Genomic DNA, 215082 nt, shown 5'->3' on the forward strand with positions numbered 1-215082 from the left:
CGGTTCCATCAATCTTGCTGATTTACAGGCACAGTTGAGCAAGCCTCAAAAAGAAGTTTCAGGCAGCAAAGAGGACTATGCGCAGATTAAGAGAATTCTTGAGAATACGCCATGGTTTGGTAATGATGAAGACGAAGTGGATATGATCGCAAGACGCTGCGGACAGATTTATTCTTATGAAGTTGAGAAATACAAAAACCCAAGAGGTGGTCAGTTCCAGGCAGGATGCTATCCCGTATCCGCCAACGTATTGTTTGGTAAGGATGTAGGAGCCCTTCCTGACGGTAGACTGGCTAAGACACCTCTTGCAGACGGCGTATCCCCAAGACAGGGAAAGGATACCAATGGTCCCACTGCGGCAGCCATGTCTGTTGCTAAACTGGATCACGCAAACTATTCAAACGGAACCTTATATAACCAGAAATTCCTTCCATCAGCCCTTGCTGGAGATGAGGGTTTAAAGCATTTTGCTTCCATTGTACGCTCTTACTTTGATCACAAGGGAATGCATGTACAGTTTAACGTAATCGACCGTGATACTCTTCTTGCGGCTCAGAAGGACCCGGATCAGTATAAGGATCTTGTAGTCCGAGTCGCTGGCTACAGTGCGCAGTTTACCGTGCTCGCAAAAGAAGTTCAGGATGACATTATAAGCCGTACCGAGCAGACGTTATAAAGGGTTCCGGCATAGAAAAAGAAGGGAGTCGGCATGGAGTCAATTAATTATAATCTGACGGGAACCGTATTTGATATCCAGCGGTTTTCCCTCCACGATGGTCCGGGAATCCGTACAATCGTATTTTTAAAGGGTTGTCCCCTCTCCTGCCAGTGGTGCAGTAATCCGGAATCCCAGAGTATAAAGCCGGTCATGATGTATAAAAAAGATGAGTGCATTCATTGCGGACGCTGTATCAGCGTGTGTAAAGTGGGAGCCATCAACCCGGAAAATGAAAGCTGGATCGACAGAAACACATGCACCAGCTGTGGAGAGTGTACCAATGCATGTCCGGCAGGAGCCCTTGTTTCAAAAGGAAAGACCATGTCCGTTCAGCAGGTGATACGGGAATTAAAAAAAGATGCCACTACTTACCGCCGTTCCGGAGGGGGAGTCACCCTCTCTGGCGGTGAACCGCTGGTGCAGTACGAATTTGCAGCAGAGATTTTAAAGGCCAGTAAGGGGCAGGGCTGGAACACTGCCATGGAAACCACCGGAATCGGAACGGAGGAAGCGGTAGAACAGGTTATCCCATATGTAGATACGGTTCTTTTGGATATCAAGCATATGGACCCGGAACAGCATAAGCGGTATACGGGAGCAGGCAATGAAGTGGTGTTAAAAAATGCTCCCCATATTACCCAGATATCAGATACGGTAATCCGGGTTCCTGTGATTCCAGGTTTTAATGATTCCCCGGAAGCAATTGGTGAAATTGCAGCATATGCAAAAACCCTGACAGGTATCAGAACCATACACCTTCTTCCCTACCATTCCTTTGGAGAGAACAAATATGAACTGTTAGGGAAGAAGTACGAACTGGAACATGTAAAGCCACTGAATCCGGAAGATCTTACAGAGTGCAAGGAAGTTGTGGAAAAGTACGGTTTTCGGTGCGTAATTGGTGGATAAATTCAAATTGAGAATGGAGGAAAAGAATGGATCAGCAGTTAATTGAAAAAGTAATGAAACAAGTATCTGATGAGCTTGGAATCAAGAAAGAAACAACACGTCCGGCAGCAAACGGAATCGGGATGACTGAATTTGTGGGAACTGCCATTGGCGATACCATAGGACTTGTAATTGCCAGCGTTGACCCAATGCTTGCGGAGGCTATGAAATTAGGCAAGTACCGTTCGGTTGGTATTATTGGAGGCAGAGTCGGAGCGGGGCCCCAGATATGGGCTGTAGATGAAGCAGTAAAGGCAACCAATACAGAGATCATTTCTGTAGAGCTTCCAAGAGATACCAAAGGCGGAGCCGGACACGGAAGTTTAATCTACATCGGTGCAGAAGATGTATCCGATGCCAGAAGAGCAGTGGAAATCGCACTTCAGGTGCTGCCAAAGTACTTTGGAGATGTTTACTCCAATGATGCAGGACATCTGGAATTCCAGTATACGGCAAGAGCCAGCTACTGTCTGGAAAAGGCACTTGGAGCACCAGTAGGCAAGGCATTTGGTATGACCTGTGCAGGTCCCGCAGCCATTGGTACTGTTTTGGCAGATATTGCAGTTAAAGCAGCCAATGTTGAAGTGGTAGGCTATAGCTCCCCGGCATCAGGAACCAGCTATTCCAACGAGGTGATCTTAACCTTTACCGGAGATTCCGGAGCAGTAAGGCAGGCCGTGCGGGCCGCCATCGAAGCAGGCAAAAAAATGCTTGGAGCCTTGGGAGATGAACCAAAAACCTCTGAGACCCCTTACATTTAACTAGGGTGTGTCTGGAAACTAGGAACGAAAACATTCAGGAATAATAAGGAGGCTTTACAATGAGCGCAGATGCATTAGGTATGGTAGAGACAAAAGGCTTAATAGGAGCAATTGAAGCAGCTGATGCAATGGTAAAATCAGCAAACGTAACATTAGTTGGATATGAAAAAATCGGTTCAGGACTTGTAACTGTTATGGTAAGAGGAGATGTTGGAGCCGTAAAGGCAGCAACCGATGCAGGTGCTTCCGCAGCAGCATCCGTAGGCGAGCTAGTTTCTACTCATGTAATTCCTCGTCCTCATACTGATGTTGAAAAAGTTCTTCCAACTCTTCAGTAAATATGGTTATGGGGCGATGATAGCCCCGTTACCAGAAATGAGGTGGATGAATTGACGATTAGTGAAGAGCAGCTAAAGCAGCTGGTGCTAAAAATCTTAAAGAGACTGGAAGAAGAAGGAAAAAGAGAAAAGAAACTCTTGTATATGGTCTGTACCTCAGCCTGGGATGAAAGATATTACGAATTTTTAGAAGAAATACAGAAAACAGGTGAACACCGTGTCTGCCCTGTCATTCCCGATGAATGGCAGGCGGAGGGACGGGAGACCTGTTTTAGAAATTTTTCATCCTGTGAAGGAGTACGGTACTATTCCCAGGGAATTCCGACAGATTTAGAAGATTCAGTCACGGTTTTTCCGGTGGTTGCCACAGAGGTGGCGGTAAAGACCGCTCTGTGCATTCACGATACCTTTGAGACTACCTGGTTGGCAGCTTGTTTTCGGGCGGGAAGCCGGATCCTGTTTTTACAGTCTGGGCTCACTCCATTTTCCGGAAAGGAACAGCCAGCCTATCAGGAACAGATTTTATCTTATTACAGAAAGCTTTTGGAATATGGAATAGAAATCGGTTCCTGCAAAAGTCTTTGCCGGTCAGATTCCGTTAAGAGTGTCGCCGCAAAGGAAAAGACCAGTGAATGTGCAATCCGTGGAAAAAGGCTCATAACGGCATCCAATGTAGAAGAGCATGCATCAGGTGGAGTACTTCTTTTAAATGAGGGGGATATCATTACAGATTTAGCAAAAGACAGGGCAAGGTTATTAAACATTGTCTTACAGTAAATATAAGTTGTGAGGTGATTCAATGAAACAGGCATTAGGATTGGTTGAAATCCAGGGATTGTCAACGGCAGTACTGGTAGCTGATACCATGGTCAAAGCAGCCAATGTAACAATTCTGGAGATTGAAAACTCCAAAGGTCAAGGCTATATGACCGTTAAGGTTGCCGGAGATGTGGGAGCAGTCAATGCGGCTGTAAGCGCAGGAAAGCAGACAGGATTGGAAAACCAGAAGCTGGTGTCCTTTAAAGTCATTGCCCGGCCTGCAGATTCTGTGGAACAGATTTTTGGAGCTGCTAAGAATACAAAAACAGATGCGCCCATCCAGCCGTCCGATTCTGCCAAGGTGCAAACGCAGGCAGAAAAAGAAGATGGGACTGCAGGGGAAACAACCGTAAAAGAAGTCATAAAAGAGACGGTAAAACCAGAGGAAGAAAAGTCAGAAGTTAAACCAGAAGTTAAACCAGAGGTTGAATCAGAAGCAAAATCAGAAGCTAAACCAGAAGTTAGACCAGCCATTAAACCAGAAATTAAACCAGAAGTTGAACCAGCCATTAAATCAGAAATTAAACCAGAAGTTAAACTAGTAGTTAAGCCAGAAGTTAAACTAGAAGAAAAACCAGCATTAGTGGAACAGGCAGTAGAAGAAAAACCAGCACAGGAACCACAGACTGAATCACAGGTTGAATTACTGACTGAACCACAGGCGGGAACAGAAAAGGCTTCTTCTGTAAACCCCTCTGAAGCGAAAAAAACGGCGGGACATAAAAATAAAAAATAATCTCAGGATTTAGGCGGTACACATAAGTTCGTGGGGAATTTCTGTGTCCGGGAAAGGAAAGGGAACGTAAGTGAGACTGGCAAAGATTACAGGTACTGTTGTAGCGACCAGGAAAGATGAGACCTTAACGGGCTACAAGCTGATGATCGTTCGCAGGATTGATTCCCAAGGCAATTTCATAGATTCTGAAGAAGTGGCAGTAGATTATGTAGGGGCAGGAGTGGGCGAAGTCGTTTTAATTGGCCAGGGCTCTTCTGTCCGCGTAGATAAGAAGAAGCGGGAAGCTGTGATTGACATGGCGATTATTGGAATCGTTGATACCGTGGTAGGTTAAAAGGTTCACCTTATCAGCTTTAAAGGAAAGGAGGTAAGAATTCATATGATTAGCAGTATTTACTCCAGTGTAACGGCTGCCGTATCAGCAGCAAAGACCGCATCAATAAGATATGCAGAGCTGACTTTAAATGAGCGGCGTGAAGTTGTAGAAGCAGTAAGAGCGGCACTTCGCCCCATGGCAGCAGAATTGGCGGCACTGACTGTGGCAGAGACCTGTATGGGAAATGAGGCAGATAAGACGGAGAAAATTCGTCTTGCCATAGAAAAAACTCCAGGTGTGGAGGATCTTATTTCAGAAATCAACACAGGCGATCACGGCATGACTCTATATGAGCTTGCTCCCGTAGGCGTTGTGTGCGCGGTTTTGCCCTCCACCAGCCCTTGTGCGACCCTCATTAATAATACCATTGGTATGCTTGCAGCAGGAAACAGCGTGATACATTGCCCTCATCCCAGAGCACTGCGGGTATCCCAGCTGGTGACGGCGGTGATTAGCAATGCTGTATTCACCACCTGTAATATTCCGGATATTGTGGTAACACTCCATGAAAGTCTTATGGGATATACAAAAGAGATTATGAGTCACCCGGATGTAGACCTGGTGGTGTGCACCGGATGTGCGGACTCTTTAAATCAGGCAATGGCTTCCGGTAAACGGGTGATTGCAGCAGGACCGGCAAACCCGGTCACCATTGTAGATGAGACGGCTGATATCAGGCAGGCAGCTTATGACATTGTCCGTGGTGCAGCCTTTGATCACAATTTAATGTGTACTTCCGAAAAGTGCATGATCGTGACAGAGCAGGCAGCTGACGCTTTTATTTATCAACTTTTAAAGAACGGGGTCTATTATGTAAAAAATGAGGAAGAAATTCAAAAGCTTCTTAAAGTTGCTGTAACAGAAGACTTAATGGTGAATAAAAAGCTGGAAGGAAAAAGTGCTGATAAGATACTTGCCAGCGCAGGAATCTCCTGTTCATCTCCTGTAAAGCTGATTGTGGCAGAAACGGATAAGACCCATCCCTTTGTGACTCTTGAACTTTTAATGCCCCTGGTTCCTCTGATTAAGGTTTCTGATTTTGATGAAGCATTAGAGACGGCTCTTGAAGTAGAGCAGGGACTGAAACACACAGCCACCATTCATTCCCAATGTATTGGACATTTAAGCCGTGCAGCAAAAAAGATGCAGACCTCTGTATTCGTAAAAAATGGCCCGTCTTTACTGGGAGTTGGATTTGATCTGGAAGGGCACGCCAGTTTTACGGTCGCTACGACAACCGGAGAGGGAACTGTCACTGCAAGGCATTTTACCCGTAGGAGAAGGTGTACGCTGACCGACGGCTTCGCCCTCCGTTAATCATTGAGAAAGCAGGTTGAAGGAATGTTTGAAAGGTGCGAGGATAGAACCTATTTGGTGACCTCTGAATCCGTTACAAAGGGGCATCCGGATAAGGTCTGTGACCAGATTGCAGATGGGATTTTAGATGCATATTTGAAGGAAGACCCTGCATCCAGAGTGGCAGTAGAGGTTATGGCCTCTACAAACACCCTGATGCTGGCAGGAGAAGTCACCTCAACCGCCCGGATTGATGTGGTTAAAACAGCCAGGGAGATTATCAGAGACATTGGATACGTGGAATCTGGAAAAGGGTTTGATGCAGATACCTGCATGATATTTACCAATATACATAATCAGTCTCCAGACATTTCCCTTGGTGTTACCAAAGGCAAAGACGGGGAGAAGGAAGTACTTGGCGGAGGAGACCAGGGGGTTATGTATGGCTACGCTGTCAATGAGACAGAGAGCCTGATGCCTCTGCCCTGTTATCTGGCAAACCGTCTGGCAGAGCGGCTTGATTCGGTCAGAAAGGCCCAGGGAGCCTCTTTTTTATATCCGGATGGAAAGACCCAGGTTACGGTGCGCTATAACCAGTCAGGGGAACCTGTGGGAATTCACAGCATTGTTGTATCTGCCCAGCACAGCGAAGCAGTTAGCCGGGAGGTACTTCATGCATTCATTCGCTGTATGGTCATTGAGCCGGTGATAGATTCCGGCCTTATAACGCCTGAGACAAGAATCCATATCAATCCTACGGGACGGTTTGTCATAGGAGGTCCGGCAGGAGACACGGGAGTCACCGGAAGAAAGTTAATGGTGGATACCTATGGTACCATTGGAAAGCATGGCGGAGGTGCTTTTTCCGGCAAAGATCCTACGAAGGTGGACCGCTCGGCAGCCTATATGGCGCGCTATGTGGCAAAGAACATTGTTGCCTCAGGTCTGGCAGATCGATGTGAAGTAGCCCTTGCATATGTTATCGGAGGAATCGAACCGGAGGCAATTACGGTCAACACCTTTGGAACCGGTACTATTTCAGACCATCAGTTGGAAGCGGTTGTAAAAAATGTATTCTCTTTTGGGGTTTCCGATTGTATTTCCAAATTAAAACTTCAAAGACCCCAATACCAAAAAACAGCCGCTTACGGGCATTTTGGAAGAACAAATCAGGGATTTTGCTGGGAAGAAACAGATAAGGCATGGATATTAAGACAGTTAGCTTTTTAATAGAAGGTTCGTATAACCAAAAATAGGAGGATAAACAAATGTCTAATGAAGCATTAGGAATGGTGGAAACAAAAGGTCTGGTAGGCGCTATTGAAGCAGCAGACGCAATGACGAAAGCAGCAAATGTAACAATGATAGGATACGAGAAAATCGGTTCTGGTCTTGTAACGATTATGGTTCGTGGAGACGTAGGCGCTGTAAAAGCATCCGTAGACGCAGGTGCAGCGGCTGCAGCAAATGTAGGGGAAGTGGTATCCTGCCATGTCATTCCAAGACCTCATACAGATGTAGAGAAGATTTTGCCAAAATTATAATAAGGGGTAAAAACCAGTTCAAAAGGAAAAGGGAATCATGGATAAAGAAGAATTAATCAAGCTTGTTACCAGGCGGGTCATCGAGAAAATGAAAGATTATGACACACATAAAGTTCCCATTGGGGTATCGAACCGGCATGTCCATGTATCCAGACAGGATTTAGACATACTTTACGGAAAGGATTATGAACTGACCAGGAAAGGCGACTTAAAACAACCGGGACAGTTTGCAAGCAATGAGACAGTAACAATACGAGGCCCTAAGGGAGAATTTGAACGGGTACGGATTCTTGGACCAGTGAGAAAACAAAGTCAGGTCGAAGTATCAAAGACCGACAGTTTCCGTCTTGGAATCCGTCCTCTCATAAAGGAATCCGGAGACTTAACAGGAACTCCGGGACTGGATTTAATCGGTCCCAAAGGCATTGTTTCTCTTTCCAGTGGTGCGATCGTTGCTTTACGCCATATCCATATGACGCCTGCACAGGCAGATGCTTTTGGCCTTAAGGACAAAGATATGGTAGAAGTAGAGACATTTGGCGAAAGACGGGGTGTATTTGGAGATGTTCTGGTTCGTGTATCGGATCAGTTCGCTTTGGAAATGCACGTAGACGTTGATGAAGCCAATGCCTTTTCCTTAAGCAACGGCGATCATGTAATCATTAGAAAAGAACGATAAGGATTTCTAAAACAGATTCACAATAAGGGAAAGAAGGTAGAGACACTTGGATATGGATTTAAAAGCAATTGAACAAATGGTAGAACAGGTTTTACGTGAGATTCAGTCAGAGCAATTGATGAATGTAACAGAGCAAAGAAAAGAAGGATACGGTCTTTTCTCAACAATAGACGAAGCCATAGAAGCTTCTGAAAAGGCACAGAAAAAACTTCTTTATACCAGCATGGCTGACCGCCAGAAATATGTAGATGTAATCCGAAAAACGGTCTTAAACAAAGAAAACTTAGAGCTGATTTCAAGACTGGCAGTGGAAGAGACAGAGATAGGCTGTTATGAGCATAAGCTTATTAAGAACCGTCTGGCAGCGGAAAAAACTCCTGGAACAGAAGATCTGATTTCCGAGGCAGTCACAGGGGATAACGGTCTTACTCTCATTGAGTATTGTCCCTTTGGAGTCATTGGTGCCATCACTCCCACCACCAATCCAACGGAGACCATTATCAATAACTCCATTTCCATGATCGCAGGTGGAAACACCGTTCTCTTCAGCCCTCATCCAAGAGCGAAAAAGGTGTCCAGACTTCTTGTTAAGATGTTAAATAAAGCATTAATAGAAGCGGGTGCTCCATCCAACTTAATTGCTATGGTGGAAGAGCCATCTTTAGAGAATACGGAAAAGATGATAAGCAATCCCAAAGTTCGCCTTTTAGTTGCTACCGGCGGCCCTTCCATTGTAAAGAAAGTTCTCTCCTCCGGAAAGAAAGCCATTGGAGCAGGTGCAGGCAATCCTCCTGTGGTCGTTGATGAAACCGCAGATATTAAAAAAGCAGCAAAGGATATTGTAGATGGCTGCAGCTTTGACAATAACGTTCCTTGTATTGCAGAGAAAGAAGTATTTGCCGTAGACTCCATCTGTGATCACCTCATCCAGTATATGAAGGATAATGGTGCCTATCTGATGACGGATAGACAGCAGATCGAAGCATTAAAAGCTCTTGTAACCACAGAAAAAGGCGGTCCAAAGACTTCCTTCGTTGGAAAGAGTGCAGTCTATATCCTGGATCAGCTGGGAGTAAAGGTACCAGATTCTGTTCGTGTGATCATCATGGAAGTACCAAAGGATGATTTATTTGTCCAGGAAGAAATGATGATGCCCATTCTTCCAATTGTACGTGTTTCTGACGTGGATACTGCCATTGAATATGCCTATGAAGCAGAGCAGGGAAACCGCCATACCGCAATCATGCACTCTCAGAACGTAGAGAAATTAAGCAAGATGGCAAAAATATTAGAAACAACAATCTTTGTAAAAAATGCACCATCCTTTGCAGGAATCGGAGCAGGCGGAGAAGGCCATACCACATTCACCATTGCAGGACCTACCGGAGAAGGCCTTACCTCAGCAAGATCTTTCTGCAGAAAACGGAAATGCGTTCTCGCCGATGCATTCAGCATCCGGTAAAGCGGTTCGGCTTATATTCTTGGAAAAGAAGGAGAAACGCATATGTCAAATGTAACCATGAAGACCAGAATACAGGAAGGCAACCAGGCAAGAGAGTATTTAAAAGGTATAAAAAATAAGCGGATTTTAATTGTTTGTGATAAGTTCCTTTCAGAAAATGGAGCTGTTACATATTTAACAGACATTCTTTGTTCCGGCAATGCCGTAGAATTATTTGACAAAGCCATCCCTGATCCAACCATCCAGGTGGTAGGATCGGGACTTTGTATGATATTTCAGGTAAAACCGGATATTGTTATAGGTTTTGGTGGGGGATCTGCCATTGATACCGCAAAAGGAATCATTTATTTTTCCATGGTAAAAGAACTTGTTAAAAAGCCCCTCTTTATTGCAGTTCCAACAACCAGCGGAACTGGATCTGAGGTAACTCAAGCTTCTGTCATAACGGATCCTGACAACAAGAGCAAGCACCTGATCTCGTCGGAGGAAATCCTTCCTGATGTAGCAATCTTAGATCCAACACTGACCTTGTCAGTCCCTCAGGTCGTTACGGCGAATACGGGAATGGATGTACTGACCCATGCATTAGAGGCTTATGTTGCCACCGGCGCCAACGCCTTCTCTGATGCTATGGCAGAAAAGTCAATTGAGCTTTTGTTAAAATCCCTGCTTGGCTGCTACAAGGATGGCAATGATATAAAAGCCAGAACCAGGATGCAGGAAGCCTCAACCCTTGCAGGAATCGCATTTAATACGGCTGGTCTTGGTATCAATCACAGCATAGCCCATCAACTTGGGGGAACCTTTCACATTCCCCATGGCCTGGCAAATGCTATATTGTTAAATCATGTAATAGAATATAATTGTACAAGCCAGGAAATCATGAATAAGTATGCCGCACTTGCAGTAAAAGTACAGTTGGCAGAAGCAAAGGAAGACTCCAGGGATGCCGTAAAAGCAATCAAAGGGCTGGTCACAGCTCTCATGCGCTGCATGAAGATGCCGTCTTCTGTTATGGAACTTGGAATTGACCGGATGGAATATGAAAAGCAACTTAAAAATATGGTAGATAATGCTCTTATGGATGCCTGTTTTGCCACCACCCCTACTAAAATCGCAGGTCCCGGGATACAGAAAATTCTGTTGGATATTTACGAGGGCAGGGAGAGTGGCAGAAAAGGATAATAATATCATAAGACCGAGCTGTTTTATATGACAGCCCGGTCTTCTTGTGTTATTCTGATATAGAAATAAATCATTTACAAGAAGATGACATAAAACATAGCAGCAAGGAGAGGTTATAAGGATGGAAGAATATCAGGAACTGCTTCATTTAGCCGAGATGCAGTCGGATTCCGCAGATGACTATTTCAGTATGGATGAAGACGGTAACATGACAAAACTGGATATCATCCACTTGTTTGGAAAGGAAAAGCTGGAGAATATCCAAAAGAGTCTTTCAAAAGCTACCGGTGTGGCATTTGTTACGGTGGATTTTAGAGGGGAACCTATTACGGATGCAACGTTTTTTTCCGGCTTCTGCAATCAGGTTCGAAACAGCAAAGAGGCCATAGAAGGCTGCAAATCTTCGGATGCCTTTGGCTCTATCCAAGCAGCAGTCACAAAAAAGGCCAATGTATATTTTTGCCCCTGCGGACTGTTAGAGATGGCAATCCCCATCATTGTCAGAGGGCATTATCTGGGAGGCTTTATCGGGGGACAGGTCCAGTGTGTGGATGCCCCTGAATCCGTAAGCCGCCTGGCTTCTGTGATGCGTTCGGACCAATCAAAGGAGGTAAGAGAAAAGTGTGAGGAGTTTCGAAAGGAAATTCCTGTTTTTCCCTATGAAAAGTTTTTAGATATCGCCAATTTGGTTTTCCTTGTAATCAATCAGCTAAGTGAAAATGAAGTCAGCAAACATCTTCATGAAGACGCATTAAAGAAGAGGATAAAAGGAATTCAGGGAGCCAATCAGCTCCTAGTCAAGGAAATTGCAAAAAAGAACATGGAACTCCAGGAACTGAAGATGAATTTCAATCCCTGTGAGACCATGGATGTGATGACTTCTCTCATGAACCTATCCATTATAGAAGATAAAGAACAATTTCAGGAATTTCTGGGTTCTTTTATTGAATATACGAAATATAAATGTATGGACAAGGGTACCTTTGTCCCAGTATCAAAAGAGCTGGATCATGCAGAAAATTATCTGCTCATTCAAAAAAAGAAGCTGGGAGACCGGCTTAATTATTCCATTCAGGTGCCAAGAGAGATGCATATGAGAAAGATGCCTTCCGGTATCTTACTGCCATTTGTTCAGGATGCCCTGTATAATGGAATCGCGTTAAAAAAACAGGGGGGAAAGATTTCCATAGGCGGGTCCATAAGGAATAACAACTTAGTCCTTGAGATCAGCGATGATGGGCCCAGTCTTTCAGAAGTGGAATTAGAAGCCAAATATGAGGCGTTTAAGGACAAGCACGAAGGGTATTACATTAGCTTGGGGAAAGATTATGCCAGGGATAAGATGAGAAGGCTTTTTGGTGAAGAGTATAAAATCATATCAGAGGGCACTAGGAATAAGGGGTGCAAAAACGTTCTGATCTGGCCTGAACATTACGAAGAAAGGACGGAATAATCATGTATAGGGTTCTGATTGCAGATGATGATATTTTAATGCAGGAAGCCTTAAAGATTTTAATATCCCGAGATGAATCATTCCAAATAGTCCAGGTAGTAGGCGATGGAGAGAGCGCAGTAAGAGCATGCAATGAAGGTTCCATAGACATTGTATTTATGGATATGATGATGCCTGGCATGACAGGACTGGAAGCCAGCAGGATCATTCATCAGTCTGATCCGGAAATCACCATTTATATGCTTTCCGCCTTTTCAACTCATGTTTTTGTCCGTAGCATGGCAAGAGATGAAGTAAAGGATGTTTTGGAGAAACCCGTTACATGGGGCCACTTAAAAAAGATACTGGAGAACTACAAGACCAATCATGAAGATACCGTTATGAATCATCATGAGGCACTTGCAATGCTTCTAAGGCAAAAAGACTTTGGAGAATTTTACAGAAGTCTTTCCGGAATCATTGACGGTATTTATGAGATGGCAGGCGGGGATTCCGTAAGACTGATTAAACTTTTCACTTATATCGGACAGAATCTTTTAGACACCAGAATGGTCTACGATGAGAATGTGCAGATCGGAGAGCTGTTTCCTATTAATGAAGCACTGATTCTTGAAAGAAAGACATCGGAGCTCTGGCTTTTCCGAGTGATGGATTATCTGTTTCAGCAAAACAGCATCAACCGTTATTCCCTGTTGGAAAATATATTTCTCTATATAGAAAATCATATCAAAGAAGATATTACACTTAATACCATTATAGAAAACTGTGCCATCAGCCAGGGATATCTAAGCCGTATTTTCCGTGAGCAGCTTAATGTAAGTGTCACAGAGTATATTCATATGAAAAAGATACATCTGGCAAAAGGGTATTTTTATTTTACCGAAGACAGCATTGCCGATGTAGCCTTTCGCCTTGGATATAATGAAAGCAGCTATTTTAGCAAGGTATTTAAGAAATATGAGAAGGTAACTGTGAAAGAATATAAAAGTGAGACGCGCAAGAAATCATCTCACTAAGTCGTGTCAAAAGCTTCCGCCCATGCCGGAAGCTTTTTTATGTAACAGGAAATCACTTTTTGGACAGACCGCCTGCAGATTATGCAGAAAAACTGACCAGTTATGGGAGGGACAACTTAAATGCTTCCTTTTTATGATAAAGTCTGATTACCACGAAAAGCTGTGGCAATCAGTATGGAGGAGGATGAAAAAATGTTACAGATTAATATTGATGATGTCATGAATATTGTCAAGCTCTGTGTGCCTTATTTAATCGGCCTTGGCATCGTACTTGCTGCCGTAATTGCCCTATTTATCGCATGCAGAAAGAAAACGGGGGCTAAAAAGTATCTGATCCGTAGTCAGGGAATTATGGCTATGGTCCTGGCTCTCATCATTACGGTAAATTTAATCTGCTGGGGGCCAATGGCAAGCCTTATTTCCCTTGCCACTGGAAGCGGAACCATTACCGAGGAAACATCAGGTAAAGCCACTGAGCTTTGTACAGAAATCGCAGAAGAAGGAATCGTACTGTTAAAAAATGATTCCAGCCTGCTTCCCTTAAAAGCGGACGCAAACTTAAATGTATTCGGTTGGGCTTCCACCAACCCATGCTATGGCGGAACCGGTTCCGGTTCACTCTCTGATGCCTATGAAACGGTATCCCTCTTAAAGGGACTTGAAGATGCCGGATTTAAGTTAAACAACGCGTTGTCTGATTTTTATAAGGAATACCGGGCAGATCGTCCAAGTGTAGGGATGTGGGCCCAGGACTGGACGCTCCCCGAACCGGTAAAGACTTCTTACAGCCAGGAAATGCTGTCAGGCGCAAAGTCATTTTCAGACACCGCCATGGTGGTCATCACCCGTGTGGGAGGGGAAGGAGCAGATCTTCCTTCCGATGTGAGCAAGGTTACTTATACGGATAATTCCAAGGATTATAAAGATTTTGAAGCAGGAGACCATTATCTCCAGTTAAGCAAGACAGAAAAGGATCTGGTGGATCTGGTCTGCGCAAACTTTGACAATGTTATTCTGGTTTACAATGGTGCCAATGCCATGGAGCTAGGATTCTTAAATGATTATAAGCAGATCAAAAGTGCCATCTGGTGTCCTGGAACCGGCCAGTCCGGATTTGAAGCTCTTGGAGAAATCGTAAGCGGAGCCGTCAATCCATCAGGAAAAACAAGTGACACCTTTGTGAAAGACTTAACAAAAACACCTCAATATAACAACTTCGGAAGCTTTTTCTATGAAAATATGAATGATTTCCCAGGAAAGGCAACAAAAGGAGAGGATAACTATCCAAGCTTTGTCAATTACGTAGATGGCATCTATGTAGGATACCGTTTCTATGAGACAGCGGCAGAGGAAGGCTTAATTGACTATGATAATACCGTCGTCTACCCCTTTGGCTATGGACTTTCCTACACAGGATTTACCCAGAAGATGGGAGCAATGACCGAGGTAGACGGTAAGATTACCTTTGATGTAACGGTCACCAACACAGGGGAAGTGGCTGGAAAAGATGTAGTTCAGGTTTATTATAATCCTCCTTATACCAACGGAGGAACTGAAAAAGCTTCAGCAAACCTCTCTGCATTCAAAAAAACCGGCCTGATAAAGCCAGGAGAATCCGAGACCGTGACCATTTCCTTCCTGACGGAAGACATGGCCTCTTATGATTCCGCTGGAACCGGCGGTTACGTTCTGGATGCTGGAGATTACGGCATTTCCATTCGAAATGATTCCCATAGGATCATAGAGGAAAAGACCATGAACGTTCCTTCCCAAATCATTTATAACGAATCGAATCCACGGTCTACCGACGAAGTGGCAGCTGTGAATCAGTTTAAGGAAGCCAAAGGCGACTTAAAGGTCCTCTCCAGAGCAGATGGGTTCTCCAATTACAAAGAGGTAACGGCACCTCCAAAGACCAGGACCATGCCGGAGGAATATAAAAAGACCTTTGTGAACAACAAAAATTATGACCCTGAGGATCACAATGATCCGGCAGATGAGATGCCGGTAACTGGAGCAAAGAATGGCCTTAAACTAGCCAGTATGCGGGGACTTCCTTATGACGATCCCCAGTGGGAGAAGCTGCTTGACCAGCTTACGGTAACCGAGATGGATACCATGGTGGCCATCGGAGGCTATCAGACCTCTGCAGCCAAGAGCGTAAAAAAGGTAGGAACCGTGGATTGTGACGGACCGGCTTCCATTAACAATAACTTTACAGGGGTAGGCTCCATTGGCTTCCCTTCCGCCGTTATGATTGCCTGTACGTGGAATGAAGACATTGCCAAAGCCTTTGGTGAAAGCATTGGAGCCATGGCAGATGAAATGGATGTGTCAGGCTGGTATGCGCCTGCCATGAATACCCACCGTTCCGCCTTTGGAGGACGTAACTTCGAGTATTACTCAGAGGACGGCCTGCTGGGAGGTAAAATGGCTGCCAGCGCTTTAAAAGGAGCCGAGGAGCATGGCGTTTACGGTTATATTAAGCACTTTGCATTAAACGATCAGGAAACCAACCGTTTAAGCATGCTTTGCACCTGGTCAGAGGAGCAGGCAATCCGTGAGATTTACCTAAAGCCCTTTGAAATAGCGGTAAAAGAGGGCGGGGCAAAAGCTGTCATGTCATCCTTTAACTATATCGGAACCGAGTATGCAGGCGCCTCCAGTGCCCTTCTTAAATCGGTTCTAAGAGGAGAATGGGGCTTTCAGGGCTTTGTGCTCACCGATTATTTTGGTGGCTACGGTTACCAGAATGCGGACCAGGAAATCAGAAACGGAAACGATGCCATGCTGGTGGCTTATGAAACAGAAACAAACCATTTAAAGGATAAGGAAAGCGCCACCAGCGTAAAGGCCATGAGACAGTCTGCCAAAAACATTATGTATACCGTAGTCAACAGCAGGGCTTATGAAGGAAATAACGCAAACGGCGGTCTGATGAGCTGGCAGATTTTAGCCATTGGAATTGACGTTATATTGGCTGCCGGTCTTGTCTATCTGGAGCTTTTCATGTGGAAGCGCTATAAAACCAAGCGGGAAACAGAAGTGACAGAAGAGGCAGCTATAGAAGGAAAAAATAATGAAGCATAAAAATTTCTTAGATACCATGACACTGGAAGAAAAGGCGGCCATCCTAAGCGGAAAAAACGTATGGGAGACCCGTAACATTGACCGCCTGTCCATCCCTTCCATCTTCCTGGCTGACGGACCCCACGGGGTCCGGAGGCAGGCAAGTGAGGGAGACCATTTAGGACTGAATCCCTCCCTGCCTGCCACCTGTTTTCCAACGGCAGCCGCTGTTGCAAACAGCTGGGATGAGGCCCTTTGTGAGGAGATCGGCAATGCCCTTGGAGAGGAAGCAAACTCCCAGGGGGTGAATGTTCTCTTAGGACCGGGACTTAATATTAAGAGAAATCCCCTCTGCGGAAGAAACTTTGAGTATTTCTCCGAAGACCCTTATCATGGGGGAAAGCTGGCAGCCTCCTACGTCAGAGGAATCCAGAACCAGGGAGTATACGCCTGTCCCAAGCATTTTGCAGTCAATAATCAGGAGCTTCGGCGAATGGCGATGAATGCCGTAGTGGATGAGCGGACCTTAAGGGAAATCTACCTGGAAGGCTTTGAAATTGCAGTAAAGGAAGGCAAGGCAAAGGCCATTATGACCAGCTACAATGAGGTAAATGGAACCTATGCCAATGAAAATAAGCATCTGTTAAAGGATATCTTAAGAGATGACTGGGGCTTTGATGGTCTTGTGGTCACGGATTGGGGCGGCTCTAACGACCATGTAAAAGGAGTGGCGGCTGGTTCCCATTTAGAAATGCCGTCTCCAGGGCTTGATTCGGCAAGAGGGCTTCTAAAAGCCATAGATGAGGGCAGTCTGACCATGGAAGAGCTGGATTCTTGCGTCGATAGTGTTCTAAGCGCTGTGTTTGATCTGACAAGGAAAAGCAGCGAACGGAAAGCCACCTTTGATCAGAAGGAGCATCACAGACTGGCGGAGAGGGCGGCAGAAGAAAGCATCGTACTCCTTAAGAACCAGGAGTCCCTACTGCCCCTGCCATCAGGCTGTAAGGTGGCCCTGATTGGTGACTTTGCAGTGAAACCCAGGTATCAGGGAGCGGGTTCCTCTCTGGTAAATCCAATGGGACTGGAAACTATGGAAGGCGTTATCTCTAAGTATCCCTTACAGGTAGTGGGAGTGGCAAAAGGCTATGAAAGAAGCGGAAAGGAAAACAGCTCCCTGGAGTCCCAGGCAGTTGAGCTGGCAAAGCATGCGGACGTAGTTCTTTACTGCTTTGGACTCGATGAATTAAGCGAGACAGAAGGAATGGACCGAAGCCACATGAGAATCCCGGAAAACCAGATAAGGCTTCTTATGTCCCTGGAAGAGGTGAATCCATCCATTGTTGGTATTATCAGTGCAGGCTCCGCTATAGAGATGCCCTGGGAAGAGCATTGTAAGTCCATACTTCACGGCTATTTAAGCGGTGAAGCAGGTCCAGGGGCCATGCTTAATATCATCACAGGGGCAGTCAACCCATCGGGACACTTAAATGAGACCTATCCCTTATCCTATGTGGATACTCCTTCTTTCCGGTATTTTCCGGGAAAAGGGCGTAACAGTGAATACCGGGAAGCCCTGTACGTAGGGTACCGTTATTACCAGACGGCAGGCGTTTCCGTCCGATATCCCTTTGGATATGGTCTTTCCTATACCACCTTTGAGTATTCAGAGCTGACGGTCACAAAGGAAGGTGTCAGCTTTATTCTGACCAATACGGGAAACGTCGACGGAAAAGAAGTGGCCCAGCTTTATGTGGGCGGTCCGAGGGAAACCATCTTCCGTCCGGAAAAAGAGTTAAAGGGCTTTGCAAAGATATTTTTAAAGGCAGGAGAAAGCAAAAAGATATCCATCTCCTTTGATGATAAGACCTTCCGCTATTATAATACAGCAACCGGACAGTTTGAAGTGGAGGCCGGTAACTATAACCTGTATATTGGGGGGAATGCAGATGACGTGCGGTTAAGTGGGACGATAGAGGTCGTGGGGACGACAGAAACTCTTCCCTATGACCCGGAAAAAATGAAATCCTATTACACAGCAGCCGTAAGAGACGTAAAAACGGAAGAATTTGAAGCCCTGTTAGGCCATACCGTACCAAGGGAAATCAGGTCAGAAGCTCTGAGCCTCAATGACGCTCTCTGCCAGATGCATGGGGCAAAAAGCCCTTTGGCAAGACTGGTTTATCGCATTCTGACAGGCTTAAAGAACAGAAGTGAAGCAAAGGGAAAGCCAAATCTAAACCTTATATTTATTTACAATATCCCATTTCGCGGCATAGCAAAAATGACGAACGGTGCAGTCAGTATGGAAATGGCAGAAGGAATGGTCTTGGCGGCAAATGGTCATTTCCTTAAAGGAATCAAAAAGATCATCGGCGGATATTTTGCCAATGCAAAGGCGAACAAATTATATGAAAAGAAATTATCAGGAAAATAGGGGGTGATACCATGCTGACCAGCATAAAAACAGGTTGGAAGTCATTTGTTAAAAAGCACCCCACAGTCGCCCAGTTCTTAATCTTTTTTCTGGTATCCAACGGCGTGACCGTGCTTCAGATGATATTAATGCCAGCGTTTAAGAGCATGTTTGGATTGACTCCTCTGGTGAATACGGATTTTCAGGTTTGGCATCTGGGAGCAAATCCCGATGGAACTCCTTATTATATCTTTAACTATGGAGCCGGGGAGCTGTCAAAAGGCGGAGGAGGCGGTCTGGCCTACTTTCTGGCGGTGGAAATAACCATGGCAATCGCTCAGGTGATTAACTTCTTCCTCCAGCGAAATGTAACCTTTAAGGCAAATAACAGTGCGTTAAAGGCTGCTATGTGGTATGTGATTGCATATGTAATCATAACCATAGGTGCGGCGGCACTTCAAGGAGTTTATAAGGCTCCTATCTATCATTTCTTTATAAATGGTATGGGAATGGGAGCAGGGGGAGAGGCAGTTGCAGATGTAATTACCATGCTGATTAATTCAGCCATTTCATTCTGGGTGTTCTTCCCAATCTTTAAAATTATATTTAAAAATGAAGCTTAACGCTTATCGAAAGCAGAGAAATTAAAAACACGCCTTAAATCGGAAATAATATAATTAAAATTATATTTCCGTTTTAAGGCGTGTTTTTGTTTATATCTTATATTATGATACTGTAAGCTGGTATGACACATACACAAAAATACAATCTATGGCTTATGTTACCTCTTCCGGGATGGGTATGAGTATCTTTAAAACAAACCATTGATCCCTTGAGGCAACTGTCATGGACCCGCCGTATTTATTCGCGGCGGCCTGAATGCTTTTTAACCCATAGCCATGAAATTTACTGTTATTCTTTGTGGTAGAAGGCAGACCACGGTCAGCCATAATGAGAGGACCATCGGAATAATTCTCACACTGAATGAGTAAAAATCCATTTTTCTTACCAACCGTAAGAGTGATCACACGCTTTTCCGGGTCATCGTATTGGGAAACGCATTCAATGGCATTATCAAGCGCATTTCCGAAAATGGAGCAAATATCCTTTACATGGAGAAAGGAGACCGGCTTTCCATCTGCCATACAGGTAAAGGAAATGTTATTCTGGCTGCAATACGTGCTTTTCGTAGTAAGAACTACATTAAGTACCTGATTTCCAGTGTTTAATAGAGACTCCTGCGTGAGGATCGCCTGTTCCATCTCCTTTAAATACTGCTCCTTTTTTAAGGGGTCAGACTCTGCCCGAATGGCAATCATGTAATGCTTTAAGTCGTGAAATTCTCTTCGTAAGAGCTCCATATTATCAAGAGCCATACGGTACTGATCGTACTGCCTTTGTAAAACCACGTTCATGGCATGATTTTCACTTCGGACCTGAAGCTCTTTTCTCCTGTTTTGCTGGGCATAGAGCATAATTACACCTCCAAAGTCAACCAGGGTCCGGACGTAGAGCAGAGAACTGGCTGCACTGGAAAATGGAGTATTTGGCATGACAAAGCTGATGTTGCTTATTAAAAAAGCGCCAAGTCCCATGGAAGCAGTGCCAAGAAGTTCCTTTCTCTCCACCTCCATACCTTCCTCTTTTGGAATGTGCTCCCGTTCCAGAAAGTAATATCCCGTATAAATAAAAAGGTAGGTGACCGCCATGACGCCAAGGGAAATGGTTTTACTTTCCCTTTGAAACATAATGGCCCACCACACATATAACTGCCACTGCAGGGATGCTGCGAACTCAGCCAGAACAAAGGCCCGGATACACAGGAACAAGGCATCATAAGAAGATACCTGGCAGGATAAGTAGATGGTAAGATAAATCATCAGGATAGCAGTCATCATTCCCGGAAACCACAAAAATAAGGGAAGCATACCGGCAATGTGGTGAAATGTCAGGAATATCCCCAGCATGCCAGTCATAAAAGCAGCCAGCTTTACCCCCTTAAATTTCTTTTTCAGCATAAGAACATAGAGAAAGCAGGCCATCCATTCTGCAAGGGCAGTATAGGGGCGGGGAGTGTTCATCAGATCAACAGCGTTCATATTAACCTCCCAGATATTCCGTCAGACAATCCATAAACTGCTTTTTCCTGGTACGGCTTAATGGCACCTTCTGGTCAGATGATAGCAGGACATGGTTGTTAAGTATCCCTGTTACATGGCTTAAGTTCACAAGATAAGCATGGTGGCATTTGGAAAATCCATAGGACATTAATGTTTCTTCCATCCGCTTCATGGGACCAGGAACCAAGTAATTCCCTTTATCCGTATGGATCAGAAGCTGATGGAGCTGGCTTTCCATATAAGAGACCGAATCCAGGCTGATTCGCATGGTGCCGCCGTCCACCACAACATTGATGTAATGAGTTTCCTTTTTCTTTTTTGTTCGTTCCACGGCCTTTTTAAGAAGCTTTGAAAAGGAAAGGTAAGGAACCGGCTTTAACACATACCCAAGGGCATCCACAAGGTAACCTTCCAGGGCGAACTGAGTGGAAGAGGTAATAAAAATAAAAATGACATCCTCATCAAATTCCCGTATCTTCTGAGCTGTTTTCATACCATTTAAGTGCTTCATCTGAATATCAAGCAAAATGATATCATAGCTTGCCGTATAATCCGTTATAATATCCAGACCATCGGAAAATACCTGTATCTGAAAATGCTCCCCGTTCTCTGTTTCGTACCGGTCAAGATAGCTTTTAAGTGTTTCTGCGTACTGGGCTTCGTCTTCTACAATTGCAAGTTTCATCATAGATAATCCTCAATGGGTTCATAAAATTTTTCTTCCTTTAGTATACCATGAGACAGGGGAAAAACCAAGGCACGAAAAAACCGGCCGGGAAGGTTCCCAGCCGGTTTTTCCTATTAATAATTTTCCACTTTTCGTTCGAAATAAGCTTTCGGGTGTGCACAGGTCGGACAAATTTCCGGGGCATCAGGTCCTTCGTGGATATAACCGCAGTTGCGGCACTTCCAGCCAAGAGGTGCATCTCCCTTAAAGGTCTTGTCATTCTTTAAGCTGTCAAGAAGCTTTAAGTAGCGTTTTTCATGGGCAGCTTCCACTTTTCCCACAAATTCGAATTTGAATGCCAGCTCTTCAAATCCTTCCTCTCTGGCTTCTTTTGCCATACGCTTATACATATCGGTCCACTCGTAGTTTTCCCCTTCGGCAGCCGCCGCAAGGTTCTCTTCCATAGTACCGATTCCGTGAAGTTCCTTAAACCACATCTTAGCATGTTCCTTTTCCTGGTCAGCAGTTTCCAGATATAAGGCAGCCATTTGCTCATATCCGGCTTTTTTTGCTGCGGAAGCGAAAAAGGTGTACTTGTTTCTTGCCATGGATTCCCCGGCAAATGCATCTTTTAAATTCTGTTCTGTTTTAGTACCCGCATATTTTGACATAAGTTAACCCTCCTGATTTTATACCTATTGGCTGATTTCGTATGTAAAATGGGAGAGCGGTAAGAAGCGCCGCCCCCTAAAAATATTAACCGAAGTATCTCTCTAATAAGCCCTTGAATGCCTTACCGTGGCGAGCCTCGTCCTTAGCCATCTCATGAACAGTATCATGGATTGCATCAAGATTAAGTTCTTTTGCACGTTTTGCAAGATCAAACTTACCAGCAGTTGCACCGTTCTCAGCAGCAACTCTTAATTCAAGGTTCTTCTTTGTACTGGAGGTAACGACCTCACCCAGTAACTCTGCGAATTTAGAAGCATGCTCAGCCTCTTCAAAAGCTGCCTTCTCATAATATAAGCCGATTTCCGGATAACCCTCTCTGTGAGCTGCTCTTGACATAGCAAGATACATACCAACCTCAGAGCACTCGCCCTCAAAGTTAGCTCTTAAATCCATCATGATATCTTCTGGAGAACCCTGAGCAACACCGATTTCATGCTCGCAAGCCCAGGACATCTCAGCATCCTGTAATTTGAACTTCTCAGAACCAGCCTTACAGATTGGACAGAATTCCGGAGCTGCCTCTCCTTCGTGAACGTAACCGCATACAGTACAAACCCATTTCTTCATGATCTCATGTCTCCTTTATTTTAATTTTTAATTTATCTTTTTGTCGCAACCAATAACAGTAATGATTACTGATATTAATTTAGCACAGCTTTTCTCTGATGTCAAGTCTTATTAAGAATTATTTCTCAATTCTTCAAACAATGATTGCAGGTTCCATAAAAGTAAATGGTATGGCTCTCGATCTGCCCATCCGCATGTTCCTGGGCAAGATGATTGATTTCTTCCATGGAGTCTAAACGCAGGTCCTTGACCTGCCCGCATGTTCTGCAAACAAAATGATAGTGGGGTGATGTGTCAGCATCAAAGTGGTCTGCCCCGTCTCCGCAAGTCAGCTTCTGTATCTCCCCAAGCTCAACAAGAAGATTTAAATTACGGTAAACCGTACCTAAGCTGATGTTTGGATATTCCTCTCGGATGGCGGTGTATAGAGCGTCGGCAGTGGGGTGGTCATGCCTTGCCATCAGACAAGCTTTAATGGATTCCCGTTGACGGCTATACTTTAATGTTTTCATGGCCGCTTCCTTCCTATAAATGATAATTATATTAGTAATCGTTACTATTTAATAATAGTAGATTCCCCACGCTTTGTCAATGTATTGATAGAAAACTGTTATATGTTTTCTCTGGCAATTCTTATGAATTCTTTCGTCGCCTGAGATAAGTATCGTCCCCTGTGGCATCCAAAGGCGAGAACCCCGTGACTGCGGTTATAATTTAAGGAGTAATAATTAAGTCCTGACTTTCTCACAGCCACATCTCCGTTGTCTGTACTGCCAGAAACGAACATTCTTGGATAAAAGGTGATTCCCATGCCTTTAGCCGCCAAAGCTAAGACGGTTTCGATGTTCTCTGTTTCAAGAAGAACGGTAGGAGCCAGCTGGGCATCCTCAAAAATCTCGTCCGCAATGGTTCTGACCCGGTTTCCCTTGTGAATGAGAAGATAAGGGCAGTCCTTTAATAAAAGGATATCAGGATTTTCAGAAAGCTTCCGTTTGATCTCTTCCTGTTCTCCAGGAAAATACTGATCCAGAATCTGATCTGGAACCACCAAAAGAATCTCTTCCTCACAAATAGGAATGGATTCCACATTTTCTGCCTTAAAGGGCAGAAGGTCGATCATTAAATCAATCTCTCCATGAATGAGAGCCGTGCTCAGCTCCTGTGAATTTCCCTCCACCAGATTTAACTCAATGTTAGGAAACTTCTCCCGATAAGAAGGGAGAATGGCGGGAAGAAGAAAACGTCCTCTGGTATGGGAGACACCGATGGAAAGCTGTCCAGTAGTAAAATCTTTAATATCAGAAAGCTCCCGGTAAGTCTCATCCTTAAGATCCAAAAGCTGCTTGGCCCTTGTTTTTAAGGAACGCCCCGCATACGTTAAGGTCAGGGGCATGGTGCGGTTAAAAAGCTGAACTCCGAATTCCTTTTCCATATTGGAAATGTGATTGCTTAAGGACTGCTGAGAGATATAAAGTCTTTTTGCGGCCCTTGTAATATTTAATTCCTCTGCAACGGCTAGAAAGTATTCAAGATTCAGGAAGTTAATCATAGGTAAGCCTCCAGCTTGGGAATAAAGGGAAGAAGCTTATCAATAGAATCGTTAACGATCAGCTCTTTTGGAAAATTAACTTCCTCGATTAAGTCCCAGGCTCTTTTGTGATTTCCCACATCCGCCTCTACGTGGGCGTCGCTGTTGAGAATAATGTTTGTTTTATAATGTTTGCATCGTTCCAGTAACGTAACGTATTTTTCCCTGGCATTTCCCCGGACGCTGTTTGGGTGAAGGGAGCTTGCATTGACTTCCAAAAGAGTATGGTTCTCAGCAGCAGCGGCCGCCAGGGTATCATAATCAACAGGAAAACGGCTGTCATCCGGATGTCCGATAATATGAATCAGCGGATTTTCCATGGCCCCAACGTAGGCACTGGTGTTCTGTGCCACGGTTCCGTTTTTATAACATGGCTCGTGAATGCTTGCAATCCCATAATCAAGTCTTTCCAAAAGTCCCCTTCTTAAATCCACTCTTCCTTTATAATCTATAATATTCAACTCTGCACCCATTAAAATGTTGATTCCATACAGCTTTCTGGGAATTACCTTGAAATTTATGAAATAAAACTCGTGGCATGTTCCAGGCATCTTAGGGGCATGGTCCGTGGAGCCAAAAAGGGCCAGGCCTTTTTCAGAAGCTGATTTTGCCATCTCATATAACGTGTTGTACGCATGTCCGCTGGCAATGGTATGGGTATGCAAATCCATTATGTCGTTCATGTTCTTGTCCTTTCTTTATCGGCACCCGGCATGAGACCGCCGGAAAAGTCATTGTCGATTACCTAAAATATATCACATAATTCCATAGAAAACTATAGAAATATCGGGCTGGATGTGTTAAATATATAGTAAGATTTTACGCAAAAAATAAGGAATTATGAATGGAGGAAAACGATATGAGTCAGGAACACAATGAGACCGATGTGGTGGAAGAGAAAGTAGAAACCATGGCAGACTACATGGAAGAGTTAGAGGCGTCCTTTCAAAGAGTGAGAAAAGGGGACGTGCTTACAGGAACCGTTGTCAGTGTAACAGAGGAAGCTGTGTTACTGGATTTAAAATATTTTGCCGGAGGAATCATTCATAAAGAGGATATAAACGGTGATCCGGACTACCATCTGGCTACAGAAATTCATCCTGGAGATGAAATCACTGCAACAGTCTTAAGACCAGATGACGGCGAAGGAAACGTTCTTTTATCCGCAAAGCTGTTAGGTGACCAGAAGGCATGGGAAACATGCAATACCCTGTTAAATGACAGAACCATCGTAACCGTAAAGGTCACAGAGATCGTAAAAGGCGGTGCTGTAGCTTATCTGGAAGGAATCCGCGGCTTTATTCCTGCTTCCAAGCTGGCAGCAGAATATGTAGAGGATTTGGAAACCTATCAGGGAAAAACCATTGAGGTTACTGTGGTTACCGCTGACGAGGAGAATAAAAAGCTCATCCTTTCCGGCAGAGAGCCTGCACTCTTAAAGCAGAAGGAAGAAAATAACATAAAAATTGCAAAGTGCCAGGTAGGGGCAGTCATGGAAGGAACCGTAGACAGCTTAAAAGACTACGGTGCATTTATAAACCTGGAAAATGGTCTGACCGGCCTTCTTCACATCTCCCAGATCAGCAGCCAGAGAATCAAGCATCCGGGCGCTGTATTAAAGGAAGGCCAGAAGGTAAAGGTGAAAATTCTTTCCACCGCGGATCACAAGATTAGCTTAAGCATGAAGGCAGTCCAGGAAGATGAGGAAGCAGCGGAAGCAGTCACCTTTGATTATGAGGAAAATGGAAGTGCTTCTACAGACTTATCCGCATTGTTAAAAGGATTAAAATTTTAGAAAGTCGGGAAAAATATATAAAATATCGGGTTTCTATGGTATAATATCTTTTATGAGCAGGGGCTGCCGGCGATGGCTTGCCCCTGTCTCACTGACCCGTATTTCGGGCAAAGGAGAGGGGGAATGAGAAATGAACGTTCCCAGTTCATTTAACCAGGTCGACCAATGGAAATCAGTGATGTTTTTGTATGACTCAGCACTAAAGGAAATCAGTACAAAAATAGAGATACTTAATAACGAGTTTGTTCATATCTATAGCTACAACCCCATCGAACACGTCAAATCAAGACTGAAGACGCCGGACAGCATTGTCAAGAAGCTAAAGCGCTACGGTTATGAGGTGACCATCGATAACATGGTGGAGAAGTTAAGCGACATTGCAGGAATCAGGATTATCTGTTCCTTTACCTCGGACATATACCAGATAGCCCAGATGATCGCAAAGCAAAGTGATGTGACCGTGCTTTATGTCAAGGATTATATTAAAAGTCCAAAGCCAAACGGATACAAAAGCTATCACATGGTAGTGACCATACCCATTTATCTCACCGATGGGCCAGTGGATACCAAGGTAGAGATTCAGATCAGAACGGTAGCCATGGATTTTTGGGCAAGCCTTGAGCATAAGATTTATTATAAATTTGAAGGCAACGCCCCTGCGTATCTTCAGCAGGAGCTAAAGGCCTGTGCGGATGTGGTAAATATGCTGGACGCAAAGATGTTTTCCTTAAACCAGGCGATTCTTGAGCTGAGCGCCCAGACCCATGAAGATTCAGGGGGAGAGAAGCGGTTTAGAGAAGGGGAACTGGAAGAACAGCCATGACAGAACAATCCGCTGCAAAGAAGGTCATTCTATGAGCACATTAACAAAAGACACCTTAAGGATTCTAAAATATAACAGGAAGAATGCGTTCTTTTTCACACTGGCATTCCGTCTGGTAACGACCACTCTATATTTATTTGCCCTGGACCGGGGCGTACTCCTGGCCCTTAATCTGGCGGGGTACAGTTATCTGACGGTTGCCAATATCAGAGATTTTCTCTTAAAGCCCTGGACCATTGTAATTCTGGCTGTTCTCATCTTTTTTGGCATCCTCATTCTCATATTTGAGACTGGCTGCTTTCTAACGCTTTTCCAGGGAATCTATTATACCAGAAAGCTAAAGCCGTGGGAGATTTTAACAGGTGGTCTGATAAAGCTTTGGGATGAAATCAGGAAAAAGAACTGGAGACTGGGGCTTCTTATTCTGGCTAATGATACCCTGGCTAATTTATATCTGATCTACCGGTTCTTCACCCATATAAAGCCCGTTGATTTTGTCATGGACGAGATTCTTTCTGAGCCCCTGGGAAAGGTGATTTTAACGCTGGTCATTATACTTCTTTTGATGGTAGTGATTCCTGGTCTTTACACCTTTCATGCCTGTATGGTGGAGCAGAAGAATTTTAAAGAAGGGTATCTTAGAAGCTGGTGGCTTTTAAGGCACAGGATTCCCAAGGTTGTATTTTTACTGTCGATCTATTACGGTGCCTTTGCGGTAATCTTAAAGCTGGTATACTCCTTCTGTGTTTTTATTACAGCCGTGGGCGTGACCCTGTTTACGGATAACAGGCTGGCACTTGCTATTTTGCCGGCTGCCTGTGCACGGATTGACTTAGTTCTTCTTTTCTTAAGCAGCATGCTTCTTGCCCTGGGAAATTACGGGGCTTTAAGTGTCCAGTATTTCCAGTTCAGCAGCAGGGTAATGAAAAAATCAGGAAACATATCTGATTCCGGTACCCGTTTGGCAAACAGAAAGACGGCACTTATCTCCATTTCAGCGGCAACAATTTTCAGCCTGCTGACCCTGTTTCATGTAGTATATAACGGCTCAGCCATCGCTGGAGGAATTCTTGACACCGTTCAGATTACGGCCCATAGGGGAAGCTCTAAGGAGGCGCCGGAGAATACCATGGCTGCCATTAAACAGGCAGTTGCGGATTTATCTGATTACGCGGAGATCGATGTCCAGGAGACGAAGGACGGCGTTGTGGTGCTGGGACATGATTCCACACTAAGGCGGGTTGCCGGTGTTAACAGGACCATCGGTTCCTATACCTTTGAGGAGCTTCAGGCTCTTGATGTGGGTGGGTGGTTTTCCGATGAGTTTAAAGGTGAAAGGATACCATCCCTGGAAGAAGTGATGGAATACTGTAAGGGTAAGATTAACCTAAATATTGAAATCAAGGGAGCAGGAGATGACAGTCTCCTACCGGAAAAGGTGGCTCTTCTCATAGACAAGTATCAGATGACAGAGCAGTGTGTGGTCACCTCATCAAGATTTACTTATCTTTCAAGGATTAAGAAGCTTGATGAAAAGATACGTACGGGGTATATCATTTCAGCCGCTTACGGCAACTATTATTCCAGTGACGACATTGATTTAATCAGCCTCCAGTCCAGCTTTGTCACGGAGCGTCTGGTGGAAGCCGCTCACCAAAAGGGCAAGGCAGTCCATGCCTGGACGGTGAACTCGAAAAGCGAGATGGAGCGGATGAAGATGCTTTCCGTGGACAATATCATTACAGATCACCCGGTTCTTGCCAGAGAGATCATATACCGGGAGGAAGCAGCTGAGAATCTTTTGGAGTATTTAAGGCTGGTACTGAAATAGACAGGAGAGAAACATGAAGGTTGTTTTACAGCGAGTAAAGAAGGCTTCCGTTACCGTAGAGGGGAGCGTTATCGGTGAGGTTAAGAAGGGCTTTCTGCTATTTATCGGCGTATCTCATACGGATACAGAAGACATTGCCAGAAAGATGGCAGATAAGATCAGTAAGCTTCGGATATTTGAAGACGGGGATGGAAAGACCAATTTATCCCTTTCCGATGTATCAGGAGATATTTTGGCAGTGAGCCAGTTCACCCTGTATGCAGACTGCAAAAAGGGAAACCGGCCCAGCTTTACAAAGGCTGGAGGACCGGAGCATGCCAACCACTTGTATGAATATATGGCAGAGCACTTAAAAACCAATGGCCACCGGGTGGAAAAAGGTATTTTCGGGGCGGATATGAAGGTGGAGCTTTTAAATGACGGACCGTTTACACTGGTCCTTGACAGTGACGAGATCTGCAGTTAGCAGTACGAAAAAAAACGGGCTTATGCCCCTAGAAAAGATGGAGGAATCAATCATGGAGAAAACAAAGGGACAGCTATTACAGGAAGAACTGACATTTATGTTCCCTCACATTGGAAAAGTTGCACCTCAGCAGATGGAAGACGCTGAGATATTTTGTGAGGGCTACAAGCGGTTTTTAGACAATGGTAAAACAGAGCGTGAATGTGTAAGAGAAGCAATCGCAATGCTTGAGATGCAGGGCTATGTACCTTTTGCAACCGTTAAAAAATACAAAGCCGGAGACAAGGTGTATTATGTAAATCGTGGAAAGGCCATTATTGCGACCACGTTTGGAAAAGAGGGCGTGGATCAGGGTGTCCGTATCAATGGAGCCCATATCGATTCTCCAAGGCTTGACTTAAAGCCAAACCCCGTTTATGAGAAAAATGATCTGGCTTACTTTAAGACTCATTATTACGGCGGTATCCGCAAATATCAGTGGGGAGTAACTCCTCTTGCCATGCACGGCGTAATCATTAAGAAAAATGGGGAAATCGTGGAAGTCAACATTGGCGAAAAGGAAGGTGACCCAGTTTTTTGCGTTACCGATCTTCTTCCTCATCTGGCAGCAGAGCAGAATGAGAGAAAATTAAGAGACGGATTAAAAGGAGAAGAGCTTAATATCTTAATCGGTTCCCTCCCTTATGTAGATGACGCAGATTTAAAGGATCCCGTTAAACTTCTGGCCTTAAAGCTTCTTCATGACCGTTATGGAATTACAGAAGGAGATTTCTTACGGGCTGAGATCGAGCTGGTACCTGCTCAGAAGGCAAGTGACGTTGGATTTGACCGAAGCATGATCGGTGCCTACGGACAGGATGACAGAGTCTGCGCCTACACTGCACTCATGGCAGAAATCGATGCAGTCATGCCTCAATACACCACAGTAACCATTCTTTCAGACAAGGAAGAAATCGGTTCTGACGGAAATACAGGCTTAAACTCTGATTTCGTGCTTCATTTTATTGAGGATCTGGCTGAGATGGCAGACGTTCCGGCAAGAACTATTCTGCGCAACTCCATGTGCTTATCCTCCGATGTGAACGCAGCCTATGACCCCACCTTCTCCCAGGTGTATGAAGAACGCAACGCCTGCTTTTTAAACAAGGGCTGTGTTCTTACCAAATATACCGGAGTAAGAGGAAAAGGCGGTTCCAACGATGCCAGCGCAGAGCTGATGGCAAAGGTAATCGCACTCATGGAAGAAGAAGGCGTATACTGGCAGATCGGTGAGCTTGGAGCAGTTGACCAGGGCGGCGGCGGCACCATTGCCAAATACATCGCAGCCATGGATGTAGATGTTGTGGATCTGGGTGTTCCCATTCTTTCCATGCATTCCCCATTTGAGCTTTCCTCCAAACTTGATGTATACAATACATATAAGGCATTCCGAGCTTTTTACAAATAACAGAATAATTCTTGAAATTTTTGTTAATTTCTGCAAAATGCTTTTTTTCCCATGCCCAATATGGTATAACAAACAGGAAGTGTTTTTCCTGTTAATCATTAAAATAGAAAGAAAAAGGATTGTATGATGAAGAAAATTTTTAAAGTATGCATGTGCGGTATGGTTGCCGCCACCCTTATTTCCGGCTGTTCCAAAAAAGATGTAAAAGAAACGACACAAGCAAGCACAGAAGCTACCGAGTCCTCTGCACAGGAAACCGTGGCAACACAGGACTTAACTAATATTGATAACGGTAAAGTAACTCTTGGAGAGTATAAAGGAATCGAGGTCAAAAAAGATCCTGTTGAAGTGACTGACGAAGAGATCCAGCAGGCCATTGACCAGGATCTGGCAGCTCATGAGAAAAAAGTTGATGTTGACCGTGAAGTTAAGGACGGAGATGTGGTCAATATCGATTATGCCGGCACCAAGGATGGCGTTGCATTTGACGGAGGCACAGCAAAAGGCTATGACCTTACCATTGGCTCCAACCAGTTTATTGAAGGATTTGAATCCGGACTGATCGGCGCTAAAAAAGGAGACAAGGTATCCTTAAATGTAACATTCCCTGAAAACTATCAGAACAAGGACCTGGCAGGAAAGCCGGTTGTGTTCGAAGTTACTGTGAATTCCGTACAGGAGAAACAGCTCCCTGAATTAAATGATGCATACGTACAGGAAAATACAAAATCAAAGACCGTGGACGAGTACAAGGAAGAGACAAAGCAGACTCTTTTAAAGAGCAAAAACGATGCAGCAGAGCAGAAGGTTAAGAATGACATTTATACAGCCATTTCAGCTAACTGCAAGGTGGAACCAGAGCAGAAGGCCATTGATGCCAATTATGATAACCTGATTGCAAGATACACCAACCAGGCAGCTGCTTACGGTATGGATTTCACTACCTTTATCACCGCATTTACCGGCATGAAAGAGGAAGACTTTAAGACCGCTGCTAAGACACAGGCAGAAGAGATCGTAAAGCAGAGACTGATCGTCAATGCCATTGCTGAAAAAGAGAAACTCGCTGTGACCGATGATGACCGGAAAGAAGTTGCGACTGAGTTAGGATATGAGAGCCCAGAAGAGCTGATTAAGGCAGAAGGACAGTTTGAAGTAGACGATTATGTGATGAATAACAAGGTAATGGAATACTTAATGCAGAACGCAGTGATCAAATAATTAAATTCAACAGGAGGAACCTTTATGCAGCTGTTAAAGGACAGAATACGTAAGGATGGCAAGATTAAATCCGGTGACGTACTTAAGGTAGATAGTTTTTTAAATCACCAGATGGATATTAAGCTGTTTGTTGAGATCGGAAAAGAGTTTAAAAGACGCTTTGCTGATTGTGAAGTCAATAAAATCTTAACGATTGAGGCCTCTGGGATCGGAATCGCCTGTATCGTTGCCCAGTATTTTGAAGTGCCGGTAGTATTTGCCAAAAAATCAAAGACAAAGAATATCGCAGGTGACGTTTACACCACACAGGTGGAGTCCTTTACCCATGGAAGAACGTATGATGTCATGGTATCCAAGGAATTTCTTGGGGCAGGAGACAAGGTGCTTTTAATTGATGATTTCCTAGCCAACGGAAAAGCCCTGGAAGGACTGGCTGCTATTGTAAAGGATTCCGGCGCTGAGCTTATTGGCGCAGGTATCGTAATTGAAAAAGGCTTCCAGCCGGGAGGTGACCGGTTGAGAGCAGAAGGTGTTAAGGTGGAATCCCTTGCCATCGTTGAACGTATGGACGAGACCACCGGTACTATTTGTTTCAGAGGTGACAAATGAACGAAAGACAGAAGGCGCTGTTCTTTGACATAGACGGCACGCTGTTTTCTGAAATCAACCGGAATGTTCCGGTAAGCGCCAAGGAGGCCATTGATCAGGCCAGAAAGAATGGTCATCTGGTATTTATCAATACCGGAAGGACCTACAGCCTGATCGGCCCTGTAGCGCGTATGGTGGAAGTAGACGGCTATTGCTGCGGTTGTGGCACCAGAGTTGTGGCAGGGGAGGAGATTCTTTACTCCACTACCATACCCAGAAAAAGAGGCAGCGAAATTAAGCAGATCATCATGAGACATAAGCTTGACGGAGTACTGGAAGGAACGGAAGGCTGTTATTTCAGAAATGAAGATTCCTGGATGCCTGTAGTAGCCAAGATGAAAGACCAGATGATAAAGGAAGGGAAAGTTTCCTCCTTTGGCTGGGATGAGGATTGCTACGACTTTGACAAGTTCTTTGTCCTGTCAGATGAAAACAGCGATATCAAAGGATTTCACCAGGCATTGGAAGATGATATTGATATCATTAACCGAGGGAATGGCTTCTATGAATGCGTTCCAACCGGACATACCAAGGCGACTGGCATTGAGCTGATTATGAAGCACTATGATATTGATCTATCCGATGTCTACGTGTTCGGTGACAGCACCAATGACCTTCCCATGTTCCAGTTTGCTAAAAATTGCGTACTGATGGGACATCACAGCGTGGAGCTGGAGCCGTATGCTACCTTCTTTACAAAGAATGTGGAAGATGATGGCGTGGCTTATGCGATGAAGAAGCTTGGACTTATTTGAGAATGTAAATTAGTTAACTTTAAGCGATAAGGGGCTGTTTCGAAATAGATGAATCATCTATTTTGCAACAGCTCCTTTTTTATGATACAATCCATATCCATATAGTCTCCCATTAATCCCAAAAGATTTCTTTTAAGACCTCCAGATATAACTCCCTGTCCCAACGTGTTACCTCATCGAACTGGCTGAATTCTCCGCTGCCGCCAGTTTGTTTATAACCGCGGTAACCTGCTCTGATAGCTTCTGTGAATTTCTCCAGACAAGTACCGGCAAGATATTCTAAGTCACCGGTACAGACCTCTTCAAACTGCTCTTTCATAAAGGTAAACAGTTCATCGTCAGTTAAGTTATCCTCCGATTCATTCTTGAACTGATAAAAGATATCCTGGAGTTCGGTCAGCGTCTGCATGTAATTATCCTGCGTAATATACTGGGAATCACAGAAGTGGTATATAAGCTTTGGAAGAATTCCTTCCCCGAATTCCACCCTCTGGGTATTCTTAAGACTGTCATTTCTAAGTGCCACTAATTCCTTAGCCTCTTCATAGGATAAAGACAGGCCGAAGCTTTCTGTTTTTTCATTCACTGCCAGAACTGCGGTTATTTCAGCCTCCTGCTTTTTAAGCTGCATTAATTCGAGTAAATTGTCCTCCATAAATAATCCTCCTTCAAGATGGTATCTCATTATAGGGCAGCTTCCAACCTATTACAAGACTTGAAAAAATCGAGATTTTATGGTAATATATATATACAGGAAAGAGCTGTTGTTTCGATAGATGAATCATTTATCAAAGCAACAGCTCTCTTTTTATGATTAAAAACCAAACATAATCTATCTAATAGGGGGGTATTTGTATGAATATTATAACGTTAAAAAACAAAATGAAATGGGCAATGGGAACGAGTCTTTTACTTTACCTGGTCTACTTTTTATGCAGATATATGTTCATTCATTTGCACGGAATGAAAGAATGGCCTTTTGATCTGCTGGTGTTTGGATTGATTATCATAACTGTGGCTGCTTTTTTAAATGCCAGAAGAGTAATGGTGTTGACGGTCGTAGGCTATATTGGCGGCTTTGCTATGGGGATTATGTTTGGTATCGATGGAGTTGACCCAGGTGGGGGCAAGACTAATAATAAATGGTTGATTTGGACCCTTTCTTTTATAATCATTATTTTAGTAGGGGTTATTTGGGAAATGTTAAATAAGTATTTTATTAAGAATAGATGATAGATCTAAGTTTTTACGGTTAATCTCTTGTATTAGATGCTTTTAAGACTTAACAGGCGCTTGCGCTTACTATCACGCCAATCCATTTCGTGCAGTTAACTTTAGGGCTGATAAGGACGGTATCCTAAGATGTCCGAATGAAAAAGCATTTTATTTGGCTTATGGAAAATCTGTACTTGGATAAAATTTATGTTTGTCTATGGGGTAGGGGAGTGTAAAATTGAGACAGATGCTCTTTTATTGTCCCGATATCATCCTATTTTGAACATTTCACCATCAGATATTGCATTTACAGCGGTACTGCTTTTTCGTAAAATGTACTTATAAAGTGAATTGGGAGGTAGTGTTATGAGATTAAAGAAAATTATGGGTATCACTTTGGCTGCTTTAATGTTGGCAGGATCTTTGGCAGGCTGCTCCGGTGGGGGAGCGGCAAACGCAACTGCGGCGTCTCAGGGGGGAGAGACGACGGTGCAGGCAGAAACAAAACAGTCCGAGACGAAGTCCGGAGAGAAAACCGTTATAAACGTCTGGTCCAAGGACCGGCACGATGCCACTTATGCACAGGCCAAGGTGGACGAATACAATGCAAATAACACGGATAATATTCAGATCAATTACCAGCTTTATACGGATAACTATGTGCAGGCCATAGACATGGCGGTACAGAGTGGGGAGCTTCCGGATATTTTGGTGCAGCAGGAGCAGATGTTTGACAAATATGTCAACGAAGGACAATGGGCAAACCTCTACGATTACATGGATGAGGATATGAAAACGTATTTTAAATCCGTCATCTTTCCCGGATATAATGAGTTTGATGGAAAGCTGTATTTCATTCCGACTACGGGAACCACATGCCGTCTCTTCTATAATAAAGAAATATTTGAACGGGTAGGAATCAAAGAGCCACCTAAAACATTAGAAGAGGTGGTGGAAGATGCCAAACTTATTAATTCACAATTATCCAAAGAAGGTATCTATGGGTTTGCAGAAAACATGAAGAGTGCAAGCTCCGGTTTGCAGCGTTCCATGTGCATCGGGCTGGAGCGGGAGACCGGTCTGGTGCGGGGCTATGACTTTGCAAAAGGAGAATATGATTTTACCCAGTGGGCAGATACCTTAAAGCTGTGGAAGGAGCTGCTGTCCGATGAATGCGCATTTCCAGGCTGTGAATCTCTGGATATCGATCCTTTAAGAACCCAGTTTGCAGCAGGAAAGATTGGCATGTACATGTCCTACAGCCATGCGGAGCCAGGAGTATACCAGAACCAGTTTCCCATGGATTCTTCCAAATGGGACTGTGTCCCTATCCCAACGGTTGGAGGGAAGGCTACAGGAAAACAGTATTTTACAGGTACGGGAGGCTATGTGATCAATGCCAAGAGTCCGAACGCAGAAAAGGCGTTTAAGGTATATAAGGATGTTTTTGCGAATGAAGATTATCTGGTGGGCTACTACGAAGGCGGATTTGGCGTGAGCATCCTTCAGAGTGTTATTGATAAGGCAAAGCCCGGAGAAGACTTTCAGAAAAAAGAATGGCTTCTGATCAGCGATATAGACGCACTTCTTCCAAAGCCGCCTCACAGCGCGTTTGCTTCCGGTATGGTGGTAGAAGGGGAAGATATGTATAAAACCTGTGAGTCCATTTATTATGGGGACGCGGATATTGAATCCACATTAAAGGATTTGACAGAGCGTTATAACAAGGCATATAAAGATGCGGTTAAAAATGGAACCGGACGTGAGATCAAAATTGAAAATTACGATCCGATGAATCCTACTTTGAAATAATGGCTTAAGCAATATCTTAAAGAGAGGACAGCTTTAAAGGTCCTCTCTTTCTTTGAAAAGAAAGGAGTACGCAGATGAAAGATCAGAAAAACAGAAGTATTCTGCAAAGAAAAAAGGCTGTGAAGCGGAATGTGCAGGCATATGCGTTCATGCTGCCCAACCTGATCTTATTTACGGTCTGTTCCTTATATCCGGTTGTCTGGACCTTAAAATATGTATTTTATCAGTACGGCGGATATGGAACAGGAGTGCCCCGCTTTGTGGGACTTGACAATCTGGCGCGGGTGTTTCGGGATAAGGTTTACTGGGAAAGCGTGATGCACACATTTACATACGGCTTTGGAAAGGTGCTTATTATCATTCCTCTGGCATTCTTTCTGGCGTTTCTCTTAAACGGGCAGATACGGGGCAACGGGGTGGCACAGAGCATTGTATTTTTGCCTACCATCATGAGCTCCGCTGTTATGGGGCTTGTCTTTTATCTGTTATTCAATGCCTATAATGGAGAAGTCAATAAATATTTGATGGAGGCTGGGCTGGTAAGCCGGCCGGTCAACTGGCTTGGAAAGGATCATGCCATGAAGACCCTGATTCTCACCGCAGTCTGGGGAGGCGTGGGGAATTATATGGTTTATTTTATCGCTGGGATCCAGCAGGTTTCGGAGGACGCCATTGAAAGCGCCAGAATCGATGGAGCGGGACGGCTGCAGACCATCTGGTACATCATCATTCCCATGCTGGGGCCCATCTTAAAAATCATTCTCATGCTGGCAATTACCTCGGCTTTTCACGACATTACCAATGTTATGGTCTTAACGGAAGGCGGTCCCAACAATGCGACCATGGTTATGTCTCTATATGGTTACCGCTATTTCTTTCCCATATCAGCGGCGGAGGCGACAGTACCCCAGTATGGCTACGGTGCCGCAGTCAGCGTGATTTCCGCAGTTATTGCAGGTGCGGTGACCCTGGGCTATTTAAAAATATCAAAGAAGCTGGACAGCATTTATTAAGGAGGCGGCAGCATGGCAGAAATGAATAAAAAACACTTATCAAAAACCGCGTGGGCCGCACTCATTGGAAAATGGCTTTTTCTTGGGATCATGATCATATTTACTCTCTATCCGGTGGTGTATACGGTACTTGGTTCCTTAAAAACAAATGCAGAGCTGACTCAGGGAGGCGGATTTTTTCCGGCGGCCTGGCATTTTGAAAATTATTATCAGGCTTTTGTTCAGGCGGATTTCACCAAATATACCATAAACAGCGTAATCGTCAGCGCTTCCGTAACCTTATTGGCGGCGGCTACCTGCTCCCTGGCCGGATTTATACTGGCAAGAAAGGATTTTGCAGGCAAGAAGGTGCTGATGGCCCTTTATTTATCCATGATGTTTGTGTCCCTGGGCTCTGTTACCTTGTACCCGATTTACGAGCTGCTGCGGGCCTTGAAGCTGAACAAGACCATTTTCGCCCTTATCATTGCTCTTACCGGAGGTCAGGCGGCCAATGTATTTCTGGTCATGGGATTTACAAAGGGAATTCCAAGAGAACTTGATGAAGCAGCCATTATTGACGGATGCAGCTTGTATGGGGTATACTCCCGCATCATTCTTCCTCTGAGCAAACCGATTTTGGCTGTTGTGGCCCTGTTTTCGTTCCGAAATGCATGGAATGATTACATCACCAGTTTGATTATGACAATTTCCAAGCCAAAGCTTCAGACCCTTACGGTGGCTGTGGTACAGTTAAAGTATTCCGTCAATGCGGCGGCCGAGTGGCATATTATGCTGGCGGGTGCATCCATTGCCATCATTCCGATCCTGATCGTCTATTTGTTTGCCAATAAACAGTTCATAGCCGGGCTTACGGCAGGGGCAGTAAAAGGATAAGGAAAAAGAACCGACGCTGTGATATACTGAAAAAAATGGAGTTGAACAGGGGGCGGGGTATCATGAAAAGAGTCTGGAACAATCTTCGGTTCCGCAGCAAGATCATATGGCTGTTTGGAGTCATGTTTTTCTTTACCACGGTTATCAGCGGTCTGTCTTATTACCGGTATACTTCCAATGATATAGAAGAAAATTTCCAGGTAGGAGCGGAAGATGTTCTTGTTCAGATCGCTGACACTCTAGGAATGCGCCTTGGAGTCATCAACCAGAGGGCAAAGGGAATGCTGGCCAACTACACGTTTATGGTGACTCTATCCGATTATTTAAACAACCCCAATGATATCAACCTGGTAAAGGCACTGGGGACGGTTCCCGACTTTATGAAGGATTTTGAAACAGGAGAGAGTCTCATTCATTCTACTTTCATTTACACCGATAAAGGCAGCTTCGATAATTTCGTCCGCATGCGGAACTGGGATTTTGATTTCCAGGAGTCTGTTTTCTACAAAAGCTATGAGGATAGTCCGGGTAAATCCATACGCTGGTTTCCGGTATGGACAGACCAAATATTTCAGGATAATGACCAGGTGATCCCCATCGTATGGCAGTTCAGCGTTCAGGGCTATGTGGGAGTGGAATATCTGGTGATTCAGCTGAAAAAAACGGAACTGGAACGGCTTTTGGAAGGAAAATATGAGTTCTTTGACAAGATTCTGATATTGGATGAAACGGGAAACGTCCTGATCGGCTCCATGGGAATCGATTCGAAGGAGCTGATGAAGCTGTCCGAAACAAGAAAAGCAGGCAGCAACGTTATTACAAGTGATTACCGGTATGATGGAGACACCTACCTGGTCACCTACGAAAGCCTGAAAGAAAATGGCTGGCAGATATATGGCCTCAAATCCAGGCAGACCTTGCTTGGCAGCTTAAAGAATCTGCGGAATGTGATTTATGAGATCATGGGAATCGCGTTCCTGTTCACAGTTGCCGCCATTCTTCTTTTATCCCACCAGTTAACGGATTCCCTGCGGCGGCTGGAGAAACGGATGAGCTGCGTGGAAAAAGGAGATTTAAGCGTCCGGTTTTTCTATCCTTATAAGGATGAGGTCGGGAGCCTTGCAAAAACATTTAACTACATGATTGGAGAAATCCAAAGTCTGGTGCAGAAGCAGGAGGAGACCATTGAGGAACTGAAACGGGAGCGGGATTATGTTTCAGAGGTGCAGAAACAGAAGCGGAAAGCGGAATTAAAGGCGCTTCAGGCCCAGATTAATCCTCATTTTCTTTATAATACCCTTAACGCTATTACCTGGCAGGCCGCGGACCAGGGAGCAGAAGAGATCAGCATCCTTTCCAACTCTTTGGGGAAGTTTTTCCGCATCAGCTTAAGCAAGGGAGCCGAGATTATTACTCTGGCAGAGGAATTGGAGCATGTGGCAAGTTACCTTAAAATCCAGAGCATCCGCTACCATTCCCGCTTGTCCTATGAGATAGATATGGATGAAAAATGGCTGGAGACCCGGCTGATCAAGCTGATTTTACAGCCGCTGGCGGAAAACGCCATTTATCATGGAATAAAGGAAACAAAGGGCGCCGGAAATATCAGGATCTACGGAAAAACCTACACTATATCCCAGCAGGTGGTTTTGGAACTTTCCGTTTGGGATAACGGAGCCGGTATTCCGGAGGATAAGCTGGTTCAAATGAATGAAACTCTGGAAATGGGCGGGACGGACAGCAAGGCAGGCTATGGCATTTATAATGTAAACGAAAGAATCCGGTTATTTTACGGGGACGGCTATGGACTGCGCTATGAAAGCAGTTTTGGTCATTGGACGAGAGCCATATTAACAATTCCAACAAAAACAGGCGAGGTGGAATGATGTACCGTGTGCTGATTATTGATGACGAAGACTATGTAAGAGATTTGCTGGTTAGAAACATCCATAGTTCTGACCTTGATGCAGAGGTGGTGGCTGTGGCTGGCGACGGAAGGGAGGGGTTGAAGGAAGCTCTTTCAAAGAAGCCGGATATTGTGATAACAGACATTGCCATGCCCTTTATGAACGGTCTGGAGTTGATAAAAGAGATGCAGAAGGCCGGCCTTCACAGCAAAAATGTGGTCATAAGCGGATACGATGAATTTGATTATGCAAAACAGGCCATATCCCTGGGGGTAAAGGACTATTTATTAAAACCCTTTCTTCCAAAAGAGCTGACGGAGGTGTTAATGAAGCTGCTGAAAGAACTGGACAGTCAGAAAGCCTTGCAGCAGAATATGAGTCTTTTAAAGGAACAGGCCATAAGCCGGGAAGGGCTTGTACGGGAAAAGGCCTTAAGAGCGCTGCTGAAGGGGAAGGAGTGCCAGACAGAGACAGACATTTCTCTGGAAGGTAAATATTATGCAGCAGGGGTCATGCGGCTGGAAGGAAGTGCCTGGGATTTCAGCAGACAGGAGCAGGTGGAGGAATTCTTGATGCTGGTGAGAAACGGCTATCTCCTTCCCGATATGTTCATGTATGCGGTCAGCTTTGACGGCATACAGCTGGCTGTGATCTGGTGCGGAAGCGGAGAAAATGAAGATGGTTTCCTGAGAAACATTGGCCTTGTCCTGGAAAAAATCAATGTCAGTCTGGAAAAGTATTATCATTTTCAATTGAGCTGTGCGGTTGGAAAGGCTTACACCAGCCAGCTGGACTTAGAACATTCCTATCGTGAAGCCATGGCTATGTGGCGGGGGAATTTAGACGGAAACCGGCAGATCCTCTTTTATGGAGAGGATAATGGAAAGAAAGAAGAAATCACCAGCGGTCAGATCCGGGAATGGAAAAATCAGATTCGAATGTCCGTAAGGCGGGGACAAAAGGAAGATGCTCTTAAAAGCTTAGCCGGGCTGATGAAGTGCTATGCTTCCTATTCCAATAAGAAAAATGACTACGTCAGTGTATCTGTGGGGGAGCTGGTTTATGCCATTCAAAATGACATGGAACAGGAAGGCTATGACCGGGCAGATACAGAGCCTTTGACCTCCATGCAGGACCGGATTACATATGGAAGCCTTATGGATATGAAAGATATGCTGGATTCCTATATCAGAAAATGCTGTCTGGTGGTCAGGGATAATTCAGAGGAAACAAAGGCGGATGCGGTGGTAAAGCTGATAAAGCTGATGATTGAAAATGATCTGCAAAATGTGGATCTGGATCTGGAATGGGTAGCTGCAAAGGTGCATTTCAGTTCCAGCTATGTAAGACAGATTTTTAAGCAGTATGTGGGGGAAAGTCTTGGAGAATATTTGATTCGGAAACGGATGGAACGGGCTGGTAAGCTTTTACAGAAAACCGGATTAAAGATTCAGGAAATTGCAGAAGAGTGCGGTTATGAGAATCAGAGGTATTTTGCCAGCAGCTTTAAAAAATTTTACGGGTGTACGCCTACGGAATTTAAAAAGGCGGTGGAAGAAGAGCATTTATATTAGGAGGGGACGGGATATGATTCAATTTACGGAACAGGAAATCCGGCATTTGCAGGAAAAAGGAAAAAGGCAGCCCCAGGCCATCTGGAATTTAAAGAAAGCGACAAAAGAGATTATGGAGGATCCCATACGGGTTCCCAAGACGGGGATCGCCAACTGGACTCTTTATTATTACTGCCCCAATTGCTCCGTATCTTTAAGCTATGACCGAAGCGACGGTTTTCATCACCAGTGTCCGTCCTGCGGTCAGGTGTTTTCGGGTGAGCCCTATGACAGTGCCTGGTGGGGGATAACCAACAACAAAAATTATACGGCGGCCTTCCAGATGGGCTTAATCAGCAGGATCACCGGGGAAATGGAGTATGCCAGAAAAGCAATTGATATCATGGCAGAGTATGCCAGGTATTATAACGGATATGAGGTTCATGGGAATATTCCGTATAACGGCCCTGGAAAGTCAGGGGCCCAGACCCTTGATGAAGCTAACTTTCTTCGCAGTTTTGCCATGGCCTATGATCTGTTATGGGATTTTATGACGGAGGAGGAAAGGGAGCATATAAAGAAAGAGATGTTTCTTCCGGGCGCGGAGTTTCTCATAGAGCACCGCCATAAACAGCTTCATAACCATGAGGTGATCATAAATTCTGCCATTGCTATTATCGGACTGATCTTTCATATAGATTCTTATATCAGGTTTGCCGTTTATGAGCCTTATGGGCTTTTATATCAGCTGGAAAAGGGGATGCTTGCGGATCATATGTGGTTTGAAGGGGCTTTTGGATATCATTTTTATGCGCTGACCAGTTTCTTTGCTTATGAGAAATTCGCTCTTCATACGGAGCACAGCCATATCAGACATCCAAATTATAAGGCCATGATGGAGCTTCTGGTGTCTTATTTGGAGCCTGGATTTCGCATTCCCATGTTAAATGACACGAATTACGGGCATACATCTAAAAGCTTGTATCTCTATGAATTTGCTTACAGAGAAATGGGGGGAGATAAGCTTTTGTATGTGCTGAATCAGCTTTATAAAGAGGAGAAAAGGGACAATTCAGAGGCATTTATCTATGGCGTTGACCAGCTGCCCGCGCAGGAAACAGTTCTAGAGAATTATCATGGAAAGACAGGGGAGTCCGGCAGCACCATATTAAGGGGAACTAACGGCAGGTACTTACTGCTGAAGCATGACCGGTATGGCGGGGAGCATGATCATTATGACCGCCTGGCAATCAGCTATCTGGGGTTTGGAAAACGGATTTCCCCGGATCTTGGAACCACAGGATATGGAGCTGTGATGCATTATGATTATTATAAGAATACAGGCTCCCATAATACGGTGAATATCGGAGAAGAAAACCAGTCTCCGGTCAATGCCAGACTCACAAGGTATGAAGAACGGGATGGCGTTGTGTATGTGGAGGCGGAAGCAGACTGGAGAGCTCCCTTTGAAATGCCGGACACATTTACCATTGAGCAGTGGAAGGAAGAGAATTACTGCGGAGTAAAGATGGAGAGAAAGATCGCCTGGGCGGAAGATTACTTTGCAGAGGTATTCGTGGTAAAAGGAGTCGGAAAAGATTTACCCATAGACTGGGTGATGCATGTTTCCGGGGAAACTATTACTGCGCCGGAAGGAAAGAAAATAGAGTGCTTTTCTGACCGTAAACCCTACCGGCATCTGCATTCTATGAAGAAAACAGATCGTTTAAATGAAGGAAAGGGGAATTCGGTATTCTCTTATATGGATGGAGAAATACGAACGGATGTGTTTACCTGGAATCTGGGCAAGGAACTATATTACGGGAAAGGACCGGATAATCCTTCGGTTTCAGATATTAATTATCAGATTGAGCGAGCGTATGGGCAGGAAGCGGTATTTGCCCATGTGATAACCAGCAGCAATGGTCCCTGCAGGATCGACCAGGTGGACTTTTCCTGGCAGTCAGGCACAATGTTGGTTATGGTGGAAGGGAAAGAGAATGGAAGCGGAAGGGTATGGAGCAAAGAGCTTAGAATGTAAAAACAAAATATATGGGAGATAAGAAAGGAGGGAAGGAATTGAAACAGGACATAAAACAGGTTTTAAATTACGACGTAGTTATCATCGGCGGAGGTCCTGCTGGCACAGCAGCGGCCATTGCCAGTGCCAGAAACGGAGCCAGGACGCTTCTGGTGGAGCAATATGGCTGTCTGGGCGGAATGCTGACAATGGGCGGAACTGGTCCCCAGATGACCTTTCATGCCGGAAGCACACAGGTGGTCCGTGGGATTGCGGAGGAGATCGTGGAACGTATGGTAAAAGAAGGATTTTCTCCGGGCCATATGGAGGACTTTGTGGGTTACGCCAGTTCAGTAACTCCTTTTGATGCGGAAGGAATGAAGCTGATATTAGAAACCATGGTGAAGGAAGCGGGAGCTGATCTGCTGTATCATACCGTTTACACTGGATGTGAGCGGGAGGACCGCAGGATCAGTAAGGTGCATCTATATGGAAAACAGGGATTTTTTGATGTGACTGGAACGATTTTCATCGACGCATCAGCAGATGGCGATCTCGCCGTACATGCGGGGATTGAAAGCGTATACGGAAGAGAAGAGGATCATCTTGCCCAGCCCATGACAATGAACGTCAAGGTACAGAATGTGGATAGGGAAAAGGTGATTGAATACGTAAAGCAGAATTCGGATGACATGCTCTCAACCATTCCGTTTGACCGTCTGGAGCTGATTCCAAGAAGCGGAGTGCAGGGAGCATATTCTGTAATCAGAAAGGCAAAGGAATCAGGAGAATTCCCCATTGACAGGGATATGGTGCTGTGCTTTGAGACCAATAATCTGGGAGAATATATTCTTAACATGTCACGGATCAAGAGGAAAAGTCCGTTGAATTCCTTTGATTTAACGGAGGCAGAAATAGAAGGAAGAAAACAGGCTCATATAATTGTAAACCTCATGAGAAAATATGTACCGGGATTTGAACAGGCGGTCATCGTGGCTACTGGACCCCATATTGGCGTGCGGGAAAGCCGAAAAATCAATGGCGCATATAAGCTTACCGCTTCCGATCTGCTTCAGAATAAGATGTTTGAAGATGCCATTGCTATGGGCGGTTATCCGATTGACCTCCATTCGCCTGACGGAGAGGAGACAAAGCATTATCATTTAAAACGGGGAAGCTGGTATTCCATTCCATACCGCTGCCTGTATACCAATGAGCTGGATAATCTTCTGGTAACCGGCAGGTGTATGAGCGCCACTCATGAAGCCTGTGGGGCAGTCCGTGTGACGCCCATACTAATGGCCATCAGCCAGGGGGCCGGAACTGCGGCAGCTCTTGCAGCCGGTCAGGAGTGTAGTGTGGCGGAAATTGATGTGGAACAGCTTAGAGAAATTTTAAAGACCCAGGGGGCATTTCTTGACCCTTATTAATGCAGTCCCCTACCCCATAGACAAACTGATATTTACTTTGCAGTTGTCTTCAAGTTCCCGAAGTGACATATATCCGCTTGTCATAAAACCGGATCACAAATATCAAAAAAATCTGAAATAAACATTGGCAAAATACCCTGTTTTGTTCTATTGTAAGATGTGGTTTGATTTTTCATATTCAGTTAAATATTACCACAAAAGAGGAATTCCAACTCATTAACTATGAGTCGAAATTCCTCTTTTTAATTTGGCTGTTTTTCACAGCCCCTTTTTCTATATCATCTACATTTTTATTCATTTAGTTCGTTTAAGTAATCTACAGCTTCAAGATTATTCAGTAACTTGATTCAGCTTTTATGATTACTATTAAGATACAATTTTATTAAGAATACTTCTAGCCACACTAATCCCATTAGCAGATGCCTGCTGTAACCCTCTGGTCACAGACGCTCCATCTCCAATGGCTCTAAGTCCTTCCACACTGGTCTCAAAGTCAGCATTCACAACAACCTTATTGGAATAGAACTTAACCTCAACTCCATATAATAAAGTCTCATCGCTGGCGATACCTGGAGTTACCTTATCAAGAGCTAAAAGCATCTCTTTTATGTCAACCATAATACGGTGAGGGAATACTAAGGATAAGTCTCCCGGTACGGCATCCTTTAAGGTAGGGATGATATTATTTCTGCATAATCTCTCCTCTGTGGTTCTTCTTCCTCTCTGGAAGTCGCCGAAGGTCTGAACCAGAATCTTGCCATCGCAGAGCATGTTGCTGAGCTGGGCGATGTGCTTGCCGTATTCAATTGGGGTCTTAAATGGTTTTGTAAAGTTCTTGGAAACAAGAATGGCGAAGTTTGTGTTGTTCGTCTTGAATTCCTGGGATTTATAAGCATGACCGTTGACAACGGCCAGTCCATTTTCATAATATTCTGTGGCTACCTCGCCGGAAGGGTTGGTACAGAAGGTACGCACCTTGTCGTCAAAGGTAGGAGTGTAATACACAAGCTTGGCTTCGTAAAGGTTCTTATTTAAAAACTCCATGACCTCGTCCCGGACTTCTACCCGGACACCGATGTCTACGGTTCCAACCATTGTTTCAATGTTATGATGATTGCAGATGTGGCTGAACCAGTCAGAGCCTTCCCGTCCGATGGCAGACACGATTTCGTCTGCATAAATGGTCTCGTCCTTATCGGTAATAATGCCTTTTGCCTTATTATCTTCAATGATAATATCCTTTACCATGGTGTTAAAGGCCATCTCCACGCCCTGTTCCAGTAAATGCTCCTGAAGGCGGGTATAGATCTTATAGCCCTCTTCCGTACCCAAATGGCGGATAGGACACTCAATCAGCTTTAAATTGGCATTGATGGCACTTCGGCGGATTTCCTGGATCTCCTTTTGCTTGTCAACGCCGTAGACATTTTCATCTGCGCCGAATTTCAGATAGATATTATCGGATTCTTTTAACAGCTCCACGGTTTTATCGTATCCTAAAATCTCCGGAAGATTGCCTCCCACATCAGGAGATAAAGAAAGCTTTCCGTCAGAGAATGCTCCGGCTCCTGCAAAGCCTGTGGTAATGGAGCAAGGCTTACAGCCAACGCATGTCTTGGTGGTACGCTTTGGACACATCCGTTTTTCAATGGGGCGTCCCTTTTCAATCATAAGTATCTTAAGTTCCGGTTTCTTCTCAATCAGTTCATAGGCACAGAAAATGCCGGAGGGGCCTGCACCAATGATGATCACATCGTATTTTTTGTTTGCATCCTTCATGAACATCACTCCTTTTTCCTTCTAACCCTTAGAAACAGCCATCACGCAGCCGGCGGAAATAACAACCGAATTTGAACTTATATAAGCGCAACGGTATCATTTTATCATAATGGAGACAGGAATTACAAGGGATAAGATATTAAATATTCATTGATAGCCTTTACATCTTTTTTTGAAACTGTTAGAATAATAAATGCAGCGTTAGATCCCCCTATGGTGAAAATCTAGCGCTTTTCGGGCGTTCCAAAGCCAGAAATGTCATGAATTAAAAATACCGTTAATATAGAGAATAATAAGGAGAATCATCATGTATATCATCGCAGGATTAGGAAACCCATCGAGAGAATATGAAAAGACCAGACACAATGTCGGTTTTGAAGCCATTGATTTTCTGGCGGACAAACTGGGGATTTTAGTAACGGATAAAAAGCACCGGGCATTTAGCGGTATGGGAATGATTGGAACGGAAAAGGTGATTTTATCAAAACCCCAGACTTACATGAATTTAAGCGGAGAAAGCATTGGTTCCATGGCAGACTATTATAAGGTAGAGCCGGACCACATTATAGTCATCTGCGATGACATCAATTTAGAAGAAGGACAGCTTAGAATTCGGGCCAAAGGAAGTGCCGGAGGCCATAATGGTCTTAAAAATATCATCAGCCATTTAGGAACCCAGGAGTTTTTAAGAATCCGGGTGGGAGTGGGAGAAAAGCCAAAGGAGATGGACCTGGCGGACTATGTTCTCGGACGTTTTCCAAAGGCTCAGGAAGCCATCATGGAAGAAGCGTATGGGGCGGCAGCCGAAGCTTCCATTATGATAGTGTCAGACGGAGCAGATGCTGCGATGAATCAGTATAACAGAAAGAAATAAGGAGACTTCATGAGCGGATTATTTGAAAAACCATTGAGGGAGCTTAAGGACTTTGAAGACCTCTCAAAAGATCTGGAAAAAAAGGCCGGTCCCATAGGGGCGAGCGGCTGCATGGATTCCCAAAAGGTTCACTTGATGTACGAAGCAGCAAAGAATGCTGGAATGAAGCTGGTGGTGACCTATGATGATACCAGAGCCAGAGAGATTTTTGAGGATTTAAGCTATTTTGATACAAATGTGTGGTTATATCCGGCCAGAGATCTTCTGTTTTTCAATGCCGATATCCATGGAAACCTTCTTACCAAGCAGCGTATGACCGTATTCCGCCGCCTGATGGAGGAAAACACCGGCTGGATCGTTACCACCATTGACGGACTTATGGATCATCTGCTTCCTTTAAAGTATCTGAAAAATCAGGTGCTTTCCGTAAAGAGCGGCCAGACCATTGAGGTAGAGACCTGGAAAAAGCGTCTGGGAGAGCTTGGGTACGAGCGAATGGGACAGGTGGACGGTATGGGACAGTTCTCCATCCGAGGCGGTATCATCGATGTATTCCCGCTGACAGAAGAGCTTCCCGTCCGAATCGAGCTTTGGGATGACGAAGTGGATTCCATTCGTACCTTTGACTTGGAAAGCCAGAGATCCATTGACCAGCTGGAAGAAATTCAGATTTATCCTGCCACGGAGATGACACTGACAAAGACTCAGATCGAAGATGGAATTGAGGCAATCCAAAAGGAAATAAAAAAATATGAAAAAGACTTAAAAGCCCAGACAAAGGTGGAGGAAGCCCTGCGGATCCGCTCTATTATCAATGAGCTGTTAGAAGGGCTTAAGGAAGGCTTTAAGCAGCAGGGACTTGACGGCTATATCCATTATTTCTGCCCGGACAGCGTTTCTTTTTTTGACTATTTTGAAAAAGATAGTACCGCAGTGTTCTTAGATGAGCCGGAGCGGTTAAAGGAAAAAGGGGAAACCGTGGAAATGGAATTCAGGGAGAGCATGATCCATCGTTTAAACAATGGATACCTACTTCCCGGACAGACCGGTCTCCTTTTTACGGCTAAGGAAATGCTTGCAAGAACCCAGACTGGAACCACAGTCTATTTAACCGGTCTGGAACAAAAGCTCACTGGCTTCGCTGTCAGGAACCGTTACAGCTTTCAGGTGAAAAATGTAAGTGCCTACCAAAATGGCTTTGAGCTTTTAATCAAGGACTTAAGCAGATGGAAAAAGGAAGGCTACCGGGTCGTCCTTTTATCAGCCTCCAGAACCAGGGCAAGCCGCCTTGCCGGTGATTTAAGAGAGTATGATTTAAGAGCCTACTGCCCCGATGACAGCGGAGAAGACAGAGAGGTAAAGCCAGGAGAGATTCTGGTCACTTACGGTAAGCTTCACCGCGGCTTTGAGTATCCCATGATTAAATTCATCGTCATTACAGAAGGCGATATGTTTGGGGGAGAAAAAAAGAAGCGAAAGCGGAAAAAGACCACCTACGAAGGCACCAAAATCCAGAACTTCTCCGAATTATCCGTAGGCGATTATGTAGTCCATGAGGATCACGGCCTTGGAGTTTACCGTGGAATTGAAAAAATTGAGCAGGATGGCGTTATCAAGGACTACCTAAAGGTACAATATGCGGACAACGGAAACCTATATCTTCCTGCCACCAGACTGGACGGAATCCAGAAATACGCCGGAGCAGATGCCAAAAAACCGAAGCTTAACCGCTTAGGCGGCGAGCAGTGGAACAAGACAAAGACAAGAGTCAAGAGCGCGGTCAAAGAGATCGCAAAGGACCTTGTCATGCTCTATGCAGCAAGACAGGAGACCCATGGCTTCCAGTACGGCGGAGATACGGTCTGGCAAAAGGAATTCGAAGAAATGTTTCCCTATGAGGAGACCGATGACCAGTGGGATGCCATTGAAGCCACCAAGGGCGACATGGAAAGTAAGAAGATCATGGATCGTCTTATTTGCGGTGACGTAGGCTACGGAAAGACAGAGATCGCCTTAAGAGCTGCATTTAAAGCCGTCCAGGATGGAAAACAGGTGGTCTATCTGGTTCCTACCACCATTTTGGCCCAGCAGCATTATAATACCTTTGCCCAGAGAATGAAGGACTTCCCCATCCGGGTGGACTTGATGTCAAGATTCCGTACCCCGGGACAGATAAAGAAGACCATCGAGGATTTAAAACGGGGCATGGTAGACATTGTAGTGGGAACTCACCGGGTCCTGTCAAAGGATATACAGTTTAAAGACCTGGGACTTCTTATTATAGATGAGGAACAGCGCTTTGGAGTGACTCATAAAGAAAAGATCAAGCAGCTAAAGGAAAATATCGACGTTCTCACCTTGACAGCGACTCCTATTCCAAGAACACTGCACATGAGCCTGGTAGGAATCCGTGATATGAGCGTGTTAGAGGAACCGCCGGTAGACCGTATGCCCATTCAGACCTACGTCATGGAACACAACGATGAGATGGTCCGTGAAGCCATTCACCGGGAGCTTTCCAGAGACGGACAGGTGTATTATGTATACAATCGTGTCAGCAACATTGATGAGGTGGCGAACCACATCGCAAAGCTGGTGCCGGAAGCCAATGTGACCTTTGCCCATGGCCAGATGCATGAGCATGAGCTGGAAAAAATCATGTTTGATTTTGTAAATGGTGAAATTGATGTCCTGGTCTGCACCACCATCATTGAAACAGGTCTCGATATCCCCAATGCCAATACCATGATCATACAGGATGCGGACCGTATGGGCTTATCCCAGCTCTATCAGCTCAGAGGCCGGGTCGGGCGCTCCAGCCGTATTTCCTATGCATTTTTAATGTATAAACGAGATAAGCTTTTAAAGGAAGAGGCGGAAAAGCGCCTCCAGGCCATTCGAGAATTTACAGAGCTTGGCTCAGGAATCAAGATCGCCATGCGTGACTTAGAAATCCGTGGAGCCGGCAATGTGCTGGGCGCAGAACAGCACGGGCATATGGAAGCTGTTGGATATGACCTTTACTGTAAGCTCTTAAATCAGGCTGTATTGGAGTTAAAGGGAGAGCGAAAGGAAGAGGAAACCTACAATACTGTGGTGGACTGCGACATTGATGCCTACATCCCAACTTCCTATATTAAGAATGAATATCAGAAGCTTGATATCTATAAGCGCATTTCCGGCATTGAGAATGAAGAGGAATACATGGATATGCAGGATGAGCTGATGGACCGTTTTGGAGATATCCCAAAGCCGGTTGAGAATCTATTAAAGGTTGCGGCCTTAAAAGCACTGGCTCACAGCGCCTTTGTAACAGAGGTGAATATAAACAGGCAGGAAGTCCGTCTTACCATGTACAAGAATGCCCGCCTGAAGGTAGAGGGAATTCCAAAGATCGTGGAGCAGTACCGTGGAGATTTAAAATTCCTCATGGGCGAAGAACCAAGGTTTACCTATTTGGATCGAAAGAAAAATCTGTCTTCAGATACCATGATAGGCCAAGCGGAAGTGTTATTGAAGCAGATTGGTGAGTTGTCTGAAAAAAACTAGTAAAAACGAAAATTTACCTAAAAATAAAAAGGCGTTTGGTTGATTTTTTGGGTATTTTGTGATATACTAATAGTAGAAGAAGGGATTTAGTCCCAGATGCTTTCTTTACTTCAAGATGTTTGTTTCGGAGAAAGGTGGTAGCTATGGACGTATTAAGTATGTATCTTCTACAAAGAGTATCGGATGAACTGACGATTCAGAGGAATGGTTCTTTTGAGAATCGATTTGTTTCTCCCATTCCTAATAATGCAGCAGCAAAAGTTGCGCATGAAGGTTATATTACTTCCTCGAAGGAAGTTTCAAACCATGTCAGACAAGGTGATTATTGACCTGGAGCACTAAAAGTCTCTCTTCTAAAATCTTAAGATTTATAAAAAAATAGAGTAAGAATCAGGGTTTGGCCTACTTTTAGGTCCGAACCCTGATTTTAAATTTTGGGAAAAATGGCAGACTTAAGTATAATCTTCCTAAATCGTAGCAAAATAATATCAGTGATATTAAAACGTACAAGATGGAGGAATTATAATCATGAAAGCAACTGGCATAGTTAGAAGAATTGATGACCTGGGAAGGGTGGTTATACCAAAAGAGATCAGAAGGACACTTCGCTTAAGAGAGGGAACTCCGCTTGAGATATTCACAGACAGAGAAGGAGAAATTATTCTTAAGAAATACTCCCCAATGGTAGAGCTGACCGCATTCGCTTCCCAGTATGCCGAGGCAATGGCACAGACTACGGGATTAACTGTTTGCATCAGCGACAGAGACCAGGTCATTGCTGTGGCAGGCGGTTCTAAAAAGGAACTGCTCCAGAAAACGATCAGCAAGCAGTTAGAGACTGTCATTAACGAGCGTACCGTAGTACTTGCAGGAAAGGATGAAAAAGGTTTTATCCCCCTGACAGGAGAAGTACTGGAAGGTATTACAGCTCAGGTGATAGCTCCCATCATTTGTGAGGGAGATGCAATCGGTGCCGTAGCACTTTTAAGCAGAGAGCCAAGAGCACGTTTTGGTGATATGGAGACAAAGCTTGCAACCACGGCTGCCGGGTTCTTAGGCCGCCAGATGGAAGGATAATAAAATCAGCGATTTAATAGTCAGGAGGTGAAAGAAATGAAAGTATTTATGCCAGAAGAAGATAACTATGACGATGGTGATATCCCAGAGGTTGATACGGAACCCTATGAAAATGGTTTTTATATAGAGCCCCTGCCGGAATCCGAGCGCCCCAGACGGGATGGTCCCGGGGGAAATTAATAAAAGACAGCCGCCGATGGACAGGATAATAACTGTACCAACCGGCGGCTGTCTTTTAAGATTATTTAATAGATGATCTGATCTCCATCTTTGATGCAGTAGTTAAGCTTTACTCCAAGCTCCTCCATCCATTGTCTTGTTTCAAGGGTCTTCCAGTCACCGCTTCCAATGCCGGAACCGCCGTCATTGTTCCACAGCCAGAGAGGACAGGGCCACAGAGCGATTTTTGGATTTATCACAGCGTATACATCCTTGTTTACGCCGTACTGACCATGGTGAGACATCTGAACGATATCGCTTTTTAAGTCTTCCTTGCTTGTTTGCTCAAGAAGAAGTTTTCCAGCCTCTGGACCCATATCTCCCAGTACCAGGGTGCTTACATTGTTTAAGGTAAATTTATAGGCAACGGAACTGTTATTGACTGAGGTCACATCGAGAAGGTATGGATCATTTAAAACTTTTGCTTTAATCTGACCAATCTTTATCTCGTCACCCTTATGGACCACATGAAGCCTGTCCGCAGGAAGAGTGGCAATTGCCGCTCTGAAGTTATTGACCAAATCGGATCTTGACGGTTCCACCTTATCGTACCAGGACTGGTCCGCCAGGTTATAATAGATGTTGTCAATGGTGATCTTTCTTCCTGGATTGTTAAGTATCTGCACCAGTGCTCCCGCGTGATCAGAGTGGGGATGAGTAATGAACCAGGCAGAAACACGGCCGCCTTTTTGTTCAATGACCTCTGTTAAGTGATCCGCATCAATGTCCCAGCCTCCGTCAATGACGACCAGGTTGCCACTTTTGTCCTGCAAGACCATGGAAAGCATCTGACGCTTGTCATAGTTGGCTAAAAGGGATAAGCTGCCGCCGTTAAAGATCTTGCTTCCAGGACCTACTGCAATAGAAGGACCAAATCCCATGGAGTTTGCCTTTAATGATCCCTCACCTGTGGTAGGAGAGATGGTCTGAATGTGAAAGGCTGAAAACACAATGTTTAGAAACAGCAGACCGGCTGCTATTTTTTTCCAGATATTAAATTCTTTCATAGTTACCTCCGGTAATGAATAAATTATTTCTTATTATATCGGAATCCGCTCTATTTTAACAGGGGCGGGAGACAAATGTCAGAAAATCTTCAGAATTGGAAAGTCCATCCAGTTTGTGCCTGCATATGGTATAATCTCAAAAAAGGAGGTTTCATCAATGCATACTTTCAGCGATTTAGTAAATATTACAAGTAAACTGCGTTCCAAAGATGGATGCCCCTGGGATAAGGAGCAGACCCACGAAAGCCTGAAGCAATATCTTTTGGAGGAAACCGGCGAGGTAATAGAAGCCATTGATCATAAGGATCAGGAAAATCTGTGCGAGGAACTGGGAGATCTTCTTTTCCAGGTCATGATCCACAGCCAGATCGCAAAGGAGAATCAGGATTTCACCATTGATGATGTTGTAAATGGAATTTGTGAAAAAATGATACGCAGGCATCCACATGTTTTTGGCGATAAAAAGGTGAATTCGTCGGAAGAGGGAGAAGCCCTGTGGGAAGCAATAAAAATGCAGGAGAAAGCTCGTGAAAAGAGCGAAAAACCTTGACAAAAACAGGAGAAACAGCTATAAATGATATAGTAATCGTGTTAATGCGAAAAGTCGTAGCTAGAAGCTACATTTTTAGGAGGAAGATATCAATGAACAAAGCAGAGTTAATCGCAGCAGTATCAGAAAAGGCAGAACTGTCCAAAAAGGATGCAGAGAAGGCAGTGAAAGCTCTGACAGATGTTATATCTGAAGAGTTAGTAAAAGGCGAGAAAATCCAGTTAGTAGGATTTGGTACATTTGAAGTATCTGAAAGAGCTGCCAGAGAAGGCAGAAATCCTAAGAGCGGTGAAGTTATGAACATCCCTGCTTCCAAAACACCTAAGTTTAAAGCTGGTAAGGCTTTAAAGGATATGGTAAACGCTTAATCCATGCGGTTGGACAAGTTTCTTAAGGTTTCCCGCCTGATCAAGAGAAGGACCGTTGCCAACGATGCCTGTGATGCAGGCCGCGTGCTTGTCAATGACAAGCCGGCGAAAGCTTCTTTGAGCGTCAAGCAAGGCGACGTAATCGAGATACATTTTGGAACCAGTTCGGTTAAAGTTGAGGTTCTTGATGTAGCGGAAACGGTGAAAAAGGATGAGGCGAAGGAACTTTATCGTTATCTTTAGCTTTGAATCTTATACGTATGATAAATTTCAGGAATATTGAAGCGTTCCTCCTAATATACTTAAGACAGGTATATTAGGAGGTTTTTCTTATGGAAGAGAAAGTGAATATTCGCCCTCACAGGCTGACGATAGAAAATCGTGCCTCCGGTACGTTAACAGGAATACGGGAAGTGGTGTCATTTGATGAGAATCAGGTGATTCTTGACACAGACCTGGGTCTGTTGACCCTGAAGGGAAAAGATCTTCACGTAAGCCGTCTGACTCTGGAAAAGGGAGAAGTGGATTTAAACGGGAGCATTGAAAGCTTAAATTATTCCTCTAACGAGGCACTTCGCCGGTCCGGCGAATCCCTGCTTTCCAGGCTGTTTAAATAAGGATCAGAAGGAGTCATATGAGCGTTCATATCGTATATGAAGTAAAACTTCTGCTCTACAGCTTTTTGACGGGAGCAGGGCTTATGATGACATATGACCTGTTGCGTGTATTTCGCATTTTTGTTCCCCACTCCTATGTATTTGTTGGGATTGAGGACATGGTATTCTGGGTATATGCTTCTTTGACCACCTTTTCTCTTTTGTATGAACAAAATGACGGCGGGTTAAGGGGCTATGTCATTGTCGGAGTCTTTCTCGGCATGTTCCTTTATGACAGGACCATAAGCAGGTTTTTTCTAAAGTTCTTGAAAAAATTTTGGAAATATCTTAAAATGAAAATACGTATAATTTTCCGCCGGAAAAAGCGGCAATAAGGACGACTGGTGAATGTATGAGCGTGAGAGGAAAAACGAGAAGAAAAAGAAAAGACAAGTGGGGAAACCGAATGGCCCTCATTGGCATTACTTTTGTTGTGTTCAGCCTTGCCGTGACAGTTACAATCAAAGGCACATCTTTGAAGGAAAGAGAGAGGGAGTATCAAATCCGTCTTGAAAACCTTCAGGCCCAGGTGGACAAGGAAGAGGATCGTGCCAAGAAGCTGGAGGATTACCGCGTCTATGTCCAGACAAAACAATACATAGAAGAGGTGGCAAAGCAGAAGCTTGGCCTAGTAAAGCCTGACGAAATTTTATTAAAGCCTTCCCAAAGGCAGTAAGAAAAATTTATATCAAACAGGCCCTCCCTAAAAGTCCTAAAAATCGTGGGTTGTGAAAGAAAAGCACCCATCAGGTAGAACTTAATGTCCCTAAAATCATAGATATTTAAGTGGAAAGCTGTCGCACGATTTTTCGTGGCGCATCAGCCATTTTGACAAAATATATTCCTTCTGTCTGTATATAATGTGGTCTAAAGCATGAAACAGGCAGGAGGGATTTTTGTGTTCAGACGTAAGCCAGCACATTATGATATGGCGAATGTGAATGTATATACGGCTAAAAGATTAAATGACATGGCAAATTCATTGGGTGAGCTTGCCAGGGCGTGCACAGATGAACTGTCCGCAGAACAGGGACTTACGAAGGAAGATGGTGTGGCAGCGCTTGAGACCGCTGCAGCCATGGTATGCGCAGGTTGTAATAAATGCTTTGTGCATCCGGGAAAAGAACAGGACAATCAGTATTATCTGAATTATCTGATTCGTGCATTTGAACAGAAAGGAAACGTGGACTACGGGGACATGCCCCGTTTTTTTCTGGAGACCTGTAAAAGGAAAGACGATTACATGGTTCATTTGAACCGTAACCTGGGCAGAGCCACCATGAATCTGGCGTGGAAGAACCGTTTTTTAGAGAGCCGGGATGCGGTCATCGTCCAGTTTAAGGAGCTGGCTGTCATTTTGGAGGAATTCTCCCATCAGGTGGAGCATGCCATGGACATCACTCCGGACTGGGAGGATGAAGTAAAGAAGGCATTTCGGCGAAACCATATCGTAATAGAAAAGATGCTTCTCCTGGAATATGAAAATCACCAGAGAGAGGCATACTTGACCATGAGGACTTTAAATGGCCGCTGTGTCACCGTCAAGGAGGCAGCAGAGATTTTAGAAAATGCCATGGAGGATGGAGAATGGGCCGTGGCACCGGATGGCAGAAATCTGGTGACAAAGCAGCTGGATACCATCCGGTTTGTGGAAAAGGGAGAATACCGTGTCATCTACGGAGCCGCAAAGGCCGTAAAAAGCGGGGAAGAGGTATCTGGAGATAATTATACCTTTGGACAGGTTCAGCCTGGACAAGTCATTATAAGCCTTTCTGACGGCATGGGAAGCGGCAAGGCGGCAGAGGAAGAGAGCCGCCAGGTCATCGAGCTGACCCAAAGACTTTTAGAGGCGGGATTTTCCACCAGAGCAGCACTTAAGATGGTGAATACCGTTCTTTTGCTGACCGGATTATCTCAACACCCAGCCACCTTGGACCTATGCTGCATTGACCTTAAAACTGGAATTTTAGAAGCTATGAAGCTGGGAGCGGCGGCGACCTATATTCTCAGTGAAAAAGGTGTGGAGCTGTTAGAGGCAGGGGAGGTGCCCATGGGAATTTTAAATCCGGTGGAGCCTGTGCTCCTTTCAAAAAAGCTATGGGATGACAACCGGATCATCATGGTAAGTGACGGGATACTGGATGCCCTTCCAGCCGACGATAAGGAGCTGATGTTAAAAGAGTTTATTTCCCGCATGCCGGTGAAAAATCCACAGGATATGGCAGATCGGATTCTTTTGTTCGCCAGATCCTTTACGGAGACGGCAGCTGACGATATGACGGTGCTGACTGCCGGCATCTGGAAACGAAAATAATAATTGCAACAGACATGTTTTGAGGGTATATTTATAATAAAGAGGGGAGAGAATCAACTAAGGAAGGTGGCTTAATGTACAAAACGATATTGGAATTTATCAGACGGAACCGGCTTTTTCTCCCGGGGGACCGCGTCATCGTGGCGCTTTCCGGAGGAGCCGATTCGGTCTGTCTTCTTGTAGTCTTAAATGAATGTAAGGATGAGCTGGGGATTTCCTTAAAGGCCGTCCACGTCCATCACGGGCTGAGGGGCCGGGAGGCCGACAGAGACAGCGAGTATGCAAAGACGCTGTCCCAGTCCCTTTCCCTGCCTTTTTCCTGTGTCCATGTGGATGTCACAGGCTATGCCAGGGAACACAAGCTGTCGGTGGAAGAAGCGGGAAGGCTTCTTCGCTATGAAGTGCTTGAAAACGAACGCTTAAGCTTTGGGGGCAATAAAATTGCTGTGGCCCATCATAAGGATGACCAGGCGGAGACCATTTTACACCATTTGTTCCGGGGGACCGGCTTAAAAGGGCTTGGAGGAATCCGACCGGAAAGAGACCGGATTGTCCGGCCACTCTTGTCTGTTGGCAAGACAGAAATTCTTGCATATCTGGAAGAAAAAGGGATATCATATTGTGAGGACTCCACCAATGCCCACACCGACTATGCCAGAAACCGGATTCGGGGAATTTTACTTCCAGCCATTAAAAAAGAAATCAATGCCAGGGCAGAGGATAATATTATCCACGCCGGGGAAATGGCTGCAAAAGCCGATGAATATTTAGAGAAGCAGGCGGAAAAATTTCTAAAGGAATGTGCAGTCCTGGAACCGGATGAAAATGGGTCCGTTCATTCCATCGGAGTTAAAACGGAAGGGCTTATTTTAGAAGAGGATATTATAAAGACCTATGTCCTTCGGGCCATGATCCGTTCTGTTTCCGGCTCCATGAAGGATATTTCCATGACTCATGTGGAAAGTGCAAAGGCTCTCCTTTGGGCGCAGTCAGGCAAGCAGATTGATCTGCCAGGCGGACGGATCGCTCTTAGAAGTTCTGACTATTTGTGGATAAAGAATAAAATGAAGAATGAAACTGTGGATAATCCCAATGATATCTTACTTCCCCAAGTTGATTTTCAAGTCTTTCCCTATAAAAAAGGTCAGGAAATTCCCAAAAACGGGTATACGAAATGGTTCGATTATGATAAAATCAAATGTGCACTCTCTGTGAGGTATCGGCAAACCGGAGATTACCTGACACTGACCGGAGGCGGCAGAAAGACCGTCAAGGCATTTATGATAGATGAGAAGATTCCCAGAGAGGAACGTGGAAAAATTCCATTAATTGTGGATGGTTCCCATGTCCTGTGGGTCATCGGATACCGGATCAGTGAATACTATAAGATAACAGATGATACCCATACAGTAATACAAATGCAGTTAGACGGAGGAAAAGACAATGGATGATAAGATACGTGTAATGTTATCAGAGGAAGAGATCGCAGAAAGAATCAAGGAAGTTGCAGCGCAGATCAGTAAGGACTATGAAGGAAAAAAGCTTCATCTTATCTGTATCTTAAAGGGAGGAGTCTTCTTCACCTGTGAGCTTTCCAAACGAATCACTCTGCCCCTTACTTTGGATTTCATGTCCGTATCAAGCTACGGCTCTGGTACCGTATCAAGCGGTATTGTGAAGATTGTAAAGGATCTTGACGATCCGATTGAAGGAAAGGATGTTCTCATTGTTGAGGATATTATTGATTCTGGAAACACCTTATCCTATTTGATTGAGGTATTAAAACAGAGAAATCCAAACAGCATTGAGCTTTGTACCCTGCTTGATAAACCGGAACGCCGGGTAAAGAAGCAGGTTCAGGTAAAGTATACCTGTTTCACCGTACCGGATCAGTTTATCATCGGATATGGTCTTGATTACGATCAGATATACAGGAATTTGCCATATATTGGAGTTATAGAACAGCAATAAGGAGGCAGCATGTTGAAACAACAGCAACCATTTAAAGGCTTAGGATTTCTGCTCCTTCTGGTTATCATGCTTATATTTGCCAGCAGGCTTCCCCAGAAAAGTGAGATCATCACAAACCAGGAGCTTATGCAGGCAATCGATAATGGAACCATAGCCTCGGCTACGATCCGGCAGAGCGACCCGCCGCCAACGGGAAAAATTGAGATGACAATGAACGACGGCACCTCAAAACAGGCCAACGTATCCAATGTACTTGGAATCCAGGACCGTTTAGACCGCAATGGAATTACCTATACGGTGGATGCAGTTCAGAAGGAAAACCTGTTTTTGACTATTACATTGCCGCTTATATTGACAGCAGTAGCCATGGTGTTTTTATTCATGGTCATGAATGCCAGGGCAGGAGCCGGAAGCGCCAACAGTAAGATGATGAATTTCGGAAGAAGCCGGGCACTCCTTGCAAAGGATGCCAACAAAGTGAATTTCAGCAAGGTAGCAGGGCTTGAGGAAGAGAAGGAAGAGCTGGAGGAAGTGGTGGATTTTCTTAAAAATCCCCAGAAGTACACCAGTGTAGGCGCCAGAATCCCCAAAGGAATCCTGCTTGTAGGGCCTCCGGGAACCGGTAAGACGCTTCTTGGAAAGGCAGTAGCAGGAGAAGCCGGAGTACCGTTTTTCTCCATTTCAGGTTCTGACTTTGTGGAAATGTTCGTAGGTGTCGGTGCATCTCGTGTCAGAGATTTATTTGAAGAAGGTAAGAAACACGCCCCATGTATCATTTTCATTGATGAAATTGATGCGGTTGCCCGCCGAAGAGGTACGGGAATGGGCGGTGGTCATGATGAAAGAGAGCAGACTCTAAACCAGCTTCTCGTTGAGATGGATGGATTTGGAATCAATGAAGGAATCATCGTAATGGCGGCCACCAACCGGGTGGATATTTTAGATCCTGCCATCCTTCGTCCCGGCCGTTTTGACCGGAAGGTAGGAGTAGGAAAACCGGATGTAAAGGGAAGAGAAGATATCCTAAAGGTTCACTCCAAGGAAAAACCATTGGGTGAAGATGTGGATTTAAAGAGAATTGCCCAGACAACATCTGGATTTACTGGCGCAGATCTTGAAAATCTTATGAATGAAGCAGCCATTTATACAGCCAGACACAGCAAGAAGTTCATCAGTCAGGCTGATATTGATAAAGCGTTTGTAAAGGTCGGCATTGGAGCCGAGAAAAAGAGCAAGATCATTACCGAAAAGGAAAAGAAGATCACAGCCTACCACGAGGCAGGCCATGCGATTTTATTCCATCTCCTTCCTGACGAGGGACCGGTTCATACCATTTCCATCATACCAACGGGAATGAGTGCAGCCGGATATACCATGCCTCTTCCGGAAAAGGATCATATGTTCAACACCAGAGAAAAGATGCTGCAGGATATTATGGTAGATTTAGGCGGAAGAATCGCTGAGGAGCTTATTTTCGGTGATATCACGACCGGAGCTTCCCAGGATATCAAGCAGGCCACCGCATTGGCCCGCGCTATGGTGACCCAGTTCGGCATGTCCGATAAGGTGGGCATGATCAATTATGATAACGATGGTGATGAAGTATTCATTGGAAGGGATCTGGCACATACCAAGAACTATGGCGGTCAGGTTGCCAATACCATTGACAATGAAGTGAAACGAATCATTGATGAGTGCTATCAGAAGGCAAGGGAAATTCTCGTGAAACACGAAGATGTACTTCATGCCTGCTGTCAGCTGCTTATGGAAAAAGAAAAAATCGGTCAGCAGGAGTTTGAAGAACTTTTTAAGGTTCCCACAGAAGTGATATAAATAATGCTGGCTTAAACAAAATATTGGTGCAGAATCCGGAAAAGTATCCAAGTTTGCTTTCTGGAATCTGCACTTTTTTGTAACCTATAGACGGAATAGGAAAATATGCATAAAAAATTATTTTGAAAAAAATGATGTTTGTGCACACTTATTTTCTCCAGCGTGGTATATTTATAAATGTAAACCCCCCCAATACATTATATAGTTTTTGCTACACCCCATAAGAAACGAAATACCTTCTCCGAAAAACGGTCAGCTACCCCGCTGACCGTTTTTTATTTCATTTTTTTAGAGGTAAGGCAGGGTTGTATAATGGGGATCAATCGGATAAAATAGTATTAGAGTTAGGATGAAAGGAAAGAAAGAACGTATGTGCTTTCAGGAAGAGGCTTTAAATAGAGAGGCATTATTTACCGACGAGACTGACAGCTTCCGGTTTCCCTGTGAACCAGAAGAAGGGGACGAAGTAGTTCTTCTTTTCCGGACGGCTGTAAACAATATTGATTGGGTCAATTATATAGAAGCCGGCAGTGAACAAGCAACTGCCATGAAAAGAAGCAGCTCTGATGAAATGTTCGATTACTATGAGCACAGAATAAAAGCAGGCTGTGATCCCATTCGCTACTGCTTTCAGGTGGTAAAAGGGAATCAGGTCTGTTATTACAGCCGTCTGGGAGTGGAAGATGAGATTCCGTCTGACAGCTGGTTCTTAATGGTCCCAGGCTTTTCCACACCAGACTGGGCAAAGGGTGCCGTCATGTATCAGATTTTTGTGGACCGCTTCTGCAATGGAGATTCCGCCAATGATGTGGTAGATGACGAATATGTGTATTTAAAAAGGAAAGTAACCGGTATCAGGGACTGGAATAAGTATCCCGACCAGCTTGATGTATGCAGCTTTTATGGCGGAGATTTGCAGGGGGTATGGGATAAGCTTGACTATCTGGAAAATCTGGGTGTGGAAGTAATTTATCTAAATCCCATTTTTGTATCGCCCTCCAATCATAAGTACGATTGTCAGGATTATGACCATATTGATCCCCATTACGGCGTCTTAGCCATGGATGGGGGAGAGGTTTTAAACTCTGAAGATACCAGCAACCAGAATGCCACCAAATACATGATACGTACTACGGCAGAGGAAAACCTAAAAGAGAGCAATGATTTTTTCTCCAGGTTTATAGAAGAAGTACACAAAAGAGGAATGAAGGTCATTCTGGACGGAGTATTTAATCACTGCGGTTCTTTCCACAAATGGCTGGATGGAGAACGGATTTATGAGCTTTCAGGAAATTATGAGCCAGGAGCTTATGTTTCAAAAGAAAGCCCTTATCATTCCTTTTTTAATTTCCAGTCTGAGAACTGGCCTTACAATTCCTCTTATGATGGCTGGTGGGGTCATGCTACACTTCCAAAGCTTAATTATGAAGGCTCTGATACTCTTTACCAGTATATCCTTAACATCGCTGCCAAATGGGTTTCTAAGCCATACAATGCCGACGGTTGGCGCCTTGACGTAGCTGCCGACTTAGGGCAAAGCAGTCAATTCAATCACAGCTTCTGGAAGGATTTCAGAAAGACAGTGAAGGCAGCCAATCAAGATGCCTTCATACTTGCGGAGCATTACGGTGACCCATCGGAATGGTTAAAGGGTGATGAGTGGGATACGGTGATGAATTACGATGCCTTTATGGAACCGGTATCCTGGTTTCTAACTGGTATGGAAAAGCATAGTGATGAGAAGGATGAAAAGCTCTTTGGAGACGGAACAGCCTTTTTTAAGGCCATGAATCACCATATGAGCCGTATGATGACGGGATCATTGTTTACTGCCATGAACCAGCTTTCCAATCACGACCATTCCCGTTTCCTTACAAGGACCAATAAAAAAATAGGCCGTACGGCTACAGAAGGACCGGAGGGGGCTTCCGAAGGAATCAGTTACGGCATATTCCGTCAGGGCGTGATGCTCCAGATGACCTGGCCCGGTGCTCCCACCATCTATTATGGGGATGAGGCTGGTGTTTGCGGCTGGACAGATCCAGACAATCGTCGAACCTACCCCTGGGGATATGAGAACATGGAACTGATAGAATTCCACCGGTATATGACTGATCTTCACCGGTCTATCAAAGCGCTCCGCCTTGGCTCCTTAAAGCAGCTTTTAGCAGGAGACCATCTCATTGCATTCGGCCGCTTTACAGGAGACAGCATCTGCGCTGTAGCAGTTAACAGCCATGAAAATGAACAGGAAATCCACATACCGGTCTGGCAGCTTGGCTTAAAGGACGGCGAGACCATGTCCCGGGTCATGCTGACCTATGAGAGTGGTTATAATGTTGGTAAGCTGTCTTACTCTGTGATAGAGGGTAATGTGAAGGTTTTATTGCCTCCTGTAAGCTCTGTCCTACTGGTTGGCAATAGGGATTAGCATAATTTTCTATAAAAAACAGCTTGATTTTTTTAGGACAACATGTTAAAATGATAATCGCTTGTTAAAAGGCATGGGTGGGTTCCCGAGCGGCCAAAGGGGGCAGACTGTAAATCTGTTGTCGACGACTTCGAAGGTTCGAATCCTTCTCCACCCAGTTATTATTAAGAAAAAAGCCGGTATGATAATCATCATACCGGCTTTTTTGTGCTATTCTTTAATTGTCTCGTTGACAGGCAGCTTCTATTCTGTATTGATAAAAGAAGCTGCCTGTCAACCGAGTATTTGACTTTTGAGACTGGCCGCTGTTATTCTGCCATCAAAGCCGCCATGGTGAAGTAATTATATGGCTTATTAAAGTGAGGCAGGAAGAAGATGTCAGTCAGCTTCAAGCGGTCAATGGTAACCTGTTCCTGAATGGCAAGAGAGAACATATGGATTGCCATGGAAATATCGTATTCAGAACACATCTGAGCTCCTAAGATGATTCTGGTCTTTCTGTCATATACGATACGGATTTTTACCTTATAATTATCATGCTGTATAAATGCAGGCTTCTGAGTGTCTTCGTAATCGGTGGCAACAGCGTCATAGCCCATTTTCTTTGCTTTTTCCAGTGTGATTCCGGTTGAGACCATCTTAAGGTCCCAAATACAGATACCATTTGAACCCTGAACGCCAATGGACTTCAATGGAGTTCCACAGGCATTATGAGCCGCTACGATTCCGGAACGCACTGCGTTGGTAGCCAGGGCGATGTAGTTGGTCTTTTGAATGGAATTATCATATATGGTCGCACAGTCGCCAATGGCATAAACGTCCGGCTGACTCGTCTGCTGATGTTCATTTACCAGATAAGCTCCGTTCTTAAACAGCTCCAGGACGTCTTTTCCCAGCTGGCTGTTGGGCTTAAAGCCGATTCCAAGCACCACCATATCGGCTGGGTATTCATGTTTGTCTGTAACGATCTTCTCCACCTTGCCGGTACCCTTAATGCTGGTAACGGTTTCTTCGTAAGCCAGCTTGATTCCGTGGCTTTCTAAGTTCTTAGACATGATATCCGTAAATTCCTGGTCATAATATCCGGACAGACAGGTGCTTGCTGTATCAATGAGAGTTACCTTCTTTCCAATACGATTAAAGGCTTCTGCCAGCTCCACGCCGATGTATCCGGCACCGACTACGACTACATTGCGGATCATGTTTTCGTGAAGCTTATCAATTACTTCTTTTGCATTCTGATATAATTTCACGTACTGAACATTTTTTAAATCGGTTCCTTCAATGGTTGGAGTAACAGGGAGAGAGCCGGTGGCAAGAATAAGCTTGTCATATGGAGTCTGATAGCTCTGGCCGTCTTTTCCAGTGGCAAATACCAGCTTTTTATCAAAATCAATATGATAGACAATGGTTTCTAAATATACTTTTGCGCCCTTCTGCTCAAAAATCTCCTTGCTACAGTAAAACAATCCTTCGGAAGATGGAATCTGATTTCCAATCCATAAGGCCATACCGCACCCTAGAAAGCTGATATTGTCATTGGAGTCAAAAATCGTGACTTCCTTGTCCTTGTAATTATCTAAAATAGTGTTAATTGCCGCAGTTCCAGCATGATTTGCTCCAATTACTACGATACGCTCCATATAATACCTCCTAAGTGGTTCATTTTTATATAATATTGTACAGGCGAAAAAACAATTTCTCCTTAAGGTGATTCTATCACTAATTTGCCCGGGGGACAATTGATTCTTTGTCTTTTTTTTATCATTAGTCGGATCTTGAGACTTGAACCTGTTTTTGTTGTAATAAAATAAAGAAATAGTATGGACAACAATGATAGGATACCCAAAGAGTTCGGTTCATGGAACTATTAGTTTGAAAGCAATAGTAATGTTTTTTCATAATTGATTTTGATTTCTTGTTTTTCTTCTTTCATATATTTACGATTTGCGATATTTTCATAATCCATTGTTTCTATAGCTTATTTAAACAGTTGTAAGGGAAAATATAAATTGAAGAGCAAATGCAATATAAAACAGTTGACAAGAAAGGCTTGTTTTTGTATAATCAATATGTTGTTCATCGGTGAGCTTTTTTTGCTTGGTCAAAAGGGGCTGTACCTTGATTACACTAGTTGCCGGCGTGGCGGAACTGGCAGACGCACAGGACTTAAAATCCTGCGGGCTTAATCGCCCGTACCGGTTCGATTCCGGTCGCCGGCATGAATTGTGAGAAACCTTGTACTCGTTTGAGTACAAGGTTTTTTTGCGCCCTGTATTTACCTGCTTCCTGAATTGATATAGCATAAGGTTGATATAGGAAGTTATCATCGGCTGGGTGATAACCAGGAGTATGAAGTATGATCTGGCTATGAGATTTGTAAAAGTTATGTATATTATTGTAAAACATTAGTAAAGTGTATATAGTTATCTGAAAACTGTCCGATATATCTACTGAATCTCAAGTTGTACCTGAGACAAAGGCATAAATATATATTGGAGGTTGAAGCATGAACAGACACCGCAAGGGGATAAAAAAGGATTTGGTATTATTTACGTTGACCTGTATTGCCTGTATCGTATTTCTGTTGTCTGTAAGTTCTATTTATTTGATCTATGATACCGCTCACCGTTCGCTGGCAAAGAGTCTTAAGGAAACCTCACAGCTTGTCTCGGAAAAGATTACCCAGCAGTTAAAAGAATACTCTGTCATTGCGGAATCTATCGGCCTTTACGAAAAGGGGAATCGAGAGCGCGGGGGGAATATTGGTATATTCCTTACCATCTCAAGCTCTCAGTATGGGCTTAATAAGATTGATATCATTTCTTTAGACGGAACGTCCATGGTGAGTGGGAAGTCATATAAGGATAACGTTGCCTATGAAAAGGCAAAGGGCGGCACCCCCTTTCTATCAGACCCAATCGTGGGGAGTGATTCTGCCTCCTTTCAATACGCATATCCCTTTGGAGATCTGGTCATCATGCTGGATATTCCTTATTCCGTGCTGGAGGCTATCATAACCGAAGCCAGACTTGGAGAGACGGGAAGTACCTACATATTAGACAGTAACGGGACTAAGGTAGCAGCCGATGATATTTCCCTTGTGCTTGGGCGGCAAAACAGCATTGAGGATGGAAGAAAGAATTCGTCAAAAAAGTCTGAGATTGTTTCTCTGGAAACGGACATGATTGGGGGAGGATCAGGATTTCGCTTTTATGAGGAGGGAGGAGTTCATAAGATAGGCTCTTATGCCTCCATTAAGGATACCAATGGCTGGTCGGTCAATGTAACGGCCCTTCAGTCTGAATTTATGTCAGGCATCAGGACCTCTGTCATCATGGCTGGTGTTCTGGGAATCTTATCCCTTATGGTCAGTGTATTTGCTGTTTTAAAGATTACAAACCGGATCACAAAGCCTATTGAAGCTGTGGTGGATTCTCTGAGCCGGTTTTCTGAAGGAGACCTTAATATGGAGCTTCCCATACTGCGGGACGATGAGGTGGGGAGTATATCCGGGAAAATCAATGAAATGGCGGCAAAATATAAAGAAATCATACAGGATATCTCCGTATATCTCCATGAAATTTCCATTGGTAATCTGGCGGTGCAAAGCAGCTGTGACTATCCTGGAGAATTTCGTGACATCCGCTTAAGCATGGAGTCCATTTCCGTGGCTTTAAGCGATACCTTAAGAAAGATTCAAATCTCGGCTCATGGGGTGAACAATGGTGCAGGTCAGGTATCCGATGCCTCACAGGCCCTTGCATCAGGAAGCCAGGAGCAGGCAGCAGCCGTGGAAGAATTAAATGCTTCCATAGAAGCCGTCTGTCAGCAGGCGGAAAAAAATGTGGAGCATGTGAGAAAGGCGTCTGCCTATGCAAGCCAGTCAGGTCTTAACGTAGACCTGGGGAATCGGTATATGGAAAGTCTTAAAGAGGCCATAGAAGATATCAGCTTATCCTCAGGTAAAATCAGTAATATTACAAAGATCATTGAAGACATTGCATTTCAGACCAATATATTGGCTTTGAATGCAGCCGTAGAAGCTGCAAGAGCAGGAAGCGTGGGCAGCGGATTTGCGGTTGTTGCAGGAGAGGTGAGGAATCTGGCCGTTAAATCAGCGGAGGCGGCAAAACAGACCACTGAGCTCATTGAACACTCTGTAAAAGCTGTTTTAGAGGGCAAGAGGCTTACCGGGGAGACGGGTAAGGTACTTAAAGAAATTGCAGGCCAGGCAAGTCAGGTGGAAGAGTCCATGAGGGAAGTAGAGGCTTCATCTATGGAACAGGTACAAGCCATAGAGCAAATCAACGATGGCCTTTCCCAGGTTTCAGCTGTGATACAGGCCAATGCTTCTACAGCAGAGCAAAGCTCGGCAGCAGGAGAGGAGCTGGAGAGCCAGGCAAGAATGCTTTACGGTGAAGTGGACCGGTTCCGGTTGTGGGAAGAAGTCATTTCCCAGGAGCAAAGTGTAGAGGCGTGCATTTCATAAAAAAGCTTCATTTATCTCATACTATTAAAATACCAGGAAAGAAATGAGGTAAGAAAATGAACGCAGACGCAGAATTGCTTAATTTCATCCATCAAAACTCCCAGATGGGCGTGGAAACCATTGGACAGCTTCTTACGATTTCAGAGGAAGAATCATTTAAAATCCACTTGGAGGAGGAGCTTAAGGAATACAGGCAGATTCATGAAAAGGCGAGAGAGCTTTTAAATCAACATGGCTTAGAGGAGAAGGATATCTCTGCCATGGAAAAGATCATGGCTTATATGGCAATCGATATGAAGACATTTGTGGATAAGTCCCCCTCTCATATGGCAGAGATGTTGATACTGGGAGGAACCAGAGGAATTATTGACTGCTTAAAGAGAATCCGCCAGTATAAGGGAGAGGCAAAGGAAGATATCATATCTCTCATGAATCATCTTTTAAAAGTGGAAGAAGATCATCTGGAACGGTTGAAGAAGATGGTTTGACGTCGTATAATATAGGTATTTCTATGAAAGAGGAGGAGTCAGGTGATACTAAGTGTCAGCAGGCGGACCGATATTCCCCGGTTTTATTCCGACTGGTTTTTTGAGCGGATAAAGGAGGGGTTTCTCTATGTCAGAAATCCTATGAACAGCCGGCAGATCAGCAGGATTGATTTATCTCCGGAACAAGTGGAGCTTATTGTATTTTGGACAAAGGATCCCAGTCCAATGCTTGGACGCCTTTCAGAGCTTAATTCCATACCCTGCTATCTCCAGTTTACATTAACCGGATATGGGCGTGATGTGGAACCGGGACTGCCGGATAAACAGGAATTGATTCGTGTTTTTAAAGAGTTTTCTAAGGTCTTAGGGCCGGATCGAATGGTGTGGCGCTATGATCCGATTTTTATAAATGACCGGTATGAGGAGGCCTATCACCTTCGGGCATTTGAACAAATTGCCAGGGAGTTTAAGGGACATACGAATAAAGTGGTCATTTCTTTTCTTGACTGGTACGGAAAAACAGCCCGTAACATGAAAGGGATAAAAGCAGAAGAGATGACGGAAGAAAGAATGCTTAACATCAGCCGGGCGATGGCGGAGATTGCAGGTTCCTTTGATATGCGAATGGAAGCGTGCGCAGAAACTGCTGATTTAAGCCAGGCTGAAGTTTCTCGGGGCAGCTGTATCGATCCGGTCATGGTAGAAAAGATTCTTGGTGTACCGATCAAACAGAAAAAAGATAAAAACCAGAGGGCGGAATGCGGCTGCTTAGAAAGTGTGGAAGTGGGTGCATATGATACTTGTCTCATGGGGTGCAGATACTGTTATGCCAATGACAGTCAGCTTTCTGTGGAGAGAAAGACGGCTCTTTATGATGTTCACAGTCCTCTCCTATGCGGAAGGGTTGAAGACGGAGATAAGATAACAGAGCGGAAAGCAGCGCTTATAAGGAAGAAATGAAGAAGGAGCTTATGCATGACATGTAATTGTCATTTACGCATAAACTCCTTTTTCTTAAGCTTCTGTCTTCCAGAAACCATGAAGATTGCAATAGGCATAAGCGGCTTTGGGAGAATCGCCCTCTTCTAAGGTGAAATAAGCCACAGGCTCACAATCCTTATCAAGGCTGACTCTCATCAGGCAGCCTGCTGTTGTGAAAAGACTGACCCATGCAATGCTGTGTTCCTCAGACATGGGATGGAAGATGCTTCCTACCTTGACGGTTACATGGTTTCCATCGGTCTCAATGACTGGTGCATGCTTTTCTAGTGCACCGTCAGAGGTGTTTGGTTCCAGGATGTCAAAGGGCTTTAAGCTGTCAGGGATTGCAGCGTTTGGGGTTCCTAAAATTGCTTCCATAATGATATTGTGGTTCTGGTCGGTCAAAAATACAGGTTCGTTCTTCATGGAAATCCTCCAATCTTCTTGATATCATTTATCAGAATTCCCAAAAGAAGGCAGAAACATAACACCAACTTTTTCCAATGACAGATCCTTAAATGGATTTACATCAATTTTTTCTTCTGGCAAAATAAGAAGGGTACCAGGTCTGAAACCATTTTGTAAAAAGACCAAGGAGAACAGGCGTTATCGTATTTATGAGTATTAGAAAAATAGTCATCTTTGTAACGAGTAAAAAGTAGGTCCATATGGGGGTAGCAAGGTATAAAGCTCCCCAGCATGCAGTTAGAATCCGGTTGGTTTTAAGAAAGAGAGGATTGTTCAGAGCTTTATCTCCTCCGTATCCATTCTTGGAATAACTGGCAGTCAGAGGTTCTTTTAAGAATACGGTGATGGTCCACATGAGACCAAATAGCAGGTAAGAGGCGGGAACCAAGATAGAGATGGATACGCCCATGATAGCCAGGATACCGATGATTGCTGCAAAAAGTCCGGAGAGACATTCATAAATGGTGGTTTTATAATAGAAGGACAAAAAGGGGATGCCCACTCCCGCTAAAATTCCAAGTGCACCTCCGAGGGCCGGATTTGCTGCCATGAAAAACCAGATGGGAAACCATGGGAGCAGCATTAACAGCATAAAACTTTTCTTTTCTGGTGCCTTTGGCTTTGTGGGAACTCCAAAGAAATCATCCCAATGAATCATCAATTGAAAGTCACCCTCTACACGGTATTTTTGCTCCATCAGGGCTTTTTGACCGTCCGTTTCTCCTTTTGCGATACTCATCCATAGAGACAGTGGGGTTTCGATTTTAGTTGTATAAGGAACAAAATCCTCTGTCAGTACCTTTGCCCCAGTACCAGTCATTAAAATCTGGTATGTTTTATTGACATCACTGTAATTCATCTCCAGTACACGGTCTTTTAGAGACCAGGATTTGGGATTATAAAGAGCTGCCATTTGTTTTGTAAAAGTAAGAGCGGGGTCAGAAAAAGGCTGTGTCTGATCTTTCGGGTCATCGTTTAATCCCCAGCTTTCGTTGGCCGCCTGTTCAAACATCTCTCTTGGAAGAATAAGCTGGCGAAGGCCCTGTTTTGTCTCTGGTGTAATATTTCCCAAGGCAAATTCTGAACCAGCGGACCGGACCAATGAAAGGTACTCTTCCGTTCGATTCTTTAGTTCCGGAACCCGAAACAGCTCTCCCTGACCGCTGGTTATGGATTCGTAATTTCCCTTGCCTAGATAATGGTCGAATTGAAGGTACACGGAGTCGTAATTGCCCTGTGAGGTATAAAAGCCGCAGGTAGACATTAGGAGCCAGCGTTTGCCTGACATATCATATCTGGGTGGGTGGGAGCCGGTGTCGGAATCTTCTGTCATATAAGGAAGTGACATAGGAAGCTGCCGGTCCATTAAGGCCTTAAGCTTTGATGGGAGACCGTAATAGTAGAGAGGGAAGCTCCAGATAATTAAATCCGCAGCCAGTATTTTATCAATGACAGACGCCATATCATCAGAGATACAGCATTTTCCAGGAGTCTTGTTCCAGCAGCCAAAACAGCCGGTGCAAGGCTTAATATCCATCTTATATACGGGAAGTATTTCTTTGTTCATGGAGATGGCTTCAGACATGCCGTCTAAAAATGCATTGGTAAGCCTCATGGTATTGCTCTTTTCGCCTCTTGGACTTCCGTTTAACACAAGTACATTCATTGGATTTCCTCCATTTTCTTTATGCTGCGGTTGGTCCAGTCTATGCACATCTTAATATAGCTGTTGCCGAAATCCGCAGTCAGCTGCCAGTACAGAGTTTCCCTTTTATCAACAAGTTCACCGTACTGCTCTGTAGTTTTCGGGACATGGCTCAGCTCGTCTGAGTACGCTTCACAGTCCCTGATAAATTCCTTTAGCATGGATATGTTCTCTTCTGGTGTCCGGCAGCCGGAAAAAAACACCTTCATTAAGAATGCATTCTTGGATCCTTTGTTAAATTCCTTATTTTCTTTGGAGAGCCAGGTCAAAAATTCTCGCTTTCCTTCTTCTGTAATGGTATAAAGCTTTTTGCTGGGCTTGTCTGTCTGAACGATGATTTCACAGGTCACTAATTCCTTTTTTTCCAGCTTGTTTAATTCTAAGTATATGTGGCTGGCCTGAGCGTACCAGAAAAATCGTATGGATGAACTAAATGCTTTTGCTAATTCGTAGCCAGTCATGCTTCCGTAGGAAAGAAAGCCAAGAATGCTATGGGACAGGGACATATGAACACCTCCATTTATAGTATAAAATTATACTATGATAATATTATAATAAAGTCAAGAATAATCTTATTAATTTTATTATATTTTTTAGATAACTTAGAAAACTTCTCTTGACAAAAAGGCAGAAATCTTGTAAAATTACTCGTGTTCCAAGCGGTTAGCCCAGATAGCTCAGTTGGTAGAGCAGAGGACTGAAAATCCTCGTGTCGCTGGTTCGATTCCGGCTTTGGGCATTGTGCATCTGGCACACTTGAAGTAATTTAATATTCCATGCGGGTGTAGTTCAATGGTAGAACACTAGCCTTCCAAGCTAGATACGTGGGTTCGATTCCCATCACCCGCTTTTTTCATGCCCGTGGACCGGTGATACGAGATTTCCTTTGAAGTCTTATGTCACCGGTCTTTTTGCATGCTATAGGACGGTGTAAATAACAAATAAAGTTCCTCCCAGGCTGCTTAACTCCCTTTTATGAGTATAGGGGGCAGGCCATTGTGATTGTTTGTCCTTGATTGGGAAAAATGTAACAATCCCCATGGCAAAGTGAGAAAGTTGGATCGATAGCATTAAAAGTTTATAAAAAATATTGATAACTTATTATGTTTCTAAAAAAATACAATCCAGATACTACGGTTCTATGTGGTTATAGGTGTCTTGGTTGATAAAAAAATAACTAACAATCCCCATGGAAATCTGTGATTAAGCGACTGCGAATGAGACAAGGCTGACAAAATAAAAACGATTCTCTTCTTAAGAAACCTTGTAAAGGAGCTGAGTTCTCAATCATTACCTCATTTCAGCTTGTTAAAATCAAAGAAATAGTCCAAGGCTTCGTGAAATAAAAAACAGAGTAGGATAAAAAAATATCAATCCTATGTGAAATTATTATTTAAATTGACAGAATAAATCTCCGGCATATAATGAACAGTACAGAAAGCAACCAACGGAAATGGTTGAAAACACATATATGAAACATGGAAAGGAGATAGCAATATGGTGAACATAGAACTTCAAAAAAAATATCAACTCTTTATAGGAGGACAGTGGAAGGACGCTTCCGATGGGAAAACCTTTGCTACCACATCTCCTGCTGACGGATCCCTTCTGGCAGAGTGTGCGGAAGCAACAAAAGAGGACGTAGATGAAGCGGTTAAAGAGGCATGGAAGGCATTTGAAACATGGAAGCATGTTTCCGTGAAAGAAAGAGCCGCTATTTTAAATAAAATTGCAGATATCATTGATGAGAATAAAGAGCACCTTGCAATGGTGGAGACTTTAGATAACGGTAAGCCAATCAGAGAGACACTTAACGTTGACATCCCTCTGGCAGCCCAGCACTTTAGATACTTTGCAGGCTGTATTCTGGCAGATGAGGGCACTGCTAACATCATGGATGGGAACACTTTAAGTCTGATTTTAAGAGAGCCAATCGGTGTTGTAGGTCAGATTGTACCCTGGAACTTCCCGTTCTTAATGGCTTCCTGGAAGCTGGCACCCGTACTGGCAAGCGGTTGCTGTACTGTGTTTAAAACTTCCAGTACAACTCCCTTAAGTGTTCTGGAGCTGGCGAGACTGATTGAAGATGTCATTCCAGCAGGTGTATTTAACGTAATTACAGGTGCTGGTTCCAAATCAGGACAGTATATGTTAGAGCATGAGGGCTTCCGTAAGCTCGCTTTTACAGGATCAACAGAAGTAGGAAGAAGTGTGGCTCTGGCTGCGGCTGAAAAGCTCATTCCTGCTACCTTAGAGCTGGGCGGAAAATCAGCAAATATCTTTTTTGAAGACTGTGACTGGGAGATGGCTATGGACGGAATCCAGCTTGGAATCCTGTTTAACCAGGGCCAGGTATGCTGTGCAGGCTCCAGAGTCTTTGTTCAGGAAAGCATTTACGACAAGTTCGTAGAAGAAGCAGTTAAGCGCTTTAATCAGGTGAAGGTAGGTCTTCCCTGGGAAGAAGATACCCAGATGGGAAGCCAGGTCAACAATGGCCAGTTAAAGAAGATTTTAAGCTATATCGATATAGCCAAATCTGAAGGTGCTACCGTCCTTTGTGGAGGAGAAAAGCTAAATGAAAACGGACTGGAAAGCGGAGCTTTCATGAAACCGACTCTCCTTGGCAATGTAACCAATGATATGAGAGTGGCGCAGGAAGAAATCTTCGGGCCAGTGGCAAGTATCATTAAGTTCAAGACAGAAGATGAAGTAGTAAAAATGGCAAACGACAGTGAATTCGGTCTTGGCGGAGCCGTATGGACCAGAGACATTAACCGCGCCATCCGGGTAGCCAGATCCGTGGAAACAGGACGTATGTGGGTCAATACCTATAACAGCATTCCAGAGGGCGCACCCTTTGGCGGCGTTAAGACTTCCGGTATCGGCCGTGAGACTCATAAGGTAATGCTGGAGCATTATACTCAGATGAAGAATATCATAATTAACTTAAGTGAGACTCCATCTGGTTTCTATCCTAAAAAGTAAGACCTGTCTCCCTGAAATCAAAGAGTTTCTCAATGGTTGAATGAAAAGGTGGATATGGTGATATCAAAAAAACCGTAGGACATAATCCTGCGGTTTTTTTTGAGATTGTTTCAGTATTTACCACTTATTATTTGGTTTCAAGTACAGCATCTACTATGATATCCAGCTGTGTCGTCATGGATATGATGTCATTGAACCAAAATAGGTTCTTTGATGCCTTTATGAGTCGTCCCTCTTTGACTGCAGGTAAATTGTTCCATATAGGATTGTCCGATAACACATGATCATCTGTATTTAAAAGAATATAATCACCTACATATTCAGGCATGGCTTCAAAGGAAAGATCGGCTTGTCCTGTTGATTTGAAATCTTCTGTTTCAAAAACAGCCTGAAGCTTTTCGGGCGCGGGAAAACCGAGAAAATCATAGACAAGTCCGCCGCCTCGTCCACCCTGGAATGCCCGGAGAAAGCCATCCCGGATATCTACGCAGATGAAACTTTTCTGAAGCAGACCTGCTTTTTCCAGTTCCGCTTTTGAAGATGCCAGCTTTTCATCAAATGTCTGAATCAGTTCTTCCGCCTTTTCTGAGCGGTTAAACACATCTCCGAAGAATCGCAGTCTCTCCCGGTAGTCCATATTAAAATAGTCACTTGCCAGGGTTGGAGCTATTTTAGAAAGCTTCTCATAGGTTTGTTCATCCTCGGTGTTCCATAAGATAAGGTCAGGGTCCAGTGCCATGATCTCTTCCTCGTTGATGGAAAATGCATCAATCACTGAAACCTCCTGTGTCTGGGGTTCAAAGGCGGAGCCGGTATTGAATGAGGTGGCTACAGGGGTCACGCCAAGTGCCAGTAAATCTCCCTGTACGAAAATGACCACCACACGCTTTGGATCCGCCGGTATTTCCACGTCTCCATATTTCATGTGTATCGTTTTCGTTTCTGAAGTTCCCTTCTTATTGGCCTCTGCCTTCGGTGCTTCAGTTGTCACCTCTGAGGTCTGTGCAGATTCCGTGGTTTTTGTATTTACAGGTGCGGGACTGCAGGCCGACACCATCAGCATAAGCGACATAGCAGCCATAATGACTGCTTTGCTTCGTATCTGTCTTAACATAAAGCTTGCTCCTTTATCTATGAGTTTGTCATAACTAACCATACGCTCCTCATTATAAGGAAAGGAAATCAGGTTTCCAATGGAGTAATCTATCATGTTGGATTGTGAAGTCTCTCTATATTTGCTTGGGGCCATCCCAATATTTTTCATAAATAAGCGGTATAGGCTGTACTCATCGGCAAAACCGCAATGAAGGGCAATCTCCCGAACGGAAGCATTGCTGGTCACCAGACATTTCTTTGCAGCGTCTAGTCGTTTTTTAATCAGGTAATTTTGGGGAGCCATGCCAATCTGCTGCTTAAAGCTTCTGTGAAAATGGCTGTAGCTGATGCCGAGCATCTGGCACAGCTCCTGAATGACAATTGCTTCCCTGTAATGGGAATCCAGATATCTCCTTGCCATGGAAATGATATCCGGCTGGGATACCTGAATGTTACCCATTTCCAACTCCTCATAAATCTCGTAGACAAAGCGGTAAAAGGCGGTTTTTCCGTAAAATACATTTAGCGGCGTGGGGCCTTTCCATTTTTCATACATCTTACACAGCTCTTCTGAGAAGAAAAGAGGATTGTGAGGCTTAAATCCATACTGCTGACGAAATGGATTCACTTCTTTTATCAACCGAAGATATTCTCCCCTGTGAAATGCCGGTTCTCCGGTTTTATAAAAGACCATGTAATATTCCAGCCAGCCGCAATGGGAATGGATGCTTAATTCTGTTCCCTTGCCCCCGTGAAACAGCCCAAAACGTTCCATGTTGTATGCGGTATTATTTAGCACGACCTCCGCTTTTTCGCCGCTGGTAAAGAGAAACGTACTGGCAGGAAGGTGATAGTTACACAAGGGTTCCTCTGGTGAAATTAAGTTGTGACGGATATCTAAAAGAGAAATGGCTGCCCGATTCCATAGATCAATTGCGGCAGATAGGTTCTCATGAGTAAAAACGGTCTCTTTGTTGTTCATATTGGATGCTCCTTTGAAAAAAGAATCAAGAAGAAGTTAGATTAAACTAACTACTCTTCCGATTCTAACACACTGCACATGAATTGTATAGAGAATACGTTTTTGTATAAGGAATGGTTTCTTATATTGAAGCTGCAAGAGAGGAATTAAGTGAAATACTGGAATTTTCAGTAACTGCGGACAGGTTAAAGCTAGAAAACTATACTTGTATGCAATCTCTTTAGAAATGATTATGAGATATAAAAGTGGAAAGAACTTGGATGCAAAAATAATTCTAAAAAATATAGTGAAAATGTTCATAATATAGTTGATTTATGTATAAATATGTGATATGTTTTACAAAAGAGTGTTGATAATGTATTCGAATAAAAACATAAAGAGCAAAAATTATGTGCATCAACCGGGATACTGATGTGCAATCTATGATATTACATATGAAACGTGTTTAGGGAGGCCAAACCAATGATAGATATAGAGCTTGAAAAGAACGATTCAAAGAATGATGTTTATTACCAGCTTCGCAACCAGATCTTAAATATGGATATTAAGCCAGGAGAGAGGCTCAGCGAAAATCTCTTATCCAGCCAGATGAATGTAGGAAGAAATGCGGTAAGAGAGGCCTTGTCCCGTTTGGTGGAAGAGGGATATATCGTAGTTTACCCTCAAAGGGGAACTGAGGTTACCTTGATTGACAGGGAGCGCATCCGCCAGGCCGTTTTTTCCCATACGGTGTTAGAGCAGGCGATGATTGAAGAGCTTTGCAGCCAGGGACTTACAAAGGAGCAGCTTAAGAGTCTGGAAGAGGTACTGACAAGGCAAAAGTCAGAGAGCAACCAGCAAAACATCATGGATTTTCTCATAATGGAACAGGAGCTTCACTATCTCTTTTCCTCCTTTTGTGGAAGAGAGTATTCCTGGGAGGTGTTCCGCACCCTGGATTGTGACCTGTTACGGCTTAACTATCTGCAATATACCACATTTAACTATCGAATCGATATGTCCTCATTGACCAGCTGGGAGCATTCCCAGGTGGAGGGACGGCTATTGGTGGATCATTTACGGCGGCGGGATGCGGAAGCGGCTTCCTTAATCTGCGCCAACCATTTTAATACCATCTTATGGAATGCAGGAACGCTTCAGGAAATCTATCCACAGTTCTTTTCCGGGCAGGCTTAGGGTACCTGACCGGATAGAGATATATGTTAATGATGAAGAAAGAAAGGAGACTGGGGTTACAGGGGGATAAGAAAAAGCAGTATTTTTATAAGGCCATAATAGCAAGAGTATGTGGAGAATAAAAAGTTGAGGAGGTATTTACGTGGAGTACATCATTGGTATTATTCTGTTAATTTCTTTCTTTGGTCTGGCGTACTACTGTATTAAAGGACACAATCTGATGATCGGTTTCTTGCTGATCACCCTTTTATGGACAATCGTTCCCCTTGGAGGGACCTTGTTTGTAAGCCAGGATTTTCTGGCTGCCAATCCAGTGCTTAATTTTGGAAAGGACAATACCTTAATTGCAGCCTTAAATAAGATTTACCAGTCAGCACCAGAAGGTTGGGGTACCACGCTGGTCAACGTCTGCTGGGGCGCCTGGTTTGGACGTGTTCTTATGGATACAGGAATTGCCTCTACCCTCATTCGTAAGACGGTAGAGCTTGGAGGGGATAAGCCGTTTGTTACGGTAGCTCTCTTAAATATTGTGACTGCCCTGATTTTTACAGCCATGACAGGTGCAGGCCCGGTTATCGCAATCGGAGTTATCGTTCTTCCTATCTTAATGTCACTTGGTATTCCTAAATCCATTGCTTTATTTACCTTTATGGGATCGGTTGCAGCCGGTATTTATTTAAATCCTGTAAACTTTGCCCAGTACCGTGCATTTTTCGTGACACCAGACCAGCTTCCTGATTTCAACCTTGGCTGGTATGCCGCTCACTGGGGCTATGCAGCTCTGATTATCATGCTGATTAGTACCACTTTGTTATCAGCCATCTATTTAAAACGTGCCAAAACCGTTCATGCATGGGCGGCTCAGACACGTGGGGCAGCTTCCGAACAGAAAAATGCACCATTTTACACCCTGATTCTTCCAGTGGTTCCTGTGGTACTTAAAATCTGGCTGGATTTTTCTGTTATCGGTGGTTTTGTAATTGCCGGTTTCCTGGCTCTGTTCCTGTGCGGTAGAATGACAGGCAACTTTAAAGAAAATTGTCAGCTGGTAAATAAGCTTTACTATGACGGCGTGGTAGATACCGCTCCCTTAGTTGGATTTTTGCTCACACTTCCTATGTTTAACGCTGTGGCAGCCCTTGCATCTCCGTATTTCAAGGTGATTCTTGGAAATGTAATGCCCAGGAGTGAAATTGTGGTTTGTATCGTTTTTGCGGTCCTTCTTTGTATGGGATTGTTCCGCGGACCAATGACCTTAGTTGGATGCGGCGCGGCAACACTTGGAGTGCTTTCCAATGTAGCCTCATTTTCCGTTCCCTTCTTATATGCGGTCTTTGCCATTCCGACTATTACAGTTAACATCGGATGCTGTATCACCCAGTCATGGGTTGCCTGGGGGCTTGCGTACACCAAGGTAGAATCAAAGGACTTTTTAAAGCTGTCCATACCAAATGCATACCTGACAGGAGTTTTGCAGTACATAGCAGTCTTTGTAATGCTGGGTGGCTTAGGAGCAGCATGGTTCTTATCATGATATGACCCAGGAGATCATTTACAGGTCCGGGCGCTCTTAAACGGCTCCCGGACGATTTTCACCATTAATTCATGAGCATTTTATGTAAAGGGAAAGGGAAGGAATAAAATGGCGGGATGTATGCAAAGAGCGGTACGCATGGGAATCGACGTTGGCGGCACTTATACCAAGTGTGTTGCCATGGATAATGAGACCCATGAGATTATTGGGAAAAATGAAGTGAAGACAACACATGACCATAAGGACGGCGTCGCTGCCGGGGTAGTGAAGAGCTTTCAAAACTGTATGTGGGAAAATAATATTTCCCCGGAGGATGTAGTATTTGTGGCCCATTCCACCACACAGGCGACCAATGCATTTATTGAAGGCGATGTTGCCAGCGTGGGTGTGGTGGGAGTTGCGGGAGGCGGGTTAGAAGGATTCCTGGCAAAGCGCCAGCTTGCCCTAAAGGATATTGTGCTGGATGAAAAAGTAGGGCGAATGATCAAGGTATATAATTCCTTTATTAAGAAGAAAATGCTGACGGAAGAGATCATCAATAAAAACATCGGTGAGCTTTTAGCAGAAGGTGCCCAGGTGGTGGTGGCTTCCATGGCCTTTGGCGTGGACAGCATGGGAGAAGAACAGCTGATTCACGACTGCGCAAAAAAGAGAAATGTGCCAGTAACCATGGCTTCTGATATTACAAAGCTTTACGGTCTCACAAGAAGAACCCGTACGGCAGCCATCAATGCCTCGATTCTGCCCAAAATGATGGCAACCGCCAATGCCACAGAAAGCTCCGTAAAATCAGCAGGAGTCACCGTACCTCTGATGATCATGAGAGGTGACGGCGGTGTTATGGAAATTAACGAAATGCGGAAACGCCCCATTTTAACCGCACTTTCCGGCCCGGCGGCATCGGTCATGGGTTCTCTTATGTATCTTCGGGCTTCCAACGCCATCTACTTTGAAGTAGGAGGAACCACCACCAACATCGGTGTCATCAAAAATGGACGGCCTGGCGTGGATTATGCAAAGATTGGCGGGCATGATACTTATATCAACTCTCTGGATGTACGTATTCTCGGCTGTGCAGGCGGTTCCATGGTTCGAATCAATGACAAATGTGTGGTTGATGTGGGCCCTCGTTCGGCTCACATTGCAGGGTGTGAATACGCCTGCTTCCTGCCGGAGGAAGAAATTGAGGATCCCCAGATTGAGCTGGTAAGTCCAAAGCCGGGAGATCCGGGAGATTATGTCACTCTTCGGCTAAGAAACGGAAAGAAGATCTGCTTTACCAATACGGATGCCGCCAATGTTCTGGGGCTGATTGATAAAAAGTACTTTGCATTTGGGAATGCAGGCTCTGCCAGAAAGGCCATGAAGCCGGTAGCTGATAAGCTTGGAATTACCGTAGAAGAGCTGGCGACCCAGATTCTTGATAAGGATTTTGAAAAGGTAAGCGCCTGCATTAAGTCCCTTGCAGAAAAATATAAGCTGGACCATGACAGCATGCGTCTCGTAGGCTGCGGCGGAGGTGCCGCCTCTCTGGTTCCCTACTGTGCAGAAAAATTAGGTCTTGCCTACAGCATTCCGGAACATGCCGAGGTAATTTCCTCCATCGGAGTAGCACTTTCCATGGTCCGTGACGTGGTAGAGCGGGTCATTCCAAATCCAAGTCAGGAAGATATCAGGGAACTGAAAAAAGAAGCTTCTGACCTTGCCGTCAGCTCCGGGGCATCTCCGGATACGGTAGAGGTCCATATTGAAATTGACAACCAGACCGGAAAAGTCACAGCCATCGCCACCGGCTCCACAGAGGTTAAGACCACTGACCTTTTAAAGGAATGTGAAGAATCTGAGGCATTAAAGCTTGCCGAGGAAGATTTTGGCCCTAAAGTAACCGGCATTCATCTGGCGGAAAAAACAGATAAGTTCTACGTTTTCTCCGGAGAAAAAGAAGGGCGCAGGCCGCTTCGCATCGTGGATAAAAAAGGTTTTATTAAGGTTCAGTGTTCCGAAGGTCTGGTGGAAAAGTGCAAGGTAAAAGATTACGAGGAAGTGGTGGAGCAGTTGTGGAAGGATCATGCCATATTTAAGACCGATACCGTGCTCCGGCCTGATTTCTTCGTTTGCGTAGGTCCAAGGGTCTGCGATTACAGTGCCGTTGATTTAGAACAGATCATGCTTTTAATGAATCTGGATCTGGGAGACCGGGAACCAGAAGAGGAAATCATGATCATAGCTTCAATCAGGGAGAGTTAGTCCATGATGACTAGGGAAGAATTTCAAAATGCAATCAAACCCATTGCGGACGGTTTGTTCGGAAAACAGAATACCAGAGGCTATGAAAGGCCTAAATTTACCGTGCGTCCGTTAGAAGATATGCTTCGAGATCTGGCTGCCATCCCGGTAGAAGATTGGTATGCCTATGCCTTTTCCAGGGAGCCATTAAACGGGAAATTTGATGATGGGCAGAGGCGGGAATGGATGAAAAAAAGCCTGGAATGCGGCAAGGAATATGCCAGAAAGATGGTAAGAGAGTATGGGACCGATGATCCCATAAAGCTGGCGGCTTCTTTTGGAATGAATATTTCATACCCGGAGGTTCCGGATAAGACGGATCGTGTGCTCTTTGCAGAGTACCGGGTGCCCAATAAAATCTGCATCTATATGGATGCAGTAAATAAGGCAAATAAGCTCTTGCTATCTCCGGGAGTTTGTGAAATACTTACAAAAGAACTCCATATCAGCCGACTTCTGCTTTCCCATGAGCTGTTTCACTTTGTAGAAGAAAGGTATCGAAAAGAAATCTTCACCCAGACAGAAAAGGTCCGCCTGTGGTCTCTGGGATTTCTTCATAATGATTCCATCGTCATTGCTTTAAGTGAGATTGCTGCCATGGGATTTGCGAAAGAGCTGATGAAGCTTCCCTATTCTCCCTATTTAATGGATGTTTTCCTGGTCTATGGGTATTCTCCCCAGGAGGCCAGCGGTCTTTATGAGGAGATGATGGAGCTGTCAGGGAGGATGAAATTACCAATATAAACCGACATAAGTAAAGGAGATATTATGAGTCTTAGAATTCCTTATGAAACCGTACTTGAAACCGTGAAACAGGCGTTAATGAACAGCGGCCTTACAGAGGAAAAGGCGCAGATATGTGCCGAAATCCATACCCAGTCCAATGCAGACGGCGTGGAAAGCCACGGATTGAACCGTGTTCCCCGTTTTGTGGACTATATACAAAAGGGTTTTATAAATCCCAAGGGAGAGCCGGAGCTGGTAGGAGGAAAGGGTGCGGTAGAAAATTACGACGGACATTTAGGCATCGGTATTACCAATGCGCTTTTTTGCGCCGACCGTGCCATGGCGCTTGCAAAGGAGCATGGAATCGGCTGTGTCGCCTTAAAAAATTCCACTCACTGGATGAGAGGCGGCACCTATGCGTGGAAGATGGCAGAGGCCGGATTTATGGGAATCAGCTGGATCAATACAGAAAGCTGTATGCCTCTGTGGGGAAGTGATGAGCCGGGAGTGGGCAATAACCCATTCTGTATCGCGATTCCAAGAGAGGATGGCCCCATTGTCCTTGATATGGCCATGAGCCAGTACGCCTATGGTAAGTTAGGAGTATACCGGCTTGCAGGCAAAAAACTGCCATTTCCCGGAGGGTTTGATAAGGACGGGAACTTGACCGATGATCCCGGAGCCATTGAGGAGAGCAGGAGAATTCTTCCTACCGGCTACTGGAAGGGAAGCGGTATGGCAATCGCTCTTGACCTTGCGGCCGCTTTAATGGCCAATGGAAACAGCGGACTTGATATGGATGAGGCTGGCAATGGAAGCTGTACCGGATGCTGTCAGATCTTTATCGCCTATGATCCTTATCTCTTTGGCTCAAAGGAAGAGATTCAGGGTATGTTAAACCGCCGCGTGGCAGCAGCGGATGCCAGTCATCCGGCAAAGGAGGGGAGTGCGATTACCTGTCCTGGAGAGAGAACGAGTGCGACCAGAGAACGAAGCAAAAAAGAAGGAGTCCAGGTGGATGAGACTATTTGGCAGCAGGTAGTGGCTATTTCAAAGGGAGATTTAAACACAGAGGACATTGCAAGCAAATAAGAAGATTGGAGAACATCAATGTTTTATTCAAATATAGGAATTGCAGAAAAGTATGATTATCTGGAAGAAAAGTTCCGTAAAGGATACCAGTGGCTGAAAGAGACGGATATTTTATCTCTGCCTGAAGGAAGCTATCCCATTTCAGGAGAGGAAGTAATCGCAAACGTACAGGAATATACCACATTGCCAGCCGATCAGTGCTTCTATGAAACCCATGAGAAGTATTTTGATATCCAGTATATGGTCTCTGGTAGAGAACTGTTTGGGGTTCGCAGCCGGGAAGGGCTTACGGTGAAAGAGCGGATCGATGAAAAGGATCTGATCTTTTACGAAGAGCCTTTATTTGGCGGAAGTGTTCTTTTGGAAGAAGGAGATATGATTGTTGTAGCACCGGAGGATGCCCATAAACCACGGCTGATAGCTGGAGAACCAGGTAAGGTAAAAAAGGTAGTCATTAAAGTGGCATTATAATAATAAGTCCGGCTCCTATATGGGAGGCCGGACGGGAAATCATATCAGATCCATCTTAAGGGGCATCATTAAGTGAGCGATCAGTGCCTGATAGGCCTGGTCCGCCTCCCCTTTTTTTAAGAGCTGATAGAAATGTAAGTGTTCTTCGTAAGTGGTCTGGGCTCGTCCCGTGATGGTTAAAGCACCTGATGTAGTCAAATGAATCATATAGAGAAGCCTTTGGAATAGTTGGTTGAACTCACTGTTTCCTGCAAAGTGAACGAAAGCCATGTGAAACTGATGGTCCTCCTCGGTAAAGGACTCCGGAAAATTTTTGGAGGTGAGGGCAGCCTTCTGACGGCTTAAGGATTCTTTCAAATCCTCTAAAAGCTCTTGTTTGCGGGATTCATCCTCACAGGATGCAAATAAGTGGACGCAAAAGCCTTCGATGGCACACCGTGCCTCTATGGATTCTGCCATGGTTTTCTTATTAAGCGTTCTTATCTGAAAGCCCCGGCTGGGCATGATTGTGATGTAGCCATCCTGGGAAAGACATTGAAGGGCTTCCCGAAGGGGCGTTCTGGATATGCCAAGCTCCTTTGCAAGTCTTGTCTCCGAATAGAGAACCCCGGAGTCAAGGGACTTTGATAAAATCAGTTCTTTCATGGTTTTGTAAGCCTGGGATTGAAGGGAACCTGTTTCGATCATGAGAATCTCCTGACATGGATTTTATAGGAAGGCCGTGCCATTTGGCCCTGGTCTTATGGGAAATATCATACCCCAGAAAAAAAGGTAAGTCAATCATTAACCATTAACCGGTATACCGGTATACCAAGTAAGAGTGAAATTACATAAAATAGAAAATAAATAAACAGGAGGAATTAAAATGAGCGTATTTCAGTTGGGAAATGGATTAAGAGTCATTGATTTAACAAAAGAGCTGGATCCAGCCACAGAATCAAGAAGGTGCCATCTGTTCCGTTTTAATACAGGCGGTCCCATTCCGGATTTCCACACCATTATGGATCTCACCAGCCACTTGGGAACCCATGTGGAATGTCCTTATCATCACAACGACAACTGGACCGATGTTCAGGGACTTCCTATTACCACCTTTATGGGGCGTGCCATTTACGTAGACATCACACACATGGCTCCTAATGAAAAAATCAAGGGAGAGGACCTTGAAAAGGCATGCGGCGACCGGATCAAAGAAGGAGACATTGTTATTCTTGATTCCCAGTATAAGCTGCCTCCATTTACCCCTGTCTCCAATACTCCGGGAGATAAGAGACTGTTCATCTGCAAAGAAACAGCGCAGTGGCTGAAGGATAAGAAAGTAAAATGCGTAGGCTTTGGAGACGGCGTTTCCATTGAAAGTAACAATACGGACGTATCCGCCTTCCATGATGTGCTGATGGAGGTAAATGTAGTATTCCTTGAGGTGCTTAAAAATTTAGAAGAACTGAAAACAGATACCTTCTTTATGTCCTATACCCCGCTTCCCATCAAAGGGCTTGATTCCTGCCCCATCCGCGCTTACGCCATTGAGGGCATTGCAGAATTTTCCGTATAGCAGAAGGAGAGATTATGAAAATAGCAGTAATCGGAGCGGGAGCCATGGGTTCCATCTATGGCTGCCACTTATCCCTTCATCACGAAGTATATATGGTGGATACCTCCTCCTCTGTGGTGGAGCATATTAAGCAGCAGGGAATCCGCTTAGAGGAAGATGGAACAGAACATATTTACTGCCCCAGAGCCGCTTTACCCCAGGAAGACTTAGGGAACATGGATCTGGTTCTCTTATTTGTAAAATCTCTTTACTCCAAGGAAGCTTTAAGCTCTAACCAGGGGCTCATTGGCCCGGATACTTATGTTATGACCCTGCAAAATGGTTCCGGTCATGAGGATATCTTAGAAGAATTTGTCTCCAGAGATCACATCATTATAGGAACCACGGAAGACAATGGCGCCGTATTAAGTACGGGCTGTGTGAAAAGAGGCGGGGTGGGGAATACAAACATAGGAATGCTGAATGAGGATAAGGAGGGATTCCTTCCAAAACTAAAGGAAGCCTTTGAAAGCTGTGGTTTCCATGTGAGAATCCATGAGAACATACAGCAGTTAATCTGGGATAAGCTTTTTACCAATGTGTCTTTAAGTGCAGTTACAGCCATACTACAGGTAGATATGGGGTATATTGGGGCCAATGAACACGCGTTTTCTATGACAAAGCAGCTGATACGGGAGGCTGTAGCAGTGGCAAGGGGTCTTGGGCTTACCGCAGATGAGGACGAAATCATTGATAAGGTAAGAAAGACTTCCCAGATGTCTCCAAACGGACGCACCTCCATTCGTTCTGATCTCCAAAATGGAAGAAAAACAGAGGTGGATAACATCAGCGGGTCTGTGGTAAGGGCTGCAAGAAGGCTTGGCATACCCGTTCCAACCCACGAATTCGTGGTGGAAATGATTCATGCCATGGAGGAGAGAAGCCAGGGGTGATTTGATGATAAGGGGGATTATTCATCATGAAAAAATTATACGTTGCTTCCGTAACGCCCTTTGACCAGGAAGGGAAGATAAATGAAGCGGCTTTAAAAATGCTCTGGGAAAGAAACTTTTCTGAAGGAGCAGATGGATTTTTTATCGGAGGAAGTTCCGGGGAATGTTTTTTACTGACCAGAGACGAACGGGTGCGTTCCTTTGAACTGGCATCCCAGTACCGGGACAGAGGAGATATGTTTGCTCACGTAGGCGCCATCAGTACCCAAGAGGCTGTCTTTTATGCCAAAGAGGCAGTTAAAGCAGGAATTGAAAACATCGCAGCCACGCCACCCATTTATTTTGGATTTTCGGAAAAGGAAATCGCAGGCTATTACCACGATATTGCAGAGGCGGCAGGCCGTTCGGTCCTTTATTATAACATTCCCTCCAGCACTCACAGAGAGCTTGATGTGAGGCACCCGGAAGTGCAGGCACTTTTAAAGTCCGGTGCCATTAATGCCATCAAGCATACCAATTTAAACCTATTGGAAATGGACCGGATTCGTAACATCAATCCAGAGATCCGATGCTTCGGTGGATTCGAAAGCTGTATGGTAGCATTTCTTGCCTTTGGCTGTGAAGGCTTTATCGGCAGCAGCTTTAATTTCATGCTTCCCCAGTTTAAGCACCTTCTTCGGCTATTTGAGGAAGGAAAGCTTGAGGAGGCCAGAATACTCCAGACTAAATGCAACAACATCCTTGATGTGCTGTTAAAGAACGGCCTCTGTGCCAATTTAAAATACATTCTCTCCTCTCAGGGAATTCCTGTAGGAGAGGTGAGAAAACCGTTCGTGACACTAACAAAGGAACGAGCTGCCGAGATGGATGAGGTGCTGTCTGAGTATCTTGAGATCCGGTAACAGAATATATCAGGATTCATAAAAAGGAGAGAATAAACATGAAAGCAGTACAAATCGTAAAGCCAGGCCAGCTTAAAGTCATTGACACAGAGCTGCCAAAGCTCTCCGGTCCGAATGAGGTATTGATCCAGATGACGGCAGCCGGAATCTGCGGATCTGATATGGGAATTTATCATGGCACCAATGCCGCCGCCACTTACCCCAGAATCATCGGACATGAAATGGTCGGAAGAGTGGTGGAGACAGGTCCTCAGGTATCCAGCTTAAAAGTAGATGACCGGGTCATCATCAATCAGGTAACCAGCTGCGGACACTGCTATCCGTGCCGAATGGGACGCGGAAATGTATGCGATCATCTTGCGGTACGAGGCGTTCACATCGACGGAGGCTACCGGGAATATATGGCTGTGCCGGAGACCGACTGCTATGTTCTCCCTGATACCATTTCTGATGAGGATGCAGTTATGATCGAGCCTACCACCATAGGAATCCAGGCTTGCACCAGAGCAGAGTTAAACAAAGATGATATGCTCCTGATCTACGGTTCCGGTGCTCTGGGAAGCTCTATCTTAAAAACGGCACGTTTGATCTGCGGACATATCATTGTGGCAGATATTCAGGAAGACAAATTGGAGGAAGCAAGAAGAAATGGAGCTGCCTACACCATTAATACAAGAGAAGAAGACCTGGTCGCTAAGGTAAAAGAGTTTACCATGGAACACGGAGCCACCGTATCCATTGATGCGGTCTGCAATAAAGACTCCTTAAGCCAGCTTTTACAGGCAACCGGTAATGCAGGACGGGTAATTACTATGGGATTCTCCACTTCTCCCACAGAGGTGAATCAGTTCGTCATAACCTCCAGGGAACTGGACGTGAGAGGATCAAGGCTTCAAAATAAGATGTTTGGGAAAGCCATTGAACTGATTCGGGATGGCAAATTAGATATTACCGGTTCTGTCTCACACACCTTTCCTCTTACAAAGGCACAGGAAGCGTTTGATTTTGTGGATAGCCATGATCCTTCCATACGGAAGGTTGTTCTTACTTTTGATTTTTAGTAGTGACTGATAACAATATGAAAAGGGGTTGCAGCATGAAATAATAGTGCTCAGCCTCTTTTTTTAAACGATGACGATGACTTTTGAAATTGTATAGTCATAGTTCATTTATTTATAAATAATTATTAAAACAGGTTTGTTACAAAGTTCATGTATTTATAGAAATATGAACTGCCCTCTCATAAGTGTAATTAAGTTTAACGTATGGAGGCAGTTCAATATAAGTATATGGACTTTTTTGTTAAAAAAATTAGCTTAGACAGCAAACTGTTGTGAGCTGACATCTTAAATCAAAAATGTATACCAGTGTGGGATAGTAAAGCAAAAAAGTTAGAATCAATATGCATACCAATTTTTACATAAACGGGGTTAATTTATACGTGATAAATTTTTTTGATAGATTCTATTTTATACTAAAGGAATTATGCACTTTTGCATTTAACAATGTAATTCAAGTTACAACAAACAATTTACGGAGAGGTATTTAAATATGTCTGAACGAATTCAGGTCTATGATGGATTTTGTTTAACCTGTACCATGGGAAGTGGTCAAAGCTGCATAAACGTTCCGGTCAGCCACGGCGTAAGCATCAGTGGAAGGAATCAGGCCACGGTTACGGATTGTAAAGCCGGTACTCATATTTCTTCCTTTGGTACATGCAGAAAGACTGATCCCCAAAAGCCTTGTTCTCCAGTGATTCTCACGCCATGGTTGATTGATGATAAGAAATATACGATTAATGGAGAACCGGTGCTCTTTACTACCAGCATCTTATCGTGCGCCAAGGGGGGCATAATACGGATTAATGGTAAGCCATAAAATGCAAAGGAGGATGATTCTTTGAAAAAGGATACCTATAGACAGATTAAGATTGATTTGGAGATGATTCAGGAAATAACCGAATTCTTTTTATCAGAAGAAATAAACCAGCATGGTCATTGCATGATAAAAGGAATCATTGCAGACGGAAGCCAGGACAAGCTGGTGCTTGAAACCAGGAATGACGATAGAATCAGGGTCTTTTTAGAGGATGGAACCACACTTTTTACAGGGGTAGCAGAAGATATATCCGTGTACCTTGATGGTGATTTGTACAAAGCGGAAATAAATCTAATCTCAGTCTCGTATCTTATGGACCTGGAAAAAAAGTCAGGCTCTTACCAGGATAAGACAGAGACCTACCAGGAAATATTAAGCCAGATATCAAAAGAATACTCTGGCGGAGATATTATGGATTCTATTTCAGGAGGAAAGCCCATTGGAAGCCTATTGGTCCAATATGAAGAAACGGATTGGGAGTTTTTAAAACGACTTGCTTCCCATTTCCATGCTGGAATATTGCCGGATTCCAGATTTGGAGAACCAAAGATTTATTTCGGCCTTAAGAATGAAGCAGCCGTTGAGGAAATAACCAGTTATTCCTATAAAATAGAAAAAAATCTAGGTAATTATAAGAGATTACAAGCAGTCAACTGTGATTTGCAGACGGAAACAGATGCCATCAGCTTTAAGGCTAGCTCAGGACAATTTTATAAGACAGGCTCCTGTGTAAAGTTCCAGGGAAAAGATCTTCATATCAGAAAAATGGAAGCAGAAAAGGTTCAGGGGGAAGTGGTGTTTCATTATTGGCTGGATACGCAAAATGGTCTTAAAAAACCATTTCTCTATGCAGATAAACTGACAGGTGTTTCCCTTGAGGCCAAAGTTGTAAAGTCAGTAAAGGATAAAGTTCTGGTGAAGTTAGCCATTGATGAGAAAAAGAGTGGGGATAAACCAGTTTGGGAATTTCCTTATCAGACCATGTATACAGCAGGAGCAGAAGGCGGTTGGTATTGTATGCCGGAACCGGGAGATCAGGTCTTTATTTATTTTCCAGATAAGAAAGAAGAGAATGCAGTTGCAGAGAACTCTTCAAGAAGCGGAGAAAACAGAGATGCTTCAACCAGTGATCCTGCCATCAAATATTTTCGAACCATTCACGGGAAAGAAATTCGATTTACAAAGAGGGCAGTCATGATTACTTGCAGTGACGGAACGTCAATTACTCTGAATGAGGGAAGTGGAATCTCCATAGAAAGTGATGAGGGTATAACCTTGAGCAGCGGGAAGGGAATCAGTATTAATGCAAATGAAGCCATAGAATTTTACGCTTCCGACCATATACGGCTTCATTGTAAAAAGAGTCATATAAAAATGGATACCAAGATAGATATTGCCGGACCGGATGTAAGAATCAATTAAATAGGAGACAACCATGAATTACTTTATCATTCAGACGGATGAGAGAATTACGTTTCACAAAAATCTGGATTACTCCCAGCCTGAGTTTCGAGAAAAGGAGCCTTTTGTCACCTTCAGTGAATTTGATGAAAATGACAGGTGTCCCGATTTTTTTAGCGGAAGGTTTCTGTTTGACACTTATTTTTGTGTTACAGACCAGTTAAAAGAAATGCTGGAAGTCTATTCTCCGGAGCTGCAGGTGGCACCGTTTTTTCTCACAGATAAGAAATATCGTTCTCAAATTGTATGCTGGAATATCAATCTTCCAGTAGAGGAGTGCATCTTTTTGGAGGGGCGTATCCATGAATCCCCCAGATTCTTCTTAAATGGACGGAATAAACAGCAATACATATTTTGTGTCGCGAAAGAAAAAGCCCATTATCTCATTGTTTCCCTGGAGCTTGCAGAAAATATATTAAGGCGTCAGCTGTATGGAATCCGTTTTATGCCAGTTTCTATTGTCTGGAAGGAGGACGAAGCAATTGAAAACAATCATTCATGATTCATTAAGCCTGGAGATGCCTGTAGCGCTTAAGGGTGTCTCATTGCTTGAAATCAATCAAAGGATAAATGACCATTCCAGTGCGAGGATTGAGGGAACGATACGAGATGAGGATGTAGAAGCATTTAGAAATATAAGCTGGAACGATAATTTCTCAATTATTTATGAGAATGGTCAAGCGGATATGCTTGTTTTTTCAGGCATACCAGTTGACATAAAAATCAAATACGATGGACAAGCCTATGTTTCCATGACTCTTTCCACCAGATCCATATTAATGGATTATGAAAAAAAGACCAGGAGCTATCAGAAGAAAGAGAAGACCTATAAAGCTCTGTTTCGGGATATGGTACAGGAACATGGGGGCGATATTCTGGATTATGCTTCAAATCAATCAATTCTGGATATTCCCTTGATTCAATATGAAGAGACAGACTGGGAGTTCCTGCTGCGTGCCTCATCTTACCTTGGAGCGTCGATATACCCTGGTACCGCAGGTGAGAAGCTCCAGATACTTATTGGCTTTGGAGAACATAGAAGTACATATTCAGGTAGTTCAAATCGTGTGCTTAAGAAACGTATTGCAGAATATTTAGAGTTCCGTAATGGCATCTCTTCCTTAATGGAGCATGACTTTTTGTCCATTGCCATAGATGGAGAGTGGGATATGCGTCTTGGCAGCAGCATCGCATATGAGGGGAAAGAATTTCTGGTTACTGAGATATATGATGATTACCACGGTGGTCTATGGAAAAGGAGATGCATTCTCAAACTTAGTGAGGGAATAAAACGAAATAAGCTGTATCAGGAAAAAATGAGAGGTGCATCATTGGCAGGTACGATAAAAGCTGTAGAGGCAGACCGGGTAAGAATTAAACTTGATGTTGATAAAAACACTCAAGGGGAACAACTCCACTGGTATCCATGGCACAAAAATGACTGGTTTTGTATGCCTGAGGTGGGAAGCAAAGTAAGGCTAAGCATACCTGGAACAGATGAAACCAAGGCTTATGCCGCAGATATCTATCGTACCGATGGAAAGAAAAATTCCAAAACACGTAAGCCTGACAATAAGTGCTTTGTTACAAAAAGGGGAAAAGGCTTTGAAGTAACTCCAAAATCCCTAACTTTTCTAGCTTCAGGAAAGAAAATCTCAATTCAAATGTCAGATCGGCAGGGAATTAAAGTGAAGAGTTCCAAGGGAATTAAGATACATGCTGGAGAAACCTTTCTGTGCGAGGGAGAAAGTATCAATATTAATAGCAAAGAACGTATTGCTCTTATTACAGACAGAAACTGCATTGTAATTGATGATTTGCTTCAGATCAAAGGATAAAGTTTGGCGAGGAGAAAGAAATGAGCGAAATCTATGCAGAAGAGATTATAAGAAATAAAAGAAAGCTGGAACAGGCAGCATCCCAGGCAGCTTCAAAGGAAGATCTCTATCAAATAGAAAATGATATCTCGAACGGATATGTTGTGGTTAAATATGAGACTCTTGAGCTGGAAGAAAAGACAATCCTTGATGGGCGTCTTACCATGTTGCTTCCCACTCGATTTGAGGAGATGAATGAAGATTTAAAAGCAGTTAAATATCCAGGCCCGGAAGGTCCGGAGTGGGTCTACAGCAATGAAAGCGGAGATATTTCCATTACCTTCACTTTGGAGAAGGGGGAGATAAAACCGGAAGAAGTTCCGGAAGTAAGAGATGTATTATCTAGGGAAATGAAACGCTTATACCCTGCCTCTGCCATTGAAGAGAAGAAAACCATAGGAGACGGAGAGACTCTTGTCAGTACCTTTTCTATGGATATCCCTTTGGTTGACGGAGACTGCTATCACCTGTTGTTTTTGCGTGCGGTCAGAGAGGGCTTGGTCATTGGATCTTTTGATTGCAGCATCAAGGAAAAGAAGCAATGGCAGCAAATCATGATGCAGATACTGGAGACCTTAAAGGAAACAGATGCTTAAGTGATCCTTAGTAATCGTATTAGATTTTTAATAAAAATAGAGAGTGAGAATAGAATGATTATCTGGGGATTTGGTAAAGTAACAAAAAATAGAAATGGTGACGTAATGGAAAAGGACTGCGGATACTGTAATACCACTTCCATGTGGAAGTTAACTAAAAACACAACCTGGTTCACGTTGTATTTCATTCCGATTATTCCTTATCGTGTAACCTATTGCGTAGAATGTCCCAGATGTGGGAGCTACATAGAAATATCAAAAGATAAATTCATAGAAATAAAAAATGACATTAAAGAGAGAAAGAACCTTGGCTACAATGCTTAAAAAAATAAAGAGAAAACCTTTCTCATGGGTATGATGGAACTGTTATGGAGAAAAAATCATTAGAACGTTTTAGGGAAAAAGATGCTGAACCGTGTTTATCGGATATACAGTTAGAGGCAGAAGCTATGTTTCAGGATATGAAGGATGAGTTCCGTGTCCATTTTGTCAGAGAATTTTCAAAGGCTTGTGAAGCTTACAAAAAAGCCGCACCAGATATGATTCCAGGATATATTATGATTCATTTATTAAGAACGGATTTGGTTCAGGGGGTATATCGTTGTCCTATTATCTTTTATGATCGTGGCTGGTATTTGCATGGTGGAATATCGGCAGGTGAACTTCAACTGGACAGGTTGTTCTCTCTCTATGGAAAGCTTTGGGAAAATCTTTGTCAAAGGGCAAAATTATATGTTGGACGTGTAACAATGCCAGAGGTAGATTGGTTGATGCAGGAAATGGTCCCTCATTTTTACCGGTATTTAAAGGAACTTGTACTTTACTCTATTGGAGAGGCCACAGAAACAGAGAATTTCTTAAGTATGCCTAAGGAAGAAGGCTTCCAGATTAGAACAGGAGAATATATGGAGCCTGGAGATCTGGTTTATCAGGAACAGCAAGGACGGAATCTGGACGAAATAAGAAAACTGCTTACGGATAATCAGGAAGATACATACTTATTTGAAGATTATAAAGATCTGGATTTAAGTAATACATTGCTCTATTGCCATGATTTTCATTATTCTGATTTTCGACGTGGTTTACTTAAAAATACCAACTTAAACTTTAGCCGTCTGATCGGGTCCCGGTTCCGATATTGCAACATGGAAGGAGCTTCCCTTTCAGGCTGCATGTTACATAATACAGATTTTACCGGAGCGGATCTAAAGAATGCTAACTTCTCTTACGGCCTCAGTTATCATGGGAAAAGTGAGCTAGAACCATGGCAGCAGGAGGGGTATGCCGGAAGCAGCTTTAGAGATTGCGATTTACGGGGAGCCAGTTTTTTTAGAGGAGTCTTTATGGGAGCTGATTTTCGTAATGCAATCCTTGAAGGTTGTAATTTTAATGAGGCTGCCTTATATGATAGCCGTTTTACAAAGAAACAGATATCAGAAGCTAATCTTAGCAGAGATCAACTTGAACAGATTCTTCTGGAGGTGTAAAATATAGGAGGTATGTCTGCATGCTAAATAATCTGTTAAAAGTAACCAAGAACGTAATATCAAAGTGTGTAAAACCAGTTTTAGAATCTGCAAAGAAAGCATTTCAGCCTCAAATTAACAATATTAAGAATTCCACCTTGGGCAAAGTAGCAGCAAAAATACTTCCTGTGGTTAACTCACCTACCGTCAAGTCGGGCATTAGCCAGGTACAAAAAGCATTGGCACTTCCTAAGGCAGTAGCACCTGCTAAAAAAGAAGGGGCTCCTCCACCTCAAGCAAGCAACAACAATCAAGCAAAACAATTGAGTGCATCAAGTAATAGCCCAGCTCCACAACAAGAGAATGTTAAGCTTTTGGAGCAGTATAAAGGAAATGAAGCAAGTAAATTAGAGGATATCATACGAGGAATAGTAAAGAGTGATGCTTTTCATATCGCTTTCAATGCGAACTTAAACATGGGAGCGATGCCAGGTTTTCTTAAGGTGTTAAGAGTAATGACTCCGCTGGAATATAAAAGCATAAATCTTAAAGTTCCGTATGAGCTGTTAAAAGCTGATATAAAAGCGAAATTTAATCAAGCTGGAAACGACGCATATAATGCTCAGGTTCCTATAGCTTCAAACTTAATTGGAGCATTTACCAATAGCAGTGATTATAAGGAAAATGGACCTTTACCACTGGAATCTCCAGAAATGAACAATATGCTTGCCATGATGAATTATTTCATGTATGGAGGTAATGGGGGTGGTATTCTCAATCAAGCAGATGTAATGGCTACATACCAAAATATAGCAAATAATACAAATATGGCATCTGTGATTGGGGCTAATGCTGGTGGTGTATTGATCGATGGCGGAGCTGGAATGGCTAATTCCATAATAGAAGTTATTATAGATCCTTATGAAGCTGAAAAAAATTTATTTGATCTGGTAACAAAAAGTCCCGTAATTATTCCGGCGTTATTGGATAAAGCAGCAAACTATACAAAACATTATGTCACTGAAGCCACCCCCCAGGAGAAGGCAAGAGTTAAGGGAAGAATTATTTTTGAATTGGCATCACTTGCGGCATTTTCAGCAATAGGGAAAGCAATAAAAGGTGCAGAAGTTGCTCAAGGAGCCCAGAAAACGGAGGCAATGGCCAAGACAGGTAGTGAGGTTTCTGCATTAATTGATGAGGGTGGAGTCAGCATTACAAAAACAGAAGATGTGATTACTGCTAATAGAGGCGTTGGTGAGGTATTAGAAGAAGGCGTTAAAAAGGGTTCGGGCGGACGTATAGATATAAAAAACCCTGTATTAGATAATGCAAGGACAGGAAGTGCATTGAAAAATGACTCTCTACATGCATTTAATGATATCATAGATAATTACGCAGGGGATGCGACAAAGTTTACACTTAAGGGTGGAGATGGTGTGAATCGTTCTCTTTACCAAATTGAGGGATCCTTAAATGGTAAAAATGGAATATTTGAATGGATTGTAGATCCCGACCCAACAAAGGGTGTGACTCATCGCAGATTTATTGAGGGAGTAGGAATAACTGGAAAACCTAATGCAAGACCATAGGAGGGAATAATATGTATGGAATAGATATTTTTTACAATATAAAAATATCTTTAGATTGGTATGTTGTCTATTATGGAATTAAGGAAAATTTATTAGACCTTCAAGTTGCTAGGGAGTTTGTTCTTAGAAAAATGGAAAGAAATGAAGAAGTATCTGACGAAGAACTTGAGTTATCATGGGAATCAAAGAGTCAGTTAGAAGTACTGGAAACCATTGAAAAAATCCCTAATCTACAACTTGACGATGCAGAGAAAATGAAAATCGCAAAGAATAAAATTCGTATTGCGATTGTTGTCAACTTGAGAAATTGTGAAGCAGATAGTAGTAGGTTGTTTCAAAAGATGGATATGGTATATGCGGACTTTGATTATCCAGAAGATATGGAAAGTTTCATATCATATATGCCTGTCAAAGATAATTATATTGCTGCGGAGCATACTCAAGAAGAGAACGAACATCGTTTATTGAATAACCTTGACTTATTTATTCATGAACAGCTTAAACAGTATTAGTATGATCCTATAAAGAATAAGTTAGGAAAAGGCAAGAATTGGAGATATTCCGCAATTTCGGGTTGTGAAATATCTCCGATTTTTATATTCATTTTTAAATTAGCCAATTACATTAGCAGGGAAAACTGCACTGCATGCGTGGGTTGGTGAACATAGTGTACGGAATGATGAAAAATAAGACGGAATACAGAGAATTACTACCAGAAAAAGAACAGTAATTTTTCTATTAAAAACAGCACAAAGACATGCTATAATTTTTTTAATAGAATAAAGATTTTCACTGTTTGTCGGTTATGTCAGTACTCCACCTGAGGGTTCGGGTAACCTTAAGCCGCAAGGTCTAATAGATTAACTTGCTAACAGTGGAGTCAAATATAATCCAGTTGATGTTGTTGCAGTAACTAAAACCGCAGATGTTAACTTGTACGGTTAGAAAATTGTAAATAGTAGGTTATCAAGGAAAATAATACACCTAAAAATAAAGGTAATATGGCTGCAGCAGAGGTTGACATTCCTGGGATTAAAAAAGAGTTTAGCGCTCATAGTAAGATTAATTCCTCATTAGATAAGGGCGCAGATATAAGTGATTTTTCTTTATTGAAACCAGAAGAGGATAGAATATTTAAAACTGGAGGTTTAATTAAATTTATATATCTAGTATTACAGTATACTCCAGCTCTGAAACCAGTTCTTTTTTCTCTCCGGCGGTGTCGTAACCCCATCCAGCAAATATCGGTAAACCCGGTTCATAGCCTCTTTTTGCACCCATTCCGGAGAATCCCGGTATCCGCCGTGCATGGTGGTGGTGACCTCCATCTGGGATAAGATCATGTCAAATTCCGGTGGGCGTCCAAGTATGCCGCTTCCCATCTGGGACAAGGCACTTAAATACTGGATGTCCCAGTGAGGAACAATAGCAACACTGATGGCTGGTAACCGTTTTCCTGTAAAAGAAGCTTCGTCACTAGGAGGAAGATATTTCACAAGAAATCCATTGTGGGAATCCAGAATAGTTTTAGAACAAAAGGAGCGGACCGGCTCCTTTTTTGCATTTCCACGGTCATAGACTGCGATGGTATCCCCAAAGCCACAGACATCCAAATTCACTACCCCCGTAATACTCTCCATCTCATTGCTGGAGGCAAAGAGCTTGCTTCCAGTATTACCAGTTTCCTCTCCATCAAAAAATACGATTCGAGCAGAAATATTCTTCTCTTTTAGGTTTTTTGCAAGCTCAATCAAAATACATAAAGAGGCAGCGTTGTCATTAGCGCCGAAACTTCCGGGAACAGCATCATAATGGGCACAATACAAAAGTCCCGGATCGCTGCTCCAGGGAGTTAAAAGAATGTTTATAATTCCTTTTGGGGCTTTGGAAGATGGTTCTTCTTCCTGAGTGTAAAAAGAAAGTTCTTCCTGTTTTAGAACTGTCTTTAAAGCTTCTCTTCTTTCATCCGGATCCTTTAAAGATAATTGAGTAATATACTGATCCAATATCATAACAGTTTCTCCTGAGATAAGTTTACTGAAAAGCCGTTTTCAGATAAACCGCCTTCGGCGAAACAGCTTTCCAAGGGCACCTTAATCACGATCTTACGAATGGAAGCAGACTTATCACCCACCTGAATCCCAGGAATGTGAACATCCCATGGAAAATAAATAGCAAAGGAACCTTTCATCAGGCGGATTCGACCTTCCGGTGCATCTCCATCATTTTCATAGAACAAAATATCTCTTGGCGTATCAAGAAGATCTTCATCAACATTACCAGTACCGTTATCGCTGTAAAATCCAGCCTCTTCCGGTCCGCCAAAAGCCAGAAACTGGACATCAATGTTCTTTCTGTGGACCTCCGGACGAAGACGTTCTCTGGGCGATGTGGTTAAATCAAGAACCTGAAGCACCACCGATACTCCGCATAAGTCAATATCAAATACACCAGGCTCATGAGCTGCCATATCATGATCTCTTAAAAAACAGATGGCATCACGAAGGGGCTTTGGTAAAAGGGCAAGCTCTGTTTCCAGCATGGAATTTTGTATGTTTCCGAAAATCATAGGTATACCTCCCAAAATGATTATGTTGCGCCTTCAGATATTTCGTCTGGATCTTTGCTCCTTTGGTCTGTAAAGTAATGGGGATTTTCTTCCATCATAGCTGGAAGCAGGAGAAAGATCTTTGATAAATGATGATGATAAATGCTGCATGCCCGATCCGTATCCCTCCTAGCCATAGCATCTGAAAGGTCAGTGAGATCCGACAGAAATTCCCTGGTTGCAGTGATATCCTTGGCAGATAGATAAAGAAACCTTTGCAAATCCATGCCGGCAATCTGGACGGACTCCCAAATATAATCCATCTTTCCTCCAAGCTCGTATAAAAGCTTGTAATAATCCGTGATCAGTCTGGCTGACTGGGACAAATCTCCCTGGGAAATGTGGTCTTCCATCTCTTTTAAGACAAGATATAAAACGTCAAACTGAGAACCTTTTACATTGCGGATAAAAATATTTTTTATCATGGCAGTACCCAACTGGTTATGAATCCAAAGGGTCTGCTCCAGCCTTCTGGTATCTATTTTAGAGACGAAAGCACCTTTTTGGGGAATAATGTCCACCAGGCTTTTTCTGGAGAGCTTATAAAGCGTATCGTGGACCGGTGTTCGGCTGATACCAAGTACATCAGCAAATTCAATTTCATTCATCTTCCTTCCGGGGGGAAGATGGAGATTCAGAATGAAATACCTAAGCACCCGGTAGGCGTACTGCCTGGCGTCCTCGTTTCCTTTCCGGGGAGATATGTTCTGAAGTGGTAAGAGTGGCATGAAAAACTCCGTTCTGCCGTCTTTTTTTACGGCACTGTTTATAAAAACGGTCCGCGTCAGGAGCGCTTTTTCCTTTGATTCTTTACCTCTGATTATACCATGAAATCCGTTATAATGGAAAGTGAAAAGGACTAAAATCAATGCTCCCAATAAGGTTTTATAAAAAAATTGGAAAAGAAATGTTAGAATTTGGAGATATGGGTAGAATGATTAGGAAGTAACCGACACATAACTGATATATTATGCAAGGGAAACATTGGATTTAGAAAAGAAATTAAATGTGTAAAGTACAACAACTAAGGGTAGGTTTTGAGATATATTTGTAAGTATTACACAAAAATGTGCATTCAAAACTGGTATATTACCCATATACAGACTGATATTTTAGTACTAATATATTAGTATCGACAGAAGGCGCACGCCCTCTGTGGGGAGGCAGAAAGAGCCATGGATTCTTCTGCGGGTTACTATTTAAAAACATTTTATTTTAAGGAGGGTTCGTATGAACATCAATGTAATCATCGGTATTATCATGATTTTGTCCTTCCTTGGCATGGTGTGGTACTGTGTGAAGGGACTCAATCTTATGGTGGGGTTTGCGGTTATGGCTACATTCTGGACCGTACTTGCCATGGTGGGAAATTCATTTTCACCAAATTCAGCCATGGAGGGCAAGTCCGTCATCGACGTGCTGACTTATGTCTACGCAGATGGTCCGGCAGGTTATGCAAAATCAATTCTCGTTAATGTATTCTTTGGCGCATTCTTTGGAAGGGTTTTAGTTGATACAGGAATCGCTGCAACCTTAATCCGTAAGGTCGTTGAGCTTGGTGGTGACAAGCCAAGAATCACCTTAGGTCTTTTATGTGTTGCGACTGCAATCATCTTCATGTCCATGACTGGTATCGGTCCTGTTATCTCCATCGCAGTTATCGTACTTCCAATCATGCTTTCCTTAGGAATACCGGCACCGGTAGCCATGTTCAGCTTCATGGGTTCCATCATGGCAGGTATCTTTGGAAACATCGTAAACTTCAAGCAGTATCAGACTATTTATGCAGGGTTTAACAAAGAAGCAGAAGCTTATACCTATAACGACTATTTCCAGATCGGCCTGATCTGTATGATCGTTGCCCTGGTAGTAGTACTTATCGTGTCCAACATCTCTATGAATAAGAAGACTTCCCATGCCTGGGCAGCATCTGCTTCTCAGACAAGTGACAATGCTCCTGCTATTTCCTGGATTTCAGTTATTCTTCCAGTCATCGGCGTGGTTGCATTTAAGCTTCCGATTATTCTTGGATTCTGTATTTCCGCAATCTATGCACTTGTTACAACTGGTAAGATGAAAGGTTCCTATTCAGAAATCTGCAGACTTTTTGCAAAGCTGTTTACCGACGGTTCCATCGACGTGGCCCCTATGGTTGGTTTCCTTCTCAGCTTATCCATGTTCAACAATGCAGCAACCTATGCAGCACCTTACTTTACCGCTATCCTTGGCGGAGTTGTACCAAAAACAGCTATTTTACTGGCAATTACCTTTGCGGTATTAACACCTCTTGGCTTCTTCAGAGGCCCCATGAACCTGGTTGGATCAGGAACCGCTATTCTTGCCGTAGTCATTGCTGCTATTCCAAATGCACCGGTAGCATTTTTATTCCCACTGTTTGCAATTACGACCATCGCTCCTCAGCATCTTGATATTACCCAGTCATGGGTTGCATGGGGATTTGGTTACACCAAAGTATCCACAAAAGATTATATGAAAATGTCAATCCCAACAGGATGGATCATAGGTGCCATCTGTTGCATCGCGGTATTTGTTCTTTACGGCGGATTGTTCTAAACCACAGGGAACTGGCGGGCAGCCGCCAGTTCCATTGTTAAAAGGGATCAAAGGAAGAAAGGAGATTCTTAAAATGGGAAGATCAGTAAGAATGGGCATCGATGTGGGAGGCACCCATACCAAAGCAGTTGCTATTGATAACGCCACCCACGAAATCATTGGGAAATCTTCGGTGAAAACGACACATGATGATCCCAGAGGCGTAGCGGCGGGAGTCGTTAAATCGTTTCAGAATTGTTTAAATGAAAATGAAATCAGCCCCGATGATGTAGTATTCGTTGCACACTCCACCACTCAGGCAACCAATGCCTTGATTGAAGGAGACGTTGCCAAGGTAGGAGTCATCGGTATGGCAAAGGGTGGGTTTGAAGGCTTTCTTGCAAAAAGACAGACAAAGATCGCAGACATCGATCTGGGAAACCAGAAAAAGATTAATATAGTAAATGAATTTATTAACGTAAAGAAAATGAACCGTTCCATGGTAAGCAGCACCATCGATTCCATGAAACAGTCAGGCGCACAGGTATTTGTTTCTTCCATGGCATTTGGAGTAGATGACGGAGGCCCGGAGCAGGAGGTCTATGAAGCAGCCAGCGAAAAGGGAATCCCAACCACTATGGCTTCTGATATTACAAAGCTCTATGGACTGACTAGACGTACCAGAACAGCAGCAATTAACGCCTCTATCCTTCCAAAGATGCTGGATACCGCAAGCTCTACGGAAAATTCCGTAAGAGAAGCAGGCGTTAACGTTCCCCTTATGATCATGAGAGGTGACGGCGGTGTTATGGAAATTTCCGAGATGAAGAAACGTCCGGTTCTTACCATGCTTTCCGGCCCGGCAGCTTCTGTTATGGGATCTCTTATGTACCTTCGTGCAAGTAACGGTGTTTATTTCGAGGTTGGTGGAACCACAACAAACATCGGTGTTATTAAAAATGGCCGTCCAGCCATTGACTATTCCATCGTAGGAGGACACCCCACTTATATTTCCTCCCTTGACGTACGTGTTCTCGGCGTGGCAGGCGGTTCTATGGTGCGAGCCAACAAACAGGGAATCGTTGATGTAGGACCTCGTTCGGCTCATATCGCAGGACTTGATTATTCCGTATTTACAGACACAGATAAAATCAAAGGGCCAAAGGTAGAGTTCTTCTCACCAAAGCCTGGTGATCCAGATGATTATGTAAGAATCCGCATGGAAGACGGCTCAGCCGTTACCATTACTAACTCCTGTGCAGCCAATGTACTTGGGCTTGTAAAGAAAGAGCATTTCTCCTACGGAAATGTAGAATCAGCCCAAAAGGCGATAAAAGCCCTTGCAGATTACTGCAATACTACGGTAGAAGACATTGCCAGACAGATTATGGAGAAGGCTTATTTGAAAATTGAGCCGGTAATCCTTGAGCTGGCTGAAAAATACAAACTGGAAAAAGATCAGATTTCACTGGTAGGAGTAGGCGGAGGAGCCGCTTCCCTCATCATTTATTTCAGCGAAAAGATGGGAGTCAAATACTCCATTCCAGAAAATGCAGAAGTTATTTCCTCCATTGGAGTTGCACTCTCCATGGTCAGAGACGTGGTAGAGCGTATCATTCCTTCTCCGTCAAAAGAGGACATCAAATCCCTTAAAAATGAGGCCTTAAACAAAGCCATCGAATCAGGGGCAACGGCTGAGTCGGTAGAGATTCATATTGAAATCGATCCTCAGACCTCCAAGGTAACTGCCATCGCCACCGGTTCCACGGAAGTAAAAACAGCCGATCTTTTAAAAGAGTGTGATGAAACCGAAGCCCGCCACTTAGCAGCCGAGGATATGAGAATCCCAGATGAGTCAGCCAAGCTTCTTGCAAGTTCCGATTATTTCTATATATATGGAGATCAGTCGGAAGCAGATGGAGCAGGTGCCATTCGAATTATTGATAAAAAAGGATTCATAAAGGTTCAGCGCGGCCGTGGTATGAGTCTTAAGACGACGGCAGAAGACTGTATCGAAGGTATGAAAAAGCTTTGGGAAGACCTGGCAGTATACCAGACAGACCTTATTATTCGTCCTGATTATTACCTTTGTATGGGCGCCCGTGTCATGGACTTTGCCGCTCAGGACTTTGAGCAGCTGGAGCTTCTTATTGAACTTGAGATTTCCTCCCTGGAAGCCAATGAAGAGGTCCTTATCGTAGCTGCCAACAGAAAACAGAGCTAAGTTATTTGGAGAAAAATATGGATCAAAAACAGCTTAAGACCATGGCAGAAGAATTGTTTAAGGTTCCGGACAGATCCTGGGGAATGTACGCATTCTCCAGGGATATCCTGAAAAATAAAGTGACGGATAAAGAAAAAGAAGCCATGATAGAAAAGGCCATACGCTGCGGGGAAGAAACTGCAGCTAAGGCTATCAAAGAATTTGGTACAAATGATCCCTGGATAATAGCAGAAAAACTAAAACTTAAGGTGGAATTTACAGACAGAGGGCAGATAGCAGACAGAGTGTTATTTGCTCTTTTTACACCTCCCGACCGGGTAGAGATTATGACAGAACCCATCAGCCGGTTGACGGAAGAATCCGGGCTTGATGGACTCATGACTAAAGAAGAGGTAATAAAACTGATATTAGGTCATGAGATCTTTCATTATATGGAAGAAGAAATAGAGGAAATTTATACCAGAAATGAGAAAATTGTCCTATGGAACTTTCTTGGATATAAGAATAAATCAACGCTTCGTGCATTGTCGGAGATCGGAGGAATGTACTTTTCCAGGAAAATCAATGGAATTTCATATTCACCATTTGCTTTAGACATACTTTTGTATTATAATTATAGTCCAGATGAGGCCCTGAAGATGTACAGGGAAGTATTAAGTTATTAGCAGGAGGCATTGATGGGCGAAACAGAAAACAGCCAGGTAGAACCTATATATGATATTTTGCGGACGGATATACTGGATTTAAGGCTGCGCCCTGGAATGATCTTTAGCATTAAGGACATCAGCGAATCCTATCAGGTTGGCAGAACTCCCGTGCGTGATGCACTCATAAGTCTTTCCAAAGAAGGGCTTATTACCTTTCTGCCTCAGAGGGGCACCATGATATCCAAAATCGATTATGATAAGGTTAGGAATGAACGGTTTTTAAGAACCTGTGTGGAAGAGAATGTCATGATGGAATTCATGGCAGTGTGCAACTTAAAAACAATTACCGCTCTTGAGATGTCCCTGGAGAGACAGGAAAAGTTAGAAAAGTCCGGTGATATCCGCGCCTTTCTTTCCGAGGACAATTATTTTCATTCCATCTTTTACGATGGAGCCAACAAAGGGTACTGCAATGATATTCTGACTGCCAATTCCGGCCATTACCGGAGAATCCGGCTTCTTTTTATGGCGGATTCCGGAATTGAAAAGGGAATCGTCAAGCAGCACAGGGAGTTAGTAGATGCCGTACTCGCCAAGGATACGGAACGCCTTCATGCCATTTTGAACCATCATCTTAACCGGTTGGTGAGTAAGGAAAGGCCTTTGGTGGCAAAATATGCGGAATTATTTGACCATGAGCAGACCGAGGTCCGGCGGACAGCTGATATGCTGGGCGTAGATTTTCTTGTAGACACAAAACTCAAATATCATACATAACCGGGAAATGCAAAATTTGCATTTCACCTCTTGCATTTCCTGGTTAATTATGTTATAATCTCTTTGTCTTAAAATGATACGTTTTTAACAGTTATGCGCGAGTGGCTCAGTTGGTGGAGTACGACCTTGCCAAGGTCGGGGTCGCGGGTTCGAGTCCCGTCTCGCGCTCTTTATTTTTGGATTTTTCGGATTTCCAGTTTCTGGGAGTCCTTTTTTCATTTTATTCCTTAAGATGCGTCATTTCTGGTGCAATATGCTGATAAAATAATACTTATAAGCGATATGATGGATTATTTTAACAGGTTAAGGCATTGCATTTAAGGTTAGGAAATAATATAATACGGAATTAATGATCAAAATGAATACCAAGGAGGTTGCTATGTCACATATTAAAAATATATGGAAGATCTTTGTTGACGATCTAAAGCGTATTACGATGAATCCGGTGGCCATCATCATTGCGCTGGGCCTGATTATCCTGCCATCGTTATATGCCTGGTTTAATATTGCAGCAAGCTGGGATCCATATGGAAATACAAAGGGCCTTAAGGTTGCGGTCGTGAATAATGACAAAGGAGCGTCCATAGACAGCATATTTGATACAGATATTGATGATTCATCCATTAACATTGGTGAGATGGTCATGGATGAATTGAGAAAGAATGACAATATTGGCTGGCAGTTTGTTGAGGGGAGTGCAGCCATCGACGGCGTACAGTCAGGGAAATATTATGCTGCCGTTGTGATTCCTGAGGATTTCAGCCAGAAAATATCAAGTGTTCTCACTACAAACATTGAACGTCCGGTGCTGCAATATTATGTAAATGAGAAGAAGAATGCCATTGCTACGAAAATAACAAACAAAGGTGTTGAGACTGTTCAACAGCAGATCAATGAGACTTTTATCAATACAACCTCCAAAGTGATGGCAAAGGTATTAAATAATAAATCAGAAGACTGGAGCACCAATAAGGAAACTGACAGAAACGATGTGGTCAGCTCTCTTACCGATGCAAAAGATGATTTAAGCCAGATTTCCGATACCATAACAATACTTCAGTCCACCTTAAAGACTGTAAATTCTTTAAATGACGGAGTGAAGGGAACACTCCCTGATGTAGATAAACTGGTAAACTCCGGTGGACAGACAGCAGACAGCGCAAAGACTCTCATTGATTCCAGCAGAGGCTTTTCCACCATCATGACCGATGCTCTTGATGATATTCTAGATAATATCGTGAAAACAGAAGAAACGGTATACAATACGTTTCGAGTTGTGAATAAGCTCTCAGGTACTTCTGCGGATGCCATTGCAGACTCTTTAAAAAATATGCAGGGGCTTTTGCAGGCAGGGCTTGAACAGATTAACGGAATTAATAAAATTCTTACTACCATTAATAAATATCTTCCCATACCTATTTCCGATGCCACTGAGCTGCAAAAGCAGCTTACGGCTCTGGCAAAGCAGCAGCAGGAGGCCATCACAAAGCTTGCCGCGGCGGAAAAGACCGTACGTCAGACAAAGCAGCTGCCAAGCGATATGGAGTCAGATATTGGCAGCGTTTTAGATGGACTTTATAATACGACTTCCGATACACAGAATTTCTATAAAGGAAGAGTTGAGGTACCTCTTAATGACAGTCTCGATAAGATGTATGACACTCTGGGTGCTACCTCAGGAGCATTAGACAGTCTGGGAGGCTTAATCGGCCAGGTAGACGGCACTTTAACAAGTGTTACTTCTTCTTCCCAGAGTCTCATCGAGACCCTTGACAGCACCAAGAATATGATTGCCAGGGGCCAGGAACGTATTGATGATATGATTACGGATGTGAACAAAGTCGCTGACAACAAGCAGCTCAATAAGGTCATGGACATCATGAAGAATGATCCGGAGCAGTTCAGCGAGTTTATGAAGACACCTACGGATATGGTCACCAATAAGATTTATCCAATTGAGCTTTACGGTTCCGCAATGACCCCGTTCTATACCACTCTTGCCATCTGGGTAGGCGGTACTCTTTTGGTAGCCTTGATTAAATGTAAGGTCGAGGAGGAAAGGGCAGAGGGGCTTAAGCTATACGAAACTTATTTTGGCAGATATCTGTTGTTTTTGCTCATTGGTTCCATTCAGGCGCTTGTTGTGGCGCTGGGAGATATTTACCTGCTTAAGACTCAATGTCTCTACCCTGGAAAATTTGTATTAGCGGCAGTTACAGCCAGCTTTATATTTATTACTATTATCTATTCGCTGACCGTTTCCTTTGGAGATGTAGGTAAAGCGATTTCCATCGTATTTCTGGTACTTCAGGTTGCAGGCTCTGGTGGAACGTTCCCGATCCAGGTAACGCCAAGGTTCTTCCAGATGGTGAATCCATTGCTTCCGTTTACTCACATCATTAATGCCATGAGAGAATGCGTGGGAGGAATGTATCAAAATGATTACTACAGGTATTTAGGATACGCATTGATCTTTGTTCCTATTTCGTATCTGGTTGGTATCGTATTGCGGAAGAAGGTGCATGAACTGAATGAATTCTTTGAAGAAAAACTTAGTGAAACAGGATTATTCTAATAAAAAAAAGAAATTTCACATACCAGGAGTAAAGCCATGGGTCGTAAAGCTATGTACCCTGGCTTTGGCACTGGGGATTATTTTCTCGGTTGTCTGGTATGTGCTGCCCAGGTATTATGCCAAGTTTTATTTGACCCGGTCAGCGCTTTCTACCAGGGAGCAGCTTTTAAAGCTGTGGAATCAGGATGAAGGAGAGGGTAATGCCTACGAGGACAGCTTAAAGCTGGTGGCTGATGAAGTGAGATGGAACGGACACTCCATTCTCCTCCTTCCCGGAGGGCTTGGAATCTCCTTTACGGAGCAGCGAAGCCAGGGAGATGCCTTCTCCCAGGGAAGTCTTAACGTGTACTTCTTAGGGGCGATCCGGGAAGGCATCAGTTACTGGGCCGACCAGGAAAATGTGGTGTTCCACATTCCTGGAATCACGGACATTTCAGCTCAGACCACACAGGAGTCTCTTCGTAATTCATTAGGATTTACTCTTACCCCGGGGAAGAAAAGCGACGTGAAGAACCGCCTTGAGACCCTTGGGAAAGACTCCTTACATATGATGGCTGGCAGCCAGATCCGGTTTAAGACCAAAGACGAGGTTGGTGTGGTAATAACTGCAGATGTTCCAGCCGCCTTATTCGATGAATATTTAGGTCAGGTGGGAGACTTTGTCTTAGATGGTCCCCTAAAGGATATGAAGGAGTGGGGCCAGATGTTAAAGGATGAGAAGACCCAGGGAGAATCAAGGCGGATCACCTTTACCATTGATAAGAACATGAATTTAAATAAGATAGAAGTGGACGGACTGGGGTACTTTTCTCTGGCAACAGAAAATAACGGGGGACTTTCCCTTGACGGTAAGGCATCCTTACATGGCAGGGAATTTGCCGTTGATTCCAGGCTTTTCTTTGGTAATGGAGTGGAAGGAAAGCGTTCTTTCCAAATATCCAGCTTAAACATTACAACGGATGATGGAAAGTCAAGCCTGCGTCTGGAGCTGAGCGGAGGCTATCAGGGCGGCAAGATATCTTCGGGAATCATGGAGCAGGATAAGTTCAACACAGGCAAGGAACAGCCGGAGCATAACAGCATTGATGATTATAAAGAGAAGTTCTTAAAGAAAATCAGCCTTTTAGGCTTTGATTTGAAAGATTAAAAAAATGTATTGACAAATATAACTGTAACTTTTATAATAACAGTAACGAAGCTGATATTACAGAAGTTACAGTTTTTTATGTTTATCTAAAAACGCAGGATAATTCATACATTTATGATAAAACTATAAAATGAGTCAAATTACATGGTAAGAGAATCATTTTAATTGAAGGAGGAATATTGTTATGGCAATCGTTACGTTAAATCAGAATAATTTTGAGTCAGAGGTAGTTAACAGCAAAGGCATTGTACTTGTAGATTTCTGGGCAACCTGGTGCGGTCCATGTAAGATGTTTGCACCAGTCCTTGATGAGATAGCATCAGACAACATTCCAGATTTAAAGGTCGGCAAGGTTGACGTAGATGAGAACCAGGAGCTGGCAGGACAGTTTAAGGTAATGAGTATTCCAACTGTTGGTATCTTTAAAGACGGAAAGCTTGCAACTACTTCTGTAGGTGTAAAATCCAAAAAAGAAATCATGGAGATGGTTGACCGTTTGAAGTAAGGAAAGCTTATGGCCTCAGGCGATTCGGTAAAAGGAAACGCCTGAGGCCTTTTTTTACATATTTTAATACTTTTCAAATTGTGCGTTTTATATTAAAATACTAGTATAACTTGTGGTTGACCTTCCCCTATACAGGAAGGATTATACTTAGAATATGTATGCACATGGGGCGTGTAGGAAAAGGCAAAGAAACCAGATACTGTAGATACGACTATGCTATGGGGGCTTACATGAAAGACGAAAAATTATTCTCGATTGGGGAAGTAAGTAAGATCTGTAATATTTCAACCAAGGCTCTGCGTTTCTATGATAAAATCGGCATCATATCTCCTGACATGATCTGTAAGGAGAACAGCTACCGGTATTATAATAAAGAAACGCTCCTTACCGTCCCGGTTGTAAAGTATTACAAGCAGATGGGATTTAAGCTGGAAGAGATGCAAGGGCTCGTGGAAGGTAACACCTATTACTATCTTGAGCAGAATTTTCATAACAAGATTGAGCAGCTTCGCTTTCAGGAACAGCAGATCCACAACAGCTACATTGCCGTAAAGGACTGGTATGAGCTGATTCAGGAAGCAAAGATGGTACGGGAAAACGATGTTCACGATGTGGCTGTCAAGTATATTCCGGAAGTTACTTACTGCTGTCTGGAACAGGATTTTGACTATAACTACATGGAATCCATCATCAATATAGAATGGACCAATTACTTAGAACAGGCTGAGAATGAGATTACGGGAGCAGTGATCCTTAAGTTCCAGTCCTTTGAAGATAAGATGAATGGCAGCTGCAAGCGTGCCACCATCATGCAGGAGGCGATACACCCCTGTAAGGACTGTATGGACCGCCAGACCTATGGAGGGTTTATGGCTGCATCTGTTTACCATATCGGAAAGCTTGAGAACATTGATGAAGAATACGAGAAGATACTAACCTGGGCCGAGAAAAAAGGTTATAAGTGCGGCAAGGAAAGCTATGAGCGGTATGTGGTGGACTATTGGACTACCAGAGATCCTGAGGAGTTTGTTACCGAGGTCAATGTGCCCATATACAGATAGTGTCTGGAGGGTGTTGTAAAATGAATTTTTCATACAAGATACTGACGTTGATGAAACGATCAGATACCACATCTTGTTGATTTTTATCCATTTTGCAGCACCCCCCTTTTTTTGAGTTCAGGCGGTTCTTTTATTTTTGAGAGCCTGATTTACATATATTTAGGCGCATATGAGGAAGCAATCAGTCTCATCCAGTAATTGGACTTAAAAAAAAACAAAAACTGGTTGACATTCCCCATAGGGGTAAGACCTATACTAAATGCATAGAAAAACACATGACACCTTTTGAAAATTAGTAACATTAACTGATTTGCTGGTGTGAGGTGTTTTCTAAGCGTTTTCAGCTGAACGTGAAGAAATGAAGCAGGAGTGGCGCAGCTTCGCGCCCAACTCAAATTGGGGGAGGAAATTAAACGATGACAGAAACACGAAAGAAATTCAAAAAGATTGGTATCACAGCGGGTATCATATCAGGCCTTACGTATGGTTTGTACACAACATTCCTATTGATTGCCGGACAGTATCAACCGCTGGCAGGAGCAGCAGATGTAATTCCGGGGCTTACGGGAGCACTCATACTGGCTTACGTAACTTCAGGTCTCAACGATTTGTTCGCAGGTATTTGGCTCACAGGTTATAACATCAAAACCGGACGAATCAAAGAACTTGGAAGAAGCCTTAAGCTGTTTCCTGGCAAGATCTCACTTCTCGGTTCCTTTGTAGGCGGACCGATCGCCAGCGGCGCTTACCTTTTAGGACTTAGCATGGCGGGAGCTTATGCAATCCCCATTTCAGCCATGTATATCCTGTTTGGTGCGTTTTTCTCCAGAATCATCTTAAAACAAAAGATTGTTCCGAGAGTTGGTGCAGGAATGATGATCTGTGTGGTTGGAGCGATTATTATCAACTGGGTAAAACCAGAAGGAAGCACTAACTTTACACTTGGTATTATTTTCGCATTCGTTGCAGCCATTGGCTGGGCACTGGAAGGAGTATTTGCTGCCTACGGAAGTGCTATGCTGGATTCTGATGTACTTATTAACATCCGCCAGTTATTATCTGGTATCGTAGACTTATTTGTAATTCTGCCTATTTTAGGCGGTATGGGTCTTTTAGGAAGTACCATGCAGGTGGTTCCGCCGGTAGCATGGCTTGTGCTTTCCGGTTTATGTGCGGCTGTATCCTATCTTTGCTGGTATAAATCCAACAGTACGGTAGGTTGTGCGGTGGGAATGTCACTTAACATTACCTACGCATTCTGGGGTGTGCTTTTTTGTATTCTGTTTATCAAAACGCCTGTTACCCCAACGATAATCATTGGTTCTATCATTATTATTGTAGGCGCTGTTTTAGTTTCCTTAAACCCAATGGACCTGTTTAATAAAAAGGAGGATTAAGTAATGAAATATGATGCATTAGGAATGATCGAGACAAAGGGCCTCATCGGCTCAATTGAAGCTGCAGATGCAATGGTAAAGGCAGCTAACGTAACTTTAATTGGTAAAGAATTCGTAGGCGGCGGCCTTGTTACTGTTATGGTAAGAGGTGATGTAGGAGCTGTTAAGGCAGCTACTGATGCAGGAGCAGCTGCAGCACAGAGAGTTGGAGAGTTAGTTTCCGTTCATGTAATCCCACGTCCTCATGCAGAGGTTGAGACAATTCTTCCGAAGGATAAGAAGGAGATTAAGTAATGAGCAACCAAGGAACGACAGCCGCATCTGCGGATAAACAAATGGCAGCTATCAACAAGAAGTTTAGAATTACCGGTTTATCAACTGGTGCATTTTCTGGACTTACCTACGGAATCTACACGGTCTTAGTACTCTTAGCAGGACGTTATGCTCCCCTTGCAGGTGCAGCAGGACTGTTAGCAGGACCTTATGTATGTTCCGGTTTAAATGATCTTTTCGCAGGCATCTGGTTAACCATTTACAATGCGAAGAGCGGCCGTATCCGCGAGATGGGAAGAAGTCTTAATACATTCCCTGGTAAAATGATTGTACTTGGTTCGATTCTCGGAGGTCCGATCGCCAATGGAGCTTACTTAGTAGGTCTTGCCCTGGCTGGAGCTTATGCGATCCCGATCTCTGCGTTATGCGCTTTGTTCGGTGCAATTTTTGCAAGAATCTTTTTAAAGCAGAAGATCACCAAGAGAGTTACTGCTGGTATGCTGGTGTGTGTAATTGGAGCTATCATCATCAACTGGACAAAACCAGAAGGCAGCCCTAACTTTACGTTAGGAATCATCTGTGCGTTTGTAGCAGCGATTAGCTGGGCATTAGAAGGAGTATGTTCTACTTATGGCGGAGCTATGATTGATACGGATGTAGCAGTTAACTTACGTCAGCTCATTTCTGGTATCGTGGATTTATTTGTAATTCTTCCGATCGTTGGAGGTCTTGGACTTTTAGGCGGAACACTGGCAGCAGGAGTACCTGTAATCTGGCTTGCAGCTGCAGGCTTAAGTGCAGCCGTATCTTTCCTTTGCTGGTACAAGAGCAATTCAACCGTAGGTTGTGCAATTGGTATGTCCTTAAATGTAACCTATGCCTTCTGGGGTGTTTTCTTCTGTATCCTTTTCCTGGGACAGGCAGTTACCCCTACGATCGTAATCGGTTCTATTGTAATCGTATTGGGTGCGATTTTAGTTACTATGAATCCACTTGATTTATTCAGGAAAGGGGAATAAGCGTATGTTATTACCTGCAAGAACAGCAGTTTTAAATTATTTATATGGCGTTAAAAATGCAGACGTTGATCAGATCATGGAGGCATTAAAGCCAGAATACGGCAATGAGCGTCAGTTTACAAAAGAGCGTTACATTGATCACGTTATGTCATTGGAAGCCAATGGAATGGTAAACTTAAGCAGCCACGATCTGGACAAGAACGGAGATCTGCGTATGTACTACGAAATCAACGACGACGGAAGAAGTGCTGTTGACAAATACGTAGACAAAAAGTACCGCCACAAATAATTCGAGGAGGTTTACTCAAGGTGAGATATTACGGAGATGAAGCCTTAGGGCTTGTGGAAACCGTCGGACTGGTTCCGGCACTGGAAGCTGCAGATAAGATGTTAAAGGCAGCAGATGTTGAATTGATTTCTTATGAAAATGTAGGCTCCACGTTAGTTACCATTATGGTAAAGGGTGATGTAGCAGCTGTTCGTTCTTCCGTAGATGCAGGCGCTGAAGCCGCCGCAGCCATCGGTAAGCTGACGGCAAAGAATGTTATGCCAAGACCAATCAAAGAGGTTGGTGACATTGTATCAGTTCATGATATAGACGCATAAGGAAAGGAAACAGTATATGGAAAGATATGAAGCCATAGGCGCAATTGAAACATTTGGTTTGGTATTCGTACTGGAAGCGGCTGATGCAATGTGTAAGGCAGCAGAAGTAGAACTGGTTGGATATGAGAACGTAGCTTCCGGCTATATCTCAGTTCTGGTACAGGGTGATGTAGGCGCCTGTAAGACTGCGGTAGAAGCAGGAATCAAAGCTGTTAATAATTTAGGAGCTGAGGTATACAGCTCTGTGGTCATCCCAAGACCTCATCCCGATCTTGCCAAGATCGTAAAGAGATACGCGATTCCCACAGCTTCTTCAGAGGAATAACAGACATCCCGAACGAAGGGAGATATGGAAATGAGTTTTATAGATAAAGACCTGCTCTCCATTCAGGAGGCCAGGATTTTAATGGAAAGCGCACGAGAAGCCAGAGAAAGCATGCTTACCTTCCCCCAAGAGAAGCTTGATCATATCGTAGGTGTCCTTGCTATGGCTGCTAAGGAAATGGCAGAGGAGCTGGCGGTCATGTCCGCAGAAGAAACCGGATATGGACGCTGGCAGGATAAATTTGTGAAGAACACATTTATCTGTGAAACTCTTCCAAAACAGCTTGACCCAATGACCTGTGTCGGAATTCTTAACGAAGATCATGTGTTAAAGACCATGGATATCGGTGTTCCGGTAGGTGTCATTGCGGCCTTAACGCCAGCAGTAAGTCCGGTTTCCACAGCGATTTATAATGTGCTCATCGCTGTGAAATCGGGAAACCCAATCGTGATTGCTCCCCATGATAGAGCAAAAAAAGTAACCGGAAGGCTCCTTAACCGGTTGCAGGAGGCAGGCAAGTCCTGCGGCCTGCCGGAAGGTGCCATCGGATATTTAAAAACAGTAACAACAGCAGGTGCAATGGAGCTGATTCACCACCCGGCAGCGGCTATGGTGATCAATACCGGAGTACCGGAGCTTTGCAAAAAGGCAGCGGAAAGCGGAAAGCCTTACATCTACGGCGGAACAGGCAATGGTCCTGTATTTATCGAACGGTCCGCAGATGTAAGACAAGCCGTGGCAGATATCATCGCCAGCCGTACCTTTGATTATGGAATCGTATCCGCGGCAGAACAGTATGTGGTCGTGGACAGCGTAATCGCAGCAGATGTAAAAGCAGAGATGGTGAGGAATCACGCCTATTTCATGAACAGCGAGGAAGAAAAGATGTTAATCGATCTTCTCTGGCTGGAAAGCGGAAAGGCGGATACCGAGATTATGGGAAGACCGGCGGACTGGCTTGCCAGACGAGCAGGATTTGAAGTACCTGATTCTACCACGGTTCTGGTTTCTGAACAGAAGTATATTTCAGAAAGAAACCCATTTGCAAAAGAGCTTCTCTGTCCGGTACTTGCTTATTACATTGAGCACGACTGGATGCATGCCTGCGAGAAATGTATGAGCCTTCTGGTCAATGAAAGCCACGGTCACACCCTGGTGATCCATTCCAGAGACGAGGAAGTAATCCGCCAGTTCGCATGTAAAAAGCCAGTCGGAAGAGTTCTTGTGAACACACCGGCCACCCTTGGAAGTATGGGAGCAACAACGAATCTGTTCCCGGCTATGACCTTAGGAAGCATCACGTCAGGTGCAGGAATGACTGCAGATAATGTCTCCCCCATGAACTTCATATACGTCCGTAAGGTAGGATATGGAGTCCGCAAAGCTGAGGAATTCTTAAAGCTGACGAATCGGGCTGACAAAGGGTATGTAGCCGTTCCCGAAGGAAAAAACGGTGCTGAAGATGCTAAGGCTCTGTTAAAGCAGATCTTAGAGGCACTGTCCAAAGAACTGGACGAGAAATAACAGAAAGAGAGGGAAATCGTATTGGATATTCGTGAATTTTCTAATAAATTTGTAGAAGCGACCAAGAACATGTCTCCAGAAGAGAGAGCTTCTCTCATGAAGATGTTCGAAAGTGTTTCTGATGAGATCAACAAAAAGGAGTCCGCTCCTAAGAGTGATTATGTAAATGTTGAGGAGGGTACTGAGATCCCTGACGGCATCACTGCAAGACTTAAGAACTTAAAAGAAAACTACTTAACACATAGACCAACCATTACCACACACCGTGCTCGTGCCATCACTAAGATTGCAAAAGAGAACCCTGGTATGCCAAAGATCATGCTTCGTGCAAAATGCTTCCGCTACTGCTGCGAAACTGCTCCTCTTGTAATCCAGGATAACGAGCTGATCGTAGGTGCTCCTAACGGCGCTCCTCGTGCAGGTGCATTCTCTCCTGATATCGCATGGAGATGGATGGTAGATGAGATCGATACCATTGGTTCCCGTCCTCAGGATCCTTTCTACATCTCTGATGAAGACAAGAAGATCATGAAGGAAGAGCTGTTCCCATACTGGGAAGGCAAGTCTGTTGATGAGTATTGTGAAGATCAGTACCGTGAAGCTGGTGTTTGGGAATTATCCGGTGAATCTTTCGTATCTGACTGTTCCTACCACGCAATCAACGGCGGCGGCGATTCAAACCCTGGTTACGACGTAATCTTAATGAAGAAGGGCATGCTGGATATTCAGCAGGAAGCAAAGGATCATTTAAAAGAACTGGATTATCAGAATCCAGATGATATCGAGAAGATCTACTTCTATAAGTCCATCATCGATACCACAGAAGGCGTTATGATCTACGCGAAGAGACTTTCTGACTATGCAAAAGAGCTTGCAGACAAAGAAACAAATCCAAAGCGTAAGGCTGAGCTTTATAAGATTTCTGAAGTAAATGCTTATGTTCCAGCTCACAAGCCAAGAACTTACTGGGAAGCTATCCAGTCTGTATGGACCATCGAATCCCTTCTTGTAGTAGAAGAGAACCAGACAGGTATGTCCATCGGACGTGTAGACCAGTACATGTATGAATTCTACAAAGACGATATCCAGTCCGGTCGTATGAACGATTTCCAGGCATTCGAGCTTTCTGGATGTATGCTGATTAAGATGTCTGAGATGATGTGGATCACCAGCGAGGGCGGTTCCAAATTCTTCGCAGGATATCAGCCATTCGTAAATATGTGCGTCGGCGGTGTGACCCGCAGCGGACAGGATGCGACCAATGAATTAACCTACCTGTTAATGGATGCAGTTCGTCACGTAAAGATTTATCAGCCATCTTTAGCTTGCCGTATCCACAACAAGTCCCCGAAGAAGTACTTAAAGAAAATCGTAGATGTTGTTCGTTCCGGTATGGGCTTCCCAGCTTGTCACTTTGACGATGCACACATCAAGATGATGCTTGCTAAGGGCGTTACCATTGAAGATGCACGTGACTACTGTCTTATGGGCTGTGTAGAGCCTCAGAAGTCCGGTCGTTTATATCAGTGGACCTCAACTGCTTATACTCAGTGGCCAATCTGTATCGAGCTTGTTTTAAACAAGGGTGTTCCGTTATGGTATGGCAAACAGGTTTGCCCGGATATGGGTGACTTAAACAGCTTTAAGACTTATGAAGAATTTGAAGCAGCTGTAAAAGAAGAGATTAAGTACATCACAAAATGGTCTTCTGTAGCAACTGTAATTTCTCAGCGTATCCACAGAGAATTAGCTCCAAAGCCATTAATGTCCATCATGTATGAAGGATGTATGGAAAAGGCAAAAGACGTATCTGCCGGCGGCGCTATGTATAACTTTGGACCTGGTGTTGTATGGTCTGGTCTTGCAACCTATGCAGATTCCATGGCAGCAATCAAGAAACTGGTATTCGATGAGAAGAAATATACACTCCAGCAGTTAAATGAAGCATTAAAGGCTGACTTTGTTGGATACGATCAGATCCGCACCGATTGCTTAAATGCTCCAAAATACGGAAACGACGACGATTACGCAGATTTAATTGCAGCTGATCTGGTTGACTTTACCGAGCATGAGCACAGAAAATATAAAACATTATACTCTGTGTTAAGCCACGGAACCTTATCCATTTCAAACAACACTCCATTCGGACAGCTGACTGGTGCATCTGCAAACGGACGTCATGCATGGCTTCCTCTTTCTGACGGTATCAGCCCAACTCAGGGTGCTGACTTTAAGGGACCTACAGCTATCATCAAATCCGTATCCAAGATGTCTAATGACAGCATGAACATTGGTATGGTACACAACTTTAAGATCATGGCAGGACTTCTTGATACTCCAGAAGGAGAAGAAAGCTTAATCGCACTTCTTCGTACCGCCTGCATGTTCGGAAACGGTGAGATGCAGTTCAACTATCTGGATAACAACACCTTAATCGAGGCTCAGAAGCATCCAGAACTGTATCGTGACTTAATCGTACGTGTTGCCGGCTACAGCGCATTCTTCGTTGAGCTTTGCAAGGACGTACAGGACGAGATCATCAGCAGAACCATGCTCACACATTTCTAATAGGAAACGGAGATTAATCACTATGGACCATGGAAATACAGGAGAGATTGAACGTAAGGCGCTAATCTTTAATGTGCAGAAGTACAATATGTATGACGGGCCGGGTATCAGAACTCTGGTGTTCTTTAAAGGCTGTCCGCTCCGGTGTAAATGGTGTGCCAACCCGGAAGGGCTGGAACGGAAATTCCAGGTGATGTATAAAAGAAATTCCTGTGTAGACTGCGGGGCGTGCACGAAAGTGTGCCCCGTAGGAATCCATGTGATATCCAACGAGACCGGTAAGCATGAAATTGTGCGGGAAAAGGATTGCATCGGCTGTATGGAATGTACAAAGGTCTGTCCTAACGCGGCGCTTAACATTGCTGGAGAGGTGAAAACCATTTCAGAACTGCTTAAGATCGTGGAAGAGGATGTAGGATTTTATGACATTTCCGGCGGAGGGGTAACCCTTGGCGGCGGTGAAGTGACCGCCCAGCCGGAGGCAGCCTTAAACCTTTTAATGGCCTGTAAGCGGGAAGGAATCAATACAGCGATTGAAACCTGCGGTTATACAAAAACGGAAACGATATTAAAGATTGCAGAGTACGTGGACTTGTTCCTCTTTGATATCAAGCATATGGACCCGGTAAAGCACAACGAGCTGGTAGGAGTCAGCAATGAGCTGATCCTCACCAACATTAAGGAGCTGCTCCACCGCCGCTATAACGTTAAGGTGCGTATGCCGATGTTAAAGGGAATCAACGACAGCAAAGAAGAGATAGATGCGGTCATCAAATTCCTGATGCCGTTCCGTGACGATAAGAATTTTAAGGGAATTGATCTCCTTCCTTACCACAAGCTGGGAGTGAATAAATACAATCAGCTGGATAAGGAATACCCGATTGAAGGTGATCCAAGCTTAAGCGCTGAGGATTTAGACCGGATCGAAGGCTGGATGAAAGATTATCAGTTCCCGGTTACTGTAGTGAAGCACTAGGAAAGGGGAAAACGTCGTGGTAGAGATGCAGCAGCGTGTCATAGAAGAATCCGTTCCGGGCAAACAGGTGACCATTGCCCATGTCATCGCATCCCCCATTGGGGAGGTATATGAATGCTTGGGCATTGATGAGCTAGGAGCCATTGGAATACTCACCTTATCTCCCTTTGAGACATCCATCATTGCTGCGGATATTGCAGCAAAGGCAGCGGATGTACAGGTGGGATTTTTAGACCGGTTTACCGGATCTGTCATCATTGCAGGCGACGTGGATAGTGTGGAAACTGCTTTAACTGCGGTATGCGTAACTTTGGAACGTGTACTTGGTTACACCGTGCCACCAGTCACAAAGACATGAGAAAGAAGAGAATCATGATCATTGGGCCAGGCGGCAGCGGGAAAACCTCACTGGCGAATGTTCTAAACGGCATAGACGAGCCTGCGAGGCGGACCCAAAACATGGTATATGGGAAAATGACCCTGGATGTCCCGGGTGTCTACCTAGAAAGTCCCTGGATGCATAAGCATATTATCGCCGCTGCTCAGGATGCCTCCCATGTACTGATGCTGGTAGACCAGTCTTCATGCCGGGAAAGCTACCCGCCGGGATTTGCGAAAGCGTTCCGGGTACCGGTGATCGGAGTCATTACCGGTAACGGAGATAAGCCTGAAAATGACGGCTGGTGTATCCGTCAGTTAAGAAAAACAGGGGTTTTGGAACCCTACTGCCACATAAATTTAAAGGAACGTACAGGTCTTTTAGAGGTAATGGAAGCGTTAGGGCTCAGTCCGGAGAGCACGGACAAATCTAATGAAACACCCAGGGGTATCCCTGTATGCCCAATGAAACAGGGCAAATACAATGAAAGGAGGGAAATGTAACGTGGAGCAATTTGTAATGAACACAAAGGTTTATATGGGATCCTCCTGTCTTGATCAGATAAAGGAACTGCCAGTGAATAAGGCTTATATCATCTGTGACCCTTTTATGGCCCAGTCCGGAAAGGTAAGCATGATTACAGACTTATTAACGGAAAAAGGAAGCAGCTTTGAAGTGTTTTCTGAGGTAGTGCCGGATCCTACCATTGAAGTGGTATCAAAGGCAATCGGAAACATGCAAAGCTTCGGACCTGATGCCATCATCGCTCTCGGCGGTGGATCTGCCATTGATACAGCGAAGGCAGCCAGCCACATCTATACACAGATGGGCAATGCAAAGCTTTATCTGGTAGCAGTTCCAACGACCAGCGGTACCGGAAGTGAAGTGACGAACTTCTCTGTGATCTCAGATCCTGAGGCACAGGCAAAATACCCGCTTCGTTCTGACAGTATGGTGCCGGATGCAGCATTTTTAGATCCTCGCTTTACCGTATCGGTTCCGCCTCATATTACGGCAGATACCGGAATGGATGTACTGACTCATGCACTGGAAGCTTATGCTTCTGTGAGTGCAGGTGATTTTACAGATGCATTTGCGGAAAAGGCAGTGAAGCTGGTTTGGGGCTATCTTGCACGTACCGTAGAAGAAGGAAGCGACTTAGAAGCCAGAACTCATATGCACAACGCATCCTGTCTGGCAGGTGTTGCCTTTAACGGAGCTGGCCTTGGACTTTGCCATAGTATGGCACATGCCCTTGGAGCTAAATTCCATATTCCTCACGGAAGAAGCAATGCAATTTTACTTCCTCATATCATCAGCTTTAATGCTGGTCTTGAAGATGCAGGAGAATACGAAGCGTGCAAGCGGTATGTGGCAATTGCCAACATGCTTGGCATCGCAGCTGGAACAGATAAAGCCACGGTACACGGCCTGGTGCGTCATATAAAGAATCTTATGAACAAGATTAAGATTCCGCAGCAGATCACGGAATTAAACGTTGATCGTGACGAATTTTTACAGGCTGTAGAGGAAATGGCAGAAAAGGCGCTTCATGATAACTGCACATTAACGAACCCAAGAGTTCCGACAGCAGAAGATATCGCAAATATCTATCGCAAATTGTGTAAGGGGGGATTTTAATGAAATTCATTACAGAAGACGATTTAAGAATTTTGTTTCGCAGAGAACCCTTTACCTCTTACGATCTTCAAGGAGGAACAAGACTTACACCAGGAGCCAGACAGTTTCTGGTAGATAAGAAAATTTCCTTTAGTGACGATCCTATGTCGGTAAAAAGAAAACCATTTAAGCTGGAAGAGAAAAAGGAAGAGGTAAAAGCCCAGGAAGCTAACATGCCAAGTGCACCAAGCGGAATGCTTGAGCTTAAGACAAAAACTCTTCAGGCCCAGTTTTTGGAAGTCGGACTTGTGCTTATGGAACGGGATGTACTTCTGGCACAACAGGTATTTGATCTGGAACGGAAGCTATCGGACGTGGGGAAAGAAAGCGCCGGAGAAGACAATACCATAAAGGTCTGCACAGGCTTTCATAAAGATAATATAAACGAAAACTTTGATGACTGTTTTGATATCACAGGCTTTCATGCCCAGTCTGAAAAGGGAAAAGAGATTGTCATGCTTCACCGTCTGCGCTGCTGTGTAAGAGAATTATCACAAGAGGCAGGAGACAATCGGTTTAACCCGGTCATTAACCGCTTATCACAGCTCATCTGTTTAGAATATGGAGGAAACGCATGTCAAAGAAAGCAATAACATTTGATAGCTGCAATGAACTGGTCAGCCAGTTTGAAGCAGTCGTAAAGCAGCCCGTTAAGGGAAGCTCCTCTGTTTACTATACGGGAGTGGATTTAGGAACAGCGTGTGTGGTACTGGCTGTGCTTGATGAAAACTTTAAGCCGGTTGCCGGCGCGTACCGGTATGCAGATGTGGTCCGTGACGGTATGGTAGTCGATTATATCGGTGCCATACGCCTGGTCAGAGAGCTGAAGGCAGAACTTGAGGAGAAGCTGGACACCGAGCTGCTTTATGCGGCTGCAGCAATCCCTCCGGGAACTGACTCTCTGGACGGGGGAGCCATTAAGAATGTGGTACAGGGTGCGGGATTTGAAATCACTGCCCTTCTTGATGAGCCTACGGCGGCAAATGCAGTCTTAAAGATCGAAAACGGAGCCGTGGTGGATATCGGAGGCGGAACCACTGGTATCTCCATCTTAAAGGATGGAAAAGTGGTATATGTTGCCGATGAACCTACTGGCGGAACCCATTTCTCCCTGGTGATATCCGGAGCCTATAATATGAGCTTCCAGGAAGCGGACGTTTATAAGCGTGAGGAAAAACACCACAAGGAGCTGCTTCCGGTATTAAAGCCGGTAGTTGAAAAAGTGGCCTCCATCATTAAGCAGCACATCGAAGGTCATGACGTGGATGAGATCTACCTGGTAGGTGGAACCTGCTGTCTGACTGGAATCGAAGGAATCATAGAAAAACAGACGGGGATCAGGACAAGAAAGCCTGAGAACCCAATGTTTGTAACTCCTCTTGGAATCGCATTCTCCTGTACACAGGAGGAAATGGCATAAAAAGGAAGTGGACGTATGGAATACCGGATCATTAAATCACCGTCAAAAGGAACCATTGATATTTTAAACCGAAGAAAAGGCTCCGGCTCTTCAAACCCCATCGGGCCGGTGGACGCTGTTGGGCTGATTCAGGGGCGTATCATTGAGATGGTCTGTGCTGCCGATGTGGCGGAAAAGGCTGTCGGCGTAACGGTGGAAGATATCAGGGGAAGCTGCCCACAGAACATGATTATGCTGGCGATTTTTGGGGATACGGCATCGGTAGAGGCAGCGTTGGAAGAAATCAAACAAAGAGAGAAGAGAGGGACCATGGAATGGTAGCAGCAAGACTGATCGACAACATTTGGGCAACCAGAAAAGCCGACTCCTTAAACGGTTATAAATTCATGCTTGCTGAGATCATTGGAGGTACCAGGGAAGGCGAGCGGCTGATCGTAGCAGATATCATCAGTGCAGGTATCGGAGACCGTGTCATCGTATCTACCGGCTCTTCTGCCAGACGCATGCTGGGAAATGATGAGATTCCCATCGATGCTGTAGTAATTGGAATCATAGATGAGGATTGCCAATTTATATAGAAGGGAAGTGATCATATGAAGCAGTTGATTTGTGAAAAAGATGTAGAGATGCTCCATGCAGAAGGCAAAAAAGTATTTTACATGGAATGCGGAAGCATCATCACTCCATCTGCAAAAGATGCAGCAGATGCTTATGGAATCACCTTCTGTGACAAAGCAGAAGAAAAGCCACAGGTTCAGCCTTCACTTGCAGGTATGGACATTGACAGCGAGAAAATTTATATGGTACTGAAGACACTGATGGAACGAGGAATGTTAAATGACATTTTAAAGCCATATGAGTCAGAAAGCCATGGAAACGGTCTTAAAGTAGTTCGTGGAAGCTCCGTTAAAATGGACGTATTTGACACAGGGGATCCTAACGTGAAAGCTTACTACCAGGAATTAGTAAGCAAGGAAGAATCCAAAATCAGTGCAGGATTTCTTGTGATCGACCATTCAGAATTTGAGTGGGAGTTAACATACGAAGAAATCGATTATGTCATTGAAGGAACACTTACTGTGACGATCGACGGAAAGACCTATACAGCAAAAGCTGGAGACGTTCTTTTCGTACCGTCTGGATCTAAAGTGATCTGGGGTTCTCCGGATAAGGCGAGAGTATTCTACGCAACCTATCCGGCTAACTGGGCAGATCTGGTTTAAGGAGGTAAATGATGCAGGCACTTGGCTTTATAGAAACAAAAGGTCTGCTGACTGCCATTGAGGCCGCTGATGCCATGTTAAAGGCAGCAGATGTGTCTCTATTGGAAAAGACTAAAGTCGGCGGAGGTCTTATCTCTGTAACAGTAACTGGTGATGTGGCAGCAGTAAAAGCAGCGGTAGATGCAGGAGCGGCAGCGGTAGAACGTATCGATGCTAAAGCCCTGATCACACGCCATGTGATTCCAAGACCCCATGAAGAGCTTGTGGCGGTCATTGGCGGAGGAACTCCGGATGAGCCTGATGATGAACCAGTGCCGGCACCGGTGCAGGAACCAGAAATCCAGGCAGAGCCATTAGTAACAGTGACAGAAGAAGAATCTTCCTGTGAGACCTTAACGGTAGATACCATTAATAGAGAAACCGTTGACACCTGGATGAAGCAGGATGGTTTTTCAGAGACCATGAAGATACTTGAAGATATGAAGGTAACAGAGCTAAGGACGCTTGCCCGTGAATATCCGGAATTCAGCATAGCTGGACGAGAGATTTCAAAGGCAAATAAAACCCTGCTGCTGGAAGAATTCGGGAAGTATTATGGACAAAATGATTAAGATTTTTAGAAAAGGAGAACCGGAACATGGAAAATTTTGATTATGATTTACGTTCCATCCAAGAAGCAAGGGATTTAGCAAGAAGCGGAGAAGCGGCAGCAAAAGCGATTGCAAAATATACAGATGAGCAGATTGACGCGATCTTAAGAAGTATGGCAAAAGCAGGAGAAGAGCATGCTCTTTGTCTGGCAGAAATGGCAGCAGAAGAGACTGGATTTGGAAAGGCAGCAGATAAGGCATATAAGAACCACGCAGCTTCCACTCTTCTTTATGAGCAGATCAAGGGAATGAAGACAACAGGAATTCTTTCCGAGGATCCTGTAACCAGAACCATTGAGGTGGCTGAGCCGGTAGGTCTTATCATGGGTATCGTACCTTCTACAAACCCAACCTCAACTGTATTTTTCAAAGCTATGATTGCGATTAAATCAGGAAACTCAATCGTATTTTCCCCACATCCATCTGCAGCGAAATGTACCTTAAAAGCAGCTGAGGTAATGCGTGATGCAGCGATCGCAGCAGGCGCTCCGGAAGGAATCATCGGTTGTGTGACCATGCCTTCCATGGGATCAACCAATGAACTGATGAAATGTAAAGAAGTTTCCATTATCATCGCTACTGGCGGTCCTGGAATGGTAAAAGCAGCATACAGTGCTGGAAAGCCAGCCATCGGCGTAGGCGCAGGAAACTCTCCGGCTTACATCGAGAAGACAGCAGATGTAAAGCATGCAGTCAGAACCATTATGGCAAGCAAGACCTTTGACTATGGTACCATCTGTGCTTCTGAGCAGTCCATCATCTGCGAGGAAAGCAACCATGCAGAAGTAGTAGCAGAATTAAAGGCTCAGGGCGGCTATTTTATGACCAAGGAAGAGACTGACAAGGTTTGCAATCTGTTATTCAAAAACGGACATAACATGAATGCTAAATTTGTTGGACGTTCTCCTCAGGTAATCGCAGCAGCAGCCGGAATCCAGATTCCGGAAGGAACCAGAGTTTTAATTGGTAAGCAGGAAGGCGTAGGAGAAGGCTATCCATTATCCTATGAAAAGCTGACAACCGTACTTGGTTTCTATACGGTTAAGGATTGGGAAGAAGCTTGCGGTCTTAGCATCCGTCTCTTACAGAACGGAATTGGACACACCATGAGCATTCATACTCAGGACCGTGACAAGGTAATCAAGTTTGCTGCGAAACCAGCTTCCAGAATCCTTGTAAACACAGGCGGAAGCCAGGGTGGTACTGGAATCAGTACAGGCCTTCCAATCGCATTTACCTTAGGCTGCGGAACCTGCGGCGGAAGCTCTGTTTCCGAAAACGTAAGTCCAAAGCACTTAATTAACATCAAGACCGTTGCTTACGGATTAAAGGATTGTGCAACCATCGTAGAAGATGATCCTACTTTCATGTGGAAGAATGGCAGCACAAAGACAGCTTGCAGCCCTGCAGATTTTGTAGCATCTTTCGATAAGAAGGAAACAGCTCCGGCAGCATCCTGTCAGAGTGGTTGTGATGACAATGAAAAGTTAGCTGCTCTTGTAAAAGAGATCGTGCTGGCTATGAAGGGTCAGTAATCACAGCCGGGAAAGGAAAGTATCATGGATAAATACGAAGCAGTCATTCAGCTTTTAATGGAAGCAGTAAAATCAGATTCCGGAAAAGATGACTTCAAAATACCAGTAGGCGTTTCCAACCGTCACGTACATCTGTCCCAGGAAGACTTAGAGGCTCTTTTTGGTAAGGGATATGAGCTTACCAACATGAAAGAGTTATCCCAGCCAGGACAGTTTGCCTGCAAGGAAACACTGACCATCTGCGGCCCTAAGGGTGCCATTGAAAAGGTTCGTATCTTAGGACCGGTCAGAAAGCAGACTCAGGTGGAGATTCTGGCAGCCGACAGCTTTAAGCTTGGTAAAAAGGCTCAGCCAAAGATGTCCGGTGAATTATCCGGAACACCAGGAATCACACTGGTAGGACCCAAAGGTTCTGTTGAAACAAAAGAGGGCGTTATCGTTGCCCAGAGACATATTCATATGAGCCCATCGGATGCGCTGAAATTCGGCGTACACGACGGACAGGAAGTAAGCATTAAGACAGAAGGAATCCGTGGAGGCATCTTTGATCATGTTGCCATCCGTGTAACCGATACTTCAAGCCTTGAATGCCATTTAGACACTGAGGAAGCCAACGCTATGGGCCTTGGCGGCTCCGCAACTGTCACCATTGTTAAATAAGTGAACCAATAAAAATTTATATATATAATCAGGAGGATTAATAATATGAAATACGATGCATTAGGAATGATTGAGACTAAAGGTTTAATTGGATCTATCGAAGCAGCAGACGCTATGGTTAAAGCAGCAAACGTTACTTTAATCGGTAAGGAATTCGTAGGCGGCGGCCTTGTTACTGTTATGGTAAGAGGCGATGTAGGTGCTGTTAAGGCAGCTACTGATGCAGGTGCAGCAGCAGCTCAGCGTGTAGGCGAACTCGTTTCCGTACACGTAATTCCTCGTCCACACGCAGAAGTGGAAACAATTCTTCCAGGAACAAAAGAGGCTTAATTACAGCTTCCTAAGAGGTCTGGCTTTCTCCGCATAACGGAGGGAGCCAGACCTCTTTTTTGGTTTATTGGATAAATGATATGATTCCATAGGTTCCTTAATGATTTGAATATTTTAAGGTACCTTAATATTTTTCTTGACAATATATAAAACCTGATTTATTATATAAATTGTAAGGTACCTTAGTAATGAAAGGAGATTAAATTATGGAAACTAATACATCTGAAAAATTATTGCAACAGATTCGAAATTGTACCAATCTGGTTCACAGACTGATTCACCGGGAACACCATACTATGAATTCAGGAAACATGGGAAGCGGTATGGGGCGTGGGCAAGGACTTGTCCTTCGTATGCTTGCAGAAAATGACGGCATGACCCAGTCAGAGATTGCTGAGAAGCTTGATATCCGTCCTTCTTCTCTTGGAGAACTTGTGATGAAGCTTGTTGAAAACGGCTTTGTAGAACGCCGGCAGAATGAGAAAGACAAACGGGTCATCAATGTTTATCTCACAGAAAAGGGACGGGAGATGGAAAGCCAGTTTATAAATAAGAGGCAGCAGTCAGCCGAATCGTGGTGCGCCGGGTTGTCAGAAGATGAGAAGGTACAGCTTTCCGGGCTGCTGGGTAAACTGATCTCTTCTATGGAAGAATCAATGTCACAGGATGGGGCTGGATTTTCCGGTCAGGATATGCACTTCGGCCATGGACATCCGGGTATGGACCGCGATGCCCTTTTACGTCATGACCTGCATTCCCCAGGTGGTCATTTTGGCAAACGGTGCGGTGGTCATGGAAATGATTGGCGGAACAAATTATAAGTTCATTACTTTTTGTGTATCCCAGTATGAGAGGTCGAGGTCGTCAGAGGAACTCGATCTCAGACCTTTCGTTGACAATTGTTGGGACAGTAGATATAATTAGATAGAATTCTAATTAATTATGGGTTTCATTTTAAAATATGTGAGCGAAAAGGCTGGTGATTTATATGGATACACACATGAATAACAACAGTTATGAATTTTATTTAAGATCAATTGTACATGCCATGAAGCAAATGCTGGACAATAAGCTGCTCCCTTATGACATCACGAATCAGCAGGCGCGCTTACTGGGTGACTTAGATAAGCGGCTTAGAAGAGAGGAAGAAATTGTTCAAAAAGACCTGGAACGTTCCATGAAATTACGAGGCCCATCCATTACCAGCCTGTTGCAGGGATTAGAGCGTAAAGGATTTATTACACGCAGCACAGGAAACGAAGATGGTCGGACAAAACAGGTAGATATCACTGAAAAAGGAAGAGCGCTGATCGAAGAGGTTGAAAGCTCTTTTAAAGAATTAGAACAGCTGCTTGTAGAAGGGATGTCAGAGGAAGAAAAAACAGCCTATTTACGCCTGCTCCGGATTTCTTTTAATAACTTAAAGATAGAGTAATCGTTATCAATATAGGCTTAATAAAATCGTTTGGTAAAATAGATAGAATTCTATTTAATAGAATCCTAATTAAAGGAGGATTATAGTATGGATTATTCAAATTCAATAAACAAGCAAGCCGATCCATCTCGGCTCACATTACGGCTGAGACTCATATTGGCTGTTGTAATTATCGCAGATATTCTGGATCTGATGGATTCAAATATCACCAATATCGCGGCACCATCCATTGTTCAAAACATTGGAGGAGGGGAGTCTCTCATCAAATGGCTTGGGGCAAGCTATGCGTTAGCAATGGGTGTGCTGCTCGTCATCGGCGGACGTCTGGGGGACCGTTATGGAAAACGGCGAATGTTTCTGATTGGCATAACAGGATTTACGTTGGCTTCGGCGTTTTGCGGTTTATCTGTCAATCCGTCCATGTTGATAGCAGGAAGGCTGGTGCAGGGGGGATTTGGTGCTCTATTGATCCCTCAAGGCATGAGCATCTTAATGGGCACATTTACCCGGGAACAGTTTCCACGTGCGGTCAGCGCTTTTGGACCGGTTATGAGTCTTTCCTCTGTGATCGGCCCTATTTTAGCAGGATTTATTATTCAGGCGAATATCGGCGGGCTCGACTGGCGTCCCGTGTTCCTCATCAATATCGTTCTTGGCCTGGTGGGCTTCGTTGCTGCGGTTAAGTTATTGCCTCACGACCAGCCTGACTCCAATGAAAAGCTGGATGGTATCGGCACTGCTCTATTGGGAGTGTCTATGCTCGGTCTGATCTTTGGCTTAAATGAAGGTTCGACGGCTGGCTGGACCATTCTGCCAATTGCCAGTCTCATAACAGGTGGTGTGATGCTCGTAGCCTTTGCACTCCGCCAGCGTTACGCTGACAATCCCCTTATTAAACCTTCTCTTTTTAAGAATAAAGGATTTACCTCCGGATTAGTATTGGGTCTTGGTTTCTTTGCGGCAGTGAATGGCCTGGCTTATGTTATTTCCTTATTTTTTCAGCTGGTTCTTCATCTCACTCCCTATGAGGCAGCGCTTGGGCTATGCCCAATGGCAATCGGCATCGTAATCTCCTCCATGGTCTGCCGGCCACTATTAACAAGGCTTGGACGTACCGTTATCGTCATGGGGCTTGCTGCTACACTGATAGGTGCTCTCGGCCTCTGGCTCACTGTCTTAATCAATGGAATGGCGAATACGGCATTGTTAACAGCTCCTGCTATCTTAGTGATTGGCGCAGGCATGGGCGCATGTTTCAGCAGCATTTATGAAGTGGCTCTCGGTGATATTGAGCATGACGAAGCAGGCAGCGCAAGTGGTTCCTTAAGTGCCGTACAGCAATTAGCAGCTGCAATGGGTTCTGCCGTCGTAACTACGATTTTCTTTCATCTTCAGAATACCGTTGGAGATGTTGGTGCTATGAAGACCAGTATTTTGATTGTAGCGGCAATTGTCTGCATCTGCCTTGGGCTTGTTTGGTTTATGCCGAAGTCGGCACCTTCAGAAGAGTTTGGTTGAGGTTATATCATAAGGATTCGGATGCATTGTGCCAGCTGGACGGCATGTGGAGTTGAATATTAATCTAAGGTGTGATTTTAATAAGTCATTGCTATTAGGCTTCTGTCTTTTTGGTTTGACTGCACTATTTAACTATAGAGGAAGGAAAGATATGGGGTGATCCATATCCCATATCTTTCGATACTGTTGAAATAGTGCAGTCTTTTCTGTTTTCATGAGATGAGGAATTCTGTTTCCATGGACAAATTTCACCCCATTGGGTATAATAGCACTTGCATGAACCAAAACCGCATGCTTTAAACTGCGGTTTTATGGCATCGATAAGCAGGAGGCATTTTATGATAAAAGAGGACAAGAAACTGACCCTTGAGATAGCAGCAGGAATCGGGATTTTTACAGGAATAGCCTTGCTTTTAGCACTGATTATATATCCCCGTCCGTCTGTATTTGCAGGACTTTTGTTAGGGATGGTCTTGTCCCTGGCTATGTTTTTTTCCATGGCGGCAGTGGTCAAGCTTTGTTTAAAGACCCAGAGCAAGAAGTTTACCGTCATGTTCAGCGCCACAAGCTCACTGGCCCGTTATATGATACTGTTTGCTGTCCTTTTAGTGGTAGTAAGAAAGTATTCAGAACTGTTTCAGCCCATTGCGGTTGTAGTTGGTATGTTTGGGGTCAAGGTAGGGGCGTTTATGCAGCCGCTGATTCACCGGATGATACAGAAGAATAAGTAGGAAATACTCCCAGAATCTGGATAAAAAGCCGTATATTATAGATGAATTAAGTAAATTGTGGTATACTATATGGCAGATAAAACAGAAAAGGGAGAAGATATACATGAAATCAACGTCATTAGTTATTATGGCTGCTGGTATTGGAAGCCGGTTCGGGGGTGGAATCAAGCAGCTGGAGCCTGTAGGGCCAAATGGTGAGATCATTATGGATTACTCCATTCACGATGCACTGGAAGCTGGATTTAATAAGATTGTGTTTATTATCCGTAAGGACATTGAGCACGATTTTAAAGAGATTATCGGTAAAAGGATTGAAAAGGCAGCGCCTGTTTTCTATGCGTATCAGGAGCTTGATGATCTTCCCCAGGGGTTTACAAAGCCAGCAGACCGGACAAAGCCATGGGGGACCGGCCAGGCCATTTTATGTGCCAAAGAGGTGATTCATGAACCCTTTGCAGTCATTAATGCAGACGATTACTACGGAAAAGAAGGTTTTGTTAAAATTCATGATTATCTGGTAAACCACATGGACACAGAGGCAACCCCTTATGATATCTGTATGGCAGGATTTGTCCTCGGCAACACCTTAAGCGAAAATGGTGGAGTGACCCGTGGAATATGTCAGGTAGACGAGAACGGAATCTTAAAGGAAGTGACCGAAACATATGAGCTTCAAAGAAGCGGGGAAGAAGCAAAAGGAAGACGGGATGGAGGAGAAACAGTCCTCGTTCCTCTGACCCAGAATGTTTCCATGAATATGTGGGGGCTGTCACCAGAGTTTTTAGAGGAGCTTGAGAGAGGCTTTCCAGTCTTTTTAAATGAAGTGAAAGAAGGAGATGTAAAGTCTGAATATCTGCTTCCGAAAATCATTGACAAGCTTGTCCAGAATCATGAGGCAAAGGTACGTGTTCTTGAAACAAAGGACCGATGGTTTGGCGTTACCTATAAGGAAGACAAAGAAGCTGTTGCAGCTTCTATCAAAGCCCTGATTTCGGAAGGAGTTTACAAGACTCCATTGTTTTAGGAGAACAAGGAACGAAGAAAGATGTATTTCTGATGATTGAATGATCAGGAATATATCTTTTTTTTGTCAAAATACGCACTTTGAAATCCCGGATAGCATACTATGTGTTGTATAAGTTTATAGCAGGGAGTGAGAACAACCGTGCCCAATGACTCGGATTATACTTATGGTAACGATATGGGACAGATGGAGCAGGATATGATATCCGGCGACATAATCCCTGACGGGGGTCCCCTGGAAAGCAAGGATTTTATTGTACAGGATTTGGAATACTTGCAGGGAATGTACCCAGGATACATGAAACGTCTGCAGGAGTATGTGGTATCTGCATGTGATCATCTGGATTATAAGAACAGTCCAATGTACGACGAATATCCGGACCGTATATTAATCAACCAGATTTGTGATTCCATATGCAGCCAGATTCTTAACGATGGCATTTTGTCAGAGGAGGAGCCAGACGCAGGCAGTGAAGCCCTTGATTCCTTTCAATCTACAGTAGAAATTGAAGAATGGGGAGAGGAAGCAGAAGAACTTGAACGGCTTACAAAACAAAACAACTCCTCCTGGGGGCCGAATCAGCCTTGGGGCCCGAATCCCGGGCCAAATCGTCCTTGGGGTCCGTGGGGCCCACCGCCGGGACCGAAAAACCCCTGGGGTCCATGGGGACCGCCACCAGGAAAGAGACCAGGATGTGGAAATCCATGGGGACCGCCATGCGGGAAACCATGGGGACCAAATCAACCCTGGGGCCCACCGTGGGGCCCAAACTGGGGACCTAGAGGACCGAAGGATAATCGGTGGTTAACCGATGTGGTTTCAGTGCTGCTGCTCAATGAGATGCATCGCAGAAGATGCGCATCAGGTCGTTGTAGATAATAAAAAAGGTGTGTTTCCTTCTAACTGTGTAAGTTAGTGATGAAACACACCTTTTTTATAGGATAGAAATAGCTCCCAAACATCTATCATAATCTGCGGGTCAAACCTCTATGGTTCTCAGGAAAATGGCATATAGGCAATACCAAGCTCCCCAGTCACGGGATTCGTATAGATTTCACAGGAAACATCATAAACCTCACGAATCAGCTCGCTGGTCAGCAGCTCTTTTGGAGTGCCCTGAGCCATAAGCTTTCCTCGCTTCATAACATAAAGATAATCACAGTATTCCGCAGCAAGCTCCAAATCATGAAGAGCAGCAAGGGTGCCGACATTCATTTGCTTTACGATGGATAAGATCTGCAGCTGATATTTAATATCTAAATGATTGGTCGGCTCATCCATCACAAGAAAGGAAGGCTGCTGTGCAATGGCACGTGCCAGGATCACACGCTGCTTTTCACCGCCGGATAAGGTGAGATAGCTTCTATCCTCATATCCGGTCAGACTGACTTTATTAAGGGCTTCTCTCACAATCTCATGATCTTCTTCTGTATCCCGCTCCATAAACTTTTTATGGGGAGTCCGGCCCATTAAAACCATTTCCTCCACGGTAAAATCAAAGCTTAAATCATTAAACTGACCGACAACGCCCATAATGCGGGAGACTGACATAGGTTCTGATTTCAGCACGTCCAAATCACCTAAGTAAATGCTTCCTTTTTTCGGTTTAATGACCTTGTAAATGCTCTTAAGAAGTGTAGATTTTCCGCATCCATTAGGGCCTATCAATCCTACGAACTGTTTATTTTTCACTTTAATCGAAATATCGTTTACAATATCTGTATTTGCCAATGTAACGATCATATTTTCTGCTCTGAGTTCCATCTTATTTACCTCCAAATCCATAGCCTTTTTTCATCAGCATGTACATAAACATGGGAGCGCCGATCATGGATGTAATAATTCCAATAGGCAGCTCACTCTGAGGGATCAGGGTACGTGCCAAAATATCGGCCCAGATCAGGAAGAGAGAACCGAACAAAATAGATACCGGCACCAGTCTTTTGTGGTCGGATCCCATGACTCCTCTCACAATATGGGGAATGATTAGTCCTACAAAACCGATGGTACCGCAGCTGGCAACGATAATTCCCGTAACGAATGCAGAAACCAGCATGAAGATGCGCAGATACTGATTTAAGGAGATTCCCAGGGTAACGGCCGCTTCGCTTCCCAGCAGCATGGTATTAAGAATTCTGGACTGAGTTAAGAAGAATAAGGAGGCAGCGCAGATACTGACTGCCACCAGAGGCAGCTTATCCCATGTTGCGGATGCAATGCTTCCCATGGTCCAGAACGTAACTGTTTTAATGCCTTCTGAGTTATTAGCTAAATAAACAATAAAGTTAGAAAAGGAATTACATAGTGCATTGATCACCATACCTGCAAGTACAAGCTTCACCGAGGTTACCTTGCCCTTTACATTTGCAATGGCAAGCACTAAAAGTGCAGCTCCAAATGCTCCCGCAAAGGCCCATACGGCAACTCCCATCTGTCCCAGTATTCCGGGAATGCTAAAGCCCAGCATAATGGCAAATGTTGCGCCTAATGCGCCTCCTGAGGAAATGCCCAGGATATAAGGGTCTGCCAGAGGGTTCTGTACGGAGGCTTGGATGACCACGCCGCACAGGGAAAGTCCGGCGCCAATGAGCATGGACATCAAAGCCCGGGGCATACGGATATGCCAGATAATATCGGCAAAGGACGCCTGAGAAATCCCATCCAATGAGCCTAGTCTCATACCAGAGCTCTTATAAAGTAAGATGCGAAAGGTATCGCCAAGTGAGATGTTAACTTGTCCGATGGCAACCGAACAGCCAATGGAAAATACTATAAAAACAATCAGGAAGACGATCAACATTACAAATGACTTTTGTTGAACTCTTCCCTTATTACGAAAACCTGTTGTGACGCTATTTTGTGACTTCATGCTTATAACTCCTTAGTAATTGGTACATTCTGTTTTGTAATGGTTAGTTAAATCTAACCAAAGTTCAATATAACACACCCAAATACGGCTGTCAATAAAAAGGACGACTCTTAAAGAAAGAGAAAATTTTTAGAACCGGTTGACAAATTGTCTCTTTCTATTGTATATTTGGTAAGTTAGACGTAACTAACCTATAATCCAGCTAAAAGGAGAGATACCATTGAATTTCACTTGGAAAAAACAACTTATGGGCATTTCGATGCTTGCACTTATGACCACAGGAGTGGCAGGATGCGCCTCCAAAGCCCCCACTGCCAATAAAGAAAATGAAACGGCTAAGGAACAGACCTCTGATACCTCAGCCTATCCCTTAACCATATCCAATTACAGCATAAGTGATGGCGTGTGGTCTCCAAAGGACCAGGTATTTAAGGCCGCCCCCACCCGTGTGGTCGCTAATAATCAGTCCGCGGCTGAACTGTTGATCCGCCTGGGGCTTACAGATTCCATGGTGGGTGTTGCTGCTCTTTATGGGGCAACGGAAGAAGATATCAAGGAAGAATTTTCGAAAATTCCCGTACTCAATGAAAAATATGTAGGAAAAGAAATAACCCTTGGTGCAAACCCCGATCTTGTCATGGGACGAGGTGACCTGTTTGCGGATTCAGAATGGGGCGTGGGTACAGTTGATGAGTTGAATTCATTGGGCGTCAATACGTATATCTTTAATGCCTGTCAAAAGGGAGCCAAGCTTGACGCATTGTTCAAAGACATTGATGAGATAGGAAAGATATTTCATGCAGAAGATAAAGCTACCGCCTTTGCAGACAGCCTCCATACCAGAATAAGCCAGCTGGAAACGAAAATGAAAGAGGTGGAGCCCCTTAAATATGGCTATATATCCTACAGCGATGGCAACGTATCTACGTATGCGGGAACCACTGACACCTATCAAAACGATGCCCTCAATATCATAAAGCTGGATAACGCTTTTAAAGATGCAGCCGGTGAAATCACCCTGGAACAGCTTGTTTCAACCAATCCTGATATCCTTCTCATCTCCCGTTATACCGGCGGCCCTGATACAGAGGAATCGGTTGCTTCCATTTATGAAATGCCTGCATTACAGTCACTTACCGCAGTGAAAAACCGCCAGATTTACATTATTGACTTTAGTCACTTCTGGGGATTCAGCTACCAGATTTTAGATGGTGTAGAGCAGCTTGCCAAAGAAATGCATCCGGATCTGATGAAATAAAGTCATTAGAAGTGGTTCCATACTCCATACACATGCTCATAGTTCTGTCCTGCTGATGCAGACAGACAATAGACGCTTACTAAAAATCAGTGTGTGATAGCTATTGATCCAAACATATAATACAGATAACACGAAAATACGTCTTGTAACGGAATTTCAGAATGGAGTTTACCTCAAAAAGAGGTCGCCCAATTCAGAAGTCGTTCAAGACGTATTTTTACTATTTCCCCAATCACCTATCTTAAATCAATCCATTCAGTCCTTTCCTTTGTCCCCGCTTTTCCTTAAAGATTTTACGGCATTCCTAAAAGTCTCCGGATTTACGAATGTTTAAGAAAGTTTTCATTGTAGTTTTGGTTATAATTGTATAGAATAATAAGATAGAAAGTAAAGTCAAAGGAAGTTTTCATATGAATCGAATGATTAAGAAAATTGCGGTGTTATCTGCGGTTTTTGTAGCAGCCACCGCAGTTTATTTTGTTTGGAACCAAAAAACAACGGAAAAAAAAGATGTTATGGTCTACACCTCCATGGATGAGTCCTCTCTCCCCGTTGTTTATACCGATATGTACGGCAGAAAGATGAATCTGCTGCACGGCTACACTCAGGACATGAAGCAGACCGTTTCCAGGGAAGCTCTTACCCTTCTGCCTGCTGACCGTTCTTTAAACCTTCAGATCTCAGATAACAGCGGAAGCATCAATGGAATCAGCTATGAAGTCCGCAGTCTTGATATGGAGCGGCTGGTAGAGCGGACAACCGTTGAGACCTGGAATCAGGCGGATGATGGTGTTTCTGTTTCCCTTCCCATCCAGAATCTGTTAACAAAGGACAAGGAATACTTGCTCGTCCTCGACCTGGATACCTCAAGTAAAGGAAGTCTCCTTTACTACACAAGAATCATGTGGACAGACAACAGCAATGCCAAGGATATGATTGATTTTGCAGTTAATTTTACCACTAAGACCTTTAATTATGAGCAGGCCAAAGAGCTTACCACCTATCTGGAAAGCAATGATTCAGAGGATAACAGCTCCCTTAGCCATGTTTCCATACGTTCCAGCTTTTCCCAGCTGACCTGGGGCGGTCTTTCTGTTGCTCCTGTGGGAGATATTCAGGCAACCCTTAAGGATTTAAACGGAATTATGTGCAGCGTCCAGCTAAAATACCAGGTAGCCAGAGGAGAGGGCGATTCCAGAGAGCTTTATGAAGTGGAGGACAACTTCACCATGAAGTGGGACAGCCGCAGAATTTATCTCATGGATTTTAACCGGGATACCAGTCAGGTCTTTTCCGGGCAGAGAGAGCTTTTTGCCGGAAAACGGATTCTTCTTGGAATCGTTGACCCGGAAGAGGTACGGACAGCAAAAAGTCCGTCAGGGAACCAGATTGCCTATGTGGTGAACCGGGACCTTTGGACCTTTGACCAGAAGGGAGAACATGGTGTTAAGGTATTTTCCTTCCGAAGCAAAGAAGATGACCGCATCCGAAGCGGGTATGACCAGCATGATATCAAGATTCTTTCCGTAGGTGACAATGGAGATGTGAATTTCCTGGTATACGGATACATGAACCGTGGAATCCACGAGGGAAGCATGGGAATAGCCATGTATCAGTACAGCAGTCAGAACAATGCCATAGAGGAACGTTTCTTCACTCCAATTACCTTATCCTATGAGATGCTCAAAGAGGATATGGACCAGCTGGCTCATTTAGGAAGCAATGGAATGCTTTATTTAATGGCCGACCGGTCGGTATACGGAATTGATTTAAACAGCAACGAATATATGGTTCTTGCAGATTCCCTCATGGAAGGTGGCTATGCAGTCAGCGGAACGGAACGCCATTTTGCATGGCAGGAAGGAAGCGACATCTATGGGGCAGGAGTGATCCACCTCATGAATCTTGACACTGGAATCAAGCGGGAGATTGCAGGGGGAGATCATGATTTATACCGTCCCTTAGGCTTTGTTGGAGATGATTTTATCTACGGCATTGCAAACGAGGGCGACAAATGGGTGGAAAACGGTAGAATACTGGATGCCCCTATGCACCGAATTGAGATTATGGACCAGGCCGGAAAGATTTTAAAGGAGTATGAGCAGGAGAATGTTTATATTTCCGATGTTTCTGTAGATGACAGCCGAATTCATCTGACTCAGGTGGTTAAATCGGCAGACCAGTCTTATGCTGCTTCTAAGCGGGATACCATTGTCTGCAATCAGGAAATCACCAATGATGAAATAGAAGGAGTCGGCTCCGCCGCGACTCAGGACCGGAAAAAGATTTATTTTATCCAGCTTTCCAAGGACACACAAAGCAAAGAGGTAAGAATCACAGTACCAAAGAAGGTGGCCTATGAAACTACAGAAGTGGTGGAATTAAAGGGCAATCAAAAGGCAAGAGAAAACCGCTACTATGCCTACAGCGGAAGCCATTTTCTTGGAAGTAGAAGAGATTTTACCGATGCTCTGGCCCTGGCCTTTGACAGAATGGGCGTGGTAACCGATCAGAATCAGGAGATTTTATGGAGCCGTGTCAATCGTCCACCCATTCGCAACATGAAGGACCCCATGAAAAATGGAGCTGTATTTTTACACAATCTAGAAGATTTTGACGGAGAGAGAACCCTGCGGGACGGCGTTTTGATGATCGATGCCAGAGGCTGTACCTTAAACCAGGTGCTTTACTTTGTAGGCAAGGGGTGCCCGGTGGCAGCGTATACTGGTCAGGGAGGATATCTTCTCATATCGGGCTACGATCAGTACAACGTAACCCTTTATAATCCGTCTACCGGAGACAGCCAGAAGATGGGGATCAACGATGCCTCTTCCTTCTTCACAGAACGGGGAAATGATTTTGTCTGCGGACTATTGTTGGAATAGAAAATGCGTTCTCTTTACAAATTCCCAGGATGTGTTATAATTATCAAAGGCTAATCAAGAAAACGTAAGAAATTTTTAATAGATAACGTGATAATCAGAGGTGTGAAATGGAGCAGTATATTATGAAGGGCGGAAATCCACTGGTGGGCGAAGTTACCATCGGCGGAGCAAAGAATGCCGCTTTAGGAATTCTGGCAGCAGCTATTATGACAGACGAAGATGTTCTGATCGATAATTTACCCGATGTTCGGGATATAAATGTATTACTGGAAGCGATTGAAGAGATTGGTGCAAAGGTAGAACGCATCGACAGACATACCGTTCGTATCAACGGCGGAACCATTCGGGAAGTATCCGTTGATGATGAATATATCCGTAAGATCAGAGCCTCCTATTATTTTATCGGAGCGATGCTTGGCAAATATAAAAGCGCCCAGGTTCCTCTTCCAGGTGGCTGCAACATTGGAAGCCGACCGATTGATCAGCATTTAAAGGGATTCCGCGCCCTTGGAGCGGAAGTAAAGATTGAGCGTGGAGCCGTAATCGCCCATGCCATTGACCTTGTGGCAAGCCATATCTATTTAGACGTGGTAAGCGTTGGAGCGACCATTAATGTAATGATGGCGGCAACTCTCGCAGAAGGACAGACTATTTTAGAAAATGTGGCAAAAGAGCCACACGTCGTTGACGTTGCAAACTTCTTAAACAGCATGGGAGCCAACATCAAAGGCGCTGGTACCGATACCATCCGCATCCGCGGTGTGAATAAGCTTCATGGAACCGAATATTCCATTATCCCTGACCAGATCGAGGCAGGCACCTTTATGTGTGCAGCAGCGATTACCAGAGGGGATGTTATGGTGAAAAACGTAATACCAAAGCATCTGGAAGCCATTTCTGCAAAGCTCCTTGAGATGGGATGTGAAGTGGTTGAATTTGACGATGCAGTCCGCGTGGTTGGTAAGACCAATCAAAAGCATACGGATATTAAGACTCTTCCTTATCCTGGGTTCCCTACGGATATGCAGCCTCAGATGGCGGTAACATTGGCTCTTGCTAATGGAACCAGTGTGGTAACAGAGAGTATCTTTGAAAATCGTTTCCGTTACGTAGATGAACTGTCCCGCATGGGAGCCAGCGTTAAGGTAGAAGGCAACGTAGCAGTCATCGACGGAGTAGGCGGCTTCAGCGGCGCATTCGTCAATGCCCCCGACCTTCGTGCCGGTGCAGCTCTTGTTATTGCAGGACTGGCGGCAGACGGATATACTGTGGTCGATGAAATCGGATTTATTCAGAGAGGCTATGAGTGCTTTGAAGAGAAGCTTCAGGGACTTGGAGCCATGATTGAAAAAGTAGATTCCGAAAAGGAAGCGAAGAAGTTTAAATTAAAGGTAGGTTAGGCGGGGATATTTCCCGCCTTTTTTATGTCATAGGGAAATTATGGACACTGAGGCAGGTTCCGTGATAAAATGTCGGTGTGATAAAAGGAATGCCGCCTACATACCCTTTAAAGGTGCGGGCAGGCAAGTTAAGCGGAGGTAACAAAATGAGTAAAAAACCGGTTCTGGTAATCATGGCAGCAGGTATGGGCAGTCGTTACGGAGGATTGAAGCAGATTGATCCAGTGGATGAGCAAGGGAATAAGATCATTGACTTTTCCATCTACGATGCCGTGCAGGCTGGATTTGAAACGGTTGTTTTTATTATAAAAAAGGCCATTGAGAAAGAGTTCAAGGAAAATATCGGAGACAGGCTGAAAGACCATGTTAACGTAAAGTACGTCTATCAGGAGCTTGATAAGCTGCCAGAGGGGTATGACATTCCCGAAGGCAGAGTAAAGCCCTGGGGCACCGGTCACGCCATTCTATGCTGTCAGGAGGTCATTGACGGACCCTTTGCAGTCATCAACGCAGATGATTATTACGGAAGAACTGCCTTTCAGGCAATCTATAACCAATTGACCAGAGTCTCTGACGATGAGAATAAATATCAGTACGCCATGGTAGGCTATGAGCTTTATAATACCCTGACGGAAAATGGTCATGTGGCCAGAGGTGTCTGCACGGTAAATGAGGACGGTAAACTCTTAAATATCCATGAGCGCACCCGGATTGAAAAGCATGGAGAAATTGCAGAATTTACAGAAGATGACGGCAATTCCTGGACCGAACTTTCTAAGGAAACTCTTGTCTCCATGAATTTGTGGGGATTTACAGAAAGCATTTTAAAGGAGCTATCTTCCCGTTTTATCAGCTTTCTTGACCGGGAGCTCACTCAAAATCCAGTGAAGTGTGAGTATTTCCTCCCCTTTGTGGTAGATGAACTTTTAAAAGAAGGTAAGGCAGAGGTCTCTGTCTTAAAAAGCTCAGACCGCTGGTACGGTGTGACCTACAAGGAAGATAAAGAGAACGTTGTTAAGGCAATCGGCCAGCTGAAACAATCAGGCCTCTATCCTGACATTCTCTGGGAAGAGAAGTAATGCGCTAGATAGAAATGCACTTGACAGCCGATTATGAATAAGTTAAAATATAGGTGCAATTATATAGCACCTTACAATTGAATAACAACTGAAAAGTACGTAATATCCCTTATTCAGAGTGATGGAGATACAAAGGATCTGTGAAGTCACGGCAACCCCCGCAACCGAATGGCATATGCCATATCGAAGCTGCTGGAAGGTGCCAACCTGAGCGAGAAATCGAGCAATAAGAGGATTTGATACAGTTTATCAAGTCCGCATTTGCTGCGGACTTTTCTTTTTGTTATTCCCCCATGTAAAATAGAGGAGGAATTACAACATGGAAAAATTATTATTTACATCCGAGTCAGTAACCGAAGGACATCCGGATAAGATGTGCGATCAGATTTCTGACGCCATTCTTGATGAGCTGTTAAGACAGGACCCTATGAGCCGCGTAGCCTGCGAGACCTGCACCACAACTGGTATTGTTATGGTCATGGGAGAGGTTACCACAAATGCTTACGTGGATATCCAGAAGATCGTACGGGAAACGGTAAAGGAAATCGGTTATGACCGCGCGAAATACGGCTTTGATTACGAGACCTGCGGTGTTATGGTAGCTCTTGACGAACAGTCCAAAGATATTGCCATGGGTGTTGACCGCGCTCTTGAGGCAAAAGAAAATAAAATGTCTGATGCAGAAATTGATGCTATCGGAGCAGGAGACCAGGGTATGATGTTCGGTTTTGCCAGCAATGAGACCGAAGAATATATGCCATATCCCATCGCACTGGCTCACAAACTGGCTCTTCAGCTGACCAAGGTGAGAAAAGACGGAACTCTGACCTATCTTCGTCCTGACGGAAAGACACAGGTTACTGTGGAATACAATGAAGATGGAAAGCCAATCCGCCTCGATGCCGTTGTATTATCCACACAGCATGATGAGAACGTAAGCCAGGATCAGATTCACAAAGATATTAAAAAGTATGTCTTTGATGAGATTCTTCCAGCAGAATTAGTAGATGATAACACAAAATTCTTTATTAATCCAACCGGACGTTTCGTTATCGGCGGACCTCACGGAGACAGCGGTTTAACTGGACGTAAGATCATCGTAGACACCTATGGCGGCTATGCTCGTCACGGCGGCGGTGCTTTCTCTGGGAAAGACTGCACAAAGGTAGACCGTTCCGCAGCATACGCAGCACGTTACGTGGCTAAGAACATTGTTGCAGCAGGTCTTGCTGATAAGTGTGAGATTCAGCTTTCCTATGCCATCGGTGTGGCTCATCCGACTTCCATCATGGTAGATACCTTTGGAACAGGAAAATTAAGCAATGAAAAGCTGGTTAATATCATTCGTGAGAACTTCGATCTTCGCCCGGCTGGAATCATTAAGATGCTGGATCTTCGCCGTCCGATTTACAAGCAGACCGCTGCTTACGGACATTTTGGAAGAAACGATCTTGATCTTCCATGGGAGAAGCTTGATAAGACAGAGCTTTTAAAGAAATATTTATAAAAATTAGTTAAAAATTAGATTAGAAACAGCCAAAAGCTGGCAACGGCTGAGGCAACAGGCAGGGTAAAACCGCCTGTTGCCTCAGCTTTTTAAATTTTAGAATTGTTTTATAAATTCTTACGGCCATGTGTGTTATAATACCATTACGTTATATAATGATTTTGTCATGTATTTTTAATAGGAAGCATAAGAGAGGCGATAAAAGTGAAATTAAAACTAAAAACCAGACTGGTGGTTGCATTTATAATTATCACGGTAATCCCCCTGACCCTTATATTTGGCGTGGTGACAGGTCTAAGCAGTTACCAGAGGAATGCATTCCGTAAAGCATATAATCTGACAGACCAGGTGGATCTTATTTCCGGCAATACCATTCAGATTTTTAGCCGCCTGACAAGTCCGGAGGTAAAGGAAATCGGCCAGTTATTAGAAAGTGATCCGGGACAGCTTGGTAACAAGGAGTATTTGGACAAGTTAAATGCAGGCCTGTCAAGAAAGTACGCCTATGTCATCGTCCGCAAGGGAGATACCTTTATATATGACGGCAACAGCCATATTACCCAGGGCTTAACCAGCCAGCTTCCCAAATATGAGGAGGTAGACGGCACCCTTGACGCGGCCATGTATCTGGACGGAGAGAGTCAGCATCTGGTGAAGCAGATAGATTTTTTATTTCCAGATGGAGGGCAGGGCAGCGTATTCATTGTGTCAAACATAGACGGGCTTCTTCCTGAGATTAAGGTCATGATGTGGGAGATGCTTCTTGCTGGTGTTATGATTATTGTATTTACCGATGCCATTCTTTTGATGTGGGTATATCGTTCTGTTATAAGCCCGTTGGGGCGCTTGGAGGTAGCCACAAAGAAGATTCGGGATGGAAACCTGGATTTTTCCCTGGAGATCGAAGAGGATGACGAGATTGGTCAGCTTTGCCAGGACTTTGAGGAGATGAGAATCCGTTTAAAGGAATCCGCAGAGGAGAAGGTTGAGTATGATAAGGAGAATAAGGAGCTGATCAGCAACATTTCTCATGATTTAAAGACGCCCATTACTGCCATCAAAGGGTATGTGGAAGGAATCATGGATGGGGTTGCATCCTCCCCTGAAAAACTGGACCGTTATATCAGGACCATTTACAACAAAGCCAATGATATGGATAAGCTGATTGATGAGCTTACCTTCTATTCTAAAATTGATACCAATAAAATCCCCTATACCTTTTCGAAAATCAGCGTTTCCAATTATTTCAGGGACTGCGTGGATGAGGTGGGGCTTGAGATGGAAGCCAGAAACATTGAGCTTGGTTATTTTAATTATGTGGACGAAGAGGTGGTAATAATAGCAGATGCGGAACAGCTTCGCCGGGTCATTAATAATATTGTGAGCAATTCGGTAAAATATATGGATAAGAGGAATGGAATTATTAACATCCGGATTAAGGATGTAGGCGATTTTATTCAGGTGGGAATCGAGGATAACGGCAAGGGAATTTCAGCAAAGGATCTGCCGAACATTTTTGACCGGTTCTATCGTACCGATTCCTCCAGGAATTCCTCCCAGGGCGGCAGCGGAATTGGTTTGTCTATTGTGAAAAAGATTATAGAGGATCATGGCGGCAGGATTTGGGCCAGCAGCAAGGAAGGAATCGGAACCGAGATTCATTTTGTTTTAAGAAAATACCAGGAGGTCATACAGGAATGAGCAGAATACTGATTGTGGAAGACGAGATAAGCATTGCAGAGCTTGAGAAGGATTATCTGGAGCTAAGCGGCTTTGAGGTAGAGATTGAAAATAACGGAACGGAAGGATTATCCCAGGCACTTCACGAGGATTTTGACCTGTTAATACTGGATCTGATGCTTCCTGGGGTAGATGGCTTTGAGATTTGCAGAAAGGTGAGAGAGGTTAAAAATACTCCCATCATTATGGTATCTGCAAAGAAGGAAGATATTGACAAGATCCGTGGTCTTGGACTGGGAGCCGATGATTATATCACAAAGCCCTTTAGTCCCAGCGAGATGGTTGCCCGTGTAAAGGCTCACTTAGCCCGTTACGAGCGTTTGATCGGAAGCGGAACACCGGATAACGAGATTATCGAAATCCGCGGCCTTAAGGTTGATAAGACGGCAAGAAGAGTCTGGATCAACGGGGAAGAAAAGAATTTTACCACAAAGGAATTCGATCTTCTTACGTTCCTGGCTCAGAATCCCAATCATGTATTTACAAAAGAAGAATTGTTTAATAAAATATGGGATATGGAATCCATTGGAGATATTGCCACGGTTACCGTCCATATTAAAAAGATCAGAGAAAAAATCGAATTTAATACGGCAAAACCTCAGTATATCGAGACAATCTGGGGCGTAGGCTATCGGTTTAAGGTCTAAGGTCTGCCTGGGCGATGAAGAAAAACCCGGCTGTGCGAAGGAAGAATCCTGGCACAGCCGGGTTTTATGTCATAGGAAATGTGTTACAGGAGATAGGAAAGGAAAGGCTGAGATGAAGGAAAAACTATATGAGATACCGTTAAATGATGCCATGGATGCAGGGGAGGAATGCCCTTTTTGCTTCTTAGAGAGAAAGGCAGAGCAGGAATTAATGGACTTTGTACTTGGCTCCTGCGCATCCTACATGGAAAGCGATACCAGAGCAGCCACGGATCAGGAAGGCTTCTGCCGCACCCATCAAAAAAAGATGTTTGATTACGGCAATGCCCTTGGGAACGGCTGGATTCTTAAGACCTATTATAAAAAGCTGTTAAAGGAAATGAAGGAGGAGTTTACCCATTTCGCTCCTCAGAAGACCTCCTTAAAGGACCGGCTGATGAAAAAGTCAGGGAATGAAAATTCCATACGTGAATGGGTCACATCAAAAGAAAAGACCTGCTATATCTGTGACCGATTTTCCAAACGCTACGAACGGTATGTGGCAACCTTTTTCCATCTTTATAAGAATGATTCTTCCTTCCGGGAAAAGCTGACAAAAAGCAAGGGGTTCTGCTTTCATCACTTTGGGGATTTATGCAGCGGAGCCGATCAGTACTTAGGTGACGGGGATCGTAAGGAATTTTACTCTGTCCTTTTTCCACTGATGGAAGAAAATATGGAACGGATGTCAGGGGATATCGACTGGTTCATTGAGAAATTCGATTATATAAACCGGGATGCCGACTGGAAGCAGTCAAAGGATGCCCTGCAGCGGGGAATGCAGAAAATTCGGGGCGGCTATCCGGCCGACCCGGTCTATAAGATGAAATAACTCCTTACTCATTCAACCGCTTGAACTGTCCCGGCGTACATCCGGTGGTATTACGGAAGGTACGGATAAAGTTGGAATAATCATGAAAGCCGGACAAATAGCAGGCTTCGGAAACGGTGTGGCCCTTTAGTAAAAGCTCCTTTGCCAGGGCTACCCGTTTTACAACAATGTACTGGAAGATGCTGCTTTCTGTTTCCGATTTGAATAAATGGCTTAAATAATATTTATCAAGAGCCAGGGCGTTGGAGATGGAATCCAGTGTCATGGGAGCTGTTAAGTTCTCATCAATATAGTTCATAATAGCCTGGGCCTTATGAGGTCTTGGAGAGGTATTTTTAGAACCGGTCTTTTTGTATGTTTTATTAATTAAAACCAATATTTGAAGCAAAGTTGTAATCTCTGTTAAGTCGCTGCCGTAGGAGCCGCGATTTTTTTTTGCCTTTTCTAAGGTCTCTGCCATGGAAATCATTACTTTGTAATCCTCCCCTGAAAGCAGTATTAAATTGTTTACTCCAGGCTCCCGGTGGAAACAATCAAGTAGATTGGTATTGGGAGTGGAGTAAGGACGGATAAAGGCGGGATTTATGTGGATTACAAGGCGGGTAAATAGCTCGTTGCTGGAGTTGATGGCCTTGTGTATTTCCCGGTTAGAAAAGAGGATTAAGTTACCGGGGCTCATATCATAACAGGCATTTTCCACAAAATACTGGATATGCCCGTCCAAAAGAAGATATATTTCGTGGCTGTTATGCATATGAAAATCCACATTTCCCGCGGCATGGCTGGTGGTAAAATCACAAGTGAAGGGTTCTGAAAATTCACTGTAATGATAAAGATTTTCCTTTTTCATGGGAGCCTCCTTAAAAAGACAATCTGCGCATGTTTCTAGTCAATCTACGCAAACAAATTGCGTTAATAAAAGTATATAATAAATCTATCATAGAAACAGCAAAAAGAAAAGGGGATGGAATCATGGTTCGGGTTGGTATCGTTGGCTGCGGTAGCATTGGAAGGGTTCATGCCATGAGCTTAAATGGACTTTCGGGGGTCAGTCTTTGTGCGTTTGCAGATATCCATAAGGAGCGTGCGGAGGAATATTCGAAGGAATATACCGGTGGTGATGGAAGGGCTTATGAATCTTTGGATGAGATGCTTCAAAAAGAGGATTTAGAGGTGGTCCACATCTGCACGCCTCATTACTGCCATACGGACTTGGCAGTGGCAGGATTAGAGAAGGGAATTTCTGTATTTATGGAGAAACCGCCAGCCATCACCAGAGAGCAGTTTTTCAGGCTTTCTAAGGCGGAACAAGCAAGCAAGGGAAGACTTGGCATCTGCTTTCAGAACCGTTATAACGAGACTACAAGAGAGGTCAGCCGTATCTTAAAGGAGGAAATTCTTGGAAAGGTAAAAGGAGGTAGAGCCTTTGTCACCTGGAACCGGGGGCAGTCCTATTATACGGAAAGCGAATGGCGGGGAAGTCTCCAGACGGAGGGAGGCGGAGCTTTAATGAACCAGTCCATTCACACTCTGGATCTTTTGCTGTACTGGCTTGGAAGGCCTGTAAGGACGGAGGCGACCATCAGAAACCACCATTTAAAAAATGTGATAGAGGTGGAGGATATGGTAGAGGCGTATATGGAGTTTACAGAAGGGGATGACCCGGTTCGTGCCACATTTTACGCCACAACTGCCTTTGGATACGATGCTCCTGTTTTTATTGAACTGGTATGCGAAAAGGGAGTAGTCAGACTGGAAGGGGGTTCCGTCTGGTACAGGACCTGGGAAGATGAAGAGCCGGTTTATTTCCAGGCAGCTAAGGGGCTGGCTCCGGGAAAGGAATACTGGGGCAGAGGGCATGAAGCCTGCATCAGGGACTTTTATCACTGCTTACTGACGAAAGAAGCCTATGGCAATGACCTTTCCTCTGTGGAAAACACATTCTTTACGGTAATGGATATTTATGATTCAGCAAGAAATAAGGAGAGATGACGATGGAACAGGTGAGACTTGGAATTATTGGAATTGGAAATATGGGGTCAGGACATGTAAAGAACATACTGGAAGCGGAGCTTTCTCAGTTGACAATCACTGCAGTGGCAGACAGACAGGAGGGCCGGAGGACCTGGGCGAAAGAACATCTGCCGGAATCCGTGGCGATCTTTGAGGAAGGAACTGAATTAATTGATTCCGGAACCTGCGATGCAGTACTGATTGTGGTTCCTCACTATCAGCATCCGGAGCTTACGATATATGCCTTGAACCATGGTCTTCATGTACTTTGTGAAAAGCCAGCCGGTGTTTACACCAAGCAGGTACGGGAGATGAATGAGGCGGCTAAAAAGAGTGACCGTGTGTTTGCCATGATGTTCAATCAGAGAACCAACAGCATTTACCGAAAGATGCACGAGCTGGTAACCGGCGGAGAGCTTGGGGCCATTAAGAGGGTGAACTGGATCGTAACCGACTGGTACCGCACCCAGTCCTATTATGATTCCGGAAGCTGGAGAGCTACCTGGGATGGGGAAGGCGGCGGAGTTTTATTAAACCAGTGCCCCCACAATATGGACCTCATCCAGTGGATCTGCGGAATGCCGAGCAAGGTAAGGGCATTCTGCCACAATGGAAAATGGCATGAGATCGAGGTGGAAGACGATGTGACCGCCTATATGGAATATCCCAATGGAGCGACCGGCGTTTTTGTTACCACCACTGCAGACGCCCCTGGCACCAACCGGTTTGAAGTCACCCTGGAGATGGGCAAACTGGTCTGCGAAGATAACAAGCTGACTCTTTATAAGCTGTCAGAGAATGAGCGTACCTTCTGTAAAACAGCTAAGGGCGGCTTTGATACTCCGGAATGCACCGTAACAGAGGTGGAAACAGATGGACTCAATGAACAGCATATGGGAGTGATTAAGGCATTTGCCAATCGGATTCTCCATGGAACTCCTCTTGTGGCAGACGGTGTGGAGGGAATCAACGGACTGACCTTATCAAATGCCATGCATTTATCCAGTTGGCTTGAGAAAGACATTGAACTTCCATTTGATGAGGACCTTTTCTTAGAGGAGCTTACGAAGCGTCGTATGGCATCTAAGAAAAAGGAAGGCACAGGAGTTGTTTTCAGCACAGAGGGAAGTTATTAATAATATACAAACTATTTCGAAAAAATATATTTATGAAACGATTGATGTAACAATGAAAAAGGAGAAACGATGATGTGGGAAGGAATTCAGTTATCCGGGTTTGCGGATGAAATTGATATGAATTTAGGTAAGCAGATTGAGGTGTTAAAAAAGCTCCAAATTGATCATGTGGAGATGCGCGGGGTAAATGGAAAAGGTTTGGTGGATTACTCCATTCAGGAAGCAAGGGAGATTAAGAAGCAGTTAGATGAATCTGGAATCCAGTTATCTTCCGTAGGTTCTCCCATTGGAAAGATTAAGATCACCGATGATTTTGCACCTCACATGGAGCTTTATAAGCATACCGTAGAGATTGCACATGAAATGGAGACGCCCTATATCCGTATGTTCAGCTTTTTCATGCCAGAACATGAAAGCTATGCTCCTTACCGTGGAAAAGTCATGGACCAGTTGGGTCAGTTTGTGGATTATGCCAAGGCGAGCAATATCATCCTTCTTCATGAAAATGAAAAGGATATCTATGGTGATGTGGCAGACCGCTGCCTGGAGCTGATGAAGGAATTTTATGGGGACCATTTTAAGGCTGTGTTTGATTTTGCAAACTTTGTTCAGTGCAAGCAGGATACACTGGCTGCTTATGAAATGTTAAAGCCATACATTGCTTACATTCACATTAAGGATGCCCTTTGGTCAGATGGCAGCGTAGTTCCGGCAGGTCATGGGGATGGAAATGTGGAAAAGATTCTTAAGCTGTTAAAGGACAGTGGATATCAGGGATTTTTATCTCTGGAGCCTCATCTGGCTGACTTTGCAGGCTTTAGTTCCTTAGAGCAGAGTGCAGGAGAGAAGAAAAAACTGAGTGGGGAAGAGGCATTTACCATTGCCTGTGAAGCACTTCGGAAGATTCTTGAGAGAATTTAGTAAATGAAATCAGAATAAATACCATAAAGGTGTCCTGACAGCAGTCGAAACGACTGGTCAGGGCATCTTTATTTTTCTCCTCCGTTTAAGCGTTTCACATAGGCGCTGGGCGTCATGCCAGTATGCTTTTTAAAGATCTGGCTGAAATATTGGGGGTTATTCCCGCAGCCCACCTGCTCCGCCACCCATTGAATCTGTTCTGCATTGCCTTCTGTTAACAGCTGCTTTGCCTTTTGAATGCGAAGCGTTGCTAAGTAATTGGAGAATTTCTGTTTTGTTTCCTTGATAAAACGGGCACTGACATAATCCACATTCATGAAAAGATAAGTTTCTGCAATCCACTTTAAGGTCAGATTAGGGTTACTTAAGTTATTTTCCACACACTGCTTGACTTTTTCAATGAACGGACTGCAGCACTGGGGATTTTCATGGGGCTGTTCCATGATGTGCAGGATTTTTTTTATAAGCATGTTTTTAAGGACCTCTATATTTGTCTGTTCGTTTAAGGTCATTAAATATTCCGTAGCTTCCAAAGTGGAATAATACCGATTTCCTGTTGTGAACTTAATCACCATGCGGGAGGCCGCCTGTTTTAGAAAGTCCAGGTTTCCTATATTTTTAATCGTATTTAAAAGCTCCTCTAAGGTGACATCGGTAGAATTTTTATCTTCTGACTGCATCAGGGAGGTAGTCAGCTGTTCAATTTTAGTAATCAGATTCTTATAGTTACAGATAGGAACGGGCTGCAGGCCATTCATGAAATATATCATTCCGTACCTCTCAATTTTACCGGTCAGAGTCTCAATTAAGGCAGAAAGACTGACATAAGTTGCTCTTACATAGGAAAGCTCTGTTAAAGCCTTACCGGGAGACAGTGACATCATAAAGGCATCCAGCTTATCATAGGAAACCTGATGACTTTCAAAAAACAGGATCAGAGTGTTTTTCACATAAATGCTGTAAACCGTGATTCCTGGCGCGTGCTCCTTCATGTAGAAGGAAACCTGATTGAGAACCGATGTTAAATGTTCCTCCTCCAGATAATGAAGATAACACATCTCATACCCGGTATTAAAAAAATCCATGAAGCCGGAATAGGAATCCCAGGCCCGCTCCGGTGATTCCTGGAGAAAAATCCGCTCGTTGATGATATTTGCCAGTACACTGTAATGAAGATTGTGGGTCAGGGCCTTCTGCCTCTCCTTTAAATCCTGGAACGCCCGGCGATGATAGTATTCCTTTACCACATCCTTCATGCTTTCTATGATCTGTCCCTCGTTGCAGGGCTTTAGGAGATAATGGTGGACCCTGAATTTCATGGCCTGCTTGGCATACTTAAATTCTCCGAAGCCGGAGAGGATAATAAACTGGGTGCCAAGGTCCGTCTGTGAGATTCGTTCCACCAGCTCAAGGCCCGATAAGCCTGGCATGCGGATGTCGGTGAGCACAATATCGGGAGTCTCATCAAGAATCATATTATAAGCCTCAATCCCGTCGCTGCAGGTACCGATTAACTCAATTCCAAGACTGTTCCAGTCGATGAGGGAAGAAATGGATTCCCGGATCATTCGCTCATCGTCGGCGATCATTAACTTTAACATGGCAAATCTCCTTTCTGGCAGCCATCTTCCTCCTGATCGTTTGACAGGGGAAAGGAAAGCTTTGCAACGGCTTGTTCCTTTTCGTTATATAGATAAAGACTTCCGGCAGAGCCGTAGGTCAGTTTCATACGCTCCTGGATGTTAAGAAGACCGATTCCAAAGCCGTGAGGGGTAATCTGATGGTATTTCAGCTTTTCTAACAGGTTGTCCTCAAATTGGGAGCCGTTGTTCATGACAGAAACGGATAGGACTCCGTCCGTAAGGGCTGCGACGATACGAATCTGACAGCCTTCCGTATTTTCTTCCAGACCGTAACGGATTGCATTTTCAACCAGGGGCTGAAGGGTGAGCTTTAAGACGCTTAAGTCAAGAAGCTCTGGTGGCACCATCACCTGGTATTCCAGGCGGTCCTCATACCTATACTTTTGAATGGTCATATAGCACTGGACCATCTCAAGCTCCCTTCGTAACGTCACCTGCTTGCTTTTCTGGTCCAGGGTGATCCTTAGAAGGGTTCCCAGGGCTTCCGCCATGGAAGAGATATCCCTGGCCCCAAGAGCCTTTGCCCTCCAGTTGATGGACTCTAAGGTATTGTATAAAAAGTGGGGATTCATCTGGTTTTCCAGGGCCTTAAGCTGAGCTTCTTTTTTAAGTATTTCATTGAGGTAATTGGTCCTTATAAGCTCATTGACCGCTAAGACCATCTGGTCAAAACGGGTATGTAAGATTCCAACCTCATCAAAACGTTCTTTGTAATTGTAGCGTATGGTGAGCTGCTGGTTCTGTCCGTCTGCCAGATTGTTCATTTTAAGAAGAAGGATATTAAAGTGTCTTGTGATGGAATCAATGAGTGCTGAGGACAATGCCATGGCAAGAGCCATGGCTCCAAGGGTTATGACAATGCAGAGATAGAAGCTTACCCGAAGGGATTCCACAATATCGTTATAGGGAATCATACACACAAAGTCCCAATTCAGATCTGGTACGCTTCGTTTTACATAGAAATAATTGTTTGATTCTAGATTGACACGCCCATATCTGGAATCAAAGCCTTGAAGCAAAGCCTGATCTGACGGAAGGGCTGAGGAATTGTAGATGAAATGTCCGTTCTGATATAGAATATAGACCGCCTTTTCATTGAGTCTGCTGGAGCTGGTAAAGGAGTTCATCAGCTGGTTGATATCAATGTTCACGATGAGATTTCCAATGGAATCCAGCTTTAGAAACTGGGACCGTCTGATGTTCTTTACCATAAAAAGACCGTATTCCTGGCTGTAATCCGTGACCCATAGGGTCTTTCCTTTTCCTTCCTCTGCTCTTTTGATTAAATCATTCTTTATGGCACTTGGAAGCTTTTCCTTCGTCATGATATGGGTGTGGACAGATATATTTCCCTGATAAAGGCTCATGTAATTGATGTTGTTCTTACGGAAATTAAAGTAGTATTCATTTAAGGTAGTATAAAGGGTCTTGTAAGCAATGGTCCGGTCCTGGGTCTGGGAGGAATCCTTATAGACACAAAGGCTCTTTTGCATGGAATTGTCGGCCAGCAGCATATCTGCCATGGTGCGGATATTTTCCAGACGGTTATTTAACTCCTGGGCAGAAAAGGAGAGAGTGGTGGCCACCGTCTGGTGCAGTACCTTCTGATGGGCCTGGGAGGAGATACGGAGGCTTAGGTAGGAGGTAAAGGCTAAGAGCAGGATGCTTAAGAATACAATGGACTGAATCTTCTTTTTTAAGGATAAATTGCGGATAAAGGATTTCATGGTGTACTCCTCTTGTTCCGGTTTTATAGTGACTTGTAACCAAATTATATACAAATTATGGAATAAATACAATTAATAAGTCGTGAAAATATACATTTTAAACAATCAACTCGGTTTTTTCCACTTCTAACTCGGTTTTGCACATTTACCGCCCCATATGCAAAACGTATAATGAAACTACCTAAGATGAGTTAACAAGGAGGAAGGTATTATGAAGAAAAGAATGGCATTGCTCATGACAGGTCTGCTGGCAGCAGCATCCCTGGCCGGCTGTGGGGGAAGTAAGACTTCTGCAACAACTGCAGCTCCTGAGACCACCAAGGAAACAGAGACCACCACAGCAGCTGCTAAGCAGGATGGGGGAAAGCTTACTATGAGCTGGTGGGGAAACCAGGTTCGTAATGAGAGGACCCAGGCAGCACTTGATCTGTACGCAGAGCAGAATCCGGGAATCACCATTGAAGGCCAGTTCTCTGAATGGTCCGATTACTGGAACAAGCTCGCCACATCAGCAGCCGGCCAGTCCATTCCGGACATTGTCCAGATGGATTATATGTACATTGACCAGTATGTGAAAAATGATTTACTGGTGGACCTGAAGCCGTACATAGACGATAAGACACTTGATGTGTCCAACATCTCAGAGAATACCATGGCTTCCGGTACAGTGGAGGGAGGGGTATATGCCATCTGTGCAGGCATTAATTCACCGGCTATGATGTACAACAAGACACTTCTTGACCAGAACGGAATTACCGTAAAGGATTATTTGACCATTGATGAATTTGAGGACCTTTGCCGTCAGGTATATGAAAAGACCGGCTATAAGACCTCCATCGTTTACGGAACTGCCCAGACCTATCTGGATTACTTTATGAGAGCCTATGATGTTGTGCTGTTTGGAGACAAAAAGATGGGCGGAACAAAGGAAGATTACATTCCATTCTTCGAGATGTATACCAAAGGCTTAAAAGAGGGCTGGCTCATCGATCCCGGTGTATTTGCTGAAATCTCCGTGGGCTCCGTAGAGCAGGACCCGATGGTTTACGGCTCCAGCCCGGAAACCATGTCCTGGTGCGCCTTTGCAAACTCCAATCAGCTGACTGCCATTCAAAAGGCTGCTCCAGAAGGCGTGACGGTTGGTATGACCACATGGCCGTCTCCTGATCCAAAGAAATCCGGTTACTTAAAGTCCAGCCAGTTCTTCTCCATCGGCGCCCATACAAAGAATGCAGAGGAAGCGGTTAAAGTCCTTAATTTCCTTATAAATTCAAGTGATGCAAATAACATTTTACTGGGCGAGCGTGGAGTTCCTACTTCCAGCAAAATCGCAGAAGAGCTTTCTCCAAAGATGGATGAGATCAATCAGGAAATCATTCGTTATATCAATGATGTGGTAACTCCTAACAGCTCTCCCATCAACCCACCGCAGCCTGACGGAGCAAGTGAGGTATTCAATCTTTTAAATCAGGTACAGGAGCAGTTATGCTACGGTGCTTATGACGCTGCTACCGCTGCAGAAGAATTCTACAACGGTGCCAATAAGATCATGAGCCAGAAATAAATGGATTGGGGCAGAGAAGGCTCTGCCCCTTTTTGTGGAATCTTTTCTTTGTGAACGGAGGGGACGTATATGAACGATAGGAAAAGAGAGAGTTTCAGACATTTTATGAATAAAGAAAGCACGGCAGGTTTCGTATTCAGCCTTCCGTTTACCATTGGATTTTTGCTTTTTATGGTAGTTCCCATGGGGCTTTCCTTATATTATTCCTTTTGTGATTACAATATATTGGCGCCGCCTGTTTTTACCGGGGCCAAGAATTATATAAAGATGTTTACGGATGATGCGGTGTTTCTTAAGACCATTGGGGTCACTTTTTATTTTGCATTGGTATCCGTGCCCTTAAGGCTTATATTCGCCTTAATCGTTGCCCTCATCTTATACAGGACCACGAGAATCACCGGATTTTACCGGGCAGCCTATTATCTGCCTTCCATCATTGGCGGTTCTGTGGCAGTGGCCATTCTCTGGAAGCGGATGTTTGCAACGGATGGCGTGGTAAACCAGCTGTTAAGGCTGACTGGTGTCAATTCAAGCTTTCCATGGCTTGGCAACGTAAATACTGCCATCTGGACTCTGATTATCCTGGCTGTGTGGCAGTTTGGCTCATCCATGCTCATCTTTTTATCCTCCTTAAAGCAGATTCCTGTGACACTTTATGAGGCCGCCAGAGTGGACGGAGCCAATAAGGGTTCCCAGTTTTTCCGGATTACCCTGCCTCTTTTGACTCCTACTATATTTTTTAACCTGGTCATGCAGATGATCAACGGGTTCCTTGCCTTTACCCAGTGCTTTATCATCACTCAGGGAAAGCCTTTAAACTCCACCTTATTCTATACCGTTTACATGTATCAGCAGTCCTTTGAATTTTACAACACAGGCTACGGTGCGGCACTGGCATGGGTCATGCTGGCGATCATTGGTTTTATCACCATGATTCTGTTTGCCACCAAGAGATTCTGGGTCTATACGGAAGGAGTGTGACACCATGAAAGCTAAGAAACGGATGGGTGAAATCGTTTATCATGTTCTGGTGTGTGGATTTGGCCTCATTATGGTCTATCCTCTCATCTGGATGATTATGAGCTCCTTTAAGGAAACAAGCACCATATTTACCACAGCAGGACAATTGATACCGAAGAAATTTGTACTTGCCAACTACGCCACCGGCTGGAGAGGCTTTGCAAAAACCGGGTTTGTGGTATTTTTCCGCAATTCCTTTTTTATTGCAATCGTAGCGACCTTGGGTACCGTGTTTTCTTCTGCATTTGTCGCCTATGGTCTGGCACGGTGTAAATTCTTTGGGAGGAAATTTCTCTTTGTTGCCATGCTCTTATCCATGATGCTGCCGGCTCAGGTTCTTATGATTCCTCAGTATTTATGGTATCAGAAGCTTGGCTGGGTAGGAAGCTATCTTCCTCTCATCGTTCCTTATTACTTTGCCATTCAGGGGTTTTTCATCTACCTGATGATTAATTTCATCGATGGAATTCCAAGAGAGCTTGATGAGGCGGCAAAGATTGACGGATGCTCTTATTACAGCATCTTTGCCCGGATCATACTTCCTCTCATAACACCGGCACTGATTACAGCCAGTATCTTTTCCTTCATGTGGCGCTGGGATGATTTTCTTTCTGCCCTGCTCTACATCAATGAATCTGCAAGATATCCGGTGAGCCTTGCATTAAAGCTATTTAGTGATCCTGGCTCTTCCTCCGATTACGGTGCCATGTTCGCTATGGCTACCTTATCCATTCTTCCGGCGGTCATCATATTTATCTGTCTTCAGAAATATCTGGTGGAGGGGATAAGCACCTCTGGTCTCAAAGGTTAAAAAACGGCAGAGGGCTTATAAAAAACAGCTTTTTTATAAGTCCCTGCCGTTTATTTTAGTTTTCAGCTTTTCTTCTTCGGATAGAATTGATATAATTGTGCCAATTTAACATATATCACACATTTAGAAAAAGACAGCACGTCACAGCTACGTTTGCGGGATTGGAGGAATTTATGATTTATAATGTATTGGATTTCGGAGCAAAGGGCGATGGAGTGACCAATGATGCTAAGGCAATCCAAGAGGCCATTGACACATGTACCAGTGAGGGCGGCGGCCGGGTCTTACTTCCTGGCGGACATACCTATAACAGCGGTTCTATCCTGTTAAAATCAAACGTGGATTTCCACCTGGAGATGGGAGCCGTGTTAAAGGCCAGTGATGACTTAAATGATTACTATCCTCTGGCAAACGGAGGAAAAATCGTGGCTCATGAATCCGGGCTTCCTTCCTTTTTAAACAGTGAATATAACGGCAGACCGTTCCATGCCTTCCTCTATGGATTTGACCAGAAGAATGTAGCCATCACAGGCTTTGGAACCATTGATGCCAATGAAAAGATTTTTTACGGAACCAACTCCGGTTTTCATATTGAGGGAACTTACTATCCAAGAATTCCTCTTATGCTGTTAGAAAAATTTGAGCATCTCACCATTCAGGATGTCACCTTAATCAACTGTGCCTTCTGGACCGTTCATCTGGTGGGCTGTAATGATGTACTGATTCAGGGAATCCGCTTACTCAATAACTTACAGATGGCTAACTCCGACGGTATCGACCCGGACCACTGCACCAATGTGCGGATCATCGGCTGTCACATCGAATGCGGAGACGATGCCATTGTTCTTAAAAATTCCGGAGATTACAATCAGTACGGCCCCTGTGAAAATATCGTGATTTCAAACTGTACCTTAATCTCCACCAGCGCTGCCATAAAATTTGGTACAGAAGGGGAATGCAGCTTCCGCAATGTTCTGGTCGATAATTGTACCATCAGCAGAAGCAACCGTGGAATCTCCCTTCAGATCAGAGATGGCGGAAACGTGGAAAATGCCGTGTTCTCCAATATTACCATTGAGACACGCCGCTTCTCCCATGAGTGGTGGGGAAGAGCCGAGCCGATCTGCATTACCGTACAGGACCGTAAGCCTGGGGTAAAAGCTGGAAAGGTGAGAAATGTCCGGTTCCAGAACATTACCTGCAAAGGGGAAAATGGAATCTTTATTCGGGGAAGCGAAGACAATTACGTGGAAGATGTGAGCTTTGAAAATATCCATCTGACCCTGGAAAAGACCTCCCGTTGGGAGATTGAAGGATATGATATCCGTCCCTGCCAGGGCGATGGAGCCATTCATACAAAGATCTCCGGAATCTATGCAGACTATGCCAGAGATATCTCGTTTGAGCATGTGAAAATCAATGTGGAAGAGAGCATGCAGCCCTATTACAAAGAAGATGTTACCCTGTTAAATACAGAAGAGATTACATTTTAGAGGTTATTCCGTGGCGATGCGGATGGCGCAGCCCAGTTCTTCACAGTAGGAACAGAATGCATCATCCGGCATCTGATCGGTTAGAATAGAGTCAAACTGACTCACATCTCCAAAGGTCATAAGGGATGCACGGCCAAACTTTGAGGAATCAGCCAGAAGATAATGCTTCTGGCTTTTTTTAATCGCTGCTTTTTTCACATTATATTCTTCCGTGGAAGCATTGCAGATTCCTGCCTGTACGGAAATGCCGGTACATGCCATAAAGGCCCGTACAATGTTAAAATCCTCTAAATATTCTACGCAGGAGCTGCCAACAAGAGAGGCAGTATCCCTTTTTAAGGAACCTGGAAGAACGATTAAGTTGATATTTGGGTAATTCATGGCCTTATTTATGACCTGAACGCTGTTCGTAATCACAGTGACTGTATTCAAATGGGTCAGATAGTCCACAATATTCATGGTCGTGGTACCACTGTCAATGAATATGATATCCCGTTCTCTCACGTAGGAGGCGGCTAAGGCTGCAATCCGTAATTTCTTTTGCGCATTCTGATTGGCCCGCTCGTGAAAGGTAATCAGCTCTGGGATAGGAGAAGTGGTTTCTAAGGCAACGACACCTCCGTATACTTTTTCTACCGTTCCTCTTGATACCAGTACTTCTAAATCCCTTCGCAGGGTATTTTTTGATATTTCAAAGACTTCACACAGGGTATCTATGGAAGCTGTTTTGTGTTCTAAAATATATTGTTCCAATTGGTCAATCCGGGAAATTCTCATGCTTTACTCCTTTTATGGCAGCCCCGCAGGCAGCCCTTCTGAGAAAATTATAACAGATGCACAAAAAAATATCAACAAATAACCAACAAGTGATCATATTAAGGAAAAAAACTGGAAGAATCTCTTGACCATCCCCATGAAAAGTGCTAAAATATAACCAAAATACAACAACAAATAAATCAAAACATTATCATAAACAGGAAAGGAGCGTAATAATGGGAAGAGAGTTTATTATGCCTGGAACAATCGTCAGCGGAGACAATGCCCTCTTTGATGCAAGGGCTCATTTAAAAGAACAGGGGAATAAAGCCCTGATCGTCACCGATGAGGTGATGGTGAAGCTTGGAAATGTGGAAGTATTGACCGGGCTTTTAAAAGAAGAGGGAATACTTTATGCTATTTTTGACGGAATTAACGGGGAGCCAACGGATACCATGATTGAAGATGGACTATCCTGTTATCAGAAGGAAGGCTGTGACTTCCTCATTGCCCTGGGAGGCGGAAGCCCTATTGATTCCATGAAGGCAATTGCCGCTCTGTCTGCCTGCGGTGGTAACATTTCTGATTATATGGGTAAGGTCATAAAGGGAAACCTTCCCCCTATGACAGCCATTCCTACCACAGCAGGAACAGGTTCTGAGGCAACTCAGTTCACCATTATTACGGATACGAAAAAGGACATTAAGATGCTGTTAAAGGGTCCTGTCCTCATGCCGGATCTGGCAATCATTGATCCCAGATTCACCATGACGGCTCCGCCTAAGATCACGGCGGCAACCGGACTTGATGCTCTGACTCATGCCATGGAAGCCTACACCTCAAGAAAGGCTCAGCCTCTGTCTGACTCCTTTGCGTTATCAGCGGTAAAGAGAATTTTTGCCTGGCTGCCAAAGGCATTTCATGATGGCGAGGATAAAAAGGCAAGAGAAGAGATGTCTCTGGCCGCTTTGGAAGCAGGAATTGCATTTAACAATGCATCGGTGACTCTGGTTCACGGTATGAGCCGTCCTATCGGAGCCTTGTTCCACGTTCCTCACGGCATTTCCAATGCCATGCTCTTAAAGGAATGCTTCCGCTTTGCCCTTGACGGTGCCTATGACCGGTTTGCAGTGATGGCAAGAGAGATCGGGGCAGCAGGGGAAGAGACAGGAGATGAAGAGGCAGCAAAGGCATTTCTTGACTCAGTCATTGGAATTTTGGATGAGCTTGAGATTCCATCCCTGGCAGGGTACGGCATTGACCGGGAAGCATTCTTTGCAGTCATTGACAAGATGGCAGGAGATGCCATGGACAGCGGAAGTCCTTCCAATACCAGAAAGGATATGGCAAAGGACGATGTAACCGAAATTTACCGCAGACTGTGGGATTGACCTGGGGATAAAGGAGAAGAGTATGGCATTAGTAAAGATGAAGGAATTGCTTTTACAGGCGAAGGAAGAAAACCGGGCCGTGGGAGCCTTCAGCGTGGGGAATCTTGAGATGGTAAAGGGAGCGGTGAAAGCGGCAGAGGATTACAATACCCCTATCATTTTACAGATAGCGGAAGTAAGGCTTCCTCATTCTCCCCTGGCTCTTATGGGGCCTATGATGGTGGAAGCAGCAAAAAAATCCTCCGTTCCCATTGCCGTTCATTTAGATCACGGGAAGTCCCTGGAAGTACTTTCTCAGGCACTTGCCTATGGGTTTACTTCTATTATGATGGACGGCTCCACTCTTCCTTTTGAAGAAAATATAGAAATGACCTTGCAGGCAGTTGAACTGGCAAAAAAATACGGCGCAACCGTGGAAGCGGAGCTTGGTCTGGTGGGTGGAAGTGAGGATGGCAAGACCGATGAAGGAATTCGCTGCACAAACCCACAGGATGCCAAAGTCTTTTTAGAACGGACGGGAGTGGATGCGCTGGCTGTTGCCATTGGCAATGCCCATGGCAATTATCCCGTGGCACCACGATTAGCCTTTGATGTATTAGAAGCCATTGATAAGATAACCAGTGTACCTTTGGTGCTTCATGGGGGAACCGGAATCACACCGGAGGATTTTAGAAAAGCCATATCCCTTGGGATTCGGAAAATAAACATTGCCACCGCAAGCTTTGACAGCCTGACCAGAGAAGCCATTAACTATCTGGACAGTGACGGAAAGCATGATTATTTTGGCTTAAATGAAGCAATGGTAAAGGGAGTTTATGATAATGTAACACAGCATATCCGCATTTTTAACTGTGCAGAGCCGCTGTAATCAGGAGGGAAAGCATGCAGTATATAACATTTGATGAAAAGAGACCTATGGATTTAGTCCTGCTGGGCAGAGTGGCAGTTGATTTTAACCCGGTGGATTACTTCCATCCCTTAGCAGAGTGCACCACATTTAAAAAGTATGTGGGCGGTTCTCCGGCAAACATAGCGGTTGGTGTATCAAGACATGGATTAAAGGCAGGATTTTTCGCAAGAGTGTCTGACGACCAGTTCGGAGACTTTGTTACAGACTTTTTCAAAAAAGAAGGAATTGACGTAACCAGAATCCGCCGCTGTGAACACGGAGAAAAGATCGGTCTGACCTTTACAGAAATCTTATCCCCAACAGAAAGCAGTATCTTAATGTATCGCAACTGCATTGCCGATTTGCAGTTAAGTCCGGCGGATATTGATGAAGATTATATAAAGAATGCAAAAGCAATCTTGATTTCAGGAACTTCCCTGGCAGCCAGTCCGTCAAGAGAAGCAGCTCTTAAGGCTGTGATGCTGGCTAAGAGAAATAACACAGTTATCATTTTTGATATTGATTACCGCCCCTATAACTGGGTCAGTGAAGATGAGATATCCATCTACTATTCCATGGTAGCAAAAGAAGCGGATATTATCATGGGCTCCAGAGAGGAATTTAACTTAACAGAACGCCTTATTGAGGAAGGTCGCTCTGATAAGGAGAGTGCAGCGGCATGGCATAAGGAACGGGCAAAGATTGTCATCATTAAGCATGGCAAGGAAGGCTCCACCGCTTATACAAACGACGGCAACAGTTACAGCATTAAGCCATTCCCGGTGACTGCCTTAAAATCCTTTGGCGGCGGTGACGGATATGGTTCCGGTTTCTTATATGGTCTGTTTGAAGGCTGGGAGATGATCGACTGTCTGGAATTTGGCAGCGCGGAAGCAGCCATGATGGTGGCCAGCCACTCCTGTTCCGAGGATCTTCCGGGACCGGATGAGGTTCGTGCATTCATTAAAGAAAGCAAGGAAAAATACGGCGAAATGATCGCCAGAGCATAAAGAAGGGAGACAACGTGTTATGGGGTACACCAAAATGACGGTTGCACAGGCCTTAGTAAAGTTCCTGGATAACCAGTATGTGGAACGGGATGGAGAAGTAACAAAGTTTGTAGAAGGAGTCTTCACCATCTTCGGTCACGGAATCGTGGTAGGGTTAGGCCAGGCCTTAGACGAGAATCCAGGAAGCTTAAAGGTATATCAGGGACGAAACGAGCAGGGAATGGCTCATGTGGCAGCAGGCTATGCCAAACAGAACAACCGGAAAAAGATCATCGCCTGTTCTTCCTCCATCGGACCGGGAGCTGCCAATATGGTAACAGCAGCAGCCTGTGCTACCGTTAATAATATTCCTCTTCTCCTCCTTCCAGGAGATACTTATGCCACCAGACAGCCGGATCCTGTGCTGCAGCAGTTAGAGCAGAGCTACGGCCCGTCCATCACCACCAACGACGCCTTCCGTCCTGTGTGTAAGTTCTGGGACCGTATCGTTCGACCGGAGCAGCTGATGTCAACCATGATTAACGCTATGCGTGTCCTCACGGACCCGGCTGAGACAGGTGCGGTATGTGTGGCTCTTTCTCAGGACGCAGAAGGTGAAGCTTATGAGTACCCGGATTATTTCTTTGAGAAACGGGTTCACAGAATCTCCCGTCCAGTACCGACTGAGGCTGATTTAAAAGATTTGACCGCTATGATCGTAAGCAGCAAAAAGCCTATGATCATCTGCGGCGGCGGTGTGAGGTATTCTGAGGCTGGGGAAGAGCTGATGAAATTCTGTGAGACCTTCCGCATTCCATTTGCGGAGACTCAGTCAGGAAAGAGCGCCTGTAAGTCCTCTCACCCTTATAATCTTGGGGGCCTTGGGGTTACCGGTAACTTGTCTGCAAACACCATTGCTGAAGAAGCTGATTTAATCATTTCCGTGGGAAGCCGTTTGTCTGACTTTACCACTGGCTCAAAGAACCAGTTTAAGAATCCAGAAGTGAAGATAGCTTCCATTAATATTTCCAGATTCCATGCTTACAAAATGGATTCCCTTCCCGTAGTGGCAGATGCGAAAGCAGCCCTTGAAGTTCTTTCTAAGAGCCTGAAGGAAAAAGGCTATATATCAGCTTACAATTGTGAGATTGAGGAAGCGAAGAAAGCCTGGGACGAAGAGATGGAGCGTCTTTCCAACTACTGCTATGACGATGATTTTGAGCCGATTGTAAAAGCCAGAAATCCAGTATCCATCGAGGAATTCGTAGAGCTTACAGGTGGTGTCATCACGCAGACAGCAGCAATCTCTTTAATCCGCAAAGAAATTGATCCTGACGCCATTGTCATCGGTGCTTCCGGAAGTCTTCCAGGCTGCTTACAGAGAATGTGGACCACAGATCAAAAGGATGCCTACCACATGGAATACGGTTATTCCTGTATGGGCTATGAGATCGCAGCAAGCCTGGGAGCCAAGATGGCCTCTCCGAACCAGGAGGTATACTCCATGTGCGGCGATGGAAGCTTCCAGATGCTTCACAGTGAGCTTGCCACCTCATTGCAGGAAGGCATGAAGATCAATGTTTTATTGTTTGATAACTGCGGCTTTGGCTGCATCAACAATCTCCAGATGTCAAACGGAATCGGAAACCTGGCTACAGAATTCCGTTACCGTGGTGAAGATGGAACCTTAAACGGCGGACTGATCCCAGTGGATTATGCCAAGGTCTGTGAAGGATATGGGGTTAAGACCTACACAGCAAAAACACTGGAGGAATTAAAGGAAGCGCTTGCGGATGCCAAGAAGCAGACCGTATCTACTTTAATTGATATCAAGGTACTTCCAAAGACCATGACAGAAGGTTACAAGTCCTGGTGGAATGTAGGCCTTGCAAGCGTAACAGGAATTGAAGGGCAGCAAAAAGCGTATGAAAATCTGATTGAAAACCGCGGAAAAGCCAGGCGGTATTAAATAATATAACAGGGAAGGGATACCGATATGTTAAACAAGGAGAAAGTAAAATTAGGAATCGCACCAATCGCATGGACCAATGATGATCTTCCAGATCTTGGAGGGGAGAATACCTTTGAGCAGTGTGTCAGTGAAATGGCACTGGCCGGGTTTACAGGCTCTGAGGTAGGAAATAAATACCCAAGAGATGTAGAGGTATTAAAAAAAGCTCTTAATTTAAGAGGCGTAGAGATCTGCAACGCATGGTTTTCCACCTTCTTAATCAGCAAGCCTTACGAAGAGACAGAAGCAGAATTTAAAAAGCATGTGGCATTCCTTGCAGCCATGGGCGCAAAGGTAGTAGGGGTCTCCGAACAGAGCTACAGCACCCAGGGAATTCAGGATCAGCCAGTTTTCGAAGGAAAGCATGAGATGGATGATAGGGAATGGGATCTCTTATGTGACGGTCTGAACCGTCTTGGAAAGGTATCCAAAGAGGAATACGGCGTTGCTCTTACCTTCCACCATCACATGGGAACCGTTGTTCAGAGTGCCAAAGAAGTAGAGCGTATGATGGCAGGCACTGACCCGGAATACGTAAGCCTTCTTTTTGACAGCGGTCACTTTGCTTACTGCGACGAAGACCCGGTTGAAATGGTCACAAAGTATGTAAACCGCATCAAACATGTACATTTAAAGGATATCCGTCCCGAAGTAGTAAAGCAGGTAAGAGAAGAGAAGATGAGCTTCCTGGCAGGCGTGAGAGCCGGTGCTTTCACCATTCCAGGAGATGGCTGCGTAAACTTTGATCCTATTTTCAAGGTATTAGAGGACGCCTCCTATGAAGGCTATATGGTGGTTGAGGCAGAGCAGGATCCAGCAAAAGCTAACCCATTAGAATACGCCATCAATGCAAGAAAATTCATCGCAGAAAAAACTGGTCTTTAATCCATCAAACAATAAAAGGAGAAGAATATTATGGTAACCGTAGGAATTATCGGAGCAGGAAGAATCGGAAAGGTTCATACTACTAGCATCTGCAACATTGTTAAAAATGCAACAATCAAGACCATTGCTGACCCATTTATGAACGAAGAAACTGCTGAGTGGGCAAAGAGCATGGGCGTTACTCATACCACCAAGGATTACAAGGAAATTTTAGCTGACCCGGAGATTGATGCTGTACTTATTTGTTCTTCCACAAACACTCATTCTCCAATTTCTGTGGAAGCAATCAAAGCTGGAAAACATGTATTCTGCGAAAAACCAATCGACCATGACATTGATAAAATCAAAGAAGTTATTGATGCATTAAAGGACAGCAAGGTAAAATACCAGGTTGGCTTTAACCGCCGCTTTGACCATAACTTTGAAGCAGTGAAAAATGCAGTGGTAGCTGGAAAAATCGGTGAGCCTCATATCATCAAGGTGACCTCCAGAGATCCAGAGCCGCCAAGTGCAGAGTACGCAGCTGTTTCCGGTGGTATGTTCCTTGATATGACCATTCATGATTTTGATATGGTTCGTTTCCTTGCAGGATGTGATGCAGAAGAAATTTATGTACAGTCAGCTGTCCTCGTTGATCCGGCCATTGGAGAAGCAGGCGATGTGGATACCGCAGTCATTACCATTAAGATGGAAAATGGTGCCATTGCTGTGATCGACAACTCCAGAAAAGCAGTTTACGGCTATGACCAGAGAGCAGAAGTATTTGGCTCCAAGGGCATGGTAGCAACTGCCAATGACACCGAATCCAGTGCTGTATTAAGCACCGCTGACGGCGTGACTGGTGAAAAGCCGCTTTACTTCTTCTTAGAGCGTTACATGCAGTCCTTCGCAAAAGAGGTAAACTGCTTTATCGATGCCATTGAACATAATACGGATACTCCTCTTGGTGTATTAGACGGATTAAAGCCAGTTCTTATGGGAATCGCAGCAAAGAAATCCGTAGAGGAACACAGACCAGTTAAGATATCAGAAATCACAATGTAAGAGCCACAAAGGGAGAAAGGAGCTTTCATGAGCGAATTATTCAGCTACCCGGAGTTTGACAAGGACGGAATTAAAGTCCTTTGCAAAGCCGGTGATGCGAACAATGATATGTTAATGGACATTGCTGTCTATGAACTAAAAAATGGAGAGGAACGTACCTTTGCCTATTCCCAGAATGAGATGGCAGTCCTTTTACTTACGGGAGAAGTCACCTTTTCCTGGGAAGGGAAGGAAGAGAGCGGAAAGCGTACCAGCCTCATTGAGGAAGGCCCTTACTGTCTTCATGTATGCAAGGGAATGTCAGTGAAGGTATCTGCAAAGGCTGACAGCCAGATTCTCGTTCAGTGCACGGAAAATGAGACCATCTTTGAAAGCGTGTTCTACCGCCCCAGTGACTGCACCAATGATATCTTTGGTGAGGGATTATGGGAAAATAAAATGAAGCGTACGGTCCGCACCATCTTCGACTACAGCAATGCTCCTTATTCCAATATGGTAAACGGAGAAGTAATCACCCATCAGGGCGGCTGGTCCAGCTACACCCCCCACGAGCATCCCCAGCCAGAGGTATATTACTATAGTTATGAGCGACCAGAGGGCTTTGGAGCCTGTTTTATCGGCGAAGAGGCATTTAAGATTAAGGACGGAAGCTGCGCGAAGATTCCAGGAGGAAAGACCCACCCCCAGACAACCGCACCCGGATTCCCCATGTATTACTGCTGGATGATCCGCCACCTTCCGGGTAATCCCTGGACAACCAGAGTAGACGATCCAAGATACAACTGGATCAAAGACGTGAAATAAAGAGTGGAGAGATGCTTGTGTCCCAGCAGGCATCTCTCTACTTTTATATATTTCCTCTTAACTTTTACATAAAAAGGCCGAATACAAAAAGTGCATAGTTATTGAAGAGAGAAACGCAAATTCTGCGCTGACGTTTTCAATCAAACATGTTAAATTAGTAGCATATTTATAACATAACAGCTTTATACAGAAAAGGGGTATCGTAATGGTTCATGTTCAACAAATGCTGGCGGCGGTAATCGAAAAGTATGAACTCGGTTATCAGACCAGTTTGTTTTTAAGGATTGTTGTGGCAGGGGTATTCGGATATCTCATTGGATATGAGAGAAAAAGCCGTTATAAAGGAGCAGGAATGAGGACCCATGCCATCGTTGCCATGGGAGCTGCTCTCATGATGGTGGTCTCCAAGTATGGATTCAGGGACATTCCTAATTTTGATGCATCAAGAATTGCTGCCCAGATCGTTTCCGGAATTGGTTTTTTGGGAGCTGGTGTCATCTTCATCAAGAATAACTCCGTAAGCGGGCTGACCACAGCCGCCGGTATCTGGGCAACGGCAGGAGTCGGTATGGCCATCGGTGCCGGTTGCTATTACATGGGAGGAGGAGCCAGCCTGCTTCTTATCTTTACGCAGATCATACTTCACGATGTGCCATTTTTAGCCAAGGAGCCATACCGGAGTATGTTAAAGATCAGCACCTCTCATTATGACTCATTAATCAAAGATCTTTTTAATATGCTAGGCGAAGAAAAGATTCGTGTGCTAAATGTGAAAATCGGAAAATCAAAGGACATCACCAAGGTAGAGCTGGACCTTCTCTATCCGGCAGGATATGAGAAAAATGACCTGATCCTCAAATGGTCTGCAGACAAACGAATCGAATCCATTAACGGTTAAATTCAGGTTGAAGCCTCTATTTCAGGGGAATATAATAGACGTTAACCAGGACAATCAGAAAAAAGCAGGATAAAAATGATAAAACATCTGACAGCGGATTTACACATCCATACGGATGTGAGTAAACACGGCTACAGCACCGTTTATGAAAATATTATGGCTGCAAAGGCGGCCGGGCTGACCCACGTTGGAATCAGCAATCACGGCCCAGCCCACGATGACGGAGCCCCGGAGGGACATTTTAGAAATCTAAGGGTCATACCTGAGATGGTAGAAGGCGTCCGAGTCTACCGGGGAGCGGAATTAAATATTACAGATTATAATGGAAGCATTGACTTAAGCGGGGATACCATAAGAAACAGACTGGATTATACCATTGCCTCCTTTCACGATGAGGTCATATCACCAGGGACCAGAGAGGACCACACAAGGGCATATTTAGACCTTGCGGCCAATCCTTTGGTGGATATCATCGGGCATAGCGGAACCCATGGCTTTCCTTATGATTATGAGCGCGTGATACCGGAGTTTAAACGGTATGAAAAGGCAGTTGAAATCAATGAGGCAACCTTTCATGTACGAAAGCAGTCCGCAGAAAACTGCATGAACATCGCCAGACTGTGCGCCCTTCATGGAGTTTTCGTGATTGTAAACTCAGATGCCCATTTTTGCAAGCTGGTAGGAGTGTTCCATAACGCCCTGGAAATGCTTCAACAGATCAATTTCCCGGAGGAACTTATTTTAAATGGGGATGGGAAACGTCTGGAAGCATGGCTGCAAAGGAGAAATCAATTAAAGGAGCAGGGGATATGAGATATTACATTGGAATCGATCTTGGAGGAACCAATATCGCAGCAGGACTGGTAGGAGAAGACGGCACTTTGTTAAAGCAGCTTTCAATCCCTACAAACAGCGGAAGGAGTGCCCGTGAAATCGTTAAGGATATGGCGGATCTAGCAAAGGAAGCGGCAGACCTTGGCGGGATATCATGGGATCAAATAGAGGCAGTTGGAGTTGGTGTGCCTGGAACAGCTAACCGGGACACTGGCATTGTGGAATATGCCAATAATCTTGGCTTTTACGATGAGCCAATGGTAGCCATGCTGGAGGAAGAGCTTCCGGGAAAGGCCATCCGGTTTGATAACGATGCCAATGCCGCCGCCTGGGGAGAATACGTGGCAGGCAGCGGAAAAGGCAGCAGATCCATGCTGGCAGTGACTCTAGGAACCGGCGTAGGCGGTGGAATCATTCTGGACGGAAAGCTGTTTCGCGGCGTGAATTATGCGGCTGGGGAATTCGGACACTTTGTCATTGACCGGAACGGAATTGAGTGCAACTGCGGCAGACGGGGATGTTTTGAAAATTATGCATCGGCTACAGCTTTGGTGGCACAGACAAAGGAAGCCATGGAAAAGAACCCTCAGTCCATTTTGTGGGAGCTGTGCGGCAAAGACATCAATCAGGTAGAGGGAAGGACCTTGTTTGATGGAGTGAGGCAGGGAGATGATACAGCAAACCAGGTCCTTCATCAGTTCATTGAATACTTAGGCACAGGACTGGTAGACTTAATCAATATCTTTCAGCCGGAGCTTATCTGCATTGGCGGAGGAATCAGTAAGGCAGGTGAGCTTTTATTAACGCCGCTCCAGACGATTATTGACCGGGAAGATTATGCCGCTACTTCTCGTAAACGGACAAAGATTGTGGTGGCAAAGCTGGATAATGACGCGGGCCTTATTGGTGCGGCGCTGTTAGAATCGTAGAAAAGAGGAAAATCAGGATGAAACGATATATGGAACATATGATCCGTTCCGCAGAACAGAGAGTGGATCAATTTTTAAGCCTGCAGGTAAAAGACGAAAGAGATGTATTTTTCGGAGGGATGAAACGCCCTATCTTAGAGGCAAAGCCTACGATTTATGTGATGGCAGATGCAGCGTCCGTGTATCTCAATGAAAAGAGCCGTTATTATAAGAGTGAAAGGCTGTTAAAAGCTATGGAGGCAGCCATCATTTTTATTAAGAACTGTCAAAGGGAAGATGGGAGCTTTGATTACCCGTCCTGTAACTTTAAATCAGCACCGGATACCTCTTTTTGCTTTAAGCGCCTCATAGCCACCTACCGTCTGTTCCTAAGATACACAGGGGAAGAGGAGCTTGTTTCCTTAAAGGCTGGCTACCGTTACGTTCTTGTAAAGACACTGACAGCTCTTTTAACAGGTGGTTTTCACACTCCAAACCATCGCTGGGGCATTACGGCGGCTCTCATGCAGGGAGCAAATCTTGTAAAGGAAGAAAATCCTGAGCTTTCCAGCCAGCTTATGAAGCGTGCTAAACAGTATCTTAATGAGGGCATTGATGGCAACGAGGAAGGGGAGTACGCGGAGCGTTCCACAGGCAATTATAATGCAGTGGTGAACAACGCCATGATGGCCATGTATGAGGAATCTGGTGACGAGAGCTATCTTGGTTATGTGGAGCGGAATTTAAAGATGATGCTTTACTACATTGATCCTGATGATACGATTTTTACACAGAATTCAACAAGACAGGATCAGGGCAAGGCAGATTACCCGGACAAGTACCTTTACCAGTATTTATATATGGCGGCAAAAACGGGGTTTGATGTATTTGACCGCGCGGCCCATAAAATCATAAAGGATAACACAGAACGTGGGGATATGGCGCCGGAATGCCTTCACATTATTATGCTTCACGACTTTATGATGAATTATGAATTTAAGGGTTATGGATTCCTTGAGACCTATCATAAGCATTTTGAAGAGGCAGGGGTTATCCGTGGGAAAACGACGGAGTATGGCTACAGTATTTTAAAAGGAAAGAGTGCCTTCCTTTTTCTTAAGTTCCAGGAGACACTTATTTACTTAAAGATTGGGGAAAGCTACTGTGATATCCGGAATTTCATTCCACAGACCATAGAGGAAAAGGACGGCGTCTGCACCCTGACATCTGTGGCTAAGGGCTGGTATTATCTTCCTTTTGCTGAAAAGCAAAGTACCAACGATTGGTGGAAGATGGATCATACCAAGCGGGAAATCTTAAACAGCAGTGAAATTAAAATGACTGTAACCTTAAAGGAGCTTTCCGATGGTATGGAAATCAGTGTGAAGGCAGATGGTCTGGATCAGGTGCCGCTGCGGGTTGAAATCTGTATTCCGGCAGGAAGTATTCTTGAGAATGAACATTTCCATATGCGTGCGGCAAAAGGAGAAGACATGGTGCTAAGAGATGGGTATGTGACCTTAATCCATGGCAATCAGAAACTTCTTTTTGGACCTGGTTATGGAACCCATGAATTTGGGGGACATTATTCAGGAGAAGAAATCAACGAATCCGGCTTCACCATTTACTTTAATGATTACACTCCTTATGAAAGAACGTTTTCCATCCGCAAGGCGTAAGGGCAGGAGAAAGATAAAGGAGAAGGTTCCGGTGCAGGGCTGCACCGGAATTTTTGTATGGTAAATCCTGTCTGATGGATGTGAAATTTGTATTAACATTTAAACATATGAAAAAAATAGGAAATTAACGAAAACCAGTTGCAAAATTACCCGAAGTGAGTATATAATAAATTTACTTTTTAGTAAATGACGGTTACCAGTGATTCTGGATTATCATATACGTCGTGGGTTAGCTAGAAATGAAAGGAGATAATTATGAAAAAATCACTTAAAAAAATTGGGTTAGCGTTTATGACCTCCATGCTGGTTCTTGGAGCGCTTACCGCATGCGGCGGAAAGGATCCGGGCGCAGAAAATAATACATCCTCCAGTGCAGCAGGAGAGACTACAAAAGCAGGCGAGACCGCGGCTGGAACAAAGACCGGTGGAGACAGTACCTTTACCTATGCCATTGCAGGCGATCCGGGAGCGAATGTTAACGTAATTACAACAAGCGACCGTTTTGGTCTTATGACAATTAAAATGATCTATTCCCCATTATATATGTACAACGCAGATGGCATCAACTATTTCCTCGCAAAGAGCGTTGAACCCTCTGACGATAAATTGACTTATACCGTACATTTACGGGACGATGTAAAGTGGTCTGACGGAGAGAAATTCACGGCGGATGACGTAGTATTCACCTTTGATGCCATGGAAAAAGAAGAGAATGCGGGCTGGGCCTACTCTCAGCTTGTTTACCCGGAAGGCAGTGTTAAGGTTGCCAAGGTAGATGATTATACCGTTACCTTTACCATGCCAGTGGTCAATGCTGCAGCAGAGGAGATGATTTCCCAGATCTTCATCATGCCAAAGCATGTTTATGAGAATGTGACCAGCTTTGAAAACAATGAAGTGAATTCAAAGCCCGTTGGAACAGGTCCATACGTAATGTCAGAGTACTCCGCAGGTTCCTATGTGAAGTTCACAAAGAATGAGAACTACTTCCTGGGAGCACCTTCGATTGATAACATTGTTTACCGGATCATTGAAAATGAAAATACAGCAAAAACAGCCATTCAGAGCGGGGAAGTAGATGCCTGGATCGGAACTCCTACTCAGGTGGAGCAGATGGATCTAAAGTCCAATAACTTAACCGTTCATCCTTATCAGGAAGGCCGAGTCGGCTATCTGATGATGAACGAAAAGCGCATGACTGATGAGAACTTAAGAAAAGCAGTACTTTATGCCATTGATAAAAAAGCCATTGCAGATGCTATTTTCTTAGATGCCGCTAACTACGATCTGCCATGGAGCTTCATACCTCCAAACAGCGAGTTCTTTACGGAGGATGTAGAAAAATATGGTCAGGACCTTGAAAAGTCAAAAGAATTCCTGGCTGCTTCCGGCAACAAGGCGCCTGAGCTTACCCTGGCATACAGCGCAACAGACAGCATTCAGTCAACCACTGCCATTCTTGTTCAGGAACAGCTTCAGAAGGTCGGCATTAAGGTAAACTTAACAGGCGTGGATTCCACTGCACTGAGCCAGCAGATGAAAAAAGAAGATAATGCATACGACATGTATTTCGGCGGTTATATCATGGGAATTGACCCGGATACCTTTACCAGCCTCTTTGAGAGTGGAAGCGGTTTTAACTACATGCATTACAATTATCCTGAGATCGATGAGCTGTTCTCTCAGGGACGGAAAGAAACCGACAAAGCAAAGAGAAAAGAAATCTATACAAAGCTTCAGCAGAAAATACAGGATACAGCCTGCTTCTATCCGCTGTACTCCAATAAGCGTCTTTTAGTGGTATCAGACAGAATCACAGGCATCGAGGATGCAAAGCTGGTTCCTGTCTATACCTTTGAAGATACTTCCAAGCTTAAGTTAAAATAAAACGTTGAAAAAGGGGTTTTTTGCTGCTTCATTTCCTGCGGCAAATGCCCCTTTTTATAAGGAGATAATTCTATGGCCAAATATATATTAAAGCGAATATTGACAGCCATACCCATGGTCCTTTTCATCACCATCCTGTGCTTTACTCTCATGCATTTTTCACCATACGATGCCATAGATGCCATGACAAACCCCAGGATGTCCCAGGAAACCATTGATTTAATTAAGGCAAAGTACGGATATGACCAGCCCCTTTATATTCAGTATTTCCGCTGGCTTGATGGACTGATGAATGGAAATTATGGATATTCTATCGTAACAAAGCAAAGCATTGCAGCGGATCTTTCCGTCAGAATTCCTAATACATTTAAGCTGGTGCTTCCAGCCTATATTACTGCTTACTTTCTGGCCGTTGTGCTGGGACTCTTGGCAGGCTCTCATAAAAACCGGACGGCAGATAAGCTGATTGACGGTTTTTCTTCCGTTGGAATCGCAGTTCCTTCCTTCTGGTTTTCCATGCTCCTTATCTTTGTCTTTGGATATAAGCTGAAGCTTCTTCCCTTTGTTGGAATGAATTCCGTTGGAATGGAAGCCTCTGTGGCTGACTTTATGAGACATTACATCATGCCCTTTACCACACTTGTATTTACCTTTCTGCCTGCCAATATAAAGTTCGTCCGTTCCTCCACCCTGACTCAGTTTTCAGAGGATTATGTACTGGTGCAGCAGGCCTTTGGTGCCAGCAAGCGGGAAATCATGTTTAAGCATGTCTGCAAAAATGTACTCCTGCCGGTGGTTACAAGACTTGGAATGGCATTGCCATTATTAGTAACTGGAGCTATCATCACAGAGACCGTATTTGGCTGGCCAGGGGTAGGTCCTTACTTTATCAAAGCCATTCAGGGCCTGGATTACCCCATTGTCATGATTATCCTTGTGTTGTCCTCAACTCTGGTAATCCTTGGCAATCTTCTGTCAGATATCCTGTACTGTCTCATCGATCCGCGTATTCGGGAAATGGGGTGATGACAAATGAGAAAGAAAGATAATATGAAACATAACAACAGGTCCACAAGAATGGACAGCGTGATTCTTGTATTAAAGCATGATAAGGCAGCGGTACTCTCCCTGATTCTTTTAGGGATTATCATCCTGTTTGCCCTTATCGCCCCCTTACTTCCCGTAGATCCCAATGCCACGGACGTCATCAACCGGTTAAAATCTCCGTCTCTGACTCATCTGTTTGGAACCGATGAAGTGGGAAGGGATTATTTTGCAAGAGTCATTTATGGAGGCCGTGTCTCCCTTTTGGTTGGATTTCTAGCCATGCTCACAAGCCTTACCATCGGCGTTGCGGTGGGAACCATCTCCGGGTTCTGTGGTGGGATCATAGATGCCATACTGATGCGTATCGTAGACGTTCTTCACTCCATACCATGGATGATTTTAGTAACCGTTGTCAGCATCTTTTTAAAGCCAGGACTTAAGTCCATCATACTTGTAATCGGACTCTTTACCTGGATGGAGATTGCAAGGCTGGTACGTGCGGAGACTCTTTCTTTAAAAGAGAGGGAATTTGTCCTTTATGCCAAATTTTCGGGAGTTGGTGTTTTAACAATCATTCTGCGCCATATTATCCCCGCAGTATTTCCCACCATCATCGTCTCAGCCACCACCAGCATGGCAAATGCCATTATGACAGAGTCCTCCCTAAGCTTCTTAGGGGTCGGAATTCAGCAGCCAATGTCCTCCTGGGGCAGTCTCCTTCAGGATGCCCAGGGAACCATGCAGAACAACTTTTTCATGGCCTTAATTCCAGGACTTTTAATCATAATAACGATTTTTAGCTTTAATAAGCTTGGGAATTTACTTCGGGTCTATGTGGAGCCTAAGGTCATGAACGATGAGAAAGAATAAAGTGAGGGAATAAAAGTGGAAGATTCAAACAATAAAAATAAAGAAATCCTGTCTGCCAGGAATGCACACACCACTTTTCATACCCATGGAAAATCGGTGCAGGCAGTACGAGGTGTCAGCTTCCATGTCGGGCAGAAGGAAATCCTTGCTGTGGTAGGAGAATCCGGAAGCGGAAAAAGCGTTCTCATGAAATCAATCATGGGACTGATGCCTGACAATGCAGAAATTACCGCAGATGAAATCCGGTTTATGGACCGGGAGCTTACTGCCATGACACCGGAGCAGCTAAGAAAAATACGGGGAAAGGAAATTGCCATGGTATTTCAGGATCCCATGACAGCCTTAAACCCTTTAAGAACCATAGGATACCACCTTATGGAGGTGTTAAAACGGCACCGTAACATGAGCGGAAAAGAAGCCCATAACGAGGCCATAGAAGTGCTGAAGCAAGTAGGAATTTCTTCCCCGGAAAAGCGTCTCATGCAGTATCCCCACGAGTTTTCCGGCGGAATGCGCCAGAGAGCTTTAATAGCCATGGCCCTTTGCTGTTTGCCAAAGCTTTTGATCGCAGATGAGCCTACGACAGCCCTTGATGTGACCATTCAGGCCCAAATCCTTGAACTGTTAAAGAAGCTTCAGGAAGAGAATGGAATGAGCGTGGTATTAATCACTCATGACCTTGGTGTGGTAGCAAGCTTAAGCCATAGAATCTGTGTGATGTACGGCGGACTTATTATGGAGGAGGGGCTGACCGATGAAATCTTTTATGCTCCCAAACATCCTTATACAAAAGCGCTCTTAAGAGCCATTCCAAAGCCCCAGTCAGGAAACAAAGAGCGGCTGGAAGCCATTCCTGGAATGGCCCCGTCCCTGGCTTCTCCACCCCCTGGATGCCCTTTTGCAGAGCGGTGTAAATTCGCCTGTGAAGCATGCAATGAGGCCATACCACAGTACCGGGTGTATTCTGATACTCAGAGGGCTCTGTGCATCTTTTCTGACGAAGAGCTTCATGCCATGGAACAGGAGGTGGAGTAAATGGAACAGAACAACCAGGAGATCCTTCTGGAAGCGAAAAACTTGTGTAAATACTTCCCTCAAAAGGACTTTTTTGGGCGGAAAAAAGCAGAGGTAAAGGCTGTTGATGGCATCAATCTTGCCATACGAAAAGGCGAGACCTTCGGCCTTGTTGGAGAGTCTGGCTGCGGGAAATCAACCCTTGGGCGCACCCTCATCCGGATGTATGATCCCACCAGCGGTTCTATCCATTTTAAGGGTCAGGATATTACTGGATGGAAGGGGAAACAGCTCCTTCCCATTCATAAGCAGATGCAGATCATTTTCCAGGATCCCTATTCAGCCCTTGATCCCCATCTAAATGTAAGGGAAATCATCAAAGAGTCCCTGACGGCCGGAGGAAAGATGGCTGCCAGCGAAATGGATGGAAGAATCGAAGAGCTCCTGAAAAGGGTGGGAATGAAACCGGATGATATGCATAAGTATGCATACGAATTCTCCGGGGGACAGCGTCAGAGAATCGGAGTTGCCAGAGCACTTTCCGTGGAGCCGGAATTTCTTCTCTGCGACGAACCGATATCAGCTCTTGATGTGTCGATTCAGGCCCAGGTGGTGAATATGCTGGAAGATCTTCAGGAAGAATTAGGGCTTACCTACCTGTTCGTTGCCCATGATTTATCCATGGTGCGCCACATATCCACCAGAATTGGTGTCATGTATTTAGGCAGACTGGTGGAGGTGGCAGATTGTGATGAACTCTATGAAAATCCTCTTCATCCTTACACGAAAGCCCTTCTTTCTGCCATTCCTGTGGCTGATCCAAAGGCAGCAAGAGCGGCCAGCCGCCTTATGTTATCAGGAGAACTCCCAAGTCCCATGGATGTACCAGGCGGATGCCACTTCCATACCCGGTGCATGGACGCTCAGAAAGAATGTGAAGAATCCATTCCAGGCATGCGTGAAATAACTCCGGGGCATTACGTGGCATGCTCCTGTATCTGACATTTTACGCAGGATGAGAGAAAAACATTAGAAAAATAATTCTTGACTTTTTAATCAAAACTTTTTATAATAACAACAATTAAAAAACAAAACTAAGCGAAGACGCTTAAGAGTATTTACCCTTAGGCGTTTTTTTGCATATTCGCAGTCTTTTACACAGAAAGGAGATGAAAATATGCCAGATATGGTGAAAGTCGAAAACTTAAAAAAGAACTTCGGAGACCTTGAAGTTTTGAAGGATATCAGCCTGACGGTGAAGGAAGGTGAGAAGCTTGTTATTATAGGTCCTTCCGGTTCCGGAAAGTCCACCTTTATCCGGTGCATCAACTACCTGGAGGAGCCCACAAGCGGCAAAATTACAGTAGCAGGCACGGAAGTAACAAAAAAGAATCATCTGGAAATGGCAAAAAAGTATTCATCCATGGTCTTTCAGCAATTTAACTTATATCCCCATCTTACCGTCTTAGAAAATCTTACCCTGGCACCCATCAAGCTGCAGCATGTTCCCAAAGAAGAGGCAAAAAAGAACGCACTAAATTGCCTGGAACGAGTTGGCCTTAAGGAAAAGGCTGGTAATTATCCAGTTCAGCTTTCCGGTGGACAGCAGCAGAGAGTTGCCATTGCAAGAGCCTTATGCACCAAACAGCCGCTCATTCTGTTTGATGAGCCTACTTCTGCCCTCGATCCTGAGATGGTGCAGGAGGTTTTAAGCGTTATGGTAGAGCTGGCGCAAGAAAATATTACGATGATCTGCGTGACTCATGAGATGGGATTTGCCCGTCAGGTGGCAGACCGAGTAATTTTCATGGATGGCGGGTATATTCTTGAAGAGGGAACACCAGAGCATTTCTTTGAGTGCCCGGAACATGAAAGAACCAAAGCGTTCTTAAGCAAGATCCTGCATTAGGGTGTTTGTTTAATATAAAAACAAGATTGAGGAGGAAACAGATATGATGAAAAAGATGTTATCACTTGCACTTACACTTGCTATGGTGGCTTCCATTACCGCCTGCGGTTCTAAACCGGAGACGACAACGACTGCCGCAGAGACAACTAAGGCAGGGGAGACTGCGAAAGCAGGAGACGGTGCAGCCGCTGACGTTCAGAAAATTATCGACCGGGGAACTTTAAAGGTTGGTTGTAAATCCGATATTCCAAAGTTCAGCCTTCAGAATACTGCAACAGGAGAGTATGAAGGATTTGAAGATGATATTGCTTATGAGATCGCAGGAAAAATCTTCGGATGTACCGCTGACGAAGCAAAAGAGAAAAAACTGGTTGCGTTCCAGGGCGTTACCGCAAAAACAAGAGGACCACTCTTAGAGAATGGGGAAATCGATCTTGTTATCGCTACCTTTACCATCACAGATGAGAGAAAAGAAACCTATAACTTCTCCACCCCTTACTATACCGATGCAATTGGTCTTTTAGTAAATAAGGATTCCGGCATTACTTCCATCGAGGGACTTGACGGAAAGATCGTAGGAATTGCTCAGTCTGCCAATACAAAAGAGATGACCTTAAAGTATATTGACGAAAAGGGCTTAAAGGTAAAACCTCAGTTCCAGGAATTCGATGGTTACCCAGCACTTGCTCAGGCTCTGGCAACCAAGCAGATCGACTGCTTCTCCGTTGACCGTGCCATCTTATCCGGTTATGTAAACGATAAAAATCAGATCTTAGAGGATCGTTTTGCAGAGCAGGATTACGGCGTTGCATCTGCAAAGGAGAATACAGGTCTTGCAGCATTAGTAGAAGAGAAAGTTACTTCCATGATTTCTGATGGCTCCATGAAGAAGCTTCAGGACAAATGGGAATTACAGTAAGCTGTGATGTAAAGGAAAATTGACATGATTAAAGGTCTTTTTGATACAAAACGCTGGAATGCCCTGTTTCAGGCATTTCCCGAATATTATATACCAGGCTTTCTTATGACCCTTAAAATATCACTTGTTGGGCTGGCGCTTGCGCTGGCCCTTGGAGTGGTATTTGGTCTGCTTTCTACGGCAAAATTCAAACCGTTTCGGATTCTTTCACGAATTTACGTGGAATTCATACAGAATACGCCTCTGGCTCTTCAGGTGGTGTGCTATTATTCTATCCTGCCCATGCTCTTTTCCAGTTCCGGATTTCGTATGCCCAAGTTTATCCTGGGCGTCATCGGTGTTGGAATCTACCATGGTGCCTACATCTCTGAGGTCATAAGAACCGGAATTGAAGCCATACCGAAGGGACAGTCTGAGGCAGCATCTTCTCAGGGGTTTTCTTATCTGGAGACCATGTATCACATCATTTTGCCTCAGACCATAAAGATTATCCTGCCGCCTCTTGCCAATCAGGCTCTGGGACTTGTAAAGAACACCTCCATTCTGGCCATGGTCGCTGGTATGGACCTGATGTATTTTACAGATTCCTGGGGTTCCGAGCGAGGCTACTTTGCTCAGGCATACTTTACCAGTGCGGTTATGTACTTTATCATCTGTTTCCCGCTGGCAAGACTTGCCCGCTATCTGGAGATTCGTTCTATGAGGCTTCCGACTGCAAAACGGCTTGAGATTACAGCAGATGAGGAGGTCGCATGATAGAATTATTTCACCAGATTTTTACCCCGGCTAATGTGATCTTTATGCTTAAAGGATTACAGATGACGGTTCTTATCGCAATTCTGGCTACCATTATCAGTATGATTTTTGGTACAGTATTCGCCCTGATTAGAACCTATGCTTCCGGCAAATGGAAATGGGCAGGCGTGATGGTTGCGATCTATACAGAATTTTTCCGCTGTACCCCAAACCTGTTGTGGATTCTTTGGATCTATTTTACGGTGAAAGGGAATAAAGTAGGAGTATCGGTGTTTGCTATATCACTCTTTACTTCCGCTGTTATGGCAGAGATCATCAGAGGAGGGTTAAACTCCATTCCCAAGGGCCAGTTTGAAAGCGCTCAGTCTCAGGGCTTTGGATTTATAAAGACTCTCTGGTACATTATACTTCCCCAGACTTATAAGAAGGTCATTCCTGCGCTTTTAAGCCAGGTCATTACAATCATTAAAGATACCTCCTTCTTAAAAATGGTGGACGTTGCAGAATTTATGAGAAACAGCTCAGTTGTACTTGGAAGCATTTACGATGTACGGGGCATGATGATGCTGTTTGCCTTCGAAGCCCTTTGCTATTTTACCATCTGCTTTGCGTTGAGCACGGTAGTAAGGCGTTATCAGAAAACCATAGTAACTGGTTAGGGAGGAACTTTTTGAATGAAAAAGTTTACAATCACGATTGCCCGTGAGTTTGGAAGTATGGGAGGCCCTATTGCAAGGGAACTTTCCAAGGAACTGGGCGTGAAGTTTTACGACCGTGATATTGTGGAAGAGGTGGCGAAAAAGTTAAAGCTTCCTGTTTCCACCATAAGTGATGAAGAGGAAAAGTCCAAGCATCTGTTGTTTTCCCATATGTTTCCTTTGGGGACGGATGAGGACTATATGCAGGATATCATTTTTGATGTGCAAAAGGATATCATACTGGATCTTGCAAAAAAGGAAAGCTGCATTCTGGTTGGAAGATGCTCCAATCACATTTTAGAGCATCAAAAGAACAACATTAATATTTTTATTTATGCCCCATATCAGAAGCGGATTGAAAACTGCGTGAATTCCTTAGGGATGACGGTGAGTGAAGCCAAGCGAATGATTCAGTCTGTGGACAAAGCAAGAAATACTTATCATAAAAAATATGCCGGATATCTTCCAAATAATCCGGAGCATACCAACCTTATGATTGATTCCTCTCTCCTTGGAGTGACAGGTACGGCGCAGCTCATTGCTGGTGTGGTCCGTCAGCTTTTTGGGGAAGAATAAAATGGGAGAAGTTTCCTATTTAAATAGCCCCTTGGAAAAGAAAAGGATGAAACCTGATTCTTTTTCAAGGGGCTATTATTTATTTATCGCTATTTACCAGCGGTTTACTAGAGGAGATTTGTTATGAATGGAAAACATATTACGATTGAATCAGTCAGTCCATTTTCAGAAGAGGCTACTTCCTTAATGGAAGAACTTTCCATATGCCTAAGGGATATTACCGGAAATGAGGGAAGGAATTCCTTTGACCCAAACGATGTGTGCAAAGAAAAAGCAATGTTTGTAATTGCCAGAGATGAAAATGGAAGTGCCATCGGCTGTGGTGCCTTCCGGCCCATGGATGAAAAGACAGCCGAGGTGAAGCGGATGTATGCAAAGGAAAAAGGATTGGGAGTAGGAAACCTTATTTTATCATATTTAGAATCACAGGCCAGCCAGATGGGATATGAGAGTTTCCGTCTGGAAACCCGCGTCATCAATAAAAATGCAGTATCCTTTTATCAGCGAAATGGTTATGAGGTGATTCCTAACTATGGTCACTACAAAGACAGAGGGGAATCAATCTGTTTTGAGAAAAAATTGTCAATCTGATCTGCCTTCTGTATTTTTTTCTGTTTCAAAAATAAGACAAGGAAATATAAGCATCACTCCTTGACACTGAAAAAAAAATCTGCTATAGTTTACATTTGTGTGAAACGAGAGGATGAAGGTCTGAAACGTGCCTGTTACCTCTCGTTTTGTTTGCGAAAGTGTGTGTGTGCGGCCGTCGGCAACATGGGAACCCGGCAGGCCATGAGAAAGGAATTAATCATTTATGGAAACAGTTAGATTTGAAGAATTACAGTTAGATGAAAGAATTCTGCGGGCTGTAGCAGATATGGGATTCGAAGAGGCATCTCCTATCCAGGCCCAGGCAATTCCGGTGCAGTTGGAAGGAAGAGATATCGTCGGTCAGGCTCAGACAGGTACCGGCAAAACAGCAGCCTTTGGTATTCCTATGTTACAGAAAGTAGACCCTAAGGTTAAAAAGCTTCAGGCGGTGGCTCTCTGTCCTACAAGAGAGCTTGCTATCCAGGTAGCAGATGAAATCCGTAAGCTTTCAAAATATATGCATGGTGTTAAGGTTCTTCCGATTTACGGCGGACAGGATATTGTAAAGCAGATCCGTTCTTTAAAAGACGGTACACAGATCATTATCGGTACTCCAGGACGTGTTATGGATCATATGCGCCGCAAGACCGTTAAGTTTGATTTTGTCCATACCGTTGTTATGGATGAGGCTGATGAGATGTTAAACATGGGATTCCTTGAGGATATGGAAACCATCTTAAGCCAGCTTCCAGAAAAGCGCCAGACCGTTATGTTCTCCGCTACTATGCCTCCAGCTATCATGGAAATCGCAAGAAAGTTCCAGCAGGAGCCGGTAACCGTTAAAGTAGTAAAAAAAGAACTGACCGTTCCGAAAGTAACCCAGTACTATTATGAAGTAAAACCAAAGAGCAAAGTGGAAGTTATGTGCCGTCTTCTCGATATGTACGCACCAAAGCTTTCCGTTGCTTTCTGTAATACCAAAAAGCAGGTAGATGAGCTGGTTCAGTCCCTTCAGGGCCGCGGTTATTTTGCAGAAGGTCTCCATGGTGACTTAAAGCAGATACAGCGTGACAGGGTCATGAACAGCTTCCGTAACGGTAAGACAGAGATCCTTGTGGCTACAGACGTTGCAGCCCGTGGAATCGACGTAGACGACGTAGAAGCGGTATTCAATTACGACCTTCCCCAGGATGATGAGTACTATGTACACAGAATCGGCCGTACCGGACGTGCGAACAGAGAAGGAATTGCATTCAGCTTTGTCGTAGGCAAGGAAGTTTACAAGCTTCGCGACATTCAGCGTTACTGCAAGACCAAGATCGTACCTCAGGCAATTCCTTCTTTAAATGACGTAACAGCCATCAAGGTTGATAAGATTTTAGAGAACGTTGCCGGTACCATCGGTGAGACCGATTTAAGTAACATGGTAAACATCATTGAAAAGAAGCTTCTGGAAGAGGATTACACCTCTCTGGATCTGGCAGCAGCTCTTCTTAGAAAATTGATGGGCGAAGAGAACGAAGATATCATTGATACAAGAGAACCTCGTTCCCTCGATGAGCTGGACGGCTATTTTAGCGGCAACAGCGGACGTGGTCGTGGAAGAAGCAACGGCGGACGCGGCGGCAGAGGTGATTCCTCCAGAGAAAGAGAAGACATGGCTCGCCTCTTCATTAACATCGGCAAGAACCAGAACGTAAAGCCAGGTGATATCCTTGGAGCCATCGCCGGAGAATCCGGTATGCCAGGTAAAATGGTTGGAAGCATCGACATGTATGACAAATACACCTTCGTAGAAGTTCCCAGAGAAAATGCGGACATTGTATTAAAGGCTATGAAAGATGTAAAAATCAAAGGAAAAAATATCCATATGGAAAAAGCCAACGGAAAAGGCAAATAAATTTTCGGGAGCGGAGCAGGAAGGAAAGGCATAGCCTTTCCTGGAGTGTTTCGTTCTTTTTTTATTTCTATTTTTGTATACATTTAGTCTCTTACTTTGTTTCATGCCTTGCGTACTGATGAAAAAAAAGATACAATAGGTCTAGATAAAATGATTTAAAATGCCGGTATAGAGAAGCTTACAGGCTTCTATGGCAAACGTGTCAAGATGGAGGATGTTATGTCAGAGTGGAAGAAAAATGACAAGTTTGAAACAGTCATTGAAGATATCAGCGAGACCGGGGAAGGAATCGGTAAGACCGATGGCTTTACCTGGTTTATTAAAGATACAGTAATCGGAGACAGAGTAGAAGCTAAGGCTATGAAGACCAAGAAGTCCTATGGCTTTGCAAGGCTGGAACGAATCCTGGAACCGTCCAAAAACCGTGTGGAACCAAAGTGCCCGGTTGCAAGGCAGTGCGGAGGATGTCAGCTCCAGGCCATGGATTATAAGGAGCAGCTTACGTTTAAGGAAAGAAAGATATACAATAATCTGGCTAGAATTGGGGGATTTACTGAGATTCCCATGCTTCCTATTATGGGAATGGACGAGCCGTGGAGATACCGGAACAAAGCGCAGTTTCCATGGGGGACGGATAAGGAAGGCAATATTATCACTGGATTTTATGCAGGACGTACCCATTCTATTATCGGGTGTGAGGATTGTTTGCTGGGCATAGAAGAGAATGAGGATATCCTTAAGATCATTAAGGCTCATATGGAGCGGTTTGGACTTCGCCCTTATGATGAGGAAACTCATAAGGGGCTTATTCGTCATACTCTGATTAGGAAAGGCTTTAAGACTGGGGAGCTGATGATCTGTCAGGTGATTAATGGAAAGAGCCTGCCTCATCAGGAGGAGCTTGTAAAGGAGCTTTTAAAGATTCCGGGTATGACCAGCATTTCTTATAGTGTCAATCGGGAAAAGACCAATGTGATCATGGGAAATCAGGTGGAGAACCTGTACGGACCTGGATATATTTCTGATTATATCGGAGACGTGAAATACCGGATATCCCCTCTGTCCTTTTATCAGGTCAACCCGGTTCAGACGGAGAAGCTTTACGGTACAGCCCTTGAATACGCCGGGCTTACTGGAGGGGAAACGGTCTGGGATCTTTATTGTGGTATTGGAACCATATCACTGTTTTTGGCTCAGAAGGCGAAAAAGGTGTATGGAGTTGAGATCGTGCCCCAGGCCATTGAGGACGCAAGGGAGAATGCCAGATTAAATGGTATGGAGAATGTGGAGTTCTTTGTAGGGAAGGCCGAAGAGGTGCTTCCAGAGCAGTTTGAGAAGAATCAGGTGTATGCGGACGTGATTGTGGTTGACCCGCCTAGAAAAGGGTGCGATGAGGTGTGCCTCGAAACCATTGTGAAGATGGGGCCGAAGCGGGTGGTTTATGTAAGCTGTGATTCTGCCACTCTTGCAAGGGATTTGAAGTATTTGGCGGAGAGAGGGTATGAGCTTAGTAAGGCTAGAGGGTGTGATATGTTTCCGCATACTGGGCATGTTGAAGCGGTGATAATGATGACGTATTGTGAACAAAGAGAAAAAGGTATAGTATAACCAAAATATGTTGTGGTTATGGAGTTGAAAATGAGTAAAAAAAACAGGCTGAAAAGTGCAAATTTTGGTCTGTTTTTTTTTGGTAGATGACAAAGGGTAGTTGGAAAGTTAGAATCTTTAAAAAGAAAATTTTATACGGATAAAAAGAGTAGACTATATTATTGGACAACGAATCAATATCCTTTTTTGTTTCAATAAGGGTATTGATAGCTCAAAAAGATTGTAAGGAAATGTAATGTAAAAGCATGTGAGCTTAAAATCCTAGTGTTTTTGTTTTACATATAGATACTATCAGATAGAGAGTGAGAATTTTTTGTTAAAGAATAAAAAACTGTACCGGATACAGCTCCGCAAGTAAAGTAATAGATGAATGCTGAAAATGGTGAAATGATAGCATGCAATAGAAGATACAATTAAGCAAATCCATTGATATTTCTAGTAACCACTTATTAGCTGAGGTCTGTTGTAAATTAAACTTTAGCACCTGTACTAATGATAGAGATCCTAATAATAGAATTAATTTAAAAATATTGCATCTTAATGTATTTATTTATGTTATTGTTAATATATATATAATATAACTTGGACTTTTAGCTTAAGTTAATTGTTTTAATCGGTAATTATGATTTGCTATATTAGAAGAATTACATAAAAAGGTAAGAGTAAGGTCTAAGAGTGATTCTAATTTTGTTTAAGGGGGTGAAGTGACATGTCTGAAATAATTAAATTGTCTTCTAATCAGAAAGAAGAACTAATGAAGCAGGCAGGTATGAATTGGGAGGAACTGGCATCAAATTTTAATGATACTCAAAACAGTCCTGAATTATTAAAATTAACTAATTCTACAGTTGTTGTTCAAGGTAAAACTTGGAGAGTCGAGCCTGAATAGAAGTATACAAAACGTTAATGATAACGATGCAGAGTATCAATTATACATCTGCATCGTTATCATTATTATTTTACTGGAGGAATTGTTGATGTTTAGACTAGCTCTAATTAATCCACCATATTTAGATGAAGAAAGTTTTGAAAAAAGCCTTGCTCCAATGGGTATTTGCTATATTGCAGCTTATTTAGAAAATATGAATATAGCATGTGATGTATATGATTTTTCCTCGAGTGATTTGTCTAACGATGAGTTAATTGAAAAATATCAATTAGTTAGTTATAACCTTATAGCTTTTTCCACTTATACTTGCTCCTTTAAAGATACTGTTGCTTTGGCAGAAGCAATAAAGAACCATAATTCTAAAGTTATAATTATTATGGGAGGGCATCATGTCACTCTTGCACCATCAGAGGTTCTTAGGGATTTCCCAGTAGTAGACTTTGTTACGGTGGGATATGGTGAGCAGCTTATGTTTGATCTAGTATCTGCCTTGAATAAGGGATATTCTTATAAGGATATACCAGGGATTGGATATAAAGATGGTGAAAATATCGTTGTTAATGACACAGTTATAAATGATATAAATTTAGATTTAATACCATTTCCAAAGAGAGAAATAGTCACTGATTATGGATATAATACTGCTAATCTTATTGAGGGAAAGAAAATCATAAACATTGTAACTAGTAGAGGGTGTGTTTATAATTGCCATTTTTGCGTTAACACAAAAAATAATCATTGGCTGCCTCGTAGTGTAAATAATGTTATTGACGAAATGAAAAATTTATATGATGGAAATCAATTTAATCATATTTTTTTCACTGACTGTAACTTTTTAATAGATCCTTATAGGGCTATGGAGATTGTTGAAAAAGTTTATGAGTTTAATAAAAATATAACAATGAACTTTCATGCACGTTGTGATCAGATTGTTAAATATGAGAAGATAATCAGGAAAATGGGGGCGGCTGGATGTGCGTTTATTAATGTGGGAGTAGAAAGTAATAGTGAGGCTGTTTTAAAGCGGTTTAACAAAAGGATATCTCCAGAAACAAATCAACATGCAATTGAAATTTTGAAAGATGCAGGAATACATCCTAATGTTTACATGATTATGTTTGAGGCGCTTGTAACTATAGATGATATTTACGAAAGCTATATATTTCTAAAAAAAAATAAGCTAACTAATTTTGTTGGAGTACATAACTTATATAATTCACTGATGCCTTTTTATGGGACACCATACTGGAATAATTACGGAGAATTTTATACTCAAACGATTCATGGAATATCGAAAACATATTTTCAGAATAAAGATGTTAAGAAATTTTACTATGTTATTAAATTACTTAGAGAAGAATATGAAAAGGAAATATCATCTCAGGTAGCTGTATTTATGAAGTTACAAGTGACTCATCCAAAATTAATTGATAAAAATTTATATCAAAATTACATTCTTGTACAAAATTTTCAATACATAGCGTTTGAAAAATTGTTGGAATATTATAAAAACCAAAAGGAACTTATTTCGTATGTTGAACTAAAGGCAAATCCATTAATCTCAGACTATATAAATGTTATTGAAGAAAATAGAGTGCTTTTAAAGGAAATAGAATCATATTACAGTTTTAATTAGATTTCTAGTTACAAAAAAATAAATGTTTATTTTAAAGAGATTGTTTATAAATATGCAATCTTCTTTTTATAAGGAGATTAAATAGATGCTTAAAAATTTCTGCATTTCAACTGACTTTTTGTTAAAAACAATTAGTCAACTGAGTGAGTTAGATAAGATAAAAGAAAATAAGATAAAAGAAGTTTTTGGGAATATTACACCAAGCATTTTTTCTTCCGGTAGATCAGAACTCTATTTACCGAAATGTAATATTGAAGAGCTGGCTATTTATATAAGCTATGCTCATAAGCATGGTATTGAATTTAACTATACTTTAAATGGAATATGTATGTCGAATCAAGAGTTTGATTCATGTGGATATAAGAAATTACTTAATTTTGTAAGTGATTTAATTGATATTGGAGTAGATCGCTTTACAATTTCATCTCCTGTTTTGATGAATATTTTATCAACGCATTTTAAGAATATAAAAATAACAGCATCTGCTATATGTCAAATCAATTCATTAAGCATGGCAAGAGATTATGCTGGAATAGGGGGAGTGGACAGATTAGTTATTTTTGAGGATTCTACTAGAAATTTTCAATTATTGAAGAAGATTCACAAAGAATTAGGAATTGAAATGGAGATCATAGTAAACCAGCCGTGCCAATTCGGATGTATCTATAGAAATTTTCACAGAATTGGATTGAGTCATGAAAGTATAGATGAGAGTGGTAAATTTAAGATTGATGATTACTATCAAGTTTGTTGGAAAAAAAAGTTGGCTAATCCCAGTGAAATGTTAAAAATACCAACAATTATTAGGCCTGAAGATTTGCACCATTATGAAATGGCCGGAGTAAAGTATTTCAAAATAGTTGACAGGATGATAAAGTCTATTAATATTAAAATAATTGAGAGCTATATGGATGAAAGTTATGAAGGGAATTTATTTGACATTTTACCTGGAGAGTTTAATGCATTGTATCTTGATAATTCGGAAATGAATGGATTTATTGATTATTTCTTAAATGAGAAGAATATTTGTCATATAGGATGTAGTAATTGTGGATATTGTGATTCTTATGCAAAGAAAATAATAGTCTCTGAGGAAAGAGTTGAAAAAAAACTAAATAAGGTAGAGAGTGATATAAGAGATTTTTTAGAAGACGGTCCAAAGGAGTCGACGGATTCATGGAGGCATATTCTATCAAACTGTTAGAGGAGATTTTATTATATGATGTATATGAACCATATCAATATAATTCAGATGGATGAGAATAAGTATCTTATTTATCAAAGTTTACTAGGCAATGTCAGGATAATAAATAAAAAAATGCTTATGTTAATCGTTAATCCTGAATTAGCAGATAAAGTTGAGAGTGATGAAGTTAAACGATATGTAAAGCTTTTTAAAAAAGAAGGCTATATTGAAATGTCAAATCCTGAAGTAAAGAATTCCACCTTAAAAAATATAGCAGAAAGAAATGTATTGAATATTGATTTGAGTGGAGAGTATTTATCTCCGAGTAAGGAAGAGTCATTGCTGGTAATTCTAAAAGATATACTAAGCTGTATGGAGCGGAATAAGCTGTATGTTACTATAAAAGACGGATTTACTCCAGTAAAATATGATTTGATTCAGAGAATAATCAAAATTTTATCGCAGTTCAATAATAAAAATATTCAGTTGTGTATTCGTTTTCCTATTGAGGTTTTAACTAATGACAGATGGATTGCTCTATCATTTCCCAAAGATACCGCACTAGAGGTGTATATGAAAGAATTGTTAGTACCAGAATTTTGTCTTTTAGAAAAATTAATTAATATATATGATACAAGAAATATAATAATACGGTATAGAAGTAAAAATATAAATATAAATGTAATTTATATTGAAGAAGTCTTTAAAAAAATAAAAAATAATTTTATAAGATTTAATCTTGATATTGAATTTATTAAGGCTGATAATCCTTCGCAGATAATAGAGAAAATAATAGAAATACAAGAATTGGCTAAATTGTATCAGGTAAATGTATTTGGATGGTGGTACAAGCCATTTGAAAACATAATTAATTCTAATCCTAATAGTTTTTGTAATACCTATGAGAGCCAAATTTCTATAGGGTTACGAGGTGAAATTCAATACTGTAAGCAGCATTGTGCATTGAATATACAGGAAAGATATTCTGATTTTGAAAACCGAACCAAAAGTTTTGAAGAAAAAGTAAAGGTTAGAAGGAATTTATGCTACGGATGTAAAATTGAAGGCTTTTGCAAAGAAGGTTGTATTTATTGGAGAGAGCAGGATAGAAATTTTATTTGTGACTTTCTAATAGAGGTAACTGAAAGACTTCTTGTTATGCAGTATAGTTAATATATGAAATGCTTTATGAGGGAAATTCTATGTCGGAAATTATATATATACATCCAATTAACAATCAAAATCCTTTTGTAGTACCCATTGGTACCATAGCGGTAATTAATGATATAAAATATCCTAAAAAAGGATATTATTCTAATGAAGTGACAGTAGAAGATATAAAACAGGCAAAAATCATTATAATGGATTTGCATTGGTATCATTCATTATGGTCTGTAACCCGGATTGCCAAAGAGATAAAGCTTGTTAATAACCGTGTAAAAATCATACTTGGAGGATATACAGCTACAATATATGCAGAAGAACTATTAACGAAACAGGATATAGATTTTGTTGTTATCGGAGATGGGGAAGTAAGTATCAGTAGTTTAGTGAATTTGTTGATGGAAGGCACACGGGTAGAGGGTATACCGAATGTCCTTTCTAAAGATATTTCATACTGTGAAAAAAAGCCTGCTTCAAAAGAAGACTTTAACAGATTAGATTACTATACTATTGATTGGTTTCCAACATTTATAAAGAAAGTGAAAGAGAATTGTCAAAATGATATTTTTGAAGGAAATGATAATTCTTATTGGCCAATTATACCTGTTAATCGAGGATGTCCGTATTCTTGCGAATTTTGTTATGGATCACAGGAGAATACAAGTATACTTTTTTTTAGAAAGCCCATTTTTAGAGACTATATAAGAATTAAAGAAGACCTTTGTAATTTAGAAAAAAATGATCTCGTTCAAAATGTATATTTTATTGGTGATTTTATAAATTTTTATAGTGAAGAAGAATGTCGACGGATCTTGGATAAGCATTATAATCTTAACTTGTATTATGAATTTTTTAACTTGCCTGATTTACAACTTTTAAAATTACTTATTAGCAGATTTAACAAAATTTATTTGACTTTTTCATTATATAAGAATCATGGAGAATCGTTGGAAGTAGTGCCAGTGGATGTATTATATAAAATAATAGAGCTAATTGAAAATGAATCTTATATTAAGTTTTTTGTATTTGCTCATAAAAATCAGTATGTAGAAATTCCTGAGCGAATTAAAAAATATATATCATACAATGATGGTTGGCATGTTGTGCAACCTAATACCAAATATATGGAAGAAAGTGTAAAGTATACAGAATTTTATGAGTTTATGGAAAAGACAGAAAAAACATACGGAAATAAGTGGTATCAGATACATTCAGTGATTATGGAGGATAATAGCTTAGCAGACCATAACCAGAAGATATTGATGAAAGAGAGTGAAGCATTAAAGAATATATATTGCGAAGTTCTTGGAGAAAATTTTGCCTGGGATGCTCTTAGGTTTCGTGTTAAATACATAAAAAGTTCTATTAAAGAGTTCATTCAAGAACATTTCAACCAATTAAATTTGGGAGGTGAGTATTATTTAGTTGAAAACCAGAATGATGGCGATTTTGTATATTTAATAAAGTTAATGGAATTAAGTAACAATCATAGCAGGTTAAAATTTTCAAGTGAAAATCTTGAGATTCTTAAATATACAACATTCAGGACTCCAGATAATTTTTTAGATGCTATCAAAGAACCTAATAAAAATAAAAAGCTAAAGAATTGTATTAAAATATTTTTATTAATACAGAAGTTGTTATTTGAAGATTATATCTGCTCAAGAAAAGAATTAACAGTAATTTGGGATGAATACGAAAAACATATTTTAGGCTTTGAGAAGAGGAGTAAAAATACATATAAAGAAGTTATATTATTGATTCAGGATGAAAGTATTCTTTTATATAATATTTCAGAAGAGGTATTATATAGATTAGACAGAAAGGATTTACAGGATGCATTAGCTTTAATCGCAGATATTAAGGGACATTATGTAAGGATTAAAGATAAGAGAAGGGTAGCTGATATTTTTGGTGTAATTAAGCTATTAATTTAAGTATATATCTTACTAAGTTGGAGGAGGTATGTAGTGTGAAGATTATTTTTATCAGATCGCCTTTTGAAGCTGATGAAGAGTGGTATCTAGATCTGCCATTGGGAATTCTAAATTTGGCAACAGTACTAAAGAATAACCATTATGATGTTGGAATAATAGATTTGCAGTTATATAAGGCAGATAATTTTTTTCAGGGTGATCACAGAGATTTTGATAGGATTGCTAAAAAGCTAACAAAAGATTCGGAAGTCGATATTCTCGCTTTTTCCATTATGAGTTGCTCTTTTCCCGAAGTAATAAAAATAGCTGAGGCATGTAAGAGAAATCGACCCAATATTAAGATATTATTTGGGGGTGCTCAGCCGTCACTTGTTGCAGAAGAAACTTTAAAGTATTTTAATGCAGTAGATTATGTATTTAGAGGTGAAGGGGAACGTGCAATTACTCAAGTCGTAGATGCTATAAGGGGAGAATTACCTTTTCATATGGCACCTGGGCTCGTTTTTAGGGAAAAAGGAAATATAATTACAAATTCGGAGCCAGAATTGATAGAAGATTTAGATGAAATACCTTTTGTTGATATTAATCTTTTAGTAAGAAAAGAAGAATATGTTCTCAAAGGTAACACCATATCTATAGATGCAGGAAGAGGATGTCCTTTTAAATGTAGTTTTTGTGCAACAAGTATTTTTTGGCGAAACAAGTTTAGAATGAAATCAGCAGAGAGAATAGTAAGTGAAATAGAATATTATCACACCAATTTTAAGTGTGACAGATTTAACTTACATCATGATTTATTTACTTATGATAAAGCTTTTGTTGAAAAATTTTGTGATTTACTTATAAGTAAAGGATTAAAAGTTAAATGGGCATGTTCTTCGAGGGCGGCTTATATTAGCAAGCAACTTTTAGAAAAAATGAAAGAGAGTGGATGTAATAATATTTTTTATGGTTTGGAATCTGGCTCAAACCATGTTCTTAAGAAAATGAAAAAAGGAAATACTTCTGATATGGCATTAAAAACTATAAGAAATAACTATGAAGCAGGAATCTCTGCTATATATTCATTTATTATTGGAATACAAGGAGAGACATTAAAAGATTTAGAGCAAACACTGAAAATGGCTATATATGGAAAAGTGAAAGGAGCCAAAATAGTACTTGTAAATCAATTACGTCCGGAATCAGCTACTGAGATGTTAAAAGAAATTAATAATGATTTTATTTTAAATGAAGACTATGTTATACAAGAATGTCTTGTTGTTAAAAATTGTAACGAAACTATTGACTTAATAAAGAAATATCCCCATCTTTTTAGCCACTTTTACTTTGTAGATACAAAAGAAATTCAAGTTAATAAATATATAGAATATGCAAATGACCTCCACTATATTATAAATCTATTTGCTTTTACGTTATACGTATTATGCTATAAGATAGGAATTTCTATATTTGAGATACATGAGAAATTTAAGTCTTTATATTATAAGGAATTAAACCTTAATAAGCTCACTATGTTAAATTTGCAACAAATAGCATCATTATTCCCAAAACTCATTAAAATATCATATTCTAATATTGAAGGGTATAATTATTTGACGGATTTAGCTTATTATGAATGCAGCTTAGCTAAAAAGAAAGAGAACACAGCGAAAGTAGATTATTTAGGATTACAAACCAACCAAATAACACCAAAAGATAGACCTTACATCAGGCTTCAAGGAAGCATAGAGCAATATAATTATAATCTGTTCGATATTATTGAAAGTATTAAAGCAGAATTTGTTTTGGAAAATATTGTACTGGAACCGTACCACATTATTGTAGATAAAGAAGATGAAAACATTAATAAGGTAATAAAAATAGACCAATTTACCTATGACTTTCTTGCTTTGTGTGACGGTCAAAGAAGTGTAGGAGAAATTATTGTGGTAGTTTACGAAAAGAAACCTTACATGTCAATAAAAGATATAACTAAGAAGATATTTGAAATTACATCAGCTCTTAATAAAGAAGGCTATCTGGCATTTCATTAACATTAATATGATTAAGAAAATTGGGAAATATATATTATAATTTGAACCTTTATACCAGTTGTAATAGATGCTATTTAAGAAAGATGGGAAGTAAGTTTAGATGTCATCTGCATGTAATATAAAAATTATAAAAAGGTAATTTTGCAAATGAATTTAAATAAAATAGTCAAACCATATATTTATAAGTATAAGTGGAAATTTGCTTTATTTTTCTGTTTGGGGATCATAGTTTGGATTTCTTCAATGGTAATTCCCTACTTAACAGGAACATTTATAGATTCGCTTTTAGGGCAGAAAAGTTATGAAATTATATATGTTTATACGGCTTTATTAGCTATAATAATGACTTTTGATACAGTGCTGAAATATGCGTGCAATATCTTATTATTGCATTTGCAAAATAAAATGTCATTTGATATGAACATAGATTTTATTGAACATATCAAAAAACTGCCTATTATGTTTCTTCAGTCTAGTAAATCTGCTTACCTAAGTCAAAGGGTGCAGGGGGATTGTAATAGTATTATATCTTTCGCGGTAAATAATTCATTTAATATTGTTATAAATATATTGACACTTCTGGTAACCACTGTAATTTTATTTGTAATTAATTTGAAGTTGGCAATAATTTTAGTGATCCTAATACCGATTTACATAAAAGTATATTTTATGTTTAAGAAACCATTATACGAAATTGGATATGAATTAAAGGAAAGCCAAAATCAATTTTTTTCATCCGTAAATGACCAGTATATTAATATAGGCTTGATAAAAGTGAATGCGATTTATAATTTAGTGAACAGTCAACTGACAGATGAATTTTCTCGATTATTTAATATTTTATTAAAATATGGGAAAGTATCATTTAAATTTTCAACATGTGATAAAGTGATTAATGATGTAGCCAGCGTGATTATATTTTTTGTCGGTGGCTATCAGATACTTAATAATTTGATTACAGTGGGAGAGTATTTAATGATTAGCAATTATTTTTCCATGTTATTAAAATGTACGAGTTTTTTTATGAATTTTGGTAAGTCGTATCAAGATGCAATGGTGTCATTTGGTCGGTTACAAGAAATCAAAGGAATGAAAAGCGAGAAAAATGGATGCAATCGAATTTCAAGTATAGAATCGATTGAAATTAAGAATTTATTCTTTTCGTACGATGAGCAGAAGAATATTTTAAACGGTTTTAATTATAAATTTATGAAAGGCAATACATACTGTATTATAGGAGAAAATGGCACTGGAAAAAGTACTTTTATTAATGTCTTAATTGGATTATATAATGGCTTTTATAGGGGCGATATTCTTTATAATTCCATGAGAATAGAAGAATTAGATATGTACCATATCCGCCATAAATTAATTGGCGTGTCAGAGCAGGAGCCTACATTAATAAACAGTACATTATTGGATAACTTAACTTATGGTTTAGATACTCAAAATAAAGAACAGATAATGTATTGGTGTGACCGGTTTGACTTATTTCACTCTTTAAAAGAAGATGGTAGGGGACTAGAATTAGATATATATGAAAATAACAGTAATATTTCTGGGGGTGAAAAACAAAAAATTTCTTTAATAAGGTTATTATTAAAGGACCCTGATGTACTAATTTTAGATGAACCCACATCAGCTTTTGATTTTATTAGTATAGAAACATTTAAATCTGTTATAGATGAAATTAAAAAAGATAAAGTCATATTTATGATAACCCATAATCAAGAGTTAATGGAAATTTCTGATGAAGTAATAAATTCAAAAGATTTTATTTGAGGCAAAACTGTTTATGACTCATAAATAACATAATTTGAAAAAGATTATGACATTTTTTATAAACTAAAGGAAGAGTAAATTCTATGAATGTAAGAACTATTCAATTAGAGGAAGCTTCACAATTTGAACAGATTGGAATGGCAGTCAATAGTAAAAAACTTAACTTGCATCAATGGCTGGATATGGGGAGGACAAGGCTTGAGTGGTGCTTTGTCATTGAAATAGAAGGAAAATTTCAGGGGAGAATTATTTATGGAATTTTTGATGTGCATCCTTGTGACTTAAAAATATGGCAAATGAAAATAGCAGATTCTGTAAATAATTTTTTGGAAGTGGGAAATAAGCTTCTAACGGATAGTATAGAAGTATTAAAATTGAAAGGTTTTAAAACGGTGGAGTACCATCTCTATTCAACAGCTTCATATATTATTGAAATCTATCAATCCTTATTTAGAGAACTAGGCTTTTGCATAATGCAAGAGAAAGAGAGTTTTGAGGCTAATCAAATTCGTTGTGTAGAAACATCGAATAGGCTTCATTATAAGACATTGCAGGAAGTTGGCGAGAAGATGTTTATTGGCGCTATTGAAATAGTCACAGAAGGAACTTTAGACAGAGAAGATTTAACGAGTGTTATATCTCATGGTTCCCAGCAGGCCGCAATTTTGTATTTTGAACTATTGAAGGAGATAGATTTTAATGAAACTTGGTGGCGAATGGCTTATGATAAGGAGGGAGAATTTGTGGGACTCGTTGTTCCTCAAAAGCTTAGTGTGCATAGGGGAGCAATTAATTACATAGGTGTTACACCAGTTCAAAGAGGAAGAGGTTACGTTAATGATTTGTTATGGGAAGGTTCTCGGCTCATGATAGAGGAGGGAATTGAAAATCTAATTGCAGATATTGATGTTCAAAATTATCCATTAAAAAAGGCATTGGAATTATTAGGATATCAGTTTGAATGTTCACAAGTGGTCTTGAAGTTAGATTTATAGAGATACTCCTGTACTTTTTATTTCAAATAAAAGCTATTTTAAGATGGAATTGATATTAAGGGGTCTTGCTAGGGATTATAAATGAACCTGAGTTCCTTAAAGTTGGAATATTTATTTAAGAATGTGATGACGCAAGGGAGGTATTAATTTTAAAACACATCTTTATTGGCTTTCCAAAACATACAGAGGTTGTGGTCCTGCTGCAAGATTTAAATTGTTAATGATTGAAATCAATAATAAACCTTGGGGTGTAGAAGCAATTAGGCTTTTGCGCTCTTTTCATTAAAGTAACTAAAAAGCTATATAAATATGGAAGATAGGCAGGGGGGCGGACATAAAGTTGGACTCCGGAAGGAGTCAAGATGCATTCTAAGTATACCAATTAACAAAAAGAAACAGCACTATAAGAATTTGAACGAACAGCCTCTATCAGTGCTACCATACAAAAATTGGTATATCCCTTACCAGCTACCCTATACCGATAGTATAAGCATCAAAAGACAGGGTTGAAAAACTGGCATGGATCCTTAGGACAATTGGAAAATGATAGGAACAAAACACATTCCTGCAATACAGTTGATCGACCTCGTCATCTTTCTGCAGAACTGAAATTAATTACACTTCATCGTTGCTTTGAACTTTGAGAAGATTTATAATATGTATTAAGAGAAATCGGATATAGCCGATACAGCATATACAAGTGGCGGCGACTTTATCTGGAAAAAGGAGCAATTGGTCATATGTCTTCTTAAAAATATCACAAAAGTGCGTTTGGTTCCGCTAGAATCACTGGCTACAGATACGACTGTAGACCTTAAGGAACAAATCAACATGCTGCACTTCGTACTCTTATCAAAGATTCATTACATTAAAGCAAGGACTGCTATGTGTATAGAAGGATATAGAAGCAGCTACAGAATCAAGGGATTATTCTATCTGAGAAGCTAGTCCGAAGGATTATGAAAGAAGAATTTTTGGTTGTTTGCTTTGTAAATAAAAGCAATTTCATGATTAAAAACAGATGAGTTTCCAATCATACATACTGGTCGTGTTTGTCACTATAGATGGCCTGGTTGGTTTGAGCGAATGGAAAAAGCTGGTTTAACCCGTTCTATGTCAAGAAAAGGAGGCTCAACTGATAATTCGGCCTGTGAAGGTTTTTTTGCAGAATAAAAATGAAATGTTCTATGGAAAATCGTGGATTGGCGTCTCAATAGAACACTTTGTTCAGCATCTAAATAGTTTTATTAAGTGGTATAATGAAAAACGAATATAGATTTCACTTGGTGGCCTGAGTCCAGTAAAATATAGACGTAACCTTGGGTTATCAAATTAAGTCCAACTTTATGTCCGCACCCCCCTCCCAGATAAATATGTTTTCAATAATAAACTACCTGCGGTCAAGGCCCAACAGGCTCGAGCGGCATTTTAATATCTCCTCAATACATACAGAAACAATTTGATTACTTTCTCACATTAAATAAGGATTTACAGGCAAATATATCTATTTATATTTTATAAAAAACAAAGGTAATATCTAGAGAAATATAATAGCCTGATATTATCCCTCTTAAGTAGGAAGTGTAAGTACACAAAGCTACTTAAGAGGGATTTATTATGAGAAATAATAAGTATTCACCTGAAGTCAATCTTCAGGTATGTGAAGCCTATTTAAAAGGGACCTATACAATGCCAGAAATATGCCAGATGTTTAATATCCTGTATGACAAATATGGCTGGGCCCCCGTTTATACATGGGTTAGACAATATAAGGCAAACGGAACCGATGCATTTTTATATAAGTATAAAAACAAAGCCTATTCAAAATAATTAAAGCTAACTGCTGTTGAAGAATATATTGACGGAAAGGGTTCGATTTTAGAAATATGTTTAAAACATGGAATTAGTGAATCAAAGGTTTTACGTAAATGGATTTCATTATATAATAGCGATATAGAACTTAAAGATTATAATCCGAAACAGGAGATCTAAATGGCTGAATCAAGAAGAAAAACACCAATTGATGAACGTAAGGATATCGTTAGATATTGTATTGATCATAATAGAGATTACAAAGGAACTGCTACAAAATATGATGTCTCCTACAGTCGGGTTTATAACTGGGTTCGGGATGATGGGCTGATGGACAAGCGTGGCTGTCACAAAGCAAATAACGAAGTCGATGAACTTGAAAAAAACTCCGCCGGGAGAACAAACGGTTGAAGCGTCAGCTTGAAGAAAAGGATATGACGGTAGAATTGTTAAAAAAGTGAAAGAGTTCGAAAGGAGGCGATTCTAGCCAAAGGAAAACTGGAACCTAAATATCTTACCATCCGGTATTTCGCTGAATATAAGACGTGGAATGTCTGTTGGATGTGTAAGCAGATGGCTGTATCCCGTGCGGGATACTATAAATGGCTTCATCATGAGCCGTCATTAGAAGAAGCAGAAAATGAACAGATTGCCGTATGGATCAAAGAATACAATGAAACTTATAAGAGTACGCTGGGGTATCGTCGAATGTGTAACTATATCAACCGTGATAAAGGGAAATTCTATAGCAAAGGTCGAATCCATCGAATTATGCAGATACTTGGAATTAAGTCAGTTATTCGCAAGAAGAAAAAAACGTACCGACGCTCTACAGCGGAAACTACCGCTGAAAATGTTTTACACAGAGATTTCGAAGCAACCCGGCCGAATGAAAGATGGGGAACAGATGTGACTGAGTTCAAAGTGCCTATGAGCAGTAAGAAAGTGTATTTAAGTGCTATTATAGACCTATATGATAAATCAATAGTATCCTATGTACTGAGCAATCATAATGATAATAAACTTGTTTTTGATACCTATAATCTGGCACTGGTGGCGAATCCAGAAGCAGCACCACTATTTCATAGTGAGAGGGGGTATCAATATACAAGCAGTATATTTCGGCAAAAGCTGAGAGAACAGGGAATGATACAATCTATGTCCCGTGCCAGATGCTGTATTGATAACGGGCCAATAGAAGGCATCTGGGGAATCATCAAATCAGAGATGTACTATATTTCTGATTTTAATACAGAAAATGATTTGAGAGAAGCCATAAGGGAATACATCGACTATTATAACAATGGGCGATATCAAGAACGATATGATAATCTCACCCCAATGGAAGTAAGGAATGCTGCCATGCAATTAGAACACCCAAAACAATATCCAATTCCTATAAATAAACGTATAGAGAATTATAAAGCTAAATTAGCTGCAAAACAGCAATCAGCATAAGAAATGCGACCACTTAACTGGTCGCATCATCTTAAAAAATTTAGTTATTTTACCTGTCTACTTGACAAGGGGCGGTTCAAACTGGTTCGGAGGACTTTTTGCAACAGGGGCTTTATAAGCTCTGTTCTTTTAACCACCCAATCACATCACTTTGTTCCTCTCTCGAGACGCGATGTTCAATCGGATAGGTATGAAATTGTACCTGTTCGGTTCGTTGTTTAAAAAACTGATAATTCTCTTCTCCAATATTTAATGGAAAGATAGGGTCAGCTTTCCCGTGCCCAATAAAGATGGATAGCTCATCGACTGGCTTTAGGGTGTAGTTATCTTTCACATGCTTTGGAATGTATCCGCTTAAAGCTGCAATTCCTTTTATCTGATTTCCCAGTGTCAAAGCAAGACTCATGGATAAGATGGCGCCCTGACTGAATCCGGTTAAAAATTGTCTGGAGATATCCACTGGATACTTGTTTGGAATATCATCAATCAGTTCGGTGAGGGCATTGATTGCATGATCTAAGGAATCTGTATTGGGGTTACCAAAGCCTTTGATTGTAAAATATTCATAGCCTCCATTCAAAGCTAACATACCTCGGATACCCACAAGAATAAAATGATCTTTTAGTTCTTTAAACAAACTCATAATATCCTTTTCGTTACTGCCTCGTCCGTGCATGGCATAAAGAACGGGATATTTTTTGCCCTCTTTCCTATCATAAGGAATAGAAATATCATAATATAAATTTGAATTCATAAGATCACCATGTTCCTTTCCTTGTAGAATGGTTTCATTATTACAAATCAGGAGATAGTTGTCAATATCCCTTCATTAGTACCAAAGAATCTGAATTTATTTACCTTTACGAAACTGGCCTGGTGTCTTAGAGTATTTGTGTTTGAAAAGTCGTATAAAATGTTCTACATTGTGATAGCCAACAGCATCGGCGATATCTTCAACCCGAAGATTACTGGAACATAACATATTACGGGCTTTTTCTAATCTTATTTCTTGTAAAATAGAACTGAATGAATTCCCTGTCTTGCTTGTTATATACTTTGATAAATATGGGCCGGATAGATGGAATTCCTTTGATAAATCCGAAATTGTAATTGTTTTACAGTTGCTCTCGATATATTGTAGAATTTGAGTCATACGAGAGTCTGCCTCTTGACCAATTTGCATGATCTCAGTGTTGGAAGAATCACATCGTAACAAATGACATAATAAAATTTCAAACAAGCTATTGATTATAATTTGATACCGAGCATGCTTATTATAGTTCTCCTGGTATATCGTAAAAAAGATATTTTTAATTTCTTCGTCCGAATTCATGTGAAAAACTAAGACACTTCCATCGTTTTGTAAATATAGTGCATTTAGAAAAAAATCCGATATCACACTATTTCCCGTTAAGCACCGAAAAAATTCTTGATGGAATGTACTTTTTCGGACAATCATCTGTAACGCTATTGTTTTTTCCATAACGGAAGGACTATGCAAAATTCCAGGGGATATAAAGCAGACATCCCCCGATTTTAAGGTTATGATTTTTTCTCCAAGGTTAATATCCATGGCATTTTCTACAACATACACAATTTCAAAATAATCATGCACCGCCTCATGATGAGGCATAAAACGGCAGTATTTTTCAATGTAGATGTCATCTTGATTGTCCCACATAGCGGTTTCGGGAGCAAACATTTCACGGTCGTTGGGCAGCATTCCATTGATATATATGCGCTTTTTCCACAAGTCATGAGAATTATATTGATTTAAGAAAAGGTTAAGTGCTTTCTCGTCTGTTTGCAGAGCGGCATACTCCCTATAAAATAACTCCTGCTCATTATATTGCATTAAATGTTGCATCACCTCGCTTTTATCCAATTCATTCTCATTCATGGTTTTAATCTCCTAATAATTTATTCACCGCAATTGACAATGCAAAAGCAGATGCTTTTATTATATCCTTGTCAATTCCTGCTCCCCAGTATAATTTTTCATTTGCAAAAATTCCGATATATGCCGAAGCCATTGCTAATGAGCTTTTTCCCATAGAATGTTCCTCATATATTTCTAAATCAAATTCCACGGAACAATGCTCTTTTATTGCATTGCTGATTGCATCAAGGCTGCCATTGCCATTACCTTTTATAAGCATTTGCTTATCATTTTGCGATATCGTTAATATCGCTTCATGTGATTCTTCAATATTTATTTTGATATTTTCTATTTTGAATTTTGGGAAAAATTCAATGTATTGTTGTTTGAATATCTGATAGATTTCCTCGGTACACAGTTCTTTATTTTCTCGATCCGATACCTTTTTTACAAAATATCCAAGTTCCTCATTCATCTTATATGGCATTTTAATACCATAAGCATTTTGCAGTATATAACCGATACCACCTTTTCCAGATTGACTATTGATACGAATGACATCAGTCTCATAGTTACGACCCAAATCCGCAGGGTCTACCGGAATATAAGGAACCTCCCATTTCTCCATTTTTTCCTGCTCACGATAATTCATTCCTTTAGAAATGGCATCTTGGTGGGAACCTGAAAAAGCTGTAAAGACTAGTGAACCTGAATAAGGCTGCCTTTCCGGAACAGACATCTTTGTTAAACGCTGATACGTATCACATATATGGTTCATATTGCTAAAATTCAACTTTGGGTCGACACCCTGGGAATACATATTCATGGCGACTGTAATAAGGTCAACATTTCCAGTGCGTTCGCCATTTCCAAAAAGTGTACCTTCGATACGCTGCGCCCCGGCTAAAAGTCCATACTCTGCATCACATACACCACAGCCTCTGTCATTATGAGGATGAATTGATAATATAATAGAATCTCTATCCAACAAATTCTTATTAAGATACTCTAACTGACTTGCGTAAATATGAGGCATGGCATTCTCGACAGTGGTTGGAATATTAATATTTGCTTTATGATTGCGTGTGGGCTTCCAAATCTCTATCACACTGTTGCAGATATCAAGTGCAAAGTCAACTTCTGTTCCTGGAAAACTCTCAGGACTATACTGAAAATAGAAGTCACCCCTGGTTTTTTCAGCCAGCTGCTTAAATAAAATAGCACCGTCAACCGCAAGCTGTTTGATTTCCTCTTTTGATTTATGGAATACCTGCCTGCGCTGGGCTTCAGATGTTGAATTGTACAAATGAACAACCGCTTTGGGTACACCGTCTAAGGCTTCAAAAGTTTTGCGAATAATATGCTCTCTGGCTTGCGTTATAACTTGGATCGTAACATCCTCTGGTATCATTTTGTTTTCAATTAACGTTCTCAAAAAATGAAAATCCGTATCAGATGCAGCTGGAAATGCAACTTCAATTTCTTTAAATCCGATATCTAATAGCATTTGATACATTTCCAGCTTTTCCTGTAACGTCATTGGTGTAGGCAGGGACTGGTTACCATCTCTTAAATCCACACTGCACCATATTGGAGCTTGTTCGATTGACTGCTTTTTTACCCAATCATAAGACATAACAGGGGGTAAAAAGAAACTTTTTTCATACTTTTGATGATTAAACATAGTATATTCCTCCATAATGATAATAAAAAAAGTCTCACGTCTCCGGCTATATGCCAAGGAGACGAAAGACTTAATCTTACGCGGTACCACTCCGATTCATAATACCTAAGTATTATGCGCTTATTCAGATACGAGCATAAATGCCTTATATCCTCCCCTGATAACGGTGGGTTTTCCGTTCTTAGCTACTCTCTAATTTCTGCAAAGCATAATTAAATTTGACTAAAACTGCTCAAAGGTGAGTTCTCTGTATTCCTTTTATTGCTTCGCATCAACCAGCAACTTTCTGAAACCAGTTTACAGATACTAATCCTTTTCTCAGCATTTTCAATATGTGATTTTTATACTATCAGATTCAAAGTAAACTGTCTAGTGAGAGATATAACTTTATAAATTGATGTTTTATATACCAATTTGCCCAAATTCTCATGCGGGATTATTGGCAAATCTGCTTGTTGGGGAGTATCCTAAGCCCTCATTTGGACATTGCCTTCAGGTTGTGGTTGCGTCTCCTGCGGAGGCTTATAAAACACCCAATTTAAAAGATTGTTGAATAAAAATAAGATAAAAAAGTGAGTAGTAAGTATATTACTGTTCGCTTTTTTTGTATATGGGTGAAACAAGAACTCCTCTTCCCTGTCCATTTAACGGTACGTGCAGTTAAGAGAATATACAATTTGCACAGGCTCCTGGTATTTGATATAATGTATAAATATAAATTTCTTAAAACCTGAAATTATTAAATGAAAGCCCATAGGCATGAAAAAGGAAGTCATGTATATTTCAAAATATTTTCTGGGGGGAGATATAAATCCAAGTTATTTTACAATAAACAGGAATTTTTGGAGAGTACCATATAAAAAACAACCTGTTAAAATAGACCCTATGGGGTAAAGAAGGAGAAACCAAATGATTTATTATCATGTAGATGTGTTTAGCTCTGAAATTCTGTCAGGGAATGGCTTGACCGTTATATTTCATGAAGAAGATATGAGTACGCAATATATGCAGGCAATTGCGCAGGAGTTCAAGCAATTTGAGACTATTTTTCTCAGACAGACCGGAGAGAATCGATTTCGCGCCAGAATCTTTACGGTGGAAGAGGAATTGGATTTTGCCGGGCATCCGATTTTAGGAGCCATGGCAGTAATTCACGAGAAACTGTATGCAGAAATACAAAATGCAACCGTAGTTTTTGAGTTAAACAATAAAACCTTACAAGCGGAATCAGTAAAAATGGAAGGCTATTTTCAAGCTACGATGAATCAGGGGGTACCCGAATTTTTGGGAGCTGTTGTTGATGGTGAATTGGTCAATACGTTTTTGCATGCACTAAATCTTACAGCGGACAATCTACATCCCAAGCTTCCAATGGAGGTTGTTTCAACGGGATTACCATATTTAATTGTTCCTCTTGCTTCAGGGTTAGAAAAGGCTAAAATCAGTACCAAAGACTTTGAGGCCCAATTAGAAAAAATTCAAGCTAAATTTGTTTACGTGTTTAGCGTAGATAGAATGGAAGGTCGTACTTGGGATAACAGAGGACTGATCGAGGATGTAGCAACCGGCAGTGCAGCTGGTCCGACTGGAGCTTATCTCTATAAATGGAATATTTGCAATGCTGATGAAGATGTCTTAATTAATCAAGGTGGTTTCGTAGGAAGACCCAGCAAGATAAAAGTATTTGCGGATCAATCCACAGGACACATTAAGGTGGCCGGAGATGTTAAAATAATTGCGAAAGGACAACTTTTAATTTAAATATACACTACTGCCAATGAAGCACGAGATTCAGGAAATATCTTCTTCGTACATTCCCCACATGCTGGAACAGTGGGCTTGTTGGAGTGGAAAGCCCAGTAAATCAAAGGGATTCGGAAATTTGGACAGGATATATAAGTGAGTTTTAGTAGTGGATCAGAGAAAATATGTTTCTGGGTATCGCGGTGGGGTAACGAAAACGAACGTTTGTCAAAGGGTTAGAATTCCGCCATATAAGCACTTTTGTTTACAGCTGAGTGATAAATGTAATTTGTAAATTAGCTTTAGGGATAGGAAATAATATTATTTATCCGAAACAAATAATTATGTGATTATAAAGGAGATGGCTGACAATGAACGGAAAAGATGTAAGAGTGGGCGCATGCCTGTTAGCTGGAAATGTAGACAACCTGGTTCGATTTTACAGAGATACCTTGGGCTTTCATACTCAATGGGATGGTGGGGATTTCGCAGAGTTTGAAACGGCAAGCGGTGAGCTATCCTTGTTCATGTATAGCAGGAAAGCATTTGTGCAGGCAATTGGAGAGAGCTATGTTCCTCCAAAAGGGATTAATCAGACATTTGAAATTTCCCTTTGGCTGCCCTGTTTTGCCGATGTTGATGCGGAATATGAGCGGCTATTGAAGCTGGGCGTACAATTTCCAGCGGGGGAACCCATAACCTATCCTTTCGGCATCCGCAACTTTTATGTTGCCGATCCGGAGGGGAATCTACTTGAGATAGGCAGTAGGAGCGAAACATAGATCAGAAATTTGATCTATTAATAAGACTCTTTTATTTCATACTCTAATCTAATAATATGAGTATTTGATGTGAATAGTAAAAATATTTTCAAGGGTAAACAGTATTGGATTGGGAAAAATCTCACATCATCTAGGATTTCATTGACGTACTTCTGCTATGAAGTTTAAAACTTAAGTCCACAGGAACTTGGAAATTTTCAAATTACTTGAGTGAAAGAGTAGTAATTCAATGAAGACATGATTAAAACAGACTATCACCAAAGTATACTTTGACGCTAAGAAGGTACCGTGCTTTATTGTTATCTGTATTACAGCAACAAGTTATTTCGAGACTGTAGTGCTGTTGAAGGAAAAAACTGGAAAAATAACGATTTTTTCAAAATGGTAAAGGTGCATTTAATATATATATCTATAATTTTGATAAAATATATATGTTTATTGTGGCAATTAGAGGATATAAAGTTTAGATAAAAGATTGAATGTAGATCATACCTCAAGTTGTTTATCTATATTTAATGATTTGAAAAATTATAGTTGCTTAATAAGGTCAAGTTTACAATTTATGATGAGGAATATTACAATGGAAAAAAAATGTGCAATAGAACTATATGTTAATAAAAAATATTTATTTCCTAATAACTACTTGGAGGAAGTTAAATCAAGTATATTGGCTGATGAAAATGATTACGACATTTATTTTATCTTACATGGAGATGCTTTTAAAATAAATGAAATTAGTGAAAATGGACGTTTATTACATATTATTGTGGTGAATATAACTAATGGTAGCAAGTATTTTATAAATATTGATGTATTTGTGTCTTTTTTTGTACCTAATTGTTCTTATCTTGTGATAAGCTCATTAGATGAAGGATCTATTTTAAAAGTAGAGTATAATAAAAAAGGTATTGAATATTTAAAGAAATACTGTCCTGAGGAGTATAAGGTTTATGCTGAGCATCTTGAAAAAGAGGGACATGCTGATGTTATAATTCATGCTAAGTCATTAATGGGAATGCAAATGGAGAGTAATGGGCAAGAACATGTTGAACAATATGATGTATTATATATAGGACAGACAAAACAGGATGATATATTTAATAGGTTAAATAATCACGGAACACTACAAAGAATAATGAGAGAGAGTTATAGAAGCAGTTCTCAAAAGGATTTGTATATACTAATACTCTCAATTGCTACTAAACATATTGAGACCTCAAGTATACCGTTTTATAATGCCAACTTTTTAATGTCTAATACTTTAAATAAAGGATTTAAACTAAATAATTTAAAAAAAGATTCTATGATTAATATAGCAGAAGCATTGTTTATCTCTTATTTTCAACCTAAGTATAATGATAGATTAAAGAGTAGAGAAGGGAGAGAAAAATTAAGTACATATAGAAAGATTGATAATGCAGAAATAAATCCCATAATCCTAACATTTGATTTATACTATGAAGAGGTTAAGAAAAAATTGATTTTAAAAACTGATCTAGAGTCAACTCAAAACAAAGTGTTAATGATAGAGTGTGTTTTTGAAAACGAAAACCTAGATGTAAATTGCATTAATTTTCCTGATGCTTTTTATTAGTAATAGTTAGCTTTAATCATAGTGTAGTTGAAATAGATTAAATTAAGAAAAAATATTATTACTTTGCAGAGAAAAAACATAACTTTAATATCTGTGATAAGGTCAAAAGAAAACTAAAATTCAGTTTTAAATATTCTACCTTCTTATTTTTGATCTTGTGAAAATTTTTAGGAATTCCCTTATATAAAAAAAGGTTACCAAGGTGAGGATTAAATACTGAAATTTAGGCAAGGTAGATTTTGAACAAATAGGTTTATAACACTAGAAATAAAGTGGGTGATAATCAGCAATTGAGGTAGATATGAAAAATATTTTTATAGAAGGAATACAGGGGACCGGTAAGTCAACATTGATGAAATCACTAAATGAAAAACTCAATGGATACCATATGTATTTAGAGGGAGATATTTCTCCAGTTGAACTGGCATGGTGCAGCTATATGACAGAGGAAGAATATCAAGAAGCTCTCGAAAGGTTTCCTGATTTAGTGCCAGAGATAGAAACGCATACAAAAAAAGAAGAAAATCATTTTATTGTAGAATATACGAGAATTGTGACGGATGCAAAAGGGTTTCATCATTATATGGAGCAGTATGAGATCTATAATGGAAGGCGATCATTTGATGACTTTAAAGACATAATCTTTCGTCGGTTACAAAAATTTCAAGGAACAGGAAATATGTTTGAGTGTTCTTTATTTCAAAATATAATAGAAGAATTGATATTATTCTATTGTAAGACAGAGGAAGAAATCATCGGTTTTTATAGAGAAATATTTGAGATCATCAAGCAAAAGGATTTTATTTTGCTCTATCTCTACTCTGAAGATATAGAAAGTAATATTTTGAAGATTAAAAAAGAACGTTCCGATGAAAATGGTGTGGAGATGTGGTACCCTCTTGTGATGAGATATCTAAATGAATCACCTTATGGAAAGAAATTTGGGTTTTCAGATATATCAGACATTGTCGCGCATTATAAAAGACGTATGGATCTTGAAATGAGAATTATAAAAGAGATAATGGAAGGGTATTCAATGATATTACCTGCCAAGATTTATGATATACAGGATGTCATTAATAAAATGGAAGAATAAACATAATATGTTTGCCATGTAGTATATAATACAGCTTCCACAGCACGTGGAGACGGTTTGTCTGCTAAAGGTGAAATGCAATATTTTCAAGGGGGCGTTGGTTTAATCCAACGCTTTTTTACGTTGAGAATTATTATAAAAGTAGAAAATTAATGAATAATATGATAATATCCTCTATATATTACAAGTGTAATATTACACCAAAAACATTATATCAGGGGGATTCAATATGAAAGTATCAAATGGTAAAAACACAGAAAAATGGAGTCTGCAAAAAGGTACGGTCGTAAAAAAGAGTATTTTTTATCTATTAACATTTATAGTTTGTTTAAGTTGTATTGGATGTAATAAAGCAAATGATACCAACAATAAATTGAAATCTGAGGATACCACATCAGTATCAGATACTCCTGCAAGCACAACTTCTCAGGACACCTCAATAGAAAAACAAACATCTCCCAATGCTTTGGAGGCTACGAAAGCCGCATCAGTAATGGAAGCCGTTGACTATACGGATTGTTTTGACAACTTCAAGGGTTGTGCTGTTTTTTTAAATAGCAATAAAAATACATACTATATGTATAATCAAGAGCTATGTGAAGAACGGTCATCGCCGTGCTCAACCTTTAAAATCATCTCAACTTTAATGGGATTAGAAACTGGCGTTATAAATTCCATTGAGACGACCATGGGATACGATGGAACCAAATATTCCAATGAAAAATGGAATCGAGATTTAAACTTAAAGGATGCATTTAAAGAATCATGTATATGGTACTATCGAAAAGTCATAGACCGTGTTGGCCAAAGTGAGGTCCAGAACTGGCTTGATCAATTAGATTACGGAAATTGTGACATCAGCGAATGGGAGGGCAGTGGAACGAATTCTATGCCTACGATGAATGGATTTTGGTTAGAATCCTCATTAAAGATTTCCCCCAAGGAGCAGGTAGATACCATGGCAAAGATATTCGAAGGAAAGACCAATTTTTCTGAGAGGAATATTAGTATTCTCAAAGAGGTGATGTTAATTCAGAAAGATGATAAAATCTCTATTTACGGAAAAACAGGTTCAGGGAAAAGTGGAAATGGCTGGTTTGTAGGAATGTTAGATAAAAGTGGTGAAAAATACTACTTTGCAATACATTTAACCGAGGAAAACAGAAAGGACTCAAGGAAGCCAAATGCAAAAGAAATAGCGCTGAATATAATTGATAAGTATTATGCCAAATAGTAGATCAGGCAAGAATCTGGCTTATCAGAACAAATTCCTGCCTTTATTTTTATCAATATAATTGCTGATTTATGTGATTACTTACTTATCTCTTCATAGGTCTTGTTAAATAAGTGGCGGGTCTTGTCCAACCTGTCATCTGGTTTTCTGGCTTGTGTAAAAGTTTCGCCAGTATTTTGCTGGTAACCTGCTAGCTCTGTTAAAAAAACTCCACGGCCATTTGTGAACTCTGAAAGCTGCTCTTTGTATAATTGAGATGTGCGTGCTGGAATTTTTCCTGACACTATGATCTCATTATGCTGTGTTTTCATGGATTCAATTTCTGCATGATATTTCTTCAGGTCATTATAAACACGTGCATTGCAGTCTTGTGGAATGTAAAGCTCAAAGGATAAGCAGGGCTCTAACAGCTCAGTTCCTGACTGCCTGAAAGCCTGCTCCAACACAATGGGAGCCAAATGCCGAAAATCAGCAGGTGTACTTACGGGACTGTAATACACTCCATATTCAAAGCAAACTTTAAGATCGGTTACCTCCCATCCGTACAGCCCTTGCTTGCAGCCGTATCGAATCCCCTCTTCCACAGCATTTTGAAATGATTTATTTAGATATCCGTAGGAAACCTTACTTTCATAACATAGACCGGTTCCGATGGGAAGCGGCTCTATGGATAATCCGATGGATGCCCAATAAGGATTTGGCGGAACTTCAATATGGGCAGTGAATGCTGCGTTTTTAATGGGTCGTTCCTTATAAATAGTTGTTACATTTTCTATTTTCACCGAAAGGTGGTATCTGCTCTGCAATAAAGAAAGGATGACTTCCATTTGCACCTTTCCAAGAAACTCCATAATGATATCAGTGCTTCTGGAATCCAATTTGTATTGCAAAAGAGGGTCAGTTTCTGCCAGTTCTGCCAAGGCCTCCAGCAGACGCGCTCTGTCGGATGGAAAGACAGGGGCAATGTTGGATTGCATAATCAGGTTTTGATTGTGTAAAATTGTATTATTATTATTAGGTATCGTGCCTATGGAGTCTCCAATTTTGCATCGTGCTTCATTGGGAAGAATTGCAATATCACCGCATGGAACACGATCGGTTTCAACTATTTTTCCATTGCTGGACATCTCTAATTTCTTTATTTTAATGCTGTCAGAATGTTCTTTTAACTTTAGTACATCACGGGTTCTTAATGTTCCGCCCCAAATACGCATATAGGTACGTTTGTTTCGATTGTCATCTCTTTCAATCTTATATACCAGCGCAGAAAGATTAGGGTCTGGCTGTAATATATAAGACTGGAATTCCATTACAATCCCATCCATCAGTTCCTTTGTACCTATATGCTTAAGGGCACTGCCATGATAGATAGGCAAAAGGCTGGCGTTACTCATATGTTTCGATCTGCTCATAAATAGTTCCTCGGTTGTAATGGGCTGATCCATTACATATTTCTCAAGCAAAGCTTCATCCCCTTCAATAATTATATTTCTAAACTCATCGGTTAGTTGATCCGGCCTGCTGGTGATAAGTGTGCTTTTATTTGTAATGCGTTGCATGATTAAAATGTGAGAGGTTAATTTCTCCTTGATATCTTTATAAAGGGAATCAAGATCAATGTCAGGCTGATCGATCTTATTGATGAAAATTAAAGTGGGAAGTTTTCTTTTTTTTATGGCATCAAATAAAATACGTGTCTGAGCCTGTATGCTATCTTTGGCTGATATCAGCAAAATGGCACCGTCTAGTATATTTAGTGAACGCTCTACCTCGGAGTAAAAGTCCATGTGCCCCGGAGTATCGATCAGGTTAATTTTAACATTGTTCCATTGATAGGAGGCTATGGAGGCTTGTATTGTGATTCCTCTTTGTTTTTCCAGTGCCATAGAATCAGTAATAGTCGAACCACTATCCACACGTCCGGATTCAGCAATGGTACCGCTGGTATAGAGCATACTTTCTGTTAATGTTGTTTTTCCTGCATCTACATGCGCCAGGATACCTATATTCAAAATTTTCATAAATTGCACCTCAAAGAATTGTTATAATATAAAAAGCCCTGTGATCAGAATACTTTCATCACAGGGACTTGCTATCATAACAATTATGAGCACAACATGAAAAAACTGTAAGCGAGTTAATCTACAGCGTGGCATCAATAATATATGAAAGTATTCTTAAATAAAGGTACAAAAACCAAACCTATTACATCTGTAATAAGCTCTCATCTTTCATACCTGACATCATTCAATTGATTGTTATTTAAGAATACCCTGCCGCATTGTAGTTTATCTCCTTTGATTGCTTTTTTCATGTTACCTCATCATTCCCTCATTTGTCAAGCTCACTTCTTGCAAACTGGAATGTGTAAATACAAGAATTAGCAATGACAAATGCTAAGTAAGGTAGTATAATTATAAGAAATGCGGCCAACGGCCGTTAATAGAAAACTAATAATCATATGTACAATTTATCAGGAGGATTTATTTGAGCAAAACAATCACAGAACCATGGATCAAGCTGAATAATAACCTGACTCGTCAGGATTACCAACAAATTCATGCACTAGAAACCCTATGTGCCAACGAGGATCAAGTTTCTTTCAAGCTTGAGCTTGACTATAAACTTACCGTTGAAGAAAGCAGTACTGGTAAAGACCGCCAACACCACATCAACGAATTCATGTACTTTGATGGAGAGCAGTTAATTGGATATATAGGCTTATGCAGCTTTGGTGGTGCAGCCATGGAGATTAACGGCATGGTACACCCTTATTACAGAAGGCAGGGGATTTTTACTAAGCTGCTTGAGCTGGTGGTTTCAGAATGTAAGAGGAGAAAAGCAGGAAGTATTCTTGCTTTGTGCGATCATAAATCTGTTTCTGGTCAGAAATTTTTAGAGAAGGCAGGAGCGATCTATCAATCTTCTGAATTTGAAATGTATCTAAACCGGGAAACCTATGAAACAATACACAAGGAGACTCATGGCATCACTTTTAGAAAAGCAACCAATGAGGATGCCAGTGAGATAGCAAGACATGACGCAATTTATTTTTCTGACATTACGGGAGAAGAGAATGAGGAAGATGCTGACGAAGAGATTCTCCTGCCCGAAGACGAAGAAAAACATGGCAATATAACTTATATGGTGGAAAAAGACCAACAGGTAATTGGCAAGGTGAAGCTGGAAACAATCAATGGAGTCACCGGAGGAATCTACGGGTTAGGGATACTTCCGGAATACCGTGGAAATGGATATGGTCGGGCACTCTTGTTAAAATCCATAGAAAAACTATTAGAGGCAAAGGCAACGGAGGTTATGCTTCAGGTCGCCACCGGAAATTCCAAAGCTCTGAACCTGTATCAATCCTGTGGATTCCAGGAAACATACCGAATGGATTATTATGAGCTGAATCAATCGCAGTGATTTCTATTGCAAAAGAATAGGAAGTCATTTACACTATAATATAACAGCTTGTAAACTTTTAATTATAGAAAGAGACTGTACTACAACTGGTAACTTGAAAACGGATTTATTCTAATGGAGAAAAAGAAATGGCAATGAACGATATAGAGAAAATGAAAAAATTAATTGAAGAAAAGAAAGCAAAAGGCGGTTTTTTACAGGCAGAAAAAAAGATTGGTTCTGGTAAAGTGGAAAAACGGAATAAGAACATAGGCGTTGAATTTACAAGAACCCATAAAATATCACAGTAACATAGCAATATTCATATCATCGCATAGGGGAGAGCAAGTCATCACTCAAACGGATGGTATTGACAAAAAGATACAGGTAATTACTAGAGCAGATGGAGACTTATTATAAGAGCCATCTGCTCTTTTCATATAATCATGGATATCCTTTTGGATATCACATTGTTTTTTCAGTAATAAGTAAGTATGATAGTCATAGATAAATTTAAACTTATGGAGGAGAATGAACAAATGAATATAAGATTAGTTCCAATCTGTGAAAATGACATTGCCGCCTATAAAAAAGATATGCAAGAGGCATTCCAAAAGGGTGCGGCTCATGAGTTCGGCAAATTAGATGTTGAAATACTGCCAGAACAAGACATAGATAAATCTCTTTCAACCAAAGGGGCCGTGGCGTACAAAGCTGTAGCTGATGAAGAAATAGTTGGCGGTGCAATTGTTGTAATCAGTGAATCCACCCAGCATAATCACCTTGATTTTCTCTATGTAAAGCATGGTGTGCAGAGCAAAGGCGTTGGACAGGAGATTTGGAAGGCCATAGAGAAACATCATCCCGAAACAAAGGTATGGGAAACAATGACCCCTTATTTTGAAAAAAGGAATATTCACTTTTATATCAATCGCTGTGGATTGGGAGAATCCCAAAGTTTGTGTAAACTTTCAAACTGATGTAAAATAAAATTACTCAGTTTGGAGGTTTTATTTTATGGCAAAAAGAAGAAGGGACGAGTCTCCCGAAAGACAGGCACTACGTGAAATGATGAATGGATATCTGAAAGAAAATCCAGTTAAGAATGGAACAGATGTCAATGGTCTCATGAGAGAAATGATGTCTGTCATCCTGGAAGGTAGTCTGGATGGTGAAATGGAGGAGGAACTTGGTTACTCCAAGTACGATTTCCGTAACAAAGAAACAGATAATAGCAGGAATGGTTATAACTCAAAAACATTACATACTAGTTACGGAGACATGGA

At 42.7% G+C, this 215082-nt stretch carries 198 protein-coding genes, 5 tRNA genes, 3 pseudogenes, 1 riboswitch and 1 other annotated feature (1 of these 208 cut by a window edge); of the genes and pseudogenes, 176 read left to right on the plus strand and 30 right to left on the minus strand.

Features of this window, described 5'->3' with window-relative positions; translation table 11 throughout:
- The 18 genes from T546_RS0107310 to T546_RS0107395 all read left to right on the plus strand — a co-directional run.
- Positions 1 to 676, plus strand: the 3' portion of a protein-coding gene (locus tag T546_RS0107310; RefSeq protein ID WP_026891055.1) for a glycyl radical protein. It extends 1847 nt beyond the left edge of the window; 676 of the gene's 2523 nt are visible here — the last part of the coding sequence; its start codon lies off the left edge, out of view; it ends in the stop codon at positions 674 to 676.
- A gap of 33 nt (positions 677 to 709) precedes the next feature.
- Entirely contained in the window at positions 710 to 1627 is a 918-nt protein-coding gene (locus T546_RS0107315) for a glycyl-radical enzyme activating protein (protein WP_026891056.1), read from the plus strand.
- A 26-nt stretch (positions 1628 to 1653) separates the two neighbouring features.
- On the plus strand, positions 1654 to 2427 hold the full coding sequence (pduB, locus tag T546_RS0107320; RefSeq protein ID WP_026891057.1) for a propanediol utilization microcompartment protein PduB: 774 nt from the start codon (positions 1654 to 1656) through the stop codon (positions 2425 to 2427).
- A gap of 59 nt (positions 2428 to 2486) precedes the next feature.
- Entirely contained in the window at positions 2487 to 2765 is a 279-nt protein-coding gene (gene pduA, locus T546_RS0107325; RefSeq protein ID WP_024837727.1) for a propanediol utilization microcompartment protein PduA, read from the plus strand.
- Between the two features lie 51 nt (positions 2766 to 2816).
- Entirely contained in the window at positions 2817 to 3542 is a 726-nt protein-coding gene (locus T546_RS0107330) for a hypothetical protein (protein ID WP_026891058.1), read from the plus strand.
- Positions 3543 to 3564: 22 nt separating this feature from the next.
- Positions 3565 to 4320 carry a BMC domain-containing protein gene (locus T546_RS23040; RefSeq protein WP_051629655.1) on the plus strand — a complete coding sequence of 252 codons (756 nt, stop codon included), beginning with the start codon at positions 3565 to 3567 and terminating at the stop codon, positions 4318 to 4320.
- Between the two features lie 70 nt (positions 4321 to 4390).
- On the plus strand, positions 4391 to 4654 hold the full coding sequence (locus tag T546_RS0107340; RefSeq protein WP_026891059.1) for a EutN/CcmL family microcompartment protein: 264 nt from the start codon (positions 4391 to 4393) through the stop codon (positions 4652 to 4654).
- A gap of 45 nt (positions 4655 to 4699) precedes the next feature.
- Positions 4700 to 6013, plus strand: a complete 1314-nt coding sequence (locus T546_RS0107345; RefSeq protein WP_026891060.1) for an aldehyde dehydrogenase — start codon at positions 4700 to 4702, stop codon at positions 6011 to 6013.
- A gap of 24 nt (positions 6014 to 6037) precedes the next feature.
- Positions 6038 to 7222, plus strand: a complete 1185-nt coding sequence (metK, locus tag T546_RS0107350; RefSeq protein ID WP_026891061.1) for a methionine adenosyltransferase — start codon at positions 6038 to 6040, stop codon at positions 7220 to 7222.
- Positions 7223 to 7260: 38 nt separating this feature from the next.
- The gene (gene pduA / locus T546_RS0107355) at positions 7261 to 7536 is read left to right on the plus strand and encodes a propanediol utilization microcompartment protein PduA (RefSeq protein ID WP_024837721.1); all 276 of its coding nucleotides are present in this window, start codon (positions 7261 to 7263) and stop codon (positions 7534 to 7536) included.
- Between the two features lie 37 nt (positions 7537 to 7573).
- On the plus strand, positions 7574 to 8215 hold the full coding sequence (locus T546_RS0107360; RefSeq protein ID WP_026891062.1) for a phosphate propanoyltransferase: 642 nt from the start codon (positions 7574 to 7576) through the stop codon (positions 8213 to 8215).
- 46 nt (positions 8216 to 8261) lie between these two features.
- A complete protein-coding gene (locus T546_RS0107365; protein WP_026891063.1) occupies positions 8262 to 9677 on the plus strand; it encodes an aldehyde dehydrogenase family protein in 1416 nt (471 codons plus the stop codon).
- 42 nt (positions 9678 to 9719) lie between these two features.
- Positions 9720 to 10862: a 1-propanol dehydrogenase PduQ gene (locus T546_RS0107370; RefSeq protein ID WP_026891064.1), complete on the plus strand. Its 1143-nt coding sequence runs from the start codon at positions 9720 to 9722 to the stop codon at positions 10860 to 10862.
- A 121-nt stretch (positions 10863 to 10983) separates the two neighbouring features.
- Positions 10984 to 12315, plus strand: coding sequence for a PocR ligand-binding domain-containing protein (locus tag T546_RS0107375; RefSeq protein ID WP_026891065.1), 1332 nt, complete (start codon positions 10984 to 10986; stop codon positions 12313 to 12315).
- Between the two features lie 2 nt (positions 12316 to 12317).
- On the plus strand, positions 12318 to 13331 hold the full coding sequence (locus T546_RS0107380; RefSeq protein ID WP_026891066.1) for a response regulator: 1014 nt from the start codon (positions 12318 to 12320) through the stop codon (positions 13329 to 13331).
- Between the two features lie 192 nt (positions 13332 to 13523).
- On the plus strand, positions 13524 to 16421 hold the full coding sequence (locus tag T546_RS0107385; RefSeq protein WP_026891067.1) for a glycoside hydrolase family 3 C-terminal domain-containing protein: 2898 nt from the start codon (positions 13524 to 13526) through the stop codon (positions 16419 to 16421).
- On the plus strand, positions 16411 to 18834 hold the full coding sequence (locus T546_RS0107390; RefSeq protein ID WP_026891068.1) for a glycoside hydrolase family 3 C-terminal domain-containing protein: 2424 nt from the start codon (positions 16411 to 16413) through the stop codon (positions 18832 to 18834). Before T546_RS0107385 ends, T546_RS0107390 begins: the two co-directional genes overlap by 11 nt.
- Before the next feature lie 11 nt (positions 18835 to 18845).
- Positions 18846 to 19436, plus strand: coding sequence for a hypothetical protein (locus T546_RS0107395; protein WP_026891069.1), 591 nt, complete (start codon positions 18846 to 18848; stop codon positions 19434 to 19436).
- A 153-nt stretch (positions 19437 to 19589) separates the two neighbouring features.
- Here T546_RS0107395 and T546_RS0107400 read toward each other — a convergent pair whose 3' ends face one another.
- The 7 genes from T546_RS0107400 to T546_RS0107430 form a co-directional block, all read right to left on the minus strand.
- Positions 19590 to 20912 (minus strand): ATP-binding protein, encoded by a 1323-nt coding sequence (locus T546_RS0107400; protein WP_026891070.1) that lies wholly within the window; start codon positions 20910 to 20912, stop codon positions 19590 to 19592.
- A 1-nt stretch (position 20913) separates the two neighbouring features.
- Positions 20914 to 21621, minus strand: coding sequence for a LytR/AlgR family response regulator transcription factor (locus T546_RS0107405; RefSeq protein ID WP_026891071.1), 708 nt, complete (start codon positions 21619 to 21621; stop codon positions 20914 to 20916).
- 113 nt (positions 21622 to 21734) lie between these two features.
- Positions 21735 to 22271 carry a rubrerythrin gene (rbr, locus tag T546_RS0107410; protein WP_026891072.1) on the minus strand — a complete coding sequence of 179 codons (537 nt, stop codon included), beginning with the start codon at positions 22269 to 22271 and terminating at the stop codon, positions 21735 to 21737.
- A gap of 85 nt (positions 22272 to 22356) precedes the next feature.
- On the minus strand, positions 22357 to 22899 hold the full coding sequence (locus T546_RS0107415) for an NADH peroxidase (RefSeq protein ID WP_026891073.1): 543 nt from the start codon (positions 22897 to 22899) through the stop codon (positions 22357 to 22359).
- A 125-nt stretch (positions 22900 to 23024) separates the two neighbouring features.
- A complete protein-coding gene (locus T546_RS0107420) occupies positions 23025 to 23411 on the minus strand; it encodes a Fur family transcriptional regulator (protein ID WP_026891074.1) in 387 nt (128 codons plus the stop codon).
- Positions 23412 to 23509: 98 nt separating this feature from the next.
- On the minus strand, positions 23510 to 24448 hold the full coding sequence (locus tag T546_RS0107425; protein WP_024837708.1) for a LysR family transcriptional regulator: 939 nt from the start codon (positions 24446 to 24448) through the stop codon (positions 23510 to 23512).
- Positions 24445 to 25170 (minus strand): phosphatase, encoded by a 726-nt coding sequence (locus tag T546_RS0107430; protein ID WP_026891075.1) that lies wholly within the window; start codon positions 25168 to 25170, stop codon positions 24445 to 24447. The genes T546_RS0107425 and T546_RS0107430 overlap by 4 nt, the downstream gene beginning before the upstream one ends.
- Before the next feature lie 176 nt (positions 25171 to 25346).
- Here T546_RS0107430 and T546_RS0107435 point away from each other — a divergent pair, with 176 nt between their 5' ends.
- The 8 genes from T546_RS0107435 to T546_RS0107470 all read left to right on the plus strand — a co-directional run bounded on the left by T546_RS0107435 (position 25347) and on the right by T546_RS0107470 (position 33473).
- Positions 25347 to 26282: a S1 RNA-binding domain-containing protein gene (locus tag T546_RS0107435; RefSeq protein ID WP_242842195.1), complete on the plus strand. Its 936-nt coding sequence runs from the start codon at positions 25347 to 25349 to the stop codon at positions 26280 to 26282.
- Positions 26283 to 26412: 130 nt separating this feature from the next.
- A complete protein-coding gene (locus T546_RS23045) occupies positions 26413 to 27105 on the plus strand; it encodes a GTP pyrophosphokinase (protein ID WP_034598313.1) in 693 nt (230 codons plus the stop codon).
- Positions 27047 to 28936, plus strand: coding sequence for a glycerophosphodiester phosphodiesterase (locus tag T546_RS0107445; protein WP_242842196.1), 1890 nt, complete (start codon positions 27047 to 27049; stop codon positions 28934 to 28936). The genes T546_RS23045 and T546_RS0107445 overlap by 59 nt, the downstream gene beginning before the upstream one ends.
- 13 nt (positions 28937 to 28949) lie before the next feature.
- Positions 28950 to 29402: a D-aminoacyl-tRNA deacylase gene (gene dtd, locus T546_RS0107450; RefSeq protein WP_026891078.1), complete on the plus strand. Its 453-nt coding sequence runs from the start codon at positions 28950 to 28952 to the stop codon at positions 29400 to 29402.
- 49 nt (positions 29403 to 29451) lie between these two features.
- Positions 29452 to 30849 (plus strand): aminopeptidase, encoded by a 1398-nt coding sequence (locus T546_RS0107455; protein WP_026891079.1) that lies wholly within the window; start codon positions 29452 to 29454, stop codon positions 30847 to 30849.
- Between the two features lie 123 nt (positions 30850 to 30972).
- Complete coding sequence (gene tig / locus T546_RS0107460; protein ID WP_242842197.1) at positions 30973 to 32070, plus strand: trigger factor; 1098 nt, start codon at positions 30973 to 30975, stop codon at positions 32068 to 32070.
- Positions 32071 to 32094: 24 nt separating this feature from the next.
- Entirely contained in the window at positions 32095 to 32679 is a 585-nt protein-coding gene (locus T546_RS0107465) for a xanthine phosphoribosyltransferase (protein WP_026891081.1), read from the plus strand.
- A complete protein-coding gene (locus T546_RS0107470) occupies positions 32676 to 33473 on the plus strand; it encodes an HAD family hydrolase (protein ID WP_026891082.1) in 798 nt (265 codons plus the stop codon). Before T546_RS0107465 ends, T546_RS0107470 begins: the two co-directional genes overlap by 4 nt.
- A 112-nt stretch (positions 33474 to 33585) precedes the next feature.
- Here the strand turns inward: T546_RS0107470 and T546_RS0107475 are convergent, their stop codons facing one another.
- Positions 33586 to 34128, minus strand: coding sequence for a DUF6323 family protein (locus T546_RS0107475; protein ID WP_026891083.1), 543 nt, complete (start codon positions 34126 to 34128; stop codon positions 33586 to 33588).
- A gap of 200 nt (positions 34129 to 34328) precedes the next feature.
- Here T546_RS0107475 and T546_RS0107480 point away from each other — a divergent pair, with 200 nt between their 5' ends.
- The 8 genes from T546_RS0107480 (at position 34329) to T546_RS0107515 (ending at position 45299) form a co-directional block, all read left to right on the plus strand.
- On the plus strand, positions 34329 to 34706 hold the full coding sequence (locus T546_RS0107480; RefSeq protein ID WP_026891084.1) for a hypothetical protein: 378 nt from the start codon (positions 34329 to 34331) through the stop codon (positions 34704 to 34706).
- Between the two features lie 348 nt (positions 34707 to 35054).
- Positions 35055 to 36500, plus strand: a complete 1446-nt coding sequence (locus T546_RS23050) for an ABC transporter substrate-binding protein (protein ID WP_051629657.1) — start codon at positions 35055 to 35057, stop codon at positions 36498 to 36500.
- A gap of 74 nt (positions 36501 to 36574) precedes the next feature.
- Positions 36575 to 37513 (plus strand): carbohydrate ABC transporter permease, encoded by a 939-nt coding sequence (locus tag T546_RS0107490; protein ID WP_026891085.1) that lies wholly within the window; start codon positions 36575 to 36577, stop codon positions 37511 to 37513.
- A 12-nt stretch (positions 37514 to 37525) separates the two neighbouring features.
- A complete protein-coding gene (locus T546_RS0107495) occupies positions 37526 to 38389 on the plus strand; it encodes a carbohydrate ABC transporter permease (protein ID WP_026891086.1) in 864 nt (287 codons plus the stop codon).
- Positions 38390 to 38451: 62 nt separating this feature from the next.
- Entirely contained in the window at positions 38452 to 40275 is a 1824-nt protein-coding gene (locus T546_RS24555) for a sensor histidine kinase (RefSeq protein WP_051629659.1), read from the plus strand.
- Positions 40272 to 41870 (plus strand): response regulator, encoded by a 1599-nt coding sequence (locus tag T546_RS0107505; RefSeq protein ID WP_084326226.1) that lies wholly within the window; start codon positions 40272 to 40274, stop codon positions 41868 to 41870. The genes T546_RS24555 and T546_RS0107505 overlap by 4 nt, the downstream gene beginning before the upstream one ends.
- A 13-nt stretch (positions 41871 to 41883) precedes the next feature.
- On the plus strand, positions 41884 to 43890 hold the full coding sequence (locus T546_RS23060) for a heparinase II/III domain-containing protein (protein ID WP_051629660.1): 2007 nt from the start codon (positions 41884 to 41886) through the stop codon (positions 43888 to 43890).
- A gap of 38 nt (positions 43891 to 43928) precedes the next feature.
- Positions 43929 to 45299, plus strand: a complete 1371-nt coding sequence (locus T546_RS0107515) for an FAD-dependent oxidoreductase (protein ID WP_242842198.1) — start codon at positions 43929 to 43931, stop codon at positions 45297 to 45299.
- A 27-nt stretch (positions 45300 to 45326) separates the two neighbouring features.
- Here T546_RS0107515 and T546_RS26515 read toward each other — a convergent pair.
- Together T546_RS26515 and T546_RS0107520 are read right to left on the minus strand one after the other, a co-directional pair.
- Positions 45327 to 45389 (minus strand): annotated as a pseudogene (locus tag T546_RS26515) (transposase); the annotation flags it as partial.
- 276 nt (positions 45390 to 45665) lie between these two features.
- A complete protein-coding gene (locus T546_RS0107520; RefSeq protein WP_026891089.1) occupies positions 45666 to 47078 on the minus strand; it encodes an NAD(P)/FAD-dependent oxidoreductase in 1413 nt (470 codons plus the stop codon).
- A gap of 307 nt (positions 47079 to 47385) precedes the next feature.
- Here T546_RS0107520 and pth point away from each other — a divergent pair, with 307 nt between their 5' ends.
- The 5 genes from pth (at position 47386) to T546_RS0107545 (ending at position 52758) form a co-directional block, all read left to right on the plus strand.
- Positions 47386 to 47952: an aminoacyl-tRNA hydrolase gene (pth, locus tag T546_RS0107525; RefSeq protein ID WP_026891090.1), complete on the plus strand. Its 567-nt coding sequence runs from the start codon at positions 47386 to 47388 to the stop codon at positions 47950 to 47952.
- 9 nt (positions 47953 to 47961) lie between these two features.
- Positions 47962 to 51501 carry a transcription-repair coupling factor gene (mfd, locus tag T546_RS0107530; RefSeq protein WP_026891091.1) on the plus strand — a complete coding sequence of 1180 codons (3540 nt, stop codon included), beginning with the start codon at positions 47962 to 47964 and terminating at the stop codon, positions 51499 to 51501.
- Between the two features lie 143 nt (positions 51502 to 51644).
- Complete coding sequence (locus T546_RS0107535; protein WP_026891092.1) at positions 51645 to 51830, plus strand: hypothetical protein; 186 nt, start codon at positions 51645 to 51647, stop codon at positions 51828 to 51830.
- A gap of 199 nt (positions 51831 to 52029) precedes the next feature.
- Positions 52030 to 52578, plus strand: coding sequence for a stage V sporulation protein T (gene spoVT, locus T546_RS0107540; protein ID WP_026891093.1), 549 nt, complete (start codon positions 52030 to 52032; stop codon positions 52576 to 52578).
- A 36-nt stretch (positions 52579 to 52614) separates the two neighbouring features.
- Entirely contained in the window at positions 52615 to 52758 is a 144-nt protein-coding gene (locus T546_RS0107545; protein ID WP_024837691.1) for a hypothetical protein, read from the plus strand.
- Between the two features lie 65 nt (positions 52759 to 52823).
- Here the strand turns inward: T546_RS0107545 and T546_RS0107550 are convergent, their stop codons facing one another.
- Positions 52824 to 53804, minus strand: a complete 981-nt coding sequence (locus T546_RS0107550; RefSeq protein WP_026891094.1) for a ComEC/Rec2 family competence protein — start codon at positions 53802 to 53804, stop codon at positions 52824 to 52826.
- Between the two features lie 157 nt (positions 53805 to 53961).
- Here T546_RS0107550 and T546_RS0107555 point away from each other — a divergent pair, with 157 nt between their 5' ends.
- The 12 genes from T546_RS0107555 to T546_RS0107610 all read left to right on the plus strand — a co-directional run bounded on the left by T546_RS0107555 (position 53962) and on the right by T546_RS0107610 (position 64084).
- Positions 53962 to 54354 carry a MazG family protein gene (locus T546_RS0107555; protein WP_026891095.1) on the plus strand — a complete coding sequence of 131 codons (393 nt, stop codon included), beginning with the start codon at positions 53962 to 53964 and terminating at the stop codon, positions 54352 to 54354.
- A gap of 92 nt (positions 54355 to 54446) precedes the next feature.
- The gene (locus T546_RS0107560; RefSeq protein ID WP_024837688.1) at positions 54447 to 54722 is read left to right on the plus strand and encodes an HU family DNA-binding protein; all 276 of its coding nucleotides are present in this window, start codon (positions 54447 to 54449) and stop codon (positions 54720 to 54722) included.
- 3 nt (positions 54723 to 54725) lie between these two features.
- Positions 54726 to 54965 carry an RNA-binding S4 domain-containing protein gene (locus tag T546_RS0107565; protein ID WP_026891096.1) on the plus strand — a complete coding sequence of 80 codons (240 nt, stop codon included), beginning with the start codon at positions 54726 to 54728 and terminating at the stop codon, positions 54963 to 54965.
- Between the two features lie 89 nt (positions 54966 to 55054).
- Positions 55055 to 55339, plus strand: coding sequence for a sporulation protein YabP (gene yabP, locus T546_RS0107570; RefSeq protein WP_024837686.1), 285 nt, complete (start codon positions 55055 to 55057; stop codon positions 55337 to 55339).
- 17 nt (positions 55340 to 55356) lie between these two features.
- Positions 55357 to 55713: a spore cortex biosynthesis protein YabQ gene (gene yabQ, locus T546_RS26330; protein ID WP_024837685.1), complete on the plus strand. Its 357-nt coding sequence runs from the start codon at positions 55357 to 55359 to the stop codon at positions 55711 to 55713.
- A 17-nt stretch (positions 55714 to 55730) separates the two neighbouring features.
- Entirely contained in the window at positions 55731 to 56054 is a 324-nt protein-coding gene (locus tag T546_RS0107580) for an FtsB family cell division protein (RefSeq protein ID WP_026891097.1), read from the plus strand.
- 222 nt (positions 56055 to 56276) lie between these two features.
- Positions 56277 to 57692, plus strand: a complete 1416-nt coding sequence (locus tag T546_RS0107585; protein ID WP_330371891.1) for a SpoIIE family protein phosphatase — start codon at positions 56277 to 56279, stop codon at positions 57690 to 57692.
- Positions 57693 to 57766: 74 nt separating this feature from the next.
- A complete protein-coding gene (tilS, locus tag T546_RS0107590) occupies positions 57767 to 59143 on the plus strand; it encodes a tRNA lysidine(34) synthetase TilS (protein ID WP_026891099.1) in 1377 nt (458 codons plus the stop codon).
- A complete protein-coding gene (gene hpt / locus T546_RS0107595) occupies positions 59136 to 59663 on the plus strand; it encodes a hypoxanthine phosphoribosyltransferase (protein WP_024837681.1) in 528 nt (175 codons plus the stop codon). Before tilS ends, hpt begins: the two co-directional genes overlap by 8 nt.
- 12 nt (positions 59664 to 59675) lie before the next feature.
- Positions 59676 to 61496, plus strand: coding sequence for an ATP-dependent zinc metalloprotease FtsH (gene ftsH, locus T546_RS0107600; protein WP_026891100.1), 1821 nt, complete (start codon positions 59676 to 59678; stop codon positions 61494 to 61496).
- A 370-nt stretch (positions 61497 to 61866) separates the two neighbouring features.
- A complete protein-coding gene (locus tag T546_RS0107605; protein WP_026891101.1) occupies positions 61867 to 63927 on the plus strand; it encodes a glycoside hydrolase family 13 protein in 2061 nt (686 codons plus the stop codon).
- 75 nt (positions 63928 to 64002) lie between these two features.
- Positions 64003 to 64084, plus strand: a tRNA-Tyr gene (locus tag T546_RS0107610).
- Positions 64085 to 64235: 151 nt separating this feature from the next.
- Here the strand turns inward: T546_RS0107610 and nox are convergent.
- Positions 64236 to 65570, minus strand: coding sequence for a H2O-forming NADH oxidase (gene nox, locus T546_RS0107615; protein ID WP_026891102.1), 1335 nt, complete (start codon positions 65568 to 65570; stop codon positions 64236 to 64238).
- Positions 65571 to 66063: 493 nt separating this feature from the next.
- On the opposite strand from nox, the gene T546_RS0107620 reads away from it, so the two are divergent.
- The 4 genes from T546_RS0107620 (at position 66064) to T546_RS0107635 (ending at position 69867) form a co-directional block, all read left to right on the plus strand.
- Positions 66064 to 66149, plus strand: a tRNA-Leu gene (locus T546_RS0107620).
- A 287-nt stretch (positions 66150 to 66436) separates the two neighbouring features.
- The gene (locus tag T546_RS23065) at positions 66437 to 68419 is read left to right on the plus strand and encodes a methyl-accepting chemotaxis protein (RefSeq protein WP_051629665.1); all 1983 of its coding nucleotides are present in this window, start codon (positions 66437 to 66439) and stop codon (positions 68417 to 68419) included.
- A 56-nt stretch (positions 68420 to 68475) separates the two neighbouring features.
- Complete coding sequence (locus T546_RS0107630; RefSeq protein WP_026891103.1) at positions 68476 to 68907, plus strand: hypothetical protein; 432 nt, start codon at positions 68476 to 68478, stop codon at positions 68905 to 68907.
- A gap of 42 nt (positions 68908 to 68949) precedes the next feature.
- Positions 68950 to 69867 carry a DUF1848 domain-containing protein gene (locus T546_RS0107635; protein ID WP_026891104.1) on the plus strand — a complete coding sequence of 306 codons (918 nt, stop codon included), beginning with the start codon at positions 68950 to 68952 and terminating at the stop codon, positions 69865 to 69867.
- 54 nt (positions 69868 to 69921) lie between these two features.
- Here the strand turns inward: T546_RS0107635 and T546_RS0107640 are convergent, their stop codons facing one another.
- The 3 genes from T546_RS0107640 to T546_RS0107650 form a co-directional block, all read right to left on the minus strand.
- Entirely contained in the window at positions 69922 to 70314 is a 393-nt protein-coding gene (locus tag T546_RS0107640) for a desulfoferrodoxin family protein (RefSeq protein ID WP_026891105.1), read from the minus strand.
- Positions 70315 to 70417: 103 nt separating this feature from the next.
- Entirely contained in the window at positions 70418 to 72022 is a 1605-nt protein-coding gene (locus T546_RS0107645) for an NAD(P)H-dependent oxidoreductase (RefSeq protein ID WP_026891106.1), read from the minus strand.
- A complete protein-coding gene (locus T546_RS0107650; RefSeq protein WP_026891107.1) occupies positions 72019 to 72567 on the minus strand; it encodes a PadR family transcriptional regulator in 549 nt (182 codons plus the stop codon). Before T546_RS0107650 ends, T546_RS0107645 begins: the two co-directional genes overlap by 4 nt.
- Before the next feature lie 160 nt (positions 72568 to 72727).
- Here T546_RS0107650 and T546_RS0107655 point away from each other — a divergent pair.
- From T546_RS0107655 to T546_RS0107665, 3 genes are all read left to right on the plus strand, one after another.
- A tRNA-Phe gene (locus T546_RS0107655) sits at positions 72728 to 72800 on the plus strand.
- Between the two features lie 39 nt (positions 72801 to 72839).
- Positions 72840 to 72910 (plus strand) — tRNA-Gly (locus tag T546_RS0107660).
- Between the two features lie 648 nt (positions 72911 to 73558).
- Complete coding sequence (locus T546_RS0107665) at positions 73559 to 75046, plus strand: aldehyde dehydrogenase family protein (RefSeq protein WP_026891108.1); 1488 nt, start codon at positions 73559 to 73561, stop codon at positions 75044 to 75046.
- A gap of 127 nt (positions 75047 to 75173) precedes the next feature.
- Here T546_RS0107665 and T546_RS0107670 read toward each other — a convergent pair whose 3' ends face one another.
- A complete protein-coding gene (locus T546_RS0107670; protein WP_026891109.1) occupies positions 75174 to 77123 on the minus strand; it encodes an AraC family transcriptional regulator in 1950 nt (649 codons plus the stop codon).
- A 462-nt stretch (positions 77124 to 77585) separates the two neighbouring features.
- Here T546_RS0107670 and T546_RS24560 point away from each other — a divergent pair, with 462 nt between their 5' ends.
- From T546_RS24560 to T546_RS0107705, 6 genes are all read left to right on the plus strand, one after another.
- Positions 77586 to 78299, plus strand: coding sequence for a GntR family transcriptional regulator (locus T546_RS24560; RefSeq protein ID WP_156951301.1), 714 nt, complete (start codon positions 77586 to 77588; stop codon positions 78297 to 78299).
- Between the two features lie 142 nt (positions 78300 to 78441).
- Complete coding sequence (locus T546_RS0107685) at positions 78442 to 79833, plus strand: hypothetical protein (protein WP_026891111.1); 1392 nt, start codon at positions 78442 to 78444, stop codon at positions 79831 to 79833.
- Between the two features lie 108 nt (positions 79834 to 79941).
- Complete coding sequence (locus tag T546_RS0107690) at positions 79942 to 82080, plus strand: hydantoinase/oxoprolinase family protein (RefSeq protein WP_034598319.1); 2139 nt, start codon at positions 79942 to 79944, stop codon at positions 82078 to 82080.
- A 3-nt stretch (positions 82081 to 82083) separates the two neighbouring features.
- Positions 82084 to 82863: a hypothetical protein gene (locus T546_RS0107695; protein ID WP_242842199.1), complete on the plus strand. Its 780-nt coding sequence runs from the start codon at positions 82084 to 82086 to the stop codon at positions 82861 to 82863.
- 24 nt (positions 82864 to 82887) lie between these two features.
- On the plus strand, positions 82888 to 83937 hold the full coding sequence (gene yiaK, locus T546_RS0107700) for a 3-dehydro-L-gulonate 2-dehydrogenase (protein ID WP_026891114.1): 1050 nt from the start codon (positions 82888 to 82890) through the stop codon (positions 83935 to 83937).
- Positions 83938 to 83955: 18 nt separating this feature from the next.
- Positions 83956 to 84408, plus strand: a complete 453-nt coding sequence (locus T546_RS0107705; protein ID WP_026891115.1) for a YhcH/YjgK/YiaL family protein — start codon at positions 83956 to 83958, stop codon at positions 84406 to 84408.
- 39 nt (positions 84409 to 84447) lie between these two features.
- Here the strand turns inward: T546_RS0107705 and T546_RS0107710 are convergent, their stop codons facing one another.
- Entirely contained in the window at positions 84448 to 85095 is a 648-nt protein-coding gene (locus tag T546_RS0107710) for a GntR family transcriptional regulator (RefSeq protein WP_026891116.1), read from the minus strand.
- A 178-nt stretch (positions 85096 to 85273) separates the two neighbouring features.
- Between T546_RS0107710 and T546_RS0107715 the strand changes: the two genes are divergently transcribed.
- From T546_RS0107715 to T546_RS26415, 14 genes and pseudogenes are all read left to right on the plus strand, one after another.
- A complete protein-coding gene (locus tag T546_RS0107715; protein WP_026891117.1) occupies positions 85274 to 85963 on the plus strand; it encodes a cyclase family protein in 690 nt (229 codons plus the stop codon).
- Between the two features lie 14 nt (positions 85964 to 85977).
- The gene (locus T546_RS0107720) at positions 85978 to 86895 is read left to right on the plus strand and encodes a ketopantoate reductase family protein (RefSeq protein WP_026891118.1); all 918 of its coding nucleotides are present in this window, start codon (positions 85978 to 85980) and stop codon (positions 86893 to 86895) included.
- A gap of 26 nt (positions 86896 to 86921) precedes the next feature.
- Positions 86922 to 87797 (plus strand): dihydrodipicolinate synthase family protein, encoded by an 876-nt coding sequence (locus T546_RS0107725; protein ID WP_026891119.1) that lies wholly within the window; start codon positions 86922 to 86924, stop codon positions 87795 to 87797.
- A gap of 38 nt (positions 87798 to 87835) precedes the next feature.
- Complete coding sequence (locus T546_RS0107730; protein WP_026891120.1) at positions 87836 to 88858, plus strand: zinc-binding alcohol dehydrogenase family protein; 1023 nt, start codon at positions 87836 to 87838, stop codon at positions 88856 to 88858.
- Between the two features lie 490 nt (positions 88859 to 89348).
- Positions 89349 to 89678 carry a DUF4280 domain-containing protein gene (locus T546_RS23075; RefSeq protein ID WP_051629667.1) on the plus strand — a complete coding sequence of 110 codons (330 nt, stop codon included), beginning with the start codon at positions 89349 to 89351 and terminating at the stop codon, positions 89676 to 89678.
- Between the two features lie 21 nt (positions 89679 to 89699).
- The gene (locus tag T546_RS0107740; protein WP_026891121.1) at positions 89700 to 91100 is read left to right on the plus strand and encodes a contractile injection system protein, VgrG/Pvc8 family; all 1401 of its coding nucleotides are present in this window, start codon (positions 89700 to 89702) and stop codon (positions 91098 to 91100) included.
- A 13-nt stretch (positions 91101 to 91113) separates the two neighbouring features.
- Positions 91114 to 91641: a hypothetical protein gene (locus T546_RS0107745; protein WP_026891122.1), complete on the plus strand. Its 528-nt coding sequence runs from the start codon at positions 91114 to 91116 to the stop codon at positions 91639 to 91641.
- A complete protein-coding gene (locus T546_RS0107750) occupies positions 91622 to 92977 on the plus strand; it encodes a hypothetical protein (RefSeq protein ID WP_026891123.1) in 1356 nt (451 codons plus the stop codon). The genes T546_RS0107745 and T546_RS0107750 overlap by 20 nt, the downstream gene beginning before the upstream one ends.
- A 20-nt stretch (positions 92978 to 92997) precedes the next feature.
- Positions 92998 to 93612, plus strand: coding sequence for a hypothetical protein (locus T546_RS0107755; protein ID WP_026891124.1), 615 nt, complete (start codon positions 92998 to 93000; stop codon positions 93610 to 93612).
- Between the two features lie 54 nt (positions 93613 to 93666).
- On the plus strand, positions 93667 to 93936 hold the full coding sequence (locus T546_RS23080; RefSeq protein WP_051629668.1) for a zinc-ribbon domain-containing protein: 270 nt from the start codon (positions 93667 to 93669) through the stop codon (positions 93934 to 93936).
- Between the two features lie 44 nt (positions 93937 to 93980).
- The gene (locus T546_RS0107765; RefSeq protein ID WP_026891125.1) at positions 93981 to 95099 is read left to right on the plus strand and encodes a pentapeptide repeat-containing protein; all 1119 of its coding nucleotides are present in this window, start codon (positions 93981 to 93983) and stop codon (positions 95097 to 95099) included.
- 20 nt (positions 95100 to 95119) lie between these two features.
- A complete protein-coding gene (locus T546_RS0107770; protein WP_026891126.1) occupies positions 95120 to 96667 on the plus strand; it encodes a hypothetical protein in 1548 nt (515 codons plus the stop codon).
- 11 nt (positions 96668 to 96678) lie between these two features.
- The gene (locus tag T546_RS0107775) at positions 96679 to 97179 is read left to right on the plus strand and encodes a DUF2247 family protein (RefSeq protein ID WP_026891127.1); all 501 of its coding nucleotides are present in this window, start codon (positions 96679 to 96681) and stop codon (positions 97177 to 97179) included.
- A 453-nt stretch (positions 97180 to 97632) separates the two neighbouring features.
- Positions 97633 to 97797 (plus strand): annotated as a pseudogene (locus T546_RS26415) (deaminase domain-containing protein); the annotation flags it as partial.
- Positions 97798 to 97839: 42 nt separating this feature from the next.
- Here the strand turns inward: T546_RS26415 and T546_RS0107780 are convergent.
- Genes T546_RS0107780 through T546_RS23090 form a run of 3 tightly spaced genes read right to left on the minus strand, consistent with a single transcriptional unit; the run spans position 97840 to position 100003 of the window.
- Positions 97840 to 98679, minus strand: a complete 840-nt coding sequence (locus tag T546_RS0107780) for a M28 family peptidase (protein WP_026891128.1) — start codon at positions 98677 to 98679, stop codon at positions 97840 to 97842.
- Positions 98676 to 99236 carry a YhcH/YjgK/YiaL family protein gene (locus tag T546_RS23085; RefSeq protein WP_051629670.1) on the minus strand — a complete coding sequence of 187 codons (561 nt, stop codon included), beginning with the start codon at positions 99234 to 99236 and terminating at the stop codon, positions 98676 to 98678. Before T546_RS23085 ends, T546_RS0107780 begins: the two co-directional genes overlap by 4 nt.
- A 20-nt stretch (positions 99237 to 99256) precedes the next feature.
- Positions 99257 to 100003 (minus strand): GntR family transcriptional regulator, encoded by a 747-nt coding sequence (locus T546_RS23090; protein WP_051629685.1) that lies wholly within the window; start codon positions 100001 to 100003, stop codon positions 99257 to 99259.
- A gap of 502 nt (positions 100004 to 100505) precedes the next feature.
- Here T546_RS23090 and T546_RS0107800 point away from each other — a divergent pair.
- From T546_RS0107800 to T546_RS25275, 36 genes are all read left to right on the plus strand, one after another.
- Complete coding sequence (locus T546_RS0107800) at positions 100506 to 101849, plus strand: hypothetical protein (RefSeq protein ID WP_024837637.1); 1344 nt, start codon at positions 100506 to 100508, stop codon at positions 101847 to 101849.
- A gap of 73 nt (positions 101850 to 101922) precedes the next feature.
- Complete coding sequence (locus tag T546_RS0107805; RefSeq protein WP_026891129.1) at positions 101923 to 104052, plus strand: hydantoinase/oxoprolinase family protein; 2130 nt, start codon at positions 101923 to 101925, stop codon at positions 104050 to 104052.
- A gap of 17 nt (positions 104053 to 104069) precedes the next feature.
- Complete coding sequence (locus T546_RS0107810) at positions 104070 to 104717, plus strand: hypothetical protein (protein ID WP_026891130.1); 648 nt, start codon at positions 104070 to 104072, stop codon at positions 104715 to 104717.
- Positions 104718 to 104729: 12 nt separating this feature from the next.
- Positions 104730 to 105476, plus strand: coding sequence for a GntR family transcriptional regulator (locus T546_RS0107815; protein WP_026891131.1), 747 nt, complete (start codon positions 104730 to 104732; stop codon positions 105474 to 105476).
- Positions 105477 to 105571: 95 nt separating this feature from the next.
- Positions 105572 to 105644: transfer RNA gene (locus tag T546_RS0107820), tRNA-Gly, on the plus strand.
- A 211-nt stretch (positions 105645 to 105855) separates the two neighbouring features.
- Positions 105856 to 108051: a YhgE/Pip domain-containing protein gene (locus T546_RS0107825; RefSeq protein ID WP_026891132.1), complete on the plus strand. Its 2196-nt coding sequence runs from the start codon at positions 105856 to 105858 to the stop codon at positions 108049 to 108051.
- On the plus strand, positions 108017 to 109198 hold the full coding sequence (locus T546_RS0107830; RefSeq protein ID WP_166429804.1) for a hypothetical protein: 1182 nt from the start codon (positions 108017 to 108019) through the stop codon (positions 109196 to 109198). Before T546_RS0107825 ends, T546_RS0107830 begins: the two co-directional genes overlap by 35 nt.
- A gap of 184 nt (positions 109199 to 109382) precedes the next feature.
- Positions 109383 to 109703 carry a thioredoxin gene (gene trxA, locus T546_RS0107835; RefSeq protein WP_026891134.1) on the plus strand — a complete coding sequence of 107 codons (321 nt, stop codon included), beginning with the start codon at positions 109383 to 109385 and terminating at the stop codon, positions 109701 to 109703.
- Positions 109704 to 109933: 230 nt separating this feature from the next.
- Positions 109934 to 110764: a MerR family transcriptional regulator gene (locus T546_RS0107840; RefSeq protein ID WP_026891135.1), complete on the plus strand. Its 831-nt coding sequence runs from the start codon at positions 109934 to 109936 to the stop codon at positions 110762 to 110764.
- Between the two features lie 416 nt (positions 110765 to 111180).
- Positions 111181 to 112161, plus strand: a complete 981-nt coding sequence (locus T546_RS23095; RefSeq protein ID WP_034598322.1) for a DMT family transporter — start codon at positions 111181 to 111183, stop codon at positions 112159 to 112161.
- Positions 112162 to 112164: 3 nt separating this feature from the next.
- Entirely contained in the window at positions 112165 to 112455 is a 291-nt protein-coding gene (eutM, locus tag T546_RS0107850) for an ethanolamine utilization microcompartment protein EutM (protein ID WP_024837628.1), read from the plus strand.
- Positions 112455 to 113453, plus strand: coding sequence for a DMT family transporter (locus T546_RS0107855; RefSeq protein WP_026891136.1), 999 nt, complete (start codon positions 112455 to 112457; stop codon positions 113451 to 113453). The genes eutM (T546_RS0107850) and T546_RS0107855 overlap by 1 nt, the downstream gene beginning before the upstream one ends.
- Positions 113454 to 113457: 4 nt before the next feature.
- Entirely contained in the window at positions 113458 to 113742 is a 285-nt protein-coding gene (locus T546_RS0107860) for a hypothetical protein (protein WP_026891137.1), read from the plus strand.
- Positions 113743 to 113762: 20 nt separating this feature from the next.
- Positions 113763 to 114059 (plus strand): BMC domain-containing protein, encoded by a 297-nt coding sequence (locus T546_RS0107865; protein WP_024837625.1) that lies wholly within the window; start codon positions 113763 to 113765, stop codon positions 114057 to 114059.
- 16 nt (positions 114060 to 114075) lie between these two features.
- Positions 114076 to 114384 (plus strand): BMC domain-containing protein, encoded by a 309-nt coding sequence (locus T546_RS0107870; protein ID WP_024837624.1) that lies wholly within the window; start codon positions 114076 to 114078, stop codon positions 114382 to 114384.
- A 30-nt stretch (positions 114385 to 114414) separates the two neighbouring features.
- A complete protein-coding gene (locus T546_RS23100; RefSeq protein WP_051629671.1) occupies positions 114415 to 115908 on the plus strand; it encodes an aldehyde dehydrogenase family protein in 1494 nt (497 codons plus the stop codon).
- A 21-nt stretch (positions 115909 to 115929) separates the two neighbouring features.
- The gene (gene cutC, locus T546_RS0107880; RefSeq protein ID WP_026891138.1) at positions 115930 to 118476 is read left to right on the plus strand and encodes a choline trimethylamine-lyase; all 2547 of its coding nucleotides are present in this window, start codon (positions 115930 to 115932) and stop codon (positions 118474 to 118476) included.
- Between the two features lie 22 nt (positions 118477 to 118498).
- A complete protein-coding gene (gene cutD / locus T546_RS0107885; RefSeq protein ID WP_026891139.1) occupies positions 118499 to 119452 on the plus strand; it encodes a choline TMA-lyase-activating enzyme in 954 nt (317 codons plus the stop codon).
- Between the two features lie 25 nt (positions 119453 to 119477).
- Positions 119478 to 119810 (plus strand): BMC domain-containing protein, encoded by a 333-nt coding sequence (locus T546_RS0107890; RefSeq protein WP_034598571.1) that lies wholly within the window; start codon positions 119478 to 119480, stop codon positions 119808 to 119810.
- The gene (locus tag T546_RS23105) at positions 119807 to 120334 is read left to right on the plus strand and encodes a EutP/PduV family microcompartment system protein (RefSeq protein ID WP_024837619.1); all 528 of its coding nucleotides are present in this window, start codon (positions 119807 to 119809) and stop codon (positions 120332 to 120334) included. The genes T546_RS0107890 and T546_RS23105 overlap by 4 nt, the downstream gene beginning before the upstream one ends.
- Before the next feature lies 1 nt (position 120335).
- Entirely contained in the window at positions 120336 to 121472 is a 1137-nt protein-coding gene (locus T546_RS0107900) for a 1-propanol dehydrogenase PduQ (RefSeq protein ID WP_026891140.1), read from the plus strand.
- On the plus strand, positions 121472 to 122104 hold the full coding sequence (locus T546_RS0107905; RefSeq protein WP_026891141.1) for a hypothetical protein: 633 nt from the start codon (positions 121472 to 121474) through the stop codon (positions 122102 to 122104). Before T546_RS0107900 ends, T546_RS0107905 begins: the two co-directional genes overlap by 1 nt.
- On the plus strand, positions 122086 to 122931 hold the full coding sequence (gene eutJ / locus T546_RS0107910) for an ethanolamine utilization protein EutJ (protein ID WP_026891142.1): 846 nt from the start codon (positions 122086 to 122088) through the stop codon (positions 122929 to 122931). Before T546_RS0107905 ends, eutJ begins: the two co-directional genes overlap by 19 nt.
- Before the next feature lie 15 nt (positions 122932 to 122946).
- Positions 122947 to 123252 carry a BMC domain-containing protein gene (locus T546_RS0107915; RefSeq protein ID WP_026891143.1) on the plus strand — a complete coding sequence of 102 codons (306 nt, stop codon included), beginning with the start codon at positions 122947 to 122949 and terminating at the stop codon, positions 123250 to 123252.
- Positions 123246 to 123509, plus strand: coding sequence for a EutN/CcmL family microcompartment protein (locus T546_RS0107920; RefSeq protein ID WP_024837614.1), 264 nt, complete (start codon positions 123246 to 123248; stop codon positions 123507 to 123509). Before T546_RS0107915 ends, T546_RS0107920 begins: the two co-directional genes overlap by 7 nt.
- A 15-nt stretch (positions 123510 to 123524) precedes the next feature.
- Positions 123525 to 124154, plus strand: a complete 630-nt coding sequence (locus T546_RS0107925) for a cupin domain-containing protein (RefSeq protein ID WP_026891144.1) — start codon at positions 123525 to 123527, stop codon at positions 124152 to 124154.
- Between the two features lie 8 nt (positions 124155 to 124162).
- Positions 124163 to 124765, plus strand: coding sequence for a BMC domain-containing protein (locus tag T546_RS26420; RefSeq protein WP_156951302.1), 603 nt, complete (start codon positions 124163 to 124165; stop codon positions 124763 to 124765).
- 26 nt (positions 124766 to 124791) lie between these two features.
- Positions 124792 to 126339, plus strand: coding sequence for an acetaldehyde dehydrogenase (acetylating) (locus T546_RS0107935; protein ID WP_026891146.1), 1548 nt, complete (start codon positions 124792 to 124794; stop codon positions 126337 to 126339).
- A 24-nt stretch (positions 126340 to 126363) separates the two neighbouring features.
- Positions 126364 to 126999, plus strand: coding sequence for a phosphate propanoyltransferase (locus T546_RS0107940; protein ID WP_024837610.1), 636 nt, complete (start codon positions 126364 to 126366; stop codon positions 126997 to 126999).
- Positions 127000 to 127044: 45 nt separating this feature from the next.
- Positions 127045 to 127329 carry an ethanolamine utilization microcompartment protein EutM gene (gene eutM, locus T546_RS0107945; RefSeq protein WP_024293096.1) on the plus strand — a complete coding sequence of 95 codons (285 nt, stop codon included), beginning with the start codon at positions 127045 to 127047 and terminating at the stop codon, positions 127327 to 127329.
- A 206-nt stretch (positions 127330 to 127535) separates the two neighbouring features.
- Positions 127536 to 128150 carry a MarR family winged helix-turn-helix transcriptional regulator gene (locus T546_RS24565; protein WP_051629673.1) on the plus strand — a complete coding sequence of 205 codons (615 nt, stop codon included), beginning with the start codon at positions 127536 to 127538 and terminating at the stop codon, positions 128148 to 128150.
- A 167-nt stretch (positions 128151 to 128317) separates the two neighbouring features.
- Positions 128318 to 128764 carry a MarR family winged helix-turn-helix transcriptional regulator gene (locus T546_RS0107955; RefSeq protein WP_051629675.1) on the plus strand — a complete coding sequence of 149 codons (447 nt, stop codon included), beginning with the start codon at positions 128318 to 128320 and terminating at the stop codon, positions 128762 to 128764.
- Positions 128765 to 128920: 156 nt separating this feature from the next.
- On the plus strand, positions 128921 to 130282 hold the full coding sequence (locus tag T546_RS0107960) for an MFS transporter (protein ID WP_207641310.1): 1362 nt from the start codon (positions 128921 to 128923) through the stop codon (positions 130280 to 130282).
- 338 nt (positions 130283 to 130620) lie between these two features.
- Positions 130621 to 131013 carry a hypothetical protein gene (locus tag T546_RS0107965; protein WP_026891149.1) on the plus strand — a complete coding sequence of 131 codons (393 nt, stop codon included), beginning with the start codon at positions 130621 to 130623 and terminating at the stop codon, positions 131011 to 131013.
- A gap of 103 nt (positions 131014 to 131116) precedes the next feature.
- Positions 131117 to 132037, plus strand: a complete 921-nt coding sequence (locus tag T546_RS0107970) for a sugar phosphate nucleotidyltransferase (RefSeq protein ID WP_026891150.1) — start codon at positions 131117 to 131119, stop codon at positions 132035 to 132037.
- Positions 132038 to 132166: 129 nt separating this feature from the next.
- Positions 132167 to 132916, plus strand: a complete 750-nt coding sequence (locus T546_RS25275) for a hypothetical protein (protein WP_156951303.1) — start codon at positions 132167 to 132169, stop codon at positions 132914 to 132916.
- 117 nt (positions 132917 to 133033) lie between these two features.
- Here the strand turns inward: T546_RS25275 and T546_RS0107980 are convergent, their stop codons facing one another.
- Positions 133034 to 133801: an ABC transporter ATP-binding protein gene (locus tag T546_RS0107980; RefSeq protein ID WP_026891152.1), complete on the minus strand. Its 768-nt coding sequence runs from the start codon at positions 133799 to 133801 to the stop codon at positions 133034 to 133036.
- A gap of 1 nt (position 133802) precedes the next feature.
- Positions 133803 to 134906: a FecCD family ABC transporter permease gene (locus T546_RS0107985; protein ID WP_026891153.1), complete on the minus strand. Its 1104-nt coding sequence runs from the start codon at positions 134904 to 134906 to the stop codon at positions 133803 to 133805.
- 247 nt (positions 134907 to 135153) lie between these two features.
- Between T546_RS0107985 and T546_RS0107990 the strand changes: the two genes are divergently transcribed.
- From T546_RS0107990 to T546_RS0108025, 8 genes are all read left to right on the plus strand, one after another.
- Positions 135154 to 136164 (plus strand): ABC transporter substrate-binding protein, encoded by a 1011-nt coding sequence (locus T546_RS0107990; protein ID WP_034598332.1) that lies wholly within the window; start codon positions 135154 to 135156, stop codon positions 136162 to 136164.
- A gap of 410 nt (positions 136165 to 136574) precedes the next feature.
- On the plus strand, positions 136575 to 139049 hold the full coding sequence (locus T546_RS0107995) for a hypothetical protein (RefSeq protein ID WP_026891155.1): 2475 nt from the start codon (positions 136575 to 136577) through the stop codon (positions 139047 to 139049).
- Positions 139050 to 139156: 107 nt separating this feature from the next.
- Positions 139157 to 140449: a UDP-N-acetylglucosamine 1-carboxyvinyltransferase gene (locus T546_RS0108000; protein WP_026891156.1), complete on the plus strand. Its 1293-nt coding sequence runs from the start codon at positions 139157 to 139159 to the stop codon at positions 140447 to 140449.
- Positions 140450 to 140595: 146 nt separating this feature from the next.
- Positions 140596 to 141528: a nucleotidyltransferase family protein gene (locus tag T546_RS0108005; protein WP_026891157.1), complete on the plus strand. Its 933-nt coding sequence runs from the start codon at positions 140596 to 140598 to the stop codon at positions 141526 to 141528.
- 106 nt (positions 141529 to 141634) lie between these two features.
- Positions 141635 to 141761, plus strand: a riboswitch (SAM riboswitch).
- A gap of 86 nt (positions 141762 to 141847) precedes the next feature.
- Entirely contained in the window at positions 141848 to 143035 is a 1188-nt protein-coding gene (gene metK, locus T546_RS0108010; protein WP_026891158.1) for a methionine adenosyltransferase, read from the plus strand.
- Between the two features lie 204 nt (positions 143036 to 143239).
- On the plus strand, positions 143240 to 144736 hold the full coding sequence (locus tag T546_RS0108015) for a sensor histidine kinase (RefSeq protein ID WP_026891159.1): 1497 nt from the start codon (positions 143240 to 143242) through the stop codon (positions 144734 to 144736).
- Positions 144733 to 145422, plus strand: coding sequence for a response regulator transcription factor (locus T546_RS0108020; RefSeq protein WP_024837595.1), 690 nt, complete (start codon positions 144733 to 144735; stop codon positions 145420 to 145422). Before T546_RS0108015 ends, T546_RS0108020 begins: the two co-directional genes overlap by 4 nt.
- Positions 145423 to 145534: 112 nt before the next feature.
- Positions 145535 to 146293: a DUF6062 family protein gene (locus T546_RS0108025; RefSeq protein WP_026891160.1), complete on the plus strand. Its 759-nt coding sequence runs from the start codon at positions 145535 to 145537 to the stop codon at positions 146291 to 146293.
- A 4-nt stretch (positions 146294 to 146297) separates the two neighbouring features.
- Here T546_RS0108025 and T546_RS0108030 read toward each other — a convergent pair whose 3' ends face one another.
- Positions 146298 to 147143 carry an AraC family transcriptional regulator gene (locus T546_RS0108030; RefSeq protein ID WP_026891161.1) on the minus strand — a complete coding sequence of 282 codons (846 nt, stop codon included), beginning with the start codon at positions 147141 to 147143 and terminating at the stop codon, positions 146298 to 146300.
- Between the two features lie 122 nt (positions 147144 to 147265).
- Between T546_RS0108030 and T546_RS0108035 the strand changes: the two genes are divergently transcribed.
- The 3 genes from T546_RS0108035 to T546_RS0108045 all read left to right on the plus strand — a co-directional run bounded on the left by T546_RS0108035 (position 147266) and on the right by T546_RS0108045 (position 150363).
- A complete protein-coding gene (locus tag T546_RS0108035; RefSeq protein ID WP_034598337.1) occupies positions 147266 to 148285 on the plus strand; it encodes a Gfo/Idh/MocA family protein in 1020 nt (339 codons plus the stop codon).
- A gap of 2 nt (positions 148286 to 148287) precedes the next feature.
- On the plus strand, positions 148288 to 149442 hold the full coding sequence (locus tag T546_RS0108040; protein WP_026891163.1) for a Gfo/Idh/MocA family protein: 1155 nt from the start codon (positions 148288 to 148290) through the stop codon (positions 149440 to 149442).
- Between the two features lie 69 nt (positions 149443 to 149511).
- Positions 149512 to 150363: a sugar phosphate isomerase/epimerase family protein gene (locus T546_RS0108045; protein ID WP_242842201.1), complete on the plus strand. Its 852-nt coding sequence runs from the start codon at positions 149512 to 149514 to the stop codon at positions 150361 to 150363.
- A gap of 68 nt (positions 150364 to 150431) precedes the next feature.
- Here T546_RS0108045 and T546_RS0108050 read toward each other — a convergent pair whose 3' ends face one another.
- Both T546_RS0108050 and T546_RS23115 read right to left on the minus strand, forming a co-directional pair.
- On the minus strand, positions 150432 to 151964 hold the full coding sequence (locus T546_RS0108050; RefSeq protein WP_026891165.1) for a response regulator: 1533 nt from the start codon (positions 151962 to 151964) through the stop codon (positions 150432 to 150434).
- Positions 151958 to 153733, minus strand: a complete 1776-nt coding sequence (locus T546_RS23115) for a cache domain-containing sensor histidine kinase (protein WP_051629677.1) — start codon at positions 153731 to 153733, stop codon at positions 151958 to 151960. Before T546_RS23115 ends, T546_RS0108050 begins: the two co-directional genes overlap by 7 nt.
- Before the next feature lie 211 nt (positions 153734 to 153944).
- On the opposite strand from T546_RS23115, the gene T546_RS0108060 reads away from it, so the two are divergent.
- The 4 genes from T546_RS0108060 to T546_RS23120 all read left to right on the plus strand — a co-directional run bounded on the left by T546_RS0108060 (position 153945) and on the right by T546_RS23120 (position 158621).
- On the plus strand, positions 153945 to 155297 hold the full coding sequence (locus T546_RS0108060; RefSeq protein WP_026891166.1) for an ABC transporter substrate-binding protein: 1353 nt from the start codon (positions 153945 to 153947) through the stop codon (positions 155295 to 155297).
- A 69-nt stretch (positions 155298 to 155366) separates the two neighbouring features.
- Positions 155367 to 156278, plus strand: a complete 912-nt coding sequence (locus T546_RS0108065) for a carbohydrate ABC transporter permease (RefSeq protein ID WP_026891167.1) — start codon at positions 155367 to 155369, stop codon at positions 156276 to 156278.
- A 4-nt stretch (positions 156279 to 156282) separates the two neighbouring features.
- Positions 156283 to 157128 carry a carbohydrate ABC transporter permease gene (locus T546_RS0108070; protein WP_026891168.1) on the plus strand — a complete coding sequence of 282 codons (846 nt, stop codon included), beginning with the start codon at positions 156283 to 156285 and terminating at the stop codon, positions 157126 to 157128.
- A gap of 173 nt (positions 157129 to 157301) precedes the next feature.
- Complete coding sequence (locus T546_RS23120) at positions 157302 to 158621, plus strand: glycoside hydrolase family 28 protein (protein ID WP_034598344.1); 1320 nt, start codon at positions 157302 to 157304, stop codon at positions 158619 to 158621.
- A 3-nt stretch (positions 158622 to 158624) separates the two neighbouring features.
- Here the strand turns inward: T546_RS23120 and T546_RS0108080 are convergent, their stop codons facing one another.
- Positions 158625 to 159398 (minus strand): DeoR/GlpR family DNA-binding transcription regulator, encoded by a 774-nt coding sequence (locus T546_RS0108080; protein ID WP_026891169.1) that lies wholly within the window; start codon positions 159396 to 159398, stop codon positions 158625 to 158627.
- Positions 159399 to 159613: 215 nt separating this feature from the next.
- Here T546_RS0108080 and T546_RS0108090 point away from each other — a divergent pair, with 215 nt between their 5' ends.
- The 37 genes and pseudogenes from T546_RS0108090 (at position 159614) to T546_RS0108265 (ending at position 200379) form a co-directional block, all read left to right on the plus strand.
- Positions 159614 to 160768: an iron-containing alcohol dehydrogenase gene (locus T546_RS0108090; RefSeq protein ID WP_026891170.1), complete on the plus strand. Its 1155-nt coding sequence runs from the start codon at positions 159614 to 159616 to the stop codon at positions 160766 to 160768.
- Between the two features lie 22 nt (positions 160769 to 160790).
- Entirely contained in the window at positions 160791 to 161636 is an 846-nt protein-coding gene (locus T546_RS0108095; protein WP_026891171.1) for a class II fructose-bisphosphate aldolase, read from the plus strand.
- A 14-nt stretch (positions 161637 to 161650) separates the two neighbouring features.
- Positions 161651 to 162667, plus strand: a complete 1017-nt coding sequence (gene iolC / locus T546_RS0108100) for a 5-dehydro-2-deoxygluconokinase (RefSeq protein WP_026891172.1) — start codon at positions 161651 to 161653, stop codon at positions 162665 to 162667.
- Positions 162668 to 162686: 19 nt separating this feature from the next.
- Positions 162687 to 164615 carry a 3D-(3,5/4)-trihydroxycyclohexane-1,2-dione acylhydrolase (decyclizing) gene (iolD, locus tag T546_RS0108105; RefSeq protein ID WP_026891173.1) on the plus strand — a complete coding sequence of 643 codons (1929 nt, stop codon included), beginning with the start codon at positions 162687 to 162689 and terminating at the stop codon, positions 164613 to 164615.
- A gap of 27 nt (positions 164616 to 164642) precedes the next feature.
- Entirely contained in the window at positions 164643 to 165542 is a 900-nt protein-coding gene (gene iolE, locus T546_RS0108110; RefSeq protein WP_026891174.1) for a myo-inosose-2 dehydratase, read from the plus strand.
- A 30-nt stretch (positions 165543 to 165572) separates the two neighbouring features.
- Positions 165573 to 166586 carry an inositol 2-dehydrogenase gene (gene iolG / locus T546_RS0108115; RefSeq protein WP_026891175.1) on the plus strand — a complete coding sequence of 338 codons (1014 nt, stop codon included), beginning with the start codon at positions 165573 to 165575 and terminating at the stop codon, positions 166584 to 166586.
- A gap of 27 nt (positions 166587 to 166613) precedes the next feature.
- Entirely contained in the window at positions 166614 to 167390 is a 777-nt protein-coding gene (locus tag T546_RS0108120; RefSeq protein ID WP_026891176.1) for a 5-deoxy-glucuronate isomerase, read from the plus strand.
- A 223-nt stretch (positions 167391 to 167613) separates the two neighbouring features.
- Positions 167614 to 168288 (plus strand): MgtC/SapB family protein, encoded by a 675-nt coding sequence (locus T546_RS0108125; protein ID WP_034598580.1) that lies wholly within the window; start codon positions 167614 to 167616, stop codon positions 168286 to 168288.
- Positions 168289 to 168363: 75 nt separating this feature from the next.
- Entirely contained in the window at positions 168364 to 169101 is a 738-nt protein-coding gene (locus T546_RS0108130) for a phosphatase (protein ID WP_034598347.1), read from the plus strand.
- Positions 169098 to 170051, plus strand: coding sequence for an ROK family protein (locus T546_RS0108135; protein WP_026891179.1), 954 nt, complete (start codon positions 169098 to 169100; stop codon positions 170049 to 170051). Before T546_RS0108130 ends, T546_RS0108135 begins: the two co-directional genes overlap by 4 nt.
- A gap of 17 nt (positions 170052 to 170068) precedes the next feature.
- Positions 170069 to 171709 (plus strand): hypothetical protein, encoded by a 1641-nt coding sequence (locus tag T546_RS0108140; RefSeq protein WP_026891180.1) that lies wholly within the window; start codon positions 170069 to 170071, stop codon positions 171707 to 171709.
- A gap of 255 nt (positions 171710 to 171964) precedes the next feature.
- On the plus strand, positions 171965 to 173596 hold the full coding sequence (locus T546_RS0108145) for an ABC transporter substrate-binding protein (RefSeq protein ID WP_034598348.1): 1632 nt from the start codon (positions 171965 to 171967) through the stop codon (positions 173594 to 173596).
- A 72-nt stretch (positions 173597 to 173668) separates the two neighbouring features.
- Positions 173669 to 174622, plus strand: a complete 954-nt coding sequence (locus tag T546_RS0108150) for an ABC transporter permease (protein ID WP_026891182.1) — start codon at positions 173669 to 173671, stop codon at positions 174620 to 174622.
- Between the two features lie 6 nt (positions 174623 to 174628).
- Positions 174629 to 175513, plus strand: a complete 885-nt coding sequence (locus T546_RS0108155) for an ABC transporter permease (RefSeq protein ID WP_242842202.1) — start codon at positions 174629 to 174631, stop codon at positions 175511 to 175513.
- Positions 175514 to 175528: 15 nt separating this feature from the next.
- A complete protein-coding gene (locus tag T546_RS0108160) occupies positions 175529 to 176548 on the plus strand; it encodes an ABC transporter ATP-binding protein (RefSeq protein ID WP_026891184.1) in 1020 nt (339 codons plus the stop codon).
- Positions 176549 to 177529, plus strand: a complete 981-nt coding sequence (locus T546_RS0108165; RefSeq protein WP_026891185.1) for an ABC transporter ATP-binding protein — start codon at positions 176549 to 176551, stop codon at positions 177527 to 177529.
- 175 nt (positions 177530 to 177704) lie between these two features.
- The gene (locus T546_RS0108170; RefSeq protein WP_026891186.1) at positions 177705 to 178436 is read left to right on the plus strand and encodes an amino acid ABC transporter ATP-binding protein; all 732 of its coding nucleotides are present in this window, start codon (positions 177705 to 177707) and stop codon (positions 178434 to 178436) included.
- A 43-nt stretch (positions 178437 to 178479) separates the two neighbouring features.
- Complete coding sequence (locus T546_RS0108175; RefSeq protein ID WP_051629678.1) at positions 178480 to 179355, plus strand: transporter substrate-binding domain-containing protein; 876 nt, start codon at positions 178480 to 178482, stop codon at positions 179353 to 179355.
- Positions 179356 to 179379: 24 nt separating this feature from the next.
- Entirely contained in the window at positions 179380 to 180111 is a 732-nt protein-coding gene (locus T546_RS0108180) for an amino acid ABC transporter permease (RefSeq protein ID WP_024837565.1), read from the plus strand.
- A complete protein-coding gene (locus tag T546_RS0108185; protein ID WP_026891188.1) occupies positions 180108 to 180770 on the plus strand; it encodes an amino acid ABC transporter permease in 663 nt (220 codons plus the stop codon). The genes T546_RS0108180 and T546_RS0108185 overlap by 4 nt, the downstream gene beginning before the upstream one ends.
- Positions 180771 to 180785: 15 nt before the next feature.
- Positions 180786 to 181385 (plus strand): cytidylate kinase-like family protein, encoded by a 600-nt coding sequence (locus T546_RS0108190; protein WP_024837563.1) that lies wholly within the window; start codon positions 180786 to 180788, stop codon positions 181383 to 181385.
- A gap of 123 nt (positions 181386 to 181508) precedes the next feature.
- Positions 181509 to 181976 carry a GNAT family N-acetyltransferase gene (locus T546_RS0108200; protein WP_051629680.1) on the plus strand — a complete coding sequence of 156 codons (468 nt, stop codon included), beginning with the start codon at positions 181509 to 181511 and terminating at the stop codon, positions 181974 to 181976.
- Positions 181977 to 182199: 223 nt separating this feature from the next.
- Positions 182200 to 183876, plus strand: coding sequence for a DEAD/DEAH box helicase (locus T546_RS0108205; RefSeq protein WP_026891190.1), 1677 nt, complete (start codon positions 182200 to 182202; stop codon positions 183874 to 183876).
- A gap of 219 nt (positions 183877 to 184095) precedes the next feature.
- Positions 184096 to 185484, plus strand: a complete 1389-nt coding sequence (gene rlmD / locus T546_RS0108210) for a 23S rRNA (uracil(1939)-C(5))-methyltransferase RlmD (protein ID WP_026891191.1) — start codon at positions 184096 to 184098, stop codon at positions 185482 to 185484.
- Between the two features lie 709 nt (positions 185485 to 186193).
- Positions 186194 to 186373, plus strand: a complete 180-nt coding sequence (locus tag T546_RS0108215) for a hypothetical protein (protein WP_026891192.1) — start codon at positions 186194 to 186196, stop codon at positions 186371 to 186373.
- Between the two features lie 88 nt (positions 186374 to 186461).
- A complete protein-coding gene (locus T546_RS0108220) occupies positions 186462 to 188009 on the plus strand; it encodes a B12-binding domain-containing radical SAM protein (protein ID WP_026891193.1) in 1548 nt (515 codons plus the stop codon).
- A gap of 85 nt (positions 188010 to 188094) precedes the next feature.
- Positions 188095 to 189213: a U32 family peptidase gene (locus T546_RS0108225; protein ID WP_026891194.1), complete on the plus strand. Its 1119-nt coding sequence runs from the start codon at positions 188095 to 188097 to the stop codon at positions 189211 to 189213.
- A gap of 15 nt (positions 189214 to 189228) precedes the next feature.
- Positions 189229 to 190368, plus strand: a complete 1140-nt coding sequence (locus T546_RS0108230; protein WP_026891195.1) for a hypothetical protein — start codon at positions 189229 to 189231, stop codon at positions 190366 to 190368.
- 29 nt (positions 190369 to 190397) lie between these two features.
- Entirely contained in the window at positions 190398 to 192296 is a 1899-nt protein-coding gene (locus T546_RS0108235) for a cobalamin-dependent protein (RefSeq protein ID WP_026891196.1), read from the plus strand.
- Positions 192297 to 192331: 35 nt separating this feature from the next.
- Entirely contained in the window at positions 192332 to 194332 is a 2001-nt protein-coding gene (locus tag T546_RS0108240; RefSeq protein ID WP_026891197.1) for a B12-binding domain-containing radical SAM protein, read from the plus strand.
- A gap of 147 nt (positions 194333 to 194479) precedes the next feature.
- A complete protein-coding gene (locus T546_RS0108245) occupies positions 194480 to 196114 on the plus strand; it encodes an ABC transporter transmembrane domain-containing protein (RefSeq protein ID WP_026891198.1) in 1635 nt (544 codons plus the stop codon).
- 83 nt (positions 196115 to 196197) lie between these two features.
- Positions 196198 to 197109 carry a GNAT family N-acetyltransferase gene (locus tag T546_RS0108250; protein ID WP_026891199.1) on the plus strand — a complete coding sequence of 304 codons (912 nt, stop codon included), beginning with the start codon at positions 196198 to 196200 and terminating at the stop codon, positions 197107 to 197109.
- Positions 197110 to 198129: 1020 nt separating this feature from the next.
- Positions 198130 to 198385, plus strand: a pseudogene (locus T546_RS26425) (integrase core domain-containing protein); the annotation flags it as partial.
- A gap of 341 nt (positions 198386 to 198726) precedes the next feature.
- Entirely contained in the window at positions 198727 to 198939 is a 213-nt protein-coding gene (locus T546_RS25890) for a hypothetical protein (RefSeq protein WP_026891200.1), read from the plus strand.
- A 54-nt stretch (positions 198940 to 198993) separates the two neighbouring features.
- The gene (locus T546_RS26430; protein WP_242842208.1) at positions 198994 to 199101 is read left to right on the plus strand and encodes a hypothetical protein; all 108 of its coding nucleotides are present in this window, start codon (positions 198994 to 198996) and stop codon (positions 199099 to 199101) included.
- The gene (locus tag T546_RS25900) at positions 199102 to 199332 is read left to right on the plus strand and encodes a helix-turn-helix domain-containing protein (RefSeq protein WP_026891201.1); all 231 of its coding nucleotides are present in this window, start codon (positions 199102 to 199104) and stop codon (positions 199330 to 199332) included.
- Positions 199333 to 199419: 87 nt separating this feature from the next.
- A complete protein-coding gene (locus T546_RS0108265) occupies positions 199420 to 200379 on the plus strand; it encodes an IS3 family transposase (RefSeq protein WP_330371894.1) in 960 nt (319 codons plus the stop codon).
- Positions 200380 to 200491: 112 nt separating this feature from the next.
- Here T546_RS0108265 and T546_RS0108270 read toward each other — a convergent pair whose 3' ends face one another.
- The 3 genes from T546_RS0108270 to T546_RS0108280 form a co-directional block, all read right to left on the minus strand.
- Complete coding sequence (locus tag T546_RS0108270) at positions 200492 to 201133, minus strand: alpha/beta hydrolase (RefSeq protein ID WP_026891203.1); 642 nt, start codon at positions 201131 to 201133, stop codon at positions 200492 to 200494.
- Between the two features lie 96 nt (positions 201134 to 201229).
- Positions 201230 to 202279 carry a helix-turn-helix domain-containing protein gene (locus T546_RS0108275; protein ID WP_026891204.1) on the minus strand — a complete coding sequence of 350 codons (1050 nt, stop codon included), beginning with the start codon at positions 202277 to 202279 and terminating at the stop codon, positions 201230 to 201232.
- A gap of 4 nt (positions 202280 to 202283) precedes the next feature.
- Complete coding sequence (locus tag T546_RS0108280; protein ID WP_026891205.1) at positions 202284 to 203942, minus strand: 2-isopropylmalate synthase; 1659 nt, start codon at positions 203940 to 203942, stop codon at positions 202284 to 202286.
- Positions 203943 to 203996: 54 nt separating this feature from the next.
- Positions 203997 to 204271: a binding site (T-box leader), on the minus strand.
- A gap of 430 nt (positions 204272 to 204701) precedes the next feature.
- Between T546_RS0108280 and T546_RS26110 the strand changes: the two genes are divergently transcribed.
- The 6 genes from T546_RS26110 to T546_RS0108305 all read left to right on the plus strand — a co-directional run bounded on the left by T546_RS26110 (position 204702) and on the right by T546_RS0108305 (position 210391).
- Positions 204702 to 204836 carry a hypothetical protein gene (locus T546_RS26110; protein WP_278246298.1) on the plus strand — a complete coding sequence of 45 codons (135 nt, stop codon included), beginning with the start codon at positions 204702 to 204704 and terminating at the stop codon, positions 204834 to 204836.
- Between the two features lie 15 nt (positions 204837 to 204851).
- Complete coding sequence (locus tag T546_RS0108285) at positions 204852 to 205703, plus strand: PhzF family phenazine biosynthesis protein (protein ID WP_026891206.1); 852 nt, start codon at positions 204852 to 204854, stop codon at positions 205701 to 205703.
- A 353-nt stretch (positions 205704 to 206056) separates the two neighbouring features.
- Positions 206057 to 206467, plus strand: a complete 411-nt coding sequence (locus T546_RS0108290; protein ID WP_026891207.1) for a VOC family protein — start codon at positions 206057 to 206059, stop codon at positions 206465 to 206467.
- Between the two features lie 580 nt (positions 206468 to 207047).
- Positions 207048 to 208061, plus strand: a complete 1014-nt coding sequence (locus T546_RS0108295; RefSeq protein WP_026891208.1) for a hypothetical protein — start codon at positions 207048 to 207050, stop codon at positions 208059 to 208061.
- 301 nt (positions 208062 to 208362) lie between these two features.
- Positions 208363 to 209157 carry a P-loop NTPase family protein gene (locus tag T546_RS0108300; protein ID WP_034598355.1) on the plus strand — a complete coding sequence of 265 codons (795 nt, stop codon included), beginning with the start codon at positions 208363 to 208365 and terminating at the stop codon, positions 209155 to 209157.
- Between the two features lie 229 nt (positions 209158 to 209386).
- The gene (locus T546_RS0108305; RefSeq protein ID WP_051629681.1) at positions 209387 to 210391 is read left to right on the plus strand and encodes a penicillin-binding transpeptidase domain-containing protein; all 1005 of its coding nucleotides are present in this window, start codon (positions 209387 to 209389) and stop codon (positions 210389 to 210391) included.
- A 77-nt stretch (positions 210392 to 210468) separates the two neighbouring features.
- Here T546_RS0108305 and tet read toward each other — a convergent pair whose 3' ends face one another.
- Positions 210469 to 212412, minus strand: coding sequence for a tetracycline resistance ribosomal protection protein (gene tet / locus T546_RS0108310; protein WP_026891211.1), 1944 nt, complete (start codon positions 212410 to 212412; stop codon positions 210469 to 210471).
- 466 nt (positions 212413 to 212878) lie between these two features.
- Between tet and T546_RS0108315 the strand changes: the two genes are divergently transcribed.
- From T546_RS0108315 to T546_RS0108330, 4 genes are all read left to right on the plus strand, one after another.
- Positions 212879 to 213817: a GNAT family N-acetyltransferase gene (locus T546_RS0108315; protein WP_034598357.1), complete on the plus strand. Its 939-nt coding sequence runs from the start codon at positions 212879 to 212881 to the stop codon at positions 213815 to 213817.
- A 128-nt stretch (positions 213818 to 213945) separates the two neighbouring features.
- Positions 213946 to 214107: a hypothetical protein gene (locus T546_RS25280; RefSeq protein WP_156951304.1), complete on the plus strand. Its 162-nt coding sequence runs from the start codon at positions 213946 to 213948 to the stop codon at positions 214105 to 214107.
- A gap of 210 nt (positions 214108 to 214317) precedes the next feature.
- A complete protein-coding gene (locus T546_RS23130; protein WP_242842203.1) occupies positions 214318 to 214776 on the plus strand; it encodes a GNAT family N-acetyltransferase in 459 nt (152 codons plus the stop codon).
- A gap of 37 nt (positions 214777 to 214813) precedes the next feature.
- Positions 214814 to 215082 (plus strand): transposase (locus T546_RS0108330; RefSeq protein ID WP_026891213.1); only part of this gene is annotated, 269 nt, incomplete at its 3' end.

This window comes from [Clostridium] aerotolerans DSM 5434 (assembly GCF_000687555.1).
Classification (GTDB): Bacteria; Bacillota; Clostridia; order Lachnospirales; family Lachnospiraceae; genus Lacrimispora; species Lacrimispora aerotolerans.

Excerpts from the sequence above, each read along its gene's own strand:
- T546_RS0107645 (WP_026891106.1), bottom strand. The coding sequence starts at position 72,022 with ATGAATGTACTTGTGTTAAACGGAAGTCCAAGAGGCGAAAAGAGCAAT.
- T546_RS0107985 (WP_026891153.1), bottom strand. The coding sequence starts at position 134,906 with ATGAAGTCACAAAATAGCGTCACAACAGGTTTTCGTAATAAGGGAAGA.
- iolC (WP_026891172.1), top strand. The coding sequence starts at position 161,651 with ATGCAGTATATAACATTTGATGAAAAGAGACCTATGGATTTAGTCCTG.
- iolD (WP_026891173.1), top strand. The coding sequence starts at position 162,687 with ATGGGGTACACCAAAATGACGGTTGCACAGGCCTTAGTAAAGTTCCTG.
- yiaK (WP_026891114.1), top strand. The coding sequence starts at position 82,888 with ATGAGTCTTAGAATTCCTTATGAAACCGTACTTGAAACCGTGAAACAG.
- eutM (WP_024293096.1), top strand. The coding sequence starts at position 127,045 with ATGAAATACGATGCATTAGGAATGATTGAGACTAAAGGTTTAATTGGA.
- T546_RS0107480 (WP_026891084.1), top strand. The coding sequence starts at position 34,329 with ATGAATATTATAACGTTAAAAAACAAAATGAAATGGGCAATGGGAACG.
- T546_RS0107805 (WP_026891129.1), top strand. The coding sequence starts at position 101,923 with ATGGGAAGATCAGTAAGAATGGGCATCGATGTGGGAGGCACCCATACC.
- tilS (WP_026891099.1), top strand. The coding sequence starts at position 57,767 with ATGTACAAAACGATATTGGAATTTATCAGACGGAACCGGCTTTTTCTC.
- T546_RS0107490 (WP_026891085.1), top strand. The coding sequence starts at position 36,575 with ATGAAAGATCAGAAAAACAGAAGTATTCTGCAAAGAAAAAAGGCTGTG.
- rlmD (WP_026891191.1), top strand. The coding sequence starts at position 184,096 with ATGTCAGAGTGGAAGAAAAATGACAAGTTTGAAACAGTCATTGAAGAT.
- T546_RS0108220 (WP_026891193.1), top strand. The coding sequence starts at position 186,462 with ATGTTTAGACTAGCTCTAATTAATCCACCATATTTAGATGAAGAAAGT.
- T546_RS0108005 (WP_026891157.1), top strand. The coding sequence starts at position 140,596 with ATGAGTAAAAAACCGGTTCTGGTAATCATGGCAGCAGGTATGGGCAGT.
- T546_RS0107370 (WP_026891064.1), top strand. The coding sequence starts at position 9,720 with ATGTCAAATGTAACCATGAAGACCAGAATACAGGAAGGCAACCAGGCA.
- T546_RS0107995 (WP_026891155.1), top strand. The coding sequence starts at position 136,575 with ATGAATCGAATGATTAAGAAAATTGCGGTGTTATCTGCGGTTTTTGTA.
- T546_RS0108250 (WP_026891199.1), top strand. The coding sequence starts at position 196,198 with ATGAATGTAAGAACTATTCAATTAGAGGAAGCTTCACAATTTGAACAG.
- T546_RS0108165 (WP_026891185.1), top strand. The coding sequence starts at position 176,549 with ATGGAACAGAACAACCAGGAGATCCTTCTGGAAGCGAAAAACTTGTGT.
- T546_RS0107855 (WP_026891136.1), top strand. The coding sequence starts at position 112,455 with ATGAGCAACCAAGGAACGACAGCCGCATCTGCGGATAAACAAATGGCA.
- T546_RS0108290 (WP_026891207.1), top strand. The coding sequence starts at position 206,057 with ATGAACGGAAAAGATGTAAGAGTGGGCGCATGCCTGTTAGCTGGAAAT.
- T546_RS26420 (WP_156951302.1), top strand. The coding sequence starts at position 124,163 with ATGATGCAGGCACTTGGCTTTATAGAAACAAAAGGTCTGCTGACTGCC.
- T546_RS0107400 (WP_026891070.1), bottom strand. The coding sequence starts at position 20,912 with ATGAACGCTGTTGATCTGATGAACACTCCCCGCCCCTATACTGCCCTT.
- T546_RS0108225 (WP_026891194.1), top strand. The coding sequence starts at position 188,095 with ATGCTTAAAAATTTCTGCATTTCAACTGACTTTTTGTTAAAAACAATT.
- T546_RS0107495 (WP_026891086.1), top strand. The coding sequence starts at position 37,526 with ATGGCAGAAATGAATAAAAAACACTTATCAAAAACCGCGTGGGCCGCA.
- T546_RS23130 (WP_242842203.1), top strand. The coding sequence starts at position 214,318 with ATGGAGGAGAATGAACAAATGAATATAAGATTAGTTCCAATCTGTGAA.
- T546_RS0107315 (WP_026891056.1), top strand. The coding sequence starts at position 710 with ATGGAGTCAATTAATTATAATCTGACGGGAACCGTATTTGATATCCAG.
- iolG (WP_026891175.1), top strand. The coding sequence starts at position 165,573 with ATGGTAACCGTAGGAATTATCGGAGCAGGAAGAATCGGAAAGGTTCAT.
- T546_RS23085 (WP_051629670.1), bottom strand. The coding sequence starts at position 99,236 with ATGATTTTCGGAAACATACAAAATTCCATGCTGGAAACAGAGCTTGCC.
- T546_RS0108205 (WP_026891190.1), top strand. The coding sequence starts at position 182,200 with ATGGAAACAGTTAGATTTGAAGAATTACAGTTAGATGAAAGAATTCTG.
- nox (WP_026891102.1), bottom strand. The coding sequence starts at position 65,570 with ATGGAGCGTATCGTAGTAATTGGAGCAAATCATGCTGGAACTGCGGCA.
- T546_RS0107915 (WP_026891143.1), top strand. The coding sequence starts at position 122,947 with ATGGAATACCGGATCATTAAATCACCGTCAAAAGGAACCATTGATATT.
- T546_RS0108300 (WP_034598355.1), top strand. The coding sequence starts at position 208,363 with ATGAAAAATATTTTTATAGAAGGAATACAGGGGACCGGTAAGTCAACA.
- T546_RS23050 (WP_051629657.1), top strand. The coding sequence starts at position 35,055 with ATGAGATTAAAGAAAATTATGGGTATCACTTTGGCTGCTTTAATGTTG.
- dtd (WP_026891078.1), top strand. The coding sequence starts at position 28,950 with ATGAAGGTTGTTTTACAGCGAGTAAAGAAGGCTTCCGTTACCGTAGAG.
- T546_RS0107725 (WP_026891119.1), top strand. The coding sequence starts at position 86,922 with ATGAAAAAATTATACGTTGCTTCCGTAACGCCCTTTGACCAGGAAGGG.
- T546_RS0107580 (WP_026891097.1), top strand. The coding sequence starts at position 55,731 with ATGAGCGTGAGAGGAAAAACGAGAAGAAAAAGAAAAGACAAGTGGGGA.
- T546_RS0108295 (WP_026891208.1), top strand. The coding sequence starts at position 207,048 with ATGGAAAAAAAATGTGCAATAGAACTATATGTTAATAAAAAATATTTA.
- T546_RS0107445 (WP_242842196.1), top strand. The coding sequence starts at position 27,047 with ATGAAGATTCAGGGGGAGAGAAGCGGTTTAGAGAAGGGGAACTGGAAG.
- T546_RS0107905 (WP_026891141.1), top strand. The coding sequence starts at position 121,472 with ATGAAATTCATTACAGAAGACGATTTAAGAATTTTGTTTCGCAGAGAA.
- T546_RS25890 (WP_026891200.1), top strand. The coding sequence starts at position 198,727 with ATGAGAAATAATAAGTATTCACCTGAAGTCAATCTTCAGGTATGTGAA.
- hpt (WP_024837681.1), top strand. The coding sequence starts at position 59,136 with ATGGATGATAAGATACGTGTAATGTTATCAGAGGAAGAGATCGCAGAA.
- T546_RS0108050 (WP_026891165.1), bottom strand. The coding sequence starts at position 151,964 with ATGTTAAAGTTAATGATCGCCGACGATGAGCGAATGATCCGGGAATCC.
- yabQ (WP_024837685.1), top strand. The coding sequence starts at position 55,357 with ATGAGCGTTCATATCGTATATGAAGTAAAACTTCTGCTCTACAGCTTT.
- T546_RS0108190 (WP_024837563.1), top strand. The coding sequence starts at position 180,786 with ATGAAAAAGTTTACAATCACGATTGCCCGTGAGTTTGGAAGTATGGGA.
- T546_RS0107690 (WP_034598319.1), top strand. The coding sequence starts at position 79,942 with ATGGCGGGATGTATGCAAAGAGCGGTACGCATGGGAATCGACGTTGGC.
- T546_RS0108275 (WP_026891204.1), bottom strand. The coding sequence starts at position 202,279 with ATGAATGAGAATGAATTGGATAAAAGCGAGGTGATGCAACATTTAATG.
- T546_RS0107420 (WP_026891074.1), bottom strand. The coding sequence starts at position 23,411 with ATGAAAACATTAAAGTATAGCCGTCAACGGGAATCCATTAAAGCTTGT.
- T546_RS0107435 (WP_242842195.1), top strand. The coding sequence starts at position 25,347 with ATGAGTCAGGAACACAATGAGACCGATGTGGTGGAAGAGAAAGTAGAA.
- T546_RS0107935 (WP_026891146.1), top strand. The coding sequence starts at position 124,792 with ATGGAAAATTTTGATTATGATTTACGTTCCATCCAAGAAGCAAGGGAT.
- T546_RS0107990 (WP_034598332.1), top strand. The coding sequence starts at position 135,154 with ATGGGCATTTCGATGCTTGCACTTATGACCACAGGAGTGGCAGGATGC.
- T546_RS23115 (WP_051629677.1), bottom strand. The coding sequence starts at position 153,733 with ATGAAATCCTTTATCCGCAATTTATCCTTAAAAAAGAAGATTCAGTCC.
- T546_RS23090 (WP_051629685.1), bottom strand. The coding sequence starts at position 100,003 with ATGCCACTCTTACCACTTCAGAACATATCTCCCCGGAAAGGAAACGAG.
- T546_RS25280 (WP_156951304.1), top strand. The coding sequence starts at position 213,946 with ATGGCAATGAACGATATAGAGAAAATGAAAAAATTAATTGAAGAAAAG.
- T546_RS0108200 (WP_051629680.1), top strand. The coding sequence starts at position 181,509 with ATGAATGGAAAACATATTACGATTGAATCAGTCAGTCCATTTTCAGAA.
- T546_RS0107955 (WP_051629675.1), top strand. The coding sequence starts at position 128,318 with ATGGATACACACATGAATAACAACAGTTATGAATTTTATTTAAGATCA.
- T546_RS0107670 (WP_026891109.1), bottom strand. The coding sequence starts at position 77,123 with ATGAACAACAAAGAGACCGTTTTTACTCATGAGAACCTATCTGCCGCA.
- eutJ (WP_026891142.1), top strand. The coding sequence starts at position 122,086 with ATGTCAAAGAAAGCAATAACATTTGATAGCTGCAATGAACTGGTCAGC.
- T546_RS0107375 (WP_026891065.1), top strand. The coding sequence starts at position 10,984 with ATGGAAGAATATCAGGAACTGCTTCATTTAGCCGAGATGCAGTCGGAT.
- T546_RS0107465 (WP_026891081.1), top strand. The coding sequence starts at position 32,095 with ATGCAGCTGTTAAAGGACAGAATACGTAAGGATGGCAAGATTAAATCC.
- T546_RS0107840 (WP_026891135.1), top strand. The coding sequence starts at position 109,934 with ATGAAAGACGAAAAATTATTCTCGATTGGGGAAGTAAGTAAGATCTGT.
- T546_RS23120 (WP_034598344.1), top strand. The coding sequence starts at position 157,302 with ATGATTTATAATGTATTGGATTTCGGAGCAAAGGGCGATGGAGTGACC.
- T546_RS0107705 (WP_026891115.1), top strand. The coding sequence starts at position 83,956 with ATGTTTTATTCAAATATAGGAATTGCAGAAAAGTATGATTATCTGGAA.
- eutM (WP_024837628.1), top strand. The coding sequence starts at position 112,165 with ATGAAATATGATGCATTAGGAATGATCGAGACAAAGGGCCTCATCGGC.
- T546_RS26110 (WP_278246298.1), top strand. The coding sequence starts at position 204,702 with ATGAAAAAGGAAGTCATGTATATTTCAAAATATTTTCTGGGGGGAGAT.
- T546_RS0107550 (WP_026891094.1), bottom strand. The coding sequence starts at position 53,804 with ATGAAAGAATTTAATATCTGGAAAAAAATAGCAGCCGGTCTGCTGTTT.
- T546_RS0108150 (WP_026891182.1), top strand. The coding sequence starts at position 173,669 with ATGGCCAAATATATATTAAAGCGAATATTGACAGCCATACCCATGGTC.
- T546_RS0108095 (WP_026891171.1), top strand. The coding sequence starts at position 160,791 with ATGGCATTAGTAAAGATGAAGGAATTGCTTTTACAGGCGAAGGAAGAA.
- T546_RS0108180 (WP_024837565.1), top strand. The coding sequence starts at position 179,380 with ATGATTAAAGGTCTTTTTGATACAAAACGCTGGAATGCCCTGTTTCAG.
- T546_RS0107630 (WP_026891103.1), top strand. The coding sequence starts at position 68,476 with ATGAACGCAGACGCAGAATTGCTTAATTTCATCCATCAAAACTCCCAG.
- T546_RS0108145 (WP_034598348.1), top strand. The coding sequence starts at position 171,965 with ATGAAAAAATCACTTAAAAAAATTGGGTTAGCGTTTATGACCTCCATG.
- T546_RS0108070 (WP_026891168.1), top strand. The coding sequence starts at position 156,283 with ATGAAAGCTAAGAAACGGATGGGTGAAATCGTTTATCATGTTCTGGTG.
- T546_RS0107380 (WP_026891066.1), top strand. The coding sequence starts at position 12,318 with ATGTATAGGGTTCTGATTGCAGATGATGATATTTTAATGCAGGAAGCC.
- spoVT (WP_026891093.1), top strand. The coding sequence starts at position 52,030 with ATGAAAGCAACTGGCATAGTTAGAAGAATTGATGACCTGGGAAGGGTG.
- T546_RS0108060 (WP_026891166.1), top strand. The coding sequence starts at position 153,945 with ATGAAGAAAAGAATGGCATTGCTCATGACAGGTCTGCTGGCAGCAGCA.
- T546_RS0107715 (WP_026891117.1), top strand. The coding sequence starts at position 85,274 with ATGAGCGTATTTCAGTTGGGAAATGGATTAAGAGTCATTGATTTAACA.
- pduA (WP_024837721.1), top strand. The coding sequence starts at position 7,261 with ATGTCTAATGAAGCATTAGGAATGGTGGAAACAAAAGGTCTGGTAGGC.
- T546_RS0108280 (WP_026891205.1), bottom strand. The coding sequence starts at position 203,942 with ATGTTTAATCATCAAAAGTATGAAAAAAGTTTCTTTTTACCCCCTGTT.
- T546_RS0108030 (WP_026891161.1), bottom strand. The coding sequence starts at position 147,143 with ATGAAAAAGGAAAATCTTTATCATTACAGTGAATTTTCAGAACCCTTC.
- T546_RS23105 (WP_024837619.1), top strand. The coding sequence starts at position 119,807 with ATGAGAAAGAAGAGAATCATGATCATTGGGCCAGGCGGCAGCGGGAAA.
- T546_RS0107425 (WP_024837708.1), bottom strand. The coding sequence starts at position 24,448 with ATGATTAACTTCCTGAATCTTGAATACTTTCTAGCCGTTGCAGAGGAA.
- T546_RS0107920 (WP_024837614.1), top strand. The coding sequence starts at position 123,246 with ATGGTAGCAGCAAGACTGATCGACAACATTTGGGCAACCAGAAAAGCC.
- T546_RS0107965 (WP_026891149.1), top strand. The coding sequence starts at position 130,621 with ATGATAAAAGAGGACAAGAAACTGACCCTTGAGATAGCAGCAGGAATC.
- T546_RS0107695 (WP_242842199.1), top strand. The coding sequence starts at position 82,084 with ATGATGACTAGGGAAGAATTTCAAAATGCAATCAAACCCATTGCGGAC.
- mfd (WP_026891091.1), top strand. The coding sequence starts at position 47,962 with ATGAGCGGATTATTTGAAAAACCATTGAGGGAGCTTAAGGACTTTGAA.
- T546_RS0108090 (WP_026891170.1), top strand. The coding sequence starts at position 159,614 with ATGGGAAGAGAGTTTATTATGCCTGGAACAATCGTCAGCGGAGACAAT.
- T546_RS24565 (WP_051629673.1), top strand. The coding sequence starts at position 127,536 with ATGGAAACTAATACATCTGAAAAATTATTGCAACAGATTCGAAATTGT.
- T546_RS0107505 (WP_084326226.1), top strand. The coding sequence starts at position 40,272 with ATGATGTACCGTGTGCTGATTATTGATGACGAAGACTATGTAAGAGAT.
- T546_RS0107770 (WP_026891126.1), top strand. The coding sequence starts at position 95,120 with ATGCTAAATAATCTGTTAAAAGTAACCAAGAACGTAATATCAAAGTGT.
- T546_RS0108140 (WP_026891180.1), top strand. The coding sequence starts at position 170,069 with ATGAAACGATATATGGAACATATGATCCGTTCCGCAGAACAGAGAGTG.
- T546_RS0107565 (WP_026891096.1), top strand. The coding sequence starts at position 54,726 with ATGCGGTTGGACAAGTTTCTTAAGGTTTCCCGCCTGATCAAGAGAAGG.
- T546_RS0107665 (WP_026891108.1), top strand. The coding sequence starts at position 73,559 with ATGGTGAACATAGAACTTCAAAAAAAATATCAACTCTTTATAGGAGGA.
- T546_RS0107640 (WP_026891105.1), bottom strand. The coding sequence starts at position 70,314 with ATGAAGAACGAACCTGTATTTTTGACCGACCAGAACCACAATATCATT.
- T546_RS0108305 (WP_051629681.1), top strand. The coding sequence starts at position 209,387 with ATGAAAGTATCAAATGGTAAAAACACAGAAAAATGGAGTCTGCAAAAA.
- T546_RS0107545 (WP_024837691.1), top strand. The coding sequence starts at position 52,615 with ATGAAAGTATTTATGCCAGAAGAAGATAACTATGACGATGGTGATATC.
- T546_RS0107765 (WP_026891125.1), top strand. The coding sequence starts at position 93,981 with ATGGAGAAAAAATCATTAGAACGTTTTAGGGAAAAAGATGCTGAACCG.
- tet (WP_026891211.1), bottom strand. The coding sequence starts at position 212,412 with ATGAAAATTTTGAATATAGGTATCCTGGCGCATGTAGATGCAGGAAAA.
- T546_RS24555 (WP_051629659.1), top strand. The coding sequence starts at position 38,452 with ATGAAAAGAGTCTGGAACAATCTTCGGTTCCGCAGCAAGATCATATGG.
- T546_RS0107405 (WP_026891071.1), bottom strand. The coding sequence starts at position 21,621 with ATGATGAAACTTGCAATTGTAGAAGACGAAGCCCAGTACGCAGAAACA.
- T546_RS23060 (WP_051629660.1), top strand. The coding sequence starts at position 41,884 with ATGATTCAATTTACGGAACAGGAAATCCGGCATTTGCAGGAAAAAGGA.
- T546_RS0108270 (WP_026891203.1), bottom strand. The coding sequence starts at position 201,133 with ATGAATTCAAATTTATATTATGATATTTCTATTCCTTATGATAGGAAA.
- trxA (WP_026891134.1), top strand. The coding sequence starts at position 109,383 with ATGGCAATCGTTACGTTAAATCAGAATAATTTTGAGTCAGAGGTAGTT.
- T546_RS23065 (WP_051629665.1), top strand. The coding sequence starts at position 66,437 with ATGAACAGACACCGCAAGGGGATAAAAAAGGATTTGGTATTATTTACG.
- T546_RS0107890 (WP_034598571.1), top strand. The coding sequence starts at position 119,478 with ATGCAGCAGCGTGTCATAGAAGAATCCGTTCCGGGCAAACAGGTGACC.
- T546_RS0108155 (WP_242842202.1), top strand. The coding sequence starts at position 174,629 with ATGAGAAAGAAAGATAATATGAAACATAACAACAGGTCCACAAGAATG.
- T546_RS0107800 (WP_024837637.1), top strand. The coding sequence starts at position 100,506 with ATGAACATCAATGTAATCATCGGTATTATCATGATTTTGTCCTTCCTT.
- T546_RS0108125 (WP_034598580.1), top strand. The coding sequence starts at position 167,614 with ATGCTGGCGGCGGTAATCGAAAAGTATGAACTCGGTTATCAGACCAGT.
- T546_RS0107755 (WP_026891124.1), top strand. The coding sequence starts at position 92,998 with ATGAGCGAAATCTATGCAGAAGAGATTATAAGAAATAAAAGAAAGCTG.
- T546_RS0108035 (WP_034598337.1), top strand. The coding sequence starts at position 147,266 with ATGGTTCGGGTTGGTATCGTTGGCTGCGGTAGCATTGGAAGGGTTCAT.
- pduA (WP_024837727.1), top strand. The coding sequence starts at position 2,487 with ATGAGCGCAGATGCATTAGGTATGGTAGAGACAAAAGGCTTAATAGGA.
- T546_RS0108170 (WP_026891186.1), top strand. The coding sequence starts at position 177,705 with ATGCCAGATATGGTGAAAGTCGAAAACTTAAAAAAGAACTTCGGAGAC.
- T546_RS0108065 (WP_026891167.1), top strand. The coding sequence starts at position 155,367 with ATGAACGATAGGAAAAGAGAGAGTTTCAGACATTTTATGAATAAAGAA.
- T546_RS0108175 (WP_051629678.1), top strand. The coding sequence starts at position 178,480 with ATGATGAAAAAGATGTTATCACTTGCACTTACACTTGCTATGGTGGCT.
- T546_RS0108045 (WP_242842201.1), top strand. The coding sequence starts at position 149,512 with ATGATGTGGGAAGGAATTCAGTTATCCGGGTTTGCGGATGAAATTGAT.
- T546_RS0107815 (WP_026891131.1), top strand. The coding sequence starts at position 104,730 with ATGGGCGAAACAGAAAACAGCCAGGTAGAACCTATATATGATATTTTG.
- T546_RS0108285 (WP_026891206.1), top strand. The coding sequence starts at position 204,852 with ATGATTTATTATCATGTAGATGTGTTTAGCTCTGAAATTCTGTCAGGG.
- T546_RS0107470 (WP_026891082.1), top strand. The coding sequence starts at position 32,676 with ATGAACGAAAGACAGAAGGCGCTGTTCTTTGACATAGACGGCACGCTG.
- T546_RS0108230 (WP_026891195.1), top strand. The coding sequence starts at position 189,229 with ATGATGTATATGAACCATATCAATATAATTCAGATGGATGAGAATAAG.
- T546_RS0108245 (WP_026891198.1), top strand. The coding sequence starts at position 194,480 with ATGAATTTAAATAAAATAGTCAAACCATATATTTATAAGTATAAGTGG.
- T546_RS0108215 (WP_026891192.1), top strand. The coding sequence starts at position 186,194 with ATGTCTGAAATAATTAAATTGTCTTCTAATCAGAAAGAAGAACTAATG.
- T546_RS23075 (WP_051629667.1), top strand. The coding sequence starts at position 89,349 with ATGTCTGAACGAATTCAGGTCTATGATGGATTTTGTTTAACCTGTACC.
- T546_RS0108080 (WP_026891169.1), bottom strand. The coding sequence starts at position 159,398 with ATGAGAATTTCCCGGATTGACCAATTGGAACAATATATTTTAGAACAC.
- T546_RS23100 (WP_051629671.1), top strand. The coding sequence starts at position 114,415 with ATGAGTTTTATAGATAAAGACCTGCTCTCCATTCAGGAGGCCAGGATT.
- pth (WP_026891090.1), top strand. The coding sequence starts at position 47,386 with ATGTATATCATCGCAGGATTAGGAAACCCATCGAGAGAATATGAAAAG.
- T546_RS0107810 (WP_026891130.1), top strand. The coding sequence starts at position 104,070 with ATGGATCAAAAACAGCTTAAGACCATGGCAGAAGAATTGTTTAAGGTT.
- T546_RS24560 (WP_156951301.1), top strand. The coding sequence starts at position 77,586 with ATGATAGATATAGAGCTTGAAAAGAACGATTCAAAGAATGATGTTTAT.
- T546_RS0107555 (WP_026891095.1), top strand. The coding sequence starts at position 53,962 with ATGCATACTTTCAGCGATTTAGTAAATATTACAAGTAAACTGCGTTCC.
- yabP (WP_024837686.1), top strand. The coding sequence starts at position 55,055 with ATGGAAGAGAAAGTGAATATTCGCCCTCACAGGCTGACGATAGAAAAT.
- T546_RS0108185 (WP_026891188.1), top strand. The coding sequence starts at position 180,108 with ATGATAGAATTATTTCACCAGATTTTTACCCCGGCTAATGTGATCTTT.
- T546_RS0107925 (WP_026891144.1), top strand. The coding sequence starts at position 123,525 with ATGAAGCAGTTGATTTGTGAAAAAGATGTAGAGATGCTCCATGCAGAA.
- cutD (WP_026891139.1), top strand. The coding sequence starts at position 118,499 with ATGGACCATGGAAATACAGGAGAGATTGAACGTAAGGCGCTAATCTTT.
- tig (WP_242842197.1), top strand. The coding sequence starts at position 30,973 with ATGATGAAGAAAATTTTTAAAGTATGCATGTGCGGTATGGTTGCCGCC.
- T546_RS0108025 (WP_026891160.1), top strand. The coding sequence starts at position 145,535 with ATGAAGGAAAAACTATATGAGATACCGTTAAATGATGCCATGGATGCA.
- pduB (WP_026891057.1), top strand. The coding sequence starts at position 1,654 with ATGGATCAGCAGTTAATTGAAAAAGTAATGAAACAAGTATCTGATGAG.
- T546_RS0108235 (WP_026891196.1), top strand. The coding sequence starts at position 190,398 with ATGTCGGAAATTATATATATACATCCAATTAACAATCAAAATCCTTTT.
- T546_RS0108130 (WP_034598347.1), top strand. The coding sequence starts at position 168,364 with ATGATAAAACATCTGACAGCGGATTTACACATCCATACGGATGTGAGT.
- T546_RS0108000 (WP_026891156.1), top strand. The coding sequence starts at position 139,157 with ATGGAGCAGTATATTATGAAGGGCGGAAATCCACTGGTGGGCGAAGTT.
- T546_RS0107520 (WP_026891089.1), bottom strand. The coding sequence starts at position 47,078 with ATGAAGGATGCAAACAAAAAATACGATGTGATCATCATTGGTGCAGGC.
- T546_RS23045 (WP_034598313.1), top strand. The coding sequence starts at position 26,413 with ATGAACGTTCCCAGTTCATTTAACCAGGTCGACCAATGGAAATCAGTG.
- T546_RS0107730 (WP_026891120.1), top strand. The coding sequence starts at position 87,836 with ATGAAAGCAGTACAAATCGTAAAGCCAGGCCAGCTTAAAGTCATTGAC.
- T546_RS23080 (WP_051629668.1), top strand. The coding sequence starts at position 93,667 with ATGATTATCTGGGGATTTGGTAAAGTAACAAAAAATAGAAATGGTGAC.
- iolE (WP_026891174.1), top strand. The coding sequence starts at position 164,643 with ATGTTAAACAAGGAGAAAGTAAAATTAGGAATCGCACCAATCGCATGG.
- rbr (WP_026891072.1), bottom strand. The coding sequence starts at position 22,271 with ATGTCAAAATATGCGGGTACTAAAACAGAACAGAATTTAAAAGATGCA.
- T546_RS0107860 (WP_026891137.1), top strand. The coding sequence starts at position 113,458 with ATGTTATTACCTGCAAGAACAGCAGTTTTAAATTATTTATATGGCGTT.
- T546_RS25900 (WP_026891201.1), top strand. The coding sequence starts at position 199,102 with ATGGCTGAATCAAGAAGAAAAACACCAATTGATGAACGTAAGGATATC.
- T546_RS0107870 (WP_024837624.1), top strand. The coding sequence starts at position 114,076 with ATGGAAAGATATGAAGCCATAGGCGCAATTGAAACATTTGGTTTGGTA.
- T546_RS0107710 (WP_026891116.1), bottom strand. The coding sequence starts at position 85,095 with ATGATCGAAACAGGTTCCCTTCAATCCCAGGCTTACAAAACCATGAAA.
- T546_RS0107360 (WP_026891062.1), top strand. The coding sequence starts at position 7,574 with ATGGATAAAGAAGAATTAATCAAGCTTGTTACCAGGCGGGTCATCGAG.
- metK (WP_026891158.1), top strand. The coding sequence starts at position 141,848 with ATGGAAAAATTATTATTTACATCCGAGTCAGTAACCGAAGGACATCCG.
- T546_RS0107775 (WP_026891127.1), top strand. The coding sequence starts at position 96,679 with ATGTATGGAATAGATATTTTTTACAATATAAAAATATCTTTAGATTGG.
- T546_RS0107745 (WP_026891122.1), top strand. The coding sequence starts at position 91,114 with ATGAATTACTTTATCATTCAGACGGATGAGAGAATTACGTTTCACAAA.
- T546_RS0107535 (WP_026891092.1), top strand. The coding sequence starts at position 51,645 with ATGGACGTATTAAGTATGTATCTTCTACAAAGAGTATCGGATGAACTG.
- T546_RS0108040 (WP_026891163.1), top strand. The coding sequence starts at position 148,288 with ATGGAACAGGTGAGACTTGGAATTATTGGAATTGGAAATATGGGGTCA.
- T546_RS23040 (WP_051629655.1), top strand. The coding sequence starts at position 3,565 with ATGAAACAGGCATTAGGATTGGTTGAAATCCAGGGATTGTCAACGGCA.
- T546_RS0107415 (WP_026891073.1), bottom strand. The coding sequence starts at position 22,899 with ATGAAGAAATGGGTTTGTACTGTATGCGGTTACGTTCACGAAGGAGAG.
- metK (WP_026891061.1), top strand. The coding sequence starts at position 6,038 with ATGTTTGAAAGGTGCGAGGATAGAACCTATTTGGTGACCTCTGAATCC.
- T546_RS0107940 (WP_024837610.1), top strand. The coding sequence starts at position 126,364 with ATGGATAAATACGAAGCAGTCATTCAGCTTTTAATGGAAGCAGTAAAA.
- T546_RS0108020 (WP_024837595.1), top strand. The coding sequence starts at position 144,733 with ATGAGCAGAATACTGATTGTGGAAGACGAGATAAGCATTGCAGAGCTT.
- T546_RS0107980 (WP_026891152.1), bottom strand. The coding sequence starts at position 133,801 with ATGGAACTCAGAGCAGAAAATATGATCGTTACATTGGCAAATACAGAT.
- T546_RS0107970 (WP_026891150.1), top strand. The coding sequence starts at position 131,117 with ATGAAATCAACGTCATTAGTTATTATGGCTGCTGGTATTGGAAGCCGG.
- T546_RS0107345 (WP_026891060.1), top strand. The coding sequence starts at position 4,700 with ATGATTAGCAGTATTTACTCCAGTGTAACGGCTGCCGTATCAGCAGCA.
- T546_RS0107720 (WP_026891118.1), top strand. The coding sequence starts at position 85,978 with ATGAAAATAGCAGTAATCGGAGCGGGAGCCATGGGTTCCATCTATGGC.
- T546_RS0107825 (WP_026891132.1), top strand. The coding sequence starts at position 105,856 with ATGTCACATATTAAAAATATATGGAAGATCTTTGTTGACGATCTAAAG.
- T546_RS0107650 (WP_026891107.1), bottom strand. The coding sequence starts at position 72,567 with ATGTCCCTGTCCCATAGCATTCTTGGCTTTCTTTCCTACGGAAGCATG.
- T546_RS0108120 (WP_026891176.1), top strand. The coding sequence starts at position 166,614 with ATGAGCGAATTATTCAGCTACCCGGAGTTTGACAAGGACGGAATTAAA.
- T546_RS0107780 (WP_026891128.1), bottom strand. The coding sequence starts at position 98,679 with ATGATATTGGATCAGTATATTACTCAATTATCTTTAAAGGATCCGGAT.
- T546_RS0107395 (WP_026891069.1), top strand. The coding sequence starts at position 18,846 with ATGCTGACCAGCATAAAAACAGGTTGGAAGTCATTTGTTAAAAAGCAC.
- T546_RS0107475 (WP_026891083.1), bottom strand. The coding sequence starts at position 34,128 with ATGGAGGACAATTTACTCGAATTAATGCAGCTTAAAAAGCAGGAGGCT.
- T546_RS0108135 (WP_026891179.1), top strand. The coding sequence starts at position 169,098 with ATGAGATATTACATTGGAATCGATCTTGGAGGAACCAATATCGCAGCA.
- T546_RS0107385 (WP_026891067.1), top strand. The coding sequence starts at position 13,524 with ATGTTACAGATTAATATTGATGATGTCATGAATATTGTCAAGCTCTGT.
- T546_RS0107560 (WP_024837688.1), top strand. The coding sequence starts at position 54,447 with ATGAACAAAGCAGAGTTAATCGCAGCAGTATCAGAAAAGGCAGAACTG.
- T546_RS0107430 (WP_026891075.1), bottom strand. The coding sequence starts at position 25,170 with ATGAACGACATAATGGATTTGCATACCCATACCATTGCCAGCGGACAT.
- T546_RS0107605 (WP_026891101.1), top strand. The coding sequence starts at position 61,867 with ATGTGCTTTCAGGAAGAGGCTTTAAATAGAGAGGCATTATTTACCGAC.
- T546_RS0107390 (WP_026891068.1), top strand. The coding sequence starts at position 16,411 with ATGAAGCATAAAAATTTCTTAGATACCATGACACTGGAAGAAAAGGCG.
- T546_RS23095 (WP_034598322.1), top strand. The coding sequence starts at position 111,181 with ATGACAGAAACACGAAAGAAATTCAAAAAGATTGGTATCACAGCGGGT.